This is a genomic window from Streptomyces alboflavus (assembly GCF_000716675.1).
GTDB classification, from domain to species: Bacteria; Actinomycetota; Actinomycetes; order Streptomycetales; family Streptomycetaceae; genus Streptomyces; species Streptomyces alboflavus.
Genome location: NZ_JNXT01000004.1, coordinates 56999 through 275179 on the forward strand (window position 1 = coordinate 56999; position 218181 = coordinate 275179).

The 218181-nt window shown below is 73.1% G+C and carries 201 protein-coding genes and 5 pseudogenes (1 of these 206 running past the window's edge); 96 read left to right on the plus strand and 110 right to left on the minus strand.

Annotated elements, in window-relative coordinates:
* Positions 1-149: the 3' portion of a sugar phosphate isomerase/epimerase family protein gene (locus tag OO63_RS04945; protein WP_030357531.1), read on the plus strand. The gene continues 604 nt to the left of window position 1, outside the view; the window shows 149 of its 753 coding nt (coding positions 605-753); the start codon falls outside the window, past its left edge; it ends in the stop codon at positions 147-149.
* Positions 146-1282, plus strand: a complete 1137-nt coding sequence (locus tag OO63_RS04950) for a Gfo/Idh/MocA family protein (RefSeq protein WP_030357532.1) — start codon at positions 146-148, stop codon at positions 1280-1282. Before OO63_RS04945 ends, OO63_RS04950 begins: the two co-directional genes overlap by 4 nt.
* 30 nt (positions 1283-1312) lie before the next feature.
* Here the strand turns inward: OO63_RS04950 and OO63_RS04955 are convergent, their stop codons facing one another.
* From OO63_RS04955 to OO63_RS04965, 3 genes are all read right to left on the minus strand, one after another.
* A complete protein-coding gene (locus OO63_RS04955) occupies positions 1313-1858 on the minus strand; it encodes a PadR family transcriptional regulator (protein ID WP_030357533.1) in 546 nt (181 codons plus the stop codon).
* Positions 1859-1925: 67 nt separating this feature from the next.
* Complete coding sequence (locus tag OO63_RS04960) at positions 1926-3947, minus strand: NADPH-dependent 2,4-dienoyl-CoA reductase (RefSeq protein ID WP_030357534.1); 2022 nt, start codon at positions 3945-3947, stop codon at positions 1926-1928.
* 181 nt (positions 3948-4128) lie between these two features.
* Entirely contained in the window at positions 4129-4581 is a 453-nt protein-coding gene (locus OO63_RS04965) for an Lrp/AsnC family transcriptional regulator (RefSeq protein WP_030357535.1), read from the minus strand.
* Between the two features lie 110 nt (positions 4582-4691).
* On the opposite strand from OO63_RS04965, the gene OO63_RS04970 reads away from it, so the two are divergent.
* Both OO63_RS04970 and OO63_RS04975 read left to right on the plus strand, forming a co-directional pair.
* Positions 4692-5327: a LysE family translocator gene (locus tag OO63_RS04970; protein ID WP_030357536.1), complete on the plus strand. Its 636-nt coding sequence runs from the start codon at positions 4692-4694 to the stop codon at positions 5325-5327.
* A 157-nt stretch (positions 5328-5484) separates the two neighbouring features.
* Positions 5485-5982, plus strand: a complete 498-nt coding sequence (locus tag OO63_RS04975; protein WP_030357537.1) for a methylated-DNA--[protein]-cysteine S-methyltransferase — start codon at positions 5485-5487, stop codon at positions 5980-5982.
* Positions 5983-6103: 121 nt separating this feature from the next.
* On the opposite strand, the gene OO63_RS04980 is transcribed toward OO63_RS04975, so the two are convergent.
* Positions 6104-6676, minus strand: coding sequence for a hypothetical protein (locus OO63_RS04980; protein ID WP_033263823.1), 573 nt, complete (start codon positions 6674-6676; stop codon positions 6104-6106).
* A gap of 94 nt (positions 6677-6770) precedes the next feature.
* Between OO63_RS04980 and OO63_RS04985 the strand changes: the two genes are divergently transcribed.
* Positions 6771-7499, plus strand: a complete 729-nt coding sequence (locus OO63_RS04985) for a 2OG-Fe(II) oxygenase (protein WP_030357539.1) — start codon at positions 6771-6773, stop codon at positions 7497-7499.
* Positions 7500-7541: 42 nt separating this feature from the next.
* On the opposite strand, the gene OO63_RS04990 is transcribed toward OO63_RS04985, so the two are convergent.
* From OO63_RS04990 to lnt, 6 genes are all read right to left on the minus strand, one after another.
* Complete coding sequence (locus OO63_RS04990; RefSeq protein ID WP_051810581.1) at positions 7542-8441, minus strand: SDR family NAD(P)-dependent oxidoreductase; 900 nt, start codon at positions 8439-8441, stop codon at positions 7542-7544.
* A 141-nt stretch (positions 8442-8582) separates the two neighbouring features.
* Positions 8583-9278, minus strand: a complete 696-nt coding sequence (locus OO63_RS04995; protein WP_030357541.1) for an alpha-ketoglutarate-dependent dioxygenase AlkB family protein — start codon at positions 9276-9278, stop codon at positions 8583-8585.
* 16 nt (positions 9279-9294) lie between these two features.
* Entirely contained in the window at positions 9295-10488 is a 1194-nt protein-coding gene (locus tag OO63_RS05000) for a methyltransferase (protein ID WP_030357542.1), read from the minus strand.
* A gap of 95 nt (positions 10489-10583) precedes the next feature.
* On the minus strand, positions 10584-11183 hold the full coding sequence (locus tag OO63_RS41350) for a hypothetical protein (protein ID WP_051810564.1): 600 nt from the start codon (positions 11181-11183) through the stop codon (positions 10584-10586).
* A 247-nt stretch (positions 11184-11430) separates the two neighbouring features.
* Complete coding sequence (locus tag OO63_RS05010) at positions 11431-11901, minus strand: NUDIX hydrolase (protein WP_030357543.1); 471 nt, start codon at positions 11899-11901, stop codon at positions 11431-11433.
* 9 nt (positions 11902-11910) lie between these two features.
* A complete protein-coding gene (gene lnt, locus OO63_RS05015; RefSeq protein ID WP_030357544.1) occupies positions 11911-13503 on the minus strand; it encodes an apolipoprotein N-acyltransferase in 1593 nt (530 codons plus the stop codon).
* A gap of 220 nt (positions 13504-13723) precedes the next feature.
* Between lnt and OO63_RS05020 the strand changes: the two genes are divergently transcribed.
* Positions 13724-14836 carry an O-antigen ligase family protein gene (locus tag OO63_RS05020; RefSeq protein ID WP_051810565.1) on the plus strand — a complete coding sequence of 371 codons (1113 nt, stop codon included), beginning with the start codon at positions 13724-13726 and terminating at the stop codon, positions 14834-14836.
* Here OO63_RS05020 and OO63_RS05025 read toward each other — a convergent pair.
* Together OO63_RS05025 and OO63_RS05030 are read right to left on the minus strand one after the other, a co-directional pair.
* Positions 14793-15344 (minus strand): hypothetical protein, encoded by a 552-nt coding sequence (locus OO63_RS05025; protein WP_030357546.1) that lies wholly within the window; start codon positions 15342-15344, stop codon positions 14793-14795. The two genes, OO63_RS05020 and OO63_RS05025, sit on opposite strands and share 44 nt — an antisense overlap.
* 290 nt (positions 15345-15634) lie before the next feature.
* Positions 15635-16471: a glutamate racemase gene (locus tag OO63_RS05030; protein WP_030357547.1), complete on the minus strand. Its 837-nt coding sequence runs from the start codon at positions 16469-16471 to the stop codon at positions 15635-15637.
* Positions 16472-16529: 58 nt separating this feature from the next.
* On the opposite strand from OO63_RS05030, the gene OO63_RS05035 reads away from it, so the two are divergent.
* Positions 16530-17714 (plus strand): glycosyltransferase, encoded by a 1185-nt coding sequence (locus tag OO63_RS05035; protein ID WP_030357548.1) that lies wholly within the window; start codon positions 16530-16532, stop codon positions 17712-17714.
* A 55-nt stretch (positions 17715-17769) separates the two neighbouring features.
* On the opposite strand, the gene OO63_RS05040 is transcribed toward OO63_RS05035, so the two are convergent.
* On the minus strand, positions 17770-19086 hold the full coding sequence (locus OO63_RS05040; protein ID WP_157853944.1) for a TerD family protein: 1317 nt from the start codon (positions 19084-19086) through the stop codon (positions 17770-17772).
* A 280-nt stretch (positions 19087-19366) separates the two neighbouring features.
* Here OO63_RS05040 and OO63_RS05045 point away from each other — a divergent pair, with 280 nt between their 5' ends.
* From OO63_RS05045 to OO63_RS05060, 4 genes are all read left to right on the plus strand, one after another.
* Positions 19367-19840: a DUF6643 family protein gene (locus OO63_RS05045; RefSeq protein ID WP_030358088.1), complete on the plus strand. Its 474-nt coding sequence runs from the start codon at positions 19367-19369 to the stop codon at positions 19838-19840.
* A 45-nt stretch (positions 19841-19885) separates the two neighbouring features.
* Positions 19886-20719, plus strand: coding sequence for an MOSC domain-containing protein (locus tag OO63_RS05050; protein WP_030358089.1), 834 nt, complete (start codon positions 19886-19888; stop codon positions 20717-20719).
* Positions 20720-20933: 214 nt separating this feature from the next.
* A complete protein-coding gene (locus tag OO63_RS05055) occupies positions 20934-21539 on the plus strand; it encodes an Rv1733c family protein (protein WP_030358090.1) in 606 nt (201 codons plus the stop codon).
* A gap of 697 nt (positions 21540-22236) precedes the next feature.
* Positions 22237-24648, plus strand: a complete 2412-nt coding sequence (locus tag OO63_RS05060; RefSeq protein ID WP_030358091.1) for a right-handed parallel beta-helix repeat-containing protein — start codon at positions 22237-22239, stop codon at positions 24646-24648.
* On the opposite strand, the gene OO63_RS05065 is transcribed toward OO63_RS05060, so the two are convergent.
* Entirely contained in the window at positions 24599-27094 is a 2496-nt protein-coding gene (locus tag OO63_RS05065) for a hypothetical protein (protein WP_397622154.1), read from the minus strand. The genes OO63_RS05060 and OO63_RS05065 overlap by 50 nt on opposite strands.
* Positions 27095-27345: 251 nt before the next feature.
* On the opposite strand from OO63_RS05065, the gene OO63_RS05070 reads away from it, so the two are divergent.
* Together OO63_RS05070 and OO63_RS05075 are read left to right on the plus strand one after the other, a co-directional pair.
* Positions 27346-28227 carry a DeoR/GlpR family DNA-binding transcription regulator gene (locus OO63_RS05070; RefSeq protein WP_030358093.1) on the plus strand — a complete coding sequence of 294 codons (882 nt, stop codon included), beginning with the start codon at positions 27346-27348 and terminating at the stop codon, positions 28225-28227.
* A gap of 62 nt (positions 28228-28289) precedes the next feature.
* Entirely contained in the window at positions 28290-28790 is a 501-nt protein-coding gene (locus tag OO63_RS05075; protein ID WP_030358094.1) for an SRPBCC family protein, read from the plus strand.
* Positions 28791-28818: 28 nt separating this feature from the next.
* On the opposite strand, the gene cds1 is transcribed toward OO63_RS05075, so the two are convergent.
* Positions 28819-29925: an L-cysteine desulfhydrase Cds1 gene (cds1, locus tag OO63_RS05080; RefSeq protein WP_051810582.1), complete on the minus strand. Its 1107-nt coding sequence runs from the start codon at positions 29923-29925 to the stop codon at positions 28819-28821.
* Between the two features lie 381 nt (positions 29926-30306).
* Here cds1 and OO63_RS05085 point away from each other — a divergent pair, with 381 nt between their 5' ends.
* Together OO63_RS05085 and OO63_RS05090 are read left to right on the plus strand one after the other, a co-directional pair.
* Positions 30307-30633 (plus strand): hypothetical protein, encoded by a 327-nt coding sequence (locus tag OO63_RS05085; RefSeq protein WP_030358096.1) that lies wholly within the window; start codon positions 30307-30309, stop codon positions 30631-30633.
* 188 nt (positions 30634-30821) lie between these two features.
* Positions 30822-31334, plus strand: a complete 513-nt coding sequence (locus OO63_RS05090) for an ATP-binding protein (RefSeq protein WP_078618946.1) — start codon at positions 30822-30824, stop codon at positions 31332-31334.
* Positions 31335-31369: 35 nt separating this feature from the next.
* Here OO63_RS05090 and OO63_RS05095 read toward each other — a convergent pair whose 3' ends face one another.
* From OO63_RS05095 to OO63_RS05105, 3 genes are all read right to left on the minus strand, one after another.
* Positions 31370-33931 carry an ABC transporter permease gene (locus OO63_RS05095; protein ID WP_030358098.1) on the minus strand — a complete coding sequence of 854 codons (2562 nt, stop codon included), beginning with the start codon at positions 33929-33931 and terminating at the stop codon, positions 31370-31372.
* Between the two features lie 86 nt (positions 33932-34017).
* Positions 34018-34821 carry an ABC transporter ATP-binding protein gene (locus OO63_RS05100; RefSeq protein WP_030358099.1) on the minus strand — a complete coding sequence of 268 codons (804 nt, stop codon included), beginning with the start codon at positions 34819-34821 and terminating at the stop codon, positions 34018-34020.
* Positions 34818-35099, minus strand: coding sequence for an SHOCT domain-containing protein (locus tag OO63_RS05105; RefSeq protein WP_030358100.1), 282 nt, complete (start codon positions 35097-35099; stop codon positions 34818-34820). Before OO63_RS05105 ends, OO63_RS05100 begins: the two co-directional genes overlap by 4 nt.
* A gap of 248 nt (positions 35100-35347) precedes the next feature.
* Between OO63_RS05105 and OO63_RS05110 the strand changes: the two genes are divergently transcribed.
* The 3 genes from OO63_RS05110 to OO63_RS05120 all read left to right on the plus strand — a co-directional run bounded on the left by OO63_RS05110 (position 35348) and on the right by OO63_RS05120 (position 37516).
* A complete protein-coding gene (locus OO63_RS05110) occupies positions 35348-35923 on the plus strand; it encodes a TetR/AcrR family transcriptional regulator (protein WP_030358101.1) in 576 nt (191 codons plus the stop codon).
* Positions 35924-35996: 73 nt separating this feature from the next.
* On the plus strand, positions 35997-36584 hold the full coding sequence (locus tag OO63_RS05115) for a DUF4865 family protein (RefSeq protein ID WP_030358102.1): 588 nt from the start codon (positions 35997-35999) through the stop codon (positions 36582-36584).
* Entirely contained in the window at positions 36578-37516 is a 939-nt protein-coding gene (locus OO63_RS05120) for a phosphotriesterase family protein (RefSeq protein WP_030358103.1), read from the plus strand. The genes OO63_RS05115 and OO63_RS05120 overlap by 7 nt, the downstream gene beginning before the upstream one ends.
* A 183-nt stretch (positions 37517-37699) precedes the next feature.
* Here the strand turns inward: OO63_RS05120 and OO63_RS05125 are convergent, their stop codons facing one another.
* Positions 37700-38734, minus strand: coding sequence for an NAD(P)/FAD-dependent oxidoreductase (locus tag OO63_RS05125; protein WP_031192547.1), 1035 nt, complete (start codon positions 38732-38734; stop codon positions 37700-37702).
* A 119-nt stretch (positions 38735-38853) separates the two neighbouring features.
* On the opposite strand from OO63_RS05125, the gene OO63_RS05130 reads away from it, so the two are divergent.
* Positions 38854-39453 (plus strand): TetR/AcrR family transcriptional regulator, encoded by a 600-nt coding sequence (locus OO63_RS05130; protein ID WP_030358105.1) that lies wholly within the window; start codon positions 38854-38856, stop codon positions 39451-39453.
* Positions 39454-39654: 201 nt separating this feature from the next.
* Positions 39655-40857, plus strand: coding sequence for an MFS transporter (locus OO63_RS05135; protein ID WP_030358106.1), 1203 nt, complete (start codon positions 39655-39657; stop codon positions 40855-40857).
* 9 nt (positions 40858-40866) lie between these two features.
* Here the strand turns inward: OO63_RS05135 and OO63_RS05140 are convergent, their stop codons facing one another.
* Complete coding sequence (locus OO63_RS05140) at positions 40867-42099, minus strand: ROK family protein (protein ID WP_033263826.1); 1233 nt, start codon at positions 42097-42099, stop codon at positions 40867-40869.
* A 230-nt stretch (positions 42100-42329) separates the two neighbouring features.
* Here OO63_RS05140 and OO63_RS05145 point away from each other — a divergent pair, with 230 nt between their 5' ends.
* A complete protein-coding gene (locus OO63_RS05145) occupies positions 42330-43529 on the plus strand; it encodes an MFS transporter (protein WP_030358108.1) in 1200 nt (399 codons plus the stop codon).
* A gap of 124 nt (positions 43530-43653) precedes the next feature.
* Positions 43654-44355 carry a helix-turn-helix domain-containing protein gene (locus tag OO63_RS05150; protein ID WP_030358109.1) on the plus strand — a complete coding sequence of 234 codons (702 nt, stop codon included), beginning with the start codon at positions 43654-43656 and terminating at the stop codon, positions 44353-44355.
* 111 nt (positions 44356-44466) lie between these two features.
* Here the strand turns inward: OO63_RS05150 and OO63_RS05155 are convergent, their stop codons facing one another.
* A complete protein-coding gene (locus OO63_RS05155) occupies positions 44467-45045 on the minus strand; it encodes a dihydrofolate reductase family protein (RefSeq protein ID WP_030358110.1) in 579 nt (192 codons plus the stop codon).
* A gap of 208 nt (positions 45046-45253) precedes the next feature.
* On the opposite strand from OO63_RS05155, the gene OO63_RS05160 reads away from it, so the two are divergent.
* The 3 genes from OO63_RS05160 to OO63_RS05170 all read left to right on the plus strand — a co-directional run bounded on the left by OO63_RS05160 (position 45254) and on the right by OO63_RS05170 (position 49513).
* Positions 45254-46306: a D-alanine--D-alanine ligase family protein gene (locus OO63_RS05160; RefSeq protein ID WP_030358111.1), complete on the plus strand. Its 1053-nt coding sequence runs from the start codon at positions 45254-45256 to the stop codon at positions 46304-46306.
* 64 nt (positions 46307-46370) lie between these two features.
* Positions 46371-47093, plus strand: coding sequence for a maleylpyruvate isomerase family mycothiol-dependent enzyme (locus tag OO63_RS05165; protein WP_030358112.1), 723 nt, complete (start codon positions 46371-46373; stop codon positions 47091-47093).
* A 410-nt stretch (positions 47094-47503) separates the two neighbouring features.
* The gene (locus tag OO63_RS05170) at positions 47504-49513 is read left to right on the plus strand and encodes an nSTAND1 domain-containing NTPase (protein WP_157853945.1); all 2010 of its coding nucleotides are present in this window, start codon (positions 47504-47506) and stop codon (positions 49511-49513) included.
* Positions 49514-49735: 222 nt separating this feature from the next.
* Here OO63_RS05170 and OO63_RS05175 read toward each other — a convergent pair whose 3' ends face one another.
* Complete coding sequence (locus OO63_RS05175; RefSeq protein ID WP_030358114.1) at positions 49736-50482, minus strand: SDR family oxidoreductase; 747 nt, start codon at positions 50480-50482, stop codon at positions 49736-49738.
* A gap of 94 nt (positions 50483-50576) precedes the next feature.
* Here OO63_RS05175 and OO63_RS05180 point away from each other — a divergent pair, with 94 nt between their 5' ends.
* Complete coding sequence (locus tag OO63_RS05180; RefSeq protein ID WP_030358115.1) at positions 50577-51185, plus strand: TetR/AcrR family transcriptional regulator; 609 nt, start codon at positions 50577-50579, stop codon at positions 51183-51185.
* Positions 51186-51490: 305 nt separating this feature from the next.
* On the opposite strand, the gene OO63_RS46605 is transcribed toward OO63_RS05180, so the two are convergent.
* Entirely contained in the window at positions 51491-51841 is a 351-nt protein-coding gene (locus tag OO63_RS46605) for an alpha/beta hydrolase (RefSeq protein WP_234311139.1), read from the minus strand.
* Here OO63_RS46605 and OO63_RS43170 point away from each other — a divergent pair.
* Both OO63_RS43170 and OO63_RS05185 read left to right on the plus strand, forming a co-directional pair.
* Positions 51784-51909, plus strand: a pseudogene (locus OO63_RS43170) (DNA-binding response regulator); the annotation flags it as partial. The gene OO63_RS46605 and the pseudogene OO63_RS43170 overlap by 58 nt on opposite strands.
* A gap of 114 nt (positions 51910-52023) precedes the next feature.
* Positions 52024-52752 carry a maleylpyruvate isomerase family mycothiol-dependent enzyme gene (locus tag OO63_RS05185; protein ID WP_030358116.1) on the plus strand — a complete coding sequence of 243 codons (729 nt, stop codon included), beginning with the start codon at positions 52024-52026 and terminating at the stop codon, positions 52750-52752.
* A 61-nt stretch (positions 52753-52813) separates the two neighbouring features.
* Here OO63_RS05185 and OO63_RS05190 read toward each other — a convergent pair whose 3' ends face one another.
* A complete protein-coding gene (locus tag OO63_RS05190) occupies positions 52814-53236 on the minus strand; it encodes a MarR family winged helix-turn-helix transcriptional regulator (RefSeq protein WP_030358117.1) in 423 nt (140 codons plus the stop codon).
* An 87-nt stretch (positions 53237-53323) separates the two neighbouring features.
* Here OO63_RS05190 and OO63_RS05195 point away from each other — a divergent pair.
* A pseudogene (locus OO63_RS05195) lies at positions 53324-54817 on the plus strand (MFS transporter); the annotation flags it as partial.
* 208 nt (positions 54818-55025) lie between these two features.
* Positions 55026-55355 carry a DUF6332 family protein gene (locus OO63_RS46610; RefSeq protein WP_078618948.1) on the plus strand — a complete coding sequence of 110 codons (330 nt, stop codon included), beginning with the start codon at positions 55026-55028 and terminating at the stop codon, positions 55353-55355.
* Between the two features lie 25 nt (positions 55356-55380).
* On the opposite strand, the gene OO63_RS05200 is transcribed toward OO63_RS46610, so the two are convergent.
* The 3 genes from OO63_RS05200 to OO63_RS05210 all read right to left on the minus strand — a co-directional run bounded on the left by OO63_RS05200 (position 55381) and on the right by OO63_RS05210 (position 58718).
* On the minus strand, positions 55381-56046 hold the full coding sequence (locus OO63_RS05200) for a response regulator (protein WP_030358119.1): 666 nt from the start codon (positions 56044-56046) through the stop codon (positions 55381-55383).
* Positions 56043-57332: a sensor histidine kinase gene (locus tag OO63_RS05205; RefSeq protein WP_030358120.1), complete on the minus strand. Its 1290-nt coding sequence runs from the start codon at positions 57330-57332 to the stop codon at positions 56043-56045. Before OO63_RS05205 ends, OO63_RS05200 begins: the two co-directional genes overlap by 4 nt.
* Before the next feature lie 183 nt (positions 57333-57515).
* Positions 57516-58718, minus strand: a complete 1203-nt coding sequence (locus OO63_RS05210; RefSeq protein WP_030358121.1) for a geranylgeranyl reductase family protein — start codon at positions 58716-58718, stop codon at positions 57516-57518.
* Positions 58719-58850: 132 nt separating this feature from the next.
* Here OO63_RS05210 and OO63_RS05215 point away from each other — a divergent pair, with 132 nt between their 5' ends.
* On the plus strand, positions 58851-60206 hold the full coding sequence (locus OO63_RS05215; protein ID WP_030358122.1) for a dipeptidase: 1356 nt from the start codon (positions 58851-58853) through the stop codon (positions 60204-60206).
* Positions 60207-60351: 145 nt separating this feature from the next.
* Complete coding sequence (locus tag OO63_RS05220) at positions 60352-61227, plus strand: NmrA family NAD(P)-binding protein (protein WP_030358123.1); 876 nt, start codon at positions 60352-60354, stop codon at positions 61225-61227.
* Positions 61228-61248: 21 nt separating this feature from the next.
* Here the strand turns inward: OO63_RS05220 and OO63_RS05225 are convergent, their stop codons facing one another.
* Together OO63_RS05225 and OO63_RS05230 are read right to left on the minus strand one after the other, a co-directional pair.
* Complete coding sequence (locus OO63_RS05225; protein WP_030358124.1) at positions 61249-61908, minus strand: response regulator; 660 nt, start codon at positions 61906-61908, stop codon at positions 61249-61251.
* 92 nt (positions 61909-62000) lie between these two features.
* Positions 62001-63263, minus strand: coding sequence for a sensor histidine kinase (locus tag OO63_RS05230; protein WP_051834867.1), 1263 nt, complete (start codon positions 63261-63263; stop codon positions 62001-62003).
* Between the two features lie 310 nt (positions 63264-63573).
* On the opposite strand from OO63_RS05230, the gene OO63_RS05235 reads away from it, so the two are divergent.
* Both OO63_RS05235 and OO63_RS05240 read left to right on the plus strand, forming a co-directional pair.
* Positions 63574-64947, plus strand: a complete 1374-nt coding sequence (locus OO63_RS05235) for a tannase/feruloyl esterase family alpha/beta hydrolase (RefSeq protein ID WP_078618950.1) — start codon at positions 63574-63576, stop codon at positions 64945-64947.
* Positions 64948-65075: 128 nt separating this feature from the next.
* Positions 65076-65792, plus strand: a complete 717-nt coding sequence (locus OO63_RS05240; RefSeq protein WP_030358127.1) for an MBL fold metallo-hydrolase — start codon at positions 65076-65078, stop codon at positions 65790-65792.
* A gap of 155 nt (positions 65793-65947) precedes the next feature.
* Here OO63_RS05240 and OO63_RS05245 read toward each other — a convergent pair whose 3' ends face one another.
* Positions 65948-66991: an NUDIX hydrolase gene (locus tag OO63_RS05245; protein ID WP_030358128.1), complete on the minus strand. Its 1044-nt coding sequence runs from the start codon at positions 66989-66991 to the stop codon at positions 65948-65950.
* Positions 66992-67311: 320 nt separating this feature from the next.
* On the opposite strand from OO63_RS05245, the gene OO63_RS05250 reads away from it, so the two are divergent.
* Both OO63_RS05250 and OO63_RS45290 read left to right on the plus strand, forming a co-directional pair.
* Entirely contained in the window at positions 67312-67686 is a 375-nt protein-coding gene (locus OO63_RS05250) for an STAS domain-containing protein (RefSeq protein ID WP_234311140.1), read from the plus strand.
* A 105-nt stretch (positions 67687-67791) separates the two neighbouring features.
* Complete coding sequence (locus OO63_RS45290; protein ID WP_157853946.1) at positions 67792-67929, plus strand: 50S ribosomal protein bL37; 138 nt, start codon at positions 67792-67794, stop codon at positions 67927-67929.
* Positions 67930-68194: 265 nt separating this feature from the next.
* Here OO63_RS45290 and OO63_RS05255 read toward each other — a convergent pair whose 3' ends face one another.
* Positions 68195-68848 (minus strand): hypothetical protein, encoded by a 654-nt coding sequence (locus OO63_RS05255; protein WP_030358130.1) that lies wholly within the window; start codon positions 68846-68848, stop codon positions 68195-68197.
* 231 nt (positions 68849-69079) lie between these two features.
* Between OO63_RS05255 and OO63_RS05260 the strand changes: the two genes are divergently transcribed.
* Together OO63_RS05260 and OO63_RS05265 are read left to right on the plus strand one after the other, a co-directional pair.
* Positions 69080-70258: a sensor histidine kinase gene (locus tag OO63_RS05260; RefSeq protein WP_030358131.1), complete on the plus strand. Its 1179-nt coding sequence runs from the start codon at positions 69080-69082 to the stop codon at positions 70256-70258.
* A complete protein-coding gene (locus tag OO63_RS05265) occupies positions 70259-70936 on the plus strand; it encodes a response regulator transcription factor (protein ID WP_030358132.1) in 678 nt (225 codons plus the stop codon). It begins immediately after the preceding gene.
* 1 nt (position 70937) lies between these two features.
* Here the strand turns inward: OO63_RS05265 and OO63_RS05270 are convergent, their stop codons facing one another.
* The 3 genes from OO63_RS05270 to OO63_RS05280 all read right to left on the minus strand — a co-directional run bounded on the left by OO63_RS05270 (position 70938) and on the right by OO63_RS05280 (position 74140).
* Positions 70938-71867, minus strand: a complete 930-nt coding sequence (locus OO63_RS05270; RefSeq protein WP_030358133.1) for a carbohydrate ABC transporter permease — start codon at positions 71865-71867, stop codon at positions 70938-70940.
* Positions 71864-72778: a carbohydrate ABC transporter permease gene (locus tag OO63_RS05275; protein WP_030358134.1), complete on the minus strand. Its 915-nt coding sequence runs from the start codon at positions 72776-72778 to the stop codon at positions 71864-71866. The genes OO63_RS05270 and OO63_RS05275 overlap by 4 nt, the downstream gene beginning before the upstream one ends.
* A gap of 102 nt (positions 72779-72880) precedes the next feature.
* Positions 72881-74140: an ABC transporter substrate-binding protein gene (locus OO63_RS05280; protein WP_030358135.1), complete on the minus strand. Its 1260-nt coding sequence runs from the start codon at positions 74138-74140 to the stop codon at positions 72881-72883.
* Between the two features lie 266 nt (positions 74141-74406).
* On the opposite strand from OO63_RS05280, the gene OO63_RS05285 reads away from it, so the two are divergent.
* Positions 74407-76488, plus strand: coding sequence for an NPCBM/NEW2 domain-containing protein (locus OO63_RS05285; RefSeq protein ID WP_199819482.1), 2082 nt, complete (start codon positions 74407-74409; stop codon positions 76486-76488).
* Positions 76489-76574: 86 nt separating this feature from the next.
* Here OO63_RS05285 and OO63_RS05290 read toward each other — a convergent pair whose 3' ends face one another.
* The 3 genes from OO63_RS05290 to OO63_RS05300 form a co-directional block, all read right to left on the minus strand.
* Positions 76575-77273: a GNAT family N-acetyltransferase gene (locus OO63_RS05290; protein WP_030358137.1), complete on the minus strand. Its 699-nt coding sequence runs from the start codon at positions 77271-77273 to the stop codon at positions 76575-76577.
* Between the two features lie 49 nt (positions 77274-77322).
* Entirely contained in the window at positions 77323-77925 is a 603-nt protein-coding gene (locus OO63_RS05295) for a hypothetical protein (RefSeq protein ID WP_157853947.1), read from the minus strand.
* A 324-nt stretch (positions 77926-78249) separates the two neighbouring features.
* Positions 78250-79221, minus strand: coding sequence for an ROK family protein (locus OO63_RS05300; protein ID WP_030358139.1), 972 nt, complete (start codon positions 79219-79221; stop codon positions 78250-78252).
* Between the two features lie 438 nt (positions 79222-79659).
* Between OO63_RS05300 and OO63_RS05305 the strand changes: the two genes are divergently transcribed.
* Positions 79660-80646: a LacI family DNA-binding transcriptional regulator gene (locus OO63_RS05305; protein ID WP_051810583.1), complete on the plus strand. Its 987-nt coding sequence runs from the start codon at positions 79660-79662 to the stop codon at positions 80644-80646.
* A gap of 18 nt (positions 80647-80664) precedes the next feature.
* Here the strand turns inward: OO63_RS05305 and OO63_RS05310 are convergent, their stop codons facing one another.
* The gene (locus OO63_RS05310; RefSeq protein WP_030358141.1) at positions 80665-81039 is read right to left on the minus strand and encodes a hypothetical protein; all 375 of its coding nucleotides are present in this window, start codon (positions 81037-81039) and stop codon (positions 80665-80667) included.
* Positions 81040-81349: 310 nt separating this feature from the next.
* On the opposite strand from OO63_RS05310, the gene OO63_RS05315 reads away from it, so the two are divergent.
* Positions 81350-81796 (plus strand): hypothetical protein, encoded by a 447-nt coding sequence (locus OO63_RS05315; RefSeq protein ID WP_051810568.1) that lies wholly within the window; start codon positions 81350-81352, stop codon positions 81794-81796.
* Between the two features lie 83 nt (positions 81797-81879).
* Here OO63_RS05315 and OO63_RS05320 read toward each other — a convergent pair whose 3' ends face one another.
* The 5 genes from OO63_RS05320 to OO63_RS05340 form a co-directional block, all read right to left on the minus strand.
* Positions 81880-82728: a hypothetical protein gene (locus OO63_RS05320; RefSeq protein ID WP_030358143.1), complete on the minus strand. Its 849-nt coding sequence runs from the start codon at positions 82726-82728 to the stop codon at positions 81880-81882.
* Positions 82725-83423 (minus strand): RNA polymerase sigma factor, encoded by a 699-nt coding sequence (locus OO63_RS05325; protein WP_078618951.1) that lies wholly within the window; start codon positions 83421-83423, stop codon positions 82725-82727. The genes OO63_RS05320 and OO63_RS05325 overlap by 4 nt, the downstream gene beginning before the upstream one ends.
* 49 nt (positions 83424-83472) lie before the next feature.
* The gene (locus OO63_RS05330) at positions 83473-84462 is read right to left on the minus strand and encodes a GNAT family N-acetyltransferase (protein ID WP_051810569.1); all 990 of its coding nucleotides are present in this window, start codon (positions 84460-84462) and stop codon (positions 83473-83475) included.
* Between the two features lie 120 nt (positions 84463-84582).
* Positions 84583-86535 carry a serine/threonine-protein kinase gene (locus OO63_RS05335; RefSeq protein ID WP_030358146.1) on the minus strand — a complete coding sequence of 651 codons (1953 nt, stop codon included), beginning with the start codon at positions 86533-86535 and terminating at the stop codon, positions 84583-84585.
* A gap of 127 nt (positions 86536-86662) precedes the next feature.
* Positions 86663-87988, minus strand: coding sequence for a DUF6986 family protein (locus tag OO63_RS05340; protein WP_030358147.1), 1326 nt, complete (start codon positions 87986-87988; stop codon positions 86663-86665).
* A gap of 296 nt (positions 87989-88284) precedes the next feature.
* Between OO63_RS05340 and OO63_RS05345 the strand changes: the two genes are divergently transcribed.
* Positions 88285-89187, plus strand: a complete 903-nt coding sequence (locus OO63_RS05345) for an endonuclease/exonuclease/phosphatase family protein (RefSeq protein WP_030358148.1) — start codon at positions 88285-88287, stop codon at positions 89185-89187.
* 109 nt (positions 89188-89296) lie between these two features.
* On the opposite strand, the gene OO63_RS05350 is transcribed toward OO63_RS05345, so the two are convergent.
* The 4 genes from OO63_RS05350 to OO63_RS46615 all read right to left on the minus strand — a co-directional run bounded on the left by OO63_RS05350 (position 89297) and on the right by OO63_RS46615 (position 92424).
* Positions 89297-90259 (minus strand): electron transfer flavoprotein subunit alpha/FixB family protein, encoded by a 963-nt coding sequence (locus OO63_RS05350; protein ID WP_030358149.1) that lies wholly within the window; start codon positions 90257-90259, stop codon positions 89297-89299.
* Between the two features lie 59 nt (positions 90260-90318).
* A complete protein-coding gene (locus OO63_RS05355; RefSeq protein ID WP_030358150.1) occupies positions 90319-91107 on the minus strand; it encodes an electron transfer flavoprotein subunit beta/FixA family protein in 789 nt (262 codons plus the stop codon).
* A 231-nt stretch (positions 91108-91338) separates the two neighbouring features.
* The gene (locus OO63_RS05360) at positions 91339-91845 is read right to left on the minus strand and encodes a flavin reductase family protein (protein ID WP_030358151.1); all 507 of its coding nucleotides are present in this window, start codon (positions 91843-91845) and stop codon (positions 91339-91341) included.
* Between the two features lie 207 nt (positions 91846-92052).
* Positions 92053-92424, minus strand: a complete 372-nt coding sequence (locus OO63_RS46615) for a TlpA family protein disulfide reductase (protein WP_030358152.1) — start codon at positions 92422-92424, stop codon at positions 92053-92055.
* A gap of 266 nt (positions 92425-92690) precedes the next feature.
* On the opposite strand from OO63_RS46615, the gene OO63_RS05370 reads away from it, so the two are divergent.
* A complete protein-coding gene (locus OO63_RS05370) occupies positions 92691-93419 on the plus strand; it encodes a lysophospholipid acyltransferase family protein (RefSeq protein ID WP_030358153.1) in 729 nt (242 codons plus the stop codon).
* A gap of 13 nt (positions 93420-93432) precedes the next feature.
* On the opposite strand, the gene OO63_RS05375 is transcribed toward OO63_RS05370, so the two are convergent.
* From OO63_RS05375 to OO63_RS05410, 8 genes are all read right to left on the minus strand, one after another.
* On the minus strand, positions 93433-94122 hold the full coding sequence (locus OO63_RS05375) for a B3/B4 domain-containing protein (protein WP_030358154.1): 690 nt from the start codon (positions 94120-94122) through the stop codon (positions 93433-93435).
* 89 nt (positions 94123-94211) lie between these two features.
* Positions 94212-96455: a glycosyl hydrolase family 95 catalytic domain-containing protein gene (locus OO63_RS05380; RefSeq protein WP_030358155.1), complete on the minus strand. Its 2244-nt coding sequence runs from the start codon at positions 96453-96455 to the stop codon at positions 94212-94214.
* A gap of 207 nt (positions 96456-96662) precedes the next feature.
* Positions 96663-97268 carry a transglutaminase domain-containing protein gene (locus OO63_RS05385; protein ID WP_030358156.1) on the minus strand — a complete coding sequence of 202 codons (606 nt, stop codon included), beginning with the start codon at positions 97266-97268 and terminating at the stop codon, positions 96663-96665.
* A 93-nt stretch (positions 97269-97361) separates the two neighbouring features.
* Positions 97362-98432 carry a threonine aldolase family protein gene (locus tag OO63_RS05390; RefSeq protein WP_030358157.1) on the minus strand — a complete coding sequence of 357 codons (1071 nt, stop codon included), beginning with the start codon at positions 98430-98432 and terminating at the stop codon, positions 97362-97364.
* Positions 98429-99169, minus strand: a complete 741-nt coding sequence (locus OO63_RS05395) for an SDR family oxidoreductase (RefSeq protein ID WP_051810585.1) — start codon at positions 99167-99169, stop codon at positions 98429-98431. The genes OO63_RS05390 and OO63_RS05395 overlap by 4 nt, the downstream gene beginning before the upstream one ends.
* Before the next feature lie 26 nt (positions 99170-99195).
* Positions 99196-100599 carry a DUF6421 family protein gene (locus OO63_RS05400; protein WP_030358159.1) on the minus strand — a complete coding sequence of 468 codons (1404 nt, stop codon included), beginning with the start codon at positions 100597-100599 and terminating at the stop codon, positions 99196-99198.
* Positions 100600-100680: 81 nt separating this feature from the next.
* Positions 100681-101781 (minus strand): alpha/beta hydrolase, encoded by a 1101-nt coding sequence (locus OO63_RS05405; protein ID WP_234311141.1) that lies wholly within the window; start codon positions 101779-101781, stop codon positions 100681-100683.
* Position 101782: 1 nt separating this feature from the next.
* Positions 101783-102928: an LLM class flavin-dependent oxidoreductase gene (locus tag OO63_RS05410; protein WP_030358161.1), complete on the minus strand. Its 1146-nt coding sequence runs from the start codon at positions 102926-102928 to the stop codon at positions 101783-101785.
* A 247-nt stretch (positions 102929-103175) separates the two neighbouring features.
* On the opposite strand from OO63_RS05410, the gene OO63_RS05415 reads away from it, so the two are divergent.
* From OO63_RS05415 to OO63_RS05425, 4 genes are all read left to right on the plus strand, one after another.
* Positions 103176-103895 carry a lysophospholipid acyltransferase family protein gene (locus OO63_RS05415; RefSeq protein WP_030358162.1) on the plus strand — a complete coding sequence of 240 codons (720 nt, stop codon included), beginning with the start codon at positions 103176-103178 and terminating at the stop codon, positions 103893-103895.
* Positions 103896-103992: 97 nt separating this feature from the next.
* Complete coding sequence (locus OO63_RS05420) at positions 103993-104628, plus strand: PadR family transcriptional regulator (RefSeq protein ID WP_033263851.1); 636 nt, start codon at positions 103993-103995, stop codon at positions 104626-104628.
* A 77-nt stretch (positions 104629-104705) separates the two neighbouring features.
* On the plus strand, positions 104706-104831 hold the full coding sequence (locus OO63_RS47355) for a hypothetical protein (RefSeq protein WP_257791640.1): 126 nt from the start codon (positions 104706-104708) through the stop codon (positions 104829-104831).
* A 75-nt stretch (positions 104832-104906) separates the two neighbouring features.
* A complete protein-coding gene (locus OO63_RS05425) occupies positions 104907-105590 on the plus strand; it encodes a glycerophosphodiester phosphodiesterase (protein WP_030358164.1) in 684 nt (227 codons plus the stop codon).
* Between the two features lie 37 nt (positions 105591-105627).
* Here OO63_RS05425 and OO63_RS05430 read toward each other — a convergent pair whose 3' ends face one another.
* On the minus strand, positions 105628-106182 hold the full coding sequence (locus OO63_RS05430; protein ID WP_030358165.1) for a GNAT family N-acetyltransferase: 555 nt from the start codon (positions 106180-106182) through the stop codon (positions 105628-105630).
* 135 nt (positions 106183-106317) lie between these two features.
* On the opposite strand from OO63_RS05430, the gene OO63_RS05435 reads away from it, so the two are divergent.
* A complete protein-coding gene (locus tag OO63_RS05435) occupies positions 106318-106704 on the plus strand; it encodes a VOC family protein (protein ID WP_030358166.1) in 387 nt (128 codons plus the stop codon).
* A gap of 45 nt (positions 106705-106749) precedes the next feature.
* Here OO63_RS05435 and OO63_RS42030 read toward each other — a convergent pair whose 3' ends face one another.
* Together OO63_RS42030 and OO63_RS05445 are read right to left on the minus strand one after the other, a co-directional pair.
* The gene (locus tag OO63_RS42030) at positions 106750-107886 is read right to left on the minus strand and encodes a caspase family protein (RefSeq protein WP_030358167.1); all 1137 of its coding nucleotides are present in this window, start codon (positions 107884-107886) and stop codon (positions 106750-106752) included.
* Positions 107887-107896: 10 nt separating this feature from the next.
* The gene (locus OO63_RS05445) at positions 107897-108250 is read right to left on the minus strand and encodes an effector-associated constant component EACC1 (protein ID WP_033263828.1); all 354 of its coding nucleotides are present in this window, start codon (positions 108248-108250) and stop codon (positions 107897-107899) included.
* A 262-nt stretch (positions 108251-108512) separates the two neighbouring features.
* Here OO63_RS05445 and OO63_RS05450 point away from each other — a divergent pair, with 262 nt between their 5' ends.
* The 4 genes from OO63_RS05450 to OO63_RS05465 all read left to right on the plus strand — a co-directional run bounded on the left by OO63_RS05450 (position 108513) and on the right by OO63_RS05465 (position 111717).
* Positions 108513-109127 carry a DUF5134 domain-containing protein gene (locus OO63_RS05450; RefSeq protein ID WP_030358168.1) on the plus strand — a complete coding sequence of 205 codons (615 nt, stop codon included), beginning with the start codon at positions 108513-108515 and terminating at the stop codon, positions 109125-109127.
* A 149-nt stretch (positions 109128-109276) separates the two neighbouring features.
* Complete coding sequence (locus OO63_RS05455) at positions 109277-110209, plus strand: M56 family metallopeptidase (protein WP_030358169.1); 933 nt, start codon at positions 109277-109279, stop codon at positions 110207-110209.
* A gap of 33 nt (positions 110210-110242) precedes the next feature.
* Positions 110243-110935 carry a phosphatase PAP2 family protein gene (locus OO63_RS05460; protein ID WP_051810570.1) on the plus strand — a complete coding sequence of 231 codons (693 nt, stop codon included), beginning with the start codon at positions 110243-110245 and terminating at the stop codon, positions 110933-110935.
* A gap of 71 nt (positions 110936-111006) precedes the next feature.
* Entirely contained in the window at positions 111007-111717 is a 711-nt protein-coding gene (locus OO63_RS05465) for an HAD family hydrolase (RefSeq protein WP_030358171.1), read from the plus strand.
* Positions 111718-111760: 43 nt separating this feature from the next.
* Here the strand turns inward: OO63_RS05465 and OO63_RS05470 are convergent, their stop codons facing one another.
* Positions 111761-112006 carry a DUF2630 family protein gene (locus OO63_RS05470; RefSeq protein WP_030358172.1) on the minus strand — a complete coding sequence of 82 codons (246 nt, stop codon included), beginning with the start codon at positions 112004-112006 and terminating at the stop codon, positions 111761-111763.
* Positions 112007-112227: 221 nt separating this feature from the next.
* Here OO63_RS05470 and OO63_RS05475 point away from each other — a divergent pair, with 221 nt between their 5' ends.
* Together OO63_RS05475 and OO63_RS05480 are read left to right on the plus strand one after the other, a co-directional pair.
* Positions 112228-112851 (plus strand): TetR/AcrR family transcriptional regulator, encoded by a 624-nt coding sequence (locus OO63_RS05475; RefSeq protein ID WP_030358173.1) that lies wholly within the window; start codon positions 112228-112230, stop codon positions 112849-112851.
* A gap of 143 nt (positions 112852-112994) precedes the next feature.
* Positions 112995-113555 carry a histone deacetylase gene (locus OO63_RS05480; protein ID WP_234311148.1) on the plus strand — a complete coding sequence of 187 codons (561 nt, stop codon included), beginning with the start codon at positions 112995-112997 and terminating at the stop codon, positions 113553-113555.
* A gap of 103 nt (positions 113556-113658) precedes the next feature.
* Here the strand turns inward: OO63_RS05480 and OO63_RS05485 are convergent, their stop codons facing one another.
* Together OO63_RS05485 and OO63_RS05490 are read right to left on the minus strand one after the other, a co-directional pair.
* Positions 113659-114627: a threo-3-hydroxy-L-aspartate ammonia-lyase gene (locus tag OO63_RS05485; protein ID WP_030358175.1), complete on the minus strand. Its 969-nt coding sequence runs from the start codon at positions 114625-114627 to the stop codon at positions 113659-113661.
* A 19-nt stretch (positions 114628-114646) separates the two neighbouring features.
* Positions 114647-115378 (minus strand): helix-turn-helix transcriptional regulator, encoded by a 732-nt coding sequence (locus tag OO63_RS05490; protein WP_030358176.1) that lies wholly within the window; start codon positions 115376-115378, stop codon positions 114647-114649.
* Positions 115379-115550: 172 nt separating this feature from the next.
* On the opposite strand from OO63_RS05490, the gene OO63_RS05495 reads away from it, so the two are divergent.
* Positions 115551-116705: a hypothetical protein gene (locus OO63_RS05495; RefSeq protein WP_030358177.1), complete on the plus strand. Its 1155-nt coding sequence runs from the start codon at positions 115551-115553 to the stop codon at positions 116703-116705.
* A gap of 84 nt (positions 116706-116789) precedes the next feature.
* Here the strand turns inward: OO63_RS05495 and OO63_RS47520 are convergent, their stop codons facing one another.
* A complete protein-coding gene (locus OO63_RS47520; RefSeq protein WP_125263065.1) occupies positions 116790-117449 on the minus strand; it encodes a hypothetical protein in 660 nt (219 codons plus the stop codon).
* A 271-nt stretch (positions 117450-117720) separates the two neighbouring features.
* Between OO63_RS47520 and OO63_RS05505 the strand changes: the two genes are divergently transcribed.
* Together OO63_RS05505 and OO63_RS05510 are read left to right on the plus strand one after the other, a co-directional pair.
* A complete protein-coding gene (locus OO63_RS05505; RefSeq protein WP_030358179.1) occupies positions 117721-118422 on the plus strand; it encodes a FadR/GntR family transcriptional regulator in 702 nt (233 codons plus the stop codon).
* 159 nt (positions 118423-118581) lie between these two features.
* A complete protein-coding gene (locus tag OO63_RS05510) occupies positions 118582-119856 on the plus strand; it encodes a CynX/NimT family MFS transporter (RefSeq protein WP_234311143.1) in 1275 nt (424 codons plus the stop codon).
* Positions 119857-120020: 164 nt separating this feature from the next.
* Here OO63_RS05510 and OO63_RS05515 read toward each other — a convergent pair whose 3' ends face one another.
* Positions 120021-120452, minus strand: coding sequence for a DUF3995 domain-containing protein (locus OO63_RS05515; RefSeq protein WP_030358181.1), 432 nt, complete (start codon positions 120450-120452; stop codon positions 120021-120023).
* A 44-nt stretch (positions 120453-120496) separates the two neighbouring features.
* Positions 120497-120949, minus strand: coding sequence for a DUF6463 family protein (locus OO63_RS42040; protein WP_157853948.1), 453 nt, complete (start codon positions 120947-120949; stop codon positions 120497-120499).
* Between the two features lie 95 nt (positions 120950-121044).
* Here OO63_RS42040 and OO63_RS05525 point away from each other — a divergent pair, with 95 nt between their 5' ends.
* On the plus strand, positions 121045-121611 hold the full coding sequence (locus OO63_RS05525) for a TetR/AcrR family transcriptional regulator (RefSeq protein ID WP_030358183.1): 567 nt from the start codon (positions 121045-121047) through the stop codon (positions 121609-121611).
* Between the two features lie 7 nt (positions 121612-121618).
* On the opposite strand, the gene prcB is transcribed toward OO63_RS05525, so the two are convergent.
* A complete protein-coding gene (gene prcB / locus OO63_RS05530) occupies positions 121619-122464 on the minus strand; it encodes a proteasome subunit beta (protein WP_030358184.1) in 846 nt (281 codons plus the stop codon).
* Between the two features lie 226 nt (positions 122465-122690).
* Between prcB and OO63_RS05535 the strand changes: the two genes are divergently transcribed.
* The 3 genes from OO63_RS05535 (at position 122691) to OO63_RS05545 (ending at position 126241) form a co-directional block, all read left to right on the plus strand.
* Positions 122691-124187 (plus strand): integrin alpha, encoded by a 1497-nt coding sequence (locus tag OO63_RS05535; RefSeq protein WP_030358185.1) that lies wholly within the window; start codon positions 122691-122693, stop codon positions 124185-124187.
* Between the two features lie 334 nt (positions 124188-124521).
* Positions 124522-125376, plus strand: a complete 855-nt coding sequence (locus tag OO63_RS05540; RefSeq protein ID WP_030358186.1) for a glycoside hydrolase family 16 protein — start codon at positions 124522-124524, stop codon at positions 125374-125376.
* Between the two features lie 193 nt (positions 125377-125569).
* Entirely contained in the window at positions 125570-126241 is a 672-nt protein-coding gene (locus OO63_RS05545) for an AIM24 family protein (RefSeq protein WP_030358187.1), read from the plus strand.
* Positions 126242-126271: 30 nt separating this feature from the next.
* On the opposite strand, the gene OO63_RS05550 is transcribed toward OO63_RS05545, so the two are convergent.
* Complete coding sequence (locus OO63_RS05550; protein WP_030358188.1) at positions 126272-127531, minus strand: MFS transporter; 1260 nt, start codon at positions 127529-127531, stop codon at positions 126272-126274.
* Positions 127532-127894: 363 nt separating this feature from the next.
* On the opposite strand from OO63_RS05550, the gene OO63_RS05555 reads away from it, so the two are divergent.
* From OO63_RS05555 to OO63_RS05570, 5 genes and pseudogenes are all read left to right on the plus strand, one after another.
* Positions 127895-128149 carry a hypothetical protein gene (locus OO63_RS05555; RefSeq protein WP_030358189.1) on the plus strand — a complete coding sequence of 85 codons (255 nt, stop codon included), beginning with the start codon at positions 127895-127897 and terminating at the stop codon, positions 128147-128149.
* A gap of 164 nt (positions 128150-128313) precedes the next feature.
* Positions 128314-129372 (plus strand): annotated as a pseudogene (locus tag OO63_RS42045) (response regulator transcription factor); the annotation flags it as partial.
* Positions 129373-129558: 186 nt separating this feature from the next.
* Positions 129559-129813 (plus strand): annotated as a pseudogene (locus OO63_RS46625) (winged helix-turn-helix domain-containing protein); the annotation flags it as partial.
* Positions 129814-129905: 92 nt separating this feature from the next.
* The gene (locus tag OO63_RS45930; RefSeq protein WP_169786599.1) at positions 129906-130070 is read left to right on the plus strand and encodes a DUF5993 family protein; all 165 of its coding nucleotides are present in this window, start codon (positions 129906-129908) and stop codon (positions 130068-130070) included.
* 1 nt (position 130071) lies between these two features.
* Positions 130072-130710: a disulfide bond formation protein B gene (locus OO63_RS05570; protein ID WP_030358190.1), complete on the plus strand. Its 639-nt coding sequence runs from the start codon at positions 130072-130074 to the stop codon at positions 130708-130710.
* A 45-nt stretch (positions 130711-130755) separates the two neighbouring features.
* Here the strand turns inward: OO63_RS05570 and OO63_RS05575 are convergent, their stop codons facing one another.
* The 3 genes from OO63_RS05575 to OO63_RS05585 form a co-directional block, all read right to left on the minus strand.
* Positions 130756-131661, minus strand: a complete 906-nt coding sequence (locus OO63_RS05575; RefSeq protein WP_030358191.1) for an NADP-dependent oxidoreductase — start codon at positions 131659-131661, stop codon at positions 130756-130758.
* 168 nt (positions 131662-131829) lie between these two features.
* Positions 131830-133821 (minus strand): sigma-70 family RNA polymerase sigma factor, encoded by a 1992-nt coding sequence (locus tag OO63_RS47525; RefSeq protein ID WP_169786600.1) that lies wholly within the window; start codon positions 133819-133821, stop codon positions 131830-131832.
* 49 nt (positions 133822-133870) lie between these two features.
* Positions 133871-134194 (minus strand): YciI family protein, encoded by a 324-nt coding sequence (locus tag OO63_RS05585; RefSeq protein ID WP_030358193.1) that lies wholly within the window; start codon positions 134192-134194, stop codon positions 133871-133873.
* Positions 134195-134335: 141 nt separating this feature from the next.
* On the opposite strand from OO63_RS05585, the gene OO63_RS05590 reads away from it, so the two are divergent.
* The gene (locus tag OO63_RS05590) at positions 134336-135052 is read left to right on the plus strand and encodes a DUF998 domain-containing protein (RefSeq protein ID WP_030358194.1); all 717 of its coding nucleotides are present in this window, start codon (positions 134336-134338) and stop codon (positions 135050-135052) included.
* Positions 135053-135152: 100 nt separating this feature from the next.
* Here OO63_RS05590 and OO63_RS05595 read toward each other — a convergent pair whose 3' ends face one another.
* The 3 genes from OO63_RS05595 to OO63_RS05605 are packed head-to-tail and all read right to left on the minus strand — an operon-like array spanning position 135153 to position 138058.
* Complete coding sequence (locus tag OO63_RS05595) at positions 135153-136142, minus strand: BtrH N-terminal domain-containing protein (protein ID WP_030358195.1); 990 nt, start codon at positions 136140-136142, stop codon at positions 135153-135155.
* Entirely contained in the window at positions 136139-136516 is a 378-nt protein-coding gene (locus OO63_RS43180) for a MerR family transcriptional regulator (RefSeq protein ID WP_078618954.1), read from the minus strand. The genes OO63_RS05595 and OO63_RS43180 overlap by 4 nt, the downstream gene beginning before the upstream one ends.
* A 60-nt stretch (positions 136517-136576) precedes the next feature.
* Positions 136577-138058 carry an amidase gene (locus OO63_RS05605; RefSeq protein WP_030358197.1) on the minus strand — a complete coding sequence of 494 codons (1482 nt, stop codon included), beginning with the start codon at positions 138056-138058 and terminating at the stop codon, positions 136577-136579.
* A 221-nt stretch (positions 138059-138279) separates the two neighbouring features.
* On the opposite strand from OO63_RS05605, the gene OO63_RS05610 reads away from it, so the two are divergent.
* The 3 genes from OO63_RS05610 (at position 138280) to OO63_RS05620 (ending at position 140582) form a co-directional block, all read left to right on the plus strand.
* Complete coding sequence (locus OO63_RS05610) at positions 138280-139320, plus strand: alpha/beta fold hydrolase (protein ID WP_030358198.1); 1041 nt, start codon at positions 138280-138282, stop codon at positions 139318-139320.
* A gap of 58 nt (positions 139321-139378) precedes the next feature.
* Positions 139379-139828: an SRPBCC family protein gene (locus tag OO63_RS05615; protein ID WP_030358199.1), complete on the plus strand. Its 450-nt coding sequence runs from the start codon at positions 139379-139381 to the stop codon at positions 139826-139828.
* Positions 139829-140060: 232 nt separating this feature from the next.
* Positions 140061-140582: a TetR/AcrR family transcriptional regulator gene (locus OO63_RS05620; RefSeq protein ID WP_267885475.1), complete on the plus strand. Its 522-nt coding sequence runs from the start codon at positions 140061-140063 to the stop codon at positions 140580-140582.
* 65 nt (positions 140583-140647) lie between these two features.
* Here OO63_RS05620 and OO63_RS05625 read toward each other — a convergent pair whose 3' ends face one another.
* Positions 140648-141367 (minus strand): SDR family NAD(P)-dependent oxidoreductase, encoded by a 720-nt coding sequence (locus OO63_RS05625; RefSeq protein WP_030358201.1) that lies wholly within the window; start codon positions 141365-141367, stop codon positions 140648-140650.
* 70 nt (positions 141368-141437) lie between these two features.
* Between OO63_RS05625 and OO63_RS05630 the strand changes: the two genes are divergently transcribed.
* A complete protein-coding gene (locus tag OO63_RS05630; RefSeq protein ID WP_030358202.1) occupies positions 141438-142094 on the plus strand; it encodes a MarR family winged helix-turn-helix transcriptional regulator in 657 nt (218 codons plus the stop codon).
* A gap of 27 nt (positions 142095-142121) precedes the next feature.
* Here OO63_RS05630 and OO63_RS05635 read toward each other — a convergent pair whose 3' ends face one another.
* Positions 142122-145061 (minus strand): FAD-binding and (Fe-S)-binding domain-containing protein, encoded by a 2940-nt coding sequence (locus OO63_RS05635; RefSeq protein ID WP_030358203.1) that lies wholly within the window; start codon positions 145059-145061, stop codon positions 142122-142124.
* A 97-nt stretch (positions 145062-145158) separates the two neighbouring features.
* Entirely contained in the window at positions 145159-146325 is a 1167-nt protein-coding gene (locus tag OO63_RS05640; RefSeq protein ID WP_030358204.1) for a pyridoxal-phosphate-dependent aminotransferase family protein, read from the minus strand.
* Between the two features lie 98 nt (positions 146326-146423).
* On the opposite strand from OO63_RS05640, the gene OO63_RS05645 reads away from it, so the two are divergent.
* Both OO63_RS05645 and OO63_RS05650 read left to right on the plus strand, forming a co-directional pair.
* On the plus strand, positions 146424-147191 hold the full coding sequence (locus OO63_RS05645; protein ID WP_033263829.1) for an IclR family transcriptional regulator: 768 nt from the start codon (positions 146424-146426) through the stop codon (positions 147189-147191).
* 298 nt (positions 147192-147489) lie between these two features.
* Complete coding sequence (locus tag OO63_RS05650; RefSeq protein WP_030358206.1) at positions 147490-148863, plus strand: SLC13 family permease; 1374 nt, start codon at positions 147490-147492, stop codon at positions 148861-148863.
* A 130-nt stretch (positions 148864-148993) separates the two neighbouring features.
* On the opposite strand, the gene ulaA is transcribed toward OO63_RS05650, so the two are convergent.
* Both ulaA and OO63_RS05660 read right to left on the minus strand, forming a co-directional pair.
* Positions 148994-150577 carry a PTS ascorbate transporter subunit IIC gene (gene ulaA / locus OO63_RS05655; protein ID WP_030358207.1) on the minus strand — a complete coding sequence of 528 codons (1584 nt, stop codon included), beginning with the start codon at positions 150575-150577 and terminating at the stop codon, positions 148994-148996.
* A 16-nt stretch (positions 150578-150593) separates the two neighbouring features.
* The gene (locus OO63_RS05660) at positions 150594-151436 is read right to left on the minus strand and encodes a PTS sugar transporter subunit IIAB (protein ID WP_030358208.1); all 843 of its coding nucleotides are present in this window, start codon (positions 151434-151436) and stop codon (positions 150594-150596) included.
* A gap of 157 nt (positions 151437-151593) precedes the next feature.
* On the opposite strand from OO63_RS05660, the gene OO63_RS05665 reads away from it, so the two are divergent.
* A complete protein-coding gene (locus OO63_RS05665) occupies positions 151594-152388 on the plus strand; it encodes an SDR family NAD(P)-dependent oxidoreductase (protein ID WP_030358209.1) in 795 nt (264 codons plus the stop codon).
* Positions 152389-152408: 20 nt separating this feature from the next.
* On the opposite strand, the gene OO63_RS05670 is transcribed toward OO63_RS05665, so the two are convergent.
* Both OO63_RS05670 and OO63_RS05675 read right to left on the minus strand, forming a co-directional pair.
* Entirely contained in the window at positions 152409-153527 is a 1119-nt protein-coding gene (locus tag OO63_RS05670) for a hypothetical protein (protein ID WP_397622155.1), read from the minus strand.
* Positions 153528-153592: 65 nt separating this feature from the next.
* Positions 153593-154747, minus strand: coding sequence for an epoxide hydrolase family protein (locus tag OO63_RS05675; protein ID WP_030358211.1), 1155 nt, complete (start codon positions 154745-154747; stop codon positions 153593-153595).
* A gap of 341 nt (positions 154748-155088) precedes the next feature.
* On the opposite strand from OO63_RS05675, the gene OO63_RS05680 reads away from it, so the two are divergent.
* The gene (locus OO63_RS05680; RefSeq protein ID WP_033263830.1) at positions 155089-155886 is read left to right on the plus strand and encodes an arylamine N-acetyltransferase family protein; all 798 of its coding nucleotides are present in this window, start codon (positions 155089-155091) and stop codon (positions 155884-155886) included.
* 204 nt (positions 155887-156090) lie between these two features.
* Entirely contained in the window at positions 156091-157449 is a 1359-nt protein-coding gene (locus OO63_RS05685; protein WP_106983326.1) for a GNAT family N-acetyltransferase, read from the plus strand.
* On the opposite strand, the gene OO63_RS05690 is transcribed toward OO63_RS05685, so the two are convergent.
* The 6 genes from OO63_RS05690 to OO63_RS05715 form a co-directional block, all read right to left on the minus strand.
* A complete protein-coding gene (locus tag OO63_RS05690; protein WP_030358214.1) occupies positions 157433-158101 on the minus strand; it encodes a fused DSP-PTPase phosphatase/NAD kinase-like protein in 669 nt (222 codons plus the stop codon). The genes OO63_RS05685 and OO63_RS05690 overlap by 17 nt on opposite strands.
* Positions 158102-158434: 333 nt before the next feature.
* Positions 158435-159352: a hypothetical protein gene (locus OO63_RS05695; RefSeq protein WP_030358215.1), complete on the minus strand. Its 918-nt coding sequence runs from the start codon at positions 159350-159352 to the stop codon at positions 158435-158437.
* Positions 159349-161976, minus strand: a complete 2628-nt coding sequence (locus OO63_RS05700) for a PEP/pyruvate-binding domain-containing protein (RefSeq protein ID WP_051810575.1) — start codon at positions 161974-161976, stop codon at positions 159349-159351. The genes OO63_RS05695 and OO63_RS05700 overlap by 4 nt, the downstream gene beginning before the upstream one ends.
* Before the next feature lie 276 nt (positions 161977-162252).
* On the minus strand, positions 162253-162930 hold the full coding sequence (locus OO63_RS05705; RefSeq protein WP_234311145.1) for a hypothetical protein: 678 nt from the start codon (positions 162928-162930) through the stop codon (positions 162253-162255).
* 23 nt (positions 162931-162953) lie between these two features.
* On the minus strand, positions 162954-165185 hold the full coding sequence (locus OO63_RS05710) for an MMPL family transporter (RefSeq protein WP_030358218.1): 2232 nt from the start codon (positions 165183-165185) through the stop codon (positions 162954-162956).
* Between the two features lie 312 nt (positions 165186-165497).
* Positions 165498-165884 carry a PPOX class F420-dependent oxidoreductase gene (locus tag OO63_RS05715; RefSeq protein WP_030358219.1) on the minus strand — a complete coding sequence of 129 codons (387 nt, stop codon included), beginning with the start codon at positions 165882-165884 and terminating at the stop codon, positions 165498-165500.
* A 263-nt stretch (positions 165885-166147) separates the two neighbouring features.
* Here OO63_RS05715 and OO63_RS05720 point away from each other — a divergent pair, with 263 nt between their 5' ends.
* Positions 166148-166780, plus strand: coding sequence for an RDD family protein (locus OO63_RS05720; RefSeq protein ID WP_051810576.1), 633 nt, complete (start codon positions 166148-166150; stop codon positions 166778-166780).
* A gap of 141 nt (positions 166781-166921) precedes the next feature.
* Here OO63_RS05720 and OO63_RS05725 read toward each other — a convergent pair whose 3' ends face one another.
* Positions 166922-167815 carry an NAD(P)-dependent oxidoreductase gene (locus tag OO63_RS05725; protein WP_030358221.1) on the minus strand — a complete coding sequence of 298 codons (894 nt, stop codon included), beginning with the start codon at positions 167813-167815 and terminating at the stop codon, positions 166922-166924.
* 175 nt (positions 167816-167990) lie between these two features.
* Here OO63_RS05725 and OO63_RS05730 point away from each other — a divergent pair, with 175 nt between their 5' ends.
* The 5 genes from OO63_RS05730 to OO63_RS05750 all read left to right on the plus strand — a co-directional run bounded on the left by OO63_RS05730 (position 167991) and on the right by OO63_RS05750 (position 172519).
* Positions 167991-169025: a GlxA family transcriptional regulator gene (locus OO63_RS05730; RefSeq protein WP_051810577.1), complete on the plus strand. Its 1035-nt coding sequence runs from the start codon at positions 167991-167993 to the stop codon at positions 169023-169025.
* A 55-nt stretch (positions 169026-169080) separates the two neighbouring features.
* A complete protein-coding gene (locus tag OO63_RS05735) occupies positions 169081-169845 on the plus strand; it encodes a class I SAM-dependent methyltransferase (RefSeq protein WP_033263831.1) in 765 nt (254 codons plus the stop codon).
* Between the two features lie 90 nt (positions 169846-169935).
* Entirely contained in the window at positions 169936-170346 is a 411-nt protein-coding gene (locus OO63_RS05740; RefSeq protein WP_030358224.1) for a tautomerase family protein, read from the plus strand.
* Between the two features lie 96 nt (positions 170347-170442).
* Entirely contained in the window at positions 170443-171459 is a 1017-nt protein-coding gene (locus tag OO63_RS05745) for a DUF5954 family protein (protein ID WP_030358225.1), read from the plus strand.
* 265 nt (positions 171460-171724) lie between these two features.
* Positions 171725-172519 (plus strand): thioesterase II family protein, encoded by a 795-nt coding sequence (locus tag OO63_RS05750; RefSeq protein ID WP_051810578.1) that lies wholly within the window; start codon positions 171725-171727, stop codon positions 172517-172519.
* A gap of 40 nt (positions 172520-172559) precedes the next feature.
* Here the strand turns inward: OO63_RS05750 and OO63_RS05755 are convergent, their stop codons facing one another.
* Positions 172560-173417, minus strand: a complete 858-nt coding sequence (locus OO63_RS05755) for an SMP-30/gluconolactonase/LRE family protein (RefSeq protein ID WP_030358227.1) — start codon at positions 173415-173417, stop codon at positions 172560-172562.
* 781 nt (positions 173418-174198) lie between these two features.
* Between OO63_RS05755 and OO63_RS05760 the strand changes: the two genes are divergently transcribed.
* The gene (locus tag OO63_RS05760) at positions 174199-174642 is read left to right on the plus strand and encodes a protein-tyrosine phosphatase family protein (protein WP_033263832.1); all 444 of its coding nucleotides are present in this window, start codon (positions 174199-174201) and stop codon (positions 174640-174642) included.
* A 23-nt stretch (positions 174643-174665) separates the two neighbouring features.
* On the opposite strand, the gene OO63_RS05765 is transcribed toward OO63_RS05760, so the two are convergent.
* On the minus strand, positions 174666-175250 hold the full coding sequence (locus tag OO63_RS05765; protein WP_030358229.1) for a rhodanese-like domain-containing protein: 585 nt from the start codon (positions 175248-175250) through the stop codon (positions 174666-174668).
* 81 nt (positions 175251-175331) lie between these two features.
* Between OO63_RS05765 and OO63_RS05770 the strand changes: the two genes are divergently transcribed.
* Positions 175332-175613: a metal-sensitive transcriptional regulator gene (locus OO63_RS05770; RefSeq protein WP_030358230.1), complete on the plus strand. Its 282-nt coding sequence runs from the start codon at positions 175332-175334 to the stop codon at positions 175611-175613.
* Positions 175614-175633: 20 nt separating this feature from the next.
* Here the strand turns inward: OO63_RS05770 and OO63_RS47720 are convergent, their stop codons facing one another.
* Together OO63_RS47720 and OO63_RS41360 are read right to left on the minus strand one after the other, a co-directional pair.
* Positions 175634-176677 carry a sulfite exporter TauE/SafE family protein gene (locus OO63_RS47720; protein WP_033263833.1) on the minus strand — a complete coding sequence of 348 codons (1044 nt, stop codon included), beginning with the start codon at positions 176675-176677 and terminating at the stop codon, positions 175634-175636.
* Positions 176674-178197, minus strand: coding sequence for an MBL fold metallo-hydrolase (locus tag OO63_RS41360; protein WP_037631143.1), 1524 nt, complete (start codon positions 178195-178197; stop codon positions 176674-176676). Before OO63_RS41360 ends, OO63_RS47720 begins: the two co-directional genes overlap by 4 nt.
* A gap of 201 nt (positions 178198-178398) precedes the next feature.
* On the opposite strand from OO63_RS41360, the gene OO63_RS05785 reads away from it, so the two are divergent.
* Positions 178399-179652 (plus strand): FAD-binding protein, encoded by a 1254-nt coding sequence (locus tag OO63_RS05785; protein ID WP_030358232.1) that lies wholly within the window; start codon positions 178399-178401, stop codon positions 179650-179652.
* A 10-nt stretch (positions 179653-179662) separates the two neighbouring features.
* Here OO63_RS05785 and pulA read toward each other — a convergent pair whose 3' ends face one another.
* The 7 genes and pseudogenes from pulA to OO63_RS05820 form a co-directional block, all read right to left on the minus strand.
* On the minus strand, positions 179663-182359 hold the full coding sequence (pulA, locus tag OO63_RS05790) for a pullulanase-type alpha-1,6-glucosidase (RefSeq protein WP_078618958.1): 2697 nt from the start codon (positions 182357-182359) through the stop codon (positions 179663-179665).
* Positions 182360-182518: 159 nt separating this feature from the next.
* A pseudogene (locus tag OO63_RS05795) lies at positions 182519-183934 on the minus strand (alpha-amylase); the annotation flags it as partial.
* Positions 183935-184066: 132 nt separating this feature from the next.
* The gene (locus OO63_RS05800; protein WP_033263834.1) at positions 184067-185131 is read right to left on the minus strand and encodes a LacI family DNA-binding transcriptional regulator; all 1065 of its coding nucleotides are present in this window, start codon (positions 185129-185131) and stop codon (positions 184067-184069) included.
* Complete coding sequence (locus OO63_RS05805; RefSeq protein ID WP_030358236.1) at positions 185119-186783, minus strand: glycoside hydrolase family 13 protein; 1665 nt, start codon at positions 186781-186783, stop codon at positions 185119-185121. Before OO63_RS05805 ends, OO63_RS05800 begins: the two co-directional genes overlap by 13 nt.
* Positions 186784-186868: 85 nt before the next feature.
* Positions 186869-187717 (minus strand): sugar ABC transporter permease, encoded by an 849-nt coding sequence (locus OO63_RS05810; protein WP_030358237.1) that lies wholly within the window; start codon positions 187715-187717, stop codon positions 186869-186871.
* Between the two features lie 5 nt (positions 187718-187722).
* Positions 187723-188733, minus strand: coding sequence for a carbohydrate ABC transporter permease (locus OO63_RS05815; RefSeq protein WP_030358238.1), 1011 nt, complete (start codon positions 188731-188733; stop codon positions 187723-187725).
* A gap of 2 nt (positions 188734-188735) precedes the next feature.
* Positions 188736-190007 carry an extracellular solute-binding protein gene (locus OO63_RS05820; RefSeq protein ID WP_030358239.1) on the minus strand — a complete coding sequence of 424 codons (1272 nt, stop codon included), beginning with the start codon at positions 190005-190007 and terminating at the stop codon, positions 188736-188738.
* Between the two features lie 267 nt (positions 190008-190274).
* Here OO63_RS05820 and OO63_RS05825 point away from each other — a divergent pair, with 267 nt between their 5' ends.
* Together OO63_RS05825 and OO63_RS05830 are read left to right on the plus strand one after the other, a co-directional pair.
* Positions 190275-191063 (plus strand): LacI family DNA-binding transcriptional regulator, encoded by a 789-nt coding sequence (locus tag OO63_RS05825; protein WP_033263835.1) that lies wholly within the window; start codon positions 190275-190277, stop codon positions 191061-191063.
* Between the two features lie 77 nt (positions 191064-191140).
* The gene (locus OO63_RS05830; RefSeq protein ID WP_030358240.1) at positions 191141-191548 is read left to right on the plus strand and encodes an ArsR/SmtB family transcription factor; all 408 of its coding nucleotides are present in this window, start codon (positions 191141-191143) and stop codon (positions 191546-191548) included.
* 54 nt (positions 191549-191602) lie between these two features.
* Here the strand turns inward: OO63_RS05830 and OO63_RS05835 are convergent, their stop codons facing one another.
* Together OO63_RS05835 and OO63_RS05840 are read right to left on the minus strand one after the other, a co-directional pair.
* Complete coding sequence (locus OO63_RS05835) at positions 191603-193003, minus strand: ABC transporter ATP-binding protein (RefSeq protein ID WP_030358241.1); 1401 nt, start codon at positions 193001-193003, stop codon at positions 191603-191605.
* A 77-nt stretch (positions 193004-193080) separates the two neighbouring features.
* Positions 193081-194835 carry an ABC transporter permease gene (locus tag OO63_RS05840; protein ID WP_030358242.1) on the minus strand — a complete coding sequence of 585 codons (1755 nt, stop codon included), beginning with the start codon at positions 194833-194835 and terminating at the stop codon, positions 193081-193083.
* Positions 194836-195292: 457 nt separating this feature from the next.
* Between OO63_RS05840 and OO63_RS05845 the strand changes: the two genes are divergently transcribed.
* A complete protein-coding gene (locus OO63_RS05845; RefSeq protein WP_030358243.1) occupies positions 195293-196027 on the plus strand; it encodes an MgtC/SapB family protein in 735 nt (244 codons plus the stop codon).
* A gap of 18 nt (positions 196028-196045) precedes the next feature.
* On the opposite strand, the gene OO63_RS05850 is transcribed toward OO63_RS05845, so the two are convergent.
* A complete protein-coding gene (locus OO63_RS05850; RefSeq protein WP_030358244.1) occupies positions 196046-196504 on the minus strand; it encodes a MarR family winged helix-turn-helix transcriptional regulator in 459 nt (152 codons plus the stop codon).
* 96 nt (positions 196505-196600) lie between these two features.
* On the opposite strand from OO63_RS05850, the gene OO63_RS05855 reads away from it, so the two are divergent.
* The gene (locus OO63_RS05855; RefSeq protein WP_030358245.1) at positions 196601-197395 is read left to right on the plus strand and encodes a dioxygenase family protein; all 795 of its coding nucleotides are present in this window, start codon (positions 196601-196603) and stop codon (positions 197393-197395) included.
* Positions 197396-197428: 33 nt separating this feature from the next.
* Here the strand turns inward: OO63_RS05855 and OO63_RS05860 are convergent, their stop codons facing one another.
* The gene (locus tag OO63_RS05860; protein ID WP_030358246.1) at positions 197429-198340 is read right to left on the minus strand and encodes a GNAT family N-acetyltransferase; all 912 of its coding nucleotides are present in this window, start codon (positions 198338-198340) and stop codon (positions 197429-197431) included.
* Between the two features lie 249 nt (positions 198341-198589).
* On the opposite strand from OO63_RS05860, the gene OO63_RS05865 reads away from it, so the two are divergent.
* Complete coding sequence (locus OO63_RS05865) at positions 198590-199618, plus strand: hydroxyacid dehydrogenase (RefSeq protein ID WP_030358247.1); 1029 nt, start codon at positions 198590-198592, stop codon at positions 199616-199618.
* A 272-nt stretch (positions 199619-199890) separates the two neighbouring features.
* Here OO63_RS05865 and OO63_RS05870 read toward each other — a convergent pair whose 3' ends face one another.
* Together OO63_RS05870 and OO63_RS05875 are read right to left on the minus strand one after the other, a co-directional pair.
* Positions 199891-200499, minus strand: coding sequence for a membrane protein (locus OO63_RS05870; RefSeq protein ID WP_033263861.1), 609 nt, complete (start codon positions 200497-200499; stop codon positions 199891-199893).
* Positions 200500-200554: 55 nt separating this feature from the next.
* Positions 200555-201208 carry a DJ-1/PfpI family protein gene (locus tag OO63_RS05875; protein ID WP_030358249.1) on the minus strand — a complete coding sequence of 218 codons (654 nt, stop codon included), beginning with the start codon at positions 201206-201208 and terminating at the stop codon, positions 200555-200557.
* A gap of 276 nt (positions 201209-201484) precedes the next feature.
* Here OO63_RS05875 and OO63_RS05880 point away from each other — a divergent pair, with 276 nt between their 5' ends.
* Positions 201485-202435, plus strand: coding sequence for a GlxA family transcriptional regulator (locus tag OO63_RS05880; RefSeq protein ID WP_030358250.1), 951 nt, complete (start codon positions 201485-201487; stop codon positions 202433-202435).
* A gap of 45 nt (positions 202436-202480) precedes the next feature.
* Here the strand turns inward: OO63_RS05880 and OO63_RS05885 are convergent, their stop codons facing one another.
* The gene (locus tag OO63_RS05885) at positions 202481-203224 is read right to left on the minus strand and encodes a class I SAM-dependent methyltransferase (RefSeq protein ID WP_030358251.1); all 744 of its coding nucleotides are present in this window, start codon (positions 203222-203224) and stop codon (positions 202481-202483) included.
* A 117-nt stretch (positions 203225-203341) separates the two neighbouring features.
* Between OO63_RS05885 and OO63_RS05890 the strand changes: the two genes are divergently transcribed.
* The 3 genes from OO63_RS05890 to OO63_RS05900 all read left to right on the plus strand — a co-directional run bounded on the left by OO63_RS05890 (position 203342) and on the right by OO63_RS05900 (position 207902).
* Positions 203342-204199 carry a hypothetical protein gene (locus OO63_RS05890; protein ID WP_030358252.1) on the plus strand — a complete coding sequence of 286 codons (858 nt, stop codon included), beginning with the start codon at positions 203342-203344 and terminating at the stop codon, positions 204197-204199.
* 81 nt (positions 204200-204280) lie between these two features.
* A complete protein-coding gene (locus OO63_RS05895; RefSeq protein ID WP_033263836.1) occupies positions 204281-205207 on the plus strand; it encodes a slipin family protein in 927 nt (308 codons plus the stop codon).
* 214 nt (positions 205208-205421) lie between these two features.
* A complete protein-coding gene (locus OO63_RS05900) occupies positions 205422-207902 on the plus strand; it encodes a polysaccharide lyase 8 family protein (protein ID WP_030358254.1) in 2481 nt (826 codons plus the stop codon).
* Between the two features lie 73 nt (positions 207903-207975).
* Here OO63_RS05900 and OO63_RS05905 read toward each other — a convergent pair whose 3' ends face one another.
* The gene (locus tag OO63_RS05905; RefSeq protein WP_030358255.1) at positions 207976-208581 is read right to left on the minus strand and encodes a TetR/AcrR family transcriptional regulator; all 606 of its coding nucleotides are present in this window, start codon (positions 208579-208581) and stop codon (positions 207976-207978) included.
* A gap of 268 nt (positions 208582-208849) precedes the next feature.
* Here OO63_RS05905 and OO63_RS05910 point away from each other — a divergent pair, with 268 nt between their 5' ends.
* Positions 208850-209791, plus strand: a complete 942-nt coding sequence (locus OO63_RS05910) for an alpha/beta hydrolase family protein (RefSeq protein WP_030358256.1) — start codon at positions 208850-208852, stop codon at positions 209789-209791.
* 43 nt (positions 209792-209834) lie between these two features.
* Here OO63_RS05910 and OO63_RS05915 read toward each other — a convergent pair whose 3' ends face one another.
* The 5 genes from OO63_RS05915 to OO63_RS05935 form a co-directional block, all read right to left on the minus strand.
* Positions 209835-210734: a trimeric intracellular cation channel family protein gene (locus OO63_RS05915; RefSeq protein ID WP_078618959.1), complete on the minus strand. Its 900-nt coding sequence runs from the start codon at positions 210732-210734 to the stop codon at positions 209835-209837.
* Positions 210735-210843: 109 nt separating this feature from the next.
* Positions 210844-213399 carry a sensor histidine kinase gene (locus OO63_RS05920; protein ID WP_030358258.1) on the minus strand — a complete coding sequence of 852 codons (2556 nt, stop codon included), beginning with the start codon at positions 213397-213399 and terminating at the stop codon, positions 210844-210846.
* A 44-nt stretch (positions 213400-213443) separates the two neighbouring features.
* Complete coding sequence (locus OO63_RS05925; protein WP_030358259.1) at positions 213444-215987, minus strand: ATP-binding protein; 2544 nt, start codon at positions 215985-215987, stop codon at positions 213444-213446.
* A 10-nt stretch (positions 215988-215997) separates the two neighbouring features.
* On the minus strand, positions 215998-216087 hold the full coding sequence (gene kdpF / locus OO63_RS42815) for a K(+)-transporting ATPase subunit F (protein ID WP_033263837.1): 90 nt from the start codon (positions 216085-216087) through the stop codon (positions 215998-216000).
* Between the two features lie 250 nt (positions 216088-216337).
* Entirely contained in the window at positions 216338-217240 is a 903-nt protein-coding gene (locus tag OO63_RS05935; RefSeq protein ID WP_030358260.1) for an NAD(P)-dependent oxidoreductase, read from the minus strand.
* A 151-nt stretch (positions 217241-217391) separates the two neighbouring features.
* On the opposite strand from OO63_RS05935, the gene OO63_RS05940 reads away from it, so the two are divergent.
* Positions 217392-218181 (plus strand): AfsR/SARP family transcriptional regulator (locus OO63_RS05940; RefSeq protein ID WP_030358261.1); only part of this gene is annotated, 790 nt, incomplete at its 3' end.

Sequence of the window (218181 nt, forward strand, 5' to 3'; positions counted from 1 at the left end):
CGGTCGGCGGCGGCACCATGCCCGTGCCCGAGGTCCTGGCCGCGGCGCCGGACGCCTGGCGCGTCGTCGAGTTCGACGCGTGCGCGGGCGACCTGCTCGGGGAACTCGCGGCCAGCCGCACGTACGTCAGCTCCCTGGAGGCCGTGTGAACACGGGCCCGGTCGGCGTCGCCGTCGTCGGCGCGGGCGTCATCAGCGCCGAGTACCTGCGCACCCTCGGCACCTTCCCGGACATCCGGCTCGTGGCCGTCGCCGACATCGCCCCGGAGCGTGCGGCCGCCGCGGCCCGCGCCCACGGCATACCCCTCGCGGGCGACCTGCCGACCGTCCTCGACGAGCCGGACGTCGAGCTGATCGTCAACCTCACCGTGCCCGCGGCGCACGCGCAGGTCGCGGCCGCCGCGCTGCGGGCGGGCAAGCACGTGTACGGCGAGAAGCCGCTCACGACGGCCCCCGCCGACGCCGAGAAGCTGCTCGCCGAGGCGTCCGAGCGCGGGCTGCTGCTCGGCGGCGCGCCGGACACGTTCCTGGGCGCGGGGCTGCAGTCGGCGCTGCGGGCCGTCAGGGCGGGGCACATCGGGGCGCCCGTCGCGGCGACGACGGCGGTGCAGAGCCTCGGCCCGGAGGCCTGGCACCCCGACCCGGCGTTCTTCTACCAGCCGGGCGCGGGGCCGCTGTTCGACCTCGGTCCGTACTATCTGACGGCTCTGGTGGCGCTGTTCGGCGCCGTGGAGCGGGTGGCCGCGACGGCCGCGCGGGCCAAGGCGCGGCGCACGGTCGCCTCGGGTCCGATGGCCGGGCAGTCGTTCCCGGTCGACGTGCCGACGCACGTGTGCGCGCTGCTCGACTTCGCGTCGGGGGCGAGCGCCAACTCGACGTTCAGCTTCGACAGTGCGCACCCGAGGATCCGGTTCGAGATCACCGGCACGGAGGGCACTCTCGCCGTGCCCGACCCGAACACGTTCCGGGGGCCGCTGCGGGTGCGGGCCAACGGCGACGACGAGTGGCGCGACCTGCCGGTGCGGGGCCGCACGGACGGGCGGGGGCTCGGGGTCCTCGACATGGCCCGCGCGATCCGCGCCCACGACGGTCCGCGGGACGGCGGCGCGCCCGGCGCCCACCGGGCCTCGGGCGCCCTCGCCCTGCACGTCCTGCAGACCATGACGGCCATCACCCGCTCCGCCGACCGCGGAGAGTTCACGCGGCTCCCGGCGCAGGTCGTGCCGCCGACGCCGCTGCCGGACGGCTGGGACCCGACGGCGGCCTCGCTCGGGGCGGCCTGACGGCCGGACCGGGGAAGTCGAAGGTAGGCCCTAGGACGCCCCCGGGGGCTCCGCCAGCTCCTCCAGCGTCCGCGTGAGCCACTGCGTCCAGAACGTCTCCAGGTCGATCCCGGCCCGCAGGACGACATGGCGAAGGCGGTCCTCGATGGCGTCCCTGCCGGGCGGGAAGTCGCGCCGCTCGATCTCCTCGTACTCGGCCAACTGCTCCTTGTGCAGGGCGAGATGGCGGCGCAGGTCCGCCTCGATGCCGTCGGTGCCGACGACGGCGGCGGCGCGCAGGCGAAGGAGCAGGGGGTCGCGCAGCGGTTTGGGGTCCTGGCTCGCGGCGGTCCAGCGGGCCAGTTCGGCGCGGCCCGCGGGCAGCACCTCGTACTCCTTCTTCTGGCCGCGCGTGGCCTGCGCGGACGGCAGTGCGCGGGTGAGCCCGTCGCGTTCGAGGCGGCCGAGCTCGCGGTAGATCTGCTGGTGGGTGGCCGACCAGAAGTAGCCGATCGACCTGTCGAACCGGCGCGTCAGCTCCAGACCCGACGACGGCTTCTCGAGCAGGGCGGTGAGGATCGCGTGCGGGAGTGACATGACGGCATCCTAGGGACGGCGGGCGGGCGCGCGGCCGTCCGCCCAGAAAGCCGCGCGGCCCGGTGGCTCACAGCGCGGCGGCCAGCTCCGTGCCCTGCTTGATGGCGCGCTTGGCGTCGAGCTCGGCGGCCACGTCGACGCCGCCGATGAGGTGTGCGTCGACGCCGGCGGCGATCAGCTCCTCGTACAGGCCACGGCGGGGCTCCTGGCCGGTGCAGAGGACGACCGTGTCGACGGGGATGGTCCGCTGCTCGTCGCCGACGGTGATGTGCAGGCCCTCGTCGTCGATGCGGTCGTAGGTGGCGCCGTTGACCATGGCGACGCCGCGGTGGCGCAGCTCGGTGCGGTGGATCCAGCCGGTGGTCTTGCCGAGGCCCTGGCCGACCTTCGACGTCTTGCGCTGGAGGAGGTGGACGGTGCGGGGCGGGGTGGGCCTGACGGGCTCGGTGAGGCCGCCGCGGTCGCGGTAGTCCATGTCGACGCCCCACTGCTTGAAGTACGTCGCCGGGTCCAGGCTCGCCTTGTCGCCGCTGTCGGTGAGGTACTCGGCGACGTCGAAGCCGATGCCGCCCGCGCCGACGATCGCGACCCGCTCCCCCACGGGCGCGCCGTCGCGCAGGACGTCCAGGTAGCTGACGACGCTGGCGTGGTCGACGCCGGGGATCTCCGGGGTGCGGGGCGTGACACCGGTGGCGATCACGACCTCGTCGTGCCCGGCGGCGGCGAGCTGTTCCGCCGTCACGTGGGTGTTCAACCGGACGTCGACGCCGCGCAGTTCGAGCTGGGTGCGGAAGTAGCGCAGCGTCTCGTCGAACTCCTCCTTGCCGGGGACCTTGCGGGCGATGTTGAGCTGCCCGCCGACCTCGGACGCGGCGTCGTACAGCGTCACGTGGTGGCCGCGCTCGGCCGCGGAGACCGCGCAGGCGAGCCCGGCGGGGCCGGCGCCGACGACGCCGACCCGCTTGGCGCGACGGGTCGGGGCGAGCACCAGCTCCGTCTCGTGGCAGGCCCGCGGGTTCACCAGGCAGGAGGTGATCTGCAGGCTGAAGGTGTGGTCGAGGCAGGCCTGGTTGCAGCCGATGCAGGTGTTGATGGCGTCGGCCTGCTCGGCCCGCGCCTTGGCGACGAAGTCCGGGTCGGCGAGCAGCGGGCGGGCGAGCGAGACCATGTCGGCGGCGCCGTCGGCGAGCAACTGCTCCGCGAGTTCGGGGGTGTTGATGCGGTTGGTGGTGACGAGGGGCACGGACACCTCGCCCATGACCTTCCGCGTCACGAAGGTGTAGGCGCCGCGCGGCACGGAGGTGGCAATGGTCGGGATGCGGGCCTCGTGCCAGCCGATGCCGGTGTTGATGATCGTGGCGCCCGCGGCCTCGATCTCCTTGGCGAGCTGGACGACCTCGGCGAGCGTGGAGCCGCCGGGCACGAGGTCGAGCATCGAAAGGCGATAGATGATGATGAAGTCGGGGCCGACGCGTTCGCGGGTGCGGCGGACGATCTCGACGGGGAAGCGGACGCGGTTCTCGTAGGAGCCGCCCCAGCGGTCGGTGCGCCGGTTGGTCGGCGCCGCGATGAACTCGTTGATCAAGTAGCCCTCGGAGCCCATGACTTCGACGCCGTCGTAGCCCGCGAGCTTGGCCAGCTCCGCGGCCCGCACGAAGTCCTCGACGGTCTGCTCGACCTCGTCGTCCTCCAGGGCGCGCGGCGGGAACGGGCTGATGGGCGCCTGGATGGCGCTCGGCGCGACGAGCTGCTCGTGGTAGGCGTACCGCCCGAAGTGCAGGATCTGCATCGCGATCCGGCCGCCCTCGCGGTGCACGGCCGCGGTGACGCCCGCGTGCTTCTCCGCCTCCGCCTCGGTGGTCAGCTTGGCGCCGCCCTCGTACGGCCGCCCGGCGTCGTTCGGGGCGATGCCGCCGGTGACGATGAGGCCGACACCGCCGCGGGCGCGGGTCGCGTAGAACTCGGCCATACGCGCGAACCCGTCGGGCGCCTCCTCCAGGCCCACGTGCATGGAGCCCATCAGGACCCGGTTGGGCAGGGTCGTGAAGCCCAGGTCGAGGGGGCTGAGCAGGTGCGGGTAGCGGCTCACTGAGCTCATGCGGTACGGCCTCTTTCGTCCACATACGCCGGGGCGTCAGCGTCGTCGGCGTCATCGGTGTCGTCGCAACAGTTGTAGGACAGCCCACGGCTTTATGCAACTAGTTGCACATGGGGGCGGCCCGCGCGAGACGGAGTTCACAGCGGCCGCGCGGCCTCACCGGGGCAGCGCCTCACAGCGGCAGCGACCGCTCCCGCACCACGTGCTTCATCACGAGCGTCGAGCTGAGCCGCTGCACCCCGGGGAGCGTCGCGAGCTCCTCGTCGTACAGCTGCTGGAAGGCCCGCAGGTCCTTGCTGACGATCCGCAGCAGATAGTCGGGGTCGCCGAAGAGGCGCTGCGCCTGGACGACATGGGGGATGTCGGCGACCGCCGCCTCGAAGGCCGCCACCGTGTCCCGGTCCTCCTGGCGCATGGTGACGAAGACCAGCGACTCGAAGGTCAGGCCGACGGCCTCCGGGTCGAGCACGGCGCGATAGCCGCGCACCGCCCCGCGGCGTTCGAGTTCGCGCAGCCTGCGGTGGCACGGCGACAGGCTCAGGCGCACCCGCGCGGCCAGTTCGGTGACGGTCAGACGGCCGTCCTTCTGCAGCTCGGCAAGGATCTGCCGGTCGACTGTGTCCATGAGGAAGATTCTTCCACCCACACACCCTCAGGCAGCAGATCTTGGGAGCACTTTTGGGCAGATCGCAACTAACCTCCCTCACGCGACCGAAAAGGGAGGGAAAAACATCCATGGCCGTCAGCTCCATCACCGCTTTCTGGGCGGTGTCCGTTCTGCTCATCCTGGTTCCCGGCGCGGACTGGGCGTACGCGATATCGGCGGGACTGCGGGACCGGTCGGTGGCCCCGGCCGTCGGCGGACTGCTGCTCGGCTACGTCGGCCTCACCGCCGTCGTCGCGGCGGGCATCGCGGCCGTCGTCGCCGACCACCCGGCCGTGCTGGCCGCCCTGACGCTCCTCGGCGCGCTGTACCTGATCTACCTCGGCGTGACGACGCTGACCCGCCCGGGCACCCCAGACGCCGCGCCGGACGACGCGACCGGGTCCGGCGCGCACGGGCCCTCGTCCCGGCGCAGCCGTGTCCTCCAGGGCGCCGGGATCAGCGGCCTCAACCCCAAGGCGCTGCTCCTCTTCCTCGCCCTGCTCCCCCAGTTCACCCAGCCAGGCACCGGCTGGCCGCTCGCCCTCCAGATCAGCACCCTCGGCCTGGTCCACATCCTCAGCTGCGGCGCCATCTACTTGTGCGTGGGCGTGCTCGCCCGTACCGTCCTGCGCACGCGCCCGGCCGCCGCCCGCGCGGTCACCCGGGTCTCCGGGGCCGCGATGGTCGTGATCGGCGCGGTCCTGGTCATCGAGCAGCTGACCTGACCGCACACCGCCTCTCACCCTCCCCGTGAGCACCGCGTCCGAAATCCGCCAGCCGAGGGCGGCGGCACCGCGCAGACTGGACCGTGTCGGACCGGGGGAAGACGCCCCGGACCAGGACGGACACATCAGCGGATGTGCAGGAGAGAGGACAGGCGCGATGACAGTCCACACGACGTTCGACAGCCCCTTGGGCGAGCTGCTGCTCGTGGGCGAGGCGTCGGCGACGGCCCCCGGCGGGACGGCACTCGCCTCCCTGTCGGTGCCGGGCCAGAAGGGCGGCGCGACCGTCCAGGACGGCTGGGTCCGCGACGACGAGGCCTTCACGGCCATCACGGGCCAGCTCCGCGCCTACTTCGCGGGCACCCTCACGCACTTCGACATCGAGTACGCGGACGGCGCGGGCACCGAGTTCCAGCGCAAGGTGTGGTCCGCCCTGGACTCCGTGCCGTACGGCACCACGACCACCTACGGAAAGCTCGCGGCACACCTCGGCCTGTCCCGCGCGGCGGTCCGCGCCCTCGGCACGGCCCTCGGCCGCAACCCGGTCCTGGTCGTGCGCCCCTGCCACCGGGTGGTCGGGGCGGACGGCTCCCTCACGGGCTATGCGGGGGGCCTGGACCGCAAGAAGCAGCTGCTGGAGCTGGAGACGGGGTGAGGGGGCGGCGCCGGGCGGCGCGACCGGAGCGAGGAGCGGTGGCCGGGTCGGCGGCGCGAGGGCCTGGACATCTGGCTCCACGGACACCAGGACCCACGACGCAGCCCGCGCCCCCGCGAGGTCAGGCACCCTTGGTGTAGATCCGCCCGGTCTCGTCGGTCCAGGCCTGCAGCCGCAGCACGTGGCCCTCGGCGACTGCACCGCCGATCCCGACCGCGGCGCCACCAGCCCCGACCGCGCCACCGGCGGTGGCCACCGCCGCCCCTCCGCCGAAGGCGGCCATGCCTGCCGCGATCATGGGGATGCCGATGAAGGCACCGATGATCGTGAGAGTCAGCAGAGCACCGAAAAAGATCATCACGATCCCGAACAGCACGCCGACAAGACCGGCTCCGCCCACCGCCGCGCCGGTGGCGACACCGACCGCACCCACCCCCATGGCCGCACCGCCGTCGGCGCGGTGGGTCTGTGCGAGGAGCACGGCACCGGGCATCCGGTGGACCTGCGTCCACCCGTGCGCCACCATCCAGCCGATGAACCGCGTCAGCTCCGCTTCCCGCCGCTCGGGAGCCACTGGCTCGCCGTAGCCCTCGAAGACGACACGGACCGGGACATCCGGCCCCCATTGGGGCACCTTCAGCGCCGCGGCCTCCTCGGCCTTCGCCGACCTGACCTTCCGCGTGCTGTCCCACATGACTCCGCACTCCGCCCGAAGCATCACTCTTCATCCATTACACACCCGAATTCACCCACTTCATCACCCGCTATTCCCGCACGGAGACCCCACCATGACCGCCACCCCGAGCCACGACACCGGACCCGCCGACCGCGTCGACACCACGGACTGGCACGCCGTGGCCGACGAACTCGACCAGCACGGCTGTGCCCTCACCGGCCCGCTCCTCACCCCCGACGAGTGCCGTGGGATCGCCGCCCTCTACGACGAGACGGAGCGGTTCCGCGCCACCGTCGACATGGCCCGCCACCGGTTCGGGTCCGGCCAGTACCGGTACTTCGGCCACGACCTGCCCGAGCAGGTCGCCGAGCTGCGGCAGGCGTTCTACCCGCACCTGCTGGCCGTCGCCCGCGACTGGGCCGCCCGGCTCGGCCGTCCCGCGCCCTGGCCCGACACCCTGGACGCCTGGATCGAGCAGTGCCACGCGGCGGGCCAGGCCAAGTCGTCGCAGATCCTGCTGCGGTACGAGGGCGGGGACTGGAACGCCCTGCACCGCGACCTGTTCGGTGACCTCGTCTTCCCGCTCCAGGTCGTCATCGGCCTCGACACCCACGGCTCCGACTACACCGGCGGCGAGTTCCTGCTGGTCGAGCAGCGCCCCCGGGCCCAGTCGCGGGGCACGGTGACGGTGCTGCCGCAGGGCCACGGGCTCGTCTTCACCACCCGCGACCGCCCCGTGCGCTCCAGCCGCGGCTGGTCGGCGGCGCCGGTACGCCACGGCGTGAGCACGGTCCGCTCGGGGCTGCGGCGCTCCCTCGGCCTGGTCTTCCACGACGCGTAGGCACACCGCTCGGGCAGGAAGCCCAGGAAAGGGCTCACGGGCTCACTCGGGCAGGCCGACCAGCCGCGCGCTGTCCCGCCACAGGGCCTCGGCCAGGTCGTCCCTGCGGGCCAGTTCCGACGGGTCCGTCCACGTCAGCCGTCCCCGGCGCAGGGCCGCGTAGGTGCGCCCGCTCGGGGGCGCCACGCTCCCGAGGGCGAGGTCGGCCAGGGCGTTCCCGGCGTCCGTGCGGGTGTTGAGCGTGCGGCTGAACCGCCGCAGAGGCCACCCGAGGACCGGGGTGCCGAACAGCGACCAGGCCGTCCGCAGGGGCAGCGACAGGTCCTGGGCCAGGCCGGTCCCGAACACCTGCCCGGGGTCGTAGGCGAGCGCGGTGAGCCGTCGGGCCCGGGCGTCGGGCCGTCCGGCCAGCGCGCGGACGGTGAGGACGGCGCACAGCTTGGACGCGGTGTAGGCGTGCTGTCCCGCCTTGCCCGGCCGGGTGCCGAGGCCGGGGTCGCGGTCGGGGTGCGCGAGCAGTGCGGCGTCGGCATGCCGGGGCGTCGTGAGGGAGGCGCCGGTGGCGGGGTCGTGGGTGCCGCTCGTGGTCAGGACGACTCTCGCCCCGTCCGCGAGGTCGAACAGCAGCAGGCGCAGCAACAGGTACTGCGCGAGGTGGTTGACCGCGAACGTCGTCTCGAACCCGGCGGCGGTGCGCCCTGAGGCGTCGGGGCGCACCAGGCCGGCGTTGAGCACGAGGGCGTCGACCGGGGTGCCGCCGAGGCGTTCGCGAACGGCTGCGGCGAAGGCGCGTACGGAGTCCAGTTCCGTCAGGTCCATCGGGATCGACTCCCCGACGGCGGCGGCGCGGCGCGACCCCAGGACGAGCCGGGTGTCACCGGACCGGGCGAACCGCCGCGCCGCGATCGCGCCGAATCCCGAACTGCCGCCGGTCATCACCATCGTCGGCACGCCGCCCACCTCAAACCCGTGGCTCCGGGGACCCTCTCCAGCCTACGGCGGAACCCGCCCCGTGGCCCCTCCCCGCACTCCGCCGCGTCGGCGCGGCCCCGCGCGGCAGGGCCGCACGTCGGCACGTCCCGCTCAGCGCAGTCCGCTCACCCGCAGCGTGATGTTGAGCCGCCCGGTGAGTCCGAGTTCCGGCGGCGCCGTGCCCCCGTACACCTTCGGCACCCCGTGGTACGCGAGCCGCGAGGGGCCCCCGAACACCATCAGGTCGCCGCTGCGCAGCTCGACGTCGGTGTACGGCCGTGTGCGCGTCTCGGTGTTGCCGAAGCGGAAGACGCAGGTGTCGCCGAGGCTGAGCGACACGACGGGCGCCGTGGACCGCTCGTCGCTGTCGCGGTGCATGCCCATGTGGGCGTCGGCGTCGTAGAAGTTGACGAGCGCGATGTCGTACGCGTCCGGTTCGCCGCCGCCCGGACCTTCCCCGTCGCCCGGGCCGTCCCGGTGCCCCGCGTCGTCGCCGTACGCCGCCCGCACCGCCGCCCGCCCCAGCTCCGCGAGCCACCCGGGCATCGGCTTCACCGGCGCGCCGTCACCGTCGACGGCGGTACGGGCGTACCCGTACGGGTACCAGTGCCGGCCCAGGCACACCTGCCGTGCCGTCATCGTCCCGCCGCCGGGCAGCCGGACCGTGCGCAGGCCCGCCGGGGGCATCGCCCACGCCCGGCAGGCGGCGACCAGGTCCCGCTGCCGTTCGGGTCCGAGCCAGTCGGGCACGTGGACCGCGCCCGGCGCCACCTCGCCGGGCTCGCGCGGGAACAGTTCGCCGGTCACGGCCCAGGACCCGCGTTCACGACCGCCGGACCGCCCGCAGGATCACGAACTTGCGGTTGCTCGCGGCGACTTCGACGTTGCCGAAGAGCCGCTTCAGACGCACGTGGTAGCCGAGGTGCCGGTTGCCGACCACCCACAGCTCGCCGCCGGGGCGCAGCGCGGCACGGGCGCCGCGGAACATGCGCTGGGCGGTGGCGTCGGTGGTCGCCTGGTGGCTGTGGAACGGCGGGTTGTTGAGGACCAGGTCCACGGACTTTGGGGGCATCGCGGTCAGCGCGTCCCCGGCGACGAAGTCGGCCTTGGCGGCGGAGTCCCGCGCGGTGTTCGCGGCGAAGGTGGCCTCGGCGGAGGCGACGGCCTGGTACGACTCGTCGACGAAGGTGACCCGGGCGTCGGGGTTGGCGACGGCCGCGGCGGTGCCGAGGATGCCGTTGCCGCAGCCCAGGTCCACGACATGGGCGTCGCCGCTGCTCGCGGGCAGGTGCTGGAGGAGGAAGCGGGTGCCGATGTCGAGGCGTTCGGCGCAGAAGATGCCCGCGTGGTTGACGGCGGTCAGGCCCGCGCCCGCGCCGGAGTCGCCCGGCAGGACGTAGGACCGGGGCCAGGGGGTGGGCCCGGGGCTGCGCTCGGGGTCGGGGGTGCTGAAGATCAGGCGGGCCTTCTGGCGGGCCAGCGAGGTGCGCGTCGGGCCGACGATCCGCTCGAACAGCTCCAGGGTCGAGGTGTGGATCTCGGTGACCATGCCGGTGCCGACGACGACGCTGCCCGCGTGCAGCGCCGGGGCGATCCGGTGCAGTTGGTCCTCCAGGAGCGCGAGGCTCTTCGGCACCCGCACCAGAAGCACGTCGACACGCTCCGGCGGGGTGTCCCGCGTCGTCAACAGGCGGTCCCCGTCGATCGGGAGACCGGCGCGCGCGAGGTTCGCGAGGGTGGCCTGCCGGGCGAGGTGGGAGTCGGTGATCTGCACGGGCCGGTGCGCGGCGAGGGCGGTGGTGAGGGCGCCCCATCGGTCTCCGACGACGGCGACCGTGCCGTCCAGGGCGACCGGCTCTCCGCCCTCCCCGTCTTCCCCGTCCTCCCTGTCTTCGTCGCCCGCCAGGTGCCGCAGCAGGTAGGCGTCGGCCGCGGACCAGGCCCGCAGGGTGTCGCGCGGGTCCTCCGGGAAGCGCGTGAGGTCGTACGCGCCCCATGACGTGCTCAAACGGTTCATCGTGCCCTCAGGCTAACGGAGCCCGCGCCCCGGACGTCCCACCAGGTGCGGGGCGCCGCCCGGGCCCGCCGCGACCAGGCGGCGTACCGCGTGTCTCATGAGGAGCGCGACCGCTGTCGGCGGGGCACCGCGACCCGGGTGCGGCGGGGGTCCGCGGGGCGGCTGCGGTCGTACACCGCGAGCACGGGCCGGTTCAGGGCGGTGCGGTCGACGACGACGGGCACGGCGTGCCGGGCGCCCTGGACGTCGTGGAAGACGACGGTGACCTCGCCGCGTCTGCCGCGCACCGGCCGCCAGCCCTCCAGGCGGGCCGCCGCGGTGCTGAAGTCGGCGCGCAGCCTGCGCAGGGCGGCGGTGCGGCGCAGGCTGACGGCGCCGCCCCACACGGCGACGAGGCCGCCCGCGGCGGCGACCGACCACAGGAAGGTCAGCCAGCCCGCCACGGTGTGCCGCCCGGCGGGCACGACGAGCATGAAGTCGGTGACCGTGCCGTAGTCGACGCGTCCGTCGGACACCGCGTCGTACCAGCCCGCGGCGGCCCCGGCCGCGCTCAGGGCGATCACGGCGCCCACCGTCGCGCGGTGCAGGAACCGCGCGGCGACGAATCCGAGCAGCGCCGCCGACGCGATGCCGAGTTCCGGCGCGACGGACGCGAACTGCTCGCTGCCGCAGCCCCCGTCGTCGCACGACCACACGGCGTTCGTGCCGTCGTAGGTGCTCAGGTGCCATATGAGCTAGACCTGCCAGGCCAGCAGCACGCAGGCGAGCCCGCGCAGTGTCAGGCCGCAGGTCCTCCGGCTCAACTCCCGCCCCTGTTCTGAGTGCTGAGGCGGCGTGCGGGCCGCCGCGCGGACAATATCCGTGCAGGTTACATGCTGTGCCGGGCCGTCACCATGGCTCCGGTCCTGCCGCCGGAGCGCGGGCGGGTCCGAGGGCGGGCCCTCAGCCGCGGTCGAACCAGGTGGGCCCCTCCGCCATGGCCTGCTTGATCCGGAAGAGCCCGGTCTCGTGCAGATCGGGCAGCCCGTCCAGCGGGAACCACGCGACCTCCAGGGACTCGTCGTCGTTCACGCGCGGCTCGCCGCCGACGGCCCGGCAGCGGATCGTGATGTCCATGAACTGGCAGACGTCGGCATTGGGGTACGTGACCTGTTCGAGGGCCTCCACGAGGACCACGCGCTCGGCGACGCAGCGCACGGCGGTCTCCTCGAAGACCTCGCGCACGGCGCACGCGGCGGGCTGCTCCCCCGGGTCCGGGATGCCGCCGATGACCGACCACTTGCCGTTGTCGGCGCGGCGGCCGAGCAGCACTCTGCCCGCGTCGTCGAAGACGATGGCGGTGACTCCGGGGAGCCACAGGAGCTGATGGCCCGCGTCTGCGCGCAGGGTGCGGATGAAGTCGGGAGTAGCCATGATCCGACCCTAACCGGCGGCTTTGGCGCGGCGGCGGGCGATCACCCAGCCGACCCCGGCCGCACCGGCGAGCACCAGGACGACCTCCGGCCAGACTCCCGCGCGGGTGGCGGGAGTCAGCGAGGTGCGCTTGGGCACGTCGGCGACCAGCGACTCGGCGGTGAACATGCCGGTGCGCTGCGCGATCGAACCGTCGGGTCGGATCACGGCGCTGACGCCGCTGGTGACGGGGACCATCACGGCCCGGCCGTGCTCGACGGCCCGCACCCGGTCTATGGCCAGTTGCTGGTACGTCATCTGGCTGCGCTCGAACGTGGCGTTGTTGCTGGGCACGGAGAGGATCTCGGCGCCTTCGCGCACCTGGTCCCTGACGACGTCGTCGAAGGCGGCCTCGTAGCAGGTCACGGGGCCGATTCCGGTGCCCGCCATGTCGAACACGGCGGGCTTCGTGCCGGGTTCGAACATCCCGGCGCGGTCGACGTCGGAGCTGAAGACGCGGAAGAAGCTCCGGTAGGGCATGTACTCGCCGAACGGCTGGAGGTGCCGCTTGTCGTAGGTGGCGCCAGGGCCGGTCCTCGGGTCCCAGAGGATCTGCCGGTTGCGGGGCTTGCCGTCCTTGCCCGTGACGACGGCGCCCACGGACACGGGGGCCTTGATGGCCTTGGCGGCCTTGTCGATGACTTCGTAGGCGTCGGCGTTCGCGTACGGGTCGATGTCGGAGGAGTTCTCCGGCCACAGCACGAGGTCGGGCTGCTTGGCCTTGCCCGCCTTCACGTCGGCGGCCAGGCGCAGCGTCTCGCGCACGTGGTGGTCGAGGACGGCGCGGCGCTGGGCGTTGAAGTCCAGGCCCATGCGCGGCACGTTGCCCTGGATGACGGCGACGGTCGCGGTGCCGTTCTCGGCTCCGGTGGCCACCAGCGGCATGGCGGCGGCGCCCGCGACGACGGGGGCGACGGTCAGCGCGGCGGACGCGACGAGCGCCCGGTCACGCGCGCGCGGATCGGCCTTGAGGCGGCGTACGACATCGGCGAGGCCGAAGCCGCAGAGCACCACCGCGAAGCCGAGCAGCGGGGTGCCGCCGAGCGAGGCGAGGGGCAGGAACAGGCCGCTGGGCTGGCTGAAGGCGACCTTGCCCCAGGGGAAGCCCTCGAAGGGGAAGCGGGCCCGGGCGGCCTCGCCCGCGATCCACACGCCCGCGGCCCACACCGGCCACGCCGGCAGCCGGGAGACGAAGGCGATGCCCAGGCCGGTCAGACCCACGAACAGCGTCTCGGCGACGGCGAGCGCGATCCACGGCAGCGGCCCGACGTCGACGCCCGTCCAGGAGAGCAGCGGCAGGAAGTAGCCGAGCCCCATGAGCAGCCCGAGGCCGAAGCCGGACTTCGGGCGCCGCCCGTGCAGGACGAAGCCGAGGACGGCGAACGCGAAGGGGGCGAGCCACCACAGTTCCCGCGGCGCGAAGCTCAGGTACAGGAGCACACCGGCGAGCACCGCCGCCCCGCCGGGAACCAGCCGTCTGCGGATCCGCTCGGCGCGCGTCTCCGGGCCGGGCAGTGGTGCGGTCTGCTCGGGCGCTTCGCTGGGAGCGGTGGTGGCGGTCACTCGGGGAGTGTACGGCGCGTCACCTGGCCGCGGACACCGCGGTCCGGGCTGCCCGGACGCCCGCGACGCGGGATCGTCCCGTACCTCCGCCGGATCGTTCCTGCGCAAGATCTCCACAATTGGTGGTCCCAGCCGCTAGCGTGTTCCGAAGTCCTGACGTGCGACGAGATCAAGCCATACGGTCGGGGCCGCACAGATCGGGGGCGGCGGGGTGGGGGCGATGAAGGCATCCGCGACGCCCGCGGCGGCCACGACGGGTGGTCGGGCGGCGGAGCGGCGCGGGGGCGCGGACGTCGGCGGCATGGCGATTCTCGCGGTGTGCGCCGCCTGGACGCTGATCACGACGGGGGTGCGGGGCGGCCGTCCCGACGGAGTGCTGCTCGCGATCCTCGCGGTGGCGGCCGGGTACGCGGGCGGGCGCGTCGCGGGGGCGTTGCTGCCGGTCGCCGCGCCCTGCGTCGGTGCGCTCGCCGGGGTCGGGCTCGCGGCGGCGGCGCCGCACGTCACGCCGGGTCCCGTCAGTTCCTCGCCGCTCGGACCCATCGGCGCCACGGCGGCGCTCCTGTCCCTGGCGGCGGGCGCGGCCTGCTGTGCGGCGTGGTCGGCGCGCGGGGCGGCGCTGCGGGCCGGTCTGCGGGTGTTCGCGGCGGGGATCGTCCTCGCGGCGGCGCTGCTCGGGTCGACGGCCGGGGTGATCGCGTGCGCCGGGATCGTGCTGTGCTCGCTGGCGGCGGCCCTCGTGCGCAGCCGGGGTCTCGGGCTCAGCGGGTTCGCGGTGGCCGCGGCGGTGGTGACGGGGCTCGCCTGGGCCGTCGCGCGCGGGGCGCTGCCGGAGGGGCTGCGGTCGTCCCTGGAGGGGCAGCTGGGTCCGTACCGGGTGCGGGTGTGGCAGGACGCGGAGGGGCTCGCGGGGGCGCATCCGGCGCTCGGCGTGGGTCCGGGGCGGTTCGGCGACGCGGCGCCGTCGGCCGCCGAGGGTGTGCTCGTGGACGACAAGCCGCATTCGGCGCTGTTGCAGCAGGGGGCCGAGCAGGGGTTCGTGGGGGTGGCGCTGCTCGCGGCCGCGTTCTGCTGGCTGCTCTTCGCGCTGTGGCGCTCGCCGCGCCCCACGCAGGTCGTCCTGTCGGCGGGCGCGGCCCTGACGGCGCTCGCGGGCGTGGCGACGGTCGGCAACGCGCTGAGCGTGACGTCGGTGACGGTGGGCGCGGGACTGCTCGCGGGCATCGCCACGGCCCGCCCCCTGCACGAGGAGGCACAGGACACCGAGGACGCCGAGGCCGCGGCCCGGGTCAGACCTGCGCGGTCCCGGGGAGGCCGAGGCGCTCCCGGATGACGCGGACGGCCGCCTCGGCGTCGTCCACGGTCACGGTGAACTTGCGGCCGTCGCCGAGGCTGAGGACGACGCCCTCGCCGCGCCGGACGATGACGGCGGTGCCCTGCTCGGGCCGCCAGCGGTAGCCCCAGCCGCCCCAGTGCCGGGGCGTCACGGCCGGGGCGAAGTCGGCGCCGACGACGTGCGAGAGCGGGATCCGGCGGCGCGGCACCCCGATGTGCCCGCAGCGCACTTCGAGGGAGTCCTTGTCGACCTTCACGGCGACGTGCACGAACGCGAGCGTGCCGAAGAGGATCAGCAGGCCGACGGCGATGAGGCCGACGATGGACATGATCAGCGGGAGGATCCCCGACGGCCACAGGGCCTCGACGGCCAGGTCGATGCCCAGGGCGAGACACGCGGCACCGCCGCAGGCCAGCAGCCACTGGCCACGGTTTCGCGCGCGTCCGGTCCAGATCTCGGGGTGCTGCTCGGAGCTGACCCGCTCGCTGGGGGCGTGGTCCGTCATGGAATCGAGAGTACTCATCTTCCGGGGCTACGGCACCGCGTCGCGGAAGGTCACCCCTCCGGTTGGACACCCGACCCGCCCGCGTCACGGCGTCGTGGCCGGTGAGGGGCGTGGGAGGGCTGCTTCGTACGGGTACGGCGGGCGGGTACGGGTCCGGAGGGCGGGTACGGGTCCGGAGGTACGAGGCCCGCCTCGCCCCCGGGCCGTCGAGGCCAAGCCCTGCCTCGGGCCGTCGAGCGCTGCCGCGCCTCGGACCGCCGGGCGCCGCCCTTCGGCGGGCCTTCGAGCCGTCAGGCCTTCAGGAGCGGGTCGGACGCCGCGAGGAGGCGGCCTTCCGCGTACGTGAGCGCGGCGCTCGGTAGCGCGGCCTCACGGCCGCCGAGGAGCACCGTGAGGGTGCCTTCGGCGCCGTCGGCGTCGTACGCGTCGTCCGTCTGCCCCTCGGCGTCCGTGGCGTCGACGGCGTCGATGGCTCGCTCGCGGATCCGGCGCAGCGCCTGCGCGACGACGGCCTCGGCCGAGCCGAGCAGGATGAGCGGCTTCGCGTCCGGCTGCTGCACGGCGGCGCGGATGCGCTCGGCGACCAGCTCGTAATGGGTGCAGCCCAGGACGACGGTTGTTACATCGGGCGGGGTGAGGGCGGCGGCGGCCGCGATGGCGCGCGTGATGGCTTCCTCGTCGGCCCGCTGCACGGCGTCGGCGAGGCCGGGGCAGGGCACCTCGGTGACGCTGACACCCGCGGCGAACTCCTCGATGAGGCCGCGCTGGTAGGGACTGCCGGTGGTGACGGGCGTGGCCCAGATCGCGACGGGGCCGCCGGTCGCGGCGGCGGGCTTGATCGCCGGGACGGTCCCGATGACCGGCAGCTCGGGCTCCAGGCGGGCGCGCAGCGCGGGCAGCGCGTGCACGGACGCGGTGTTGCAGGCCACGATCAGCGCGTCCGGGCGGTGCGCCGCCGCGGCCTCGGCGGCGGCCAGCGCAAGACCCGTGACCTTCTCGGGCGCGTTGCCCCAGGGCATCGTGTCCGGGTCGGAGGAGAGGACGAGGTCGGCGCCGGGGTGCAGCCGCCGTACCGCCGCGGCCGCGGCGAGCAGTCCGATACCGGAGTCCATCAGCGCGATCTTCACCCGGTCACCTTAGACGATGGGCCGGACAAGCCCGGCAGGGTGGGGCAGACTGCGGCGGATGAGCGCCGTTGTGTGGATCGCCGCCGCCTCGCTCGCCGCGTGGCTGTGGCTGCTGGTCGGACAGGGTTTCTTCTGGCGTACGGGACACCGCCTTCCGCCGCGCCGGGACCCCAAGCACTGGCCGAGAGTGGCGGTGGTCGTCCCCGCGCGGGACGAGGCCGAGGTCCTGCCGACCAGCCTGCCGTCGCTGCTCGCGCAGGACTATCCGGGCCGCGCCGAGGTGTTCCTCGTCGACGACGGCAGCGGCGACGGCACGGGCACGCTGGCCCGGGCCCTCGCGGAACGGCACGGCGGCCTTCCCCTGACCGTCACCTCGCCCGGCGAGCCGCCCGCGGGCTGGACCGGCAAGCTGTGGGCGGTGCGGCACGGCATGGCCCTGGCCCGCGCGCGCGAGCCCGAGTTCCTGCTGCTCACCGACGCGGACATCGCGCACAGGCCGGACAGCCTGCGGACGTTGGTGGCGGCGGCCACGACGGGCGGCTACGACCTCGTCTCGCTGATGGCACGGCTGCGGGTGGCGAGCCTGTGGGAACGGCTCGTCGTCCCCGCGTTCGTCTACTTCTTCGCGCAGCTGTATCCGTTCCGCTGGATCGCGCGGAAGGGCGGGCGGACCGCGGCGGCGGCCGGTGGCTGTGTGCTGCTGCGCGCGGACGCGGCCGAGCGGGCCCGGGTCCCCGACGTGATCCGGCACGCCGTCATCGACGACGTGGCGCTCGCCCGGGCGGTCAAGCGGTCGGGCGGACACATCTGGCTGGGGCTCGCCGACCGGGTCGACAGCGTGCGGCCCTATCCGCGGCTCGCGGACCTGTGGCGGATGGTGGCGCGCAGCGCGTACGCCCAGTTGCGGCACAGCCCGGCGCTGCTCGTCGGCACGGTGGCCGGGCTCGCCGTGGTGTATCTGGCGCCGCCGGTGGCGCTGTTCGCGGGTCTCGCGACGGGTACCGCGGCCGCCGCGCTGTGCGGTGGCCTCGCGTGGCTCGTGATGACCGCGACGTACCTGCCGATGCTGCGCTACTACCGGCAGCCGCTGTGGCTGGCGCTCACGCTGCCCGCCACGGCGTTCCTGTACCTCCTGATGACCGTGGACTCCGCGGTGCAGCACTACCGGGGGCGCGGCGCGGCCTGGAAGGGCCGCACGTACGCGCGCCCCGACACGGCCGCGCCGGAGGAGTCCCGGCCCTAGGGCCACGCCGACCCGTCGGACAGGCCTTGGACCCGGGACTCCCGCGGCGTGCGGGTCACTTCCGGCCGGGGGTCCAGTTCATGCCCCACCCGTAGGCGTAGTCGATGGTCCGCTGCGGGCTCACGCCGCGCTCGGGCACCAGGTAGCGGGCCTCGCGCTGGACGGTGAGTTCGCCGCCGTTGTTGGTGATGAGCGCGAGCGCGCAGACCGTGGAGGGGACCGTGCACTCGTCGAGGGAGAACTCGATGGGCGCGCCGTGCTGCGGGGTCAGCGTGACCGTGGCGTTCAGGTCGGCGAAGCTGCGCGCGCCCTCGTAGATGGTCACGAAGATGACCAGGCGCTTCAGTTCGTTCGAGTGGTCGAGGTTGACCGTGAGGTTCTCGCCGGTCGACACGGCGCCGGTACGGTCGTCGCCGTCCAGGAGGATGTACGGCGGCTGGTTCAGCGCGCCGAAGGCGTTGCCGAGCGCCTGCACGACGCCCTTGCGGCCGTCGGAGAGCTCGAAGAGCGCGCACAGGTCGAGGTCAAGGTCCGCGTGCATGGCGACGGCACGACCGAGCTTGCTGGCCCAGCCCTTGAACTGCTTGCGCACCTCCCAGTTGAGGTTGACGCGCAGCGCGCCCGACGTGCCGCCCTGCTTGGTCAGCGAGACCGACGGCGCCTCCTTGGTCAGCGTGACCTTGGTGAGGCGCACCGGCTGGGCGGGCGCGGCGGGGGGCGGCGGCGGGGATGCGGGGGCGGGCGCGGCGACGGGGGGCGCGGGGGCGGCGACCGGCGGCGCGGGGGCCGGGGTGGGCGCGGGCGCCGGCGGGGCGGCGGGGGCGGCCTGCTGGGGCTCGTCGACCGAGATGCCGTAGTCCGTCGCCAGGCCTTCGAGGCCGCTGCTGTAGCCCTGGCCGACGGCGCGGAACTTCCAGGCGCCCTGACGGCGGTACAGCTCACCGAGCACGAAGGCCGTCTCGACGCTGGCGTCCGCGCTGTCGTAGCGCGCGATCTCCGCGCCGCTGGCCGCGTCGACGACCCGGACGTGCAGGCCGGGGACCTTGCCGAACGAGCCGCCGTCCGAGGACGCGGCCAGGACCACCGTCTCCACGGCGGGCTCCACGCGCGCGAGGTCGACGACCAGCGAGTCGGTCACGCCGCCGCCCGAGGACTGCTTGCCCTCGTGGCGCACCGCTCCGGAGGCGTGCGTCGCCTGGTTGTAGAAGACGAAGTCCGCGTCCGAGCGCACCTTCCCGGAGGCGTCGAGCAACAGCGCGGAGGCGTCGGCGTCGGGCACCCCCGGCCCGGATCCCCATCCCAATTCGACCCGCACCGCAGGTGCCGGGACGGGAACATTCGAACCTTTGGCCATTGACATGTCTGCCCCCATCACAAGTTGCCGGGTCGTCCGGGCCGCCGTTGCGTTCCCGCCCAACCTATTACCTGGCATTCGAAGAGGCGTACACACGGTCCCGGCAACACCCCTCGACAGCCCCCGGTCGACCACGAGTAACCCCTGAGGAACGCGCTATTTACACGATCCGTACCTCGCCGCGCGACCGATTTTCCCACGTTCGCTCGCATTGGGGATACGCAGCCCCTGGCGACACGTAAAACAACCCTCTTATCGGTCTCCCCAACCAGCACATCAAGGGCTTAACTTATGGAGCATGACCTCCCCCCGCTCCACCTATGGCGGCGGTTACTACTCCGCGCCGTCCTTCCCGGACACCCCGATCTACGACTCGCTGGTCGCCGAGCGGGGCACCCCGCAGATCGCCCCGATCCGGGTCCCCTCCGCGTACGACACGGGCAGCCACCTCCCCGCCCTCCCGGCCGCGCTGCCCGCCCTGCCCTCCGGCCCCTCGGGCTATCCCGCGGCCGCCATGGCCCCGGCGCCCATGCCCGCCGCGGCCCACCCGAACCCGGCGTACGGCTACGCGCCCGCCCCGCAGCCCGCACCGCTGCAACAGGCCCCGGCGCCGTACATCCCGCAGCAGGCCGGAGCCCCGCGCGGCTACCCCGGCCCGCAGCAGCAGCGCCCGATGGGCGGCACGGGCTACGAGGCGATGCGTCCCGCGGCGCCCCGCCCGGCGCCGGCGCCGCACGAGGACCCGTACAACCGGCAGTACCGGGGCTACTGATCGGCGGCGGCCGTCGCTGTCAGTGTCCGCTGGCAGGATGGCCGCATGTCGACATCCGTGCCCGTCTCGATCCACTCGATCCACATCCACCCGTTGAAGGCGGCCGGGGGGCACGCTGCGCGTGAGGCCGTCGTGGAGCCCTGGGGGCTCGCCGGTGACCGCAGATGGGTGTTGATCGACAGCGCGGGCCGGGCCGTGACGCAACGGCCCCATCCGCGTCTGGCGTTGGCCGCCGTCGAGCCACTGGCCGACGGCGGCATACGCGTGTCCGCGCCCGGCAGGGAGCCGCTCACCGTCGGCGTCCCGGAGCCCGGGGAGACCGTGCCGGTGGAGTTCCTGCGGGACAAGTCCGAGGCGGTCCCGGCCGATCCCGCGGCGGACGCCTGGTTCAGCGCCTTCCTCGATCTGGACGTGCGCCTGGGGCATCTGGAAGCCCCGGAGACGCGTCGCCCGATCAACGCGGCGTACGGCAGGCCCGGCGAGACCGTCTCGTTCGCCGACGCGTTTCCGCTGCTGCTCACCACGCTGTCCTCGCTGGACGCACTGAACTCCCTCATCGCGCAGGGCGACCACGCGGACGAGGGCCCGCTGCCCATGAACCGCTTCCGGCCGAACGTGGTCGTGGAGGGCGTCGCGCCCTGGGCGGAGGACGACTGGTCCCGCCTCGCCGTCGGCGACGTGGAGTTCCGCGTGGCCAGGAAGTGCGCGCGGTGCGTCGTCACGACCACCGACCAGCGCACCGCCGAGCGCGGCAAGGAGCCGCTGCGCACCCTCGCCCACCATCGCCGCAGCGGTGACCAGTTGCTCTTCGGTCTGAATCTGATCCCGGAATCGACCGGAACCATTCGAATCGGTGACCCGCTGACGATCCTCGAATGAACGCCGCCGTGGCGGGGAACTCGACGTCGGTGAAAGGACGTTGAAGCCGATGGTGGCTCGGTGAGGCCCGGCTGCCCCACCCGCGGCGCGCGGGCGGGGCCCGGCGGGGTGAGGGCGCGCGGTCGCGCGGGGTGATGTCGCTCTCTCTTCCCGCTTTCCGGGCGTGCGCCGTGCCGTTCGCGGCTATCACGGACGCGGAAGGGGGTGCAGGACTGTGCGAGCGATCGCCGGACTCTGGCGCTGGCGCCACAATCCGCTGCGCCGCGGCACCGACCTCGCCGAGGCCTGGCTTGCACTCGCCGCCCTGGTGCTGATCGTCGTCGCCGCCCCCGTCGTCGGCTCGGTCGCCGGCGTCCTGACCCATGACGCGCTGCTGCGGTCGGTCCAGGCCCAGCGCGAGGCCCGGCACAGCGTCACCGCCACCGTCCTGCAGAAGCTCGACCAGCCCCCGCTCGACCCCGACCCCGAGACCTCGTCGGCGCGCGACGCGCACCGCCGGGTGCTGGCGAGCTGGACCGGCCCTGACGGCTCGGGCCGCGCGGGCACGGTCGCGACCGACCTCAAGTCCCCGCACCCCGGCGACCGGTTCCGGGTCTGGACCGACGCCGAGGGCAACATCGTCGGCCGCCCCCTGGACACCGCCACGGCCACGACCCACGCCGCCCTGGCCGGCCTCGGCGCCGCCCTCGCCTGCGCCGGTCTCGTGGAAGGCACCCGCCGCCTGATCGTCTGGCGCGCGGTCCGCCGCCGCCACGCCCGCTGGGACCAGGCCTGGGACAAGGCGGGACCGGACTGGGGACGGGCGGGGACGGGGGCGTAGCCGAGCGTGGGCGCCTTGTGCGAGCGTGGGCGCTTTGGGCGGGTTGCGGCCTTGGGCAGACGGGCGAGGGCAGTTGAGCGGGTGGCGGCCTCGGTGACGCCAGGGCATGTGCCCCCGGACGGCCGGGTTAGGCGAGCGTCGTGCACTTGGTCGGACGCCTGGGCGAGAGGAAGCGGGAGCAAGCGAGAGGGTACGGCTCCTGGGGGACGTGAGCGCAGACGCCTGCGGGGGCGTACTTCGGCACAATTGGGCGAGCGAGCCCGAAACGAGCCCGGAGGCGGTGGAGCCGCGAGAACACCCGGCACCCGCACCCGCACCCGCACCCGCACCCGCACCCGCACCCGGCACGCGTACCCGAGAACCACCCACGCGGGCGAGCACCAGCGGCACCCGAGGGCACGGGCACGAAATCCCTTGAGCAGCCGAGCACTACGCCCGCGCCCCCTCGCCCGGCACCCCCGATCAAGCCACCCCAGACACCCACGTACCCGCACCCACCGACCCCGACCGACCCGCCCCCGCACACCCGCGCACCCGACCGGCACGCGCTTGCGCAGGTGGGACCGTGCCCGTGGGCCCGGCCATCAGGTCAACTCCCCCTCCCTCCGCGCGCTACGGTGGACCGGGCGAACTCTTCGGTCTCCTTGCGCGCGGGCGCGAGGTCCCGCGAACTTCGAGGTGGGGGCAGAGCAACTCCATGGCACAGGGCACGGTCCAGGTGACGCACACCGGTACGTCGCGGTGGCGGCGCCGCACAGGCGAGTACGCATCGCTGGCGGCCGCCCTGGAGGCCGCGGGCGACGGGGACGTCCTGACGGTGGCCCCGGGGACGTACCGCGAGAACCTCGTCGTGCAGCGCGCGGTGACGCTGCGCGGCCCCGAGGGCTCCCCCGGTTCCGTGCGCATCGCGCCGGTGGACGGGGTGCCGCTGACGGTGCGGGCGTCCGCGCTCGTGCAGGACCTCCATGTGGAGGGCCAGGACTCGGCCGCGCCCGCGCTGCTCATCGAGGACGGCGCTCCGGAGCTGACGGACGTGCGGGTGATGACGCGCTCCGCCGCCGGGATCGAGGTGCGCGGCGGCGCCCGCCCGACGCTGCGCCGCTGCACGGTCGACAACCCGGGCGGCATCGGCATCGGCGTGCTCGACGGCGGCGGCGGGGTGTTCGAGGAGTGCGAGGTCGTCTCCGCGGGCCAGTCCGGCGTGGCGGTGCGCGGCGGCGGGCACCCGCGCCTGGAGCGCTGCCGGGTGCACCACGCGTCGGGCGCCGGTCTGTCCGTCACCGGTGAGGGCAGCGGCCTGGAGGCCGTCGGCTGCGAGGTGTACGAGATCAAGGGCTCCGGCGTGCAGATCACCGCGCGGGCCACGGCGCACCTCACGGACTGCGACGTGCACCGCACCACGTCCGACGGCGTCACGCTCGACACCGACGCCGTCCTCACCCTCGCCGACTGCCGCATCCACGACATCCCGGAGAACGCCGTCGACCTGCGCTCGCGCTCGGTCCTGACGCTGACGCGCACCACCGTCCGCGAGTTCGGCCGCAACGGCCTTTCGGTGTGGGACCCGGGCACGCGCGTCGACGCCAACCAGTGCGAGATCCACGACAGCACGGGCGACTATCCGGCCGTGTGGGTCAGCGACGGCGCGACGGCCGTCCTGGAGTCGTGCCGGGTGCACGACGTGCCGGACGCGCTGTTCGTCCTGGACCGGGGGTCACGCGTCGACGTCATAGACAGTGACCTGACGCAGGTGCGCAACACAGCGGTGTCGGTGAGCGACGGCGCGACCGCCCAGCTGGACGACGTGCGCATCCGCGAGGCCGCGACCGGCGCCTGGTTCCGCGACCACGGCAGCGGCGGCGTCCTCGCGGGCTGCACGGTGGACGGCACCCAGACGGGCGTGATCGTCACCAAGGGCGCCGACCCCACGATCGAGCGGTGCACCGTCACCTCCCCCGCCGAGGCGGGCTTCTACGTCTCCGCGGGCGGCCGCGGCAGCATGGACCGCTGCAAGGTCGTCGGCAGCGGCGGCTACGGCTTCCATGTGATCGACGGCTGTCGTACGACGCTGCGCAGGTGCCGTACGGAGCGCTGCGCGCGCGGAGGCTACGAATTCGCGGAGGACGGGCCGCTCGTCGAGGACTGCACGAGCGACGAGAGCGCGAGCGTCCGCCCCGCCGCGCCGGAGCCGGTCACGCAGACGGCCACGCAGTCCCCGGGGCTGCTCGGCGCGGTGCCCGCACGGCGCGAGCCGCAGGAGCCCGTCCCGGCCGTGCCCGAGCAGCAGTCCCGCTCGTCGAAGGACGTGCTCGGCGAACTCGACACGCTGGTCGGCCTGGAGAGCGTCAAGCGCGAGGTGCGGGCCCTCACCGACATGATCGAGGTGGGGCGGCGCCGCCAGGAGGCGGGCCTGAAGGCGGCCTCCGTCCGCCGCCACCTGGTGTTCACGGGCTCCCCCGGCACGGGCAAGACGACCGTCGCCCGGCTCTACGGCGAGATCCTCGCCTCGCTGGGCGTCCTGGAGCGCGGCCACCTCGTCGAGGTGTCCCGCGTGGACCTGGTCGGCGAGCACATCGGCTCGACGGCGATCCGCACCCAGGAGGCCTTCGAACGGGCCCGTGGCGGCGTCCTGTTCATCGACGAGGCGTACGCGCTCTCCCCCGAGGACTCCGGGCGGGACTTCGGCCGCGAGGCCATCGACACGCTCGTGAAGCTGATGGAGGACCAGCGGGACGCCGTGGTGGTCATCGTCGCGGGCTACACGGCGGAGATGAGCCGGTTCCTGTCCGTCAACCCGGGCGTGGCGTCCCGGTTCTCGCGCACCATCACCTTCGGCGACTACGCGCCCGAGGAACTCCTGCGCATCGTCGAGCAGCAGGCCGAGGAGCACGAGTACACGCTCGGCCCGGGCGCGGGCGAGGCGCTGCTCAAGTACTTCACGGCGATCCCGAAGGGCCCGGCGTTCGGCAACGGCCGTACGGCGCGGCAGACGTTCGAGGCGATGGTGGAGCGCCACGCGGGCCGGGTCGCGCAGCTCGGCGCACCGAGCACGGACGACCTCACCCTGCTGTACTCGGACGACCTCCCGGATCTTCCGGACCTGCTGTAGCTTCCGGCGCCGCACCGGCGGCCGGGGCCTCATCCACCCCCACTGCGGCTTCGCGCGCCCCCGCACCCTCCGGCCTCGGCCGCGGCACCGCCGGCCGCAGCCGGGCGAGCAGCCGCCCCCGCTCCTCCGCGAACGCCGGGTCGGCCTGGTAGTCGCCGTGCCCGAGGATCGGCGCGGGCAGCGGGTGGGCCTCGGTGCGGCCGTAGGCGAGCGGGTCCTTCAGGGGCTCCCGGTCGACCTGCGGGCCGCAGTCGCCGTGCAGTCGGACGGGGCCGCCGATGGGGTCGGTGGGGCGGTGCAGGTTGCGCCAGCAGTCGACCTCGCGGTGCAGGGAGCTGAGGGCGGCGGGGCCGAAGTGCGCGGGGAACCAGCGGCCGTAGAGGCGCTCCAGCGGTGAGCCGTACGTGAGCAGCGCGACGCGTTTGCGTACGGAGGGCAGCAGTTGCCAGGCCGCTGCCGCCGCGAGCACGCTGCCCTGCGAGTGGCCGGAGAGGACCAGGCGGCCGCCGGTGGCGCGCGTCCAGGTGTGCATGCGCCAGGTCAGGTCGGGCACCGCGCGCTCCGCGTAGCAGGGCGGCGCGAAGGGGTGCGCGGCGCGCGGCCAGAACGTGCCGACGTCCCACAGGATGCCGATGGTGCGGCGGGCGGAGGGGTCGCGGTAGGCGCGGCGGCCCCAGGTGACGAACAGTATGAAGCCGAGGCCGATCAGCCAGGACCCCAGGGCCTGCGCGGTCTCGGCGGTGCCCTCGACGAAGGCGGGCGCGCTCTTCGCCGCCTCCCCCGGCACCTCGCCGGTGGCCCAGGCGCCGATCAGGGCCGCCGCGCCGAGCAGCAGCGTCGCGACCGAGGTCACGCCGACGATCAGTGGCACCCGGTCGGTGAGGGCGGCGCCCGCGCGGGTGCTCGCGATGCGGCGCGTACGGGCGGTGTCGGGACGCTCGTCGGGGTAGTCGCGCGGCACCTGGGCCAGCTCCCGGCGCAGCCGCTGGGCGGTGCGCACCGCGAGCCAGCCGCACAGGGCGGCGACGACCACGAGCAGCGGCGGGATGACGGAGGCCTGCCAGGTGAGGAGTGCGGGCGGGCCGTCGATCGAGCCGCCCGCGCCGGGCGAGCCCGACCCGTCGAGCCAGTCGGCGACACGCTGCGAGCCGCCGCCCGACATCACGCCGCCGAGGGCGCAGGCCAGCATGGCGACGGCGGGGCCGCCGAGACCGCGGATGGCGGTGCGGGCGTCCGGGGACGTGCGGTGGATGTGGGTGGCGACCACGGCGAGGGCGAGCACCAGGGCGCCCTGGACGAGGGTGATCCCGCCGAACGTCGGGTTGCCGGGCAGCCGTCCGGCCGAGGTCCAGCCGGGGCGGGACCATCCGGCGTACAGGACCGCGAGGACGAGCAGGGCGAGGGCGACAAGCGGCAGCCGGCGCACCAGGGTGCGGTCAAGACGCCGGTCGAGGCGGTTCTCGCTGCGGCCTCGGCGGCAGACCACCCACACGACGACGGCTCCCCCGGCGACCAGGGCCGCCTCCAGGGCCCAGCCGAGGACGTCGAGGAGCGCGGGCCCGCCGGCCCTGCGGTCGTACCGGGCGGCGGAGGCGCCGACGGCGGCGGCGACCGTCAGGAGGCCCGCGGCCGTGTGGGCGGCGCGCAGCCGGGCGACGAGCCTGCGGCCGTACCAGAAGCCGGGCCTGCCCAGGGCGTTGCGGCTGGTCTCCTCCGGGTCCGGCTGGTGCGGCAGGGGCTGCTGGGACTCGTACGCGCTCCAGGTGCGGTGGGACAGGTACCAGAGCAGGCCGGTCAGCGCGGCGGGAAGGAGTGCCGCGAGCGCGAGGCGGCGGCCTGGCTGCGACCACCAGCCGCCGCCCCCGGCAGACTCGGGCGCGAGGAAGCCGAGCCAGGAGTGGTCGTCGACGCAGGCGCGGGTGCCCGCGCACTGCCAGGCCGTCAGGTCGATGGCGATCTCGCAGGCGGCGGCGACCAGGAGCACGGTGAGGCTGAGGGCGATCAAGCGCACCAGGAGGCCGTACGTCCGCACGGCGCGTTTGGCGCGGCGGGCCGTGGGCCGCATCCAGTGGGCGAGGTTGACCACCATGAACGGCAGGAGCAGCAGCCACAGGGCGCGGGAGCCGTTGCCCGAGGTCAGGTTGGACCAGACGTAGGCCTCCGGGACCGGACGGTCGCGGTGGTCGGCCGGGCGGGACTCGGCGTCCACGTCGTCGGTGCGGCGGTGGACGGCGGCGGTGCCGTCGCCGGACACGCGGACCGTGCGGGGGTCGCCGAGCATCTCCTCGGGCGTGGTGCCGCCGACGCCGTGGACGAGGAGTTCCAGCGCGATCGGCTCGGCCTCCTCGCCGTGGTCCGGGTGTGCCGTGGGGACCGGGTCCACCGCCTTGTTCGGGTGTTCCGGTCCGTTCTTCCCGGCGGTCCGGGCCGCCGTGGCGCGCTCCACTGTTCCGCTTCCCCCGAGTCGTGCGCTGTCATGGGCCGTGTGCGGGGCCATGCAAGCAGTGCAGGGACACAAGGATCGCCGTTTCCCGCCCCGCACGCAGCCACCCTCACGTAATCTCCCCCTTCGGCAGGTCCCCCTTCCGGATGGCGGGGCCGCCCGGTCGGTGGCACCCGCAACGACTGCTCGTGCGAGGATGAGGCGACCCGACAACGGACTGACGGGCTTGACTGGGCGAAAGGGCCGGACCTGACGTGAGTGAGAATCAGAACCTCCTCGCGGAGCAGCGTCGCGCCCTGATCCTCGACGAGGTCCGCCGCCGTGGCGGCGTCCGCGTCAATGAACTCACCAGAAAACTGGGCGTGTCGGACATGACCGTCCGCCGCGATCTGGACGCGCTCGCCCGTCTCGGCGTCCTGGAGAAGGTGCACGGCGGCGCCGTCCCCGTGGCCGAGGCCAGCACGCACGAGCCGGGCTTCGAGGCCAAGTCGGGCCTGGAGCTGACCGCCAAGGAGGACATCGCGCGGACCGCGGCGACCCTGGTGGCGCCGGGCACGGCCATCGCGCTCTCCGGCGGCACCACGACGTACGCCCTCGCCCACCACCTGCTCGACGTCCCGGACCTGACGGTGGTGACGAACTCGGTGCGCGTCGCCGACGTCTTCCACTCCGCGCAGCGCAGCTCCGGCCAGCGGCAGGGCGCGGCCACGGTGGTCCTCACGGGCGGGGTGCGCACGCCGTCGGACTCGCTGGTCGGTCCGGTGGCCGATCAGGCGATCGCGGCGCTCCACTTCGACGTCCTCTTCCTCGGTGTGCACGGCATATCGGCCGAGGCCGGTCTGTCCACGCCCAACCTCGCGGAGGCGGAGACGAACCGGCGCCTGGTGCAGTCCGCGCGCCGGGTGGTCGTGGTCGCGGACCACACCAAGTGGGGCACGGTGGGCCTGAGTTCGTTCGCGACACTCGGTCAGGTGGACACGCTGGTGACGGACGCGGGGCTGCCCGCGCGGGCCCGCGTGGAGATCTCCGAGCAGTTGCGGCGGCTCCTGGTCGCGGGCGCGCCCGAGGACGGCGCGGACCCCGCCGAAACCCCGGGCACCGCGCTCGCCGACGACGAGAACTCCGCAGACTTCTGACAGGCCCCGGGCTATGGTGGGCGGACCCGGTCACCGCCTCGTCCCGCCTGGGGGTCGCGTTCATGCCACGCCGACTGAGGCCCGAGGGCCTGGAGTTCATCGAGACCGCTCCGGTACGTCTGGTGTTCACGCACGATGTCGCGGCGCCGCCCAAGGCGGTGTACGAGGTCCTTGAGGACGTCCGGCGCCTGCCCTCGTGGCACAGCTCGGTGGTGTACGCCCGGCCCTTCGACGACGGCTCGGGCCGTCTGGTGCGCATCCAGGGGCGGTTCTGGTTCCGCGAGACCTTCCTCGCCACGGACGCGCCCACGCGGTACGCCTACCGCATCGACCTGACCAACTTCCCGGGTCTGCGCGCCCTGGTCGAGGAGTGGCGGCTCATCCCGCTGGAGCCGGCCGACGGCCGGGGACCGGGCACCCGTGTGCAGTGGACGTACGCCGCGGACGCCGTGGCCCTGACGCGGTTCCTGATGCAACGCGGCGGCCGCCGGGGCATGGGCACGTCCTTCCACGCCGCGGTCGCGAACCTGGACCGGCAGCTCTCCGGCGCGCACGGCGACTGACCCGGCCCAAGCCCCGGCCCAGGTGGGCCTAACCGGCGTGCGCGGGCCACTCCCCCGTGGCGAGCAGCCCCTCGATCGTCCGCTCGTACGGCGCGATGTCGAGCCCCTGCCCGGCCAGCCACGCGTCCGAGTAGTACTTGTCCAGGTAGCGCTCGCCCGGGTCGCAGATGAGGGTGACGACGCTGCCGGTGCGGCCCGCGGCCACCATCTCCGCGGCGATCCTGAGGGCGCTCCACAGGCCCGTGCCGGTCGAGCCGCCCGCCTTGCGGCCGATGGCCCGGTCCAGGGCGCGCACCGCGGCGACACTCGCCGCGTCGGGGACCTTCATCATGCGGTCGATGGCGCCGGGCACGAAGCTCGGCTCCATGCGCGGCCTGCCGATGCCCTCGATGCGCGAGCCGCAGTCGCTGGAGGCGTCCGGGTCGTTCTTCGTCCAGCCGTCGAAGAAACAGGAGTTCTCCGGGTCGGCGACACAGATCCGGGTGTCGTGCTGCATGTAGTGGACGTAGCGCGCGATGGTCGCGGAGGTGCCGCCGGTGCCCGCCGTGGCGACGATCCACGCGGGCTCCGGGTGCCGCTCCAGGCGCAGTTGCTGGAACATCGACTCGGCGATGTTGTTGTTGCCGCGCCAGTCGGTGGCCCGTTCCGCGTAGGTGAACTGGTCCATGTAGTGGCCGCCGGTCTCGACGGCGAGGCGGGCGGACTCCGCGTACATGGTGCGCGAGTCGTCCACGAAGTGGCACCGGCCGCCGTGGAACTCGATGAGGCGGCACTTCTCGGCGCTCGTCGTGCGCGGCATCACCGCGATGAAGGGCACGCCGATGAGCTTCGCGAAGTACGCCTCGGAGACGGCCGTCGAGCCGCTGGACGCCTCGATCACGGGCCGCCCCGGGCGGATCCAGCCATTGCACAGGCCGTACAGGAACAGCGAGCGGGCGAGCCGGTGCTTGAGGCTGCCGGTCGGGTGCGTCGACTCGTCCTTGAGGTACAGGTCGATGCCCCACCGCTCGGGCAGCGGGAAGCGCAGCAGATGGGTGTCCGCGGAGCGGTTGGCGTCGGCCTGGACCTTGCGCACGGCCTCTTTCAGCCAAGTGCGGTACGCGTCGTCGCTGCGGTCCACGTCGAGTGTGGCCATCGGCTCGTCGGCCGGATCGTGCTGGGTGGTGCTCACCGCGGGCTCCTTAGGCCTCGTGCCGGAACGGGATCGATCCGGCCGGACACCTCGATGATAAACACCCACAACACGGCTCTCACCTGCATAAACACACCTTTTGAGCACCCAAAGGAGGTCCTTGCCCACCGGGTGGCCCCGTGCGGCGGGGCGCGCCGGTCACGCACCGAAGTGGCATGTGCGCCGTCGCCGGGCACACTGGTCCTCGACGCCGTGCGCGTGCACACTGCACCGCACGGAACAGGGGTAGGTTTCAAGCAGGTGCCGTACGACGTGCGTGCGGCGCCGTGGGTCACCACACCGAGGGCGCGTCGACACCAGGCGCACGAGGGGGGGCGGAGCCTCATGGCGGAGCCGGAGTTCAGGGCCACGGGCGTAGGGATCGGGCGGCGGCTGCGGTCGCTGACCCATGCGGGCCAGGTCCGGATCAGCGACGGCAGGCTGGAGTTGCTCACCAGTTACGGCACGGAGATCGACAGCGCGCCGCTGCGCGCGGTGCGCGCGGCGAAGCCCTGGTTCGCCCCGCAGGACAAGGCGCTCGCCGAGGTCAACGGCACCCGGTATCTGCTGACGATGGGCGAGCACGATCCGGTGCCCGGGGAGGCGGGGCCGCCCACGGTCCGGACCTTCCTCGAAGCGGTACGTCGCGCGGCCGGCGGCCGCCGGGGCTGAGGGGCGCGGCCGGGGCGCGAGTTGCACGCCCCCACCCCCTGAGTCACGCTGGTGTCACATCACTCTGGGTTTACCGGTGATAACGCTGCGAACCAGCCCGCCGGTCACCACCGCAGGCGGCGGCGCGAGCGGCCCCTGCCGGATCCGAACGCCGTCTTCTTCCGGACCTCAATTCGGGGAGTCGCACCGTGATCAGCCAGCCGAGCAGGCATTGCACGGTAGAGCTCCAAGCCCTGCCGTCGCGGATCGGCCAGGTCCGCAGAATCGTCTCTGCGCAGTTGCGCTACTGGCATCTCGATCCCTTGATAGACCAGGCCGCACTCGGCGTGACCGAGCTGCTGACCAACGTCCACCGGCACGCCGAGCCGGACAAGACCTGCACCGTGGAGATCGAGCTGCTGCTCGAACGCCTCATGGTCTCCGTCCACGACCACGATCCGAGGCTTCCCGTGGTGCACGACGCCGATCCGTTCGAGACCTGCGGGCGCGGGCTCGCGATGGTCGCGGCGGTCAGCGAGAGCTGGGGCGCGCAGCCGCAGGGCGACTCGGGCAAGGTCGTCTGGTTCACGCTCTGCGCGCCGTCGGCCACCGCGCCGCTGCCGGCGTATCCGGTGTACGGCACCGCGTGCGCCGCCCCGTTCGCCGAGGCCCCCGCCCCCGTCGGCGCCCATGCTCCCGCCCGGTCCGCCGTTGCCGGCTGACCGGGCGGTGACTTCACCTCCGCGCTCGACCGCGCTCACTCCGCGGCGATGGCCCGCAGGACGTCGAGGCGGGCGGCGCGCCGGGCCGGACGCAGGCCCGCGAGCGCTCCGGCCGCCAGGCCCACCAGGGCGACCACGGCGAGCTGGGTCGGCGGCAGCGCGAACGCGAAGACGCTGTCGGACGCGCCGTCGGACGCCTTGACCAGGACCCAGCCGAGGAAGCCGCCGAGGGCCAGGCCGCCCGCCGTGCCGAACGCGGCGACCAGGACGGACTCCCAGCGGACCATGGCCCGCAGCTGTCCTCGGGTCTGGCCGACGGCCCGCAGCAGGCCCAGTTCGCGGGTGCGTTCGTGCACGGCGAGGGTCAGGGTGTTGGCGATCCCGAGCAGGGCGATGAGGACGGCGAGGGCGAGCAGGGCGTAGACGAGGGTCAGCATCATGTCGATGCCGCCGGCCGCGGACTGCGCGTACTCGTCGCGCGTCTGGACCTCCGGGTTGCCGTACTCCTTCGCCACCGCCGACACCGCGGCCTTGCCGTCCGCCGCGCTCACCCCGTCCTTGAAGGTCACCGCCACCAGCGTGTCGGAGTCCTGGCCGCGGTGCGGGGCCCAGGCGTCGCGGGTGATGACGTAGTCGCCCGCGAGCTCGGACTGTCCGTAGACGGCACGGACCGTGAAGGTGTCCTTCTTGCCGTCGGTGAAGGCGAGTTCGGCCTTGTCGCCGACGGTGAGGTGCTGCTTGTCGGCTTCCGCGCGGGTGAGCGCGATGCCGTCGTCGCCGAGGTCGCCGAGCGATCCGTCGACCGTGCCGAGGTCGAAGGACTTGGCGAGCGCGACCGGGTCGGTGACGGTCAACGCCCGGCCCTGGCCGTTGACTTCGGCCACGCCCCGGCCGAGGCCGACGGCCGTGGCGACCTCCGGGCGCTCCCCGACGGCGGGCGCGAGCCGGGGGCTGAGGCCGCTGCCGCCCGCCCCGAAGGACGGTGTGCTGACGGCGACGTCGCCCGCGAAGGAGCGCGACACCGTCTGGTCCATGGTGGCCTTCAGCGAGGCGCCGAAGACGGTGAACAGGCAGACGACGGCGACGCCGATCATCAGGGCGCTCGCGGTGGCGGCGGTGCGCTTGGGGCTGCGCAGGGCGTTGCGCCGGGCCAGGGATCCGGTGACGCCGCGCAGCCGGTCCAGCGGCCCGCCGAGGATCCGCACCGCGCGCGACGACGCGACGGGACCGAGGACCACGAACGCGGCGAGGGCGAGGACCGCGCCGCCGCCCGCCAGCCAGATCGACGGCGAGGCGAGCACGCCGACCAGGGTGAGGGCGACGGCCGCGACGGCGATGCCGGTGCCGACGGCCGCGCGGGCGCGGGAGGCACCGGAGTGGTCGACGGCCGTCTCGCGCAGGGCCGCCAGCGGCGCGGTGCGTCCGGCGCGGACGGCGGGAAGGAGCGCGGACGCCACGCACACGGCGACGCCGACCGCGAGGGGCAGCAGCATCGACGTACCGCTGATCACCAAGTCGCCCTCGGGGAAGGGGAATCCGATGGCCGGGAACAGCGCCTGGAGTCCGGCGGCGATGCCGATGCCGCCCGCGAGGCCCGCGACGGACGCCACGACGGCGACGACGGACGCCTCGGCAAGGGTCGCCGCGGTGACCTGGCGGCGGGAGGCGCCGAGGGCGCGGAGCAGCGCGTTCTCGCGGGTGCGCTGGGCCACGACGATCGCGAAGGTGTTGTGGATGGAGAAGGTGGCCACCAGCAGCGCGATGCCGGAGAAGACCAGCAGGAACGTGGTGAACAGGGTCAGGAACTGACCGGAGATCATGTCGGAGTTCTCCTCCGCCGCCTCCTGTCCGGTGATGGCCTCGACTCCCTTGGGCAGCACGGGGGTCAGCGCGTCGACGAGCTCCTGCTGGCTCGTTCCGGGCCCGGCGCGCACCTGCACGGTCGCGGCCTCGCCGGGCTTCGGCATCAGGTACTTCTCGGCGTCAGCGCGCGTCATGCCCGTGAACGTGGTCTGCGCCATGCCGTCCTCGCCGCCGAACGTGGCGAGGCCGACGATCGTGACCTTCACCGGGTCGGGGGTGCGCAGCGTCGTGGTGTCGCCGATCTTCAGGTCGCCGCTCTCGGCGGCGCCGCGGTTGACGACCACCTCGCCGCTCCTGGCGGGGGCGCGGCCCTCGGCCAGGCGGTAGGCGTTCAGCTCCGTGTCGGTGATCCAGTTCCCGGCGAGGGTGGGCGGGCCCTGGCCGCCGATCGGGTCGCCGTCCTTGCCGATCAGCTGGCCCGCGCCCTGGATGGCGGGCACGGCGGCGGCGACGCCGGGGACCTTCTCGATGCGGTCGACCAGGGCGGTGTCGATGTTCCGGCGCACGCCCTGGCTCTCGCCGGGCGTGGTGATGGTGTCGGCGCCGCGGACGACCGCGTCGGTGCCGCGGGTGGCGTTGCCGAACATCGTGTCGAAGCTGGCGCGCAGGGTGTCGCCCATGACGAGGGTGCCCGCCAGGAACGCGACGCCGAGCAGCACCGCGAAGAACGTACCGGCGAAGCGGCGCTTGTGGCCGCGCAGCGAGGTGAGGCTGATGCGGAGGGCGGCGGCCAGGGAGCCGGTGGGGGCGCCGGGCCGGGCGGGGCCCCGCGGGCCGGTGGGGCTGCCGGGCCCGGCAGCGTCGCGCGGACCGGTGGCACTCATGAGGGTGCTCCTTCGGAGTTCGTGGCCGACCGTGCGTCGAACGCCTTCAGGCGGTCCAGGACCTTGTCGGCCGTGGGCGCCGCCATCCGGTCCACGAGGCGGCCGTCGGCGAGGAAGACGACCTCGTCGGCGTGGGCGGCGGCCACCGGGTCGTGGGTGACCATGACGACGGTGCGGCCCATCTCGCGCACCGCGCGGCCGAGCAGGCCGAGGACCTCCTCGCCGGAGCGGGAGTCGAGGTTGCCGGTGGGCTCGTCGGCGAAGACGACATCGGGGCGGCCCGCGAACGCCCGGGCCACGGCGACGCGTTGCTGCTGGCCGCCGGAGAGTTCGGCGGGCCGGTGACACAGCCGGTCACGCAGGCCGACGACGTCGATGAGGGCGTCCGTCCACTCCAGGGTGTCCCGGTCGAAGCGCCGCCCTGCCAGGTCCATCGGCAGCCTGATGTTCTCGGCGACGGTCAGCGTCGGCACCAGGTTGAAGGCCTGGAAGACGAAGCCGACGCGGTCGCGGCGCAGCAGGGTCAGGCGCCGGTCGTCGAGCGGGCCGAGCTCGGTGTCGCCGATGTACGCGGAGCCGGAGGTCAGGGTGTCCAGACCGGCCGCACAGTGCATCAGTGTGGACTTGCCCGAGCCCGACGGGCCCATGATCGCCGTGAAGCGTCCGGCGGGAAAGCCGACGCTCACGCCGTCGAGGGCCCTCACAGCGGTGTCCGAGGACGAGCCGTAGACCTTCACGGCCGACTCGACCCGCGCGGCGTCCGGAGCGGTGGACCGCTGCCGGGGGGTGGCGGTGCTCATGCCCTGCCACCGCCCTTCGCGGTGCGGCCGAACTCCTCGCTGAGGACGCTCAGACGGCGCCAGTACTCGTCCTCGTCGATCTCACCGGCCGCGAAGCGGTGGCCGAGCACGGCGATCGGCGACTTGTCGTCGCTCACACCGGTCCGCCAGGGTCCGCGCCGGCCGCGCCAGACGGTACGGCGCAGGAAGGTCACGACGCCGATGACGACGGCCGCCCAGATCAGCGGGAAGAACAGGATCCACGGGCCGGGTCCGCCGTCGAATGCCAGGGTCTGCACGATGTCCATCTCCTCGGGAAGCGGGGGTGGGTACCAGCGCCGCGACCAGGGCTTTCGCCCCTCGCTCCGCACTGGTTCCGTTCGCTTACGAGGCTCCTCGCCGGGGCACGCGAAGTCGTCGTACGGCCAGCGGCCGTGTGCGTACCTCCTGGGGAGTACGCGGCCGCGCACCGCCTGCTTCTCCGGTACGGAACGACGCGCACGAACCCACCTCGCCACCTCCCACCTGGACTTCTGTACCTAGTAGTATGTACAGTCGTGTCATGAGCACTCCGGAGCGTCTGATCGAGTCCACGCGTGAACTGCTGTGGGAGCGCGGCTACGTCGGCACCAGCCCCAAGGCGATCCAGCAGCACGCGGGCGCCGGGCAGGGCAGCATGTACCACCACTTCGCGGGCAAGCCGGATCTGGCCCTCGCGGCGATCCGCCGCACCGCCGACGAGATGCGCGCCACGGCGGAGGCGACTTTGGCGGGTGACGGACCGGCGTACGACCGCGTCTCCTCGTATCTCCTGCGCGAGCGGGACGTGCTGCGCGGCTGCCCGGTCGGGCGGCTGACGATGGACCCCGATGTGATCGCCAGCGACGAGCTGCGGGCGCCGGTCACTGAGACCCTCGAATGGCTGCGCGGGCGGCTCGCGGGCATCGTCCAGGAGGGCGTGGACCGGGGCGAGTTCGGCGCCGCGCTCGACGCGGGCGAGGTCGCGTCGGCGATCGTCGCGACCGTGCAGGGCGGCTATGTCCTGGCCCGCGCGACGGGCTCGCCGGAGGCGTTCGACGCGGGGGTGCGGGGTCTGCTGGCGCTGCTCGCGCCGCGCGCCTGAGCACGGCGCCGGGCCCTCCCCGCGTACCCGCCGACCTCCTGACGCCCGCCCCCGCGCCTTCCCTGGAGCACACATGCACGCCAAGCAGTACGAGATCACCCTGCCCGCCGACTACGACATGGGCGTCATCCGCGAGCGCGTCGCCACCAAGGGCCATCTCCTCGACGCCTTCCCGGGGTTGGGCTTCAAGGCGTATCTGCTGCGCGAACGCGGCGTCGACGGCTCACCGGTGAACCAGTACGCGCCGTTCTACCTCTGGAACACCGCCGAAGGCCTCGGCTCCTTCCTCTGGGGCCCCGGATTCCAGGGGCTGTACGACGACTTCGGACGTCCGGTGGTGCAGCACTGGATGGCGGTGGGGTACGAGGACGGGGGAGCCGCCGGTGACCGGCCCGTCGCCGCCGTACGGCATCGCAGGCCCGTCCCCGAGGACACCCGCACCACCGACCTTGCCGAGGAATTGCTCACGGAGGCACAGGAGTTGGCAGGCCGGGACGGTGCCGTCGGCGTCCTGGTCGCGGTCGACCCTCGGCACTGGGAGGCGGTGACGTTCTCGCTGTGGGCCGAGGGGGCGGCGGCGAAGGCGAGCGGTGAGGTGTTCCAGGTGCTGCACTTCTCCACGCCAAACCTGGGGCAGGTCGGGCGGGGGCGGGCGTGGTGAGCGTGGGCGCGGCCGCCGTCCGAACCGTCCTCGGCGATGTCGAACCCGGCGGCCTGGGGGCCTGTGACGCCCACGACCACCTCTTCCTGTGGAGCCCTCAACTCCCGGGCCAGGAGCTGGACTCCGTGGCCGCCGCTGCGGCCGAGCTGGCCGCGTTCCGCGCCGAGGGCGGGCGGAGCGTCGTGCAGTGGACGCCGCACGGCATGGGACGGCGCGCCGCCGACCTGCCCGGCCTCGCACGCACGACGGGCGTCCGGATCGTGGCGGCCACCGGGCTGCACCAGGCGGTGCACTACTCCCCGGATCTGCTGAGGGAGCTGGGCGACGGCGACCCCGACGTCCTCGCCGCGGTGTTCGTGCGCGAACTCACGCAAGGCATCGGCGACACGGGTGTGCGGGCCGGGCTCATCAAGGTCGCGGGCGGCTTCCACGCCCTGGACGCGCACGCCCGCTGGACGATGACCGCGGCGGCCGGGGCCCACCTGGCGACGGGCGCGCCGATCGCCGTCCACCTGGAACTCGGCACGGGCGTCCTCGACGTACTCGACCTGCTGTGCGGCGAGTTGGAGGTACCACCGGGCAAGGTGATCCTGGGGCACCTCAACCGCTCCCCCGACCTGGACGTGCACCGGGAGGCGGCATCGGCGGGCGCCTGGCTGGCCTTTGACGGACCGTCACGCACCAACCACGCCACGGACTGGCGAATGCCGGACGCCGTGCGCGCCCTCGCCGACGCCGGGCACGGCGATCAGCTCCTCCTGGGCGGCGACACCACGACCGCCGGAGCGCGTGCGGTGAACGGCGGCCCGGGGATGCCGCACCTGCTGCGCCGGGTACGGCCACGCCTGGAGGCGGCCGTGGGCAAGGAGTTGGTGGACCGGATCGTGACGGTGAACGCGGGGCGGGCGTTCGGGGTCGTGTGGCCGGGGTGAGACGGGGCCGCGGGCGGGGGTGCCTGGGTAGGTCGGAGTGGGCGAGGCCGGGGCTGCGGGATCGTCGGACGGACGAGCATCCCGCACCACGGCTCCCCCTCGCGCCGCGCACCACCGCTCCCCCTCCCGCCCCGCACCACCGCACACCCCGCACCACCGCATGACCCCATGGCCAGCACCGCCCTAGGCACCCCGCCCAGCCCCACCCCTCACACCGACACCCGCACCCGCACCCGCACCCGCACCCGCACCCGCACCCGCACCAACCGACGCCTCCCGGTACACGGCGACCGCCCGCTCCGTGTCCTCGTTCACCAGATCGGCGTTGATCTGCGCCGCCGCGAACGCCCCCGCCGCCGCGGCCCCGCCGACCTGCGCGGACAGGTCCGAGGCGTTGCCCGCGATCCACACGCCGGGCGCGTCCGTGCGGCCCGTCGCGTCCGCCTGCACGTACTCGCCCGCGGGATGCGGCACCGGCTCCACCCCGAGCGCCTTCAGGAAACCGACGCGCGCCACCATCCGCGGCCCGACGACCAGCGCTTCCCGGCGCACCAGCCTGCCGTCGGCCATCCGCAGGCCCACGAGGCGGTCGTCGTCGACCTCCACGGCCGCGACCTCCCCTTCCTCCACCCGGATCCCGCGGGCGGCGAGACGCTCCGCCTCCTCGTCGGTCAGGGGCTGCGCGGTGTGCGCGAAGTACGTGATGTCGGCGCTCCACTGCCGCAGCAGCAGCGTCTGGTGCAACGACATCGGCCCGCCCGCGAGCACGCCGATGGCCTGGTCCCGCACCTCCCAGCCGTGGCAGTACGGGCAGTGGAGCACGTCCCGGCCCCACCGCTCGCGCACCCCCGGCACGTCGGGCAGCTCGTCCACCAGGCCGGTCGCGACCAGCACCCGGCGCGCCCGGACCGTCCGGCCGTCGGCCAGACCGACCACGAAGCCGTCGCCGTCCCGGGTCACCTCCTCGACCCGGCCCGACACCACCTGACCGCCGTACCCGCGCACCTCTGCCCGGCCGCGCTCCAACAGCTCGGCGGGCGGGGTGCCCTCCCGCGCGAACAGCCCGTGCACCGCGTCGGCCGGGGCGTTCCGCGGGGCTCCCGCGTCCACGACCACCACCGACCTGCGCGCCCGGGCCAGCACCAGGGCGCCGTTCAGACCGGCGGAGCCACCGCCGATCACCACTACGTCGTACGCGTCGTCCAATGGATCGTTCATGACCAACACCTCCGCCACGACCATGCGCCACGCTTCCCGTGAAGGCAAATGACATTGCTGTATCAGCAAATCGAGGGCCCGTATTGCATCACGCGTTCCAAAACGGCTACGGTACCGACATGGCCCGACCACGGACGTTCGACGAGGACCGGGCCCTGGACGCGGCGATGCGCGCCTTCTGGGCGAACGGCTACGAGGCCACTTCGACCCAGGACCTGTGCGAAGCCACCGGCCTGGGCCGCAGCAGCATCTACAACACGTTCACCAGCAAGCACGACCTGTTCCGACGCGCCCTGACGCGCTACATCGAGATCATGAGCGCGCCCCAGGCGGAGATCCTGGAGGACGCCGGACGCTCGGGCATGGAGCGGATCCAGGCCCTGTTCGCCCGCATCGTCAACAGCGAGTACGAGTACCGGGAGGACGACGAGGCCAGCATCGGCTGCCTCACCGTCAACACGGTCGTGGAGCTGGCGCGGCGCGACCCGGAGGCGGCCGCGCTCGTCGAGCGCGACCTCGGCACCCGGCTCGGCCTGCTGCGCATCGCCCTGGAGGCGGGGCAGCGCGACGGCACGATCACCGCCGAGCGCGACACCGACGCGCTCGCCCGGTTCATCAACGCCACCATCGGCGGCATGCGCGTCTCGGCGCAGGCGGGCGCGGGGCGCGCGGCCCTGGAGTCGATCGCCGACACCGCGCTGGTCGCCCTGCGCCCCTGACACCCGACTCGCCCCACTCCCCGCGCCCACCAATCCCCACCAGTCCCCACCAGTCCCCACCAGCCCCCACCAGCCCCCACCAGCCCCCACCAGCACGACACGCCGGGCTCGCGCCCGTTCCGGGCCACCCATGCCCAGGTTTTGTACTGACCCATCCAATACTTGAGCGATCAGCCCCACCTCCCCGAAGGAGCAGCACCCATGCCCCGCGCCGTATACGTCCTGGCCCTAGGCATCTTCGCCATGGTGACCAGCGAGTTCGTCGTCGCCGGACTCATGCCGCAGATGGCCGACGGGCTCGACGCGACGATCCCGGAGATCGGCTATCTGATCACCGCCTTCGCCGTGGCGATGGCCTTCGGCGGGCCGTTCCTGACGGTCGCCCTGCTGAAACTGCCGCAGAAGCGGGCCCTGATGGTGCTGTTCGCCATCTTCCTCGGCGGCAATGTGCTCGCCGCGCTCGCCCCGGACTACTGGACGATGCTCGTGGCGCGTGTCGTCACCGGTGTCGCCTCGCAGGCCTTCTTCGGCGTGGGCATCTCCATGGCCACCCGGCTCACCCGCCCCGAGATACGGGGCCGCGCCGTCGCCGTGGCCCTCAACGGGCTGATGCTGGGCACGCTCCTCGGCCTTCCGCTCGCCACCGTCGTCGGTGAACACCTGGGCTGGCGCGCGGCGTTCTGGGCCATCACCGTGCTCACGGTGCTCGCCGCCGCGGCCACCTTCGCCGGAGTACCCCGTGTCGAACGCACCGAGGACGAGTCCGGGTCGCTGCGCGAGGAGCTCGGCGCCTTCAAGAGCCCCCGGCTCTGGCTCACCCTGACCACCAGCACCTTCGTGATCGGCGCGACGTTCGCGGCGTTCAGCTACCTCAACCCGATCCTCACCGAGATCACCGGCTTCGCCACCGGCACGGTGCCGCTGCTGCTCGTCGCGTACGGCGCCGCCACCCTCATCGGCAACACCGTCGTCGGCCGCCTCGCCGACCGGCACACACTGCCGGTCCTCGTCACCGGCCTGCTCCTGAACCTCGGGTTCCTGGTCGGCTTCGCGCTCCTCGCCGACCTGCCCGTCGGGGCCGTGGTGATGATGCTGGGCATCGGCCTGGTCGGCGTCACCATGAACCCGGCGATGGTGACCCGCGTGCAGCGCGTGGGCAACACCGGCGCGCTGGTCAACAGCGTCCACTCGTCGTTCATCACGGGCGGCATCATCATCGCCACGTCCATCGGCGGACCGGCCATCGACGCCTACGGGCTGCGGGCGCCGCTGTGGATCGGCGCCGGGCTCGCGGCGCTCGGACTGCTCTCCCTCGTACCGGACTTGAGGCGGCGCGCGGCGGCACGCACGCAGGCTCCCGTCGAGGCGTCGGTCCCCGCGCGGGAGGCCGTCGAGGTCGGCTGACCCGGCCCGCTAGCCGAGCGCCCCCAGGGGGTCGTCGAGCACCGGCTGCCAGGCCAGCTCGGCGGCCCCCACCAGGCTGTTGTGGTCGAGGGTGCAGGCCAGGATGGGGACGCCGCCGCTGCGGCCCCACAGGCTGCGGTCGGCCACGACGGCGCGCAGCCGCTCCGGGTCGGCCTCGAGGAGGGCGCGGTGCAGCCCGCCGAGGATGATCCGGTCCGGGTTGAGGATGTTCACCAGGCCCGCGAGGCCGAGGCCGAGCCGGTCGATGAGGGCTTCGATCGCCGTGCGCACCGCCGGGTCGGCGTGCTCCTCGGCGACGAGCCTGCGGGCCTGGACGAGCAGGCCCTCGGGGCTGGGCTCGACGCCCACCGCCGCGAGGAAGGCCAGCGGGTCCGTCTCCACGTCCAGGCAGCCGCGGCTGCCGCAGTAGCAGGGGCGGCCCTCCGGGTTCACCGTGAGGTGGCCGACCTCCAGAGCCAGGCCCGAACTGCCCGTGTGCAACCGCCCGTCGAGGACGAGGGCACCGCCGACGCCGCGGTGCCCCGTCGCCACGCACAGCAGGTCGCGCGCGCCGCGCCCCGCGCCGTGCCGGTGCTCGGCGAGCGCCGCCAGGTTCACGTCGTTGCCGGTGAACGCGGGGCCTTCGATGCCCGCGTCCCGTACGCAGTTCGCGAAGATCTCCCGGACCTGCGCGCCCGCGGGCCAGGCCAGGTGCAGCGGGTTGAGCGCCGTGCCCTCCGGCTCGGCGACGGGCGACGGCACCGCGAGGCCCGCGCCCACGCACCGTCTGCCGGTCTCGCGCAGGAGCTGGGCGCCCGCCTCGATGACCGAGCCGAGCACCTGCGCCGGGTCGGCGTCGATGGTCTCGCAGCCGGGCGCGGTGGCGACGATCCGGCCGCCGAGGCCCACGAGCGCGGCCCGGAATCCGTCGGCGTGCACCTGGGCCGCGAGGGCGACGGGCCCGGCCCCGGCGACGGACAGCCGGTGCGAGGGCCGCCCCTGGGAGCCCGCGGCGGCGCTCGGCTTGGCGTCGACGCTGATCAGGCCGAGCGCCTCCAACTCCGCGGCGACCGCTCCCGCCGTGGCGCGGGTGACGCCGAGCTCGGCGGTGAGGACGGCTCGGGTGGGGGCGCGCCCGGTGTGGACGAGTTCGAGGGCGGGGCCGAGCGCGGTACGACCGCGCTCCAGACGCGTGCGCGTGGACAGATGTGCCTCACCCCGGGTGGCAGCCTTCCCGTTCATGAGGGCGAGTCTCCCATGATCCGTACGCCGTCTCGCCGTTCAGCCGTCATCCCGTCTTCCCCATCCTGTCTCCCCGCGCTCTTCGGTCCCGGGAGCCCCGTGCGCGTACCGCCGCGGCCTCCCGGGCGATCCCCGCCCGCGCGTCCGCCGCGACGCGACCCCGCGCGCACCGCCCCCGTCGCGAGGAAACCGTCTTGTCCACGGCCCGGCTTCCCCTCTACGCTGACTTTGTGCCGCTACTAAACAAAACCACGTCCGGGGCCTCCGGAGCCACTTCCCCGGAGCTCACCCGGCTCCGTGTCGTCCTGACGGTCTTCTTCGCCCTCGACGGCTTCATCTTCGCCGGATGGGTCGTGCGCATCCCCGCGATCAAGGAACAGACCGGCGCCTCGTCCAGCGCCCTCGGGCTCGCCCTGCTCGGCGTCTCGGTCGGCGCCGTGATCACGATGATGCTCACGGGACGGCTGTGCCGCCTCTACGGCAGCCATCCGGTCACGGTCGTCTGCGGTGTCCTGCTGTCGCTGAGCGTCGCGCTGCCGCCGCTGACGCACTCCGCGGCGGCGCTCGGTGGGGTGCTGCTGCTCTTCGGGGCTGCGTACGGCGGGATCAACGTCGCGTTCAACAGCGCCGCCGTGGACCTGGTGGCCGCCCTGAAGCGACCGATCATGCCCAGCTTCCACGCGGCCTTCAGCCTCGGCGGAATGTTCGGCGCGGGGCTCGGCGCGCTCATAGCGGGCTCCGTGTCCCCCACCCGCCATCTGCTCGGCCTCACCGTGGTCGGCCTGGCTGTCACCGCCGTCGCGGGACGCGCGCTGCTGCGCCTGAAGCCTCCGGCGCCCCCGGTCGAACGGCGCCACGACGACGGCACCTCGCAGCGCCTCACACCCCGCACCCGCGGACTCGTCATCGTCTTCGGCCTGATCGCGCTCTGCACCGCGTACGGCGAGGGGGCGCTCGCCGACTGGGGCGCGCTCCACCTGGAACAGGACCTCAACACCGCCCCGGGCGTGGCGGCCGCCGGCTACTCGTGCTTCGCGCTCGCCATGACGCTCGGCCGCGCCACCGGCACGACCCTCCTGGAACGGCTCGGCCGGACCCGGACCCTGGTCGCGGGCGGCGCCACGGCCGCCGTCGGCATGCTCCTCGGCGCACTCGCCCCCTCCGTCTGGGCGGCACTCCTCGGCTTCGCCATCACCGGCATCGGGCTCGCCAACATCTTCCCGGTCGCCGTCGAACGCGCGGGCGCTCTCGCCGGAGCGAGCGGCGTGGCCATCGCCTCCACGTTCGGCTACACCGGCATGCTCCTCGGACCGCCCGCGATCGGGTTCATGGCGGACTGGTTCACCCTGCCCACGGCGCTGACGAGCGTGGCGCTGCTGGCCGCGGTGGCCGCGGTCATCGGCTTCACCACGCGGCGGGTCGTCAGGTGATCCCGGCACGTGGCCCCGCGTCGGGCCGACTGGTGCGGGCGCGACCTGTCCCCGTACGTGGCCACGCGTCCGGCGGCGTCATTCCGTTCGGTGGGACAACGACACCGCGGCGTATCCTGCGGCCGTGAAGCTGCACTTCGAGACACGCCGGTCCGACTCGCCATGGGTCGACACGGTGTGGACCTGCACGGGCGGACAGGTCACGTCGATGACCTCCGTCGCGGGTGTGCGCTGGGGCCTGGTGTTCTGGGAGCAGGACGGCCGGTCGTACGCGTCCGTCACCGGGCCCGCGACCCGGAGCGGCACGGCGCCGGTGCCGGAGGGCGCGACCTTCACGGGCATCGAGTTCGCCGTGGGCACCTCCTTGCGGGCCATGCCCACACCCGCGTTGGTCGACGGCGGCGTCGAGCTCCCCGACACCCACCGGCGGACGTTCCGGCTGGACGGCGCGCGCCATGAGACGCCGGGCCCGGACGACGCCGAGGCCCTGGTGGAGCACCTCGTCCGGGCCGGGATGGTGGTCCGTGACCCGCTGGTCGCCGAGGTGCTGCGGGGCCGGGACTGCGCGGATGTCTCCCAGCGGACCGTCGAACGCCGCTTCCGCGCCGCGACCGGGCTCACCCGGGGCGCCATCCGGCAGATCGAGCGGGCCCGCACGGCGGCGGAGCTGCTCGCTGCCGGTGACTCGGCCGCGGATGTCGTCGCCCGGCTCGACTACTTCGACGAGCCGCACCTGGCCCGGGCGCTGCGCTCGTACGTCGGGCGCACCGCCCGGCAGCTGCGGCAGAAAGACGGCTGCGCGATCGGGCTCGACCTGGATCCGTGACGGAATCCTGACCTGGATTCTTGACCTGGATTCTTGACCTGGACCGACGCCTGACCTGGACCGACGCCTGACCTGGGCCAGTGCTTGACCTCGGCCAACGCCTGACGTCGGCTAACGCTTGACGTCGTAGACCAGCTTCAGGATTCCGTTCGAGTAGCTCTGCGACTCCCGCAGCGTCAGCATCTGCTTGGCTCGGTCGGCCCGGCCGAACAGGCTCTTCCCCGCACCGAGCAGCACGGGGAAGACAAGCAGGTTGTACTGGTCGATGAGGCCCGCGTCCGACAGCCGCTCGGCCAGCTCGGCACTTCCGTGGATGAAGATCGCGCCGCCCTCGCCCTCCTTCAGCGCGGCGACATCCTCGGTCGAGCGCAGGATGGTCGTCGGCCCCCACCCGTCGACGAGGGCGTCGTCGGAGAGCGTGGACGACACCACGTACTTGGGCAGCTCCTTGTAGTCGGCGTGGTCCTCCGAGCCGGGCCAGACCGACGCGAACGCCTCGTAGCTGCGGCGGCCGAACATCAGCGCCGTCGTGTCGGCGAGTTCCTCGCCCTTCAGCGACCAGGCCTCCGGCACGAACTCGAGGTCCTTGGCCACCCAGCCGCCGCTGCGGTGCTCCTCCCCCGGCCCGCCGCCGGGCGAGTCCACGACGCCGTCGAGCGACATGAAACCGGTGTAGACGAGCTTGCGCATGGTGCTGTCTCCTTCTTGTCGTTCTTGTTGAGGTTCTTGTTGAGGTTCTTGTTCAGCTTTGTGTTCGGACGAGCTGTCGCACCGACACTAGATCGACTCGCGGGGGCCGTCTTGGACGGAAACGACAGCCGATGCGGGTGCCGGGGTCGAGGAGCTCGGTGACGGGATAACGACGGTACTGCCGACGTACGGCGGGTAATGCTGGTCCATGAGGATTGTCGTGCTCTGCGGTGCGGAGAGCCTCGAACGCTACGTCTCCCTGGAATCCGGCCTGTCGGTGGCCCGCGCGTTGACGGAGCTGGGACACGAGGTCGAGGTGATCGACCCGGCCGCCCCGCACCCGGTGCTGGCAGGGCCGACGCGCGACTCGGACGCACTGCCACGGTTCACCTCACCGGGCCACCTCCCCGACAGGGACGAGGCGGAGGACAGACGGCGGATGTTCACCGCTCTCACCCGCGGCCCCGTCCGGGACGCGCTGCACGCCGCCGACCTGGTCTTCCTCGCACTGCACGGAGGCTGGGGCGGCGACGGTCACGTGCAGTCCCTCCTGGAGATGGCCGGCCTCCCCTTCACCGGCGCGGGCAGCGCCCAGTGCAGCCTCGCCTGGGACAAGCGCCGCACCCTGCAGCTGCTTCCGCACGCGGGCGTGCGGGTCGGGCCGTGGACGGCGCACCGCACGGACGACGGCCATCTGCCGCCGGAGTCCGTCGCCCTGCTGAAGGAGGGCCCTGTCGTGGTGAAGTCCGCGGCAGGCACGGCCCACGAGATGCTCCATCTGGTGTGCGTGGAGGACGAATTGTCGCGTGTGCTCCACGGCACGCCCGCGGGCGAGGAGGTGGTGCTCACCCCCTATCTGCCCGGCCGGGAGTTCTCGGTGGGAGTGCTGGGTCGCCGCGTACTGCCAGCCGTTGAGTACATGTTCGACGGCCCCTTCCTGGACTACCGGGCGAAGTACGCCGAGGGCGGCGCGTCCCACACCTGCCCCGCGCAGATCCCACCCCGCCTTGAGCAGCATCTGCGCGAGCAGGCCCTCCGGGCCCACCGTGCCGTGGGCCTCGGGGACGGGGACTACTCCCGCTCGGACTTCCGCTGCGACCGGCGGGGAGAACCGCACTGCCTGGAGGTGAACGCGTGCCCGGGCCTGCGCACGGTCAGCGCCCTCGCGCACTCGGCCAAAGGCGCAGGCATCCCCTACGCCGACCTCGTCGACCAGATCGTGCGCTTGCGGCGGCACCGCGTTGATCGCAGCGAGCACTAGGCCGTCCCGTCCGGATCGGCGGAGGCGCGTACCGTCAGGAGATCGACGTGGTTAGGCTTTCACGGTGGTCAACTCGCCGATAGCCCCTGACGAACTGGTGGTTCGGGTCTCGCGGTCTCATGCCCGGCTGCTCGAACTGGTCGATCGACTCGACGACCGGGAGAAGGACTCACCGTCCGCCCTGCCGGACTGGACCCGCGGGCACGTGCTCCAGCACCTCGCCGACAACGCCCGCGCCTTCGAGCGGCAGGCCCTGGCCGCCGCGCAGGGCGAACTCGTCGACATGTACGACGGCGGCCAGGCGGAGCGCGACCAGTCCATCGACCAAGGGGCCGCTCGGCCCGTGGCCGACCTTCGCGAGGATCTGAAGCTCGCCCAGCAGGCGCTCGTCGACACGTGGGGCCGGCTGACGGCAGCGGACTGGCAGCGCACGGTCCGCTTCCGCCATGCACGGGTCCTCGACACCGCGCTGGCGCGCTGGCGAGAGGCGGAGATCCACGCCGTCGACCTCGCGGTCGGCTGCCGTCCCCGCGACTGGCCGCGGGAATTCGCCCTGCACGCCCTGGACTTCCTGTCCGCTCGCGCCCCCGTCGGCACGCGGCTGGCGCTGCGGGCCACGGACGACGCGTTCTCCCGGGTGCTGGGTGCGGGCACGGAGGTCGAGGTCTCCGGGGCGGTGCGTGACCTCGCGGCCTGGATGGCCGGGCGCAGCACCGATGCACGCCTGGAGACGACCGGGTCCCCCTTGCCGGAACTGGGGCCCTGGCCCCCTGACCCCGCGGAGTGACGTGCGGGCGGCGCACCTGCCCGCGAGAGCAGACGCGCCGCCTGACGGCCCGGCCGTGCCAGGTGGGGGCCTGCGCCGGTCGGGTGTCTAGGCGGCGTACCAGCCACGCCAGGCGCTGGACTTGTAAGTGCTGCGCCAGTGGGTGCCGTTGGCGGCCTCGACGACGAACGTGCGGCCCCGTGGCCCCGCTTCACGGGCACGGCCTGTGCCCACACCGCACGTCGGGCGAGCGGGGTGTCGGAGGTCGACTGCAGCGGGGTGCGGGTCGTTCGGCAGGTCCCTTTCTCGGTGCTGCACAATTCCGCCCGGAGGGGCGGTGGGCTCAAAGCGGCTCTTGCCGTGCCCGTGCCGTGGTCCATAGCGTGACTCGCGCATGCGGCAGGGGTGGGGACATACGGGGGGACCGTGCGATGGGGCGACCGGAAACGCCTCTGGATCCCGGCGCGGGGCCGGTGCAGGAGTTCGCGTACGCGTTGCGGAAGTTGCGCCAGGAGGCCGACAGCCCCACGTACCGGCAGATGGCACGGAGCGCGCGCTACTCGGTGACGGCCCTCTCACAGGCGGCCGCCGGCACTGCCCTGCCCTCCCTCGCCGTCACGCTGGCCTATGTCCGCGCCTGCGGCGGGAACGTGCCGCAGTGGGAGGGCCGGTGGAAACAGGCCCACGCGGCGACGGCGCTCGCGGAGCCGCGCGACGACAGGACGCAGCCGCCCTACCAGGGCCTGGCCCGGTTCGAGCCGGACGACCACGACCGGTTCTTCGGGCGCGACACCCTGGTGGACGTCGCACGGACCCTGGTGGGTGAGCACCGGTTCACGGCGGTGCTCGGCCCTTCCGGCAGCGGCAAGTCCTCACTCCTGCGCGCCGGACTGATCCCCGCGCTGCGGGCTCGGACGGACGGCCTGGCGGCGATCCGGATCCTCACCCCCGGCGAACACCCCTTGCGCACCCACGGCCCGGCCCTAGACCCCGCCGACGGCGACGCGGACACCGTCGTCCTCGTCGACCAGTTCGAGGAAGTCTTCACCCTCTGCCACGACCCGGCAGAACGCGCCGCCTTCATCGACCGACTGCTCGCCGCCCGCGAACCGGCAGGCAGGCTGCGCGTCGTGATCGCCGTCCGCGCCGACTTCTACGGCCGCTGCGCCGAACACCGCGCCCTTGCCGACGCCCTCACCGCCTCCAGCCTCCTGGTCGGCCCGATGAGCGAGACGGAACTGCGCGAAGCCGTCGTCCAACCGGCCAGAGCCGCAGGCCTGATCGTCGAGCGCGACCTGACCACCCGGCTGATCAGCGAGACCAAGGACGAACCGGGCGGACTGCCGCTGCTGTCCCACGTGCTCCTGGAGACCTGGCGCCGCAGCCGCGGCCGCACCCTGACCGTGGCAGCGTACGAGGCAGCGGGCGGCCTGCACGGAGCGATCGCCCAGACCGCCGAGACCGTCCACACCCAACTCACCGACACACAGGCGGACCTGGCCCGGCTGCTCCTGCTCCGCCTCATCGCCCCCGGCGAGGGCGCCCCGGACACCCGCCGCCCCGTGCCCCGTTCCGAGCTCGACCTCGCCGAGGACACCGGAGACGTCGACCAGGTCCTGGACCGGCTGGCCCGCGCCCGCCTGATCACGCTCGACGACGACACCGTGGACCTCGCCCACGAAGCCCTCATCCCCGCCTGGCCCCGCCTCCGCGGCTGGATAGACGCCGACCGGGAACGGCTGCTCGTGCACAGGCGACTCACCGAGGCAGCGCACACCTGGGCCCAGCTCCATCACCACCGCGACGCACTGTGGCGGGGCCCTCGCCTGACTGCCGCCGAGGAACACTGGACCACCCCGTCCCAGCAACAGTCCCTGACCTCCCTGGAAAGAGACTTCCTGCGCGCCGGCACAGCGGCCCGCCGCCGTGCCCGCAGACTCCGGCGCGTCCTGGTCGCCGTGGTGTCGGTCCTGGCCGTACTCGCATCGCTGGCCGGCGGCCTGGCCCTGCAACAACACCGCACCGCGGAGCGGCAGTACGAGGAGCAAGAGGGCCGCAAGGCCGCCATGGCCGCGGTCAGCCTCATGGCGTCCCCTTCCGGGCGAGACCGCGTCCTGGGGATCAAGCTCAGCGTCGCCGCCTGGCGCATCGCGTCGGTGGAGGAGACCAGAGCCGTACTCAGCCAGGCACGGTACATCCACTACACGTCCGAGCGGCTGTCCTTCCCCCGCGATCCGGTCACCGTCGACCCCGAGGAAGGAGAGGAACTCCGTCGCACCCTCTTCAAGGGACGCCAGACCTTCAAGATCTTCCTCGCGGACGACTACGACGGAGGCAAGGGGTTCACCGGCATGGCCGACGCTCTCTGCGCCTACTTCGGTGGCCCTTCTCGCCAGGAGTGGAACTCGATACTGCGTGCTCCTTATCGGGACGTCTGCTGACGCCGCCGTCCGCAGGGCACACCACGAGGTAGCCGTGGGAGTGCCATGACTCCGTACGGCGAGATCAGCAGGACGGCGCGCATGCCGTGTCGCCTGCGGACCGGCCTGGACATCGAAGCCGTACCCGATGGCGGCGGTCCCGCCGACCGTCAGGGCCGGGCGCGGGGAGACGCCTCGCCGGGGCTGGGAAGTTCCCCCGGTGGGGCGCCGCCGCCGTCGGGCTCAGACCTGGTTCAGGCCGCCGTCGACGTACAGGCTCGAACCGGTGACGAAGCTGCTCTGCTCGGAGGCGAGGAAGACCACAGCCGCGGCGATCTCCTCCGGGCGGGCGAGTCGGCCCAGGGGAACTTGCGCCGCCAGGTGCTGCCGCAGGCCGGCCGCCTGTTCCGGGTCGGGAGCGAGCCCCGAGAGGCCAGGGGTGTCGGTCGGTCCCGGCGTGACGGCGTTGACCCGGATCCCGCGCCCCTTGAGTTCATTGGCCCAGGTCCGGGCGAAGGACCGGGTCGCGGCCTTGGACGCCGCGTACACGCCGAACGCCTCCTCGCCGGAGTCCACGCTGGTGGAGCCGTTCAGGATCACCGAGGCGCCGTCGTTGAGGAGAGGCAGCGCCTTCTGGACGGTGAAGAGTGTGCCCCGGACGTTGATCCCGAAGAGCGCGTCGAAGTGCTCCTCCGTGATCCGCTCGAGCGGGACGAACTCGGCCACGGAGGCGTTCGCGAACAGGACGTCCAGACCCTGCCCACGATCCCTGACCGCCTCGTAGAGCCGGTCCAGGTCGGCCAGGTCCGCGATGTCGCCGAGCACCGCGGTCGCCGACCCGATCGTCGCGACGGCCGCGTCGAGTTCCGTCCGACGTCGGCCGGTGATGAACACATGCGCACCCTCGGCCGCCAGTCGCACCGCGCCGGCCAGCCCGATCCCCGTGCTGCCCCCGGTGACGAGAGCGGTCTTTCCTTCCAGCAGTCCCATGGCGACAACCTCCCTCAAGTTCTGCATCGATCGATACAGAACTCGACCGTAGCACTTCCGCATCGATCGATGCGGAAGAGGTAGCCTGTGGAGGGTGGGCACCGAACAGAGCCGATCCGTCGGCCGACCGCGGGGATTCGACACCGACGAAGCGCTCGAGCGCGCCATGCTCGTCTTCTGGGAGCACGGCTACGAGGGCGCCAGTCTGGCCACCCTCACGGAAGCGATGGGCATCTCCACCACCAGCATGTACGCGGCCTTCGGCGACAAGGAGGAGCTCTTCCGCAAAGCCCTGGGGCGCTACAGCGAAGGCCCGAGCGCGTACCTGGACCGCGCACTGGGCGAACCGACCGCCCTCGGCGTGGCCACCGCGATCCTGACCGGCGCCATCCGGACCACCACGAGCCCGGCCCGCCCCCAAGGCTGTATGGGCGTCCAGAGCGCCCTGGCCGCCGGCGACTCCGGACAGACAGTCCGTGACCTCCTCACCTCCTGGCGGAACAACGGCTGCTCCCGCCTGCACCGGCGTTTCCAGCAAGCCGTCGACGACGGCGACCTGCCTCCACAGGCGGACGCGGCGCTCCTGGCCCGCTACGTCACCACCCTGGCCTTCGGCATCGCCGTGCAGGCCGCGAGCGGCGTCAGCCGTGAAGAACTCCAGGCGATGGCCGACGCCGCGCTGCGCAACTGGCCGCTCTGCTGAGAACCGCCGGGCATCGGCGACGGGACACCCCCACCCCCACAGCCGACGTCTGCCGGGTGCCGGTCAGCCCGGCCGCGCATCGCGGCACAGCCCTGCGCCTTCACCAGGAACCGCCTCCGGTCGATGTGGCGTCCGCCACCGCGACAGCAGCACCGTGTTCACCGCCATCGGGATCTGGCCGCTTGTCACCGGTCGTTGAGCCCGTTCCTCGGACCGTGCGCTTCCACCGTCGCCGTCTTCGACGGCCCGCAGGCCTGCCGCACAGGCCGACCGCTGCTGCTTCTGCCCGGCCGAGCCCCGGCACGTCATGTCCTTGGCGGGGAGCCTCCCCGTCGCCAGATAGAACGTCGCGGCCCTGTCCGCGCAGCGATTGCCGTCGGGAGCGTAGAGGACGCCGTGTCCTCGCCGCCTGCGACGGTCAGCATCCGGGAGCCGCACAGGGCCCGGTGCATGGCCCGGGCGGCGAAGAGGGGTGTCTGGGAGTCCCACTCGTTCTGTGCGATCAGCGCGCCGGCCTTGTTGTCGATCCTGGCCTGCGGCTCGCTGCCCCGCTCCAAGAAGGCACAGGGGCTGAGGGCGGCCGCGAAGTCGCCGCAGAGTAAGCCTGGAGACGGTGAAGACGCGCGTCGGGAACGTGCTGACCAAGCTCGGCGCACAGAACCGGACGCACACGGTGGTGATCGCGTACGAAACCGGTCTTGTCGTGCCCGAGGTCACGGGCTGACGCGACATCAGGTGGTCTGCCCCCGGCCTGCCGGTGCCTCTGGACCAGCCTCGCGGGCGCCCACCGCGCGACAGGTGTCCCCCTGGAGCCCGCTCCATCCTGCACAATCCCGGCATGAAGACTGCTGAGCACACGGAACTCCTTGAGCGCGAAGGCACATTGCTGGCGGACGCGGCGCGGGAGGCGGGCCTGGACGCGCCCGTGCCGACCTGTCCCGACTGGCGGGTTCGCGACCTGCTGCGGCACACCGGCGCGGTGCACCGCTGGGCCACCCGGTTCGTCGCGGAGGCGCTGCCCGGTTTCGAGCCGTGGCAGGAGCGGCTCGACCTGGACGGCGACGCCCTCCTTGACTGGTTCCGGGAGGGGCATGCCCGGCTGGTCGCCGCGCTGCGGGAAGCGCCCGCCGACCTGGAGTGCTGGACGTTCCTGCCCGCGCCGTCGCCGCTCGCCTTCTGGGCACGGCGGCAGGCCAACGAGACGGCCGTGCACCGGATCGACGCGGAGTCGGCGCGCGGCGGTGCGCTGTCGGCGCTGGACGCGCGGTTCGCGGCGGACGGGATCGACGAGTTGCTGCGCGGGTTCCACGGGCGCGCGAAGAGCCGGATGCGGACGGCCGAGCCGCGCGTGCTGCGGGTGCGGACGACGGACGCGGAGGGGACGTGGACGGTACGCCTGTCCGCCGACGTCGCCGTCACCGAGCAGGGGGAGACGGCGCCGGCCGACTGCGAGGTGTCGGGCGCGGCCGCGGACCTCTATCTGGCCCTGTGGAACCGGCGGTCGTTCCCCGAGGTGTCGGGGGACGCGGACCTCGCGGCGCTGTGGAGCGAGAAGTCGGGCGTCTGAGGCACCGGCCCGACGGCGCGCGCCCGGGCGTGACGTCGGGCATCGACGCCCCGGGCAGGCGTCAGGCGCCCGCCCCCGGAAGCATCCGGGCGAGGACCGCCCGCTGCACCGGCCGTGCCTCGGCGTGCACCGTGCGCCCCTTGTCGGTGAGGCAGACCCGGACGCCGCGGCGGTCCTCGTTGCACATGCCGCGCTCCACCAGGCCGTCCTTCTCCAGGCGGCCGATGAGGCGGGACAGCGCGCTCTGGCTGAGGTGCACGTGGCAGGCGATCTCCTGGACGCGGAAGGCGTCGTCGCCGTCCTCCGCGAGGCCCGTGGCGAGCACGTCGAGCACCTCGAAGTCGCTCGCGCCCAGGCCGTGCTGATGCAGCTCGCGGTCCAGCTCGCACTGGGTGCTCGCATGCACCGCGAGGATCTCCCGCCACTGCTTCACGAGCCGCTGCTCGGCGTCAGTCGCCGCCGGCCCGGCCTTGGTCGCCGCCATGTACGCACGGTAGCAGGAACGGGACCTTTATTGCACATGAATTAAATGCACTTGCATTGAATGCATGTGCATGCGAGCCTCCTCGTCATGACTTCTCCGCTCCCCTCCGGCTCCACCGGCCGCACCGGCCAGGCCGGCCCCGCAGGCTCCGCCTCCCCGTCCCAGGAGCGCTGGACCCCGCGTCTGTGGGGCACGCTGCTCGTGCTGTGCGCAGCGATGTTCCTGGACGCGCTCGACGTCTCGATGGTCGGCGTCGCCCTGCCCTCCATCGGTTCCGAACTCGACCTGTCCACCTCGTCCCTGCAGTGGGTGGTCAGCGGCTACATCCTGGGCTACGGCGGTCTGCTGCTGCTCGGCGGACGCGCGGCCGACCTGCTCGGCCGCCGCGAGGTGTTCCTGATCGCGCTCGGCGTCTTCGCCCTGACCTCCGTGCTCGGCGGGCTCGTCGACTCCGGTCCGCTGCTCATCGCGAGCCGCTTCGTGAAGGGCCTGAGCGCCGCGTTCACCGCACCCGCGGGCCTGTCGATCATCACCACGACGTTCGCCGAGGGCCCGGTCCGCAACCGCGCCCTGTCCATCTACACCACCTGCGCCGCCACCGGCTTCTCCCTCGGCCTGGTCCTGTCCGGGGTGCTCACGGAGGTCAGCTGGCGGCTCACCATGCTGCTGCCCGCGCCCATCGCCGTGATCGCGCTCATCGCCGGTCTCAAGCTCATCCCGCGCTCGGCGCGCGAGGAGAAGCGCGGCGGCTACGACGTGCCGGGCGCCGTCACCGGCACGGCGTCGATGCTGCTGCTCGTCTTCACCGTCGTGCAGGCCCCCGAGGTCGGCTGGGCCTCCGCGCGCACGCTGCTCTCGTTCCTCGCGGTCGCCGTCCTGCTCGCCGTCTTCGTCCGCATCGAGCTGCGCACCCCCAACCCGCTCATCCGCCTCGGCGTGCTGCGCTCCGGGCCGCAGATCCGGGCCCAGCTCGGCGCGGTGACGTTCTTCGGCGGGTACGTGTCGTTCCAGTTCATCGCCACCCAGTACCTCCAGTCGCTGCTCGGCTGGTCGGCCCTGGAGACGGCGCTCGCGTTCCTGCCCGCCGGCGTGATCGTGGCACTGTCCGCCACGAAGATCGCCGGTGTCATCGACCGGTTCGGCACCACCCGCGTCATCGTGACGGGCTTCGCGCTGCTCGTGGCGTCGTACGGACTGTTCCTGCGCATCGACCTGACGCCCACGTACGTCGCGGTCATCCTGCCGTCAATGGTGCTGCTCGGCATCGCGTGCGCGCTGGTCTTCCCCTCGCTCAACATCCAGGCCACCAACGGCGTCGACGACCACGAGCAGGGCATGGTCTCCGGCCTGCTCAACACCTCGATCCAGGTCGGCGGCGCGGTGATCCTCGCGATCACCACCGCGGTGATCACGGCGTCCGACGGCGGCTCCGCCGAGGGCAGCGCCTCACCGCAGGCCGTCCTCGACAGCTACCGGCCCGGACTCGTCCTCGTGACGCTGTTCGCGCTCGCGGGCCTGCTCATCAACCTCACCGGGCTGCGGGCACGGCGCAAGCAGCAGACCGTCGTCGTCGCCAAGTCGCCGGCCGCGGCCCCGTCCCGGGAGAACGCGGACGAGCGTGGCCGTGGGCGACTGAGGAGCGCCGGTTCGCCCTTCGGGCGTGAACGGCCCGGCGTGGATCCCACGCCGGGCCGTCCGCCGTCTCCCGGACGCCCGGAGATTTCCTTGCCTACCGGGCATTCGACTGTGAGACTCCCCGTACGGGACGATCTGCGGGGGAACGGAAATCATGGACGAGGCAGTGGGCCAGGGGCGGCGCAGCCAGGCAGAGCGGGACGCCGTCACGGTCGAGATCGGGTACGCGCTCGCGAGCGCGACGGCCGTGGCGCTCGCCATCATCGGCGTCGTCGTGGCCGGTCCCGCGATCGCGTTCAGCCTGTCGGAGTCCACCGAGCGCGCCCTCCTCGGCGTGGGCGGCTCGCTGGCGGCGACCGCGTTCGTGGCGCGGCTTGTCACGGTGCTGTGGCGCTTCACCACGCGTGAGCGGGAGCGGCGGGCGGCCCTCGACGGCGGCGCCGGTGCCACCGCTGACGACGAGGGTGGCGCGGGCCGGTCCTGACCGGGGCGGTCGGTCCGGTGGTGGGTCAGCCCAGCCAGCCCGGCCTGACGAGGCCCGACTCGTAGGCGAGCACGACCAGTTGGGCCCGGTCGCGGGCGCCGAGTTTCACCATCGTGCGGCTGACGTGCGTCTTCGCGGTGAGCGGGCTGACGACGAGACGGCGGGCGATCTCCTCGTTCGACAGGCCGATGCCGACGAGTGCCATCACCTCTCGTTCCCTTTCGGTGAGTTCGCTCAGGGTCTCGGCTGCGGCGGGCTCCTTGGAACGCGCGGCGAACTCCCCGATGAGACGGCGCGTCACACCGGGCGAAAGGAGTGCGTCCCCGGCGACCACCGCCCGTACCGCGCGCAGCAGTTCTTCGGGCTCGGTGTCCTTGACCAGGAACCCCGAGGCGCCGGAGCGGATCGCCTCGAAGACGTACTCGTCCAGCTCGAACGTGGTGAGCATGACCACCTTCACGCCGTCCAGGGCCGCGTCCCCCGTGACACGCCGGGTCGCTTCGAGGCCGTCGAGCACCGGCATCCGGATGTCCATCAGGACGACGTCGGGCCGCAGTTGCCGTACCAGACGCACCGCCTCGTCGCCGTCCGCCGCCTCGCCGGCGACCTCGATGTCCGGCTGCGCGTCGAGCAGGGCCTTGAACCCGGCGCGGACCAACGACTGGTCGTCGGCGAGCAGTACGCGGATCACTGGTTCTCCTCGGGTGCGGTGCGGGTGGGCAGGACCGCCGTGACGCGGAAGCCGCCGTCGGGGCGCGGGCCCGCCTCGATCGTGCCACCGAGGGCGGCGGCGCGCTCCCGCATTCCGGCGAGTCCGTTGCCGCTGCCGCCCGCCTCCGCCCCGGTCGCGGGCCCCTCGTCGTCGACACGCAGGGTGACGGCGTCGGGAGCACGGTGGACCAGGACAGTGGCTGTCCTGGATTCCGAGTGCCGTACGACGTTCGTCAACGCCTCTTGGACGATGCGGAACGCGGCCAGATCCGCGCCGGGCGGCAAGGAGGCACGGCGGCCCTCGGTCGTGACGGTGACGGTGAGCCCCGTGCTCCGGGCCTGCTCGACGAGTTCGGGGAGGCGGTCGAGCCCCGGGGCGGGGGCGCGCGGGGCGGCGCCGGGGGCGCGGAGGGTGTCGAGGACCTGGCGGACCTCGCCGAGCGCTTCCTTGCTCGCGGCCTTGATGGTGGTCAGGGCGGTGCGGGCCTGCTCGGGGTCGGAGTCGAGCAGGGCGAGGCCGACGCCCGCCTGGACGTTGATGACGGAGATGCTGTGGGCGAGCACGTCGTGCAGTTCCCGCGCCATGCGCAGCCGCTCCTCGTCGGCGCGCCGCTGGGCCGCGAGCTCCCGCTCGGCGCGCTCCTTCGCCCACTGCTCGCGGCGGGTGCGGGCCAGCTCGGAGACGGCGGCGATCGCCACGACCCAGACGGCGATGACGACTTCCCCGCCCCAGGAGCTGGGCCCGTCGTCGCCCGGCGGGAGGTACCGGTAGAGCCAGTGCGCGATCAGCAGGTGCCCGGCCCACAGCATGCCGACGGCGCCCCACGCCGCGTACCGGTGCCCGGCGACGACCGCCGCGAAGCAGCCGACGGCGACGGTGATGAGGACCGGCCCGTACGGGTATCCGGCGCCGAGGTACACCATCGCCGTCCCGGCGGTGAAGTACGCCACCGGGACGGGGTGGCGGTGGCGCATCAGGAGGGCGGCCGTGCCCGCGAACAGCAGCGCCCGCGCGAAGCCGTCAGGTGACTCGCGGTCGGACTGGCCCTCCGCGGCGAAGGTGGTGCCGACCTGCACGAACACGGTCAGCACCGCGGTGGTCAGCCACGGCAGACGGCGCGTGTCCACGTCCCCGATCCGCCACCAGGGCGGGCCCTGGTGCCACCACGGCGGCCCCTGCCGCCAGGCCGCCGGTCCCCGGAGCGGTGGCGGCCCGCCCGCTGCCCGGGGCGGGCCGCCACCGTCGCGCTGATGCTGCTGTTCCATGGCAGTCACGCTAGACCGGGGCGTCGGCGGCGGGCGTCCGCCAGGCGTGGCGATCAGGCGTACTCCCGGTGGAGTACGAGAGGGGGGTGCGCGGTGAGGTGCGGGAGCCCTGGCCGGGCGGCCGTCAGGGGCCTGGCCCGGCCGGACCGCTCGGGCGTCCGGCAGCGGCCGGGCCCCGCCGGACTACCGGTCCAGTCGGCTCAGCGCCCGTCCCGCCAGCGGATGCGTCCGGACCAGCTCGGCCAGCGTCGTCGAACCGCGGGTGATCTTCGCGAACGCGTTCCACGCCGGGCGGAAGCCCGTGATGGCCGTGTGCAGCAGGCCGGGGCGGCGCTCGAAGACGTTCAGCATGCGGCGGCCGACGCTCATCTCCACGCCGAGTCCCGCCTTGATCGCGAACGCGTAGTTCAGGGCCTGGCGACGGGCGTCCACCGCGTCGTGGGCCTCCGCGATGCGCACGGCCCACTCCCCCGCGAGCCGCCCGGAGCGCAGCGCGAACGAGATGCCCTCGCGGGTCCACGGCTCAAGAAGGCCTGCCGCGTCGCCGCACACCAGGACGCGCCCGCGCGAGAGCGGCGAGTCGTCGCTGCGGCAGCGCGTGAGGTGGCCGGAGGACAGGCTCGGCTCGAAGCCCGCGAGGCCGAGGCGGGCGATGAAGTCCTCCAAGTACCGCTTCGTGGCGGCGCCTTCGCCGCGCGCGGAGATCACGCCGACGGTGAGGGTGTCGCCCTTGGGGAACACCCAGCCGTAGCTCCCGGGCATCGGTCCCCAGTCGATGAGGACGCGGCCCGCCCAGTCCTCCGCGACGGTCTCGGGCACCGGGATCTCCGCCTCCAGGCCGAGGTCCACCTGGTCGAGCTTCACGCCGACGTGCGCCCCTATGCGGCTGGCGCTGCCGTCGGCGCCGATGACGGCGCGGGCCAGGACGGTCTCGCCGCCCGCCAGGACGACGGCGACCGTACGCCGGTCGGGCACGGCGGGGCCGTGCTGCTCGACGCGGCTCACCGTGGCGCCGGTGCGCAGTTCGGCGCCCGCCTTCTGGGCGTGCTCGACCAGCTGCTGGTCGAACTCCGGGCGGTTGATCAGCCCGAACAGCATGCTCCTGGAGCGCCGGGTGCGGGCGAACTTGCCGTCCAGGGAGAACGTCACCGCGTGCACACGATCCTGGAAGGGCAGCTCGAACCCCGGCGGCAACGCGTCGCGCGAGGGGCCGATGATGCCGCCGCCGCACGTCTTGTACCGCGGCAGTTCGGCCTTCTCGAGGATCAGTACGCTGCGTCCGGCGACGGCTGCCGCGTACGCCGCCGAGGCGCCCGCGGGGCCTGCGCCGACCACGACGACGTCCCAGACCTGCCGCGCGTCGACGCTTGAGTTCTCGCTGCTCACGTTGGTCTTCCGCTCCCGATCCCGCTCTTGGCCGCGCTCTCTTGAGGCATCCTACGGCGCACGCTTCCGCGATCCGCCTGTGGGAGGATCACGTACACCCCGCACAACGTCGCACCCACGAGGAGCGTGCCCATGTCGCCGCATCCGATTGCCGAGACCGTCGCCTCCCTCATGCCGAAGGCGAAGGCTGAACTCACCGAACTGGTGGCGTTCAAGTCGGTGGCGGACTTCGAGCAGTACCCGAGGAGCGAGAGCGAGGCCGCCGCGAACTGGGTCGCCGACGCGCTGCGCACCGAGGGCTTCCAGGATGTCGCGCTGCTCGACACCCCCGACGGCACCCAGTCGGTGTACGGCTTCCTGCCGGGCCCCGAGGGCGCACCGACGGTTCTGCTGTACGCGCACTACGACGTGCAGCCGCCGCTCGACGAGGCCGGGTGGGCCACGCCCCCGTTCGAGCTGACGGAGCGCGACGGCCGCTGGTTCGGGCGCGGCAGCGCCGACTGCAAGGGCGGCATCGTCATGCACCTGCTCGCGCTGCGCGCCCTGAAGGCGAACGGCGGCGTCCCGGTGCACATCAAGGTCATCGCCGAGGGCTCGGAGGAGCAGGGCACGGGCGGCCTGGAGCGGTACGCGGAGGAGCACCCGGACCTCCTGCGCGCGGACACGATCGTGGTCGGTGACGCGGGCAACTTCCGGGTCGGCCTGCCGACGGTGACCGCGACGCTGCGCGGCATGACCCTCGTCCGCGTCCAGATCGACACCCTGGAGGGCAATCTGCACTCCGGCCAGTTCGGCGGCGCGGCACCGGACGCGCTGGGGGCGCTGGTGCGCGTCCTCGACTCGCTGCGCGCCGAGGACGGCTCGACGACGGTCGACGGCCTGGACAGCGACGGCGTCTGGGAGGGCCTGCAGTACAGCGAGGCGGACTTCCGCAGGGACGCCAAGGTCCTCGACGGCGTCGGCCTCATCGGCGAGGGGTCGGTCGCCGACCGCATCTGGGCCCGCCCGGCCGTCACGGTCCTCGGCATCGACTGCCCGCCGGTGGTCGGCGCGACGCCGTCGGTGCAGGCGTCGGCGCGTGCGCTGATCAGCCTGCGGGTGCCGCCGGGCGTGGACGCCGCCGCGGCGACGAAGCTGCTCCGCGCCCACCTGGAGTCCCGCACGCCGTGGGGCGCCAGGGTGAGCACCGAGCAGATCGGCCAGGGCCAGGCGTTCCGCGCGGACACCACGAGCCCCGCCTACGAGGCGATGTCCGGGGCGCTCAGCGAGGCCTACGACGGCGAGAAGATGCAGGCCGCCGGCATGGGCGGCTCCATCCCGCTGTGCAACACACTGGCCGCGCTCTACCCGGAGGCGGAGATCCTCCTGATCGGCCTGAACGAGCCGGAGGCCCAGATCCACGCGGTCAACGAGAGCGTGTCCCCGCAGGAACTGGAGCGGATGTCGGTCGCCGAGGCGCTGTTCCTCCAGCGGTACGCGAAGAGCTGACGCGACGGCGGCGGTACGGGGCCGCAGAGCGGTCGGGACCGGGGCGACCCGGCCCCCTGCCCCGGCCTCGTACCAGGAATTCCTCGGCGCCCGGCGGGCGTTGGCGCGAACACGGGCTTGATCGTGTTCGCGTTTTGGGGGTTCGATGACGGTACTGGTCACCACGCCGAACGGTGCGGTGGGGCGCCATGTGGCAGCGGCGCTGCGCGACCGCGACGACGTGCGGTTCTTCGTGCGTTCCGATGCCGGCGCACGGGCGCTCGGCGCGGTGCGCGGCGAGGTCGTACGCGGTGACGCCACCGTCACGGCGGACGTCCGGCGCGCGGTCGCGGGCGTGGACCGGATGTATCTGGCGCACCCCTTCGCGGTGGACCAGGTGGCGGCCGAGACGGGGCTCGTGGACGCGGCGCTCGACGCGGGGGTGCGCCGGATCGTCAAGCTCGGCGCCCGGCCGTTCGTGGGCGCGGGGATCGTGCCGGACGCCGTCACCGGCGCCCACGACGTCGTCACCGGGCGGCTGCGCGCGGGCGGGGTGCCCGAGCTGACGGTGCTGCGGCCCGACCGCTTCCTGCAGAACTTCCTGCCGTCGGCCGACGCGATCGCCCGCGGCACCTTCGCCGATCCGGCCGGGCCCGCCGGAGCCCGCGGCTATGTCGACGTGCGCGACATCGCGGACGTCGCCGTCGCCGAGCTCCTCGCGGAGCGAGGGGTGGGCGGCGACATCGACCTCAGCGGCCCCGAGGCCCTGACCCTGCCGGTCCTGGCCGACCGCTTCGGCGCGGCGCTCGGCAGGCCCGTCGTCTACGTCGACGTGCCGCTCGACGACGCCTGGCGCACGGGGCTCACCGACGGCGGGGTGCCGCCCGGGGTCGTGGACGGACTGCACGACCTGTACGCGAACTACCGCGCCGAGGGCGTGGCGGGGCTCGGCGACGGCGTGCGCCACGTGCTCGGCCGCGCGCCGCGCTCGGCGGCGGACTTCGCGGCGGAGGTGCTGGTGCCCGCGGTGTCCGGGGCCTGACCGGATGAGGCAGGACCCCGCTCACAGCAGCCCGCGGTCCCGGGCGTACAGCGCGGCCTGGGCGCGTCCGCGCAGGCCGAGGCGGGTGAGGATGCGGGAGATGTGGTTCTTGACGGTGCCCTCGCTGAGGTAGAGGCGGGAGGCGATCTCGCGGTTGGTCGCCCCGGCCGCGACCAGCCGGAGGATCTCGACCTCCCGGGCGGTGGGTTCGGGCTCGCCGCGCGGGGGTGGTGGTGGCACGGCCGGGGCCGGTGGCGGCGTGGGCGCTGCGGCCAGGCGACGGGTGACCGCCGGGTCGAGCTGGGCCACGCCGCGGTGCGCGAGGCGTACGGCGGCGGCCAGTTCGGCCGCGGGCAGGTTTTTCAGGAGGTAGCCGACGGCTCCGGCCCGCAGTGCCTGGACGACGTACTCCTCGTCGTCGAACGTTGTCAGCATGACCACCTTGCAGCCGGGCGCGCTGCTCCCGATGGCCGTCACCGCCTCGACGCCGTCCATGCCCGGCATCCGGACGTCCATGAGGATCACCTCGGGCGCGAGGGCGAGCGCCGCGTCGACGGCCTCGGCTCCGTCTGCCGCCGTACCGACGACGCGGATGCCCGGCTGGATGCCGAGCAGGGAGGCGATGCCCTCGCGGACCAGCTCTTGGTCGTCCACCACGAGGACGCGCACGGGGGCGCGCACGGGGGCGGGGGCGCCTGGGGCCTGTGGGACTTGTGGCGGCTGTGCGGGTTGCGGGGGCTGTGGAGTCTCTGGGGTCTCTGGGGTCCCTGGGGTCATGGCCCGCCGCCCGGCGTACGCGGCACCGTCACCGTGAGCGTCGTCCCCGCCCCGGCCTCGCTCTCCATGTGCACCGCGCCGCCGAGGAGTTGGAGCCGTTCCCGCAGGCCGCGCAGCCCGACGCCCGGCGCCCGCCCGCCCGCGGCCGCCGGACCGGGCAGGCCGCGCCCGTCGTCGGCCACGGTGAGGCGCGCGGCGGACGGGCCGTACTCCAGGGACACCGTGACGTGCCGGGCGTCTGCGTGACGGCGGGCGTTGGTCAGCGCTTCCTGGGCGGCGCGGTACAGCGCGGTCAGCCGGTCCGCGCCGTACCCGGTCTCCGCCCCGGTGATGGTGAGGGTGACGCGGGGCCGGCCGGTGTCGGTGTGGTGGACGAGGTCGGTGAGCGCGGTCGACAGGGAGAACGGGTCGGCCTCGGCGCGCAGGGCGCGGACGGACCGGCGCACCTCGTCCAGGGCGCGCGCCGCCGACCAGCGGGCGTCGGCGACGGCACGGTCTGCCGCCGCCGCGTCGAGGGCACGGAAGGCGTCGGCCTTCTCCAGCTGCACGGCGATGGCGGTGAGGTGGTGGCCAAGGCTGTCGTGGATGTCGCGGGCGAGCCGGTTGCGCTCCTGGGCCGTGGAGAGTTCGGCGACCCGCGCCGCGTACTCCCGCAACTGCCGGTGGGACGAGGTGAGTTCACGCACGGTCGACTCCAGGCTCCGCCGGGCCTCCTGCTCGCCCGTCGCGACGGCCGCCATCGACACGGCGAGCACCAGGCCGAGCCCGAACATCAGCAGGTCGGAGATCGCCCCGGCGTCCGCGTACCAGCCGTCGACCGTCAGCGCGTACCGACCGAGCAGCGCGCCCGCGCAGCCCGCGCCGAGTGCGAGGCTCGCGCGCCGCCCGAACGCGAAGTACGCGGTGAACGGCACCAGGACGAACAGCGCCCGGGACAGGCCCGCGCTGTCGCAGGCGGCCACGGTGAGGAAGAGTCCGACGCGCAGAGCGAGGACGGCCGCCGAGACGGCGCGGTGCCGCGCGGCCGTCCGGCACCAGTGCGCCTCGGCCGCGTCCAGGGCGAACAAGGCGGCCACGGCGGCGATGAAGCCCGCTGTGCGCGCGGGGTGTTGGGGGTCGTCCCCGACGATGTCGTAGTACACGCCCGCGAACAGCACGGCGGCGTAGAGCACGGAGGAGACCCAAGGCACGGGGCGTGCCGGCCGGTCCTCCGCCACGCGCGCGTGGGGCGCGCCCAAGGGGTGCACCGTCGCTGTCATCCGCGCCTCCCGGTGCGTGGTCCACCCCTGACGGGCTTGGCCGTCACGGTACTGGGGACAGCTCGGCCGCAACGAGGCTTCGGGGGCGGTCCGGTCGACTGTGGCCGTTCGGCAGGTGCCGTACGGCCGACCACCCCTCGGCACCCGCCTGCACGCATGGCCGTCACCTTGGCCGGTCGGCACTTATGGCCGTCCCCGGCCTCTCCCTACGGTCGCCCTGCCCCGCTCCGCACGGAGCGCCGACTCCCCTGTCGAGCGGGGACGCATCCACCACCCCGAGCGCGGGACCACCGACCGAAGGAGCCCACCCATGATGTTCCGTCACCTCCCGCTGGCCGCAGCGGCGTTACTCCTCACCACGCTCCCCCCGACCGCCACCCTCACCCCGACCGCCGCAGCCGCCCCGGACACCGCCCCCTGCCCCGGCGACCGGCTCCGCGTCCCCGGCGCCGAGCGCACCGTGGCCGCCTGCCTCCGCGACCTCACCACGGCGGGCACCGTCGCCTCCGGCCACACCGACCCCGCGGACTGGGCCGGCCTGGTGGCCCCCGGCACCCGCAACCCGAGCGGTGTGCCCGGCGTCCAGCTCGACGGCTACTTCCCCGACTCCTCCACCACGAACGGCACCCACGGCTGGGACCACGACAGCCAGTTCGTGATCCGCCTTCCGGAGCGCTGGAACGGCGGCCTGGTCGTGGCGGGGCCGCCCGGCGTCCGCGAGCAGTACGCCAACGACCGCACCATCGCCGATCACGTCCTCGCGCGGGGCTACGCGTTCGCGGCGACCGACAAGGGCAACACGGGCCCCACGCTGTACCGGGACGGAAAGCGCCCCGGTGACGCCATCGCCGAATGGCACCGGCGTCTCACCCAGCTCACCGTCGCGGCCAAGAGCGTCGCGGCCCGGCACTACGGCCACGTGCCCCGGCACACGTACGCGGCAGGTATGTCCATGGGCGGCTATCTGGTGCGCTGGCAGTTGGAGAACGTGCCGTGGCTGTACGACGGCGGCCTCGACTGGGAGGGCGTCCTGCTGACCCGCAGGTCACCGAACCTCCTGGCGACGCTGCCGCCCGCGCTGCGCGCCTACCCACGGCTCCTGGCGGGCGAGCCCGGCGCACGCGAGGCGCTGCGTGCCGCGGGCTATCCGCCGGAGTCCGAGCCGCTGTGGGAGACGCACCACCGCACGCAGTGGGACACCTTCCAGCGCCTCATCCGCGAGGAGGTCGACCCCGGCTACGACGGCGCAACCGAGGCCGGGACGCCGTTCTGCCGCGAGGGCACGGGCAAGGGCTGCGACACCGACTACGACTACGCGGCCCGCCCGCGCGCGGTCCACGACACCCTGGGCCGCCTCTCCCTGACCGGCCGCGTCCAGCGCCCCCTCGTCACCCTGCACGGCACCCTCGACGCCCTCGTCCCCATCGGCCCCGGCTCCGACCGGTACGCGCGCCTCGTGGCGCAGGCGCACCGCGGGCACAAGCACCGCTACTACCGCGTCACCGGCGGCAACCACACCGACGGCCTGTACGGCGCACACCCCCGCCTCGTGCGCCCCATGCTGCCCTGCGTACGCGACGCCTTCGACGCCCTGACGGCCTGGGCCGAGGACGGGACGGCCCCGCCGCGCAGCCGCACGGTGCCCCGCCCGGACGGCGACCCGGTGCAGACCTGCACGCTCTGACCAGCTGGTCGTCCCGCTGTGGCGCACGTCGTGCGGCGGTGCTTCGCCCCGGGCAGAACGCGTACGCCCAGGGCGAAGCGATCTCCCGTCGGCGGCGGCCGCCTCCGTACGGTCGCCGCATGAACGCCATCGAGATCATCGAGCTCCGGCCCCGCCTCCACCTCTTCCGCTTCCCCGTCGGCCAGGCCTACCTGTGGCGGGACGACGAGGAGCTGACCCTCGTCGACGCGGGCCCGCCCGGCGGCGGCGCGGCCCTCGCGGACGCGATCACCGGACTCGGCCTGCGCCCCCGCGACGTGCGGCGCGTCGTGCTCACGCACTTCCACGGCGACCACGCGGGCGGCGCGGGCGAGTTCGCGGAACTCACTGGGGCGACGGTGTACGCGCACCACCTGGACGCGCCGATGGTGCGCGGCGAGGTGCCGGGACCCCCGGCTGTCCTCGAGGACTGGGAGGTGCCGATCTTCGAGGAGGCGACGAAGCACGTGCCGGCGGCGACCGACCAGCACGCGTACGCCCCCGACCTCCAGGAGGTGGCGGACGACGACGTCCTCGACTTCGGGGGCGGCGCGCACCTGGTGAGCGCGCGCGGGCACACGGCGGGCAGCGTCGGCGTGCATCTGCCCCGGCACGGCGTGCTGTTCACGGGCGACGCCGTCGCCTCCGCCCCCGGGCACGGCGTGCTGCTCGGCGTCGGCAACCAGGACCGCGACGAGGCCGTCGCGTCCTTCCACCGGCTCGCCGCGCTGGAGGCGGACGTGGCGTGCTTCGGGCACGGCGATCCGGTGGAGCGGGACGCGTCGGCGGTGCTGCGGGCGGCGGCGGAGCGGTACGGGAACGCCTGAGGCCCGCTTCTGCGGTGTTCCCCGGTGGCCCGACCGTGTTCCGGCGGCGGCCCGGTGGCGTCCTGACGGGCCGTCGGCGGGGCTTGTCGGCGAGCACCGCCTGCGCCCGTTTCAGCGCCGCCGTCGCACGGCACGCCCCGGGGCGCCCGCCGGGCTCAACCCCCCACCGGCTCCCCGGCCTCCAGGTAGAGCGTCGCGCCCCGCTCGCGCGCCCGCAGCGCCCAGCGCAGGCGGGCGTAGCGGACGGGCGGGAGCATCCGGGCGGCCTCGTCCTCGGTGGCGAAGCGCCAGTCGCGCAGTTCGGGGCCCGGCAGCAGCAGTCGGCGCGCCTCGGTGCTGTCGAGGCGGCCGCCGTCGAAGAGGAAGCGCATGCCGCCGTAGCCGGGCGGTGCGGGCGGCTCCCAGTCGGCGACCAGGAGGCGCGGTGTGCCGGTGAGGCGGATGCCGGTCTCCTCGGCGACCTCGCGCACACCTGCGCGCGCGGGCGCCTCGCCGGGCTCGACGACGCCGCCGGGGAACTCCCAGCCCGCCTTGTACGTCGGATCCACCAGGAGCACCCGGTCCTGCTCGTCGAAGAGCAGCACGCCGGCGGCGAGGGTCTCGGCAGTGGGCTCGGGCGTCTGCACGATGTCGCTGACGGCGGCGGCTCCGGAGCGGACGGCCTCGGCGATGTGCTCGGCCGTCTCGGACGGCGTCAGGGCGCCGTTGTCGACGCGGTGGGCGTCCGCGCCGAGCCAGGCGGAGAGCGCGGCGAAGTAGGGCTCGATGTGGTCGAACGACCACTGGCGGACGCACAGTTCGCCGTCGGGCACGTCCGGGGAGACCTCGCGTCCGGCGATGCGCGCACGCAGGATCGTTTCGTCCGGAGCGAGCAGAACATGGCGCACGGCTATGCGGCGGGCGGCGAGGCCGCCGAATATCTCGTCGCGGTACTCCTGGCGCAGCAGTGTCATCGGTACCACCAGTACGCCGCCGACCTCGGCGAGCAGCCCGGCCGCCGTGTCCACCACCAGGCGCCGCCAGATCGGCAGGTCCTGGAAGTCGCTCACCTCGGCGAGGTGCTTGGCGGGCAGCAGCTGCGGCAGCTCGCCGCCGATGACCTCAGGGTCGAAGAGTGTGCTGTTCGGGATCAGCTCGATCAGTTCCCGTGCGGCGCTGGTCTTGCCCGCACCGAACGCGCCGTTGATCCAGACGATCACGGTTCCCCCTCTTCTGTTGGCCCCCAGTGGCTTGCCCGCAACACACTGCCACGGAAACCAGCGCCTGATGAGGGTGACCGTTCTCGTACGAACAGCCAAGCCGTCTTGTCAAGGGCCTTGAAGTAACTTCCCCCCATCGAGTGGCAGTGCTCTCCCGTGAATCGTTCCCGCACTCCGCGTCGCAGCCCTGCCCGATACGGTGATCCGCCAGGCACCCTGGCCCCTGGTGACCTCCTCGTTCCGGTTGCCACACGGCAGCCGCCCCCGGCCGCGCGCACTGGCCGGGGCTCGCCCTGGGGGGATTAGTGCATCAGGACAGGTTGAGCGAATTCACGTGCGAGAACCCGGAGTTACCACCGCGGGTGTACGAGGTCGGCAACGCCACCGTCGTGGAGCTCTACGGCGACATGGACCTCGTGGGGTTCCAGCGCACGCTCCCCCACCTCGACCCGGTGACGGCGGGCCCGGCCCGGGTCGTCGTGGTCGACCTGACGCGTGCCACCTTCCTCGACTGCTCCGGCCTCTCCCTGCTCATGCGGGCCCACCGCCGCCTCACCTCCCGGGGCGCGGCGCTGCGGGTGGTGTGCGCCGACCCCATGACCCTGCGCGTCATGGGCATCACCGGCCTGAAGGCGACGCTGTCCCCGGTCGCCTCCGTACGGGAGGCGCTGGCGCAGCCCCGCCGGGACCCTTGACCGGGGACGGCCCCGGGCCCCGGACCGCACGCCCGGGACCCGCACGGCCGCGTCGCTCCCGCGAACCACCGGGCGGAATCGCGAGCCCCGCGACGGTGTGGAAGGGTGGAAAACGCCAGAAAACAGCGCAACCGGCGCCATCCCACCTCCGAGAGGAGCCCGGCCATGTCCTCGAAGCGACGCCGCAAGAAGAAGGCCCGCCGCAAGCACGCGGCCAACCACGGCAAGCGGCCGCAGTCCTGACGGCAGGGCCGCCGCGGGCGGGGCGGCGCCGGGTTTCTGGTCCCCGTGCAGGGACGCAATGGGGACACGGGCGTATCCCCGCACAGCCATGACCGGTACTCCGCCCGCGGCGCCGGAACGAGCCGCGGCCCGACGACTGCCGTAAGCGCGGCGCGCGCCGTGCCGAGGTCCGGCCGCTGCGTCCGTCGCGGCCGTCCGTCGCGGCCGTCCGTCGCGGCCGGGAAGGGATGCGGCGCGAGACAGCCGGGGATTCGCCGGGGCTCGGTCATCCCGCCCCGCCGTCGAGCAGCCAGTGATGGCGCAGCCGCAGCGCCCGCTCCGTGCTGGCCGCCGTGGCACCGAGCCCCACCAGGACGTTGCCCCATGCCGACAGGTCCACGGGCGAGGTGAAAGCACCGACGTGCCGGGCGATCTCCTCCGGCCGGGTGAGCTGTTCGCCGAGCTGGGAGGCGAGCAGGAGCAGGGCGACGACGAGCACGGCCGACGACACATGACCGACCCAGCGGCTCAGTTCGGGGTGCGCGCGGTCGACGTACGCGCGGCGCCCTTCGGCGGAGTCGCGGTCGGGGACGAGTGGGTGCTCGGCTCCCTCGGTGGTCACGTAATGGCAGCGCCTGAGCCCGAAGACACTCGTGCTCACCTCGACCGTGCCCCCGTGGACGGGGAAGGCGGCGGGGAGTTTGGACCGGGCGTGTTGTCTGCCGTCGACGTACAGATGGGCATGGACGACGCCGGACCCGTCGGTCCGCCCGTGCATGACGTCGACGGCGTAGACGACCTGCCGACCGTCGTCGTGCGTCAGCCGGAGGTAGAAGAGCGCGCGGGAGAGCAGCTGCCACCAGCGGAAGGGCCGCAGCGGCCGCCCGTCACCTGGCCTCACCCGCCGGGCGGCCCGGCGCCGCCGCCACTCCTTGATCATGGCTCCGCTCCCGTCGCGACCGTGCGGTCGTTCTCACTCGTGCTCAGCGGTGGCAGCCAACGGTGTCGGCGTACCGGTGGAACGACCCTCTCCCACCGGCGCGACCGGCACATCGGCCCGTCGGACAGAACCGTCCCCGACCAAGGGCGAGGCGGTCGTTCGACTCTGGTCGAAGGGCATACCCGCCTCAGGTCGGACGCGGTGATCGCGCGGTCTCGTGATAATTGCCGGGTGAACACGGACGTCGCGCCACCGCTCGGATGGTGGCAGCAGACCTGGCGCCTGGCGGCGGCCGTCGCCGTGGGCCTGTCGGCCTGGCTGTCCGTCGGAGTGCTGCTGCACCGGGAGGCGGGTGGCACGGGTTCCTGGTTCCTCATCGGTGATCCGCTGGTGGCTCTCGGCTGCCTGACCGCGCTGCTGTGGCGGCGCCGGTTCCCGCGGGCCGTCGCCATGGCCGCCGCGATCGCGGCGACCGCGTCGGCGCTCGCCGGCGGCACCGCGCTGGTCGCGCTGGGCTCGGTCGCCACCCGTCGCCGGCCAGTGGAGATCGGGGGTGTCGCGCTGGTCTACGTGGCCGCGTCCCGGTTGCCCTCGCCCTACCCCACTCAGGACGCGCCCGGCTCGACGTGGGTCCAGCTCGCGTTCCCGGCACTGGCCGCAGGCATCGCGGTGGCCGTGGGCATGGCCGTCGGCGCGCGCCGCGTCGAGGTGCGGTCCCTGCGGGAGCGGGCGGAGAGCGCGGAACGGGAGCAGACCGCACGAGCCGCGCAGGCACGGGCCCTGGAGCGCAACCGGATCGCCCGCGAGATGCACGACGTGCTCGCGCACCGGATCTCCCTGGTCGCCCTGCAGGCCGGAGTACTCGACCACCGCGGCGACCTCACCTCCGAGGAGAACCGCGTGCTTGTCCGCGGCATCGCCGAGGGCTCCCACCAGGCCCTGGAGGAACTGCGCGACGTCCTCGGCGTCCTCCGCGCGGAACCCGGCCGCCCCGAACCACCACAGCCCGACCTCGACCACGTCCCCGCCCTGGTCGAGGACGCACGTGCCTCCGGCCTCGACGTCACGCTCAGCACCACCGTGGCGGGCAAGCCGTCCGACGTCGTCGCGCGCACCTGCTACCGGATCGTCCAGGAAGGACTCACCAACGCCGCCAAGCACGCGCCGGGCGCCCGCGTGTGCGTCGCCCTGGAGGGAGCAGCGGGCGACCGGCTCACCGTCAGCGTCCGCAACTCGGCGACCGCGGGCGCGACGGCGCGGCCCCCGGCGTCGGGATTCGGGCTGCTCGGCCTCAGCGAGCGGGTCGGCCTCGTCGGCGGAGAGCTCGACCACCACCCCACCCCCGGCGACGGCTACCTCCTCACGGCCGCCCTGCCCTGGCCGAACCCCGTGCTCGAGAAGAGAACCTGAGTGGACACCGAACAGCCGAAGGTGCGCGTCGTCATCGTCGACGACGAACAACTCGTGCGCATGGCCCTGCGGCTCATCATCGACGGCGAACCGGACCTGACCGTCGTCGCGGAGGCAGCCGACGGCAACGCCGCGCTCACCGTCGTGGACGAACACCGGCCGGACGTCGTCCTGATGGACGTGCGCATGCCCCGACGCGACGGCCTCAGCGCGACCCGCGAACTCCTCACCCGAAGGCCCGCGCCCCACGTGCTCGTGCTGACCACCTTCGACTCCGACGATCTGGTGCTCGGCGCGCTGCGCGCCGGAGCACTCGGGTTCGTGCTCAAGGACACCCATCCACCCCAGATCCTCGACGCGGTACGGACCGTCGCGGGCGGCAACCCCGTCCTGTCGCCCGCGGCCACGGCACGAGTGATCGCCGCGGCCACGGGACCGCGGTCCGCGCACGCCGCCGACCCGACCCGCGAAGCCGCGCGGAACCGGCTGTCCACCCTGACCGAACGGGAACGCGAAACCGCCCGGGCCATCGCGGACGGCCTGGGCAACCCGGAGATCGCCCAGCGCCTGCGCATCAGCGTGGCGACCGTCAAGGCACACACGACCAACCTGTTCGCCAAGCTGGCGGTCGAGAACCGGGTGCAGATCGCACTCCTGGTCCGCGACGCGGAGCAGTGACTCAGCCCTTGCTCGACCCCAGCGTGAGACCCGCGATGAAGTGCCGTTGCAGCAGCAGGAAGACGAGGATCGTCGGCAGGGCCACCAGGACCGATCCCGCCGCAAGCAGGTTGTAGTCCGTGAAGAACTGGCCGCGCAGGTTGTTCAGGGACGAGGTGATCGGGAGCTTGTCGGGGTTGGAGATGAAGATCAGGGCCCAGAGGAAGTCGTTGTAGATCCAGGTGAACTCGAGCGTGGCGAGGGCCGCGATCGCGGGGCGGCACAGCGGCAGGGTGATCCGCCAGAACTGGGTCCAGACCCCGGCTCCGTCGACGATCGCCGCCTCCAGGATCTCCTTGGGCAGGGTGCGCATGAAATTGGACAGGACGAAGACGCAGAAGCCCACCTGGAAGCCGATGTTGACGAGGATGACGGCCCAGTACGAGTCGTAGAGGGTCATCGAGTCGGACATCCACCAGGGCAGGTCGATCTTGAGGAACAGCACGTAGAGGGGTGTGACCAGGACCTGTGGGGGCAGCAGGTTGCCCGCGGTGAAGAACATCAGCAGGGCGAGGCTGCCGCGGACGTTGATGCGGGCGACGGCGAAGGCGACGAACGCGGCGAGGAAGAGCGTGATGATCACCGCGGGGACGGCGATGATCAGCGTGTTCATGAAGTACTTGCCCATACCGGATTCGGTGTAGGCCTCGCGGTAGTAGTCGAAGGACAGCTTCTTCGGGAACGAGAAGTAGCCATGCTGGGCCGTCTCCTCGTACGGGCGCAGGCTGGCGTAGACGGCCAGCAGCAGCGGCGCGAGGAAGGCGAGCGACACCGCGGACAGGAAGATGTGGGCGCCGAAGCGGCCGCGGCGCGGGCGCCGTGGCGGGCCGGACTCCCGGGCGGGCGGTGCGGATCGGCCGGGACGGGTGGTGGCACGGATGTCCGCGGTCATTTCTCGCGCGCTCCTCTCAGCTCCTGGACCAGGAACGTCACGATGAATCCCAGGGAGACACCGAGCAGGACCACGGCGATGGCGGAGCCGAATCCGATGCGGCTCGCCTCGCCGATGATGTTGTCGGTGATGAGCACGGACAGCAGTTCGAGGCCGTTGCGGCCCTTGTTCACCGCGTACACGATGTCGAAGGCGCGCAGCGCCTCGATGACGGTGATGACGCCGACGATGACGTTCACCGGGCGCAGCGTCGGCAGGGTGACGCGGAAGAACGTCTGGCGTTCGTTCGCGCCGTCGATGGCCGCCGCTTCCTTCAGGGCCGGGTCGACGGACTTCAGTCCGGCCAGATAGAGGATCATCACGTAGCCGGTGTGCCGCCAGCTCGCGGCCAGCATCATCATCCACAGGTTGATGTCGGAGTCGCCGAGCCAGTCCACGGGGTCGTGGGGGTCGTTCAGGATCGTGTTGACGACGCCCTGGTCGGTGCCGAGCAGGAGCTGTGCCATGAAGCCGACGACGGCGAGGGACAGCACGACCGGCATGTAGAGCACGGACTGGTAGAAGCGGCTGAAGCGGATGCCGCGGTCGATGAGGACGGCGAGGAAGAGCCCGAAGGGCGTCGCGACCAGGCCGAGGAAGGCGATCCACAACAGGTTGTGGCGGACCGCCGGCCAGAACGCGGGATAGTCCTGGACCAGGTTCTCGTAGTTGTCGCCACCCACCCAATGGATGTCGCCGATGCCGTCCCAGGACGTGAAGGACAGGCCGACGGAGGCCAGGGCCGGGCCCCAGACGATGACGATGTCCAGCAGGACGGGGATGCCAAGGAGCACGCCGAGCACGGCGATGTCACGGCGCGTGAAGCGCCGCGTCGCCCGCCGACCGGCGCGCCGCGCGGTTTTCTGCGGCACGGGGTGCGTTCCTCCCGAATCAGCTCACGGATCAGCTCAGGCCCACGCGTCGGCGCACGTATCGACTCATGTATCGACTCATGTATCGACTCATGTATCGACTCACGTGGAGAAGATGTTCTTCTTCTGGCGTTCGATGCTGTTGACGAGCCCGTCGACGTCCTTCGGGTTGTCGATGAAGTCCTGCAGCGCCTTGATCATCACGGTCTGCGCGAAGTCGGGGCGGGTGTCCCGGTCGAGGAACTGCGAGATGTGCTTGGCCTTGGAGACGAGTTCGGCGGACTTCTTCTGCAGCGGGCTGTATTTCGCGGTGTCGGCGCCGTCGTTGACCGCGACGTTGTTGGGGTCGCCCTTGAGATACACGTCCTCGGCCTCGGCGGTGCCGAGCCAGGCGAGCAGGTCCTTGGCGCCCTCCACGTTCCTGGACTTCTTGGCGACGAGGAATCCGTCGATGGGCGCCTCCACCGCGTCCCGGCCGAACTGCGGGTCGATCTCCGGGAAAGGGAAGAAGTCGATGTCGTCGCGCTCGTTCACCGGGAACTGGGAGCCGGGGTGCGGCATGCCGAAGACGGCCATGGCGGTCTTGCGCTGCTGGAGGCCCTGCCCGGCCTCCTCCCAGGTCCGGCCGAGCGCGCCCTTCTGGTAGTACGGCATGAGTTCGCGCCACAGGTCGAAGACCTTCTTGACCTTCTGGTCGGTCCACGCCTCCTCGCCCGCCATCAGGCTCTTGTGGAACTCGTATCCGTTCAGGCGCATGTTGATGTAGTCGAAGGTGCCCATGGCGGGCCAGCCGTCCTTGTCGCAGAAGGCGACCGGGGTGCCGTCCTTGTGCATCTTCTTGGCCAGGGCGATGAACTGGTCCCAGTTCTCGGCCTGTTCGTATCCCTGCTTCTCGAAGAGGCTCTTCCGGTGGAAGACGGCCCACGGGTAGTAGTAGTACGGCACGAAGTACTGCTTGCCCTCGTGGGTCGACTGTTCCTTCAGCGCGGGCGAGAAGCCCTTGAAGTCCTTCCAGACGTCACTGATCTCGATGAGCAGGCCCTTTTCGGCGAAGTACTGCATGCGGTAACCGGCGAACCACATGAAGACGTTGTCCGGTGAACCCTGGAGATAGCGCGTGATGTTCTGCTGGAATTCGTTGTGCTCTGTGGTGTTGACCTTGACCTTTTTGTCGCTCTGCTTCTCGTACGCGGCGAAGGCCGCGGCGAAGGCCTTCTTCGGTACGGCGTCCGAGGCGTTGGAGCCCACCGTCACTTCGTTCTTGTTGCCGCCGGGCCCGTCGCCGCAGGCGGTGAGCAGCGCGGGCAGGGTGACCGCTCCGGCGCCCACGGCCGTACCGCGCAGGAGACTCCGCCGGGACATCGGATGTCCAGCCCCACCGCGCGGGGTCGGTGGACCGGTGAACGATGACTGCGTCATGTCCCCTCCTCGGGGTGCAACCGAACACAACCGAACGCGAGGATTGGATCTCACTCCCACGAGTCCCCGCCGTCAAGGGTTTTGACGGGGACGGCCCGAACCGTTACCGCTCCTCTTCCAACAGAGTTCAACACGCCCTACCGTAAGCGCGCACGAGTGACACGTACACGAAGACATCCCATCTTCCGCGAGTACGGAGGAACGTCACGATGCGTCACCTTTCCAGCCGCACCATCCCCCGAAGAGTGGTCGGGTCGCTCGCCGCGGCACTGCTCTGCGCGGCCGGGCTCGCGGCGCCCGCCGTCGCCAGCAGCGACACCCAGGACACGGACACCGCCCGGTCCCCCGCGGCGGACGGCGTCCGGGCCCGGGGCAGCGAGGGCCCCCGACTGCCGGACGGCCTCGCGCTCACCCCGCCGATGGGCTTCAACAACTGGAACGCCACGCACTGCCGCGCCGACTTCGACGAGTCCATGGTCAAGGGGATCGCCGACATCTTCGTCGAGAAGGGCCTCAAGGAGGCGGGGTACGAGTACGTCAACCTCGACGACTGCTGGGCGCTGCCGCAGCGCGACGCCGACGGCAAGCTGGTGCCCGACCCCAAGCGGTTCCCCGGCGGCATCAAGGCGGTCGCCGACTACGTCCATTCCAAGGGGCTGAAGCTCGGCATCTACACCAGCGCGGGCACGAAGACCTGCAACTCGGCGGGCTTCCCCGGCGCCCTCGGCCACGAGCGCAGCGACGCCCAGCAGTTCGCCGACTGGGGCGTCGACTACCTCAAGTACGACAACTGCAATAACCAGGGCGTGGACGCCAAGAAGCGCTACATCGCCATGCGGGACGCGCTGAAGGCGGCGTCGGAGACGACGGGCCGCCCGATCGTCTACAGCATCTGCGAATGGGGCGAGAACAAGCCCTGGGAGTGGGCCGCCGACGTCGGTCACCTGTGGCGCACCACGGGCGACATCAGCGACAACTGGGGCTCGATGCTCGCCATCATGAAGAAGAACCTGCCGCTCGCGCGGCACGCGGGACCCGGCCGCTGGAACGACCCCGACATGCTGGAGGTCGGCAACGGCGGCATGACGGCCACCGAGTACCGCACCCACTTCTCCATGTGGTCGATCATGGCCGCGCCGCTGCTCATCGGCTCCGACCTGCGCAAGGTCTCCCCCGAGACCTTCGACATCCTCGGCAACAGGGAAGTCATCGCCGTCGACCAGGACCCGCTGGGCAAGCAGGGCCACGTCGTCTCGTCCGAGGGCGGGCGCTGGGTCGTCGCCAAGGAGATGAAGGACGGCAGCCGCGCCGTCGCCCTGTTCAACGAGACCGGCAGCCCGAAGACCATCACCACGACCGCGAAGGCCGTGGGCCTGCCCGCCGCCGACGGCTACTCCCTGCGCGACCTGTGGAAGCACGAGAGCTACAACGTCGCGGGCACCATCTCGGCGACCGTGCCCGCGCACGGCACGGTCCTGGTCCGGGTCGCGGCCGACGGCCAGTGGCAGGACAAGCCGCCCGCCGTCGACCTCGGCGCCGCCGACCCGCTGGTGGAGGCGGGCAAGTCCGAGAAGCTGCTCACCAAGGTCGCCAACCGCGGCAGCACGGACGCGCGCGACGTCCGCGTCTCCCTCACCGGACCCTCCGGCTGGCGACTGAAGGCGACCTCCCCGACTCGTGCGTCGGCCCTGCGCACGGGCGAGGTCCTCGGCACGTCCTGGCAGGTGACGGCGCCTAGGGACGCCAAGCCCGGCACGTACGCCCTCGACCTGAAGGCGAGCCACCGCGCCCCCGGCGGCGGCCGCGTCCAGCTCCGACAGCCGGTCACAGCGCGGGTCGTGGTGGCACCGCCCGCGGGCGACACCGCGCTCAGCGGCCTGCCGTGGCTGTCCACCACCAACGGCTGGGGCCCCGTCGAGAAGGACACCAGCAACGGTGAGAGCGCCGCGGGCGACGGCAAGCCGCTCACCATCGGCGGCAAGGTGTACGCCAAGGGGCTCGGTGTGCACGCGGAGAGCACCGTCGAGTACTACGCGGGCGGGGCCTGCGAGAAGCTGACGGCCCAGGTCGGCGTCGACGACGAGAAGCCGGACAAGGGCACCGTCGCCTTCCAGGTCTGGGCCGACGGAAAGCTCGCCGCCGCCACCGGCGTCCTCACCACCGCCGACCCCGCCGAGGCGGTCTCGGCCGACGTGCGCGGCGCCGAGGTGATCCGCCTCGTCGTCACGGACGGCGGCGACGGCATCGACTCGGACCACGCGGACTGGGCGGAGCCGGTGCTGGGCTGCTGAGTTCGCGCCCTGGCGCGGCTGGGGCCCGGCCCTGTCCCCACGACTCGGCCGGGCCCACTCTGCGGGTCACGGCGTGCGCCAGCGGGTCACGGGGTGCGGAAGCCCCGGAAGGTCACCGACTTGCGGCTCTCGAACCCGAGCCGCTCGTAGAGCGCGATGGCACCGGTGTTCGCCTCGGCCACGTGCAGGAACGGCCGCTCGCCCCGGGCGAGAATGCGCTCGACCAGCGCGAGCACCAGACGGGCGGCGTGGCCCTGGCCGCGTGCCTCGGGGGCCGTGCACACGGCGCTTATCTCGGTCCAGCCGGGAGGCCGCAGCCGCTCGCCCGCCATCGCCACCAGCCGTCCTCGCACGCGGATCCCGAGATAGGTGCCGAGTTCACAGGTGCGGGGCCAGAACGGTCCTGGTGCGGCCCGCGCGACGAGGTCGAGCATGTCCGGCACGTCCTCCGGCCCCAGCTCCAGGAGCGCGGCATCGGCGGCTGGACGTGGAGCACCGGCCTGGCGGCCCGGCCACAGCATCTGCCGCCCCTCCAACTCGAAGACCGGCTCCCAGTCCGACGGCGGGAGCGCCGGGCTGCTGAACATGTCGGCGAAACCGCCGCTGCCGAGCAGTCGCGCCAGATCGGCCCAGTCCGTCGCGTCGGGCTCGGCCGGCACCGCACAGAAGGTCGCGACCCCCGGCAGATACGTGACAGCCTGCCCGCACCGGCGGGCCAGCTCCGCGTGCTGCCCGAGCAGCGACTGGGCGACGGGATGGTCGAGCACGGCGGCATCACTGGTCACCGGCCGATCCTCCCATCCCGGCAGCCCCCGGCGGCACGGGGGGCCAAGGTCATGTCCGGTTGCGACGACGCACGCGAGGCCCTTCGCGGTGCCTCACCTTCCGTGGCGGAGCCTTCTTCGCGGCCTCGGCCTCGGCCTTTCTGCCGGAGCGACGCTGCCAGAACTCGTGGATCGTCACCCAGGCGACGCCCAGACCCAACACCGCGCCCAGGAAGGCCAGCACCGCGATCGCGTCGTCCTTGGCGCGCCGGGCCGTGTGCGCCGCCGTCGCGTCGACGCGGGCTCTCTGCATGAAGGGCGGCTTCTCGAAGAGGACGTTGTCCGTGTCGCGGTAGTACGCCGTGACCGTGAGGGCGAGAGCCATGGTGCCCGTCGCGGACGGCTTGACGATCCATCGCCATTTCGCCTTGTCGTCAGGCGTGAGCACGTTCTGCCGCGCGGAGGAGAGTGCCGTGCATCTGACGCCCGCCCCGCTGCAGTGCAGCTTGACGCCCACGAGGGTGCCGACCTGCAGCTCACCCGTGTGCTGCAAGTCCTTGCGCGCACCCTGCGATTCTGCGGCGCGGAACCCTGCCACTTCCGCCTGGAACTCAAATGCTCGACCGACCTTCGCCGAACGAAGACGCGTATAGCTGATCCGGCCTTCGAACATCTCCTTGCGGCTCTCGATGATTTCCTGTCCGTACAGAGCTTGGCTCTCCGGGTCGTCACCCCCGCTCGGCCTACCCGCACATGAGGTCACCAGCAGAGCGACGAGCGCGGCACCAACTGTCCACGCGGCCGCCCGAGGTGCTGTGACTCTCTTCCGGCTCGGATCCCTCTGCGCTGCCATCGTGATCGCCTGACGCTCCCCCCGTTGGGGGCATCGTGCCGCAACTGGCCGCGGGCCGCTGGCCGTTCACACGGTGTCGACGAGATTCGGCCAGTCCTCACGTGCGGCGACCTCCCTGAGTCGCCGGAGCCGCCGCGAACGGGCTCAGCGATTGGCGACCGGCCGCAGCTGTCCGACCGTCGCGTCGGGGAACGCCCGCAGCGCCGCCGCGGCCGCGCCCACCAGGCCCGCGTCGGTGCCCATCAGGGCCGGGGCCACGGCCAGGCCGCCGACGAACGACAGGGTGGCGTACTCCCGCAGGGCGCGGCGCAGGGGCGCGAACAGGAGGTCGCCGGCCATCGCCACGCCCCCGCCGATCACCGCGATGTCGATCTCTACGAGCGTGGCCGTGGCGGCGATGCCCGCCGCTAGGGCCTTCGCCGCGCGGTCGAAGGAGGCGACGGCGACCGGGTCGCCCGCGCGGGCCGCGCGGGCCACGGCGGCGGCGGAGGTGTCGCCGTCGGGTCCGGGGAGCCAGCCGTTCTCCAGGGCACGCCGGGCGATGTTCGGGCCGCTCGCGATGCGCTCGACGCAGCCGCGCCCGCCGCACGGGCACGGGTCGCCGTCGAGGTCGACGCTGATGTGCCCGATGTGGCCCGCGTTGCCGGTGGGGCCGGGGTGCAGGGAGCCGTCCAGGATAAGGCCGCCGCCGACGCCGGTGGACACCACCATGCACAGCGCGTTGTCGTGGCCGCGGGCGGCGCCCTGCCAGTGCTCGGCGGCCGTCATCGCCACGCCGTCGCCCACCAGCTCGACGGGCCGGCCACCCGCGGCGGAGCGCACCCGTTCGACCAGGGGATAGTCCCGCCAGCCGGGGACGTTGACCGGGCTGACCGTGCCCGCGCTCGCGTCGACCGGTCCCGCGCTGCCGATGCCGACCGCGCGGACGAGCCCCCACGGCTCGCCTGCCGTCAGCTCGCCGAGCACCTCTTCGACCGCGCGCATCACGGTGTCGCCGTCCTCGCGCGCGGGCGTCGGCCGCTGGGCGCGCAGCAGGATCCGGCCCCGGCCGTCCACGAGGGCTCCGGCGATCTTGGTGCCGCCGATGTCGAGTGCGGCGACGAGGTCCGTGGGCATCAGTGTCAGATCTCCTGGTGAAAGGGCAGGCCGGAGAGTGCGGTGCATAGTCTCTCGTGCATCTGACAACGTTGTCCAGGTCCTATGCTCGACGCCACATGCGAGGCACACGCATACGACCGGGCGCGCACCGCCCCGGGCGGACCCCGGGCGACGCGGATGCGGACCCCGGTGGACGAGGACGTACGACCCCCGATGGATAGTGGACGTCGCAGTACGGACGTCACCGTACACAGGGGGAAGCACAGAGGTGGAAGTCTGAACTTCCTCACGTGAAGCACCGACGTTACGCAGACTGAGATCCGCACCAGTGGACGACAGACAGGACAGCGCACCGTGGCAGAGACCGCCCGCACCCCCGTCTCCCGGCTCCGTACGGACGGGAGCACTTCGGACGGCACCGCGGACCCCAAGAGCCGTTACGGCAACCGGCCGACCATGAAGGACGTCGCCGCGCGTGCGGGCGTGGGCCTGAAGACGGTGTCGCGCGTCGTGAACGGCGAGCCCGGCGTCACGCCCGACACCGAGCGCCGGGTCCAGGAGGCCATCGAGGCGCTGGGCTTCCGGCGCAACGACAGCGCGCGGGTGCTGCGCAAGGGCCGCACGGCGAGCATCGGCCTGGTCCTGGAGGACCTGGCCGACCCGTTCTACGGTCCGCTCAGCCGGGCCGTGGAGGAGGTCGCCCGCGCGCACGGGGCACTGCTCATCAACGGCTCCAGCGCCGAGGACCCGGACCGCGAGCAGGAGTTGGTGCTCGCGCTGTGCGCCCGCCGGGTGGACGGGCTCGTGGTGATTCCGGCGGGCGACGACCACCGCTATCTGGAGCCGGAGATCGCCGCCGGTGTCGCCACGGTGTTCGTGGACCGGCCGCCGGGGCGGATCGACGCCGACGTGGTGCTGTCCGACAGCTTCGGGGGCGCGCGCGACGGGGTGGCGCATCTGGTCGCCCACGGCCACCGCCGGATCGGCTTCATCGGTGACCAGCCGCGGATCCACACCGCGATAGAGCGCCTGCGCGGCTACCGCGCGGCGATGGCGGAGGCCGACATCGACGTCGACGAGTCCTGGGTGTCGCTCGGCCCCACGGACCCCGACCGGGTCCGGCGCGCGGCCGAGTCGATGCTGTCGGGCCCCTCCCCCGTCACCGCCGTCTTCGCGGGCAACAACCGCGTGACGGTCACGGTCGTACGTGTCCTCGCGGGCCTCCCCCGCCCCGTGGCCCTCGTCGGCTTCGACGACATCGAGCTGGCCGACCTGCTGAGCCCCGGCGTGACGGTGGTCGCCCAGGACGCGGCCCAGCTGGGGCGCACGGCGGCGGAGCGGCTGTTCCGGCAGCTCGACGGGGCCTCGGACGCGCCGGAGCGCATCGAGCTGCCGACGCGGTTGATCACGCGCGGGTCGGGGGAGCTGCGGCCCGCCGACTGAGGTCCCGGGCCGCAGAGGTCAGCCGGCCTGGCAGTCGGTGGGCCGGACGCTCTGTACGGCGTCCAACTTGTTCCTCCACTCCCAGTTGGTGCTCCGGTCCCCCGTCCAGATCGTCCGGTAGAGGCATTGGCCGGGCCTGACCCAGTCGATCGCGTACACCGTGACGTCGGCGTTCGACTCGAAGGAGGCGGCGTTGTCGTGCAGCGGCGCCGGTACGTCGGCGTAGCCCGGCGGGCGGTAGCACCAACTCGCCCCCGTGTAGCCGGGTTGGGTGTAGAAGCAGACGTCACCCGCTCCGCGTTCCCGGGTGGGTGCGGCTTCGGCGGACGCCGGGGCGGCGGACAGGGACGCGGCAGCGAGGGCAAGGGCGAGAGCGGCGGTGCGGCGATGCATGTCGGAGGGATCTCCCAGAGGTGGTGGCCGACACTGAACATGCCGCCTCTGCCCAGGCCCGGCGCAGCTCACGCGCCATGACACCCGCAGCGGTGACTAGTCATACCGCAGCCGTCACAGGGGCGGACTCGGTTCACGCGTCGGGCGGTCACCCCGGCCCACCCCACCGCACCCCGCTCGTGCGTCAGCGTTTCAGCCCCGCGGTCGATGTGATCAAGTCAAAAGGGCCACACCCGCGCGGACTGGGAAATTCCGCTGGCAGGCTCTCTCCTCGACCGAAGCACAATCATGAGCGCGAGGGGGAAAACCTGTGAAGATCCGTAAGACCGTGGCCTTGGCGGCCGGGACCCTGATGCTCGCCGGCGGCACCGTCGTAGGCGCCCAGACCAGCGCCTTCGCCGAAGAAGACGTCCCCGGGGACGAGTTGGTGGAGGTCGGCAGCAACGGCACCTGCACCTACTCGAACTGGGGCGGCCGGTTCCTCTGCAAGTCGAACGTGAAGCTCAAGCTCCCCAACGGCACGTGGCAGGCCTTCGTCATCGGCACCGACAACCGCCCCTACACGAAGTGGAAGGGCAACATGTCGTGGAAGAACATGGGCGGCAAGTGCTACAAGCCCGGCCAGCGCTCCATCGACGTGGAATGGACCAACGGCTGGAACTTCGCGATCACCTGCATCGGCGGTGACGGGAACCGCTGGTACAACGAGCGCTACACGTCCGGGCGCTGGTCCGGCTGGGACCGCTCCCGCACCTGATCCACTGCCGGGCGGAACATGCCGACGGCCCGCACCCCCGAGCACGCGTGGCAGGGGTGCGGGCCGTCGGTCCGCGCCGGGCGCTACCCGTGGGGATCGCTCGTGACGACCTTCCCCTGCCGGTCCAGCGCGTCGATGGTGCGGTACTCCCCCTCGGCTCCGGGCCTGCTGCGCACGAAGGTGAGGAACGTGCCGTCGGGGCTCAGAGGAACCGTCCGCCGGGCTCCGTCGGCCCAGGTGATGCGGACCGTCACGGCGGGTTCGGCGGCGCGCCCGTAGAGCGTGTCGTAGCCGGGCATCTCGGTGGTTCCGCCGCCGGTCCACAGCGGGAGCCGGTCCAAGGGGGTCGCGCCCGCGCCGTTCGAGCACTCGGTGCCGCCGCCCTCGGCTGTGCCGTCGTCGGCGACGTACCGCGTGTGCAGGCAGGTGCCGCCGCTCTTGTTGGGTGCCTGCCAGACCTCCATCGTCCGGCGCCCGTCCGGCATCGGGCCCGCCACGAGGAGCCGGGCCCGGTCCAGGTCGACCTCCCCCATGCCGTCGTCCTGGACGCGGGTGAGCCCGTCGACCACTCCCGACGGGAGCACCCCCATGGCGTCCGCCATCGCTGTCACTCCTCCCAGTGCCATGACCGTGGCCGCGGCGACGAGCCAGCGGCGTCGGGTGCCGCGCACACGGACGCGCGGCTTTCGTGGTTCGCGGACGGGGCCGCGCGGCTGTCGTGCCGCCTCGGCGTGGCTGCGCAGCTGTCGTGCCGCCTTGGCGTGACCGCGTGCTTCCGGCTGGTCCGCGAGGATCCTGGCCAGGACGGCCCGGCCCTCCGGTGTCCGGGCGGCGCCGTTGAACTCGTCCCCGCGCGCCGGGTCAGCGGGGCCGAGGGTGCGCCGTGTGTACGCCAGCGCCTCCTGCGTCGTCTCCGTCCGCCGCGCGCTCATGCCTGCCTCCCCTGCAGCGCCACGGCGGTCCGCGGCGCCCCCTCGTCCGCGTGCGTGCCCGCGAGCGCCCGCATGAGGCGCCGCCGGGCCCGGTGCAACCGGACCGCGAAGGTGCGGCGGCTGCAGCCCACGACCTTCGCGGCGTCCGCCACGTCGAGGCCGTCCCATCCCACCAGCAGCAACGTCTCCCGGTCCCGTGCGGAGAGCGTGCCGAGCGCCTGCCGCAGATGCAGTACGCCGACGACGTCCCCCGCGTGGTCGGGCCCGGCCCGGGGCGGGTCGACGCCGCCGATGCGGGCGGTGAGCCGTTCGCCCCGCCGGTCCCCGCGCCGCTGGTTGGCCAGCACACGGCGGGCCACGGCGTACAGCCACGGCCGGGCCTCGTCGCCGGACCTCGGCACTTTGGCGAGGCGCCGCCATGCGACGAGGAAGGTCTCGGCGGCGACGTCACCCGCCGCCTCGGCCTCGACTCGGCGCGCGGCGAACCGCAGCACGTGCTCGTAGTGGGCCTCGAAGAGTTCCCTGAAGCGTTCCTCGTCGCGGCCACCGACGTCGTCGTCGCGGCCACCGACGTCGTCGTCCCGGTCGCGCCCTTGGTCTCGGTGTTCCCGGTACGTCCCGTGGTCCTGCTGGTCCCGGTCGTCCCCCCGCACGCCGTCCCCTTTCTCGCGCGGCCTGCCCTCCTGCCTCTCCATGTCTCCTCATGTCCGGCACGGGCGGCGGGGTTACAGGCTCGGGGCGGGTCTAGCGGGGTGTGGGCAGGGTGACCTCCCAGGTGTCCACGGCGTAGTGCAGGCCGAGGCCGTGGGCCGTGTACAGGTCCAGCGCGCCGGTGGCGTTCTCGGTGTCGACGCCGAGGCCGATGGTGTCGCGGCCGCGGGCGGCGTACACGGCGAAGGAGTGCCGCAGCAGATGACCGGCGATGCCCCGGCCGCGGGCGTCCTCGCGGACCCCGAGGTAGGGGACCCAGGCCATGGCCGCGCGGTCGTCGCGGGTCACGACGACGGCGACGTCGCCCGTCCCGGCGAGGGAGGCGACCCAGACGAGGGACCAGTCCATGCCCTCGCCGAGGTCGTCCAGCCACTGCTGGTAGGTGCGCGCCTGGTGGTCGTGGTGGCCGACGAAGGTCTCCTGGACCAGGGCGTGGGCGCGTCGCCGGTCGGCCTCCGCCGCGCAGTCGCGCAGGGTGAGGCCGGGCGGCGGGGTCGGGGCGGGGTCGGCGGCGCGGGAGAGCGGGCGGGTCAGGACGTGGTAGCGCCGGACGGTGTGCCAGCCGCGCCGGGCCAGCGTCGCCCGGTCGAGGCTGGGGCGGATGTTGAGGTTGAGGTGGACGACCGCACGGGTCGCGCCGTTCTCGGCGGCGCGTTCGGCGGCTCGGGTCTCGATGGCGGCGAGCACGCGCTCGCCCGCGTCCTGGTGGTCGGGCAGGACGTAGTGGTCGGCGTCGATGCGGTCGGCGCCGGAGTCGTCCCAGAGGAGTCCGTACGCCACCATGCTTCCGTTGCGGAACGCCAGCCAGGAGTTGTGGGGCAGGTCGGCCTCGGGGTGGACCAGGTCGACCTCGACGATGCCCAGGTCGGTCTCCGCGTGCCCGAGCTCCAGGACGTCGATGGTGTTGAGCATGCGGCAGATCTCAGCCGCGTCCTCGGGGGTCGCGGCGCGTACGGTGAGGTCGTCCCCGTCGGCCGATGCGTCCGGGCCGATCAGGGCTTCCGTGGGCGTCAACTCGTCCATCCGGCAAGGGTCCGCGCCGCCACGAGGGCCGCGCAACCGGATTGTTCACGGCGTGCCCGACGCGCCCCGGCGTGCGCGGCCGGGCGCCCGGCACCCCTCAGGGGCCGGGCGGTCCCACCCTCAGCAGGTGGGCAGCCCCGGAAGCGGCTTGTCGTTGTCGCCGCCCCGGATGTACACGTCGCTCACGAACACGTTCGTGTTGCCGCTGTCGTCGTCGGTCTTCGCCCACCACACGTTGGTCCACTGGCCGTGGGTCTCGCGGCGGCCGAGGTTCTGCTGACAGTAGAAGTAGTTGGTGCCCGCGTTGAGGATGCCCGCCTCGGCGCCCGACGCCTGGTACGACTTGGCGGTCTGCCACACCGAGCAGTTGTACTTGCCGCCGCCCGCGGGATGGCACGCGGGCTCCTCGTCGCCGCCGGAGGAACCGCCGCCGGACGTACCGCTCTTGGGCGGCTTGGACGACTCCTTGGGGCGGCCGTCGGACTTGTCGCCGGAGCCCGATCCCGAACCCGAACCGGAGTCGTCGTCCGACGCCCCGTCGCCCTTCTTGCCGTCGCCGTCCCGGTCGTCCTCGCCCGCCTTGTCGGGGCGGTCGGCGTCCTTGGAGGGCTTCGCCTTCTTGTCGCCCTGCTTCGAGGGCTTCGAGCCGTCCGGGTCGAGCGCGCCCCGGCTCGCGTCCGAGCCCGGCTCGACCGTGCTCCCGGCCTCCTGCGCGTCGCGCGCGTCCCGTGCCTGGTCCTTCTTGTCGTCCCCGCCGGAGAGCACCGCCACGGTCACGCCGGTCGCCGCGAGGACCACCGCCACGGCTGCGGCGGCGAGCAGGGCCTTGCCCCGGCGCGGCCGGCCGGCCCGCGCTCCACGGCGTCCCGATGGTGCCGGAGCGGGCGCGGTCATGGACCCCACGGGCGCCGCACTCGGCGCACCCGGCGCGCCGAACACCGCGGGCTCACCGGCAACCCCCGCCGCCCCGTGCCCCGCTGCCACACCGGGCGCACCGGGAGGCGGGCCGAACCCGGGCGGCGGCGTGGTCGGCACATGGCGCACCGTGGGCTCGCGCACCGTGGGCTCGCGCTCCGCGCCCCCGACGCCCTGGGGCGACGACTCCGCGTATCCGAGAGGCCCGGTCACCCCCAGGGGCCCGCTTGCCCCGGCAGGCTCGGCAGGCTCGGCGGACCCAAGAGACCCCGTCGCCCCCGGCGCGCCCTCCGAGATCGGCTCCCCCGCGGCCACCTGCTCAAGGAGCCGCCGCGCGCCCTCCGCGTCCGGCCGTGCCTGTGGGTCCTTGTCCATGAGCAGCCGCAGCACCGGCATGAGCGGGCCCGCGCGCAGCGGCACGGGCAGGGGCTCGACGACGATCGCGGTGAGCGTGGACCACGTCGACGTGCGGCGGAACGGGGACGCGCCCTCGACGGCCGCGTACAGCGTGGCGCCGAGCGCCCAGACGTCGGACGCGGGTCCTGGCTCCTGGCCCTGGGCCCGCTCGGGCGCCAGGTAGTCCAGGGAGCCGACGAGTTCGCCGCTGCGGGTGAGGTGGGTGGCCGAGCCGTCGCCGGGGTCCTCCATGGTGGCGATGCCGAAGTCGGTGAGGACGACGCGGCCGCCGGTGCCGAGCAGGATGTTGCCGGGCTTCACGTCGCGGTGCAGGACACCCGCGCGGTGGGCGGCGGCGAGGGCGTCCATGACCTTGGCGCCGATGGCCGCCGCCGCGCGCGGGTCGAGCGGGCCGCGCTCGCGCAGGACGTCGTCCAGGGAAGGGCCGTCGACCAGCTCCATGACGATCAGCGGCCGCCCGTCGACCTCCGCGACGTCGTGCACGGCGACGACTCCGGGGTGGCGCACCCGGGCCGCGGCGCGGGCCTCGCGCTGCATGCGCAGCCGCAGGTCGGCCAGTTCGGGCCCGGCCGTGTCGGTGTAGGTGCGCAGTTCCTTGACCGCGACCTCGCGGTGCAGCACCTCGTCGAGGGCGCGCCACACCACCCCCATGCCGCCGCGTCCGAGCTGCGCGAGCACGCGATACCGCCCGGCGAGGACGCGGCCGACCCCGTCCGTCTGTCCCTGTTCCCCCGAAGACACCGCTGCCCCGTCCCTGTGGTCCCTGTGCCGCCGTCGTGCTGATGTGCTGTGTGGCGTACAGAGTACGGGGCAGATGTGACAGGCGGTGCGGGACGTCTCGTGAAGACCGCGGGCCGCCCGCGCCCCGTCACTTGGCCGACGGCGTCAGGTCCCCCCGGCGCGGTCCCGCGTAGACCTGGAGGCCCGCAAGGGTCAGGCCGGTGAGGCGGGTGACCTCGGCCGTGTCGAGTGCCCCGCAGTCCAGGCCGCGCAGCAGGTACCCGGCGAGCGCCTTCGCGGTGGCGGGCTCGTCCGCGATGTCGCCGCCGGTCCGGTTGGCGTAGGCGGCGAGGCGGGCGGCGGCCTGCGCGAAGCCCTCGCGGTAGAAGGCGAAGACGGCGGCGTAGCGGGTGGGGATGTGGCCGGGGTGCATGTCCCAGCCCTGGTAGTAGGCGCGGGCGAGGGCGCGCCGGGTGAGGCCGTAGTGCAGCCGCCAGGCGTCGTGGACCTTCGCGGTCGGGCCGACCGGAAGCACGTTCGTGGAGCCGTCGGAGACGCGCACGCCGGTGCCCGCGGCGGCGACCTGCATGACGGCCTTCGCGTGGTCGGCGGCGGGGTGGTCGCTGGCCTGGTAGGCGGCGGAGACGCCGAGGCAGGCGCTGTAGTCGAAGGTGCCGTAGTGCAGTCCTGTGGCGCGGCCCTCGGCGGCGTCGATCATGCGGGCGACGGCGGCGGTGCCGTCGGCGGCGAGGATGGACTGGCTGGTCTCGATCTGGATCTCGAAGCCGATCCGGCCGGGGGTGAGACCGCGGGCCTTCTCGAACTCCTCCAGGAGCCGCACCATCGCGGTGACCTGCTCGGCGTACGTCACCTTGGGCAGGGTCAGGACGAGGCCGTCGGGAAGACCGCCCGCCTCCATGAGGCCGGACAGGAAGACGTCGAGGGTGCGGATGCCGCGGTCGCGCACCGCCGCCTCCATGCACTTCATGCGGATGCCCATGTACGGAGCCGCGGTGCTTCCCCCAGCCTCCGGCCGGGAGGTGCCCCCAGCGTACGCCTCGGCGATCAGGCGGGCCGCACGGGCCGCGTCGGCGTCCTCGTCGGCGTCGGTGCGCCCTCCGTAGCCGTCCTCGAAGTCGACGCGCAGGTCCTCGATCGGCTCGCGCTCCAGCTTGGCGCGCACACGCGTGTAGACGGGCTCCGCGAGGTCGTCGGCGAGGCCGAGGACGGCGGCGAAGGACGCGGCGTCGGGGGCGTGCTCGTCGAGGGCGGCGAGGGCGCGGTCGCCCCAGTCGCGGACGGTGTCGGCGGCGAAGGCCTCACCGGGTACGTACACGGTGTGCACGGGCTGGCGGGTGCCGGGGTCTCCCGGGTACCGGCGTTCGAGCTCCGCGTCGACCGGCGCGAGCGAGGCGCTGATGCCTTCGCTGACCGCACCTGCGAGGCTCGTGGACACCTTCTCCTGCTGACCCATCCGTGCACCCTCCACTGTTCAGTGACCCACACCGGTTCTCAGTGACTCACACCCACGGCGCTGCCGACGGCCTTCCCGTACGGCATTTCCGTCTGACGGAATCGAACATCCGCATACTGAAGCTATCCGTGCACCTTCCCGCTGGTCAACACCTTCTCGCGTGCCGGTCCCCGCGTGTTCACGCATGTCTCAGATGGTGCTTCCACACTCCCGTGGGCGCACTCCACGCTGACCGTGGCCCCGACCGCGACCGAACGCACCGACCGCACCATCCGCGACCCCACGAAGGAGAACGCGTGCCGACCGACAACCGAGTGACCCGCCGCTCCGGCCTGCGGACGGCGGCCGCGGCCGCCGCCGTCACGGTCCCGCTGCTCGCGACCGCGCTGGCGGCGTCGCCCGCCCGCGCGGTGGAGCGTCCGGGCCGGCGCCTGGAGGTGATGTCGTTCAACCTGCGCTACGCCGGAACGACCCCGCCGAACACCTGGGCCGACCGCCGCCCCGTCACACGGGAGCTGCTGCGGCGCGCCCGCCCGCACGTCGTGGGCACCCAGGAAGGTCTCTACCAGCAGGTGCAGGACATCGCCGAGGACCTGGGCCAGCACTACGCGTGGATCGGCACGGGCCGCGCGGGCGGCAGCCGCGACGAGTTCATGACGGTCTTCTACGACACGCGCAGGCTGAGCCCCGTCGCCTACGACCACTTCTGGCTCTCCGACACCCCGGACGTGATCGGCTCCAACACCTGGGGCGGCGGCTCGATCCGCATGGTGACCTGGGTCCGCTTCCTGGACCGGCGCACGGACGGCGAGCTGTACGTCCTCAACACCCATCTGGACAACGCCAGTCAGTACGCCCGCACCCGCGCCGCGCACCTGATCACCGACCGCATCGCGACCCTCGACCGGTCGCTGCCGCTGCTCGTCACGGGCGACTTCAACGTCGCGGCGCACAAGAACCCGGTGTACGAGACGATGCTGGGCGCCGGGCTCGTCGACACCTGGGACGCGGCGGACGAGCGCAGCAAGCAGTACGCGACGTTCCACGGCTACAAGCCGCTCGTGCCCGACGGCGACCGCATCGACTGGATCCTGGCGACGCCGGGTGCCCGGGTGCACGCGGCCGCCATCAACACCTTCTCGCTCGGCGGGCAGTTCCCGAGCGACCACCTGCCGGTGCAGGCGAGCCTGACGCTGTGACGCGCGAGGCCCCCGCCTCCGCGCGCGGCGGATGCGGGGGCCTCGTCCGGCCTCGGCCACGGGGCCGCCGGGAGTGCCGGTGCCCCGGAACTCCCCCGACCCGACGGGCTCAGCCCTTGCGCGACTTGACCTCGTCGGTCAGCTGCGGGACGACCTCGAACAGGTCGCCGACCACGCCGTAGTCGACCAGGTCGAAGATCGGGGCCTCGGCGTCCTTGTTGATGGCCACGATGGTCTTCGAGGTCTGCATGCCGGCGCGGTGCTGGATCGCGCCGGAGATGCCGGAGGCGATGTACAGCTGCGGCGACACGGACTTGCCGGTCTGGCCGACCTGGTTGGAGTGCGGGTACCAGCCGGCGTCGACGGCGGCGCGGGACGCGCCGACGGCGGCACCGAGCGAGTCGGCGAGCGCCTCGATGATCGCGAAGTTCTCGGCGCCGTTGACACCGCGGCCGCCGGAGACGACGATCGCGGCCTCGGTCAGCTCCGGGCGGCCGGTGGACTCGCGCGGGGTGCGCGCGGTGACCTTGGTGCCGGTGGCCTGGGCGGAGAACGACACGGACAGGGCCTCGACGGCGCCCGCGGCCGGGGCGGCCTCGACCGGCGCCGAGTTCGGCTTCACGGTGATGACCGGGGTGCCCTTGGAGATGCGGGACTTGGTGGTGAACGCGGCCGCGAACACGGACTGCGTGGCCACCGGGCCCTCGTCACCGGCCTCCAGGTCGATGGCGTCGGTGATGATGCCGGACTCGATGCGGACCGCGAGGCGGGCCGCGATCTCCTTGCCCTCGGCGGAGGACGGCACGAGCACGGCGGCCGGGGACACGGCGTCGTAGGCGGCCTGGAGCGCGTCCACCTTCGGTACCACGAGGTAGTCGGTGAACTCGGAGGCGTCGGCGGTGAGGACCTTCACCGCGCCGTGCTCGGCGAGCGTGGCGGCGGTGGCCTCGGCGCCGGAGCCGAGCGCGACGGCGACGGGCTCGCCGATGCGGCGGGCCAGCGTGAGCAGCTCCAGGGTGGGCTTGCGGACGGCGCCGTCGACGTGGTCGACGTAGACGAGAACTTCAGCCATGGGACTTCAATCTCCTGCGATTACGAAGAAGTTGGGCGATGTGAGGTGATGACCGAAGCTCAGATGAACTTCTGACCCGCGAGGAACTCCGCGAGCTGCTTGCCGCCCTCGCCCTCGTCCTTGACGATCGTGCCCGCGGTGCGCGCGGGACGCTCGGCGGCGGAGTCGACCTTGGTCCAGGCGCCCTCGAGGCCGACGGTCTCGGCGTCGATGTCCAGGTCGTCCAGGTCGAGCGACTTCACCGGCTTCTTCTTGGCGGCCATGATGCCCTTGAAGGACGGGTAGCGGGCCTCGCCCGACTGGTCCGTCACGGACACGACGGCCGGCAGGGACGCCTCGAGCTGCTCGGATGCGGTGTCGCCGTCACGGCGGCCCTTCACCACGCCACCCTCGACGGAGACCTCGGAGAGCAGCGTCACCTGCGGCACACCCAGGCGCTCGGCGAGGATCGCGGGCAGCACGCCCATGGTGCCGTCGGTGGAGGCCATACCGGCGACGACAAGGTCGTAGCCCGTCTCCTCGACGGCCTTGGCCAGGACCAGCGAGGTGCCCATGACGTCGGTGCCGTGCAGGTCGTCGTCCTCGACGTGGACGGCCTTGTCGGCGCCCATCGAGAGGGCCTTGCGGAGCGCGTCCTTGGCGTCCTCGGGGCCGACGGTGAGGACCGTGATCTCGGCGTCGTCGTCCGCCGCTTCCTTGATCTGCAGGGCCTGCTCGACCGCGTACTCGTCGAGCTCCGAGAGCAGACCGTCCACGTCGTCGCGGTCGACGGTCAGGTCCTCGGCGAAGTGCCGGTCGCCGGTGGCGTCGGGCACGTACTTCACACAGACAACGATCCTCAAGCTCACGCCGGCTCTCCTACTGCATCGTCATTACTGGGCTGCTGCCTCGGCTACAAACCACTGCCTTCTTGCAGGCAGCATAGGCGCCTGAAGCGGCGGGTCCCGGCTGGGGCGGCCCCCGCTCCAACCGGAATATTACTCATGAGTACACCCAGTACTTTCCCCCTGAGCAAGCGCTTTGAACTGTGACCTTCGCAACGCTCCGTAATCACGCGCACCCCGCGTCATCGGGAACTCTCAGTCACGCAGCGCGTTGAAGCGTCCCTGGTGGTACAGCAGCGGACGGCCCGCCCCCGCGGGGTCCCCGGCGACCACCTCGGCCAGGACCACCCGGTGGTCACCGGCGGGCACCCGCGCCACGACCCGGCACACCATCCAGGCGAGCACGCCCTCGAGGACCGGCACGCCCTCGGGCCCGTCGAACCAGCGCGTGGGCGCGCCGAAGCGGTCGGCGCCGCTGCGCGCGAAGGCGGCGGCGAGTTCCCGCTGGTGCTCGCCGAGGATGTGGACGCCGACGTGCTCGGCCCGGGATATCGCGGGCCAGCTGGAGGCGCCGGTGCCGATGCCGAACGAGACCATCGGGGGTTCGGCGGAGACCGAGGTGAGCGAGGTCGCGGTGAAGCCGACGGGGTCCGTGCCGCGGGCGGTGATCACGGCGACTCCGGCCGCGTGCCTGCGGAAGGCGGAGCGGAGCAGGTCGGGCGTGGCGAGCTGGGGGGCGGAGAGGTCGGGCGTGGCCGTCATGGAGTTGTGTCCTTCTGCCGAGAGGTACGAACGGGTCCGTGGCTGCTCAGCGGGACCGACAGCGCGCACTGGCATGGCGCGCGAGGTCCACGTGGACACGCTCGTAGAGAAGGAGCTCCGGGGGCATGGCAGCAGGCTGACGATAAGTGGCGGGTGCAGTCAAGCCCGTTCCGTGACGCGAACGCGCGACGGGCCGCCCCGTAGCGCTCATATCGCCGCCCCCAGGGCCGAGATCACATCGGCCTTCCGCGGCTGTCCGGCCGCGCGCCGCACCTCGTGCCCGGCGGCGTCGAGGACGAGGACGGTCGGGGTCTTGTCGACGCCCAGCGCGCGGACGAGGCCGAGGGCGGCCTCCGCGTCGATCTCCACGTGGGCGACGCCCGGGACCATGGCGGCGACGTCCGCGAGGACTCTGCGGGTGGCCCGGCAGGGCTGGCAGAACGCGCTGGAGAACTGCACGAGCGTGGCTCTCTCGCCCAGCTCGGCGCCGAGTTCCGCCGCCCCGAGCCGAGCCGCACCCGGCCGGTCCGCACCGGCCGGTGCGGCGCCGAGCGACCCCGCGCCCTTGCCTCCGCGCACCCCTGTCACGCGCGCCCCGCCTCTCCCACCCCCACCGGGGGCCTCGATCCGCCCCACTGGGGCTCCACATACGTCCATCCCTACAGCGCACGCGCGTACGGAAAGATTCCGACGTGACGAGAATCTCCCGCGATACGGGCACCATGGCTGGCCAGCCGCTCGTTCTTGGGGCACGATCTGGCGGAGCCGTAGACCCTACGGATCCGTAACTTAGCTTCCTGCCAAAGGCCCTCTCCTCTGGCAGAGACGAAGGGCCCTCCCCAGCCATGGCAGAACTCGTCTACCGACCGGTCATCGGCGTCGCCAAGACCTTCTTCAAGGCTCTCGACCTGAAGATCGACTGCAAGGGCTCCGAGAACATTCCGCGCTCGGGCGGGGCGGTCCTGGTCAGCAACCACATCAGCTATCTGGACTTCATCTTCGACGGCCTCGCCGCCCTGCCCCAGAAGCGCGTGGTGCGCTTCATGGCGAAGGAGTCGGTGTTCCGGCACAAGATCTCGGGTCCGCTGATGCGCGGCATGAAGCACATCCCGGTGGACCGCAAGCAGGGCGAGACGGCCTATGCCCACGCCCTGGACTCGCTGCGCGCCGGAGAGATCATCGGGGTGTTCCCGGAGGCGACGATCTCGCAGTCGTTCACGCTGAAGTCGTTCAAGTCGGGTGCCGCGCGCATGGCCCAGGAGGCCGGGGTCCCCCTGATCCCGATGGCTCTGTGGGGCACGCAGCGGCTGTGGACGAAGGGGCACCCCCGCAACTTCAAGCGCCAGGGCCTGCCGGTGACGATCCGCGTCGGCGAGCGCATGGAAGCCCCCAAGGACCAGTACGCGGGCGCGATCACGCGCCGTCTGCGCGAGCGCTGCCAGGAGCTCCTGGAGGCCGCCCAGCGCGCCTACCCCGTGCGCCCCAAGGGCCCCGAGGACACCTGGTGGATGCCGGCGCACCTCGGCGGCACGGCCCCGACGCCCGCCGAGGTCCGCGCCGCCGAGGCCGGCTGACCCCTGGGCACGCCTAGCCCACCGGCTCGTGGACGGTGACGCGGGCCCCCGGGCTGACCTTCTCCAGGAGCTCGGCGAGTTCGGCGCCCGCCGCCGCCAGGCCCGCGTCCGGGCCCATGCCCTCCAGCAGGAAGATCGCGTTCACGCTCGCCTCCGTGAGGCGGGTGCGCGGGCCCTGCCGCCAGTTCCAGCGACGGCACGTGACGCCCTCGTCGTCGCGCCAGACGACCTCGCCCGGCTCCGGGTGCTCGACGGCTCGCTCGCCCCCCGCCATGGTGACGAAGTCCTCGTCCCCGGCCGCCCGCACCAGTCGCATGCCGCCCTTGATGTGGTCCAGGTCCTCGCCGCCGACCGGGATCAGGTGGGCCACGCTGATCGCGTTGTAGACGTCGACGAGCGCGTTGATCCGGGGCAGCCCGCCGTCCGCGAGCGCCCGCTTGGCCAGTGCCTCGGCGGAGTTGCGGGTGCGCGAGGGCTTGGCACCGAAGGCCGTGTACGCGGCGCGCCAGGCCACCATGTGCGGGTCCTCGTGCGGGGCGCGGCCGTCGAGGCGCGCCGCGAGACGGCGGGCCGCGTCGTCGAGCAGGGCCGAGGTGGCGTCGGTGCTGGGGCCGTTGACGAGGTCGTACGCCTCGATGGTGACGTGGGTGAAGCCGGGCGCGAGCGTGCGCACCTCGTCGGACACGGTGAGGGTGAGCGTCATGGTCTGCCTTGGTTCGCGGAAATCGACGGAAGTACAGCATAGAGCACCAGTGAGTGCACCACGATGGACTTCCGTCGCTTCCTGCGCCCCTACGGCAGCCCCCACGCGGGTTCCGTCCCGTTGGCGCGCACATCGCGCGGGCGCAGCGACGGCCTGGCCCCCTTGGGCGTGATCACCGCGGCCTGCCCGCGCCGCAGCGGCACGCTGATGACGTCCCGGCCCGTGTACGGCAGCGGCCGGCCGCGCTCGTCACGCACGTCGATCGCACCGGTGATGCCGTGCCGCAGCCGCAGCGGTTCCCCGGCCTCGCTCGCCACCCTGATCCACTCGGTGCGTCCGCCGCGCCGCGAGGCGTCGACGAGGAACGCGCCCTGCGTACGCACCCGTTGCAGGCTGGCGTCCGCCCAGGTGCGGGACACGGCGGGGAAGACCTTCACCACTCCCCCGTGGCTCTGCGTCAGCATGTCGAGGAGGGACTGACCGGCGCTGACGGGGCTCTCCAGGGCGAAGTTGGAGCCTTCGCGGTACATGGTGTTGGGCGTCATCGCACATTTGTCGGTGACGTTGCCGTCCAGGAAGAACCGCAGGTGGCCGAGGGCTTCCTCGGGCTTGCCGAAGAGCGTCTCCATGGAGGCGGCGGCAGCGTAGCTGTAGCCGTGCCAGCGGTCCTGGCGACTGGTCCAGTGGTCGAACGTGCGCCGGTCCAGCTTCTCCTGGAGCGGGTAGAGCCACAGAAGGTGCGAGTAGTGGCGGTGGGACTCGGCGAGCGGGACGCCGTCGCCGATCATCACGCCGTTCTCGTTCTCGTGGTACGGGACGAGCCGGTCGCGGATGTCGCGCCACCGCTTCTCGTGCGGATCGCGCAGGCGCAGCCTGCGCGCGGAGTCGAGGAGCGTGGTCACGCCCCAGCGCAGCAGCGAGAGGTCGTAGGTGCAGTCCGAGGCGTTGGCGTACTCCGGGGAGCGGGTCTCGGGCAGGTGGAGCCGGCCGTCGGAGCCCTCGGTGAGGTGGCGGGCGTAGTAGTGGACGGCCCTGGTGAGGACGGGGCGGATGACGTGCCGCAGGACATCGTCGTCCATGTGGTGGCGGTAGGTGACCCAGGCGTTGTGCAGGGCCCAGGTGAGGTTGCCGGTGTGGTCGTTGGGGCTCTCGCCGGGGATGCCGACGTAGCGCGGGCCTGAGCGCAGCTTCCAGTCGCCGGGGTGGCACAGGGCGTAGGTCTCGCCGTCGCGCAGCCGCGGCCAGATGTTGGACTCCAGGTTCTCGTGGTACTTCGCGAACGTCGGGGTGACGGCGTCGAGTTCCCGGTGGTTGGAGCCGTTGGCGATCGGATACGTCACCTGGACGTTGGTGTTCCACCAGATGCTGGTCCAGTTGTTGCCGGTCTCGGGGAACCAGGGTCCGAAGACGGGGGTGACAGGCCCGTGGCTGCGGGTGGCGCAGGCCAGCTTGTAGAGCTGGATCCAGTAGAAGCGCTGCACCTTCTTGTCGGGTACGGACACGAAGCTGCGCCGGTAGAAGGCGTGCCACCAGTCCCGGTGCCGGGCGACGGGCACCTCGGGCGGGCCGTCGAGGGCGCGCGCCACGAGGCGTTCAGCCGTCGCGCGGCCGGTCGAGCTGGGGTGGCCGTAGGCGATCGTGGCCGCGAGGAGCCTCTTCGTGCCGGAGCGCGCCTCGCGCCAGGCCGTGGTGTAGCCACCGCCCGCGTGCAGGGGCTGTTCGACGACTCCGGGAGCGGTCGTCGGGTCGGGGTTGGCGGTGTAGTCGGGCGGGACGCGGGTGGTGCGGGTGGTGTGCGAGGGCAGCGCGGTGAAGCCCCAGGCGGCCGTCTCCTCGCCATCGCTCGGCTCCAACGACACCAGCAGGACGTCTTCCTGACTGAGGATCAGGGCGGTGAACCGCACACTGCCGCGCGCCGTGGTGAGGGTGCCGGTCAGCTCGGCGTTGTCGAGGTCGAGCCGCCAGTCGACAGCGGTGATCGTGCCCGCGAGGGTCAGCGTGAGGAAGCCGACGCCGAGCCGGGAGTAGCCGATCGCGGCCTCCCACTGGCCGCGCTGGTCCTGTACGTACGAGTGGTTGATCATGATGCGCAGGACGTTGCCCTCGCCGGGCTTGACGTACAGATGGGCGGCGAGGAACCCGTTGCCGAGGAACGGGCCCTCCTGCCAGCCGCCGGGCAGGCGCCGCCACACCATCGCGGCGTCGCGAAGGAGCGCGCCATGCACGTCGTCCGGTGCGGCGGCCGGGGCTCTGCCCCACGCGACAGGTGACCCGGCCGCCACTAACGCTCCGGAGGTGCCTGCGACGAACGCGCGCCGCGAGATGGGGGACATGGCGAGGCCTTCCGACGGAGGACTGCGTGACAGCGCGCCAACGCAACGACTCGGACGGCACGCAGCATCGACGCCGGGACGGGCATGCGTCAAGGAATCCGACAGGAATAGGTCGGATGAATCTCCAACCCATGCGCCACGCCAAGGACTTGCAGGGACGTTGCCTTCACGTACGCGACCTGTCCTCCGATGAATGGCCCCCTACGCTCACCGGGTGGCCGGGATCTCCGTCGGCAGCGTGTCCCACAGGTGCGGCCGGTCGGCCGCCTGTCGCAGGCTGGCGAGCACCGACGGGTGCGGGGAGGCGTGGAGTTCGGGGTAGTCGACCTCACCCGCCGCGGCGTCCGGGATCCAGGCGAGCCGTTCGCCGTCGAGGCTGAACTGCGCGTCCACGCCGGGCTTGTTGCCGCGGGGGTCCTGCCGGTGCCAGGCGCCGTCGAGGCGCACGGCGACGAGTCCGTGGACGACGAAGCCGCTGCCGTCGTCGTGCAGGAGGCGCTGGTAGCACAGCGCCGTCGGGATGTCCTCGGCGCGAAGGAGCGCGGCCAGGGCGTGGGCCTTGGCGTGGCAGATGCCGGTCGCCTGCTCCAGGACGTCGGAGGCGCGCCAGGTGACGCGCGGGTCGCCGGAGTCCGCGGAGTGCGGGACGGTGTCGCGTACGAACTTGTAGGCGGCGCAGGCGTACGCGTAGGAGTCGGCCACGTTCTTGGCGAGCCGGGCCGCCGTCTCGCGCACCAGGGGATGCGTATGGTCGATGACCTCGTCCGCCGCGAGATAGGCCGAGAGGTCCGGGGTCTGCTGGATCAGCTGCATGGCGAGCGAGCATAAGAAAGCGGCCGATCGTCAGTCAATGACTTTTCGATCGACCGCATACTTATGCGCTCCGTCGCGTCCGGGGCGGTGCGGTCAGCGCGCCATTTCTTCCTTCAGCGCCGCCACGAAGGCGTCCACGTCGTCCTCGGTGGTGTCGAAGGAGCACATCCAGCGGACGTCGCCCGCGGCCTCGTCCCAGAAGTAGAACCGGAAGCGCTTCTGCAGGCGCTCGCTGACGTCGTGCGGCAGGCGCGCGAAGACGGCGTTGGCCTCGACGGGGTAGAGGATCTCCACGCCGTGCACCGCGCGGACGCCCTCGGCCAGGCGCTGGGCCATCTCGTTGGCGTGCCGGGCGTTGCGCAGCCACAGGTCCTTGGCGAGCAGCGCCTCCAACTGCACGGAGACGAACCGCATCTTGGAGGCGAGCTGCATGGACAGCTTGCGCAGGTGCTTCATGTGCCGCACGGCGTCCTGGTTCAGGACGACCACGGCCTCACCGAACAGCGCGCCGTTCTTGGTGCCGCCGAACGAGAGGATGTCGATGCCGACCGCGTTCGTGAACGTCCGCATCGGGACGTTCAGGGACGCGGCGGCGTTGGCTATCCGCGCGCCGTCGAGGTGCACCCGCATGCCGAGGCCGTGGGCGTGCTCGACGATGGCGCGGATCTCGTCCGGGGTGTAGACGGTGCCCAGTTCGGTGTTCTGGGCGAGCGAGACGACCTGCGGCATCGCGCGGTGCTCGTCCTCCCAGCCGAAGGCCTGACGGTCGATCAGCTCGGGGGTGAGCTTGCCGTCGGGCGTGGGCACGGTCAGGAGCTTGATGCCCGCGACCTTCTCGGGGGCGCCGCCCTCGTCGACGTTGATGTGCGCGCTCTCGGCGCAGATCACCGCGCCCCAGCGGTCGCTGACCGCCTGGAGCGCGACGACGTTCGCGCCGGTGCCGTTGAAGACCGGGAAGGCCTCCGCGCTCGCCCCGAAGTGGCTGCGGATCACCTGCTGGAGGGCTTCTGTGTACTGATCCTCGCCATACGCGACCTGATGGCCGCCGTTGGCCAGGGCCAGGGCCGCGAGCACCTCCGGGTGCGTACCGGCGTAGTTGTCGCTCGCGAAGCCGCGGACGTCCGGGTCGTGGTGCCGGCGCGCGTCGGTCTTGGGTGGGTTCACGGCTTCTCGGTCAGCCACAGACGGTTTCCGTTCACTTCCTCGGCGGGCCGCTCCCAGACTCCGGCGATGGCCTCGGCCAGCTCCTTCACGTCGGTGAAGCCCGCGAACTTCGCGCTCGGCCGCTCCGCCCGCATCGCGTCGTGCACCAGCGCCTTGACCACCAGGATGGCAGCCGCCGCGCGCGGCCCCCCGTCGCCCCCGGCCTTGCGGAAGGCGTCGCCGAGCGCGAGCGTCCAGGCCTCGGCGGCGGCCTTGGCGGCCGCGTACGCCGCGTTGCCCGCCGTCGGCTTCGAGGCGCCCGCGGCGCTGATCAGCAGATAGCGGCCGTTGCCACTGCGCTGCAGGCCGTCCTGGAAGGCGAGCGAGGTGTGCTGGACGGTGCGGATCAGGAGGTCCTCCAGGACGTCCCAGTCGCCGAGGTCGGTCTCGGCGAAGGAGGCGCTGCCGCGCCAGCCGCCGACGAGGTGGACCAGGCCGTCGATGCGGCCGAACTCCTTCTCGGTGCGGTCGGCCCAGGCGCGGGCCGCCTCCAGGTCGAGCAGGTCGACGGTGTCGCCCGTGACCGTGGCGCCGCCGTGGGCGTACCGCGCGGCGTCCACGGCCTCCGCGAGGCGGGCCGCGTCGGCGTCGGAGGCGACGACCGTGGCCCCGGCCTCAGCGAGCCTGAGCAGTGTGGCCCGGCCCGCGGGACCCGCGGCCCCGGCTACCGCGACTACGGCTCCGTCGAGTGCGGACATGGTCCTCGCCTCCTTGATGCGGTCGCTCACGCGGCGACCTTCCCGGCTCCCGAGCCCGCGGTGATCCCCTGAGTGGAGGCGATCACTGCCTTGAGCTTCTTGGAGAGCGCCTCATAGAACATGCTGAGCGGAAACTCGTCCGGAAGCACCTCGTCGACCAGTTTCCGCGGCGGCAGCGAGGTGTCCAGGGCGTCGGGACCCTTGGCCCAGCGCGAGCCGGGGTGCGGGGACAGGTAGGTCGAGACCAGTTCGTACCCGGCGAGCCAGTGGACCAGCTTGGGGCGGTCGATGCCGTCCCGGTACAGCTTCTCGATCTCCGCGCAGAGCTGGTTGGTGACCTGGGGTGCGCGCTCCCAGTCGATCTTCAGCTTGTTGTCGGTCCAGCGGACCACGTCGTGCTTGTGCAGGTAGGCGAAGAGCAGCTGGCCGCCGAGGCCGTCGTAGTTGCGCACCCGCTCGCCGGTGACCGGGAAGCGGAACATCCGGTCGAAAAGCACCGCGTACTGCACGTCGCGGGCCTGCGGGACGCCCTCGGCCTCCAGCTTCACGGCCTCCTTGAAGGCCGTGAGGTCGCACCGCAGCTCCTCGAGGCCGTACATCCAGAAGGGCTGCCGCTGCTTGATCATGAAGGGGTCGAACGGCAGGTCGCCGTGGCTGTGGGTGCGGTCGTGGACCATGTCCCACAGGACGAAGGCCTCCTGGCACCGGTCCTGGTCGTCCAGCATCGCGCGGACGTCGGCGGGCAGCTCGATGCCGAGGATGTCCACGGCGGACTCGGTGACGCGGCGGAAGCGGGCCGCCTCGCGGTCACAGAAGATGCCGCCCCAGGTGAAGCGCTCGGGGGCCTCGCGCACGGCGATCGTCTCGGGGAAGAGGACGGCCGAGTTGGTGTCGTACCCGGCGGTGAAGTCCTCGAAGGTGATGCCGCAGAACAGCGGGTTGTCGTAGCGCGTGCGCTCGAGCTCGGCGAGCCACTCGGGCCAGACCATGCGCAGCACGACCGCCTCGAAGTTGCGGTCGGGGTTGCCGTTCTGCGTGTACATGGGGAAGACCACGAGGTGCTGCAGGCCGTCCTCGCGGCGGGCCGCGGGCTGGAAGGCGAGCAGCGAGTCCAGGAAGTCCGGCACCACGAAGCCCGCGTCGACCCAGCCGCGCAGGTCGCTCACCAGCGCCCGGTGATACGCCTCGTCGTGCGGGAGCAGCGGGGCGAGCGCCTCGACGCCGGATATGACGCGGTCGACCGCCGCCTCCGCGTCGACGCGGGTCGGGGCGCCCTCGCGCTCGAAGTCGATGGACCCGTCCTTGGACTGCCAGGGCCTGATTTCCTCGACGGCACTCTTGAGTTCCGGCCAGGCCGGGTGATCCACCACGCGTCCGTCACGGATGGCGTCGCCACCCTCCACCGCCGTGTGCACAAGAATTTCCGTCATAACCCATCCTCCACGGGAGAACCTCGCGTATGGACACCGTATGTGTGCGGGGTTCTCTGTTTCAAGAGGGGATCCGGGAAATTATCCTGCCCCACCCCCACCAGATCCGCTGTTTTTCCTGCCGTCCATCGTCGAGACGATTGCTTCTCTTACTGTTTCCTGTGCGGCGCGGGCGTCGGCGAGAAGCTCCGGGAAGCCGAAGAACCCGTGGAACATGGCCGGAAAGTGGCCCTCGACGACGGGAACCCCGGCGTCTCTCAGCCGCGCCGCGTAGGCCCTGCCCTGCGCGCACAGGGGGTCGTGGCCGGCGGTGACGACGACGGCGGGCGGCAGGCCGGAGAGGTCGGCGGCCAGGAGCGGCGAGACGCGCGGGTCCGCCGGGTCGCCGCCCGCGCGCAGGTACGCCCCCAGGTACTGCTCGCGGAACCAGCGGCCGTGGGCGGGCGTGAGGAAGCTGGTGCCGGGGTCGGCGTCCCCCAGGCCGGCGGGGCGGTCACGGCCGTCCACCGCCGGATAGACGAGGACCTGCAGCGCCACCCGCGGGCCGTCGTGGTCGCGGGCCGTGAGCGCGGCCACGGCCGCGAGGTTCCCGCCCGCGCTGTCGCCCGCGAGCACCAACGGGCCGCCCTCCCCGCCGAGTTCGGCGCGGTGCGCGTGCGCCCACAGGACGGCGGCGTACGCGTCGTCGACGGCCGCGGGGAACGGGTGCTCCGGGGCGAGGCGGTAGTCCACGGAGACCACGGCGGCCCGCGCGGCGCGGCACAGGCCGCGCGCGGTCGCGTCGTGGGTGTCCACGCTGCACAGGGACCAGCCGCCGCCGTGGAGGAAGACGACGGTGGGGCGGGGCGCGGGTGCCGCCGTTTCGCGCGCGGGCGCGGCCTCCGGCAGATAGCACCGCACGCGCAGGTCCGGCGCCCCGGACGGCCCCGGGACGGACCGGTCGGACACCGAGCCGACCTCGGGCGGCGGGAACGGCGACGCGGGCGCGGCGGCCAGGATGCGGCGCGCCTCGGCGGCGTCGGTGACGGCGCCGCCGATGTCGGGGAAGAACGCGGTGAGCGCGGCGACGAGGGGACGGGCGTCGGGGGCGAGGGGGTGAGCGACGGGGGCGACGGGGGCGACGGGGGCGACGGGGTGAGCGTCGGCGGCGAGGGGAACGGGGTCGGGCCTCCCTGCATCCATCTCACGCCACCTCCCTGCGGCGCGGACGGAAGTGCGGGATCACCGTCTCGCCCCACTGCCGCAGCGTCTCCAGGCACGCCTCCTGCGGCACCGTGCCCATCTGGACCAGGCACATCACCTCGTCCGCCCCGGCCGCCCGCAGCCGCTCGACGTAGGCGATGGCGTCGGCCGCGGTGCCGTAGGCGTGGTCGGCGTGGAACACGGCGGTGGCGGACGGGCGGACAGGGATGTCCTGCTCGTTCAGGCGCGCCACGACCTGCTCGCCCGCGGTGCGCAGTGCGACGGCTTCGTCGGCGTCGTCGGTGCCGTCGACCACCGCCTCGTCGGGCAGCCCCGCGCCGCCGTACCAGTGCGCGATGGACTGCGCGAAGAACCGCTGGCCGCGCAGGCCCACGCGCCGGGCGGCCGCGCCGTCGTCGAGCACGATGGTCGGGCAGAGCACGGCGAAGTGGTCGTTGACGACGCTCGACACGAACCCCTCGGGCGTACGCGCCGCGATGGCCTCGTCGTACACGCGCCGCATCCCGGCGATCGACTCGGGCCCCGCGAAGCCCATCACCAGCGCGCCGACGCCGAGCCCGGCCGCCCGCTGAAGGGTCTCGGCCCTGCTGCACGCGAGGAACAGCGGCGGGTGCGGAGTCTGCGCGGGGCGCGGCAGGACCGGGTGCGGCCCGATGTCGAGCAGCGGGCCGTGGTGCTCCAGCTCGTCGTGCTCCCAGGCCCTGGCGACGACGCGCAGCGCCTCCTCGACCTCCTGCGCCGTGCGGTCCGGGTCGACCCCGCAGAGCGATGTCTCCTGGGCCGTGCCGCCGCGGCCCGCACCCAGGTCGAGCCGGCCGCCGGAGAGCAGGTCGAGCATCGCGGCCCGCTCGGCCACGCGCGCGGGGTGGTTGAAGTTGAACGGCATGCAGACGACGCCGTGCCCGACGCGGATGGTGCGGGTGCGGGCGGCCACCCAGGTCAGGAAGACCTCGGGCGCGGACATGTGCGCGTACCACTTCAGGGAGTGGTGCTCGACCGCCCAGACGCGGTCGAACCCCATCTCCTCGGCCAGGACGGCCTGTTCGACGCAGTCGTGGATGAGCCGGTGCTCACGGTCCACGGTCGGATCGGCGAGTTGCGCTTCGAAGATGACGGAGAACTGCACGGTGCCTCCAGGGAGTTGGGCCTCCGGGACGCTCGCATGTTTCAAACAGTCATATGACTAGTCGTCAGATCTTGAAGAGGCAAGAGGCACGGCAAGGGCGGTGCGACGGGGCGGCGACAGGTCAACTCACGCCAGACATAGCTCACATGAGACGCCATCCCTGGCTGATTACGCGTTCTCCCTCAAACCCCTTGAGACCACTAGCGTTCCCCGGCGCGGGGGCAGCCAAGGAGGGGGTCTCACAGGCATGTTCTACCGCTTCTTCAAGTGCGTCGTACTGGTGCCGCTGCTGCGGTGGCTGTTCCGGCCGCGGATCGAGGGGCTCGAGCACGTGCCCGCCGCGGGCGGGGCGATCGTCGCGGGCAACCACCAGTCGTTCTGCGACCAGTTCCTGCTGGGGGTGACGCTGCGGCGGCGCATCGGCTTCCTCGCGAAGATGGAGTACTTCACCGGCGAGGGGCTCAAGGGCCGCCTGGCCGCCGCGTTCTTCCGGGGCATCGGGGCGATCCCGGTGGACCGGTCCGGGAACGGGGCGGGACGGGCGGGGGTCGAATCGGGGCTCGCGGTGCTGCGCGGGGGCGGGCTGCTCGGCATCTTCCCGGAGGGGACGCGTTCGCACGACGGCCGTCTGTACAAGGGCCGGGTGGGGGTGGCGGCGATGGCGCTCCGCTCGGGCGCGCCCGTGGTCCCCTGCGCGATCATCGGCACGTTCGAGGCGCAGCCCGCGGGACGCAGGGTGCCGAGCCTCGTGCCCCTCACGCTGCGCTTCGGCGAGCCCCTGGACTTCTCGCGCTACGCGGGCATGCAGGACCAGCGGGCCGCGCTGCGGGCCGTCACGGACGAGATCATGTACGCGATCCTGGTGCTCTCCGGCCAGGAGTACGTGGACCAGTACGCCGTGGACGCCAGGCCGGAGGCGCGGACGAAGGCGCTCGCCGAGCACGCGGCGGCGCCGCGCGCGGCCTGAACCCCGGACACCCCCGGCGGCCCGCGCACGCGCTGAACCCGGAGGCCCGCGGGCGGACCCTTGCGCGCACACCGGCCCGTTCACTTCAATGCGGCTCATGGCAGCCCCGCTCCCGGCCCCGTCGCCCCCGCCCGCCCCGCTGCCGCAGACGGCGTGGGCCGTGCTCGGGCTGCTGTCCTTCCCGGGCGAGCGGACCGGCTACGAGCTGAAGAAGTGGGCCGACTCCTCGCTGCGGTTCTTCTACTGGTCCCCGGCGATCAGCCAGATCTACGCCGAGCTGCGCCGCCTGGAGGCGCTGGGGTACGCCTCCTCGCGCCGCTCGGGCCCGGAGGAGCCGCGGGCGAGGCGGGCGTACGCCATCACGGACGCGGGCCGGGAGGCGCTCGCGGACTGGGCCGCGGGCGGGCAGGACGCCGGGCCGCCGGTGCTCAAGCATCCGCTGCTGCTGCGGGTCTGGCTCGGCCACCTCACCGATCCTGCCCGGCTGCGGGCCATGGTGGGCGAGCACATCGCGCACACCCGGGACGAACTGACGCAGGTCCAGGGCGCCCTGGCGCACGCCCAGGGCGTCGAGGGCTGGGCCCACCCCCAGATCGCGCTGCGCTGGAGCGCCCGCCATCTGGAGGGCGAACTCGAGCTGGCCGAGGCGCTGCTCACCGACCTCGGCGGCCTCCCGGAGACGCCCGGCGAGCGTCCTGGTCAACGCCCGGACGACGCGCCCACCCACGGGTGAGACCACTCGCGCTCAAGGGCTCCGCGGCGGTAGGACGGGCCGGGTCAGCCGACTCCACCGAGAGAGGCCGCGAACCCTTGAGCACCCGCGCCGTCCTTGTCGCCGCCCTCATCACCGGACTCATCCTGGGCATCGTCGGAACCAGACCGGACGACTCCACTCCGTCCCGCAGGGACGGTCCCATCGCGGAGGCGGGCCATTAGGCTGCGCCTTGCCGCGTGGTCATGAGCCGCCGAGCCGCGCGGAGCCGAGCCGCCGTCGACGGAAGCGAGTGAACCTTGAACTTCCTCACCATCGGTCATCGCGGTGTCATGGGGGTCGAACCCGAGAACACCCTGCGTTCGTTCGTCGCCGCCCAAGCCGCGGGCCTCGACATCATCGAACTCGACCTGCACCTCAGCAAGGACGGCGCCCTCGTCGTCATGCACGACGCGGACGTGGGCCGCACCACCGACGGCCGGGGCGCCATCGCCGACAAGACCCTGGCCGAGCTGCGCGACCTGGACGCGGGCAAGGGCGAGCGGATCCCCGTCTTCGAAGAGGTCCTCGACGCCGTGAAGGCGCCGCTACAGGCCGAGATCAAGGATGTCGCGGCGGCCCGCGCGCTCGCCGACGTCATGCACGCGCGCGATCTGACCGGCCGGGTGGAGGTGCTCTCCTTCCACGACGAGGCCATCGCCGAGATCGCCCGGCTCGTCCCCGGCGTCCGGACCGCGCTCGTGGCCAGCCGCTACGGCACGGACGTCGTGGAGCGCGCCACCGCGGTGGGCGCCACCAGTCTCGTCCTGAACATCCGGCGCCTGACACTGGAGATCGTCGAGCACGCGCGCAAGGCCGACCTGCGGATCATCGGCTGGGTCGTGAACACCCAGGACGATCTGCGCCTGGTGCGCGCGCTGCAACTGGACGGCGCGACCACGGACTACCCGGAGATCAAACGCACGGGCCGCTTCACCGCCTGAAGGACCGCGCGCACCGCCCCGCGCCCCGGGGCACCGCTCAGCCGATCTCCTTCACCAACAGCTCGAACTGCAGGTCGTCGCGCTGCGGGATGCCGAAGCGCTCGTCGCCGTACGGGAAGGGGCTCATCTTTCCCGTACGGCGGTAGCCGCGCCGCTCGTACCAGGCGATGAGCTCGTCGCGCACGGAGATCACGGTCATGTGCATCTCGTGCGCCCCCCACGCCTCGCGCGCCACCCGCTCCGCCTCCGCCATGATCACCTTGCCGAGGCCCGCGCCCTGGAGCGCCGGGCTGACCGCGAACATCCCGAAGTAGGCGTGCTCGCCCCGGTGTTCCAGCTGGCAGCAGGCGACGACACGGCCCTCGACCTCGACGGCGAGCAGCTTGCTCCCGGGCTTCTCGATGACCGCGACGACACCCTCGGGGTCGGTGCGCTGGCCCTGGAGGATGTCCGCCTCCGTCGTCCACCCGGCCCGGCTGTCGTCCCCGCGGTACGCCGACTCGATGAGCGCGACCAGCGCGTCGACGTCGTCCGTGGTGGCGTCCCGGAACGTCGGGTCGCCGTGGGTGCTGGGGCGCGGTGCCGTGTGCATGGGCGCGTGTCTCCGATCTCCGGAGCCGCGGCGCGTGCCGGGCCCCGGCTGCGGCGGGTTTCCGTACGGCGGCGGCGCCACTCCCGCACCACCGCGCGCACCGCCGAGCGTAACCCGGCGCTAGCGTGCACAGGCATGGTGCACGTACTGAGCAGCAGGATCCTCCTGACCCCCACCGACCTCGAGCGCTCCCGCGCGTTCTACGGCGGTGACCTGGGTCTCGCGGTGTACCGGGAGTTCCGCACGGGCTCCGGACGCGGCACGGTCTACTTCCTCGGCGGCGGCTTCCTAGAACTGTCCGGCAGCGGCGGCGCTCCCCCGTCCCCCTCCGTGCGGCTGTGGCTCCAGGTCGCGGACGTCGCGGCCGCCCACGAGGAGCTCTCGGCGCGCGGCGTGGAGATCCTGCGCGCGCCGGTGCGGGAGCCGTGGGGCCTGATCGAGATGTGGATCGCGGACCCGGACGGCATCCGGATCGCGGTGGTGGAGATCCCGGAGGACCATCCGCTGCGCTACCGGCCCTGAGGCAGGCGGGCGGCGGCCGTCCGCCCGGCTCCGGCCGCCCCCGGCTCAGAAGTGCGGCGCGTTGGGGTCCCGGACCCGCTGTGACCAGTGGTCGATGCTCAGCTGGTCCGCCTTGGTGTCGGCCGCTCCCGCCGGCACCGCCGCCTCCAGGTCGCCGACGACGCCGCGCAGGATCTCCACGGCCCGCGCGGCGTGCCCCGTCTCCCCGGCGAGCGCGGCGTGGGCCCGGCGGTAGCGCAGCACCTGCGCGTCCGCTCTGGGGAACACCGTCATCGCGTCGGCCGCGATGTGCGCGAACAGGTCGCCCGCGTGGGTCACGTACTCCGGGCGGGGGCGCGGTGCCGCCCGGCGCCCCAGCTCGGCCACCCGCTGCGCGAAGCGGGCCCGCGCGTCGAGCCCGGACCGGCTGAGCGCCGTGCCGAACGCGACATTGCGGGCCAGGGCCACGTCCTCGGCGAGATCCGTCGTACGGTGCCGGGGAGCCGGCAGCATCCGGTCCAGGTCCCCGGTCTCCTCGTCCGGGCACGGCGTGGTGGGCAGGACGACCGACAGGCGCCGGTACAGCGTGCCGAGGTCCAGGTACTCGGGGCCGTCCGGTACGCCCTCCGTGAGCAGGCGCAGCAGCGCGGACGTGAAGCCGGTGTTGCGCTCGTCCGGGTCGCTCAGCGCCTTCTCGGTCCGGCCGGCGGCGCAGAGCACATGGACGTCGGCCACGGCGGGGTCGTACAGGGCCCGGCCGGCGAAGCAGCAGTCCAGGATCACGACCTTCCGCTTCGCCCGGACGTGCTTGAGCCGGGCGAAGAGCGCGCTGACGGGCAGCCCGGTGCGCGCGGCGTCGTCGGGGGTGTCGACCGAGCCCGGCAGCGCGAGGCACAGCTGTTTCTCGGCGTCGAGCGTCCCGTGTCCGGCGTAGCAGAAGAGCACCAGGTCGAGCGCGTCCCCCTGGACGAGGTCGAAGCCGCCGAGCGCCTGTGCCGCCGTGGCCGGATTCAGCACCGTGTGCACGCGGGACGCGTCGAGCAGTCCGCTCGGCCCGGTGAGCACCTGTTCCAGGTCGGCGACATCGGCGGCCGCCTGCGGCAGCGGCGGCAGCTTGCTGGGCTCCACATGCTGCGCGGTGCCCACGAGAACGGCCAGGGAGTCCAGTCGGCCGGGCACGCCGGCGGGCCAGTGTGCGTACATCGGACGGACCTTACTGGGTGAGCAACAGCCGGACGCGCCGCATCGTCTCGGGGACGTCCGCCGGGCGCTCCACCACGATCTCCTCCGTCTCGCCGGTCGACGCGGTGAGCGTGAACGTCACCCTGCCGCGCTGTGCCCGGCGCTCCAGCCAGGTCTGGAGGAACGGCACCACGACGGGCGCGGCCGCGAGCACGAGCTGGAGCATCTCCACCCAGCCGCCCGCCTCGCCCGGCCGCGGCGGCGTGACCCGCGGCCTGACCTCGACGTCCAGGTTCTCGGTCTCCTCCAGCCACTGGGCCAGATCGCGCGAATCGGCGTCGATTTCCTTCGGCGTGCCCTGGAACGCGATGGAGATCTCGTTCATGACTGCCCCCCTGGCGATGCGCTCACCAAATGCCGCCAGCGGGTCAACTGGCCGCAAAGACACCGTAGTTACGCAACTCACGCTTGAACAGAGCAACTCCGACCCGCCGTGCTCACGGGGAGGGCGCGCCGCCCCGGCGAACGCGCGGGCGCCGCTCCGCGCCCTCGCCGCGCGCCTGCCGTACCTCCATGCGCTCCCGTACGCCGCCCCGCGGCCGGGCATCGACCCGACGACGGTGTCGCGTCGGTCGAGGAGGTGCTCGGTGCACGGACCGGGGTCGGCGAGCTGGCTGCTCGTGACGCTCTGCGCGGGGAGCGGCGCCTACTGCCTGCTGCGGATGCGCAGCCGCGTCGAGGAACAGCGGCGCACGGCGGGCGGCGAGGCGCTCATGGGGTTCGGCATGGCGGTGATGGCCCTGCCCGCCACGGTGGTGCAGCCGCCGCGCGGCGTGTGGCTCGGGTACGCGGCGGTGTTCGCCGCCGCGGGCCTGTGGATGGCGTGGCCCGCCGTGCGCGCCCCGCGCCACCTGCACCACGTCGTGGGGGCGCTGGCGATGGTGTACATGGCGACGGCGATGGTGGCGGCACCGGGCGGCCACGCCGGTCACGGCGGCACGGGCGTGCCGGTGGTGACGGGTGCGCTGCTCCTGTACTTCGCCGGCCACGTCCTGCTCTCCGGCGCGCGCCTCGCGCCGGTGGGGGCGGTGGTCGCCGGGGGCGAGGGGGCTCCGGGCGGGGGCGGGGACCGGGCGGCGTGCCGCGCCGCAGAGCCGCGTCCGGACGGCGCCGTGGGCTGGGCCGACCGGCCGGAGCTGGTCCTCGTGTGCCGCCTCGCGATGAGCATGGGGATGCTGGCGATGCTGGTCCTGATGTCGTGAGACCGCTGGTGCCGATGCAGTGAAGGGGCGCTTCGGCGCCTCGCCGCGGAGGGCCCGCGCGCCCCGGGACACCTGATTCCGTCGTGGCGTACGTCACTTGCGGTGGCTGCCCATACCCCCGCGCGGCGCGGCCCTCATAGGGTTGACCCATGATGGTCCCCGTCGCGCTGTTGCTGCTCGGCGCGCTGACCGCCGTCGTCGCCCCCAGGATGCTCGCGAGGGCCGACTGGGTGGAGCGCGAACCGGTGGTCGCGCTGTGGGTCTGGCAGTGCGTGGTGGCGGGTGTCCTGCTGTGCTGCGCGCTGTCGATGACGTTCAGCGCGGCGTCCGCCTGGCAGGCGGTGCGCGGGCATCTGTTCGCGCCCGCGCCGCGCGGCGTCGTGGAGGCGTACGCGCTCGGGCCGACCCCGTGGGCGGCCGTGACGGCGGTGGTGCTCGCCTGCGGCGGTGTATGGACCGCCGCGATGCTCACCCGGGAGATCGCCCGGGCCCGCACCCGACGCACCAAGCGCCGCGCCGAACTCGTCGTGCGGGCACCGCTGTTGCCCGGCGAGGAGCCCGGCGCCGACCGGCTCGTGGTGCTCGAGGGCGAGCGGCCCGACGCCTGGTGGCTGCCCGGCGCCGCACCCCAACTGGTCATCACCACCGCCGCGTTGCGCCGCCTGAAGGGCCGTCAGCTGGATGCGGTGCTGGCCCACGAGCAGGGCCACGCGCAGGCCCGGCACGACTGGCTGCTGCACTGCTCGGGCGCGCTCGCCGCGGGCTTCCCGCAGGTCCCGGTGTTCGCCGCGTTCCGCGACGAGATGCACCGGCTCGTGGAACTGGCCGCCGACGACGTGGCGTCGCGCCGCTTCGGCCGGCTCACCATCGCCCTCGCCCTGGTCGAACTCAACGAGGAGCGGGGCGTGTTCGGGCCCTGCCCGACCCCGCAGGCCCATGTGCCGCAGCGCGTGCACCGGCTGCTCTCGGCCCGCCCCCGGCTCACGGCGGGGCGTCGGCTGCGGCTTACGGCGGCCGCGGCGCTCGTCCCGGTCGTGCCCCTGCTCGTGGCCTTCGTCCCGGCGCTGCGCGCCCTCGGTTAGGTGCCGCCGCCCTCCATCGGCCAGGATCGACGTATGCCTTCCGCACCGCCCGGAGCGACCCGGCGCACCACCCGCGCCCCGCGCGCCGCCCTGTTCCTCGCCGTCCCGTCCGTCCTCCTCCTCGTCCTCGTCGCCGCCGAGTGGCACCCGCTGCTCGCCCTGGACGACGACATCGCGCGGACCACCCACCGCTGGGCGGTCGGGCACTCGGGCCTGACGCAGACCGCGCGCGTCCTGACGGACTGGGTGTGGGACCCCTGGACCATGCGCGCGCTCGTCACGGTCGTCGTGCTGTGGCTGGTGGCACGGCGTGCGTGGTGGCTCGCGGGCTGGCTCGCGGCGACCTCCCTGGTGGGGACGCTGGTGCAGCAGGGAATGAAGGCCGCGGTGGGCCGGGAGCGACCGGAGTGGCCGGACCCGGTGGACTCGGCGCGCTATGCGGCGTTCCCGTCGGGGCACGCGATGACCGCGACCGTGGTGTGCCTTCTGATGCTGTGGCTGCTGAGGCTGTACGGCGCCGGGGCGCTGGTGTGGCGCGCGGGGCTCGTCGTCGCCGTGGTGTCCGTGGTGGGTGTGGGGTTCACGCGGGTGTGGCTCGGCGTCCACTGGGCGTCGGACGTCGTCGAGGGCACGCTGCTCGGGGGCCTGACGGTGGCGGTGGCCGTGACGGCGTACGAGCGTTTCGTGCCCGAGGATCAGCGTCCGGACCGCGCCGGGCGCCTCTGACCGGTCCCCTCGCCCGGCGCCGCCCCGCGCGTCCTTGACCGTCGTCCGGCCGGTCCCGGAGGATCGCTGTCATGGCGATCAAGGGCGTGCTCTTCGACTTCTCCGGGACGCTGTTCCGCATCGAGTCCACCGCTTCCTGGCTGCGCGGAACGCTGACCGCGAGCAGGCTGACGCTGCCGGAGGACGAGGTGGCGCGGCTCGCGGCGGCGCTCGACCGCGCGGGCGCGCTGCCGGGCGGCTCGCCGACGGTCGACGTACCGGAGCGTCTCGTGGACCTCTGGTCGCGGCGCGACGAGAGCGCGGAGCTGCACCGGGCGGCGTACACGGGCATCGCCCGCACCGTGGAGCTGCCCGATCCCGCCCTGTACGACGCGCTGTACGAGCGGCACCGGACGCCGGAGGCGTGGCGGCCCTACGACGACGCGCCGGAGGTCCTGCGGGGGCTGCGGGAGCTGGGTGTGCGCGTGGGTGTCGTCAGCAACATCGGGTGGGACCTGCGGCCGGTCTTCCGGGCGCACGGCCTGGACCCGTACGTCGACGTGTACGCCCTGTCGTACGAGCACGCCGTGCAGAAGCCGGACGCGCGGATCTTCGCGCAGGCCTGCGCCGGGCTCGGTGTGGCTCCGCAGGACACGCTGATGGTGGGCGACGACCGGCGTGCGGACGCGGGTGCGGCCGCGTTGGGCTGCGCGGTGCACTTCGTGGAGCATCTGCCGGTGGCTCGGCGGCCGGACGGCCTGCGGCCCGTGCTCGGGCTCGTCGAGGGCGCGGGCGCGCGCTGAGGCCGGGCGTCGTCCGCCCGCGCCTCAGGACTGGCCCGCGGCCTCAGGACTGGTAGCCCTCGACCTGCGCCACCGGCCGCGCCCGCACCGAGTCGGGGTCGCCGCCGAACTCCTCCTTGGCCCGCCGCCTGCGCAGCAGGTCCCAGCACTGGTCCAGTTCCCGTTCCAGGACGCCGAGGCGGGCCCGCTCCGTCGCCTCGTCGATCGCCCCGGACGCGAGCGATTCGCGCAGGGTCTTCTCGGCGTCGACCATCTCGGTGATCCGCGCCAGAATCTGCTGTTGGTCCATGTCCAAGCGCCTCCTCGGCCCCCGGCCCACTGTAAGGAGGCGGAGCCGGATCCGCGAGAAGAGCGCGTACGCGCGCGCGACGCCCCGGATCCCCGGCTGCCCAAGGGCAGGCAACACTCCCCCGCGGTGTTGCCTGCCCCGGACCGCACCGGCCCATGACGGCCAGGGCCGGGTCGTCCTGAGTATATTGGCTGTGAGCCAGTCAACGCAGGAGTTACAGGATGTCCCCGCGTAGCCCATCGGTCAATGAAGAGTTGCGGCGACGTTCCCGCGAGCGGCTTCTGCAGGCCACGGTGGAGCTGGTGAGCGAGCGCGGTTACGAGGCCACGACCCTGGCCGACATAGCCGACCGGGCCGGCTCGGCGCGCGGTCTGGTGTCGTACTACTTCCCGGGGAAGCGCCAGCTCCTGCAGTCGGCCGTGCACCGCCTGATGCATATGACGCTGCAGGAAGCGCTGGAGCGGGAGCCGCGCACGGAGGACGGGGACGAGCTGCTCGCCCGCGCCATCGACGCGATCCTGGGCCTCGCCCGCGACCAGCAGATGCTGATGCGCACACACATGGCGGGCATCCTCCAGGCCGAGGGGTTCGTGCAGTGCCCCGAGCAGCAGCGTCTTGCCTTCCTGCTGCGCGAGGCGGTGTCGCGGCACGGGTCGCCCGAGGCCGAGACGGACTACCGCATGCTGCGCGCCCTGCTGATGGGCGCGGTGTTCGCGCTGCTCATCCCGGGCGCCCCGATGCCGTTCGACGTGCTGCGGGCCGAGCTGTTCCAGCGGTACGACCTGGACTGGACGTGCGGCTTCCCGCCGGGAGACGAGCCACCCGAGGGGTCGTTCAGGACGTGAGTCGCGTACGGGTCATCGAAGCCGGGGCAGCGGAACCGGACGGCGGGCGGTCGGCCGAGCCGGGCGGCGGTGAGCGGGCGGCGGGCGTGCCGGAGCTGGTCTGGTACGCGGCCTACGGCTCCAACACGCGGCGGGGCCGCCTGATGCACTACATCGAGGGCGGCCGGCCGCCCGGCGCCGCCCTGGCCGCGCCCGGCTGCCGGGACCCGCGTCCGCCGCGGGAGTCCGTGCCCGTGGAGCTGCGGGGCGTCGTGTACTTCGCGACCGAGTCCGCGCTCTGGACGGGCGGCCGGGCCTTCTACGACCCCGACGCGCGGGGGCGGGTGTTCGCGCGCGCCCATCTGGTGACGGCGGGGCAGTTCCGCGACATCGCCGCCCAGGAGATGTACCGCGCGCCGGGGACGGGCCCCGACCTGGCACCGGCGCTGCGGCACGGCCGGGCCCGGCTCGGCGAGGGGCGCTACGAGACGCTGGTGTGCCCGGGGACGCTGGACGGCCTTCCGGTGCTCACGTTCACCGCGCCGTGGGCGCTCGGGGACGTGCCCCTGAACGCCCCTTCCGAGGGCTATCTCCGGCAGCTGGCCGCCGGGCTTCTGGAGGCGGACGCGTGGGACGGGGCCGCCGTGGCCGCGTATCTCGCGGGGTGTCCGGGGGCGGCGGGGCGGTGGACGGCCGAGCGGGTCGCGGAGCTGCTCCGCGAGTGACCGCCCGGCCGTGGTGCGGGGGTCGTGCGCCGGGCCGCCGGGACCGGCGCGGTCGCCGTACGGAGGGCCCGGACCGGCTCCCCACGGTCTCGGCCCGGTCCGGTCAGGCGCCGCAGATCTCCGCGAAGCGCCGGGCGTCGACGTTGCCGCCGGAGAGGATGATGCCGACGCGGGGCGGCACGCGGTCGACGCGGCCGCTGAGGGCGGCGGCGAGGGCCGTGGCGCCGCTCGGCTCGACGACGGTCTTCAGGCGTTCGAAGGCGAACCGCATGGCGTCACGGATGTCGTTTTCGGATACGAGGGCGATGTCGTCGACGAGCCGCCGGTTGATGGAGAACGTCAACTCGCCCGGGATCTCGGCGGCTTGACCGTCGGCGATGGTGCGCGGCACGGGGATCGTCACGCGGTGTCCAGCCGCGAGCGAGCGCTTGGTGTCGTCGCCCGCCTCCGGCTCGACGCCCACCACCCGCACGCTGCCGCTCAGCCCCTTCACCGCGGTGGAGCTGCCCGCGATCAGCCCTCCGCCGCCGACCGGCACGAGCAGCAGGTCCAACTCGCCGACCTCCTCCATGAGTTCGAGGGCGGCGGTGCCCTGTCCCGCGATGATGTGCGGATGCTCGTACGGCGGGATCAGCGCGAGGCCACGCTCGGCGGCCAGGGCCGCGCCGATGGCCTCCCGGTCGCCGGTGTAGCGGTCGTACGTGACGATCTGGGCGCCGTACCCCTCGGCGGCCGCGCGCTTGGAGGCCGGGGTGTCCTCGGGCATGACGATGACGGCGCTGCTGCCCAGCTCGCGGGCGGCGAGGGCGACGGCCTGGGCGTGGTTGCCGGAGGAGAACGACGCGATGCCCTTGGCCAGTTGCTCCGGCGAGAGGCGGGACACGGCGTTGTAGGCGCCGCGGAACTTGAAGGCGCCGACGCGCTGGTGGTTCTCGCACTTGAGGAACACCTCGGCGCCGACACGGGCGTCGAGGGTGCGCGAGCGCAGCACGGGGGTGCGGTGCGCGACGCCCTTGATCCGGGCCGCGGCGTCGCGGACGTCGTCGAGGGTGACCGGGGGTGTGCTCGTCATGCGGGTGCTCCCTGTCTCGTCATGCGGATGCCCCCGGTGCGGTGTCGGGCCCGTCCTTCGGGGGCTCCTCGGCCCGGGCCTTGGCGAGATAGCTGTACGCGGAGGCGCGGGAGATGCCGAGGCGCTCCGCCACCTGCGGCACCGCGCGCCGGACCGCGAAGACACCGCGCTCGTCGAGGCCCCGGAACAGCTCGACGCGTTCGGCGCGGTCGAGCTCGCCCCAGGGGCGGCTGCGCTGGAGCTGATAGGCGTCCACGACGGACCCCACGACGGCGTCGACGACCTCGGCGGAGTCCCCGAAGGTGGTCGTGGGCACGTCCGCCGGGGCCGCCACACCGGCGAGTTCACCGATGAGCGTGCCCACCTGCTGGACGGCGGTGATGTCGAGGTTGACGCACAGCGCGCCGAACACCGCGCCGCCGCTGTCGCGCAGCAGCACCGTGGACGACTTGACCAGCTTGCCGTCCTGAGTGCGCGTCAGATAGTTCAGCTCGTCGCCCGCCTCGTCGCCGCGGGCGAGCATGCCCATCCCGATCTCGCTCATCGCACCGCCGACGCGGCGCCCGGTCACGGACCCCGCGATCGACACGACGGACTTCTCCGGCCGTCGGTAGTCGTGGACGACCACTTCGCACAGCGAGCCGAAGGTGGCGGCGATGCCGTCGGCGACGGGGACGAGCGCGGCGAGGATCGCGTCCCGCTCGTCGTCCCGGGGGGAACCGGCTGCTGGCGGACTTTCCGCGGCGCTCATGTCGGGCCTCGTGCTCCTCGCGCTCCTCGTACGTCCCGGTCGTGACCGGGTTCCCGGCTCCGCGACCGGGCCACCTGGACACAATGTACACGCCTTGGACGAAAATTCCAGACCTTGATCGGCCGCCGCAAACCGTTCGACGCGCGCGCGGCGCGCGGGCGAGACTCGCGGCATGCGCCTCCTGCCCGTCCTCTGGCTGTGCGGCCCTCCCGGGGTCGGGAAGACGACCGTCGGCTGGGAGATCTACTCCCGGCTCACGGACGAGGGCGTCCCCGCCGGGTACGCAGACGTCGACCAGCTGGGGATCTGCCACCCCGACCCGGCCTCCGACCCCGGACGGCACGCGCTGAAGGCGGCCAACCTCGGCGCGGTGATCGCCCACTTCCGCGCGGCGGGCGCGCGGTGCGTCGTCGTGTCCGGTGTCGTCGAGGCCGACCGCGGGGTCCGGGCCGACCGGCTCTCGGGGGTCGCGCTGACGGTGTGCCGCCTGCGCGCCGGCCGACGGGAGCTGCGGGACCGGTTCGTCGGGCGCGAGGACGCGAACGGGGCGTCGGCGGCGGGGGGTTCGCGCGACGAGACGGTGGCCGCGGTGCTGCGGTACGCGGACGAGCTGGACGCGAGCGGCTTCGCGGATATGTGCGTCGAGACGGGGGGCCTGTCGGTCGGCGAGGTCGTGGAGCGGGTGGGAGGGTGGCCGGGGGCGGCGGACCCGGAACGGCTCCCGGCCCCCGGGGCGCGGGACACCGTTCCGCCCGGCGGCACCCGCGCCCTCTGGCTGTGCGGCGCCACCGGCACCGGCAAGTCCGCGGTCGGCTTCCCGCTGCATCTGCGGGCCGCACGGGCCGGGTTCGGGTCCGCGTTCATCGACCTCGACCAGGTCGGCTTCCTCTCCCCCGCCCCGCCCTGCGACCCGGACCACCACCGGACCAAGGCGCGCGTCCTGGCGGACCTGTGGCGCAACTACCGCACGGCCGGGGCCCGTCGCCTCACGATCGTGGGCCCCGCGACGGACGAGGCCTCCCTGGGGACGTACACGCGAGCCCTCGCCGGAACGGCCGTCACGGTGCGCCGACTGCACGCCGGGCGCGAGGAGTTGACGCGCCGGATCCTGCGGCGCGGGCAGGGGCTCGGCTGGGCGCAGCCGGGCGATCCGCTGCGGGGGCGGCCGACCGCGGAGCTGCTGCGGGTCGCCGGGCAAGCGGCGGCGGTCGCCGGGGAGTTGGCGCGGGCCGGGATCGGCGGGGCGCACGTCGACACGGACGGCGCGACGGTGACGGAGGTCGCGGACGCGGTGGCCGCCGCGGCCGACTGGCCGGGGTCGCCGTGACGCGGAGGGCCCCCGGGCCTCCGCAGGCGGGAACGATCCGCGTGCGGAGGGCCGGGGGCCCGAATCCGTGGGGGGGTGTCGGCGTCAGCGCACGGTGACCGTGAACACCGGGGACAGCGTGGCGCCGCTCTTCATCCGGAGTTCGTTCTTGCCCTTCAGGCCGAGCTTCACGCGGAGCGTGTACGCGCCGGACTTGTTGACGGTGGTGGACGCAGGCAGCGTCTTCCACGTGCCGCGCTGCTTCTGCTGGAGGCCCACCTTGGTGCCGGCCTTGATGCCGGTCGCCTTGCCGCTGACGCGCAGCTCCTGCCAGGCCTTCACGGAGGTCGCGGACGGCTTCGCGGTCAGCGCGGCCTTCACCTTGGCGGTGGGGCTGTTCTTCTGGGTGCCGAGGCTCTTGCCGGTCTTCACGTCCCAGATCGCGTACGGCGTGCCGCCGCCCTGCGTCTTGCTGTACAGCTTCTTGCCGTCGGCGCTGAGGTGCAGGTAGATGCCGTCCTGGACGGTCTGACCGGGCTTCAGGGCCTTGCCGTTGTAGTACGGCTTGCCGCCCTTGACCTGGAGGGTGACGCCGGCGCCGATGTCGATCTTCACCGGCTTGGGGGCGGCGGTCCGCACGGCGGCCTGCTGCGGGGCCGGGGTGCTCGCGAGGGCGGCCGCGGCCGGGGCCAGGAGCGCCGCACCGACGGCGACGGAGATGGTGGCGGTACGAAGGGCGCTGCGGCGGTGGGTGGTGTGACGCATGGTGGCGATGTTCCCCTTCACGGTACGGATATCTCGATATGCCCTCTGCCTTCCGGCGAGTGCTGAATCAACCTATTCGCCCGGCATTACGGATTTCCCGAGATCATGTAACGGCGCCCCATAGATCACTTCACGGGTCTGCCCGGACGGGGTCGGCGTGCCGGTCGATTGACACTCTCAAACATGGGATGTTCCCATGTCTGTCACGATCCCGTCCGCCCGGACAGATCCGCCCAGACAGATCCGCCCGGACAGAGAGGGCACCTCACCGATGCCGCTGCGCAGCACCGCACGCACCAACCTCGTCGACCTCGTCATCGCCCAGATGGAGAGCCTGATCTCGGACGGCGAGTGGCCGGTCGGCACGAAGATCCCGGCCGAGCCGCTGCTCGTGGAGCAGCTCGCCGTCGGCCGCAACACCGTGCGAGAGGCGGTCCGCGCCCTGGTGCACACCGGCATGCTGGAGCCGCGCCGGGGCGACGGCACGTACGTGCGGGCCAGCAGCGACTTCGGGGCGGCCGTGCAGCGCCGGGTGCGCAAGGCGAGCGTCCTCGAGGCGTACGAGGTGCGGGCCTCGCTGGAGCGCGACGCGGCCCGGTACGCGGCCGAGCGCCGCACGCCGGAGGACCTGGCCGCGCTGCGCGCCGCGCTCGACGAACGCGGCCGGGCCTGGGAGAGCGGCGACACGGAGGCCTTCGTCGACGCCGACATGACCTTCCACCGCGCCGTCGCCGCCGCGGCCCACAACGCCGTGCTCGCCGAGCTGTACGGACACCTGAGCGACGCCATGCGCACCACGGTCAAGGCCGTGATCGGTGCGGCCGTGCCCGACTCCGTACGGCATCAGATCGACGCCCACAGCGCGATCGTCGACGCCATCGAGGCGCGGGACCCGGCCACCGCGGAGGCCGTGGTGCTCGCCCATCTCGCCGAGGGCATGGCGGCGTTGCGCGAGGAGCACCCGGCCGACTGAGACCCCGGCCCCGCCCCGGACCGACGGCCCGCGCGACCGCCCCCGTCCAGCCGAACCCGCCCCGTCCGGGCCGGACCCACCCCGTCCGCGCCGAACCCGCCCCACCGGGGCCGGCCCCGCACACGTACCACCCGAAGCACGACCCCCAGGAGAAACCTCATGCACAGCCAAACGCCCGTCACCACGGACACCGTGGCGCGGGCGGACACCGGTCGCACGGCGGCCGACCTGCCGAAGGCCGCCCCGTCCGGCGTCACCGGGCGGCATGCCCTCTGGCTCGGCCTGGGTGTCGTCCTGCTCGCCCTCAATCTGCGCCCGGCCCTGGTCGCTGTCTCCCCGCTCGCCGACACCATCCGTGACGACAGCGGCATGTCGGCGGCGGCCACGAGCCTGCTCACGGCGCTGCCGCTGCTGTGCTTCGGGCTGCTCGCGCCCGTCGCCCCACGCCTGGGCCGCCGCTTCGGCACCGAGCGGACACTGCTCGCCACCATGGTGCTGATCTGCGCGGGCACGGCCCTTCGCATGCTGGACGCGGTGGTCGCGCTGTTCGCGGGCACCGTCGTCATCGGCGCGGGCATCGCCGTCGCCAACGTGCTGCTTCCGGGCCTGATCAAGCGGGACTTCCCCGGGCGGGCCGGGCTGATGACGGGTCTCTACTCGATGTCGCTGTTCGGCGGCGCCGCGCTCGCGGCGGGCGTCACCCTGCCGGTGCAGGAGGCGTCCGGCATGAACTGGCGGACGACGCTGGCCTGTTGGGGCGCGCTCGCGGTGGTGGCGGTCGTGGTGTGGCTGCCGCAGCTGCGGGCGCGTGCCCGGGACGGCGCGGCGGCGGCCCGGCAGGCGGCGCGCCCCGTGCGGGGCCTGTGGCGCTCGCCGTTGGCCTGGCAGGTCACCGGGTACATGGGCCTTCAGTCCCTCAACTACTACGCGGCGGCGGCCTGGCTGCCGACGCTCCTGAAGGACGCCGGGATGAACGCGGGCGACGCGGGCTGGATGCTGTCGTTCTCGTCGCTGCTCGGCATCGCGGGCTCGTTCGTGGCTCCCGTGATCGTCGGCAGGCGGGTGCGGTCCGGCACGCTCGCCGTCCTCGGCGCGGTGCTCTGCGCGCTCGCGTACGCCGGGCTGCTCGCCGCCCCGGTCGGCGCCGCCTATCTCTGGATGAGCCTGCTCGGGCTCGGCCAGGGCGCGGCCATCAGCCTCGCGCTCCTGTTCATCGTGCAGCGCGCGCCGGACGCCCGGCACGTCGCGCCCCTGTCCAGCATGGCCCAGTGCTTCGGCTACATCCTCGCCGCCACCGGACCTGCCGTCCTCGGCGCCGTCCACGACGCGTCCCACGACTGGACGCTGCCGGTCGTCCTGCTGCTCGTCCTGCTCGTGCCGCAGGTCGCGGTCGGCCTGGGGGCCGCCCGCAACCGGCACGTGGCGGGACGGTAGGGCGCGGCCGGGGTCAAGGTGTCGCGGCGGGGGTCACGGGCCTGGCCGCGGCGAGGTCGGCCTGGTCGATGAGGTCGGCCTGGTCGATGAGGTCGGCTTGGCCGGTGAGGTCGGCCTGGCCGACGGCGTCGGCCGGGGCTCCGACGGCCGCCTCCAGGGCCGGCCTAACGCCTGCTCGCGGCCACCGCGACGATGCCGCCCAGTGCGGCGAGCGCCACGCACAGCGGCGAGTACAGGACCGTGTTCCACTGCCGGAACTCCGCGGCCGCCCCGGCGTTCATGAAGTACCCGCCCAGGCCCCGGGCGAGCAGCACCGCCGTCAGGCCGTACATGCCCGCGAGGCGCAGCCAGTCCGGCCCGACCGCCGGGATCGACCCGTTCACCATCAAGGTGAGCGCGGCGCCGCCGATCAGCAACAGGCCCACGACGACGGTGCTCGACGCCGACGGCATCACGCCGTCGTCGCTGCCGCCGATGGTCTTGGTGAACGTCATCGCGTCCTTCAACGGCCAGGGGGAGAACGCCCAGACGAAGTGCAGCAGGCCGATCGCCGCGAGGACGACCGTCAGTGCCGCGGGGACCACTGTGCGGACCATGAGTGAGTACCTCCGACTCGAAGTGGCGCTCGGGCAGGCGGACTTCAGCTCCCGGCGGTCCCGGGCCGCTCCGCGCCGGGACCGCGCGCGGCCAGGACGAGCAGCACCCCGACCGCCACCAGGGCCCAGGCCGGCGAGGCGGGAAGCAGAGCGGCAAGCACCGCGCCCCAGGCGGTCATGGCCCAGCCGAACGGGGCGGGCACCCGCGCCCCTTGCTTCGCCGTCCACAGCACGAAGGCGCCGAACAGGAGCACCGGCACACCGAAGCTGCCCGGCGCGACCCAGAAGGCCTCGGAGTAGGCCAGGTTCTCGGACGTGACGTCCAGCGAGATGGTCCGCCACGGCCCCTGCTCGAAGATGTCCGACCAGACGTCCCGGTTGTCCAGCGGCGACACGACGACGTGGACCACGCCGAAGGCGACGGCGAGCCACCCGGCGGCCCGCGTGAGCTTCCGTTCGTTCGGTCGTGGTGTGCGCGCGGCGTGCGGAAGTGCCATGACGGCCCCCATCTATACGCGGTCGTATAGATGGAGCTTAGCACCTGTCTATACGATGCCGTATAGACAGGTGTCACGAAGGAACGGAGCGGATCATGGCGGTGGCTCGGACCCCGCGTCACAAGTGGATCGACGAAGGGCTGCGCGCCCTGGCGGCAGGCGGCCCGGAAGCCGTCCAGATCGAGTCGCTCGCGAAGGCCCTCGGCGTGACCAAGGGCGGCTTCTACGGCTACTTCGCCGACCGGCGCACCCTGCTGGAGGAGATGCTCGAGCGCTGGGAGCGCGAGGTCACCGACGAGGTGGAGGCACGCGTCGAGAAGGAGGGCGGCGACGCCAAGACCCGGCTGCGCCGCCTGTTCGCCATCGCCGACACCGACAACGACCTCGACACGGACGTCATGACGGACCTGGCGATCCGCGACTGGGCCCAACGCGATCCGGCGGTCGCCGAACGCGTACGCCGCGTCGACAACCGCCACATGGACTACCTGCGTTCACTTTTCCGCGCCTTCTGCTCCGACGAGGACGAGGTCGAGGCCCGCTGCCTGATCACTTTCTCGCTGTACATCGCCGAGCACTTCATGTTCGCCGACCACGGCGGCCGCAGCCGCGCCGATGTCAACGAACTGACGACACGATGGCTGCTCGACTCGCCGCGCTGAGCGGAGCTCAGAGCACCGCGGCCCGCGGCCCGTCCGGCGCCTCCAGGCGGCCTTCGACCACCGACCGGGCGATCTCCGCGACCTCGTCCCGCGGCAGTTGCCGGTAGCCGTCCGCGGTGACCAGGGCGACGCGCGGGAACAGACGGCGCGTCAGGTCGGGGCCGCCCGTCGCCGAGTCGTCGTCCGCGGCGTCGTACAGCGCCTGGACGGCGGCGAGGACGACGTCCGGCTCGGACATGCCCTCGTGGTAGAGCTTCTTCAACGAGCCGCGGGCGTACACCGATCCCGACCCGGTGGCCGCGACGCCCCGCTCCTCGCTGCGCCCGCCGGTGACGTCGTACGAGAAGATCCGGCCGACGCCCTTGGCCAGGTCGTACCCGGCGAACAGCGGGACCACGGCGAGGCCCTGCATCGCCAGGGCGAGGTTGCCGCGGACCATGGTGGTGAGGCGGCTCGCCTTGCCGACCAGGGACAGGGCCGTGCCCTCGATCTTCTCGTGGTGCTCCAGCTCCAGTTGGAAGAGCTTGACCAGCTCCACGGCGAGCCCGGCGGTCCCGGCGATCGCTATCGCGGAGTGGCCGTCGGCGGGGAAGACCTTGTCGTACTCGCGGTGGGCGATGACGTTGCCCATCGTGACCCGCCGGTCGCCCGCCACCAGGACGCCGTCCGCGTACGTGGCCGCGACGATCGTGGTGCCGTGCGGCGCCTCGAAGCCGTCGTGCGCGGCGGGCAGGGCGCGCCGCGCGGGCAGCAGGTCCGGCGCCTGCTCGGCGAGGAAGTCGAGGAAGGACGAGGTCTCGGCGGCCATGAAGGCGGCCGGGAGACCTCCCGAACCCGGTGGATCTGTGTGCATGCGCGCCCCTCCCGAGCAGCCCGACGCATCCTGAGGCGGACCCTACCCCCCGCCCTCAAGACCTGAACCCCGAGCGGGAGTTGCGGGCGGAGTCCCGGTGAACCCGCGGCGACATCCCGTACAACCCTTCCGGTCCTGCCGCGGTCGAACAGGGCGCCGGACGAGGAACGGGCCCTTTCCGGACACCCCCGCGCCGCCCGGCCACCTTCCCGCACAGGAGTCGCTCGTGCGCAAGAACCGTTCCGCCGCCGTCGCCGCGGCCTCATTCCTCATCGTTTCGGGCCTGGCCGTCGCCGCCGCCCCCGCAGCCGTCGCGGGCACCCCGGGAGGCACCCACGCGAACGACCGCAACAGCGACTTCGACGGCGACGGATACGAGGACGTCCTGGTCGGCGCGCCCGGCGCGACGGTCAGCGGCAAGAAGGGCGCGGGTCTCGTCACCGTGCAGTACGGCTCCTCCAGAGGCATCGGCACCAGCGACGTGGCGCGGTTCAGCCAGTCCACGGCCGGTGTCGCGGGCGCCGCCGAGGCGGCCGACGGCTTCGGCACGGCCGTCGCCACCGGCGACCTCGACGCCGACGGCTACGACGACGCGGTCATCGGCATCCCCGGCGAGGACATCGGCGACCGGGCGGACGCCGGCGGCGTCGCGATCCTGTGGGGCTCCAAGGAGGGCCTCAAGGGGGCGGCGAGCGACTGGCTGCAGACCCAGGAGCCCACCAAGGGCGAGAAGTTCGGGTCCGCGGTGACCGCCGCGCGCCTCACCGGCGACACCCCCGGCGACGTCCTCGCCGTGCTCGACCGCGACGACCTCGAACTGTTCGTGTACGACGCGGCACCGCAGGCCCGCGCCGCGGCGCCGCTCAAGCGCCTCGCGACCGAACACCTGGCATCGGGGCGCACGGCCGCGCGCGCCGAGGAGCGCCACATCCTGCCCAAGTCCCTGACCACCGGCGACTACGACGACGACGGCTACGCCGACCTCGTGGTGTCGGGCGTGACCGTCGGCGACGAGGAGCCCGGGCACGGCTGGTCCGCCTACTTCAAGGGCGGCGCCGACGCCCTCACGCACCAGGGCGACCTGCGCGGCGGCCCGGCGGCCGCGTCCGGCGACATCAACGGCGACGGCTTCGACGACCTGGTCACGGGCGAGCCCCACTCCCCCGACGACGGCGGCGAGACGACGACCGGCGGCCTGGTCGGCGTGCGCTACGGCTCCGCCGAGGGGATCTCGCAGGACGTGAAGTGGTGGACCCAGGACGCCCCGGGCGTGCCCGGCACCGCCGAGCGCGGGGACGGCTGGGGCGCCGACCTGTCCGTCGCCGACACGGACAAGGACGGCTACGCGGACGTGGCGATCGGCGCGCCCGGCGAGGACATCGGCACGGTCGCGGACGCGGGCGCGGTGTGGGTCCTGCGCGGCACGGCCGCCGGGCTCACCGGGACCGGGGCCAAGTCGTGGGACCAGAACTCCGCCGACATCCCCGGCGCCGCCGAGAAGGGCGACAAGTGGGGTGCCCAGGTGCGCCTGACCGACCCCAACCGCGACGGCCGCTTCGGGCTGCTCGCGTCGGCGCCGGGCGAGAACACCGGCGACGGCGTGGTGTGGGTGCTCTCGGCGGGCGCGGGCGGGGTCACGGCCGCCGGGTCGTGGACGTACGGGGCGGGATCGCTCGGCGCGCCCGCGCAGGACGCGGCGTTCGGGGCTGCCGTCGACGAGTGAGCGACCGCGAGCGTCTCGCGGCAGCGGGGGTACGCGGAGAACGTGCCCGTTCACGGGCGGGGCAGCGCCCGTGAACGGGCACGCCGAGGGGGCCGACGGTGACGAACACCGTCGGCCCCCTCGGCAGTTGGTCCGCACCAACGCCTTGACGCCCCCTGCGCACCTGCCTTAAATCAAGCAGTGAAGAAACCGTCGCGGAGGATCGCGTACCGCGTTCAACTCTCGACGTGATCTTGTCATGCACGCGACCGACAACATGTCCGCGACCGCACCGCGCACCACCACCATGCCCCCCACGGCATGCGTGCCCGCTCCCCCCACCCGAAGCGATGTGATGACCGTGTCCCTCTCCTGGCGCCGCCGCACGGCGCTCTGCGCACTCTCCCTGATCTGCTGCGCCACCGCCGCGACCGCCGCCCCCGGTGCCGCCGCCGCGCCCGAGCGCGACAAGGCCCTCGCCTTCTCCGACGACTTCAACGGCCCCGCCGGGTCCGGCGTGGACGGCGGCAAGTGGCAGGTCGAGACCGGCGACAACGTCAACAACCACGAGCGCCAGTACTACACATCGGGCAACAAGAACGCGAAGCTCGACGGCCAGGGCAACCTGGTCATCACCGCCCGCAAGGAGAACCCCGAGAACTACCAGTGCTGGTACGGCCGTTGCGAGTACACCTCGTCCCGGCTCAACACCGCGGGCAAGTTCACGTCGACGTACGGCCGCGTCGAATCGCGCCTGAAGGTGCCGCGCGGCCAGGGCATGTGGCCCGCGTTCTGGATGCTGGGCGCCGACATCGGCAACGTGGGCTGGCCGAACTGCGGCGAGATCGACGTGATGGAGAACGTCGGCAAGGAGCCGAACACGGTCCACGGCACGCTGCACGGCCCCGGCTACTCCGGCTCGGGCGGCATCGGCGCCGCGTACTCCCTGCCGAACGGCGAGGCCTTCGCGGACAAGTTCCACACCTTCGCCGTGGACTGGTCGCCGAACAAGGTGACCTGGTCGGTCGACGGGCACGTCTACCAGACCCGCACCCCGGCCGACCTCGGCGGCAGGCAGTGGGCGTTCAACAAGCCCTTCTTCCTGATCCTCAACCTGGCCGTCGGCGGCTACTGGCCCGGCGATCCGGACGGCAGCACGACGTTCCCGCAGACGCTGACCGTCGACTACGTCCGCGTGACGACCGGCTGACCGCGACGGGCGCCCGGGCTCTCACGGACGCTCCCTCGCCCAGGCGCCCCGCCCCGGAAGTGCGCCCCGCCTTAAGTAGAAGCGCCCCTGGCCGAAAGTCGCGGCCGGGGGCGCGCCGGGCGCGACCCCGGTCCGGTGGACATGCGCCGCTGGAGTCTTGGCGGGGCGCCCCCGCACGGGGCACGATGCCCGCATGAAGAGCGACCTTTTCTCCAAGGACCACGTGGCGCAGCCCGCGACGGCGCCCGGCATGAGCCTGCACAACTCGAAGTCCATCCGGTACGTCGTGAGCGGCGAGATGATGGCGCGCCAGGGCGCGATGGTCGCCTACCGCGGCAACCTGCAGTTCGAGCGCAAGGGCCAGGGCGTCGGCGGGATGCTCAAGCGCGCGGTCACCGGTGAGGGTCTGCCGCTGATGTCCGTGAAGGGGCAGGGCGAGGCGTGGTTCGCGCACGAGGCGCAGAGCTGCTTCGTCGTCGACATCGAGCAGGGCGACTCGCTCACCGTCAACGGCCGCAACATCCTGTGCTTCGACGCCTCCCTGTCGTACGAGATCAAGACCGTGAAGGGCTCGGGGATCTCCGGCGGCGGGCTCTTCAACAGCGTGTTCACGGGGCACGGGCAGCTGGGCCTGATGTGCGAGGGTGAGCCGCTGGTGATCCCCGTGTCGGCGCAGGCCCCGGTGTTCGTGGACACCGACGCCGTCGTCGGCTGGACCACCAGCCTGCACACGTCGCTGCACCGCTCGCAGTCGATCGGTTCGATGATCCGCGGCGGCTCCGGTGAGGCGGTGCAGCTGAAGCTGGAGGGCGAGGGCATGGTGATCGTCCGCCCGAGCGAGGCGACGCCGCACAAGCCGCAGTAGTACGGCGCTCGCCCCGCACCCGTCGGCCGCTCAGCAGCCGACGGGCGTCGTCGTGTCCGCCGACGTGGTGGGCGCGGTGGGCTCCGGCGCCTGCCGGTCCCCTCGCGAAAGCCGCGTCCGCAGCATCGGCAGCGCGCACAGCGTCAGCAGGAGCGCGACGGCGCCCGCGACGAGCGCCACCGAGACCCCGGCGGTGGCGCCGAAGCGGTCGTAGACGACGCCGGTGACGGCCGCGCCGATCGCCACGCCGCTCTGCAGGCCCGCGATCATCCAGGTCATCGCCTCGGTGAGCTGGTGCTCCGGCGTCACGCGCTCCACGATGCCCATGATCACCACCATGGTCGGCGCGAAGAACACCCCGGCGAGGAACACCGCCACGCACATCACCGTCACCCCGTCCACGAGCAGGAACGGCAGGGTCGTGAGGGCGGTTCCCGCGACCCCGACGAGCAGCAGGCGCGGCAGCGGGACGTTCCACTCGCGGGCCCCGAAGAGCAGTCCGGACAGGCCCGAGCCGATCGCGTAGACGGTGAAGACGAGGCCGCCGAGCGACTTGTTGCCCTGCTCCTCGGCGAACGCGAGACCCATCGTGTCGACCATGCCGGGAATCGCCCCGCCGCAGAGCAGCACGAGCGCGAGCAGCAGCACCGGCGCCGAGCGGATCACGGAGGTGTCGCCGCCACTCGCGGCGCGCGGCCTGACGGGCGGTTCGGTGCGCTTCTGCGGTACGAACAGGGCGACGCCCACGACCAGGAGAACGGCCGCGAACAGGGGTGCGGCCTGCGGGAACAGCGCCGTGGACAGGACCACGGCGAGCGCCGGGCTGATGACATACGTCAGCTCGTCGACGACCGACTCCATGGAGTACGCCGTGGTGAGCCGCGGGGTGCCCCGGTAGATCTCCGTCCAGCGCGCGCGGACCATCGCGCTCATGCTCGGCATCAGGCCGGACAGCAGGGCGAACAGGAACAGGGTCCAGCTCGGCGCGTCGGCGGTGGCGCAGAGCAGCAGCGCGGCGAGGCCGAGCACACTGACGCCGGTGGCGAGCGGCAGGACGCGGCTCTGGCCGCGCCGGTCCACGGCCTTGGACACCTGCGGGCCGAGGAAGGCCATGGAGAAGGTGAAGGTGCCCGCGACCAGGCCGGCCAGGGCGTACTCGCCGGTCGTCTCGGACAGCATCGTCAGGATGCCCATGTGGGTCAGGGGCAGGGGCAGCCGGGCCAGCAGACCGGCGGAGCTGAACGCCTTCGTGCCGGGGGCGGTGAAGATCTCTCGGTACGCGTTTGCCATTGGTCGTCCTGTCGGTGGAATCGGCCCTCGGCCCGTGCGGGCATGCGCGGTCACCCGGTGTGCGCGGCCCGCACGGACAACTACCGGGACTATCGTTCCACTTTCTATCACGCCCGGAGCAGGCCGACCGCAGACGCGCACGCCCGTCGGGCAGGCGCTCTCCAACTGGCCCCGGCGCTACGTTGATTGCGCTTTCTTGCCGGTGGGCGCGTTCTGGGGGACGGTGGGGCGAACCACTTCAGGTGACGGGGACGTACACACCTCTCAGCTCCTCTCGCACGACGCACGGCGACTCGTGGATCCACCGCGTGCGCGTCGCGACAGCCCGCGATGGCCGCGGTCGCTGTCGAGAGGAGGTGACCGATGTGCCGAACCTCGGAGCCGGGCGGGTCGGGCACGGACACGGAGGGCGACGAACCCCCCGCGACGGACACCGGGACGCCCACGCGGTGGGATCCGCGGAGGGTGAACTCGTACTGGACGGGGCTGCGGGCCGTGTTGCTCGTCGTGGACACGGTGGCGGCCCTGAAACAGCACGAGGCCCTTGCCCAAGGGGCAAGGGTCCTCATCGCGGTGGGTGACATGATCGTCGACGCCGGCAAGCACGAGCGGTCATGAACCCGGGGGGCCTGGTCGCCGGGAGGCGGTCGGGCCCTCCGCATCCAGGAGACCACGGACCGTCGGCCTCGGCCAAGGGGCGCTTCCCCACTTGCACCCGATGGACCGTCACAAAAACGGGTTTCGTGTCATGCTCGCGATCCGTTCGAAGAGAGGGCCGCGTCATGGGGACGGCAGACGGCGAGTGCCAGGAGTGCGGCGGGCCGCTGCCGCCCGCCTCCGGCACGGGCCGGCCGCGCCGCTACTGCTCGGACGTCTGCAGATCGGCGGCCCGGCGGTCCCGCGACCGGCGGCGGAAGGCGGCCGACGCCACCGCGTCGCGCCGGTGCGCGACGGACATCGCGGGACGCCGGTGCGAACGGGACGCGCGGCACGTCCTGGTGGTACGGGGCGCCGAGAGCCAGGTGTGCACCGACTGCCGCGAACTGACCCTGTCGTTCCTCATCAACAGCGGTGTGCCCGACTCCGCGGTCGAGGTGCGCCCGCTGCCCGGATACGTGGCTGAACGCGGGTCGGACGAGGGGGCGACGGCGATCGCGCCGCCACCGGCGCCGGCCACCGCCGACCGCCGCGCACGCGTGCTCCTCATCGAGGACGATCCGCACGTCGCCGCGGCGCAGACCGCGGTCCTGACCCAGCACCGCTACTCCGTCGTCCATGAACTGTCCGGCTCCACGGGGCTCCACGCCGCGCGCGCCGAGCGGCCCGACCTGGTGCTCCTGGACCTCGGGCTCCCCGACATGGACGGCTACGAGACCCTGACCCGGCTGCGGACCGTCAGCGACGTGCCCATCATCGTCGTGACGGCACGCAGCGACATCCGGTCCCGGCTGCACGGCCTCAACCTGGGCGCGGACGACTACGTCGTCAAGCCGTACGACCCCGCGGAACTCCTCGCCCGCATGGAGCGCGTGCTGCACCGCGCCGCACCGAAGCAGTGGGTGGATCACGTCTACGACGACGGTCTGCTGCGGCTCGACTCCCAGGACTTCGCGGCCGCCGTGGCCGACGCGCCGCTGCGGCTGACGCGCACGGAGTTCCGCGTGCTCGATCTGCTCGTACGGAACGCGGGAGTCGTCCAGCCGTTCCGCAAGCTGCTCGCGCGAGCCTGGGACGACCCCAACGGGCGGGACACCGACAAGGTCAAGTTCACCATCTCGCGCCTGCGCGGGAAGCTCGACTCGACAGTGGTCGGCAGCGAGTCGATCGTGTCGGCCCGAGGCGTCGGCTACCTCTACCGTGCGCCGGGGCCGACGGCGCCGGGCACTCCCGCGGCGCCCGAAGCGCCCGCGCCCCGGCCGGGGTACGGGCACGCGGGCCAGGTGCTCAGCATCCTGGAGTCACGGAGCCCCGGCGGCGCCGCCGAGGCGGTCCTGCGGGTGGGCCCCCTGCACATCGAACCGGCTGCCCGGCGGGTCAGCGTGGACGGATCTGCGGTCCAGCTCACCCAGAGGGAGTTCGACCTGCTCGTCCTGCTCGCCCGGCACCCCGGCACGGTCGTGCGCCGGGAGCAGATCATCAGCGAGGTGTGGCGCGGCGCACGGCACGGGACGACCCGTCTGCTGGAGGTACATGTCGCCTCCCTGCGCACCAAGTTGGACGTACGGAACCTGATCGAGACCGTACGCGGTGTCGGCTACCGGCTCACTGTCCCGGCCGCGTAGCGCCGGGCCCGTTGGTTCCTTCCGTGGGCTTCGGGTCGCCGTCCGGCGTGCTCCCGCCCCGGTCGGCGGTTTGCTGGGTACGGTCCGCGGGCATGGACACCCTCATTTTCGGCGGGCTGCTCGCCACCTGGCTGGTGCTCTACCGGCAGCGCGGCCGGACCCTGCTGCTCGTCGGCTGGTGGGGCGTCTTCGCCGCCGTCGCCGGGCTCCTCTCGCACCACATCACCAGCAGCCTGGCACTGGGGCTGAGTTACTGACATGGCCGCCACGACCACACGGCTCAGGGGCACCGAGGGCGCCGGGGCCCTCGGCACGGTCCAGTACTGGTTCGCCTGCTTCTTCGCCGCCGGCTGGACGGGGATCGTCTGCGCCGGGCTCGGGGTGCAGTTCATCGGCTGGGACTACCCCTGCCCGCTGTGCGTGATCCAGCGGATGTTCATGCTGCTCGCCGCGCTCGGTGCCGGGGTCGTCGTGCGCAGGGGCATGACGGGCGGCGTCTCGGGCCGCGACTACATGATGGGCTGGGGGCTTTCGCTGGTCGCCTGCATCGGCGGTGGCTTCACGGCCTGGCGGCAGACCATGCTGCACATCCTGCCGGGCGACGAGGGCTACGGCAGCCCGGTACTCGGCCTGCACATGTACGTGTGGGCGTGGATCCTCTTCATGGCGTCGGTGGTGGCGATCGGCATCGTCATGGCCCTCGCCCACCTCACGGCCGACCATGCGATCCCGACGTCGGGGGCGTACGGCAGGGCCGGGCAGGCCGTCCTCTGGTTCGTCGGCCTGATCATCGCGGTGAACCTGGTCGCGGTCTTCTTCGAGGAGGGCTTCCACTGGTTCCTGCCGGACGACCCCGCACGGTACGAGTTCTTCTACCAGGTGGGGATCTTGGACTGACGGTCCGTCAGCCGAGCCGTGCGACGCCCCCGACGGGGGACGGGCTCAGACGCGGACCACGATCTTCCCCCGTGTGTGGCCGCGCTCGGCGTACGTGTGCGCCGCCGCGATCTGCTCCAGGGGATAGGTCCGCTCGACGCGCGGTGTGTAGCGGCCCTCCCTGCCGAGTTCGCCCGCTGCGGCGAGGAGCGTGGAGTTGTTCTCCGCGTTGGCCAGCCACACGCCCAGGCGCTGCGCGTTGGCGTGGTCGGCGATCGTCGACACGCGGGCGGGGTCGCCCACGACCGCGACGAGGTCGGCCAGGGAGCCGGAGGCCGCGGTGTCGAGCGCGATGTCGACACCGTCCGGGGCCAGGGTGGCGAGGCGCTCCGCGAGGCCCGTCCCGTAGGTGGTGGGAACGGCTCCGAGCGAGGTGAGGAACGCGTGGTTGCGCTCGCTCGCCGTCCCGATCACGGTGGCGCCCCGGGCCACCGCGATCTCGACCGCGGCACTGCCCACACCTCCGGCGGCGCCCTCGATCAGCAGGGTGCGCCCCCGCAGAGGGCCGAGCGCCTTCAGCCCGCCCATCGCGGTCACGGATGCCAGCGCGGCGCCCGCGGCCTCCTCGTCGGTCCACGCGGCGGGCGCGTGCGCCCAGGCCGAGAGCACGGCCAGCTCCGCCGTCGCACCCGTGACACCGCCGAGACCGAAGACGCGGTCGCCGACGCCCACCCCCCGCACACCCGCACCGGTCTCGTCGACCACACCGACGGCCTCACGCCCCGGAATCGCGGGCAGGTCCACGGGGAGCACCTCGCGCACCGCGCCGGAACGCACCTTCCAGTCGACGGGGTTGACCCCGGCCGCCGCGACGCGGACCCGGATCTCACCGGGCCCGGGGTGCGGGTCCGGCACCTGCTCGACCACGAGGGTCTCCACACCGCCGTACTGGTGATACCGGACTGCGCGCATGACGTGCCGCCTTTCCACGCGGCCCGGGTCGGCCGCCTGTGAGGTCAGTGGGGTGAATGTTCGGCGAGCGCCGACACCGCCCACGCTAAAAGCTCACGTTGGCGTCAGGTGCAAGTCGGACGAGCCACCGGTTGCTCTCACGCGCGGCGAGGGCGGCTCCGCGTCCCCCTAGGAGCCACGCGGCTTGAGTTGGCTGAGGGTGTAGCCGTCGGCGGACGGGGCGAGGGACTTCGTGGTCCGCTTGAAGAGGTACTCCGCCCGTTCGTACGAGAGCCTGCGGCGGCCGGTCTGCGGGCACAGGTCCGCCGCGGCGGGCGTCCGGGCGGGGGCGGGGCGGCGGTCGGCGAGGAACAGCGGGCCCCGGGTGCGGCCGGACAGCAGGGCGGGCAGCAGCCGGGCGGTGCCGGAGCGCCAGGACACCCAGGTGCCGCCGGTGCGGGCGCGGCGGTCGTCCAGGTCCAGGTCCTCGACGTTCAGGGACAGGACGGTCGTCACCCCGGCCCCCGACTCGTGCAGGAGCCACCACAAGGTCCGTTCGCGCAGCGGCAGTTCGGTGCGGCCGAAGAGGGCGTCGAGTTGCGTCCGTGACAGCGGTCGCGTGGCGTGCCCGGATCCGGTGCGCCGTTCGAGGCCGACGGTGAGGTCGTCCAGGTCGGCCCAGGCGCAGAACGAGCGGACGGCCGAGCGGTGGCGGTTCCACGTCGTGGCCGCGGCGTCCGGCCAGGTGGCCGCGAAGACCCGCGCCACCTGCTGCGCGGTCATGGAGTGCAGGGGCTGCCCCTCGCCCAGGGCGCGGCACAGGCGGCGCAGTGTCTGGGCGTAGGAGCGGACGGTGGGGGTGGTGAAGTCCTCGCACTTCAGGAAGTCCTGGGCCGCTTGCCCGAGCGTGGGGCCGGAGGCGTCGGTGACGGTGATCTCCTCGGCCCTGCGGAGCAGGAAGGCGCGCTCGGCGACGTTCCGGGTGAGCTGGGCGGCCCGTTCGAACTCCCGGCGGGCCTCGGCGGACCGTCCCAGCCGGAGCAGGAGGTCGCCGCGGACGCCGGGGAGCAGGTGGTAGTCCCGCAGGGCGGGGTCCGACGTCAAGGAGTCGACCAGGTCGAGGCCGCGCTGGGGGCCGTGCGCGTGCGCGAGCGCGACGGCCCGGTTGAGCTGCACGACCGGTGTCGGAAGGAGTCGCGCGAGGGCCTCGTACAGGGACGCGATGCGGGCCCAGTCGGTGTCCTCGGCGGATGCCGCCTGGGCGTGGCTCACGGCGATCGCCGCCTGGAGCACGTACGGGCCGGGTGCGGCACCGATCTCCCGGGCGCGCAGCATCGCGGTGAAGCCGCGGCGGACGAGGAGCTGGTCCCAGCGGCCCCGGTGCTGCTCATGCAGGGGGATCGGCTCCCCCGAGGGCCCGGTGCGCGCGGCGGAACGGGACTGCTGGATCTCCATGAGGGCGACCAGGCCGTGCACCTCGGCTTCCTGCGGGGCGAGTTCGGCGAGGAGCCGGCCCAGGCGCAGGGCCTCCAGGGTGAGTCCGGGGCGCATCAGGTCGTCGCCGGACGTCGCCGCGTACCCCTCGTTGAAGATCAGGTAGATGACTTCGAGCACCGACACCAGGCGCTCCGCGAGTTCGGCGCCCGGGGGCAGTTCGAACGGCACCCGCGCGTCGGCCAGGGTGCGCTTGGCGGCGGCGATGCGCTGGGCGATCGTCTGCTCGTCCGTGAGGAAGGCCCGGGCGATCTCTCCGGCGGTCAGGCCGCCGAGCAGGCGCAGGGTGAGGGCCAGGCGTTCCCGGGTCGGCAGCAGCGGGTGGCAGGAGATGAACATCAGCCGCAGGACGTCGTCCTGATGGTGGTCGTGCTCACTGTCGGGGCCGGGCTGCCGGTCCCGGTCGTGGGCGAGGTCGTGGGCGAGCTGCTCCTGCTTGCGCTCCAGGCGTCGGGAGCGCCGGATGTGGTCGACGGCCCGGCGCTTGGCGATCGCGAGGAGCCAGGCACCGGGGTTGTCGGGGACGCCCGAGGCGGGCCACTGTTCGAGCGCGGCGACCAGCGCGTCCTGTGCCAGCTCCTCGGCGAGCGCGACATCGCGCACCATCCGGGTCAGCGTGGCGATGATCTTGGCCGACTCCAGCTTGAAGACCGCGTCGACCGTGCGGTGCGTGTCGGTCACGGGCATGACGGCACCGCCTCCGCCGGTCGGTGGTGGAGGCGGTGCCGTCGGCCGGTCACTGGCTGAACACCTGCCGGATCTCGCTCTCGCCGTCACCGACGATCCTGCGGAACCGGCGGGCGTGTTCGACCGCCTCCTCCTGGGAGCGGGCCTCGATCAGCGCGAAGCCCACCACGGCCTCCTTGGCCTCGGTGAACGGCCCGTCCGTCACCGTTATCTCACCGTCGACCGAGGTCAGCCGCAGGCCGCCCGGTTCGAGGCCGCCGGTGGCCAACAGGGCGCCGGAGGCGGTCAACTCCTCGATGAACTGGCCCATTTCGGCGAACAGGCTGTCGTCGGGGGTCCTCGAAGAAGCCTTGGTCGTCATCAGGTAGCGCATGGCCGTTCCCTTCCGCTGCGGGCTGTTGTCACGCCTCCACGTCGTACAAGCCTATGTGACAGGGAATTGCTCCGTTCCCTGTCACATCGCCGGATCGACGTGAGGGCAGGAACAGCCGACGAACCGAGAAGGGCCCTCGCCATGACGACCACTCAGCTCACCGCCCGCGCCACCGCCACGAGCGCCGCCGCCACGAGCACCTCCACCTCCTCCCCCACCCCCTCCACCATCGCCTCCGGCCCCGTCCGTGCCCTGCTCGCCGCCGGAGCCGTCGCCACTCCGCTGTGGACCGTGGCGGCGGTGACCCAGGCCCTCACCCGGGACGGCTTCGACCTGACCCGGCACCCGTTCAGCATGCTCGCCAACGGCTCGCTCGGCTGGATCCAGATCATCAACTTCCTGGTCGTCGGGGCGCTGTTCATCGCGGCGGCGGCCGGCCTCCGCCGCGCGCTGCACGGCGCGACCGGCAACATCTGGGTGCCGCGCCTGGTGCGGGTCGTCGGCGTCGGGATGGTCGCCGCGGGCGTCTTCGTCGCGGACCCGGGGGACGGCTTCCCCGCGGGCACCCCGGCCGGCAGGCCGGAGAGCATGAGCTGGCACGGCACGCTGCACCTCGTCGCCGGGTCGGTGACGTTCTTCGCCCTGATCGCGGCCTGCCTCGTCCTGGGCCGCCGCTTCGGCCGCGCCGCGGACCGCCGTTCGGCCGTCGCCTGCCGCGCCGCCGCGGTGGCGGTCGTCCTCGGCAACGGGTGGGCGATGAGCGGCGGCCCGGCAGGATCACTGACCCTGGCGGTCGGGGTCATCGCGGGGATGGGCTGTGTCTCCTGGGTCGCCGCCCGGTACCGCAGGGGCCTGTGACCCCGGGCGGAGCCGTCGGTTCGACGCCCCGGACGCCCCGCCCCGGACGCTCCGGCGCCCCGCACGCCCCGCCCCGGACGCCCCGGCGCCCGGGGCGCCCTCATGCCCCCACGCGGGTCAGTGCGTCCATCGCCTCGCGCTCGACGCGCGCGAGCTCGTGGAGCAGCGTGCCTGTCCGCGCGAGGCACTCCGCGTCACCGGATTCCCCGGCCTTCTTGATCAGCGCTGCGACCTCCGTCCACCGGTCGGCCGCCTCCGTGTACAGCCCGAGGCCGGTGCGCAGATGGCTGTCGTCGAGCAGGTCGGCGCACTCGGCGAGGAAGTCGCGGTAGAGGTTGCGGAACAGGGCGCCGCCGGTTCCGGCCTTCTCCATCAGGAGGGCGGCCTGCGGCAGGTCGCTCCGCGGGTCGTCGGCGCGCCGGAACCAGGTGGGGACCAGCTTGCCCGCCTTGTCGATGCCCCGGTGGCCGAGGTTGGCGATGGGCGGGTGGAGGAAGGCGTCCGCGCAGGCGGTGATCGCCGGGACGATCCGGTCGCGCGGGGAGGGCGGATTCCGTGGCGCGGTGAGGGTGAAGGAGCGGTGCCTGGCGGTCATCGGGCCGCGCGCGGCCCTGGCGTCGGCCAGGCTCGTCAGACTGGTGGAGACCGCCCCGCCCTGCTGGTCGGTGTCCACCAGGTACGCGACGCGGTCGTCGTAGCCGTACAGCGCGACGACATGGCCGCCGAAGTGCACCTTCGCCCCGAAGTACTCCAAGTAGTAGCTGTCGAGCTGCAGTCCGACGGGGTGACCGGCCTCGACGAGGACCACCACGTTCTCCCAGCCCTTGCGGCGCGAGGTGGTCTCCTGGACCGTCAGGTCGAGGCCGAGACGGGTGGCCAGGTTGCGGGTGAGGTCGAACGGCTTGACCCGTCCCCCGAGGAAGGGGAAGCCCATGTTCTTGCTGTCCCAGTAGACGAAGGACAGACCTGAGCCGAGGCCGAAGAGCATGGGCTCGGACAGATCGAGCCCCTGGTGCCGCAGCAGCACCCCGAGGGCCGTCGTCTCGCAGTGCTGCGTACCGCGCACATCGATGCCTGCCACCGTGGTCATGCCGTGGTCTCCTCGACGCCGATGATCAGCCGGGTCCTCGGTTCGTCCTGCGGCGCCTGTGCCGGTCCGGCGAGGCAGGCCGCACGCGCGGGCGCCCGTGGCCGCAGCCCGCGCTCGGCGCGCGGGATCTCCGCCCGGGACTCCGGCTCGGCGGACCGGGCCCGGGCGATCACGGCCAGGCGAAGGTCCATGTCGCGCAGGAGGGCGATGGTCAGGGCGTCACGCGCCTGTTCGGGCGCGTAGGAGCGGTAGCCGGTCACGGCGTCCACGCGGACCGGGGTCAGGAGCCCCGTCTCGTCGTAGTGCCGCGGCTGCTTGACGCTGCGCCGGCACAGGCGGGCGAAGCGGCCGATGGTGAGGAGTTCGTCGCGCACGCCACCATGGTGGACTCTCCCACCGTGGGAGAGTCCAGCACCGCCCGCACCGGCCCGGTCTCAGAGGTTCGGCCGCTCCCGGCCCCAGGGCGCGGCCGACTCCAGCTGCGCGGCGAGGGCGAGCAGCACGCCCTCGCCGCCGAGCGGCCCGCCGAACTGCACGCCCAGGGGCAGGCCTTCGGGGGTGCGGTACAGCGGGACCGACATGGCGGGGCGGCCGGTGATGTTGGCGAGCTGTGTGAAGGGGTTGGGGGCGAGGTTCTGGACCACGGCCTGCCGCCACAGCTTGGTGCGGCTGAGCCGGCCCGCCACACCCGCCTTGAGCAGCGCCTTGCCGAGCTGCCGGATCGGCCAGGGCGTGGCGAGCTCGCCGATCTTCACGGGCGGCCGGGCGAGGGTCGGGGTGAGCAGGATGTCGTACGTCTCGTGGAACGCGGCCAGCTGCCGGGTGTAGGTGTTCCAGCGCGCGTGCCGGACGGTGTGCTCGACCGCGCCGAGCGCGCGGCCCGCGGCGGCGAGGAGCCGGGTGTCCAGCTCGAACTGGTCGTCGTCCGCGCCGGTCCTGTGCTTCAGCTCGGCGAGGGTCGCGGCGTTCTCGGCGGCGTACATGGCCATGAAGTCGTCGGCCATGCGCAGGCCGTCGACGACGGGTTCGGCCTCCTCCACGTCGTGGCCGAGGCCGACGAGGAGCTTCACGGCCGTGTCGACGGCCTCGACGGCCTCGCGGGACACCGGAGTGCCGATGGGCGAGCGGGTGCTGACGCCGACGCGCAGCTTGGCCGGGGTGCGCCGGGCGAGTTCGGCGTACGGCGCGTCGGGGCGTGCCGCGAGGTACGGGCCGCCGGGGTCGGCGTGGGCGGTGAGGACGTCGAGCAGGGCCGCGCTGTCGCGCACGGTGCGGGAGAGGACGCCGTCGCTCGCGGCGCCCGAGAGGAGTTCGCCGTACGCGGGGCCCGCGGGCACCAGGCCGCGGCCCGGCTTGAGGCCGAAGAGCCCGCAGCAGGCGGCGGGTATGCGGATCGAGCCGCCGCCGTCGTTGGCGCCCGCGGCCGGGACGATGCCCGCGGCGACGGCGGCAGCGGAGCCGCCCGACGAACCGCCGGGCGTGTGGCCGAGGTTCCAGGGGTTGCAGGTCGCCCCGCCGGCCTCGGGTTCGGTGATGCTCTTGATGCCGAACTCAGGTGTGTTCGTCTGCCCGAAGATGACGAGCCCGGCGTCCAGCCACCGCTGCACGGGTTCGCTGTGGCGGGTCGCGACGAGCCCCTGGGCCGCCCGGGAGCCGCGTCCCGTCGGGCGGCCCGCGTAGTCCTGCATCAAGTCCTTGATCAGGAACGGCACTCCGGCGAAGGGACCGGACAGCGGGCCCGCGGCGCGCTCTCGGGCGACGACCGGCATCGGGCGCACGATCGCGTTGATCTTGCCGTTCACCTCGTCGGCGCGCGCGAGGGCCGTCTCGAGGAGTTCGGCCGGTGTCACCTCGCCCCGCGCCACCAACTCGGCGAGCCCCACTGCGTCGTACGTCGCGTAGTCCCGGTAATCCACCGCGCACCCCACTGACTTGGCGTCAAGAATGCACCGGAGCGTAGATCGTCGGTGCGGCGGGCGGCAACGGGGCCGGGACGGGGTCGGCGCGTACGCGCGCCCGCACGCGAGGCAGGCCGACCCGGACGATCGGGCCGTCTTGCGGAAACCGCAAGATTGCGTGCCCGGTCGTGGGGTGCCTGGCAAGACTGCGTGCACCCCGACTCGAGGAGCCCTGTCGCATGAGCACAGCACCACGGCCGTCGCCCCGCCGCTTCCGCCGAACCGCGTACACGACGGCGACCGTCCTGCTCGCCCTCCTCCTGACGATCGCCACCGCGGCCTGTGCCACACCGACGACGGACGCCACGGACAGGGCCGTTCCCGCGTACGCGGCCGCCACCCAGGACGATCCCGGCTTCCAGAAGACGTTCCGGCACAAGTTCGCCGACGTCGACGGCGTCCGCATGCACTACGTGACCGGGGGCAGCGGACCGCCGGTCGTGCTGCTCCACGGCTGGCCGCAGACCTGGTACGGCTGGCGGCGGATCATGCCGGAACTCGCCGAACACCACACCGTCTACGCCGTGGACCTGCCCGGCCTCGGCGACAGCACCGGCAGGCCGACCGGCTACGACAAGGCCACGCTTGCGCGGTACGTGCACCAGCTGATCGCCGGCCGGCTCGGCATCGACGACGCCCGGATCGTCGGGCACGACCTCGGCGCCGCGGTGGCCTTCCAGTACGCCAGCCGGTTCCCGAAGGACACCGCGCGCCTCGGCTACCTCGACCTGCCGCTGCCGGGGCCCGCAATCGACGCACCCGCCTACCGCTCCCTGAGCTGGCACATCGCCTTCCACTCGCAGAAGAAGGTCCCCGAGGCGGTCGTGGGCAACGACGTCCGCGACTACCTGGCCCTGTTCTATCCCCAGGTCGCCTTCGGCGGCACGGCGTTCGGCGGCACCTCCCGGCGGTCCCCGTTCACCCGCGCGGAGATCGACGAGTACGCACGGACCTACCGCCTGCCCGAAGTCCTGTCCGGCGGCTTCGAGCTCTACCGGGCCCTCGACAAGGACGTGCGGGATACCGTGGCCGCACGGCCGACCCGTGTCCCGGCCCTGGTCATGACCGCCCAGGGCCAACTCGACGCGATCCGGCGCACCGTGGCCCCCCGCATGACCAACATCGTACGGGCGGTGGACGTGCCGAAGGCCGGGCACTGGCTCGTCGAGGAGAACCCCCGGTTCGTGACCGCCGAACTCCTGCGCTTCCTCGACGGGTGACCACACCACCGAGCGCGTCAGGGACACCGCCCCCACCCACTCTCAGGAGCCTTCTCTCATGCACAAGTACGACGTCACCGTGACCAGCGCCGCCCCGCCGGAAGTCGTCTGGAGGCTGCTGGTCGACGCGAGGACCTGGCCGGAGTGGTCCAAGGTGGACAGCCTGGACACCGAACGGTCGGCGGGCCTCGACCCCTTCGGCGACGACGGCGTCGGCGCCGTCCGGGCCTTCCGGACGGGACGCACCGTGACCGGGGAGCGGATCACCGAGAAGGTCGAGCACCGCCTCCTGGCCTACGAGGACGCGTTCAACACGCCGATCCACAACCTGAGCGCACGCATCGAACTGGAGCCGACAGCGAGCTCGGGCACCGTCATCCACTGGCACGGCGAGTACGAGACGAACTGGCTGATGGGCTTGATCATGCCGCGCTACCTCCAGAAGTTCATGCAGGGCATGGCGGACGGACTCGCCCGCCACGCCGAGCGGCTGAAGCCGACCGGGTAACGTCGGCGGGAGCGGGTCATGGCCGACCCGCATCTGTGAGCAGTGGAGAGCCACCCTGAACGAGACGGGCACCGACACCAGTACGGGAACGACGGCCGACGCGGGACCGGCGGCCGGGCCGGACGGCGCGGCGGAGGCCGGGCGCAGGGCCGCGCCGGACCTCAAGCGGGCGGAAGGGGCGACCGTCACGGACGGCCGCCGCGTCAAGGGCGAGCGCCGCCGCCGGGCGCTGATCGAGGCGACCGTGCGTGTCATCGCGCGCGACGGCGCCGCCGGGGTCACACACCGCACGGTGGCCCGCGAGGCGCAGCTGCCGACGACCGCGACGACGTACTACTTCAGCAGCATCGACGCGCTCCTCACCGCGGCGCTGACCCAGTGCATGGAGGAGGACTCGGCGCGCATCGAGGCGCTGGTCGGGGCGCCGGACGACGGGGTCGACAAGCGCCGGTCCCTGGCGCTCCTGATGGCGGAGATCCTGACGCCGCCCGGGCATCTGCTCGCCGAGTTCGAGCTGTGCCTGCTCGCGGTGCGCCGCCCGGAGCAGCGCGCGGCCACCCGCCGCTGGAAGGAGGCCCTGGCCGCCTTCGCCCGTGCCTTCACCGACGACCCCCTGCGCGTGAAGCTCTTCACGCAGGCCTACGACGGGCTGCTGCTCCAGGGGCTGCTCGCCGACGAGCCGCCCACGGCGGACGAGTTCGAGGAACTGCTCCGGGAGCTGCTGCCGGATCCGGCGGCGGGCGGGGACTCCTAGGTCCCGTCCCGCGGGCCCCGGGCGCGGCCGTGGTCCGGTGCCCGGGCGGACCCGGGCAGCGTGGCTCAACGGGTGGCGCGGGCCCCGCCGTTGACGTGCAGGACCTGGCCGGTGATGTGGCGGGCCGCGGGGGACGCGAGGAAGGCGACGGTGCCCGCGATGTCGGCGGGCGCCCCGGCGCGGCCCGTCGCGGTGGCCGCCACCAGTTGCTCGCGCCGCTCGCCCGAGAGCTTGTCGCGGAAGAACTCGGTGTCGGCGATGTAGCCGGGCGCGACGACGTTGGCCGTGACGCCGCGGCGGCCGAGCCGCTGCGCCAGGTCGATGTTCCAGGTGGCGAGGCCCGCCTTGGCGGCGCCGTAGGAACCGGCGCCCTGCTCGGCGGCGATCGAGCCGATGTGCACGACGGCGCCGCCGTCCGCGAGCCGGTCCTCCAGGGCCCTGGTGGTGAGCGCGGCGCTCACCAGGTTGGCGTCGAGGTTGGCGCGGAAGTCGCGGGCGTACGAGACCAGGTCCGTCTTGCCGTCGGCGTCGAAGGCGATGTTCCCGCCCGCGTTGTTCACCAGGACGTCGATCCGCTCGGGCAGGGCGTCGAGGAGACGGGTGAGCGCTGCGGGGTCGGTGTGGTCGCAGACCGTCGTACGGACCCCGGTTTCCGCCGCCAGTTCGGCGAGCGGGCCGGGGCGGCGGCCGGTGACGGTGACGCTCTCGCCCGCCGCCGCGAAGTGCAGTGCGATCGCCCGGCCGATGCCCGTGCCGCCTCCGGTGACCAGGATGGTGCGTGCCATATGCTGAGCTCCGAATCGGTCTCGTGTAGGTCTAAATTTAGGCCTCAACATAACATTGGGGAGCGGCACGATGGCAAGGGAACCAAGGTCGGGGCAGGACCCCGACGGCCCTGACGGCGCCACCGGCACCGATGGCGAGGGCCCCGCGGACGGCGGGAGCGGCGTCGACGACGACGGCGGCGCTTCGGCCGAAACGGCGCGGGCGCACACCGCTCAGGGCATCGCCGCGGCCTGGGAGCGCGAGCGTCCGGGGACGCCGGTCTCCTCCATCCGGATCCTCACGCCCGTCTGGCAGTTGGCGAAGCTGTTCGGCGACGACCGGCGCCGGGTGCTCGCCCGCGCGGGGGTGGACGCCGCGACCCTCGACCTGCTCAGCGTGTTGCGACGCAGCGGGCCGCCGTACACCCTCAGCACCCGTGAGCTGGGGCGGCGTTCGCTGGTCACGGCCGGTGCCGTGTCCCAGCGCGTGGCCCGGGCCGAGCAGGAGGGCCTGGTGACCCGGGGGCCCGCCCGCGGCCGGTCGCGCACGGTCCTCGTCACCCTGACCCCGGCCGGGCACGACCTGGTCGAGGCGACCGTCGACCAGGTCCTGCACCGCGACGCCGAGCTGGTCGCGGGGCTCACGCCCGAGCAGCAGGCCCAGCTCACGGGCCTCCTGGAGGTCCTGCTCACGGACGTGCAGCGGCGGCTCGGCGACGACCGGATCGGCCACGTCGGGGACAGGTGAGCGCCGGGCCCCCGTGGCCGCCCGGCGTCAGCCCCCGTCGGCCGCCAGCGCCTCCCGCACCAACTGCACCGGATGCCACGCGTTCCGTTCGGTGCCGTGGAAGATCTGCTGACGGCACGAGGCCCCGGTGGCGACCACCACGGTGTCCTCGGACGCGGCCCGCACCGCGGGGAACAGCCGGTCCTCCCCCACGGTCATCGACACGTCGTAGTGCTCGGACTCGAAGCCGAAGGAACCGGCCATGCCGCAGCAGCCCGCGTCGATCTCGGTGACCTCGACGCCGGGGATGCGGCGCAGCATGGCGACGGTCGCGGCGGTGCCGACCTCGGCCTTCTGGTGGCAGTGGCCGTGGTAGAGCAGGGTGCGGCCGCTGAGCCAGGAGTCCTCGCGCAGGGTGAGGCCGCCGTCGTCGATGGCTTCGGTGAGCAGTTCCTCCAGCTGGCGGACGCGGCCCGTGACGGCCTCGCGGGCCGAGTCGAGCGGCAGCAGGGCCTTGTGCTCGTCGCGCAGCGTCATCAGGCAGGAGGGCTCGCATCCGGTGATGGGGGCCTCGGCGGGTGTGGTCTCCGTGAGCCGGTGGACGAGCTGGAAGGCCTTGTCGCTCGCCTCGTCGAGAAGACCCTTGGACAGGGCGGCGCGCCCGCAGCAGCCGCCGCTCTCCAACCGCACGTCCCAGCCCGCGCGTTCGAGGAGTTCCACGGCGGCCCGGCCGATCTCCGGTTCGGTGAACGTGGTGAAGGAGTCGGCGAGCATGACGACCGGGCCCCGGGGCGCGGCGGCGACGGCCGCCGGGCGGCGGGCGAACCAGCGCACGAGGTTCTGCCGGGTGTAGCGGGGCAGCGGCCGGTGCGGGGTGATCCCGACCGTGCGGTGGAGCAGCCGGCGCAGCAGGGGGATGCGGCCGGGCAGGTTGGACACGGGGGCGGTGGCCGAGCCGAGGCGGTTCAGGAGGCGGATGGCGCCGAAGATCCGGGAGCGCAGCGGGGTGCCGTGCTCGTCGTGGTGGTGGGCGAGGGCCTCCGCCTTCAGGGACGCCATGTCGACGCCGAGGGGGCACTCGCTCTTGCAGGCCTTGCACATCAGGCACAGGTCGAGGACCTCGTGCAGGCGTTCGTCGCCGAGGGCCTTGTGCGGGTCGGGGGCGGACAGGGCCTTGACGAGGGCGCCCGCGCGGCCGCGGGTGGAGTCCTCCTCGTTGCGGGTGGCCATGTAGGAGGGGCACATCGTGCCGACGTCGCTCTTGCGGCACAGGCCGATGTTCATGCAGCGGTCGGCCGCGGCCCGCATGCCGCCCGCGACCTCGAAGTCGAGCCGGGTGCGCAGTCCGGGCGCGGGCGGCAGCGCCGCGTCACGCAGATGGTCGGTCATCGCGGGCGCGTCGACGATCTTGCCGGGGTTCAGCCGGTTCTCCGGGTCGAAGAGGCCCTTCACGCGCCGCATCGCCTCGTACAGCTCGTCGCCGAACAGCTCCCGGTTGAACTCGCTGCGGGCAAGCCCGTCGCCGTGCTCGCTGGAGTTGACGCCGCCGTACTCGGTGACCAGGTCCTTGATCTCCTCGGCGACCTCGCGCATGGTCTGCCGCTGCGCGGGATCGGTCACGTCGAGGAACGGGCGGATGTGCAGACAGCCCACCGAGCAGTGGCCGTAGAAGCCCGCGGAGAGGCCGTGCCGGTCGAGGACCTTCTTCAACCGGGCGGTGTACGCGGACAGATGGACGGGGTCGACGGCGGTGTCCTCGATGAACGCCAGCGGCCTGCGGGTGCCCTCGCTCGCCGCCATCAGCAGGCCAAGACTGGACTTGCGGACCTTGAGCAGAGCGGTCTGGTCGGCGGGGGTGACCGCCGCGAGGGTGTGGTAGCCGTGGCCGTGCTTCTGCCACAGCTTCGTCAACCGCTGCACGCTCGCCATGAGTTCACGTTCGTCATCGCCGGTGAATGACACAAAGAGCAGGGCGTCCGGGTCGCCTTCGAGGACGGTGGCCAGGGAGGCGTACTCGATCTTCTGGCGGGACAGGTCGAGGATGGTGCGGTCCATCAGCTCGACGGCCGCGGGGTCGCAGGCGAGGGCGTCCTGGGTGGCCTCGATCGCCCCGGCGACAGAGGTGAAGTGGCCGACGGCGAACACGGTGTGCATCGGTTTCGGCACCAGGTCGACCAGGGCGCGGGTGCTGATGGCGAGCGTGCCCTCCGAGCCGACGACGAACTTCGCCAGGTCGAAGGGGGTGTCCTCACGGGCGAGCCGGTCCAGGCGGTAGCCGCCCGCGCGCCGCCAGTGCTGGGGGAATCCGGCGGCGATGGCGTCGGTGTGCGCGGCGACGAGGGCGGGCAGTTCGCGGTGGATGCGGGCGTCCAGGCCCGTGCCGCGGGCCCGGTCGGCGTGTTCGGTCGCGGTGAGGGGCGCGAGGTGGGCGGTGCTCGCGTCGGCGAGGACCACGTCGAGGGCGCGGACGTGGTCGATGGTCATGCCGTACCGCAGGGAGCCGCTGCCCGCCGAGTTGTTGCCGATCATGCCGCCGATGGTGGCGCGGTTGCTGGTGGAGGTGTCGGGGCCGAACATCAGGCCGTGCGGGGCGGCGGCACGGTTCAACTGGTCCTGGACGACACCCGTTTCGACCAGGGCGGTACGGCCGTCCGGTTCGAGGGCGATGATGCGGCGCATGTGACGGGACAGGTCGAGGACGATGCCGGGGCCCGTGGTCTGCCCGGCGAGGCTGGTGCCCGCGCCGCGCGGCACGACGGACACGCCGAACTCGGCCGCGATCGCGACGACCGCCTGCACGTCCTCGGCGTGCTTGGGGAAGACGACCCCGAGGGGGGTGATGGCGTACATGCTGGCGTCGCGGGCGAAGAGATGGCGGCTGTAGTCGTCGAAGCCGACCTCGCCGTCGAGGTCGGCGCGCAGCCGCCGCGCGAGGTCGCCGCCGAGCGCGTCCCGCTCGGACTCTGTGGACTCGGTGCTTGTGGTCATACGACACGCTCCTGGTGGTGAAGGGGCGTACGGGGCAAGGGACGTCGGGTCGTGCGCGGGGCGGCGCGCTCCAGGTGTACGAGTCGGTGACGTGCCGTCAGTCGACGCGGAGGTGGTCGAGCGCCGCCGCGATACCGTCGCGGCCGACGGGGATCCCGGCGAGTTCGAGGCCCATCTGCACGCCGGCCAGGGTCCCGGCGAGGGTGAGGTCGTTGAAGTGGCCGAGGTGGCCGATGCGGAAGACCTTGCCCGCGAGCCGGCCGAGGCCGGTGCCGAGCGACATGTCGAACCGCTCCAGGACGATCTTCCGTACGGCGTCGGCGTCCTGGCCGTCGGAGAGCAGCACGGCGGTGAGCGAGCCGGAGTGCTCGCGCTCGTCGGCGCACAGCACCTCCAGGCCCCAGCCGCGCACGGCGGCGCGGGTGGCGGCGGCGTGCCGGGCGTGCCGGGCCCAGACCTGTTCGAGGCCTTCCTCGGCGAGCATCAGGAGGGCCTCGTCGAGGCCGTACAGGAGGTTGGTGGCCGGGGTGGAGGGGAAGAACCCGGCCTCGTTCGCGTCGATGATCGGCCCCCACTCCCAGTAGGACTTGGGCAGCCGGGAGGCGCGGGCGGCCGTGAGCGCCTTGTCGCTGACGGCGTTGAAGCCGAGCCCTGGCGGCAGCATCAGCCCCTTCTGGGAACCGGTGACGGTCACGTCGACGCCCCAGTCGTCGTGCCGGTACTCGATGGAGCCGAGCGAGGAGACCGTGTCGACCAGGAGCAGGGCGGGGTGCCCTGCGGCGTCGAGGGCCGCGCGGATCTCCGGGACGCGGCTGGTGACGCCGGTGGACGTCTCGTTGTGGACGACGCAGACGGCCTTGATGTCGTGGGAGATGTCGGCGTCCAGGCGCTGGGCGGCGGCCTCGGGCGAGGCGCCGTGGCGCCAGTCGCCGGGGACGAACTCCACCTCCAGGCCGAGGGACTCGGCCATGTCGCGCCAGAGCGTGGCGAAGTGCCCGGTCTCGAAGCACAGCACCCGGTCACCCGGGCTGAGCGTGTTGACCAGGGCGGCCTCCCAGGCGCCGGTGCCCGACGACGGGTAGACGACGACCGGGCCCGCGGTGCCGAAGACCGGCTTCAGGGCTTCGAGCACGCGACGGGCGAGGCCCGCGAACTCGGGCCCCCGGTGGTCGACGGTGGGGGCGGACATGGCACGAAGTACCCGGTCGGGGACGTTCGTCGGTCCGGGTATCTGGAGAAAGTGGCGTCCGGTCCTGACAGTCATTGCGCGGATCTCCCCTCAGCGCTTGTGCCGTGAGGCGGCACAGCGTATCGTGGTGCGGCACGACGCAGCATAGAGTTCCGATCCGGAGGGGGTCAACGGTGCAGAACGTCCTGAACACCTTGCGCGTGCTGGAGGAGCTGGCGATGCGTCAGCCCGTGGGCGTGGGGGACCTGGCCCGCGCCATGGAGCTGCCCAAGAGCACCGTCCAGCGGGCGCTCGGCACCCTGCACACGGCGGGCTGGATCAAGCAGACCGGCGGCACCCCCACGCGCTGGACGCTCACCACGAAAGCCCTGCTCATCGGGCGGCAGGCCACCGGCGAGCTGGACCTGCGGGACGTCGCCGTGCCGGTGATGGAGGAGCTGCGGCGCGCGGTGGACGAGACCGTGCACCTGGCCGTCGCGGAGGGCGAGCGGGTCGTGCTCGTGGAGCGCCTGGAGACGACCCAGCCGGTGCGGATCGTACTGCCGCTGGGCCAGCACCTTTCCGGCCACGCGTCCGCCAACGGCAAGGCGATCCTGGCGGCCCGTTGCCCCGAGGCCGTCGAGCGCTACCTCGCCCAGGGCCTGACGCGGTTCACGGACACCACGATCGACGACCCGGCCGCCCTGCGCGCCGACCTGGAGGCGGTCCGCGCCTGCGGCTACGCCCTCAACCAGGGCGAATGGCGCGAGGACGTGTCCGCGGTCGCCGCCGCCGTGCTCGGCCCCGACGGCTCTCCGGTGGCCAGCGTCAGCATCAACATGCCGAGCAGCCGCTGCGACCGCGACCGGCTCGTCGAGCTGGGCGAACACGTGCGCACGGCGGCCCGGAGCATCAGCGCCGCACTCGGCTACCAGACCCCGGACGCGGCTCGCGCCGGCTGAACCGGGCGCCGATCACCCCACAACCCGGATGTGTCCGCACCCCCTTGACGGGGCGTGACCGCCGTCACATACTCGCCAACGTCGCATTGGAGTTCCGCATGGCGGAACTCCAAGTCCACCCTGCGGACAGTCCGGGCTCCTGAGACTGCCCGCCATGGCAGGGGCGCGGCCGTTCTGTGCCCCTCTGCCCCCGGACGCCGCCACGGGTCCCTCCCGCATGCCCACAGTCGGACACAGCCCGCGCATCGACTCAAGCCCGCGCAACTGTGACCGCCGTCCGAAGGCGAGGACGTGTCACATGGCAGACCATCTCATCGCGATCGGCGCACTGGTACTGATCTTCACCATCTCCACCTTCACCTCCGTCCACATGGGGGCGCTCGCCCTCGTCGCCGCGTTCGCCGTCGGCTCGTCCGTCGCCGGCGAGAACGCGGACGACGTCTTCGGCGGCTTCCCCGGCGACCTCTTCGTCGTACTCGTCGGCGTCACCTTCCTGTTCGCCATAGCGAAGAACAACGGCACCATCGAATGGCTCGTGCACGCGGCGACGCGCGCCGTCAGGGGGCGCATCGCGCTCATCCCCTGGGTCATGTTCCTGATCACCGCCGCCCTCACGGCCGTCGGCGCGGTCGTGCCCGCGGCCGTCGGCGTCATCGCGCCCATCGGCATGAGCTTCTGCGTCCGCTACGGAATCAGCCCGCTCCTGATGGGCCTCCTGGTCATCAACGGCGCGAGCGCGGGCGGCTTCTCGCCCGCCAGCGTCTTCGGGAGCATCACCAACGGCGTGGTCGAGCGCAACGACCTGCCGGGCAACCCCGGGCTGCTCTTCCTGATGTCGTTCCTGTTCAACGTCGCGCTCAGCGTCGTCGCGTACTTCCTGTTCGGCGGGCGGAGCCTGCTCGGACGGCGGGCGGAGGACGGGGGCGGCGGGGCTGCGGGGACCGGGGGCGCCCTCGCGACGGAGAGCGCCGGGGGCGGCGGCAGTGTGCCCGTGGCTCCGGCGGGCACCGCGCCCGCACCCGGCGGCACCACTACGGTGGCGTTCGCACCCGCGACCACCGACGTCGGCCCCCGGCTCGACCGGTCGCGCGCCCTGACCCTGATCGGGCTGCTCGGCATGGTCGCGGGCGCCCTGTTCCTCGACTACAACGTCGGCCTGATGGCCTTCACGGTGGTCGTCGTGCTCACCCTCGTCGACGCCGACGCGGCGAAGGGTGCCGTCGACCGCTGCGCCTGGTCGACCGTGCTGCTCGTCTGCGGTGTCGTCACGTTCGTCGGCGTGATGGAGCGCATGGGCACGATCAACTGGCTCGGCGACAGCGTCGCGAAGATCGACTCGCCGCTCATCGGCGCCCTGTTGATCTGTCTCATCGGGGCCGTGGTCTCCGCGTTCGCCTCCACCACCGGCATCCTCGGCGCCCTGATCCCGCTCGCCGTACCATTCCTGATGGACGGTCAGGTCGGGGCGGTCGGACTCATCATCGCCCTCGCCGTGTCCTCGTCGGTCGTCGACTCCTCACCGCTGTCCACGAGCGGCGCGCTGGTCACCGCCAACGCCCCGGAGGAGCAACGCCCGCAGGTGTTCAGCGCACTGATGAAGTGGGGCATGTCGATGGCGCTCATCGCGCCGGTGGCCACGTGGGCGCTGTTCGTGGTGCCGGGGCAGGGCTGAGCGGTCCTTCTTGCGAGGGCTTTCCCGGAGCGGGTGGGCCTCCGGCCGACCTGCCCCCGAGCGGGCCCGTCCCGGGCTGCCTCCCCCGAGGCGGGCCTCCCCCGGGCAGGCCGGCCCTCCCCGGCGGTCCTCAGCCGTCCTGCCCGGGCGGCGGCGGAGGCTTGGGCGCGCCCGGCGGCGGGGCGATCTTCGCGTACGTCGCCGTCGGGCCCGCCCCGGCGTCCGCCCCGCCGTCGCCCCCGGTGCTCGTGGCGGGCGCCTGGCCGAGGAGCGCGTCGCGCCGGGCCCCGGGGTCCCAGCCGGTCTCCACCACCCGCTTCTGCATGACGACGGCGCCCGCCAGGACCACCGCGCCGATCACCAGCATCAGGACCGCGCCGACCACCGTCCCCGCCTTGGCCGCGTTGCCCACCAGCGAGCCGAACCAGCCGAAGTCCGCGTCGCCGAACGTGGTGTTCTCCTTGCCGAAGGCGCCCAGGACATTCAGGAGCAGCGCGGGCAGGAAGGTGATGAGCACACCGTTCAGGAACGCGCCGACGACCGCGCCGCGCCGCCCGCCCGTCGCGTTGCCGTAGACCCCGGCCGCGCCGCCCGTGAAGAAGTGCGGCACGAGACCGGGCAGTACGAGCGCGAGGCCGAAGGCGGGCTCGAAGATCCAGGCGAGCAGGCCGAGGCTGATCAGACCGCCGACGAAGCTGGAGATGAAGCCGATGAGAACGGCGTTCTGCGCGTACGGGAAGACGATCGGCGCGTCCAGGGACGGCACCGCGCCGGGCACGACGCGGTTGGCGATCCCCTGGAAGGCGGGCACCAGCTCGCCGAGGATCGTCCGCACGCCGAAGAGGATGACGGCGACGGCGATGCCGAACTGCAGGCCCTGCATGACCGATTGCATGATGTACGCGCCGACGTCGGGCGCGGCGGGGCCGCCGTCGACGGCGAACGCCTTGAACGCGCTCTCCTTGCCGACCTTCGCGAGGAAGACGAGCGACATGATCAGGTAGATGAGGACCATGGACAGGGCCGTCGCCACCATGGAGTCACGCAGGAAGCGCAGGCCCTCCGGCAGCTTCATGTCCTCCGTGGACCGGCTGCGGCGCCCGACGACCTGCCCGGTCGCACCGGCGACGACGTACCCCGCGGTCCCGAAGTGCCCGATCGCGACGGTGTTGTTGCCGGTGACGCGCTTCGTCCAGGGGTGCGCGAAGGCGGGCATCGCGACCAGCATGATGCCGAGCAGCACGCCGCCGACGACGACCACGACCCAGGAGCGCTGCCCCGCGGTCGCGAGCACCATCGTCAACAGCGTGGCCATGAACAGCATGTGATGGCCCGTCAGGAAGACGTAGCGCAGCGGTGTGAAGCGGGCGAGGACCAGACTGACGGCGAAGCCGAGGATCATCAGCCAGGCGACCCGCGAACCGTACTCGGCCTGGGCGATGCCGACGATGGCCTCGTTCGTCGGGATCACGCCGTGCGCGCCCGTCGAGCCCTGGATCATCTCGCCGAGCGGGGCGAGCGCGGCCACGACGAGCCCGGCGCCCGCGCCGATCAGGAGGAAGCCGAGGGTCGCCTTGATCGCCCCGCCGAGCACCTGGCCCGCCGACTTGCGCAGGGCGATCAGGCCCGCTGCGGTGATCAGCCCGATCAAGTACGCGGGCTGGCTGAGGATTTCGTTGACCAGGAACTTCGCTACGGAGACCAGCCAGTCCACAGCGCTCCCCCTCTTTCTAGACGTCGTAGGTGTCCCGCAGGACCCGATCGGCCTCGGTGGTCGAGGTGAAGTCGTCGACGACCCGCACGGGGACGCCCACGTCGCCGAGGGTCTTGGCGATCTCCCGGGAGGTGAGGATGGCGACGGCCTCGGACGCCTTGCCCTTGGCGGAGATGGTGTCGGTGGCCTCGACGGTGACGTACCGGCTCCAGCCCCAGCGGTCCAGGACCTGCTCCAGGGTGTTCTTCAGGAAGAGGCTGGTGCCGAGGCCGTTGCCGCAGACGGTGAGGATCTTGTGCACGGCGGGCCCGGCGGCGGCTGCGGCCACGGGCGCGGAGGCGGCGGCTCCGGCTCCGGCCTCCGAGGCAGCCCCGGGCTCCCCCGACTCCCCCGACTCCCCCGACTCCCCCGACTCCCCCGCGAGGATCGCCCGCACCGCCCCCGGGGTCGGCGCCACCCGCAGGGCCTCCGTCGTCTCCGGGTCCGCGAGCAGCCGGGCCAGGGACGCCATCGCCTCGGTGTGCGCGGAGGCGTCCTCGGCTGCGAGGGCGACGACGAGGCCGACGGGGTCGTTCGTCTCGTGCCCGAACTCCACCGGCCGAGCGAGCCGCACCCACGCCATGCCCGTCCGCAGCACCGCGGGCGAGGGCCGCGCGTGCGCGAACGCGAAGCCGGGGGCGACGACGATGTAGGGGCCGCTGTCGACCACGGTCCTGATCATCTCCGCCGTGTACGCGTCCGTGCTGCTGCCCGTCGCCACCAACAGCTCGCCCGCGGCACCGATCGCGGCACGCCAGTCCTCGGCCGCCACATCCAGGCGGATCGCCTCGACGGGCAGGAGATCGCTCACAGACACCATGTGGTTGATCGTTTCACAGACCTCCCGCGGCGGCAGGGGCCGCGGCGCCGAACGGCGCACCCGTTCGCATGCGCAGGGTGCGCGGCGCGCCGCTGCGGGAGGATGACCCACGGCAAGGAAAGCGCTCGACACCACGACGAAAGAGAAGGTGCACCCCGTGTTGATCGACCTCGTCGGAAAGTCGGCCCTGGTCACGGGCTCGACCCAGGGAATCGGAGCCGCGATCGCTGCGGGCCTCGCCCGCGCCGGAGCACGCGTCTCGGTGAACGGACGGACGAAGGACTCCGTCGAATCGGCCCTGGAGCGGCTGCGTGCCACGGACCCGGAAGCGGACCTGGTGGCGGCCCCGGGCGACATCACCACCGACGACGGCCTGGAACAGGTGCTCACCGCGCTGCCGCGGACGGACATCCTCGTCAACAACCTGGGCATCTTCGGGGCCGTGCCCGCCCTGGACATCTCCGACGCCGAGTGGCGCCGGTACTTCGAGGTGAACGTGCTGGCCGCGGTGCGGACCACGCGTGCGTACCTGCCGGGGATGAAGGAGCGCGGCTGGGGCCGGATCCAGAACATCGCCAGTGACTCGGCCGTCGTCGTCCCCGCCGAGATGATCCACTACGGCATGTCCAAGACCGCGCTCCTTTCGGTCTCCCGTGGCTTCGCCAAGGAGGCCGCGGGCACCGGCGTGACCGTCAACTCCGTCATCGCGGGACCCACGCACACCGGCGGCGTGGAGGACTTCGTGTACGAGCTGGTCGACCGGAGCCTCGAATGGGACGAGGCGCAGCGCGAGTTCATGCGCCTGCACCGGCCCCAGTCCCTGATCCAGCGGCTCATCGAGCCCGAGGAGATCGCGAACATGGTGGTCTATCTCAGTTCGCCGCTCGCCTCGGCGACCACGGGCGGCGCGGTCCGGGTGGACGGCGGATACGTCGACTCGATCCTGCCCTGACCGCGCCCCGGGCGCCGTGGTCAGCGCGTCTCGGAGGCCTTCCGCAGCGCGGTGATGCAGGTGTTGATGGCCTGCTGGAGCTCCTCGAGGCGCTGGACCATGTCGTCCTCGTAGATGTCGTCGAAGTCGACGGCGTCGTCGAGGGTCAGCTCCTCGAAGACCTTGGTGGCCTTCTGCAGGCTGCTGTAGAACTTCGTGCGCCGCTCCTGCACGCGCAGTTCGGGGTCGGCCTCGACGGTCTCGGCGACGAGGTTCTTCACCGTGCCGTACGCCTCCGCGGCCCACTCGCCCGCCTCTTCGGAGTCGTCAAGATCGTCGATGAGGGACAGGTGCCGCTCGGCCTCGGCGCGCAGCGCGGCGGGGGCGTCCAGGGTCTGCCCGGCGGGCGTGCGGATCTGGCCCTCCTCGGCGACCTTGCGCACGTACTCGATGCGGTCCGCGGCCCTGGTCTCGCCCGCGACGGCCTTCTTCAGCTCGTCGGTGCGGGCGATGTCGCGGGCCAGCTCGGTCTGGAGGGCCGGGTCCTCCTTGAGGCGATCGAGCAGCGCGTGCCGGGCGGCCTGGGCGGTGGAGGGGTCGGCGAGGATCGCGGCGCGCAGCGCGGTGGGGTTCTCGGCGACCTCCAGGGCCTTGGTCGGACGGATGCCCTCCGCCTCGGCGGCGGCGGTGATCGCGGTGCCGCGCGCGGAGGTGGCGCTGGAGCGCGGCACGTAGTAGGTCAGCCAGACGTCGGCGTCGGGGAGTTCGACGTCGCCGCCGGGCGTCAGCGCCTCGAAGTGCGGCACGAGGCCGTCGTCGGCGGCCTTGTCCCAGGCCTTGTAGTAGCGCATGACGCGGTCGGCGGAGCACCCGGCGAGCTCGGCGAACTCCTTCGCGGAGACCTTCGGCGTGCCCTCGGCGGGCTGCCCGCCGGGCCGCACGCTGCGGGCCACCTTCAGGCCGAAGGTCCAGCCACCGGTGCGGGCGTAGGCGCCGAAGTCGCGGGCGTCGCGCTCCACGAGTTCCCGAGTGCCGACCGGGTCCGCTTGCCGGTGGTCGGCCGGTACGGCGGCTTCGGGCACGACGATGGCTACGCTCACTGATGACGCTCCGGGATGGGTCACAGGCTGCCAGGAAGCAGCAGGAAACGGAACGTACATCCTATATCGGCCCTCGCGCTCCCGGGCCCCTTCCGGGGCCCGGGAGCGCGGCCGCCGGACGAGCCCTAGTCGGTCTGCCTCAACGGACCGAAGAACGCCCGCAGTTCGGCGGCGACCTGGTCGGGCTCCTCGTGCGCCATGAAGTGCCCGCCGCGCTCCGGCGTGTTCCAGTGGCGCAGGTCGGCGAAGACGCGCTCGGCGAGGCTCTTCGGGTAGTCCCTGAACGCCGGTTCGTTGCTGAGGGTGACGGCGGCGGGCACGGTGACGCGCGGCACCCGCTTGTTCAGGTGGTAGTCGTAGTACTGCCGGAAGGACGAGCCGATGCTGCCGGTGGCCCAGTAGAGCGTGGCGACGGTGAGGAGGGTGTCCCGGTCCCAGCGGCGCGCGACGTCTCCGTCGCAGTCGCTCCAGTCGCGGTACTTGTCGACGATCCACGCGAGCAGCCCGGCGGGCGAGTCCATGAGCGCGGCGGCGACCGTGTCGGGCCGGGTGCACATGATCTCGCTGTAGCCCTGGTCCCCGATGTCGTACGCGGCGAGCGCGTCCAGGTACGTCTGCTCCGCGGGCGTCGGCGGCTCCTTCTCGAAGTCCGCGCTCACCACGGCGGACGTGATGTGCACTCCGGCGACGTGCTCCGGGTACAGCGCGCCGAGCCACTGGGTGACGCCACCGCCGATGTCGCCGCCGAACGCCCCGTAGCGGTCGTAGCCGAGGGTCCCGGTCATGAGGGAGTGCCAGGTCTCGGCGACTCCCCGGCGGGTGAACGGGCCCTGCGGCAGGCCGGAGTAGAGGAATCCGGGCAGGGACGGCACGACCACGTCGAAGGCGTCGGCGGGGTCGCCGCCGTGGGCGGCGGGGTCGGCGAGACGCCGGGCGACGTCCAGCATCTCCACGAAGCTGCTCGGCCAGCCGTGGCTGAGCACGAGGGGCAGCGGCGCGGGAGCGCCCTCGGGCCGCCGGGCGCGCAGATGGATGAAGTGCAGCGGGGACCCGGCGACTTCGGCGACCTGGTGCGGGAACGCGTTGAGGGCGGCCTCGGCGGCGCGCCAGTCGAAGCCGTCGGCCCAGTACGCGACGAGGTCGCGCAGGTACGCCGGGTCGGTGCCCGCCGCCCAGGAGGTGGCGTCGGACGCGGTGGTGAAGCGGGTGCGGGTCAGTCGTGCGCGCAGGTCGCTGAGGACGTCGTCGGGCACGGCGATCCGGAAAGGCGTGACAGTCATGGGTTCCTTCGCTCAGGAGTGCTTCGATGCGATGACATGCGATGCCTGGGCCGGTGCGGGCCAGGCGGGGCGCTCCTGCGCGGTGTCCGTACGGTTCAGACGCGTACGGCGGTCAGGAGGGCCCGGGCTGTGGTGCGGTCGGCTGAGTGCTCGCGCATCGGGTCACCTCCTTCTGTGGGGCACGCGCGGGTTCGGCACCGCGCGGCGTGGACCGACTATACCCACCGGGCGGCGGCGCGGGCCATGGGGATCGGCGGCACCTTGGACCTAGGTCCCGGGACGGGGGCCCGCCCCACCCGCGGTCGGTGGCCGCACCGGCGGGCCACGGCGAGACTTGCCCCATGGATACCGCCCGGACAGCCGCCTATCTGCGCCGCATCGGCGCCGACCGCCCCGCAGCCGCGACCTCGTCGGCCCTGCGCACGCTGCACCTCGCCCATCTGCGCAGCGTCCCCTTCGAGAACCTCGCCATCCACCTCGGCCAGGAGGTGGAGCTGACGGAGAAGGACCTGGTCGCGAAGGTCGTCGACGAACGCCGCGGCGGGTTCTGCTACGAACTCAACGGCGCCTTCGCGGCGCTGCTCACCGCGCTCGGCTTCGAGGTCACGCTGCTCCAGGCCCGGGTGTACGGGGACGAAGGACGCCCCGGCATCCCGTACGACCACCTGGCACTGCGGGTGCGCACCGACGACGGCGGGGACTGGCTCGCCGACATCGGCTTCGGCACCCACAGCCACCTCCCGCTCGACCTCGCCGAGCGCGGGGACCAGGACGACCCCGGCGGCACGTTCCGCGTGGTGGAGACCCCCGCCGGCGACCTCGACGTCCTCAAGGACGGCAAGCCGCAGTACGTCCTCGACCGACGCCCGCGCGAGCTGGCCGACTTCACGGCAGGGGCGTGGTACCACCGCACGTCCCCGAAGTCCCACTTCACCCGGTCCACGGTGTGCACGCTGGTCACGGAGACGGGCCGGGTCACCCTCAGCGGCAACAAGCTCACCGTCACCACAGGCGAGCAGCGGGACGTCACCGAACTGGCCACCGACGCGGAGATCCTCGCGGCGTACCGGACGCACTTCGGGATCGCCCTGGACGAGGTGCCGCAGGTGGCGGAGCCGGTCCGCGTCGGCGGGCGCTGACCGGTCTGGCGGGACCCACCCGGAGGACGATCTTCCGGGTGGGTCCCGCACGGCCGCCCGGCGTCCTGTGACAAGACACGGGGCCGCTCGGCCGAACACGCGGTGCCCCCTTTGTCCAGCCCTCTTGGCGAGAGTCGAACGCGGATGCTGGCGGTGACGTTCATCGCGGCATGCGCGGCCTTTCCGGACGTAGGCTGCTGCACTGTGAAGACACACATACCTTTCGAACGGCTGCACAACTTCCGTGACCTGGGCGGCCATGTCACTGAGGACGGCCGTGCGGTGCGCTGGGAGCAGGTGTACCGGTCCGACTCGCTGAGCAAGCTGCGGGGCGCCGACTGGGACCGCTTCCTCGCCCTGGGTGTCCGCACCGTCATCGATCTGCGCCAACCGTCGGAGATCGAGGCGAAGGGCCGGGTGCCCGAGCACCCCACGTTCACCTACCACCAGCTGAACACCGAGCACCGCCCCCACTCCCAGCCGTCGCCGGGCCCCGACGCGCTGCTGATTCCCCACCTCCGCGAGCGCTATCTGGCGATGGCCGAGGACGGCGCGAAAGAGCTGCGCCGCGCCCTCGAAGTGCTCGCCGACGACGGCTCGGGCCCGGTGGTCTTCCACTGCGTGTCCGGCAAGGACCGGACCGGCCTGCTCGCCGCTCTCCTGCTCGCCCTGCTCGGCGTGCCCGAGGCCGACATCGTCGAGGACTACGCCCGGACCGAGCTCGCCACGGACCGCTTCCTCGCGGACTGGCGCGCCGAGCACCCGGGGGGCGAGCAGCCCTGGCTCGGCTTCGGGCGCGCGCCCGCCGACGTGATGCGCCTCTTCCTCGTGGAGATGTCCGAGCGGTACGGGTCCGTGCGCGCGTACGCCGAGCGACTCCTCGGCGCCGACGCGGAGTTGGTGGCCGCGCTGCGCCGCAACCTGCTCGAACCGGAGGCGGGGCGCGAGCTGTCGTTCCGGCGCGCCGACGAGTCCGACGCCCCCGTGCTCGTACGGCTGCGGGACGAGGCGGCCCGCTGGCAGATCGCGCAGGGCATCGCGCAGTGGAAGCCGGGCGAGCTGGGCGAGGAGCACTTCAGGGCGCGGCTCGCGGACAGCGAGATCTGGATCGCGACGCTCGGCCCGGACGGGCCGGTCGCGGGCGCCTGGGAGCTGTGGTGGGACGACCCGGCGGCGTGGGGCCCGCAGCCGCCCACGGCCGGGTACGTGCACCGGCTGATGACCGACCGCCGGGTCGCGCCGCCCGGCACCGGCCGCCGCATGCTGGAGCACGCCGAGCGCCGCGTCCGCGCCGCGGGGCGCAGCCTGTGCCGCCTCGACTGCCGCGCCAACAACCCGCGGCTGCGGGCGTACTACGCCGCCGCGGGCTTCGAGGTCGTCGGCGAGCAGCCGTCGAGGGACGGCGGTGTCGGCGGGCACTTCGCGGCGACGCTGCTGCAGAAGCGGGTCCGCGAGGACGAGCGGCGGCTCGGCGAACGCGCGGCCGACGGCGGGCAGTTGGCGGCTGACGGCGGTGCGGAGCTGTTCCGCGGCGGCGCGTGGCGGCTCAAAGCGACGCTTTGATCCTGCGGGGCGCGTCGGCGAGCCGGCTGACCAGCGAGACCACGCTCGGCGGCTGCCGGCTCGCGTCCCGGTCGGCGCTGAGCACGTAGTAGATCTGCTCCAGCGAGGGCGGGCCCACGGCGACCGTGCGCAGCGCCGCCTGACGGGGCGTCGCCTGCCCGGTGCGGACCAGGTAGGCGGCGGTCATCGAGCCGGTGCGCCCGACACCCGCGCCGCAGTGCACGAAGACCGGGCCGCGCGCGTCCGCGACGACGCGCAGGAACCGGTCGACCTGGCGGCCGTCGGGGGTCTGGCCGTCCCGGATCGGCATGCGGACGACGTGCAGTCCTGCGCGCTTCGGCTGCGCGAGCGCCGCGGCGCCCAGGTCCTCCGCGCGCAGGTCCACGACGGTGTGGATGCCGTGCGCGACGAGCGCGCGGTAGCCCGCCTCGCTGGGCGCGGAGCCGCGCCACACTCGGTCGTCGACCTGCTGGAAGTGCCGGATGCCCGCCAACTCGCCGTCTTCCGGAGCGTGTTCACCCGCCCACGCCGACACGGCGAGCACGCCGAGGGCCGAGGTGAGCCAGAAGACGGTGTAGCCGAGGACGCACAGGCCGACGGCCTTCAGCGTCCGGCGGGCGAGGGGGCGGCGGGGCGTGACTCCGTCGCGCACTCTGGCCCCGGCGGCCCGCGCGGCGGCGAGCAGCGCTGCGGCGCGGGCCGAGAGAGTCCCGGACGGCGGCGGGGGCGGCGAAGAGGAAGCGGGTGCGGAGGGCCGGGGAGAGGGCGCGGAAGACAAGCGGTCACCACCTGATGGGGTACGCGACGGGCGCACCCCAGCACGGGACGGGGAGGAAACGCAGACGCCTTTCAGGCTACCCGCGCGCGAGGGGTCCCGGGACCGCGTACGACCGCCCCACCGGGCTCAAACGCCTCTCCAACTTGCCCTGCTCTCACGGGAGTTGACCCTCACGTGAACTTCACAGGGCACCGCCCCTCCGGCCTCTCACCGCTCCCGACGGGCCGGTTCCACCTGGCTCTCGCCCAGGACCCGTGCGCGGGTGCGGTGGGCCGTCGCGTCGGTCAGGCAGCCGCTGAGGCGCATCACGTCGTGGTCGGAGAGGGCGGGGCGGATCACTCCGGCCCAGACGTCCGTGTCGAGGCGGGTCAGCGGGGCCCGCACGTTGAGGGCGGCGGTCGAGCGGCGGCACGACTCCCACAGTTCACGCGCGGCCAGGGCGCGGGCGCGTTCGTCGTCGGTGCCGCGCACCTCGACCCGGTACACGAGGGTGGTCGCGGCCGAGCCCGCCGCCTTGCCCGGGCGGGTCTGCGTGGCGTCGGACAACGTGTCCACCAGGAGGCTGAGGAGCAGCCCGCACGCCGCGACCACGACGGTCAGCAGGAGCGTCCGCGCGACACGAGGGCGCGGCACGGCGGGCCGGGCCTCCAACTCCGGCGCCCGGCCCAGGAGTTCGTGCGGCGGCGCGGCCAGTGCGGTGAGGCGCCCGGCGAGCCTGCGCTCCGCGCCGGGCCTCGCGGTGGCCGCCGAGATCCGCTGCACGACCCAGGCGACACCGGACAGCAGCACCCCGGCCGCCATCAGGACGGGCACGAAGACGTACGTGCGGTGGGCGCCGTCGGGCGCGGGCGGCTCCAGCCAGCGGAACCGCGTGCCCTCTTGCGGTCCGGAGTCCCGCAGCCGCCGCCACACCTCCTCGGTGCGCTCCCCCGTGTCGGCGATCCTGCGCTCCAGGCGGCCGATGCGGCTCAGGAGCAGCGCGCAGACGAGCAGCCCCTCGACGACCAGGAGCAGCACGCCGCAGATCAGGGCGCGCTGCCACTCCCAGCGGGTGAGGTAGACGACGCTGTAGGTGGCGGCCGCGGCGGCGGTGAGGCCGCCGAGGAGATAGCTCACGTACTTCATGACGCCAGGCCCTCCCGGTAGTCGGGGCAGTCGGGCGGGACGGGTCCCCGCACGTCACCATCACAGCCGTCGCCACCGTCGCCGCCGTCGCGGGAGCACGGCGGCACGCCGGGTCCGGCGCCGGTCCTGGAGGCACCGCCGCCCCGCTCGACGGACCCTGCTCCGGACCTGGTGGCACCGCTGCCGCGCTCGACGGACCCTGCTCCGGACCTGGTGGCACCGCCGCCCCGCTCGACGGAGCGCGCGCCGGCCCTGGAGGCGCCACCACCCCGCTCCACGGAACCCGCTCCGGTCCTGGAGGTGCCGCCACCGCGCTCGACGGAGCCCGCGCCGGCCCTGGAAGCCCCGCCACCCCGCTCGACGGAGCCCGCGCCGGCCCTGGAAGCCCCGCCACCCCGCTCCACGGACTGCCTGCCGACGGATTCCCTGGCGCCGGGCTCTGCACCGCCCTGCCCCGCGCCGAGCGCCTCCGTTCCGCTCGCGTCGGCGCCCACGGCGTCCACAGTGTCCCCGAGATCCACGGAAGCCACTGGATCCACTGGATCCGCCACGGCCGTCACCCGCACCACGTCCACCTCCCCCGTCCCCCCGTCCACGGAGAGCCGCGTCCCCTCCGGGAAGCGGTCGAGGGCGTCGGGGACGCCCACCGCCGTGGGCACCCGGTACTCGCGGGCGAGGACGGCGAGGTGGGACAGGACGCTGCCGGTCTCGGCGACCAGGCCGGTGAGTCCGGGCAGCAGCGGTGCGTGGACCGGGTCGAGGGTGCGCACGACCAGGACCGGGTGCCGGGGCGGCGCGCCCGTTCCGTGCCAGGCGGTGCCGGAGCCGAAGCCGCCGCCCGCGCCCTGGCCCGGGCGCTTGCCACGGCCCCGCCCCGGTTCGGGCACCGGACACCCGTCGGCGAGGCGGAAGGCGGCGGGCAGGGCGGGGCGGTGCGGGCGGGGAAGGCGTTCGGGCAGGTCGGCGGGGAGGCCCGCACCGTCGCTCGCGGCCGTCAGCTCGGTCCAGCGCAGCAGGGCCACGCGGGACGGATCGTCGATGAGCCCGGCGGCCGTGAAGCGGCGGGCTGTCTCGCGCACCATGGCGGCCTGCATCTCCTGCACCCAGCGCACCCGCAACCGCAGCCCCTCACGGGCAGGCAGGGCCGCCGTGCCGCGCGGCACCCCGGCCCACGCGGTGCTCGCGGGCAGCGGCGGGCGCGGGCCGAGCGAGGGCGGCAGCAGGGACAGGAGCACGGGATGCCGGGCGACAAGACGCGCGTCGTCGGGTTCGGCGGCGCGCGCCTCGGACAGGACCGCCAGGGCCTCACCGACAGCGGTGGCACCGGAATCGTGCGCCAACAGGGCTCCGGCGAGGGACTCCTGGGCGTGCAGCGACGCCAGGACCGTACGGCCCCAGGACACGGCGGCGAACAGCCGTCCGCTCAACATCTCCTCGGGCGGCGGCAGTTCGCTCAAGTACCGGTCCACGTCGGCCATGAGGTCGACGGCGAGCATCGGCAGGGCGGCACGCAGGCGCCCGGTCCGCCAGGCCGCGGCGGCGCGGCGGGCGCCCGGGGCGGGGTTGAGGAAGCCGAGGAAGGCGCTGCCGGGCCCGCGGGCCGGGGCCGCCCCGAGCAGGCGCAGGTCGGCGGCCGCACGCCCGTCGACCGTGGTGACGACGGGCAGTCGGCGCAGTTGCCCGCGCGGGGCGGAGCCGGTGAGGTCGAGGGCGAGCGTCAGGCCGTACGACATGGGGGCGAGCCACAGGTCCTCCTCCAGCGGCTGTACGACTGCGGGGAAGGTCTCGGCGACCGGGCCGGGGCCGAGCAGGCGGGCGCCGCGGGGCGGGGCCGTGGGCATCGCCGTGATGGGGCGGGTCTGGAACAGCCACAGCCGGTCGTCGGCGTCGAAGCCGAACTCGATGTCCTGCGGGCCGCCGAACTCCCGCTCGGCCAGGCGTGCGAGGCGCACCAGACGGCGCAGCCTGCCGCGGTCGAGGAGGCGGCTTCCGCGCGGCTCGGCGGGCTCGGTGCGGACCAGGCGTGCGTGGCGGGTGAGGTGGTGGCGGACGCCGTCGGCGCTGCCGTCGACCAGCCGGTCGGGGCCGCCGGGCACGGCGCTGACGAGCACCCGGTCGTACCGCCCCGTGAGCGGGTCCGCGCCGAACATCACCCCGCCGACGACGGCCCGCACCATGGGCTGCACCAGGACGGCCATGTCCGCGCGGGCGGCGCCGTCGTCCCCGTGGTCCGGCACCTGCCGTACGGGGACACGGTGCGCGGAGCGGAGCACCCGTCGCACGGCGTCGGTGAACGCGTCCCAGCCGTGCACATCGAGGACCGTCTCGAACAGGCCCGCCAGGGACGACTCGGCGCCGTCCTCGTGCGCGGAGGACGACCGCACGACGAGCGGCCGCGCACCTTGGTCGCTCAACTCGTCCCAGGCGCGCCGCAGTTCACTCTCGCCGTGGTGCGCTTCAGGGTCCGCTGCCGCGGCCGCCACCACGAATCCGGGCAGCACCGGCAGGCCCGCTCCCGCGGCCCGTGCCAGATGTGCCGCCTTCGTCCCCGCGATCCGGACGTCCTGTGCCCGTCGGGCATCCAGAGCGACCACCGCGAGCCGGTCCCCGTCGACCCCGATCATGGTCAACCTCCTCCGCGCGACCGCGCCCCCGGGCCCTCGCCCGCGGAGCACGCGACACCGCTGACCGCGGGACGTAGGGCCTGGCAGCCGGGCTGAAAACGGTCCAGCCCTTAGCACGGACGCGTGTCGTCACGGCGAAGTTGACTTCACGGACACACGAATCGAGCCGAATCGCCTTTTCGGTGCCGTTCCTTGCCGTTCCTTGCCGTTCCTTGCCGTTCCTTGCCGTTCCTTGCCAAATCCGCGCCCTTCAGCGCGATTCGGGGCCTATCAGGGTCAGTCCCGCCCGGCTCGGAGGTGGTCGAGCACGAGGCGGCCGCGCGGCGAGAGGCGGTAGCCGACGTCGAGGCTCTCGGTCAGGCCGCGGTCCTTCAGCTTGCGCACGTCGGCCTTGAAGGGGAGCGTCTCGCGGCCGAGGCGCGCGGCGAGGTCGGCGGCGCGGACGGCGGGGTGCGCGGCGACGATCTCGAGGGTGGCGGTGGTCCACGGGCCGTGGCCGCTGCGGGCGTCCAGGCGGGCGAGGGAGGTGGCGACGGCGTCCAGGTCGGCGGCGGACAGGTCCGTGTCCTCGCGCAGGCCGATGCGGGGGTCGGTGCCGACGTGGCGGAGGGTGACGCGGTAGAGGGTGCGGTCGGCGCCGGGGCGCTGGTCGGCGAGGAGGCTCGCGCGGTCGGCGTATCCGGCGCGGCGGGCGTCCCGGTCGCTGACGGCACTCTCCTCGAGGGCGTCCACGGCGTCGACGGCGAGTACGCCGACGGCGGTACGCAGCTGGGTGCCGGGCCGGACGGCGGGCCTGACCCAGCGCCGGAACGCCAGGTCGACATCGCCGGCGGCGATCTTGGCCAGGGCGTCCTGGGTGAACAGCACGGGCACCTCCGAGGTCGCGCCGAGGACAGTCTCCACCAGCGGGGCCGCCGGCGCACAGCAGAGCGGCCCGGTGACCGAGAAGGTCACCGGGCCGCCCCGTCACTACAGGGTCAGCGCACGCGCTGCAGCTCGCGCTCGGGGTCGCTGTACGGCGCGGGTCCGCCGTTCACGTCACCGAGCTGCTTGTGCAGCTTCTCGCCCTCCACGTCCACGTTCGGGAGGATCTTGTCGAGCCAGCGCGGCAGCCACCAGGCGGACTTGCCGAGCAGGGCGAGCACCGCGGGCACGATCGCCATGCGGACCACGAAGGCGTCGAAGAGGATGGCCGACGCGAGGCCGAAGCCCATCATCTTGATCATGTCGTCGTTCTCCATGATGAAGCCGGAGAAGACGCTGATCATGATGACTCCCGCAGCGGCGACGACGCGACCGCTGTGCGTGAAGCCGGTCACGATGGCCTCGCCCGGGCGGGCCCCGTGGACGTACGCCTCACGCATACGCGTCACGAGGAACACCTCGTAGTCCATCGCGAGACCGAACACCACACCGATCATGAAGATCGGCATCATGCTCATGATCGGGCCGGGCTGGTCGACGCCGAAGACGTCGGCGAGGTGACCCTGCTGGAAGACCGCCACGACCGCGCCGAGCGCCGCGAGGACCGACAGGAGGAAGCCGAGGGCCGCCTTCAGCGGGACCAGGACGGAGCGGAAGACCAGCATCAGGAGCAGGAAGGCCAAGCCGACGACGAGAGCCAGGTACGGGATCAGGGCGTCGTCGAGGGTCTGCGAGAAGTCGATCGTCATGGCCGTGGAGCCGGTGATCAGGACCTCGGAGCCGGTCTTGGACTCGACGCCGCTGATGTCCGAGCGGATCTTCTTGACGAGCTTCTCGGTGTCGGCGTCGCTCGGGCCCGTCTTCGGCACGACCGTCATGGTCGCCGTGTCGTCCGCCTTGTTCGGTGCGGCCGGGGTGACGTTGACGACGCCGTCGAACTTCTTGAGCGCCTCGCCGACGTCCTTCGCGGCGGCACCGGCGCCCTTGCCGTCCTTGTCGACGACGACCGTGAGCGGGCCGTTGAAGCCCTTGCCGAAGGAGTCCGACAGCATGTCGTACGCCTTGCGCTGGGTGGTGTCCGTCGCGAACGTGCCCTCGTCGGGCAGGCCGAGCTCCAGCTTGGCGGCCGGGGCCGCGATGGCACCGAGGCCGACGACGGCGAAGAGCAGCACGATCAGCGGACGGCGCAGCACGAACCGGGCCCAGCGGGTGCCGAGCTTCGGCTTGCCGTGCGGGTCGGTGTGCGGGGTGCCGAACGGCTTCTTGCGGTCCTTGCGGCGCAGCACCTTGCGGCGGCCGAAGCCGAGCAGCGCCGGGATCAGGGTGAGCGCGATCAGCACGGCGATCACGACCGTGCCGGCCGCGGCCATACCCATCTTGGTGAGCAGCGGGATGTTGACGACCATGAGGCCGGCGAGCGCGATGACGACGGTGAGTCCGGCGAAGACCACGGCGGATCCCGCGGTTCCGACGGCGCGGCCGACCGCGTCCTCGGGTTCGCGTCCTTCGGCTATCTCGGCTCGGTAGCGGGACACGATGAACAGCGCGTAGTCGATGCCGACCGCGAGACCGATCATCATCGCGAGCGTCGAGGTGGTGCTGGAGAGCTCCAGGGTGCTGGCGAGCGCCGTGATGCTGGAGATGCCGATGCCCACGCCGATGAGGGCGGTGAGGATGGGCATGCCCGCGGCGATCATCGAGCCGAAGGTGATGAGCAGGACCACCGCGGAGACGCCGATGCCGATCAGCTCGGCGCTACCGCCCATGCTCTGCTCGGTCTTGACGGCGTCACCGCCCGCCTCGACGGTCAGGCCGTCCTTGCGGGTGTCCTTGAGGAGCTTCTCGAGCGCGTCCTTGTTCTTGTCGCTCAGCTCCGTGCCGGTGTCCGTGTAGGACACGGTCGCGTAGACGGTGGTCTTGTCCTTGCTCACGGCACCCGTCTTGAACGGGTCGTCGACCTTGGAGACCTTCGCGCCCTTGCCCAGGGCGGCGACGAGCTTGTCGACCTTCGCCTTGTTGTCGGTTGCGGTGATCTTCTCACCGTTCGGAGCGCGGACCACTACGCGTGCGGTGGCACCGTCGGACTTGGTCTGGGGGAAGCGCTCGTCGAGCAGGTCGAAGGCCTTCTGCGACTCCGTGCCGGGCATGGAGAACGTGTCGGCAGGTGCCTTGGGAGCTGCCGAGGCGGCGAAGCCGGCGCCTACAAAGAGCAGCACCCATATGAGCGCCATCCACCAGCGCCGTCTGAACGCGAGACGGCCCAGCTTGTAGAGGAACGTAGCCACGGCGAAAGAGACCCCCGTCGGGATTGGCAGGCAAGGGTGACCATCCGGCGGCACGTTGATGCTCGTCGGTACAGGTCTTCAGGTTCCCCTCTATCGTGCCGTCCGGTCGGGGCCCGGAAGTCAGACTGCGGGCCGGACTATCGGCCCACGACCGGTGTAGTCCTGGCAGGGCCCCCTCATCCTCGGGTAGGAGACGCACAGAATCGGTGTAGGTCTCATGTACCAATGCCGCCGAAGTGGTGTGATCTGCGTCTCTCGGGCATCAACTTGCCCGCATTGCGCCCCAATTCGGGACAGAGGCCACGTCTTTGATCACGGAACGAGGACGATGCGGATACCCACGGTGCCGCGGACCCCTCTGCGCAGCCTGCTGCCGAGCAGGACCAGGACCCCTGAGACGCCGTACTTCCGTGCGATGAGTCTGCGGTAACGCGCTGTCGTCGCCGCGTCACAGATTTCGGCGGTGGCCGGAACCTGGGCACCCGTCGGCTTGCCACGCAGGTCGCAGGGACCGACGAGAACGTCCGTGCGACGGCGGATCCGCTTCACCTTCCAGCTGTCCGTGACCGTCCAGATGCCGAGCGCGTCCCCGTCCCGCACCACCCAGACCGGCGTCGGGACTCCCGTGCCGTCCTTGCGGTAACTGGTGACCAGCAGGTACTTGCCGTCGGCGAGGCGGTCGAGCCGCGTGGTGTCCATGGCCGGAGTCTAGGGAGGGGGCCTCCGGAGGACGCCCTGCCACGCGCGGAGCGCGCGCGGAGCGAAGCCACCGATCCGCGCCTCACGCACGTCGCGCGCGCTCCGGTACGCCGGTCGCCCCGGAGTCATGTTGACGCTTCCGCAAGGGAGTTGGACGAAGGGAGTGTCCTGGGATCGTCTCAACTGACCGGCTGCGCAGGACGTCGGTGTTGCTACCGTGATGCGCACTCAGACCGGGGGGCAGCAGTCTTGGGGGATCATCTGTGCCGAAGTTCCGCCGTCTCGGCGCCTGGCTCATCGACTTCGCTCTGGTGGCGGCGGCGGCCTCGGGCCTCGCCGTCCTGACCTTCAACCGCATCTCGGCACTCATCACCGACGTGCCCGAGCTGGCGACCAAAGGAAGCTGGCACTTCGTCAAGTCCGGGGGCGACGCCCAGGGAGCCGCCGACAAGATGGTCGACTCGCTCTGGAACGACGCCGTCGGCTACCTCCAGCAGGGCTTCCTCGCCCTGATCGTGCTCACGTTCCTCTACCAGTGGCTCACGCTGAATTTCACCGGCCGCACCCTTGGCAAGGCCCTGATGGGGCTGCGCGTCACCCCGCGCACGCCCTCGCGCACAGCGCTCCGGGCGGCCGTCACCACCTCGGCCGACGTCGCGGTGTACGCCCTCGCGTGCTGCATGCTGGTGCAGGGCTGGCTCTTCCTGTCCGTCCTGTGCTGGATCGCGGCGGTCGCCCTGTTCCTCCTGAACGTGTTCCCGGTGCTCTCGCGCTCCTCGCGCTCGCTGGCGGACCGGCTCGCCGGTACGTCGGTGGACTCCCCCGGATTCGGCGGTCTGCCCTCCGCCCGGCGTGCACCCGACCAGCCCCGACCGGACCTCACGCGGAGCTGGTGAACGGTGGCGGCGTCGGCCCTTCCGAGCCGACGCCACACCGTGTTCCGCGCTCCCGGTCGCCGCCGTCACCGTGTTCCAGGCTCCCGGTCGCCCACCGTCGTGGGCCCGCGCGCCCTCGGCGCCTAGTCGTTCGCCCTGCGCCTAGGCGTGCGTCCCGCCCTTCCCCCGCATCACCTCGATCACGCTCGCGTAGCTGTCCCCGCCGTGCCCCGCCGCCTTCGCCTGCTCCATCCCGGCCTTCAGCAGCTCCGGCAGCGCGTTGTCGACACCCCGGTCGGCCGCCGCGTGGATGAGGTGGTCGATGGTCGCGATCTGCACGTCCACGGTCGCGTCGTCGCCCGGGTAGTGACCCTCGTCCACCTGCGCCGCGTACCGCGTGAGGAAGCCGCTCACCGCGCCGCCGAGCCAGCGGTTCGCGAGGACGGTGTACTCCGTGGCGGCCACCTGGTCGGCGCCGACGAGCGCCGTGCCGTGCAGCCAGCCGTTGAACGTGGCCCACATCAGACCGAGCAGCGCGGCGTCGTACAGCGAGGCGACCGCCGGGTCCGTGCCCAGGAACAGCGCGTCGCCGAGGACGTCCAGGGTCTCCTTGTGCGCGGTGAAGGTGTCCTGCGAGCCGCTGTAGAGGAACATCATGTCCGGGCTGCCGACGCCGGGCGGCGTGGTCATGATGGCGCCGTCGAGGTAGGTGGCGCCCCGCGCCGTTGCCCAGTCCCTGAAGTCACGGGCCTGCTCCGGCGATCCGGAGGTCACGTTCACCAGGGCGCGGCCCGCGAACCGGTCGGCGACCGGGTCGAGCACCGTGTGCAGCGCGTCGTAGTCGAGGACGCAGGCGATCACCAACTCGGCCGCGGTCACCGCCTCCTCGGGCGTCGCCGCGACCTGCGCGCCGCGCTCGGCGAGCGCCTTGGCCTTCTCCGGCGAGCGGTTCCAGACCGTGGTGGGGTGGCCGCGCTCCAGGAAGGCGGCGGCCAGGGCCGTGCCCATGTTGCCGAGTCCGATGACGGTCACGGGGGCGCGTCGTTCTGCGCTCATTGCGTCGTAACTCCTAGAAGATCCGCCTTCAGGCGGCTGATCACGTTGATCACGTAGGACCACCTTCGCAGCGCACCGGAGGCCACGACAGTGACGGTGGTGACGGTGGTCACCAAATTCCTGCCAGCCCGGCGGACGTCCTATCCTCGCCCGCATGAGCGCTGGAACCGTCGCGGTGGTCGTGACCGAGGAGATCGGGGTCCCGTCGTGGGACCTGTACGAACTGAGCATCCCGTGCACGGTGTTCGGCAAGCCCCAGCCGGATCTGGCCGACACCTGGTACGACCTCCGGCTGTGCGGCATCAGCGGCGGCGAGGAGGGCGGCGCGGCGCCGTCCGGCTTCTCGCTGCGCACCCCCTACGGCCTCGACGACCTCGTCGGCGCGGACACCGTCATCGTGCCGTCGGTGCCCGACGCCTGCGTCGACGAGGGCGCGCCGATGCCACCCGGCCTCGTCGACGCGCTGCGCCGCGCCCACGCGGCGGGCGCCCGCATGGTGTCGCTGTGCACCGGCGCCTTCGCGCTCGCCGCCGCGGGCATACTCGACGGCCGCAGGGCCACCGCGCACTGGATGCACACGGCCCAGCTCGCCGCCCGCCATCCGCGCGTGGAGGTCGACGACTCGGTCCTGTACGTGGACGACGGCGACGTCCTGACCAGCGCGGGGCTCGCCGCAGGCCTCGACCTGTGCCTGCATCTCGTACGCCGCGACCTCGGCGCGCACGTCGCCAACCAGCTGGCCCGCCGCATGGTGGTGGCCGCCCACCGGCCGGGCGGGCAGGCCCAGTTCATCGACCTGTCGGTGCCCGCCACGGACGACGCGGGGCTGAGCCCGGTCCTGGAGTGGGCCCGGGAGCGCCTCGACCAGCCGTTGACGGTGACAGATCTGGCGCGCCGCGCGGCGATGAGCCCGCGCACCTTCTACCGCCGCCTCCAGGCCGCCACCGGCACGACCCCCCTCCAGTGGCTCCTCAACCAGCGCCTGGCCCGCGCCCAGAGCCTCCTGGAGTCCACCGGCCTTCCCGTCGAGAAGGTCAGCGAACTCAGCGGCCTCGGCACGGCGAACAACCTCCGCCACCACTTCCTGAAGCAGGTCGGGGTGTCCCCGAGCGACTACCGCCGCGCCTTCCCGCAGCCGGACGCCGCTGTCCCGCAGCCGGGTCCTGCCTCTCCCAAGTCCGCTGCGGCCGTGCCGCCACTTCCCGTCTGACCTGGGATTTCCTGCGTACCACCGATATTCTTGGCCCCTTGCGAAAGGGGTTCGGATGGACCGGAACATACGCACCGTGGACGACGTACTGAAGCTCCTCGACGGGCTGTTCGCGCCGCAGGCCGACCGCTGGACCGCGGACGCGGCCGACTGGTGGGACGGCTTCTACGCCGACCGGTCCAAGCCGGTGCCGTTCTTCGTCGCGAAGCCCGACGCGAGCCTCGCCTCGTACGTCGAGCGCGGCCTGATCCGGCCGGGGCGCGCCCTCGACCTGGGCTGCGGACCGGGCCGCAACGCCCTGCACCTGGCCGCGCTCGGCTTCGAGGTGGACGCCGTCGACGTGTCGCCCACCGCGCTCGCCTGGGCCGAGGAGCGCGCCCGCGAGGCCGGGGCCGCGGTCCGCTTCCACCTCGGCGACGCGTTCGCACTCGGCCCCGCCGCGCTCGGCGGGCCGTACGACCTGGTCTACGACTCGGGCTGCTTCCACCATCTGCCGCCGCACCGCCGCGTCAGCTACCTCGCCCTGCTTGAGCGCGCGCTCGCGCCCGGCGGCCACTTCGGCCTCACCTGCTTCGCCGCGGGCGCCATGGGCTGCGAACTCCCCGACGCCGACCTCTACGGCGGCTCCGGACTCCAGGGCGGCCTCGGCTACACCGCGGAGTCGCTCCGCTGGATCTTCTCCGACCTCACCGAGGTCGAGCTGCGCCGCATGCGCGACGAGCCGCCCGAGTCCGCGCACTTCGGCGAACCGTTCCTCTGGACGGGGCTGTTCCGCAAGGACGCCCCTGACGGCTCCCCGCAGGACACTCAGGGCGCCTAGGGCCCCTCGACCCCGCCCCGGTCCCGGTCCCGGGGAAGCCGACTGTACCTACTAGTCTGTACAGCAGCGACAAGCGAGAGGAACACCGCCATGCCTTTTGTCCGTATCGACGCCCTGGAGGCCGGCCCGGACCGCCTCGACGCCCTCGGCAGAGCCGTGCACGACGCGCTCGTGGAGACCATCGGCATCCCGGCCGACGACCGGTTCCAGGTCCTGAGCGGCCACAGCGGCGGGGGCAGCACGCTGCGGTACGACGACTATCTCGGGGTGCGCCGCGACAGCGGCATCGTGTACGTGGCGATCACGATGCGCTCCGGCCGCACCCCCGACCAGAAGCGGGCCCTCTACCGGCGGATCGCCGAACTCGCCCACGCCTACGCCGGTACCGAGCCGCGGAACGTGTTCGTCACCGTGACCGAGAACGAGTCGATCGACTGGTCGCTCGGCGACGGAGTGGCGCAGTACGCGCGGGAGCCGCGCCGGAGCGAGGGCCCCCTATAGGGCACGCCGGTCCCCCGCGCGCGGCATTCGACCACTTCGTCATGCTCCCGCGTGACGCGGCCCGCGCGGGACGGCGCGAGTCGGGACAATGCACACATGCCTGACGACTGGAAGCGGCAGATCGACGCGCTGCACAGCGACTTGGTCCGCCGTGACGACCCGGCCGCATGGGTCAGCGAGGCCGACGCGGTGGACGCTTCGTACCTGTACCCACAACTGGCCGTGCGCGGGCCGGTCTTCGGGCTCGCCGCCCGGGAGACCGGCGCCGGGCAACCCTGGCGGCTGCTCGGCGACGTCACCGAGGGCACACCCCAGCAGGCCCGGGACGGCCTCAACTCCCTGCTGTGGTTCAAGGCGAAGGACGACACCGAGGACCGCGAGCAGCGGCGCGCGCTCCTCGCGGCCGTGACCCGGCTCGAACGCGAACCGGTCAACGAGGTCACCGTGCTCGGCACCCGCTACCGCATCGTCCGCGGCGACGAGTTCGCCCGCGCCGGCGAGGACGGCCTCGAACCGCCCCGCCCCACCGACCCCGAGCCGGCCGACGCCTCCTGGGAGGACCGGCCGAGCCCGCCCTCGCAGGACGTGGGCTTCGCCCTCGGCCCCAACAGCACCGAGGGCCTGATGGCGGGGGCGCTGCGCATCGCCCTGCGCGGCTTCACCTACTCCGGCGGCCACCTCCCCGCCGCCCTCCGCGAGGACTCCGAACGGGCCGCCCGGGACTATCCGGAGGTCGTCCTGCTCCCGGTCAGCTTCGGCGTCGCGGAACGCCGCGGCGAGCGGTGGCGCCCCCGCGGCGCCCTCATGCCCACCCCGCACGACGCGCGGCGGCTCCTCGTCCACGGCATGACCGAGCTGTGGCCGATCCTGTACGACTTCGACGCCGCCGAACGCGCCGAATTCCGGAGCGCCGCCGAGGAGTTCAAGTCGGCCGGACGCGCCAACCAGATCGTCGTGCGCGACCGCTGCTTCCGCATCTGCCGCGTGGAACGCATGGTCAGGGTCGGCAGCGACGGACCCGAGTCGGCACGCCCCTCCGACATGGAGACGACGGAGCCGATGAAGCTGCACCCGACGATGGATGAGGACGGGGTCATCCACTACGACGACTGAGGGCAGACGCGACAGGCAGACAACAGACAGCAGACAGCAGACAGCAGACAGCAGACAGCAGACAGCCAAGGAAATCTGTCAGCAGTCGGCGTTCGCCGTCCGGGCGACCGGACATGTGTGTGTACGAGGCACCGGTGCGGGGTAGCGGTTCGGGCGTCGCCCGAGCCGCTGCCCCGGGTTGCGGCGCTTGCCCCGCTTCTGGTTCCGTCGCGCGGGCAACCACTTGAACCGCGGCCCGACCGCCTAGCTGCTCGACGGAGTGCTGATGACCACCGAACCGAATCCCAGCGCCCACCGCCCCGGTGTCGACTCGGCCGCTCCCACGCCCCGCTGGCTGCGCCGCACCCAGCCGCGCCCCGGCGCCCGCACCACCCTGGTGTGCTTCCCGCACGCGGGCGGCACCGCCTCCTCCTTCGCGCCGTGGGCGCGGCTCCTCCCGCTGGACGTGGAGCTGGTCGCGGTGCAGTACCCGGGGCGTCAGGACCGGCTCGCGGAGCGTCCGATCGCCACCATGACGGAGCTGGCCGACGCGGTCACCGAAGCCCTGCGGGCCGGTGTGCGCCCCGATCGCGAGCTGGTCTTCTTCGGTCACAGCATGGGCGCCGCGCTGGCCTGGGAGACGGCGCTGCGCCTGGAGGCGGGCCCGGGTCCTGCGCCCCGGCAGGTCTTCGTGTCCGGTCGCCAGGGTCCGCGCCGCCAGCGCCCCGGGACGGTGCACCTGCTGCCGGAGGAGCGGCTCGTCGATGAGATCAAGCAGCTCGGCGGCACCGACCCGCAGCTCCTCGACGACCCGGACATGCGCGAGATCGTGCTGCCCGCGATACGCGCCGACTACCGCCTGATCGAGACGTACCGCCCTGACCTGACGGCCCGGCTGCGCTGCCCCATCGGCGTGTTCACGGGCGACCAGGACACCGAGGTGTCGCCGGAGGACGTGGAGGCGTGGCGGGACGCGGGCAGCGGTGACTTCTCCGCACTGGTGCTGCCCGGCGACCACTTCTACCTGACCGACCAGGCGGAGCGCGTCATCTCCTCGATGTTCGCGAGCCGGACCGTCTGAGGCCGGCGCGGCGCCCCGGGACGGCTTCGGCCCGGCTGCGTCAGCCCGCGAAGGCCGTCCCCGGCAGCCCTTGGCCCGCGCCCCGGACGACGAGGACCGAGCCCGCCATCGGGTGCGGCCGTTCCTGGCCGGTCCGGGCCGTCGTGACGTACAGGTCACGCAGGTCCGGGCCGCCGAACGCACACGCGGTGGGGCGCGCCACGGGAAGCCGCAGGACGCGGTCCAACGTGCCGTCCGGGGTGTAGCGCCGCACCTGCCCGCCGTCCCAGAGCGCCACCCACACACAGCCGTCGACGTCCACGGCGAGGCCGTCCGGGAAGCCGTCCGCGTCCGCGATAGCCACGAACTCCCGTCGTTCCACGGGGTGTTGCCCGTCCATGCGGCACACGTCGATCCGTCGCGTGGGGCTGTCCACGTAGTACAGGAGGGTGCCGTCGGGGCTCCAGCCGGTGCCGTTGCTCACGGCCACGCCGGGGAAGACCTCGGTCGCCGTGCCGTCCGCGGTGACGCGGGTGAGGGCGCCGCCGCCGGGTGCCTCGTCGTAGCGCATGGTGCCCGCCCACAGCGCGCCGTCGGGGGCGACGGCGGCGTCGTTGCCGCGGCGTCCGGCGACCGGGTCGCGCACCAGCCAGGAGAAGGCGCCGTCGGGGCCGTAGAGCCCGATGCCGTCGCGGAGGTTGACGACGAGGCCGCCGCCCGCGCGCGGTTTGGCCGCGCCGACGTGCTGTTCCGTGGCGAGCACCGTGCGGTGGCCGCTCGCCGGGTCGTAGGTGTGGACACGGGAGTTGAGGATGTCCACCCAGATCAGGCGGCCGGTGGCCGGGTCCCAGGTGGGGCCCTCGCCCAGTTCGGCCCACTCGCGCACCGCGACCTCGACGACCGGCTTCCCGTCCGTCACCGTCTCACTCTTCGCCACCGCTCCGCCTCTCGTCAGGGGCTCGTCCCCGCCCGGCCCGCTTGTCCCCCGCCCGTCCCGCTTGTCCCTGCCCGCCCCCGCACCCCGGCCCGTCCAAGCCGTCCGCCCCGTCGACGGCAGGTACGCGGGCACGCCGAAGGCCCGCTCGGCGTGCGAACTCGTGGCGATCTCGGCCTCGTTCATCGATGGTGCGTCGATGAGGGCGGCATCGGCACGGTACTGGGCGCCGTCGTCGTCGGCCAGAGGTCCGGCGTGCGCGACGACGGCAGGTCAGGTGTCGGTGGCGGCACCGACTACGGGCAGGTCGCCGCAGCGGTGGTCCTGCTCGTGGCGGTCGGGGTCGGTGTGCTCGGGGCACGGAGGGCGGGGCGGTGGGACCCCGTCCGGTGGGCGGGGCCCACGCGGCGTATCAGCGTCCGCGTGGTCGGTGCGCCCCGCCTGACACGCGGCGGTGTGGCCGTCGGCGCGCACGCGCGGGCCGACGCGAAGTGGCCGGCCACTGCCGGACAGATGCATTCCACCCGGCCGCAGTACGGGCAGACAGGAACCATGGTTGTCATGCGCGTCAATATGCCCTGTCGAAGTCAAGATTCCGTTAGAACCAGGTGAGTATCGGCTAGGTCGGCGTGGCCATTGCCTCTTTGGTGCACGAAGCGCTCTGTGACCTGCGACTGCGGGGCCGATCGTTCGCCCGGAGCGCAACTCACGCCGTGCTGCCGCCCTTCTCCGTAGGGTGATCATGTGGTGAACATTGGGAGATCATGTGGCTGAGACATGGAGCGAGACCGCCGATGGTGTGCTGCGGCTGCCCTCGGGCCGGCTCGTGCGCGGCCGGGGGCTCCGCCGCCCGCTGCCCGCAGGGCCCGAGCCGATGTTCGCCGTCCACCTCCAGGGCAAGCAGCCGCCCGAGGTGCCGTGGGACGCGCGCTGGCTGCGCTGGCCGGACTTCTGGCTGCCCACGGACCGGCTCGCGGCGCGCCAACTCCTCGGCGAGGCCTGGGCCCGCGCCGCCACGGAGCGCGTGGAGATCGCCTGCGGCGGCGGGTTCGGCCGCACCGGCACGGCGCTCGCCTGCCTGGCCGTGCTCGACGGCGTCCCGGCCGGGGAGGCCGTCGCCTATGTGCGCGCCCACTATCACCGCCGGGCCGTCGAGACGCCCTGGCAGCGGCGCTACGTAAGGGACTTCGGGACTGCCGACGCCGGCTGACGCGCGGCCGGGGCGCCCCGCCGTCAGTGGTTCAGGGCGGCGAGCGTGGCGTGCAGGTCGGTGTCGCGGGGGCTGTTGTGCGGCAGCCTGGCCAGCACGGCGGCGAGGCCGCAGGTGTCCGTGACCGCAGAGAAGACCAGGCCACCGGCGACGGCCGCGGACAGCCACAGGGCGTAGGGCCACAGCAGCCCGAGGGCCAGTCCCGTCAGGACCAGCGACCCCGCGGCCAGCCGGACTTGGCGCTCCATGGCCCACGCGGCACGGGCCGTGCCCTCGGTGCGCTCCACGTCGTATCCGTGCCCGGTCCAGCCGGTGGTGCCGCCGGTGAGGGTCGTGGCGGGGACGCCGTTCTCGGCCAGGGTCGCGCAGGCCCGGGCGGAGCGGTTGCCGGAGGCGCACACCATGAGGAGTTCCCCGCGTGCCGCCGCGGCCTTCAGGGCGGGCAGGGCTTCGGTGAGGCGTTCCAGGGGGATGTTGTGGGCGCCCGGGAGGTGCCCGGAGGCGAATTCAGCGGGGGTGCGGACGTCGACGACGGCCAGCTCGTCCAGGCGGTGGTGGGCCTCGACGGCGGTGAGCGCGGTGGGGGACGGCACGGAAGTTCCCTTCATCGGATGCTTGGAGGATGCCTTCGTTGATGCGTGCACCACTCCCGTACGGTACCCATAGGGGTATCCAGATCGGAGTGAGCAGTGGAACTGACGATGGCGGCCGAGGAACTGAAGACCGCGGTCAACCGGCTGCGCCGGGCCCAGGGCCAGATCAACGGCGTGATCAAGATGATCGAGGAGGGCCGGGACTGCGAGGACGTCATCACCCAACTGGCCGCCGCGTCCCGGGCCTTGGACAAGGCCGGGTTCGCCATCATCGCGACCGGCCTCCAGCACTGCCTGACCGACACAGAGTTGGCCGAAAGTGGTGACCGGGAGCGGATGCGGGCGCGCCTCGAGAAGCTGTTCCTCTCGCTCGCGTAGGACGGCTTCCACGGCCCCCTTCACCCCCGGCCCGCGCTCTGGACGACCGCGTCCACCGCCATCGCGGCGGCCACCACGAGCAGCGCGACCGCGAAGGTGCGCCGCAGCGCGGCCCCGGTGAGCCTGGCGGCGAGCCGTTTGCCGTCCCAGGCGCCGAGGACCGCCGCGCCGGTGAAGGGCGCGACCACCGCCCAGTCGAGGCCGGTCGTCGTACTGCCGCGGGTGATCAGCGAGGCAAGGGAGTTCACGGCGATGACCAGCAGGCTGGTCCCGGTGGCGGCCCGCATCTCGAAGGCGAGGACGGTGACGAGGGCCGGTACGACGAGGAATCCGCCGCCGACGCCGAGCAGCCCGGTGAGCGCCCCGAGCCCGGCACCGGCACCGGCGGCCCGCCCGGGCCGCGCGGCGCGGGCTCCCGTACGGCTGTCGAGACCTGCCCTGCCGCCACGGTCCCCACTGCCGCCCGCGCGCCGCGCCCCGCCGTCCGGGGCGCCTGCGTCCACGCCCTCCGGGCGACCGGCGCGGCCCGCCCCGGCCTCGCGCCCCGGGCCGCCCTCGCGCACGGCGCCGCCCACATCCTCCGGGCCGCCCGCGAGGCCCGCGCCTCCCCCACATCCCGCACCGCCCACGCGCCCCGGGCCGCCCTCACCCACGGCTTCGTCCACGGACTCCGGGCCGCCCTCGCGCCCCGCCCCGTCACCGCGCCCCCCGACCCTCACCATCAACACCCCCGCGACCCCCGCGACCCCGGCGAACGCCGCCGTCAACACCGCCTGCGGCAGCCTGCCCGCCGCCGCCCCGGCCCCGGCCGCGGGCAGGATTCCGGTCGCCGCGAACAGCGTGCCCGAGCGCCAGCGCACCTGCCCCGAGCGGGCGTGGGCGTACAGGGCCGTGGCCGAGGTGACGGCGACGATGAGCAGGCTCGCGGTGGTGGCGGCGGCCGGGGTGAAGCCGAGGAGGTAGATGAGCGCGGGGACGGCGAGCATGCTGCCGCCGCCGCCGAGCGCGCCGAGGGCGAGGCCGACCACGGCCCCGGCGACCAGGGCAAGGACGAGCGTGCTCACGCGCGGCCGCAGGTGTGGCCGGCGTGGACGGGCAGTCCGGCCCGGGCCAGCGCGTCCGCGTCGAACCCGTCGTCGACCACGACGACCGCGCGCCCGGCGGCGGCGAGGAGCGACGCCCCGATCGCCGCGCGCATCCCGCTGCCGCAGTGCACCCACACCTCACCGTCCGGCACCTCGCCGTGGCGGCCGTGGAGTTCGTGCAGCGGCACGTGCGCGGAGCCCTCGATGTGCGCGCCCGCGCGTTCCGAGGCGCGGCGCACGTCGAGGACCACCACGTCGTCCCGTTCCTTGCGGGCCTCGGCCAGGTCGGCGAACGTGGCCAGGGGGAAGGAGCCGAGGCGCTCCCCCGCCCGCACCCAGCGCCCGGGGTCGCCCGTCGCGGCCGCCGCCGGACGGTCGATGCCCACGCGCACCAACTCCCGCTGGGCGTCGGCAAGGCGGCGGGGCGAGTCGGCGAGCAGCGTGACCGGGGTGCCCCACGGGATCAGCCACGCCAGATACGTGGCGAGCTTGCCCTCGGCCTCGAAGTTGAAGGACCCGACGACGTGCCCGGCGGCGAACGCCACCCGGCCGCGCAGGTCGACCACCCACTCCCCGGCGGCGAGGCGCGCGGCGATCTCGGCGGCGTCGGCGGGTGCGGGCGGGGTCAGGTCGACGGGCGCGGGCCCCGCCGCGTTGGCCGGACCCATGTGGGCGTAGTACGCGGGCACGTCGTCGAGCCCGGCGAGCAGCTCGGCGACGAACGTGTCCTCGTCCTGGGTGAGGGCCGTGTTGGCCGTCCGCTCCGCGCCGATGGTGGTCGCGTCCCCCTCGGACCGGGTGGCCGAGCAGAAGCTGCCGAAGCCGTGCGTGGGCAGCACGCGCACCGCGTCGTCCAGCTCCTCGGCGAGCCGGTGCGCCGAGGCGTGCTGGGCGCGGGCCAGTGGCTCGGTGAGGCGCGGCTCGACCAGGTCGGGGCGGCCCACGGTGCCGATGAGCAGGGATCCGCCGGTGAACGCGGCCGTGGCGCAGCCGCCGACCGTCAGGACGTACGACAGGTGGTGGGGGGTGTGACCCGGCGTGGCGACCGCGCGCAGCGCCACGGCCGCGTCCGCCCGGGACGCCCCGCGCGCCTCCTCCGCCCCGGAGGCACCGGACGCACCCGACGCACCCGACGCACCCGACGCACCCGACGCACCCGACGCACCGGACGCACCGGACGCACCGGCCGAGCCACCCGCCTCGTCCACGCACACCACGTCGCCGTCCGCGACCGGCGTGTGCGGGAACGACACGGAGGCACCGGCGGGCACCAGGTACCGCGCCCCCGTCACACGAGCCAGCTCCCACCCGCCGCTCACGTAGTCGTTGTGGATGTGTGTCTCCGCGACGTACGCGATCCGTACCCCGCGCCGGGCGGCGAGGGCGATGACCCGGTCGATGTCGCGCGGCGGGTCGACTGCCACGGCGGTGTCCGGGCCTCCCGCCAGATAACTGCGGTTCCCGAGCCCTGCGAGTTCGAGGGTGTCGACGAAGAACACGACTGTCACTCCTTCTCAGCTTCCGACCGTCCGGGTCCGCGCCCGGGAGCATTACCCCCGGGGGTATTCACTCCTTACCTCCCACCATACCCAGGGGGGTATTTCCGACTCCGGGCGGCCCGGCACGATGGCCGGTAATGCACGGGCGGCCCGCACCGGCCGCCGCGCCCAGGAGCCCCACCCCCAGGAGGAACGACGAGCATGAGTGCCGACGACGTGGTGACGAACTGGGCGGGGAACATCGCCTTCACGGCGCGTGAGCTGCGCCGCCCCGCCTCCGTCGAGGAGCTGCGGACGCTGGTGACCGGCTCCCGGCAGGTGCGGGTCCTCGGCAGCGGGCACTCCTTCAACCGGATCGCGGACACCGACGGCCCGGACGGCACGCTCCTTTCCCTGGCCGGGCTGCCGCCCGCCGTGGACGTCGACACAGTGGCGCGCACGGTGCGGGTCGGGGGCGGCGTCCGGTACGCCGAACTGGCCCGCCACGTGCACGCGGCCGGGCTCGCGCTGCCCAACATGGCCTCGCTCCCCCACATCTCGGTCGCGGGTTCGGTGGCGACGGGTACCCACGGCTCGGGGAACGCACTGCCGCCGCTGTCGTCGTCGGTGTGCGCGGTGGAGCTGCTGGCGGCGGACGGCGGGCTCGTCACGCTGCGCCGCGGGGACGCCGGGTTCGACGGGGCCGTGGTCGCGCTCGGCGCGCTCGGTGTGGTGACGGCGCTGACCCTCGACCTGGAGCCCGCGTACGAGGTGGCTCAGCACGTGTTCACGGAACTCCCCCTGGCGGGGCTCGACTTCGACGCGGTGACGTCGTCGGCGTACAGCGTCAGCCTCTTCACGGACTGGCGGGGCCCGCGCTTCACGACCGTGTGTCTCAAGCAGCGGGCGGGGCGCGGCGTCGACTTCCCCTGGGCCGCACCGGCCACCGAGCCGAAGCATCCGGTGCCCGGGGCTCCCGCCGCCAACTGCACGCGACAGCTCGGCGTCCCCGGCCCCTGGCACGACCGACTGCCCCACTTCCGCGCCGACTTCACGCCGAGCAGTGGCGCGGAACTGCAGTCGGAGTATCTGCTGCCGCGCGCCGAAGCGGTCCCGGCGCTGCACGCGCTCGACGCCGTCCGGGAGACGATCGCGCCGGTCCTCCAGGTCTGCGAGGTCCGCACGGTAGCGGCGGACACGCAGTGGCTCAGTCCCGCGTACGGCCGCGACTCGGTGGCGTTCCACTTCACCTGGGCGCCGGACCCGGCCGCCGTCCTGCCGGTGGTCGCCCGCACGGAGGAGGCCCTGGCGCCGTTCGCGCCCCGCCCGCACTGGGGCAAGGTCTTCCGCACCCCGCCCGCGGGCCTGCGTGCCGTCCATCCGCGCCTCGCGGACTTCGCGGCGCTCGCCGCGGACCTCGACCCGGCCGGGACGTTCCGCAACGGCTTCGTGCGGAACGTCCTCGGTCTGGCCTGAGCGGCGGCCGTCAGCCGCGCTGGAACACCGCGACCGTCCGCGCCGGGACCCGGAAGGTCCCCGAACTCTTCGCGTACGCCGCCGACTTGACCACGGGGTCGGCTCCGTGCGCCTGCGTGGGATGCAGGGCGTACGCCTTCCCCTTCAGGGCCTCGACGTCCTGTGACTGCTCCTGCGGTGTCGCGTTGAGGACGACCACGAGGGAGCCGAGGCTCATGGTGATGACGCCGGGCTTCTCCCCCGGGGTGCCGGACAGCGGGAAGGACAGCTCCTTCTGGACCCGCTCGCCGGTCGCGAGGGAGAACTCCGGCGCGGTGGCGCGCAGCCGCAGCAGATCCCGGTACGCACCCGCCGCGCCGCGGATGTCCGCGCAGCCAGGGGCGAGCGCGGGATCCGCCAGCAGGGGCTTGGCGTAGGGCCACTTGGGCTTGTTGTCGGCGGCGGGCGGCAGTCCGCGGCCGAAGCCGTTGCCGTCGCGGCAGTCCCAGTGGAGGGCGTTGAACCAGTCGCCGCTGTCGTAGGAGTTGCGGTCGAGGGACTTGGAGCGCAGCAGGTCGCTGCCCGCCTGGTACAGCGCCGGGCCCTGCGAGAGGGTCGCTGTCGCCGACGCGAGGACCTGCATCCTGGCCCGGTCGGCCGCCGACGTGCCGCGCGGCAGCTTGAAGGCGAGGGCGTCGTACAACGTCTCGTTGTCGTGGGCGTCGGCGTAGGCGAGGGCGTCGCCGGGCGCGGCCGCGTATCCGGCGGGGGCGCCGTTGTAGTCGACGTCGGCGCCGGTGACCCGGCGGCCGGAGGAGTCGGTGAAGGAGTAGTCGGCCAGGTTGCCGGTGAGGCCGACCTTGATCAGGTCCTGGTAGTGCAGGAGTCGGGCCTTCTGCTCGGCGGGCGTGCCGTTCGCCTTGGAGGTGTTGGGGTCGGTGTACAGGCCGCTGGCGAAGCCCTGGACGCCGGGGTCCTCGTCGAAGGGGCCGCCGCCGCGCACGGCGTCGCGGGCCCGGTCGGAGAAGGTGGCGACGCCCGTGCCCGCCATGTTGCGCTGGGTGGCCTGCTCGAAGCGGGCGTCGTCGGCGATCTCGCCGAAGTTCCAGCCCTCTCCGTAGAGGACGATCTTCTTGCCGTCGACGCCGTCCTTCTTCACGGTGAGGGCGTCCAGGGCCTTGCGGACGGCGAGGATGTTGGCCTTCGGGTGGTGCCCCATCAGGTCGAAGCGGAAGCCGTCGACCTTGTACTTCCTCGCCCAGGTGACGATCGAGTCGACGACGAGCCTGCCCATCATGGCGTTCTCGGGCGCGGTGTTCGCGCAGCAGGTGGACGTGGCGACGGAGCCGTCGGCGAGCAGCCGCTGGTAGTAGCCGGGCACGATTCTGTCGAGGACCGACTTGTCGGCCTGGCCGCTCGCCACGGTGTGGTTGTAGACGACGTCCATGACGGTGCGCAGGCCCGCGTTGTTGAGTCCTTGCACCATCTCGCGGAACTCGACGGTGCGCCGGGGGCCTTCGGGGTCGGACGCGTAGGAGCCCTCGGGGACGGTGTAGTGCAGCGGGTCGTAGCCCCAGTTGTAGGCGTCCTTGGCGGCGGCCTCGCCCACGCAGGCCTGCTGGGCGTCGGAGTCCGGCGCGTAGGACCCCAGGTCGCAGTCGGGGGTGGTCTGTCCGGACTTGCGCTCGGGGATGGTGCCGATGTCGAACGCGGGCAGCAGGTGGACGTACGACGTGCCGGACCGCGCGAGCTTCCGCAAGTGTCGCATGCCGTCGGACTCGCGGTCAGTGAACGCCAGGTACTGGCCCGGGTGCTTGGCCGTGCGATCCGCGATGGAGAAGTCCCGGATGTGCAGTTCCTGGATCTGCGCGTCCCGCAGGGGTGTCGCGGGCGGCTTGCGCAGGGTCCGCCAGCCCTTGGGCGCGAGCGCGGGGTCGTCGAGGTCGACGAGGAGGCTGCGGGCGGAGTCGGTGGTGAGGGCGGTGGCGTACGGGTCGGTGACCTTGTTGGTGACGACCTTCTGGACGCTCGGCGCCCACACCTTCACGACGTACCGGTACGGCTTGCCGGTCCAGCTCCTCGGCCCGCTCGCCGACCAGACGCCCGAGGCACCGTCCCTGCGCATCGGCACGGTGCGGCCGCCGATGTCGAGGCGGACGTCCTGGGCGGTGGGCGCCCACACCGCGAGCGAGGGCTTGCCGTGGGCGAAGCCGGGACCGAGGGGGGTCTTCTTGGCGGCGGGGGCGTAGACGTCGTCGAGGACGCCTTGCGTCTGCACGCCGGTGGCGGCCTTCACGGCACCGTCCGACCCGCGCTGGACCGCGACGAGCTGGCCGGTGAGGGCCGTGCGGATGCGGTCGCGGTCACGGGGGTCGACGCGGAAGGCCGCGTAGGTCTTCAGGTGTGGGTACGTGGCCCGCTGGGCGTCGGTGAGGCCGCCGGGCACCGGGGCGAGGCGGATGCGGTGGCCGCCGCCGGTGAGCTCGCCGTCCTCTACGGCCACCCCGCCGCGCCGCGCGTACACCAACTCCGCGGCGCTGGCGGCTCGTTCGCCACCCGTGTTCCAGGCGACGGTGTCGCGATCGATCCACTGCGCCTCGGCCTTGCCGAGGTCGGGGGCGGCGGGGGTGGTCGGTCCGGGTGCCGCCGCCGCGCCCGTCAGGGGCACGGCGGCGGCGACCAGGGCCAGGGCCATCACGGTGGCGGTGCGGCGTGCGGAGCCGGTCACGGGGGTGCGTTCTCCTTCGAGATGGTCAACAGGACTCGGGACTCTGCGGTGCTGCGGCGCCCCTGCAAGGGGCGCGGGGCTCTGACACATGCGGCTCCGCCGCGCGGGCGCGACCAGCCACGACGGACCCGCAGACATCCGTCGTCCGAACGCCCCTCACCCTGCGGCGCACTTCGCTCCGGTGTGCAGGGCGAGGGCCGTGTTCGACGCCACGGAGGCGGTGAACCGCCCCGAGCCGTCGACGGAGACGCTCCGGCCGCTCTGCACGTCGCAGTAGGTGCCCGCGGCCAGGGACGTCTGGAACGTCCGGTCGAGGGTCGCGCCCTCGTGGTTGATCACGACGTACGCCTTGTCGCCGCGCCCGAACGCGATGGCGTTGTTGCCGTTGTCCCACCAGTTCGTGACGGCGGCACCGCCCGCCGTGTTGCGGAACTTCACCATGCCCTTGATCTCCGGCCACGCGTGCTGGCACTTCCAGCCGTCGCTGTAACAGGCGTTCACCTGCCCGCCGCTGGGCGGCCCCGCGTCCCGGTCGGTGAACTCGTAGCCGGAGTGGACGTCCGGGGAGCCGTAGGGCCAGGCGAGCATGAAGACGTGCGCGAGGGTGTGGTTCGCGCCGTCCTTGTAGGTGAGGGTGTCGCCGCCGCGCTCGGTGTCGTGGTTGGCGACGAACACGGCGGACTTGCCGGAGGGCAGGTATCCCCAGCCCTCGCCGTAGTTCTTCAGGTACGCCAGCTTCTCGCCGGTGAACACGCGCTTGAGGTCGCGGGCGTAGCGGAACTCCTGCACGTCGCCGCTGCCCAGGTACTCGTCCGGTGAGACGGCCTCACCCGCGCCGAAGATGGCCTCCTGCTTCCAGTAGGCGTTCGGGTCGCTCAGACGCGACTTGATGTTCTTCAGGTCGGCCGCCGCCATGTGCTTGGCCGCGTCCACGCGGAAGCCGTCGACGCCGAGCGAGAGCAGGTCGTTCATGTAGGCGGCGATGCGGCCGCGGACATAGTCCTCGCCGGTGTCCAGGTCCGCGAGGCCGACGAGTTCGCACTCCTGGACGTTCGTGCGGTCCTGGTAGTCGGTGATCTGCGCGGTGCAGTTGTCGAGGTCGGGGCGCGAGTAGATGCCGGGGTAGGTGTACTTCGTGTACGAACTGCCGCCGGTGCCGGTGCCGTCGCCCGCCGCCATGTGGTTGATGACCGTGTCGACGACGACCTTCACGCCCGCCGCGTGGCAGGTGTCGACCATGCTCTTGAAGGCGGCCCGGTCACCGAGCCTGCCCGCGATCCTGTAGCTGACGGGCTGGTACGACGTCCACCACTGCGGCCCCTGGATGTGCTCCTGCGGGGGCGACACCTGGACGTAGCCGTAGCCGTCGGGGCCGAGCCGGTCCGTGCACGCCTTGGCCACCGAGCTGAACTTCCACTCGAAGAGCACGGCGGTGACGTCCTTGGCGCCGGGCGGAGCGGCGGCGGCCTGCGGCGCGCCGCCGACCACGCTCCCGCCGACCCCGGCGAGCAGGGCGAGGGTCGCGGCCTGGGCCTTGCGTCCGGTTCCTGGCTTCCTGCGCGTACGACGTGTCACGGGGGCCTCCTGCGCGGCGAGGTGGGGGGCCTTCTCCGGCAAGGTGACGTGTGCGTCAGGCCGTTGAAGGTTGTTGCAGCAAGATTGCGGCAGTGTTTTCGCCCGTGACCGTACGACCGTCAACCATCACGGTCAACCCTTCGGACGCACCTGGGCCGTCGAGCCCCGCACGACGAGCTCCGGCTGGAAGACGAACTCGGTGCGCTGCACGGGGTTTCCGTTGATCTCTTCGAGGAGGGCGCCGACGGCGGCCGACGCCATCGCCTGCACGGGCTGGCGCACCGTGGTCAGCGGCGGGTCCGTGAACGCGATGAGCGGCGAGTCGTCGAAGCCCACCACGGAGACGTCGCCGGGCACGGTGAGGCCCCGCTCCCGGGCGGCCCGGACGGCGCCGAGCGCCATCATGTCGCTGCCGCACACCACGGCGGTGCAGCCGTGGTCGAGCAGCGCACCGGCCGCGGCGGCGCCGCCCTCGACGGTGAACAGCGTGCGCCGCACGAAGGGTTCGGCCTCCCCCTGTGTCAGGCCGACGTACTCGTGCAGCGCCGCCGCGAACCCCTCCGCCTTGCGCCGCGAGGGGACGTAGCGGGTCGGCCCGATGGCCAGGCCGATCCGTTCGTGCCCGAGGTCCACGAGGTGGCGCACCGCCATCCGCACGGCGGCGCGGTCGTCGGCGGAGACGCAGGAGACGGGGATGTGCGCGTTGTGGCCGTTGATGAGGACGAACGGCACGCCACGGCCCGCGAGTTCGAGGTAGCGCCCGTGGTCGGCGCTCGCGTCGGCGTGCAGTCCGGACAGGAACACGATGCCGCTGACACCGCGTTCCTCCAGCTGTTCCACCAGCTCGTCCTCGGTGGCGCCGCCCGGCATCTGCGTGCACAGCATCGGGGTGTAGCCGTGCCCCGCCAGGACCTGCTCCACGACCTGCGCGAAGGCCGGGAAGATCGGGTTGGTCAGCTCGGGGATGACCAGGCCGACCAGGCCCGCGCTGCGCCGCTTGAGCCGCACGGGCCGTTCGTAGCCGAGGACGTCGAGTGCTGCCAGGACGCGGCGCCTGGTCGCGGCGGCCACGCCCGCCTTGCCGTTCAGGACGCGGCTCGCGGTGGCCTCGCTGACCTCCGCCTGGGCGGCGATGTCCGCGAGCCGCGGGGCGCCGCGCTCGGCGTCCCGCGGCGGGGAGGTCGTCACACCGCCCACCAGACGGTGGTGTCGGCGGGCAGCTCCACCTCGCCCCCGGCCACCTCGACGGGGCCGCTCGCGAGCAGCATCCGGCCGGGCGCGGCGATCCGCACGGGCGTGCCGGTGGTGTTCGCGGTGCACGCGAACTCCGCGCGCCGGAAGGCGAGCACACCCGCCGGGGCGTCGGTCCACTCCAGGTCGTCGCCCGCGCCGAGACCCGGCTGGTTCCGACGGGTCCGCAGGGCCGCGCGGTACAGCTCCAGGGTCGACGTCGGGTCGCCGGTCTGCGCCTGGACGCTCAGCTCGCCCCAGCCGTCGGGCTGCGGCAGCCAGCTGCCGCCCGTGCCGAAGCCGTACGACGGCCCGTCGACGGTCCACGGGATCGGCACCCGGCAGCCGTCGCGGAACCCGTCCTGCCCCTGCGCCCGGTGGAACGAGGGGTCCTGGCGGGCCTCGTCGGGCAGGTCGGTGACGTCGGGCAGGCCGAGCTCCTCGCCCTGGTAGACGTACGCGGAGCCGGGCAGGGCCAGCATCAACAGCGTGGCGGCGCGGGCGCGGCGCAGGCCGAGGGCGCGGTCGCCCGGGGTGCGCAGCTGGGTGCCGAGGCCGGGCGGGTTGGCGAAGCGCGTCGCGTGCCGGGTCACGTCGTGGTTGGACAGGACCCAGGTGGCGGGGGCGCCGACGGGGCGCATCGCGGCCAGCGAGCTGTCGATGACCTCGCGCAGCTCCGCGGCGTCCCAGTGGGTGCCCAGGTACTGGAAGTTGAAGGCCTGGTGCATCTCGTCGGGGCGTACGTAGTGCGCGGTGCGCTCGACGGTGGGCGTCCAGGCCTCGGCGACCAGGACGCGGTCACCGGCGTACTCGGAGAGCACCTGCCGCCAGCTGCGGTAGATGGCGTGCACGCCGTCCTGATCGAAGAACGGCATGGTGTCGTTGCCGAGCAGCTTCAGCTGGTCGTGCCGGCCGATGTCGGGCAGTCCCTCGGCCTTGACCAGGCCGTGGGCGACGTCCACGCGGAAGCCGTCGACGCCCATGTCCAGCCAGAAGCGCAGGATGGAGCGGAACTCGTCGCGTACGGCGGGGTGTTCCCAGTTGAAGTCGGGCTGCTCGGGCGCGAACAGGTGGAGGTACCAGTCGCCGGGGGTGCCGTCGGGGTCGGTGGTGCGGGTCCAGGCGGGGCCGCCGAAGATGGACTCCCAGTCGTTGGGCGGCAGTTCGCCGTCGGTGCCCTTGCCGGGGCGGAAGTGGTAGCGCTCCCGCAGGGGCGATCCGGGGCCGTCGGCGAGGGCACGGCGGAACCAGTCGTGCCGGTCGGAGGAGTGGTTGGGCACCAGGTCCACGATGATGCGCAGGCCCAGGGCGTGTGCGTCCCTGATCACCGCGTCGGCGTCGTGGAGGGTGCCGAACATCGGGTCGATGGCGCGGTAGTCGGCGACGTCGTAGCCCGCGTCGGCCTGCGGCGACGCGTAGAACGGGGAGAGCCAGACGGCGTCCACGCCGAGGTCCTTCAGGTGCGGTAGACGGGCCCGGACGCCCTCGAGGTCGCCCATGCCGTCGCCGTTGCCGTCGGCGAAGCTGCGCGGGTAGACCTGGTAGATCACCGCGTCGCGCCACCAGTCCGTACGCGTGCCGGAGGCGGGGGCGGCAGGGGCAGCGAGATGCTGGGTCATGTGTTCCCTGGGAGGTCGAGTCTGGTCGAGTCGTGGTGGGGGCGGGCGGGGCCCGCCGGACGCGGGGTCCGGCGGGGCGCCCGGGTCAGGACTTGGTCGCGCCGGCCGTGAGCCCGGAGACGAGGTGGCGCTGCACGAAGCCGAAGATCACGGCGGCGGGCACGGCCACGATCACGGCCGCGGCGGTCAGCGAACCCCAGTCGCTGGTGTACTGGTTGACGAAGGTCTGCAGGCCGCCCGCGAGCGTCAGGTTCTCCTCGCCCGTCATGAACGCGGAGGCGTAGGCGACCTCGGCCCAGCCGGTGATGAAGCTGTAGAAGGCGGTCACGGCGAGGCCGGGCTTGGCCAGCGGCATGATGAGCCGCCAGAAGGTGCCGAAGGGGTTCAGGCCGTCGACGCGGCCCGCCTCGTCGATCTCCACGGGGATGGTGTCGAAGTACCCCTTCATCATCCACGCGGAGAACGGCACGGCGATCGTCAGATAGGTGAGGACCAGACCCATGGGCTGGTTCAGCAGCTCCATGCTCGCGAGGAGGTTGTACAGCGGCACGATGAGCACGGCCACCGGGAACATCTGCGTGATGAGGAGCAGCCACATCAGGGGCCGCATGCCCGGGAACTTGAACCGGCTCACCGCGTACCCCGTGGTCGCGGAGATGAAGACGCCGATGACGGTGGTGAGGCCGACGACGAACAGCGAGTTGACGACCCAGTCGAGGAACTTGGTGTCGTTCAGGACGTGGTCGTAGTTGCCGAACGTGAAGTCCTTCACCAGGGCGGTGGAGAACGCCTCGCTCTGCGGCTTGAAGGAGGTGACGAGCAGCCACAGCGGCGGCAGGACCGCAATGAGGGAGGCGATCAGGAGGGTGGTGTGCAGGGCGACGGAGGCGAGCGGGCCGCGCTCGCCGCGTCCCCTGACCTTCTTCGAGGGCATCGTGGTCACCACACCTCTCCTTGCTTGCGGAGCGCGCGGCGGTAGACCACCGCGAAGAGCGAAAGGAGCAGCAGGATGAGCACGCCCCAGGCCGCGGAGCCCGCGAAGTCGCGTGGGCTGACGACGAACGAGAGCCGGTAGGCGTACGTCACGAGGATCTCGGTGGCGTCCCCCGGACCGCCCCGGGTGAGCAGGAAGATCACCGGGAACATGTTGAAGGTCCAAATGGCGCTGATGAGGATCACGGTCGTGGCGACGGACCTGAGGCCGGGCAGCGTGACGTGGCGGAAGCGCTGCCAGGCGCTCGCGCCGTCCATCTCGGCGGCCTCGTACAGCTCGCCGGGGATGGACTGGAGCCCGCCGAGCATGGCGACGAGCATGAACGGCACGCCGAGCCAGACGTTGACGGCGATCACGGAGAACTTCGCCCAGGTGGGGTCGTTCAGCCAGGGGACGGCGTCGATGCCGCCGCCTTCGAGGACCTTGTTGAGGACGCCGTTCTTCTCGTTGAAGAGCAGGCGCCAGGTGAAGACGGAGACGAACGCGGGCACCGCCCAGGGCAGGATCAGCGCCATCCGGTAGAAGGAGCGGCCCTTGAGTCTGCGGTTGAGCATGTTCGCGAGGACGAGGCCGATGGCGAACGACAGGGCGACGCAGGAGACCGTCCAGATGACGGTCCAGGTGAGCCGGTCCCAGAAGACGCCGTCGTCGAGGATCGCCTTGTAGTTGTCCAGGCCGACGGACTCGTAGGTCGCCGGGATGTGGTTGACGCCGATGGTGCGCTCGACGTTCGCCTCGTTGGCGTTCGTCGTCGACAGGAAGACGCCGCGGGCCAGCGGGTAGCCGACGATGACGCCGATGACGACCACCACGGGGGCGACCATCGCCCACGCGTACCAGTGTGTGCTCAGGGCCCTGCGCAGGCGTCCGGGGTTCTTGCCCGGGCGGGGGCCGCGGCCGCGGACACCGGTGGTGTCCGCGGCCTTGACCGCTCGGGGGCCGCTCTCGACAGCCATCGCTACTTGTAGTCCTTGAGGAGCTTGCCGTAGGCCTTGCCGATGCTCTTGGCGCCGCCCTCGGGCGAGGCCTTGCCGCTGAGCACCTTCTGCATCTCCAGGCGGATGGGCTCGAACAGCGAGTTCGCCTCGGGGATCCAGGGCCGCTGCACGGACTTGTCGACGGCCGGCTTGAAGAACTGGACCATCTGGTTGCCCTTGACGGACTTCACCTCGTAGACGGAGGTGCGGGTGGGCAGCAGGCTCAGCTTCTCGGTGGTCTGCTGCTGCACCTTCGCCGAGCTCATGTACTTGATGAACTCGTAGGAGGCGTCGAGGTTCTTGGACCCCGCGTACGCGGCGAGGTTCCAGCCGCCCTGCGGCGAGGCCTGCCGGGCGCTGCCGCCGGGCACCGGCGCGACGCCGAGGTTGGTCTTGTCGTCCTTGAACTGCTTGCCCTGCAGGGCGCCCTCGATGGACCAGGGGCCGTCGAGCGCCATGGCGACGTCGCCGTTCTTGAAGGCGTTCAGCTGGTTGTTGTATCCGTCGCTGGCGTCGGTGACGGCGGCCTTGGAGTCGACCAGGTCCTTCATGACCTCGAAGGCCTTGCCGCCCTCGGCGTCGTCGACGGTGATCTCCTTCTTCTTGGTGTCGAGGAGGTCACCGCCCTCGCCGTAGAGGTAGGGGAGGTAGAAGTACGGGTCGTCGCCGCGCAGGTAGAGGCCGGTCTTGCCGGACTTCGACTTGATCTTCTTGGCGGCGGACTTCACGTCCTCGAAGGTCTTGGGGACCTCGACGCCCGCTTCCTTGAGCATCTTCTTGTTGTAGAAGAGCGCGAGGGTGTCGATGGTCTGCGGCGCCGCGTACGTCTTGCCCTTGAACTTGGTGCTCGCGGCGGCCTGCGGCAGGAAGTCGTCCGGCTTGTCGAGCGCGGCGGTGCCCTCCAGCGGCGCCAGGTAGCCGAGGTTCGCGAAGTCCGCGACCCAGGCGACCTCGGTGCGCATCACGTCGGGGGCGCCGGAGTTGCCGCCCGCGGCGTTCTTGAACTTGGCGTTGGCCTCGCCGAACGGCACGTTCACGTAGTTGACCTTGACGCCCGGGTGGAGGTCCTCGAAGCCCTTGGCCAGCTTCTCGTACGTGCCCTTCTCGGCGTCGTTCGAGGTGTCCCAGAAGGTGACGGTCCCGGAGAGCTTGCCGCCGCTCTTCTTGCCGCTGTCGCCGTCGTCGCCGCCGCACGCCGCCGCTGTCATCGCAAGGGCTGCGACCAGTGCGGTGGCCGTTATGCCACGCCGCATGTGTACTCCTTCAACTGGTCCCGGAATGACCCGGAATGAGGAGAGACGAAGAGGTGCCTCCTGCAGGCCGCACTCGAGGCGGCGCCGGGTTGGCAGGAACGTAACAGGCTTGAAAACCAGCCGAAAGACCTTGCGAGAAATTTCTGCAAGACGCGGGGATCGTTACCGTCGTGTGTCCTGTGCGTTGCGGTCTTGCCCGACGGGGCTTGCTGCAAGCTTTCAGCAAGCGGGTGGGCAAGGCCGGTTTCCGGCGGTACAGTCCCGTGCATGACCGCGCGGCTCGTCGACATCGCAGCCCAGGCGGGAGTCAGCGAAGCCACCGTCAGCCGGGTCCTCAACGGCAAGCCCGGCGTGGCCGCGGCCACCCGCGACGCCGTTCTCGCCGCACTCGACGTGCTCGGCTACGAACGGCCCGTCCGGCTGCGCAGACGCGGCAGCGCGGGCCTGGTCGGCCTGATCACGCCCGAGCTGGACAACCCGATCTTCCCCGCCCTCGCCCAGGTCATCGGCCAGGCCCTGACCCGCCAGGGCTACACCCCGGTGCTCGCCACCCAGACCCCGGGCGGCTCCACCGAGGACGAGCTGACCGAGTTCGTCCCCGTCGTCCGCAAGATCGAGGGCTTCCGGCTCGGCCTGCGCGAGCGGCTCGGCCTGTCCGGCGCGGCGGCCGACGAGCTGGTCCAGCACTCCCTGTACACCCTGGAGGGCGGGCAGGCCGCGGCGACGGCGCTGATCGCCAAGGGCTGCACGGGCATCGTCTGCGCCAGCGACATGATGGCACTCGGCGCCATCCGCGCCGCCCGCGAGCAGGGCCTCGACGTGCCCCGGGACATCTCGGTGGTCGGCTTCGACGACTCCCCGCTGATCGCCTTCACCGACCCGCCGCTGACCACGGTCCGCCAGCCCGTCCAGGCCATGGGCCAGGCCGCGGTCCGCACGCTCCTGGAAGAGATCGGCGGCACCCCGGCGCCGCACAGCGAGTTCGTGTTCCTGCCGGAGCTGGTCGTCCGGGGCTCCACGGCTTCGGGGCGGCGCGGCGGGACCGCGGCGCCCTGAGCCCGCGTCGCGACGGCCCGGCGCCCCTGAGCCCGCGTCGCGGTGGACCGGCGCCCCACGCCCGCTACCCTATTTGCATGGATACGCAAGGAAAGCCGTGGGACGCGGCCGCCGCCGACCGTGCGGTGGCGGTGCTGAAGGCGGTGGCCGACCCCTCGCGCTACCGGCTGCTGTGGGCGCTCAGCGGGCAGGAGCTGCCGGTCAGCGCGCTCGCGGAGCTGCTCGGCGCGCATGTCGCCGCGACCTCGCAGCACCTGGCGAAGCTGCGGGCCGCCGGGCTCGTGGTGTCGCGCCGCGAGGGCACCCGCATCTACTACCGCGCGGCGGACGTGCGCGGGCTCCTGGACGAGGCGGCGCTGGTGGCCCGCGCCTCTGCCGCCGAGGAGACCGGCACGGCCGCGGAGGTCGCCGCACCGGAACAGACCGTCGCCGCGCCCGCGACGAGGGCCCGGGCGGTCCGCCGCCGCCCGGCCACCGGACACTGACCGGCACGGGCCGCGCCGCCGCGCCTCGGGCAGCGGACCCCCGGCGCACCACCGTCACCCTGTCCCCGCCTCCCCCGCCGCGCCTTCGTCGAGCCGGTACTCCTGCGGTTCGGCGTCGTACGCGTACAGCTCCGCGTACCGGCCCCAGTCGGTGGCCGTCTCCAGCTGCCGCTCCACCTGCTCGCTCGTGAAGTGATGGGCGAGCAGGTCGCGGAAGAACCCGGCGCGGACGGCGCCGTCGGGCTGTTGCCGCAGGCTGTTGGTGATCAGCTTCACCAGCGGGATCTCGACGGCGGCGGCAGCGAAGATCGTCTTGGACGTCTGGACGTCGGCCTCCGCGAACGCCGTGCCCGGCTCGCTGAGGACCAGGTCGTCGCCGGCGATCGAGGCGAAGCCGAGCAGTTCGAGCGCGTCGACCTGCGGGAGCAGGTCGTCGACGTCCAGGCCGAGTTCGTCGGCGAGGTCGGCGAGGTCGCAGCGCCCGCCCCGGTGGGCGACCAGCTCCGCGAGGCCGGACAGGCCGTCGACGGTGGCGGCGGGCAGCGGGGTGCCCGCGACCGTGCGCCTGTCCAGGTCGGCGCCTTCGGCGCGGCCGGGGATCCTGGACTCCTTGGGGCGGCCGGTCATGATGCGGTACACCCGGTCGATCAGCTCCTGGAAGGCGGGCGCCTCCCGGTCCCGGGGGCGGTCGAGGCCGACCTCGACGGTCTCCCGGATGGTGCCGTAGGGCCGGGAGCCGAGGACGACGATGCGGTCCGCCATCAGGACGGCCTCCTCGATGTTGTGGGTCACCAGGACTACGGCGCGGGTGGGGAACTGTCCCGACTCCCACAGCTCCATCAGCTCGCCGCGCAGGTTCTCGGCGGTCAGGACGTCGAGCGCAGAGAAGGGCTCGTCCATCATCAGCACGTCGGGCTCCACGACGAGGGCGCGGGCGAAGCCGACGCGCTGGCGCATGCCGCCCGACAGCTCCTTCGGGTACGCCGACTCGAAGCCGTCGAGGCCGATCAGGTCGATGGCCTGCCCGGCGGCGCGGGCGCGCTCGTCGGCGGGCACGCCCCGCGCCTCCAGGCCGAGTTCGACGTTCTGCCGCACGGTCAGCCAGGGCAGCAGGGCGAAGGTCTGGAAGACCATGGCCGTGCCCGGGTTGGCGCCGGTCAGCGGCTCGCCGCGGTAGGCGACGGCCCCGGAGCTGGCCGGGATGAGCCCGGCGAGGCAGCGCAGCAGCGTGGACTTGCCGGAGCCGGACTTGCCGAGCAGCGCGACGATCTCCCCGGCGCGGACGGTGAGGTCGATGCCGGAGAGGACGGGCAGGTCGCCGTCGGCGCCCGCGTAGGACTTGGTCAGGCCGACGGCCTCCAGGAGGGCGTCGCCGTCGGCGGCGGGCGGCGGGGTGACGGCCGGTCCCGTGGTGGCGGCAGGGGTGCGCAGCTTGCGGAGGGCCTTGAGTGCCATGAGGGGGGCTCCAGTTCGGCGGAGGGAGGGGGAGGTGCGGGGGCGGGCCGCTGCCCGGGCCGGGGTGCGGTCGCGGGTCACAGCGCGTACCGGGTGTCGGCGAGGCGGTAGAGGCGGCGCCACAGCAGGCGGTTGAGGCCCACGACGTACAGGCTCATCACCGCGACGCCCGCGATCAGGCGCGGGAAGTCGCCGTCGGCGGTGGCCTCGGCGATGTACGCGCCGAGGCCGGTCGCGGTCAGCGTGGTGCCGCCGAAGGTGACGACCTCGGAGACGATCGAGGCGTTCCAGGCACCGCCGGACGCGGTGATGCCGCCGGTGACGTAGGAGGGGAAGACGCCGGGCAGGATGAGCCGGCGCCAGCGCTGCCGGCCGGTCACGCCCAGGTCGTCCATGGCCTCGCGCAGGTCCGTCGGGATCGCCATGGCGCCGGCGATGGCGTTGAAGAGGATGTACCACTGAGCGCCGAGCGCCATCAGGAGGATGCCGCCGACGTCGATGGACAGGCCGGTCTTCAGGAAGAACCAGACGGCGAGAGGGAAGAGGAAGTTGGCGGGGAAGCTCGCAAGGACCTGGACGATCGGCTGGGCGATCCGGGTCAGGCGCGGCGAGAAGCCGATCCGTACGCCGATGGGCACCCAGACGACGGTGGCGACGGCGACGAGCACGACGACGCGGGCGAAGGTGACCAGGCCGAGGAGCAGCGGCTCGCCGAACACGCCGAGGCCGGTGCGGTTGTCGAGGTAGCGGCCGAGGTCGACGAGGCCCCAGGCGATGAGGCCGCCCGCGACGACCCCGAAGGCGAGGTCGCCGGTGCGCCTGCGGGTCGGGTCGACGGTGAGAGGGCGGTCGTCGGTGCCGAAGACGCGGGCGGCGCGGCCGAGCGCGCGGCCGACGGGGCGCAGCGACGCGCCGATCAGGCGCGGCCAGTTGGAGCGGCGCAGGAAGTCCAGGACGACGGAGCGCTGTACCTCGTGGGCCTCGGACTGCTCGTTCTTGAAGCGCTCGGCCCAGGCCGTGAGCGGGCGCCAGAACAGGAAGTTCACGCCGATGACCATGACGGCCATGGTGAGGACGGCCCAGCCGACCTTGCCGAGGTCGCCGTCGGCGACGGCGGCTCCGGCGTAGGAGCCGACGCCGGGCAGGGCGTAGTCCTTGTTGTTGACGCTGATCGCCTCGGATGCGACGAGGAAGAACCAGCCGCCGCCGAAGCTCATCATGCCGTTCCAGACCAGGCCGATCGTCCCCGCGGGGACCTCGACCTTCCAGAACCGCATCCACTTGGTGAAGCGGAACGACCGTGACAGCTCGTCGAGTTCACGGGGCAGTGAGGTCAGCGAGTGGTAGAAGGCGAACGTCATGTTCCAGGCCTGGGAGGTGAAGATCGCGAAGATCGACGCGCATTCGAGGCCGAGCAGGGAGCCGGGGAACAGGGCGATGAACCCGGTGACGGCGACGGTGAGGAAGCCGAGGACGGGCACGGACTGGAGGATGTCCAGGGCCGGGATGAGGATCCGTTCGAGGCGGCGGCTCTTGGCGGCCGCGTAGGCGTACGCGAACGTGAAGACGACCGAGGCCGCCAGGGCGACGAACATCCGCAGCAGGGAGCGCGCCGCGTCGTACGGCAGCCGCGCGGGGTCGGTGTCGACGACGACCGACTGGTCGGTGGAGAAGCGGACGGTGGTGCCCTGGCCGACCCGCAGGACGAGGTAGAGGAGGACCAGGACGGCCGCGGCGACCACGATGTCCACCCAGGACATCCGGGAGAGACGGCCCCCGAGCCGGGAGGAGAGCGGGGCGCGCGGCGGGGCGCCACCGGTCTTGAACGACATCACAACAACCTCCGACCACACTCTGGGCACAGCGGTCCCCGGGCCGCGACCGCGGGGCGGCCGGGCAGGCGGGGGTCACACCGTGCCGGGAGTGCGCACGTGAGCGGGAAGAGGGGAGGGGCGGCCGCGGGCGTGGTGCCGCGCGGGCCGCGTCACGCCGGTCCCGTGCGGTGCCGGGGCGGGGAGCGGCGGATCAGGGGCTGCCGGGGAGGCAGCGGCTACTGGGAGGGTCGGCGCCCATGGCTGCCTCCTTCCGTGATGCCGGTCTGCCGGGTGTGTCCGGGATGCGTCCGAGATGTGCCTCCGGCAGTGTGCGCCTCTTTGCGTCGATGCGCAAAGAGGGAGCCCGGGGCCGTCGGACGGGAACCATCTTTGCATACTTGCGCAACTATGCAAGCATCGGGAGTCGTACGAGGTACCGACGACAGCGGTACGGGAGCCACCTGGAGGTGCCGCCATGCAGTCCCTGACCACATTCGACTTCGCCCTGCGCCTGGCCACCGGCGTCGGCTGCGGCGCCCTCATCGGCGTCGAGCGGCAGTGGCGCGCCCGCATGGCGGGCCTGCGCACCAACGCCCTGGTGGCCGCGGGGGCCACCCTGTTCGTGCTCTACAGCGAGGCGATGCACGACCCGACGAGCCCGACGCGCGTCGCCTCGTACGTCGTCTCCGGCGTCGGCTTCCTCGGCGGTGGCGTCATCATGCGCGAGGGCGCCTCGATCCGCGGCCTCAACACGGCGGCCACGCTGTGGTGTTCGGCGGCGGTGGGGGTGCTCGCGGCCTCCGGGCGGCTGACCCTCGCCCTGCTCGGCGCCGCCGCCGTCGTCGCCGTCCATCTGACCCTGCGGCCCACCAGCCGCCTGATCGACCGGGCCCCGCAGGGCAACTCCGACACCCCGACGCAGGTCACCTTCCACGTCACCTGCGACCGCCGCGACGAGGCGCACGTCCGGGCGCTGCTCATCCAGCTGCTCAGCAGCACCGACCCGCGCCTCGCGGGGCTGCGCATCCGGCGCGGCGAGGACGACGACAGCACCTCCCTGGAGGCCTCGGTCGTCCTGGACGGCGCCCCCGGCGCGGACATGGAGCAGCTCGTGACGCGCCTCTCCCTGGAGCCGGGCGTCCGCGATCTGCACTGGCACCTCGCGGACCAGGACGAGCAGGCCCGCGCGGAGCGCGAAGCGCTCGTGTGAGCGGCGGGCCCCCGGGAGTCACTCCCCGCCCAGCGCCCGCACGACCTCCTGGAGCCCTTCCCTCATGACCCGGACCTGGCTGTCACTGAGGACGTCGATCAGGTGGGCGCGGACGACCCGGAGGTGGCCGGGCGCGGCCCCCTCGAGGCGCGCCCGACCCTTGTCGGTGAGGACGGCGTAGACGCCGCGGACGTCGGCGGCACAGGAGCGGCGGCGCACCAGGCCCGCCTTCTCCATCTGCGTGATCTGGTACGTCAGACCGCTCTTGGTGGTGAGCACGTCGGCGGCGAGTTCGCTCATGCGCAGCTCGCCGCCCTCGGCCGCGGACAGCCGCACAAGGACCTCGTACTGGACATGGGACAGCCCCGACTCGGCCTTCAGCTGTTCCTCGATGCGCCGGTCGAGCAGCGCCCCTGCCGTCAGGAAGGCCTGCCAGAGGACCATCTCGTCGTCGTTCAGCCACTTCGTGTCGCCCATGGGAGCAGCGTACGCCTGTTGTTCAAATTCAAACCATCGACTACGGTCGACCATGTGCTTCAAATTTGAACCACACTGCCGAGGAGGCGACCGCCCATGACCACCGCACCCCTGGACCACCCGGCGTCGCGGATGCCCGCGCTCTTCATGAGCCACGGCGCCCCGACCCTCGCCGAGGACACGCTCTGGCCGGGACAGCTCGCCCGGTGGGGCGCGGAGCTGCCCCGCCCGAAGGCGATCCTGATGGTCTCCGCCCACTGGGAGGAGGCCCCGCTCGCACTCGGCGCGACCACGGCCGTGCCCCTGGTGTACGACTTCTGGGGCTTCCCCGAGCACTACTACAGCATCCGGTACGCCGCGCCCGGCGCCCCGGAACTCGCCGAGCAGGTCCGGGGGCTGCTGCGGGCCCCGGGCATGCCGGTGCAGGACCTGCCCGAGCGCGGCCTCGACCACGGTGCCTACGTGCCGCTCCTGGAGATGTACCCCGACGCGGACATCCCGGTGCTCCAGATGTCCCTGCCGACGCTGGACCCGCAGCGCCTGATGGACATCGGCCGCAGGCTCGCGCCGCTGCGCGACGAGGGCGTGCTGATCGTCGGCAGCGGCCACTTCACGCACAACCTGCGCGCCATCAACCCCCAGAACGAAGTCCCGTCCCCGCTGGCCGAGTTCGACGACTGGGGGCGGCGCGCCCTGGAGGCAGGTGACGTCGACGCGCTGCTCGACTTCGCGCACAAGGCCCCGGCCGCCCGGTACGCCCACCCCCGCGAGGAGCACTTCGTGCCCCTCGCGGTCACGCTCGGCGCGGCGGCGGACGACCTGGGCAGCCAGCGGAGCGTCATCGAGGGCTCGTGGCTGGGCCTTTCGAAGCGGTCGGTGCAGTTCGGCTGAGCCCGTCCGCACCGGCCGAACGCCCCGCCAGGGTCAGGCGTGGTCCCAGCCCCGGTCGGTCCGCACCAGCTCCCGGAACCCGAGCACCGTCAGGCGCGTGATCGCTTCGGGGTCGTCGGCTGCTTCGTAGGCGAGCACCCGGTCGGCACCGGCGAGGCGCAGCCACGCGGCGGCCTCGCCCAGGAGCCAGGCATCGAGGCCTTCGACGTGGTGACCGGGCTCGGTGTGGAAGTTGCCGATGTCGGCGAGCGAGCCGTTGCGGGCCTGGCGTTCGGCACGGCCGAGGGCGGTGTCGACCTCGATGAAGCCGAGGTCGCGGCCGTCGGCGTACGCGGTCAGGCGTGTGCCGCACTCGCCGAGGGTGCGGCGGACGGCGAGGCCCGGCAGCGGCGCCTCGGTGCGCGGCAGGTCGGGCACGGCGGCGATCAGGACGACCTCGGTGTGTCCGGTGTGCCGGAATCCGGCGCGTTCGTAGGCGGCGCGGACGTGCGGCCAGGCGCTCGGCACGCCGTAGACGGCAGGGGCGGGCAGCGCGCCGTCGGCCGCGCGGGCCCGCACGTCCCAGCGGGCGAGCTGAGCCAGGCAGGCGCTCATGAGGAGGTCGGCCGCCTGGTCGGCGTCCGGCCAGAAGGACGCGGCCGGGTGGCAGACGAACCAGTTGATCTCGCCGAGGCCGCGGTGGTCGGGGCCGACGTCGGAGTCCGTGCGGTAGCGCAGCAGGTGCGCGGCGGCCACGACGAAGGCGCGCTGCTCGGCGACGAGCGTGACGCGCTCGGCCACCCACGGGTCGGTGATGAACTCGTCCGGCTGGCGGTTGAGTTGCCCGAGGACGGTGTTCACGGAGACGGAGACGCCCGGCACGACGGCGGCCACGTGGCTGTTCACCAGATCGGTGAGCTGGTCGCGGTCGTCGCGGTGGAAGGGGCGTACCTGGAGCGCGGACATGCGGGGACCTCCCGGTCGGGGTGCGTGGTGCAGGAGGCCGCCATGCGATGCGGTACGTGACCGATCCTACGACAGGTGCCGCCGGGGCACCGGAGCGGGCGTACCGATGTGGCCACATGGGCGCGGGCCCACGGCTGCGACGCGTGCGAAAGCGGCGCGGCCCGACGAGACTCGTACGGATCCGGCGTCGCCGGAAGGACGCAGCCTCGCGATCCGGCCCGCCGCCGGAAGGATGGAGCCCCGCCCCGCATGCCCACCCCACCGCACCCGTCCGGTCTGCCGTCCGCCGCGCTCGCCATGTCGCCCGGCGCCGCCGACGCGCTGCTCGGGCCCGATGTGCTGGCCGCGTTCGCCGGAGTGTGCGCGCTCCGGCACCCGCCCGTCCTCGACGACTTCTCCGGCGAGCGGGCCCGGGACGTGCTCGGGCGGACCGAGCTGCTCATCACCGGCTGGGGCTGCCCGCCGCTCGACGAGGCTGCCCTCGCCGCCGCCCCGAGGCTGCGGGCCGTCGTGCACACCGCCGGGTCCGTGCGCGGCCATCTCACGCCCGCCTGCTGGGAGCGCGGCATCGAGGTGTCGTCCGCGGCCGCCGCGAACGCGCTGCCGGTCGCCGAGTACACCGTCGCGATGATCCTCCTCGCCGGCAAGCACGTCCTGGAGCGGGCCCGCGCCTTCAAGGCCGCGCGCGACCGCGACGACCCGCTGACCACACCGCGCGCCATCGGCAACTACCGCCGCACCGTGGGGATCCTGTCCGCCTCCCACGTCGGCCGGCGCGTCATCGAGCTGCTTCGCCCGTACGACATCGAGGTGCTGCTGCACGATCCGTACGTGGACGTGGCCGGGGCGGCGGCGCTCGGCGTGCGGGCCGTCGGCCTCGACGAGCTGTTCCGGCACAGCGACATCGTGAGCGTGCACGCCCCGCTGCTTCCCGCCACACGCGGGCTCGTCGGCCGCCGTCAGCTCGCCGCGCTGCGCGAGGACGGCGTGCTCATCAACACGGCGCGGGGAGCCGTGGTCGACCAGGACGCGCTCACCGAAGAGGTGGTCACGGGCCGGATCAGGGTGGTGCTCGACGTCACCGAGCCCGAAGTCCTGCCGCCGGGGCACCCGTTGTGGGACTGCGAGAACGCGCTGCTCACCCCGCACCTCGCGGGCTCACAGGGCAACGAGTGGCGGCGCCTGACCGACGTCGCGGTGAGCGAGGTCGCGCGCTGGGCGGCGGGCGAGGGGTTCGCGCATCCCGTGCGGGCGGACCGGGCGGCGTTCCTGGCGTGAGCGGTGCGCCGCGCCCGGGTGGGGGTGCCGGGCGGGCGGGGTCGGGCGTGGCCCGTTGGGCATCAGCCCGCCGGGCCGTCGGCCCGTCAGCCCGTCAGCCCGTCAGCCCGTCAGCCCGCGGATCGGCGCCCGCGGGCTCTGCCGGACCAGGCGCCGTGCTGTCGTCCTCGGACCCCGTCTCGTACCCCCTGCCGGGAAGTCGACGGACCGCCGTCGCCTTGAGCATGGAGCACGGGAGGCGTCCCGGTCGGCCTCGCGGGGCGTGTGCGGGGTCAGCCTCCGGTCGTGGAGCCCGGGCGCACGATCATCAGGACGGTGACGGTGGCCCAGAGGAGGTTGAAGACGCCGGTGGACATGGCGAGTTGGGCGCTGGTCCGCGCGTCCAGCTTCACCACGACCGCGGAGTCGGTCGCCGAGTCGGCCGCCCCCTCGCCGTCGGCCTCACCGGCGCCCCCGGCCGTCGCGGCAGCACCGCCCGCCGCCACGGCCACGTCACCCCCACCGCCACCGGCACCGGCACCGGCAGCCACGGCCTTCGCCCCGGCCACCGCCTCCAGCGCCGTCTCCTGGCGCGGCAGCACCAGCAGGATGAGGATCACCGCCGCGACGAACGTCAGCACGATCGACGTGATCAGCCAGGCGCTGCCGAGCACACCCATGCTGCTCGCCGTCAGGAAGCCGAAGACCACGACGGCGATGGCGGCGCCCGCGTAGACGCGGCAGATGCGGTGCAGCGTCCGCAGCGTCGTCACGGGGGCCGCGTCGCCGGGTCCGGCAAGGGCGTCGCGCAGGACCTTGGGGAACATACTGGCCGCGACGGCGACCGGGCCGACGGCGAGGATGGCCGCGAGGACGTGGAGGATGGGAACGAGCTTGGTCAGGGGAGGGTTTTCGGGTGGGGGGGGGGGGGCGGGGCGCGCGTGCGGCGGGGCGGGGTCAGATGTGTGCGGGCTCCGCGCCGGTCGCGCGCCACACGACCCCGCGCCGCTCGTGCGCGAACATCTCCTCGACCACATGGGCCACACGCGGCCCGAACTCACGCTCCAGGAGGTGCAGTCCGAGGTCCAGGCCCGATGTCACCCCGGCGCCGCTGACCAGGTCGCCGTCGTCGACGACCCGGGCCCGCACCACGGTCGCCCCGAGGCCCCACAGGACGTCGAGCGCGTCGTGGTGGCCGGTGGCGTACCTGCCCTTGAGGAGCCCGGACATCGCGAGGAGCAGGGAGCCGCCGCACACGGTCGTCATGGTCACGCCGGGGCGCTCCATGGCGGCCGACAGGAGTGCGGGCAGGTCGGTGCGCTGGGTGCGGGCGATGCGGGAGGGGATGCTGTCGTCCTCGGGGTCGCCCTGCTCGGTGGCTCCGGCGGCGCCCGGCACCAGGATCAGGCCGTCGCGCTCGGGGTCGAGCCGGGTCGTGGCCCGGAGGGTGACGAGGTCAAGGCCGCTCGGGACGTCGCGGGCGCCTTCCGCCGAGACCAGTTCGACGGTGATCCCGCCGTTCGTGGCGATGCCCCCGGCGTACAGGATCTCCAGCGGGCCGAGGACGTCGAGCGGGTCGAAGCCGTCGAAGAGGACTGCTTGAACGTGCATGCGAGGTTCCGTTTCCTGGCGGGGACCGCGGCCCCGGCGGGGCCCGGTGGTGTTCCCGTGCTGTTCCCGCCGTCGAGGCTAGTCAGCGCCGCTCCCCCGCCGACAGTGGCCGCAATGACAGCTTTCAACGGGATATCGCCAAGGCGGCGTCCGGCCGTGGACGCCTGCTCGTCGACCGTCAGCGCAGGTCGTAGGCGCCTTGCGGAGGTTCCGTCGGCCGGGCGGGTGCCGTGAGCGGTGGTTGGCGGGAGTTCGGTGATGTCGTACGTTGCCGCCATGCACACCGTCGCCTTCCTCGCCCTCGACGACGTCATCCCCTCCGACCTGGCGATGCCTCTGGACGTGTTCAGCAGGACCCGGCTGCCCGGCGAGCGGCCTGCCTACCGGGTGCGGGTGTGCGCGGCCGAGCCCGAGGTCGACGCGCGCGCGTTCTCGCTCCGGGCGCACCACGACCTGAGCGGGCTCGTGGGCGCGGACACCATCGTCGTGCCGGGCACCCACGACCCGACCGCGCCGGTGCCGGAGAAGACCCTGGCGGCGCTCCGCGAAGCGGCCGACGCGGGCACCCGCATCGCGTCCATCTGCGTGGGCACGTTCGTGCTCGCGCAGGCGGGGCTGCTCGACGGGCTGCGGGCCACCACGCACTGGTTCGCGACCGACCACCTCGCCGCGGCCTACCCGGAGATCGACGTCGACCCGGACGTCCTGTACGTCGACAACGGCCAGATCCTCACGTCCGCGGGAGCCGCCGCCGGGATGGACCTGAGCCTGCACCTGGTGCGGCGCGACTACGGCTCGGCGGTCGCCGCGGACTCCGCGCGCCTGTCGGTGATGCCGCTCGAACGGGAGGGCGGCCAGGCCCAGTTCATCGTCAACCAGCCCCCGGCGATGCCCCGCGGCCGCGCCCTCGAACCACTGCTTCGCTGGCTCGACGAGAACGCGGCGCGCGACCTCACCCTGGACGACATCGCCGACCACGCGGGCCTGAGCAGCCGCACGCTCCTGCGCCGGTTCCGCGAGCAGACCGGCACGACGCCGCTGCAGTGGCTGCACCGGGCACGGGTCCGCCAGGCCCAGCACCTCCTGGAGACCACGGAGCACCCGGTGGAGCGGATCGCCGCGCAGGTCGGCTTCGGCTCGCCGACCGCGTTCCGTGACCGCTTCAAGCGGGTCGCGGGGGTCAGCCCGCAGGCCTACCGGCGGGCGTTCAGCAGCGCGAGGCACTGACCCGGTCCACCACGACGGCGGCCCGGGGCACGCGCGAGCCGCCCCTCACGCCGCCTTGCGCGCCACCACGAGGCGCCAGTGCGGGCTCCCGTCGTCCCTGCGGCCGAACTCCTCCAGCGGCCGCAACCCCACCGTGAACCCGGCCCCCTCCAGGTCGGCCCGCACCCCGGGCAGCGGAAACGTGCGGTAGTACATGACGAAGGGCGGCTGCCGCAGCGCGTTGCGGGCCCGCATCGCCAGGTCGAAGCCGAGCATGCCCCAGTACCATGGTGACGTGAGTGGCTGTGGCGCGCCGATGGGGAAAGCGAACAGGCCTCCGGGGCGCAGCGCCCGGTGCACCTGGGCGAAGAGACCCGGCCGCTCGACGGGCAGGAAGTGCCCGAACGCCCCGAAGCTGACGGCCACGTCGAAGCCCCCGGCGAAGGGCAGCGCGCGGGCGTCCGCCCGCACCCAGTGGACCGCCGGGCCCGTCTGTCCCGGCCCGTCCTCGGCGGCGAGCGCGGCCCGCGCCCGCGCCAGCATCCCGGAGCTGAAGTCGACGCCGGTCACATGCTCCCGGCACATGGGCCGCAGGAGGTCCACCCCGGCCCCGGTGCCGCAGCACACGTCGAGACCCGTGGCGAACGGGCCAAGTGGCCGCAGCGCCTCGGCACAGGCGTCGAGGATGCGCTCGGGCGTGCGGAAGGGCGTGTGATCGAACTTGGGAGCCAGCAGGTCGTAGCCGTGCTCCGTGGAGGACAGCGCCTGGACGGCCAGTTCGCGCAGCGAGGGGCCCTGGGAGGTGAACACCGGCACAGCTTAGTGAGCGGCGTGGCCAGGAACCGCCTCATGGCCTACCGGGCCCGTCGAGCCCTCGGGTACAGCTTCAGCTGCCGCACACCCGAACCCACTTCACGGAGGTGCACCATGGGCGCACACAGGCAGCCGGGGCCCGATGACCCCACGGCCGGCGCCATGGCGGGCAAGACCCGGTTCGACGACATCTACGACCGGCCCGACCCACGGGCGTACTTCCGCCGCCTCGCCCCGTACGACTACGAGATCCCGCACCACGCCCAGGGCGTCTTCCGCCGCACGCTCGCCGACCGGCGCAGGGCCGCGCCGCCCGGCCCCGACGGCGACCCCACGGTCCTCGACCTGTGCTGCTCCTACGGTCTGAACGCCGCGCTGCTCAACCACGACCTGACGCTCGCCGACCTGTACACGCACTACGCGGGGGAGGCCACCACGGACCTCACCACCAGCGAACTCGTCGACCTGGACAAGGAGTTCTACGCCGCCAGGCGCCGCCCGGACGCGGTCCGCCTGGTCGGCGTGGACACCGCCGCCAACGCCACCGCCTACGCCCTGGCCGTCGGCCTGCTCGACGAGGCGTACGCGGAGAACCTGGAACACGTGCCGCCCAGCCCGGGCCTCGCGCGGGCCATGGCGGGCGTCGGCCTGATCACCGTCACCGGCGGCATCGGCTACGTCACGCACCGCACCTTCGACGCCCTGCTCGGCGCCGCCCGCCTGCCCCTGTGGGTCGACGCGTTCGTGCTGCGGACCGTCCCCTACGACCGCATCGCGCGGAGCCTCGCCGCGCACGGCCTCGTCACCACGACGGACCCCGACCGGCTCTACCCGCAGCGCCTGTTCACCGGCCCCGAGGAGCAGGACGACGCCGTCGCGCGGGTGCGGGCGGCGGGCGACGACACCACCGGTCTGGAGTCCGCGGGCCGCTACTACACGCGCCTGTACGCGTCGCGGCCCGGGGGCCGCTGACCCGCGCCCAGGGGCTCGCCGCGGCCCGTCGTCCGGGCGTATCGTTGATTGACGGACGGCTCGGAGCGACAGGGGGTCGTCATGGTGCAGGAACTCCTCGCGGCCGGCGCGGTCACACTCTCCGCCGGTTTCGTGTACGTGGTGTCGGCGGCCCGCGTCGTCAAGCAGTACGAACGCGGTGTCGTGTTCCGTCTCGGGCGGCTGTCCGGGGCGCCGCGCGCGCCCGGCTTCACCATGATCGTGCCGGGCGTCGACCGGATGCGTAAGGTCAACATGCAGATCGTGACGATGCCCGTGCCCGCGCAGGAGGGCATCACGCGCGACAACGTCACGGTGCGCGTCGACGCCGTCGTGTACTTCAAGGTGGTCGACGCCTCGCACGCGATCGTGCGGGTCGAGGACTACCGCTTCGCGGTGTCGCAGATGGCGCAGACGTCGCTGCGGTCCATCATCGGCAAGAGCGATCTGGACGACCTGCTGTCCAACCGCGAGAAGCTCAACCAAGGCCTGGAGCTGATGCTCGACAGCCCGGCGATCGGCTGGGGCGTGCAGATCGACCGCGTCGAGATCAAGGACGTGTCCCTGCCGGAGACGATGAAGCGGTCGATGGCCCGGCAGGCCGAGGCCGACCGCGAGCGGCGCGCCCGCGTCATCAACGCCGACGCCGAGCTGCAGGCCTCCAAGAAACTCGCCGAGGCCGCCAAGGAGATGTCCGAACAGCCCGCCGCCCTGCAACTGCGGCTCCTGCAGACCGTCGTGGCCGTCGCCGCCGAGAAGAACTCGACCCTGGTCCTGCCCTTCCCCGTCGAACTCCTCCGCTTCCTGGAGCGGGCCGCGAACCAGCAGCCGCAGCCGACGGCGGCCCCGTCCGCGAGCGCGGAGCCGCAGGCCGCGGCCGGGGCGCGGGACGACGACGCGCCGCGCGAAGTCACCGCACCGACGGTGGCGTCGGTCCCCCGGATCACCAGCAGCACGGCGCCGCCCGTGGAGGCCGACGCGGCGCCCTGAGCCCGGCCCGGACGTCGGGCGGACCCGGCCTCACCCCGGGTCCGCCCGGTCGAATCCTTGTGTCAGACCCATTGAGCCGGTTGGCGCGCACATGCTAGAAAGCGCTTACTGAACGGTGGTTGTCCGCACCTCGGCCGCCCGCACCCCCGGCACCCGCCCGCGCCCTCCCGGCCTCCCGCCCCCCTTGGCCCTCTGGTCCCCCTGGAGCCCCCGCATGCCCACCCCTTGGCCCCGCCGCGCCTTCCTCCTGACCACCGGCACCTCGGCGCTCTCACTCGCCACACCCGCCGCCGCGCTCCCGGCAGGTGCCCGCGACACCGCGGCCTCGGGCACCGCGGCCTCGGGCCCGGCCACCGAGGCCACCGCCGACGCGTTCGCCGCTCTGCGTGCCAAGTGGCGCACCCTGATCCTGGGTGCGGGATTCAGCCCGACCGCCGAGCCTTTCAAGAGCCGCCTCGCCCAACTCGGCACGTCAGCGCGGCAGTTGAAGGACACCATGGCTCCGGCGGACGGCTCGCTGTGGCCCGACGCCTCGTACGCCGACCCCGAACCGGACACCGACCAGGAGTCGTTCGGCTACTCCGCGAACCTCGTGACCAGTTGCACGCGGCTCGCCACGATGGCCCAGGCGTACAGCCAGCAGGGCACCGGACTCACCGGGGACGCCGCGCTCAGGACGGCGGTCGTGACCGGCCTCGACCACCTCAACGGGCAGGTCTACAACGAGCGGCAGAAGCGCTTCGGCAACTGGTGGAGCTGGCAGATCGGCGCCCCGCAGGCACTCCTTGACACCTGCGTCCTGATGTACGACGCGCTGTCCGCCGACCGACTCGCCCGCTACTGCGCGGCTGTCGACCACTTCGTCCCGGACTCCGCCGTCGCGCAGTACACCGGCACCAGCACCGGAGCCAACCGCGTGGACCTGTGCCGGGTCCTCGCGCTGCGCGGCGTCGTCGGCGCGAACGAGGCGAAGGTCGCGCTGGCACGGGACGCCCTCTCGCCCGTCTTCCCGTACGTGACCAGCGGCGACGGCCTGTACACGGACGGCTCGTTCATCCAGCACACCACCGTGCCGTACACCGGCTCGTACGGGTCCGTGCTGCTCGGCGGGCTCGGCCTGCTGTTCGCGCTGCTCGACGGGTCGCCGTGGGAGGTGACGGACAGCGGCAGGCAGATCGTCTTCGACGCCGTGGAGAAGGCGTGGGCGCCGTTCCTCTACAACGGCCTGGTCATGGACTGCGTCGCGGGCCGCGCCATCAGCCGCGGCATCGCCGCCTCCGACGCGAAGCAGGTGCAGGCCGACGACCACCTGCGCGGCCACCCGATCATGGCGTCCATCGCGCTGCTCGGCCAGGGCGCGTCGGCGGCCGAGAACGCCCGCTGGCGGGGCCTGGTGAAGGGCTGGATGCGCCGCGACTACTACAGCCCGCCGCTCAGCGACCCCCAGTTGAGCCTCGCCCACCTGGCCCGGCTCAAGGCCGTCCAGGACGACACCACCGTCACGCCCGTGCCCGAGCCCACCGGGCACCGCCTGTTCACCAACATGGCGCGGGCCACACACCGCCGCCCCGGCTGGGCCGCGTCGATCAGCATGGCCGACGCCCGCATCACGTACTACGAGACCGGCAACGGCGAGAACCTGCGCGGCTGGCACACGGGCTCGGGCATGCTCGCCTGGTGGGGCGACGCTTACGCCAACGGCCAGTACAGCGACGCCTTCTGGCCCACCGTCGACCCCTACCGGCTGCCCGGCGTCACCGCGTCCCGCAAGGTCCTCGCGGACGGGGCGGGCGGCGACTGGGGCGCGGCGCGGCCGGACGTGAGCTGGGTCGGCGGCGCCACCGACGGCCAACGGGCTGTCCTCGGGCAGCACGTGAAGGGATTGCAGAGCACGCTGTCGGCCCGCAAGGCGTGGTTCTGCCTGGACGACGCGATCGTATGCCTGGGCGCGGGCATCACCTGCGCGGACGGCGCGGTCGTGGAGTCCACCGTGGAGAACCGCAACCTCGGCCCGACCGGAGGCGCCCCGTTCCAGGCCGACGGCGCCACCAAGCCCACCACCACGCCCTGGTCACAGACGCTCACCGGCGCCCGATGGGCGCACATCGGCGGCCACGGCGGCTACGTCTTCCCCGGCGGCGCCACCGTCCGGGCCCGTCGCGAGCGGCGCACCGGCAAGTGGAGCGACATCAACAAGGGCGGCGCCACCACCCCGTTGACCCGCACCTACCTGACGCTGTACGTCGACCACGGCACCGACCCCACGGACGCGACGTACGCGTACGTCCTGCTGCCCGGCGCGAGCGCGGCCCGCACGGCCGAGCGGGCCGCGGCCACCGGCTGGCTGCGGATCCTCGCCAACTCCGGGACCCGGCAGGGCGTCAGCGTGCCCTCGCTCGGCTTCACCGGCGTGACGTTCTGGTCGGGCGGCACGGCCGGGGCGCTCACCGCGAGCGCGGCCTGCGCGGTGCTGGTCGGCGAACGGCCGGACGGGACGGCGGTGGTGTGCGTCAGCGACCCGACCCGGGCGGCGCGTGCGGGCCTGACGGTCACCTGGGACCGGCCGGTCGCCGCGGTCACCGCGAAGCCCGCCACGGTCACGTCGGCCACGACGGGCGCGTCCCTGAAGCTCACGTTCGCCGACCTCGGCCCGGCGAAGGGCGCCACACAGAAGATCACCGTGCGTCTCGGCTGAGCCGTGCGGCTCGGGCGGACTCCGCGCTCCGCGTGAGCCCCGCGCCTCGCGCGACCGGCCCGCGCCGCCGCCGTCAGTCCTTGCGCAGTCCCGCGACGAGCAGCGCGACCAGGTGGCGGGCGTCGTAGCGGGAGTCGGTCTCGGCGCCGATGCAGAGGTTCCCGATGCCGCGCATGAGTGGGTACGCGGTGACGTCGGAGCGGATCTCGCCCGCGGCGACAGCGGCTTCGAGGAGCTGGGCGCACACCGGTACGAGGCGGTCGAGGAAGTAGGCGTGCAGCGCCTCGAAGCCCGCGTCGTCGGACTGCATCGCGGCGGCCAGGCCGTGCTTGGTGACCAGGAAGTCGACGAAGAGGCCGACCCACCGTTCGAGGGCGGCGTGCGGTGACACCTCCGCCGCGAGGAGGGCGGGGCCGGCCTCGGCGCAGGCGTCGACCTGGTGGCGGTAGACGGCGATGACGAGGTCGGCGCGGGTGGGGAAGTGGCGGTAGACCGTGCCGACGCCGACGCCCGCCTCGGCCGCGATGTCCCGTACCGGCGCCTCCACGCCCGAGGTCACGAAGACGGCCGCGGCCGCGTCGAGGAGGGTCTGCTGGTTGCGCCGGACGTCCTTGCGCCGGGACCCGGCGGCGCTGCCCGTGCCGGGAGTGCCGTCCGCACCAGGGGCACTGTCGTTCACCGCGACGTTCCTTTCCTGAGGGGGCGCTCCTGACCGCGCCACGAGCACCCCGGGCCAGGGGACCGGCGCCCGGGGGTTGTAAAACGGAACCGCGTTCCGTATCGTCGGCGGAGCAACGTTCCGTTTTGCTCATGATGGCAGACCGGGGGCACCGCGACCAGCTCGTCCGTGCTGTCCGCCGCTCGCCCCCGCCCTGCCCGCGGCGCCCCGGCCGACCGCCGGACCCGCCGCGACCAGACATCGCAGCAGCCCCAGGGAAGGCACCTCCATGTCCGAATCCGCCGTCACGCTCCCGCAGCAGTCCGCGGACGCGCCCGCCACGGTCGTCTCCGCGAAGCCCGTCGTCATGCCCGACCCGGGCCGCGGCACGGACCTCCACGTCCGCGTGTCCGCCCCCGCCACCGGCACCGGCCTGCCCGTCGTCGTCTTCTCGCACGGCTTCGGCTGGTCGATGGACGGCTACGCCCCGCTGGCGGACCACTGGGCCGCGCAGGGCTTCGTGGTCGTCCAGCCCACCCACCTGGACTCCCGGACGCTCGGCATCCCCGCCGACGACCCGCGTACGCCCAAGATCTGGCGCATCCGCGTCCATGACCTCACGCGCGTCCTCGACGACCTCGACGTCCTGGAGGCCGCCGTGCCCGGCCTGAGCGGGCGGGTCGACCGCGACCGCGTCGCCGTGGCCGGGCACTCCTGGGGAGCGCAGACCGCGAGCACGCTGCTCGGCGCGCGGGTCCTCGACGCCGACGGCGCCCCCGGCGAGGACCTGTCCGACCCCCGCGTCAAGGCGGGCGTCCTGTTCGCCCTGACCGGCCTGGGCGACGACCTCACCCCGTTCGCCGTCGAGCACCTCCCGTTCCTGCGGCCGTCCTTCGCCGCCATGACGACCCCGGCGCTCATCGTCGCCGGGGACAGTGACCGGTCCCACCTGTCCACGCGCGGACCGGACTGGTTCACCGACCCCTACGTCCACAGCCCGGGCCCCAAGAGCCTGCTCACGCTGTTCGGCGCGGAGCACTCGCTCGGCGGCATCCCCGGCCACGAGGTCGCCGAGACGACGGACGAGTCCCCCGCGCGCGTCGCCCTGATCCAGCGGCTCAGCACGGCCTATCTGCGCAGTGCCCTCACCGCCGACGACACGGCCTGGAAGGCGGCGGCCACCGCCCTGGAGGAGGACCCTGAGCCGCTCGGGAGGCTGCGGAGCAAGTAGCGCCGGGCCGCGCGGCACCGAGGCCCCGCCCGTGGGCCGGACGTCAGCGGCCGACCGGTGAGCCGAAGGCGTCGTCCCCGCCCGTGTCGCCGCCGCGCGGGCCCTCTCCCGCGTCGGCGCCGGGCGGGTGCGGCGGCGCGGGCTTGCGCCGCAGGGTGCCGGGCGCGGGGCGGGCGCCGCGGAACCGCAGCCGCCGGGCCGCGCTCGCGCCCCGGCCGCTCCCCCGTCCCCCGCCCGGGCGCTCCGCCGTCCGGGACTCGCGCCGCCGCCCGCGGCGCAGCGCGCCCGCCAGGCGTGACCTGGGCTGCCACTCCAGGCCGCTGGGCAGCCCCCAGCCGCGCTTGTACGCGGTGAGCCTGAGGACCAGTGCCACGGTCACGCCGAGCACGATGCCGAGCGTGGGCTGCTCGGCATAACTGCACACGACCGTGATCGCGGCGGCGACCACCGCGACGGACGCGTACAGCGCGTTCCCGCCGAGCACCGCGGGCACGCGGCGCAGCATCATGTCGCGCAGCGCCCCGCCGCCGACGGCCGTGATGGTGCCGAGCAGCAGCGCGGGCAGCCAGCCGAGCCCCGCCGCGAGGGTCTTCTGCGCCCCGGCGACGGCCCAGAAGCCGATCACGGCCGCGTCGAGGGCGGTGAAGAGCCGGTCCCAGGCCTCCTGGCTGATGTGGATCAGGAAGGCGATGAACGCCCCGGCGAGCGCGGTCGGCAGGTAGAAGACGTCGGTGAGCGCCACCGGCGTCCCGTGCTGGAGCAGGGTGTCGCGGATGAGGCCGCCGCCGAGCCCGGACACCACGCCGACCGCGACGAAGCCGAACAGGTCGAGCCGTTCGGTGCGGGCGATCGCGCCGCCCTGGAGGGCGGCGGCGAACACCCCGGCGAGGTCGAGGCCGCGCGTGGCCACGTCCACGCCGTGCGGCGTGAGGAGTTCGGCCATCGCCGCCCGCCTCCCTGCTCCGTTCCGCGCCCGGTGCGTCCCGTACGTCTCCTACGTTTCGTACGTCACCCGGCGGCGGACGGCGACCGGAGGCGGCCTCGCGCCGGTCTCAGGACGTGGCGGCCGCGGGCAGGTCGGGGCTGACCTGCGGGCGCCCGGGCACCAGACGCAGCGCGAGGACCATGGTGAGCCCGCCGCCGGGGGTGTCCTCGGCGCTGAGGGTGCCGCCCATGGCCTCGGTGAAGCCGCGGGCGACGGCCAGGCCGAGGCCCACTCCGGCGCCGCGCGGGGAGTCGCCGTACCGCTGGAAGGGCTCGAAGATCCGCTCCTTGGCGTCGTCGGGCACGCCGGGGCCGCGGTCGGCCACGCGTAGCTGCACCTGGTCGGCCATGGTGCTCGCGGCGACCAGGACGCTCTCGCCCGCGGGGCTGTACTTCAGGGCGTTCTCTATGACGTTGGCGACGGCCCGCTCCAGGAGGCCCTTGTCGGCGGCGACCATGGGCAGGTCCTCGGGGATGTCGAGGGTCACGTGCTCGGCGGACGAGGCCATCCCTTCGAGGGCCAGCGGGACGACCTCGTCGAGGTCGATCTCGCGGACCATCGGCATGACGGTGTCGGTATGGAGCCGTGACATGTCCAGGAGGTTGCCGACGAGGTGGTCGAGGCGGTCGGCGCCCGCCTCGATGGCGGCGAGCAGTTCCGCCTGGTCCTCCTCGGACCACTCGATGTCGTCCGAGCGGAGGCTGGAGACGGACGCCTTGATGCCGGCGAGGGGGGTGCGCAGGTCGTGGCTGACGGCGGCGAGCAGGGCGGTGCGGATGCGGTTGCCCTCGGCGAGGGCGCGGGCCTCCTGCGCCTGGGACTGCAGGCGCTGGCGGTCCAGGACCACGGCGGCCTGCGCGGCGAAGGCGCCGAGGACGCGGCGGTCCTCGGCGGGCAGGACGCGGCCTGTGAGGGCGAGGGACATGTAGTCGCCGACGGGCATCTCGACGTCGGCGTCCTCGGGGCGGCCGACGTGCGGGCGGGGCCCGGCACTGGCCGTGCAGGTCCACAGGGCGATGTCGCTCTCGCGCTCCAGGAGCGCCACGGACTCCATGGCGAAGGTCTCGCGGACGGTCTCCAGGAGCGATTCGAGGCTGTTCTCGCCGCGCAGCACGCTGCCCGCCAGGTACGACAGGATCTCCGACTCGGCGCGCAGCCGGGCCGCCTGGTGGGTGCGGCGGGCCGCCAGGTCCACGACCGACGCCACGGACACCGCGACCGCCACGAAGATCACGAGGGCGACGATGTTCTTCGGGTTGGAGATCAGGATGTGGTGGACGGGCGGCGTGAAGAAGTAGTTGAGCAGCAGGGAGCCGAACGCCGCCGACGCGAGCGCCGGCACCAGACCTCCGAGCAGCGCCGACGCCACGGTGAGCGTCAGGAACAGCAGCATGTCGTTGGCGAGGCCGAGGTCGGGCGCCACGCCGCGCAGCAGCAGGGCGAGCACGATCGGCCCGGCGATGCCGACCAGCCAGCTCCAGATGATCCGGTTGCGGCCGAGGCGGGCCGCGCGCGGTGTCGCCGACAGGCTGCGTCCCTTGCCCGCCTCGTTGTGGGTGACCAGGTGGACGTCGAGGTCGGGCCCGGACTCGCGGGCGACGGTGGCGCCGACCCCGGGTCCGAACAGGTACTGCCAGGACCTGCGGCGGGAGACGCCGAGGACGATCTGGGTGGCGTTGACGCCGCGCGCGAACTCCAGGAGTGCCGCGGTGATGTCCTCCCCTATGACCTGGTGGAAGGAGCCGCCCAGGTCCTCCACGAGGGTGCGCTGGATCGCGAGTTCCTTCGGCGAGGCCGCGGTGAGGCCGTCGCTGCGGGCGATGTAGACGGCGAGGACCTCGCCGCCCGCGCCCTTCTCGGCGAGCCGCGCGGCACGACGCAGCAGGAAGCGGCCCTCGGGTCCGCCGGTCAGGCCGACGACGATGCGCTCGCGGGCCTGCCAGGTGGAGCGGATGTTGTGCTCGCCGCGGTACTGCTGGAGGTATTCGTCGACCCGGTCGGCCACCCAGAGGAGCGCCAGCTCGCGCAGGGCGGTGAGGTTTCCGGGGCGGAAGTAGTTGGACAGGGCCGCGTCGACCTTGTCGGCCTGGTAGATGTTGCCGTGCGCCATCCGGCGGCGCAGCGCCTGGGGCGACATGTCGACCAGCTCGATCTGGTCCGCCCGGCGCACCACCTCGTCGGGGATGCACTCGCGCTGCCGGACGCCGGTGATCGACTCGACGACGTCGCCGAGGGACTCCAGGTGCTGGATGTTGACGGTGGACACCACGTCGATGCCCGCGCCGAGCAGTTCTTCGACGTCCTGCCAGCGCTTGGTGTTGCGCGAGCCGGGGATGTTGGTGTGCGCCAGCTCGTCGACCAGGGCGACGGTCGGGGCGCGTTCGAGGACGGCGTCGACGTCCATCTCCGTGAACGTCGCTCCGCGGTACTCCAGATCCTTGCGCGGCAGCAGTTCGAGGCCGTGCAGCATCACCTCCGTGCGCGGACGGTTGTGGTGCTCCACGAAGGCCACTACGCAGTCGGTGCCCCGCTCGATACGCCGGTGCGCCTCGGACAGCATCGCGTACGTCTTGCCGACGCCCGGTGCCGCCCCCACGTAGATCCGAAGCTTGCCGCGTGCCATGAAACTCGTCTCTGCGCTCGGGGCTGATTGGTATGTGCACCAATTCAAAGGCGCTCAGAATGCCAGACGCCAGAGCCCCGCGCACCGTTGACTTCGCGCACCCGTTCCGCGAACGGCAGGGACAGGACCATGGTGAGCCCGCCGCCGGGAGTGTCCTCCGGGGTGAGCGTGCCGTCCATCGCCTCGGCGAGCCCTCGCGACAGGGCGAGACCGAGCCCGAGGCCTGTGGTGTTGTCGGTGTCGCCGAGCCGCTGGAAGGGCTCGAAGACGCGGTCGCGGTCGGCCGGCGGGAGGCCGGGGCCGCGGTCGACGACGCGCAGTTCCACCCGGCCCGCCAGGGCGCTCGCGGTGATCAGGACCTTGCCGCCGGCCGGGGTGTGGCGGGCGGCGTTGCCGACGAGGTTGGCTATCACCCGCTCCAGGAGCGGCGGGTCGGCGAGGACGGCGGGGATCTCCTCCATGCTGCCCGTCTCGACCGGGCAGTGGTCGGACAGCGAGTCGAGGGCGGGCGGCAGGACCTCTTCGAGCGCGGTGTCGCGCAGTTCCAGCTTGAGGGCGCCCGCCTGGAGCCGGCTCATGTCGAGGAGGTTGTCGACGAGGCGGTTGAGCCTGGCCATGGACTCGTCGGCGGTGGCGAGCAGTTCCTCCCGGTCGTGCTCGGAGAAGTCCAGGTCGCGGCTGCGCAGCGAGCCGATCGCGGCGAGGGCGGCGGCCAGCGGGGTGCGCAGGTCGTGGCCGACGGCGCGGAGCAGCGCGGTACGCATCCGGTCGGCGGCCTTGACGGGCTCCACCTCGGCGGCGGCCTCGGCGAGCCGGGCCCGCTCGACGGCGGCGCCGACGTGCGCGGCGAACGCGGCGAGGACGCGGCGGTCGGCGGAGGGCAGCGGACGGCCGCGCAGCACGAGGTAGGCGTCGGCGCCCGCGGGTACGGCGGTGACCGCCGCGTCGGAGGCGTCGGGCGGCTCCGCCACCAGCTCGGCGTCGTCCACGCCGAAGGCCTCCCGGGCGCGTTCGAGCAGGGCGGGAATGGGCTGTCCGCCGCGCACGATGGTGCCCGCGAGGGACGACATGGTCTCGGCCTCGGCGGTGGCGCGGGCCGAGCGCCGGGACAGACGAAGGGACCGGTCGACGACGGCGGCGACCGTGGCAGCGACGATCGCGAACACCACAAGCGCCAGCATGCTGTTCGGACCGCCCAGCGCGAAGTGCCCGACGGGCGGCATGAACCAGTAGTTGAGCAGCAGCGACGCGGTCACCGACGCCACCACCGCGGAGAGCACCCCGCCGATGCAGGCCACGCCCACGACGGCCAGCAGGAACAGCAGCGCCTCGCTGGTGAGGTTCAGGTGCTCGCGCGCCACGTCCAGGTCGAGGAGGCAGGTGAGCGCGCTCGGAAGGAGCAGCCCGGCGACGGGTCCGCCGACGCGCCGCGGGCCCGACAGCGTACGTCTGCGGGACGGCAGCAGCGTGCCCGCGCCCGCGCGTTCGTGGGTGACCGTGTGGACATCGATGTCGCCGGACGCCTCGACGACGGACTCGCCGGTGCCGCGGCCGGTGAGGAACCGCTCGACGCGGCCGCGGCGGCTGGAGCCGAGGACGAGCTGGGTGGCGTTCTCGGCGCGGGCGAACTCCACCAGGGCGGTCGCGACGTCGTCGCCGACGACCGAGTGGTAGCTGCCGCCCAGGTCCTCCGCGAGCCGCCGCTGCCGGGTCAGGGACGCGTGCGAGGTGCCCGCGGCGAGGCCGTCGCTGCGGGCGATGTGCACGGCGAGCAGCTCACCGCCGACGGAGCGGTCGGCGATGCGGGCGGCGCGGCGGATCAGGGTGTCGCCCTCGGGGCCGCCGGTGAGGCCGACGACGACGCGTTCGCGGGTCTCCCAGACGCCGCCGATGCCGTGCTCGGAGCGGTACGCGAGGAGGGCCTCGTCGACGCGGTCGGCGACCCACAGCAGGGCGAGCTGGCGCAGGGCGGTCAGGTTGCCGGTGCGGAAGCAGTTGGCGAGGGCCGCGTCCACCTTCTCGGGGGCGTGGATGTCGCCGTGCGCCATGCGGCGGCGCAGCGACTCCGGGTCGATGTCGACGAGCTCGATCTGGTGGGCGCGACGCACGACGTCGTCGGGGACCGTCTCGGCCTGCGGCACCTCGGTGATCTTCTCCACGACGTCCTTGAGGGACTCCATGTGCTGGATGTTGATCGTCGTGACGACGTCGATGCCGGCCGTGAGCAGCCGGTCGACGTCCTGCCAGCGCTTGGGGTTGCGGCCGTCGCCGGGCGCGTTGGTGTGGGCGAGGTCGTCGACGAGCACGACCTGCGGGGCGCGGGCGAGCACCGCGTCCAGGTCCAGCTCGGTGAACTCGCCGCCGCGGCAGTGGACGCGGGCGCGCTCCACGACGTCGAGCCCGGCCGCCCTCGCCTCCTTGAGCAGGGCTTCCGTGTGCGGGCGCCGGTGGCACTCCACGAGGCCCACGACGACGTCGGCGCCGTGTGCGGCCCGTCGCCGTCCTTCGTCGAGCATGCGGCAGGTCTTGCCTACCCCCGGTGCCGCACCGAGGTAGATCTTCAGCTGTCCGGGTCGTACGTGCGTCATCGCGCCGGTGTCAGAACCTCTCCGGGAAGAGCCGCGCGAGAACGAGATAGCCGACCAGGCTGACGGCGATGACGAGTCCCACCACATTCTCAGCGCTCACGGCCCTCAACTCCTTGGCGTGCTGGGTGACTTCTCCACCACGTGCCGGGTGACTCCTCCACCGAAGCCGCTCGCCGGACCTGCGGATACGCCCCTTGACAGTTCCTTGGCAGCTCGCACCAGGACGTTGACACAGCCTTGACATCCGGGCGCCACCGAGGCGGACCGGCCGCCCCGGGGTGCGGTGCCGCCCGCCCCGGGGCCGACCCGTCCAGCGGGCCCGCGACGCCGCGCCGACCCGTCGGACAGGCCTAGCGCAGCGACTCGATCGCGCGGGACATGCTCTCGGCGCCGTGGCCCTCGGACACCTGCTGCTCGAACAGCGTGTGCAGCGGGGCGAGCAGGTCGACGCCGACGCCGAGGTCCTTGGTCGCGGTGAGGATGTGGGCGAGGCCCACGGCGTTGATGTCCAGGTTGGACGTCTCGGTCCGGTAGTCCCCGGCGTCGATCTCGGCGGCGAAGCCGGGCAGCGCGGCGATGGCCTCCTTGAGCCAGCGCACCAGCAGCTCGGTGGCCTTCCCCGCCTCGATGCCGGCGGCGCGGCCGACGGCCACCGTCTGGAAGAACCCGGCGAACATCCCGTACATGCCGCTGAGCAGCGCCACGTCGTACACCGGCGCGAGCCCCGAGTCACCGCCGACGAACACCGCCGAGCCCAGCGTCTCCAGGAGCGTCCGGTACTGCGCGAAGGCCTCCTCGTCGCCGCTGTACAGGACGAACGCCTCCGGTGTCCCGACGGTCTGCGGGATCGCGTAGACCGCGCCGTCCACGTACGCGGCGCCCTGCCCGGTGACCCAGGCGCCGAGCTCGCGGGCCGGGTCGGGGGTGCCGGAGGTGAGGTTGACGACGACGCGGCCCGCGAGGGCGGCCGCGGTCGGCGTGAGCAGGGCGCGGACGGTCGTGTAGTCGAGTACGCAGACGACGACCAGGTCGCTCGCGGCGACGGCGTCGGCCGGGGTGGCCGCCAAGGTGGCGCCCCGGGCCACCAGGTCGTCCGCCTTGTCCTGCGAGCGGTTCCAGACGGTGACCTTGTGGCCCTGGTCGAGGAAGGTGCGGGCGAGGACCTGCCCGAGGTTGCCGAGCCCGATGACGGTGACGGTGACGGGCTCGGGGGTGGTGGTGTTCTCGCCGGTGGTGCGGGCGGTGTCGCTCATGGTGTGCCTCCGTGGATCGGCGGCCGGTGCGGTGCGCCCGGCCTGTGGTCATCACCTTGGCCGCGGGGCCTTTCCGTTCACTGCCGGTCGGCTGTCGCTTCGCTGTCGGCGCGGACGGCAGGGCGCTCACCTGCCGGGTTATCGTCACCGCATGCGATTCGGGGTGCTCGGTCCGCTGGCCGTGTGGACGACAGACGGTGCGGAGGTCGCCGTTCCCGGCGCCAAGGTCCGTGCGCTTCTCGCCCACTTGCTGGTGCACCCGGGACACGCGGTCTCCGCGGACCGGCTGATCGACGCCCTGTGGGGCGAGGAGTTGCCCGACCACCCCGCGAACGCCCTCCAGGGCAAGGTGTCGCAGCTGCGCCGCGCCCTGGAGCGGGCCGAGCCGGGCGGCAGGGCCCTGGTCGGGGCCGGGCCCGCCGGCTACACGCTGCGGGTGGCGGCGGACGCCGTCGACACGGGCCGGTTCGCACGGCTCCTCCAGCGGGCCAGGGCCACGGCCACGCCCCGGGAGCGGGTCCGGCTCCTGGACGAGGCGCTGGGGCTGTGGCGGGGCGAGGCGTTCGCCGACTTCACCGACGACGCGTTCGCGCGGGGCGCGATCGGCCGCCTGGAGGAGGACCGGCTCACCGCGTGGGAGGACCAGGCCGAGGCCCGCCTGGACTCCGGCGACCACGGACCGCTCGCCGCGGACCTGGCCGACCTGGCCGTGCGCCACCCGCTCCGGGAGCGACTGCGCGCCGCGCAACTGCGGGCCCTGTACCGCGCGGGCCGCCAGACGGAGGCCCTGGCCGCGTACGAGGAGTTGCGCCAGCGCCTGGACGGGGAGCTCGGCCTGGTGCCCGGGGCCGAACTGGCGGCGCTCCACGAGGCGATCTTGCGACAGGATCCGGGGCTGGATGCGGGGGTGCCGGGGCGGGGGCCGGTGCTGGGTGCGGGGG

Coding starts and splice junctions, on each gene's coding strand:
- OO63_RS05740 (WP_030358224.1), top strand. CDS start 169,936: ATGCCTTTTGTCCGTATCGACGCCCTGGAGGCCGGCCCGGACCGCCTC.
- OO63_RS05640 (WP_030358204.1), bottom strand. CDS start 146,325: ATGACTGTCAGGACCGGACGCCACTTTCTCCAGATACCCGGACCGACG.
- OO63_RS05100 (WP_030358099.1), bottom strand. CDS start 34,821: ATGAGCACCGCCACCCCCCGGCAGCGGTCCACCGCTCCGGACGCCGCG.
- OO63_RS04970 (WP_030357536.1), top strand. CDS start 4,692: ATGGCCGTCAGCTCCATCACCGCTTTCTGGGCGGTGTCCGTTCTGCTC.
- OO63_RS05310 (WP_030358141.1), bottom strand. CDS start 81,039: ATGCATCGCCGCACCGCCGCTCTCGCCCTTGCCCTCGCTGCCGCGTCC.
- OO63_RS47520 (WP_125263065.1), bottom strand. CDS start 117,449: ATGCGTCACACCACCCACCGCCGCAGCGCCCTTCGTACCGCCACCATC.
- OO63_RS05190 (WP_030358117.1), bottom strand. CDS start 53,236: ATGGCGGCGACCAAGGCCGGGCCGGCGGCGACTGACGCCGAGCAGCGG.
- OO63_RS05285 (WP_199819482.1), top strand. CDS start 74,407: ATGCGTCACCTTTCCAGCCGCACCATCCCCCGAAGAGTGGTCGGGTCG.
- OO63_RS05735 (WP_033263831.1), top strand. CDS start 169,081: ATGGACCGGAACATACGCACCGTGGACGACGTACTGAAGCTCCTCGAC.
- OO63_RS05230 (WP_051834867.1), bottom strand. CDS start 63,263: ATGACAGCGACGGTGCACCCCTTGGGCGCGCCCCACGCGCGCGTGGCG.
- OO63_RS05785 (WP_030358232.1), top strand. CDS start 178,399: ATGAGTGCCGACGACGTGGTGACGAACTGGGCGGGGAACATCGCCTTC.
- OO63_RS05280 (WP_030358135.1), bottom strand. CDS start 74,140: ATGTCCCGGCGGAGTCTCCTGCGCGGTACGGCCGTGGGCGCCGGAGCG.
- OO63_RS05835 (WP_030358241.1), bottom strand. CDS start 193,003: ATGGCACTCAAGGCCCTCCGCAAGCTGCGCACCCCTGCCGCCACCACG.
- OO63_RS05395 (WP_051810585.1), bottom strand. CDS start 99,169: ATGTCCGCACTCGACGGAGCCGTAGTCGCGGTAGCCGGGGCCGCGGGT.
- OO63_RS05865 (WP_030358247.1), top strand. CDS start 198,590: ATGCCCACCCCACCGCACCCGTCCGGTCTGCCGTCCGCCGCGCTCGCC.
- OO63_RS05115 (WP_030358102.1), top strand. CDS start 35,997: ATGCACGCCAAGCAGTACGAGATCACCCTGCCCGCCGACTACGACATG.
- OO63_RS05140 (WP_033263826.1), bottom strand. CDS start 42,099: ATGAACGGGAAGGCTGCCACCCGGGGTGAGGCACATCTGTCCACGCGC.
- OO63_RS05400 (WP_030358159.1), bottom strand. CDS start 100,599: ATGACGGAAATTCTTGTGCACACGGCGGTGGAGGGTGGCGACGCCATC.
- OO63_RS05160 (WP_030358111.1), top strand. CDS start 45,254: ATGAGGATTGTCGTGCTCTGCGGTGCGGAGAGCCTCGAACGCTACGTC.
- OO63_RS05855 (WP_030358245.1), top strand. CDS start 196,601: ATGACCACCGCACCCCTGGACCACCCGGCGTCGCGGATGCCCGCGCTC.
- OO63_RS05585 (WP_030358193.1), bottom strand. CDS start 134,194: ATGCGCTACCTGATGACGACCAAGGCTTCTTCGAGGACCCCCGACGAC.
- OO63_RS05325 (WP_078618951.1), bottom strand. CDS start 83,423: ATGGAGAGGCAGGAGGGCAGGCCGCGCGAGAAAGGGGACGGCGTGCGG.
- OO63_RS05925 (WP_030358259.1), bottom strand. CDS start 215,987: ATGACGCACGTACGACCCGGACAGCTGAAGATCTACCTCGGTGCGGCA.
- OO63_RS05570 (WP_030358190.1), top strand. CDS start 130,072: ATGGCCGCCACGACCACACGGCTCAGGGGCACCGAGGGCGCCGGGGCC.
- OO63_RS05875 (WP_030358249.1), bottom strand. CDS start 201,208: ATGCACGTTCAAGCAGTCCTCTTCGACGGCTTCGACCCGCTCGACGTC.
- OO63_RS04965 (WP_030357535.1), bottom strand. CDS start 4,581: ATGGACACAGTCGACCGGCAGATCCTTGCCGAGCTGCAGAAGGACGGC.
- OO63_RS05010 (WP_030357543.1), bottom strand. CDS start 11,901: ATGGCTACTCCCGACTTCATCCGCACCCTGCGCGCAGACGCGGGCCAT.
- OO63_RS05330 (WP_051810569.1), bottom strand. CDS start 84,462: ATGGACGAGTTGACGCCCACGGAAGCCCTGATCGGCCCGGACGCATCG.
- OO63_RS04985 (WP_030357539.1), top strand. CDS start 6,771: ATGACCGCCACCCCGAGCCACGACACCGGACCCGCCGACCGCGTCGAC.
- OO63_RS05615 (WP_030358199.1), top strand. CDS start 139,379: ATGCACAAGTACGACGTCACCGTGACCAGCGCCGCCCCGCCGGAAGTC.
- OO63_RS05765 (WP_030358229.1), bottom strand. CDS start 175,250: ATGAAGGGAACTTCCGTGCCGTCCCCCACCGCGCTCACCGCCGTCGAG.
- OO63_RS05060 (WP_030358091.1), top strand. CDS start 22,237: ATGGCACAGGGCACGGTCCAGGTGACGCACACCGGTACGTCGCGGTGG.
- OO63_RS05825 (WP_033263835.1), top strand. CDS start 190,275: ATGACCGCGCGGCTCGTCGACATCGCAGCCCAGGCGGGAGTCAGCGAA.
- OO63_RS05700 (WP_051810575.1), bottom strand. CDS start 161,976: ATGATCGGGGTCGACGGGGACCGGCTCGCGGTGGTCGCTCTGGATGCC.
- OO63_RS05830 (WP_030358240.1), top strand. CDS start 191,141: ATGGATACGCAAGGAAAGCCGTGGGACGCGGCCGCCGCCGACCGTGCG.
- OO63_RS05295 (WP_157853947.1), bottom strand. CDS start 77,925: ATGTTCGAAGGCCGGATCAGCTATACGCGTCTTCGTTCGGCGAAGGTC.
- OO63_RS05935 (WP_030358260.1), bottom strand. CDS start 217,240: ATGAGCGACACCGCCCGCACCACCGGCGAGAACACCACCACCCCCGAG.
- OO63_RS05475 (WP_030358173.1), top strand. CDS start 112,228: ATGTCCCCGCGTAGCCCATCGGTCAATGAAGAGTTGCGGCGACGTTCC.
- OO63_RS05270 (WP_030358133.1), bottom strand. CDS start 71,867: ATGACCGCGGACATCCGTGCCACCACCCGTCCCGGCCGATCCGCACCG.
- OO63_RS05805 (WP_030358236.1), bottom strand. CDS start 186,783: ATGACCCAGCATCTCGCTGCCCCTGCCGCCCCCGCCTCCGGCACGCGT.
- OO63_RS05545 (WP_030358187.1), top strand. CDS start 125,570: ATGAAGAGCGACCTTTTCTCCAAGGACCACGTGGCGCAGCCCGCGACG.
- OO63_RS05575 (WP_030358191.1), bottom strand. CDS start 131,661: ATGCGCGCAGTCCGGTATCACCAGTACGGCGGTGTGGAGACCCTCGTG.
- OO63_RS05135 (WP_030358106.1), top strand. CDS start 39,655: ATGCCCCGCGCCGTATACGTCCTGGCCCTAGGCATCTTCGCCATGGTG.
- OO63_RS05590 (WP_030358194.1), top strand. CDS start 134,336: ATGACGACCACTCAGCTCACCGCCCGCGCCACCGCCACGAGCGCCGCC.
- OO63_RS05850 (WP_030358244.1), bottom strand. CDS start 196,504: ATGGGCGACACGAAGTGGCTGAACGACGACGAGATGGTCCTCTGGCAG.
- OO63_RS05840 (WP_030358242.1), bottom strand. CDS start 194,835: ATGTCGTTCAAGACCGGTGGCGCCCCGCCGCGCGCCCCGCTCTCCTCC.
- OO63_RS05025 (WP_030357546.1), bottom strand. CDS start 15,344: ATGACGGACCACGCCCCCAGCGAGCGGGTCAGCTCCGAGCAGCACCCC.
- OO63_RS05320 (WP_030358143.1), bottom strand. CDS start 82,728: ATGAGCGCGCGGCGGACGGAGACGACGCAGGAGGCGCTGGCGTACACA.
- OO63_RS05485 (WP_030358175.1), bottom strand. CDS start 114,627: ATGACGAGCACACCCCCGGTCACCCTCGACGACGTCCGCGACGCCGCG.
- OO63_RS04955 (WP_030357533.1), bottom strand. CDS start 1,858: ATGTCACTCCCGCACGCGATCCTCACCGCCCTGCTCGAGAAGCCGTCG.
- OO63_RS05430 (WP_030358165.1), bottom strand. CDS start 106,182: ATGCACACGGCACCGCGCCCCAGCACCCACGGCGACCCGACGTTCCGG.
- OO63_RS05125 (WP_031192547.1), bottom strand. CDS start 38,734: ATGAACGATCCATTGGACGACGCGTACGACGTAGTGGTGATCGGCGGT.
- OO63_RS05465 (WP_030358171.1), top strand. CDS start 111,007: ATGGCGATCAAGGGCGTGCTCTTCGACTTCTCCGGGACGCTGTTCCGC.
- OO63_RS04975 (WP_030357537.1), top strand. CDS start 5,485: ATGACAGTCCACACGACGTTCGACAGCCCCTTGGGCGAGCTGCTGCTC.
- OO63_RS05910 (WP_030358256.1), top strand. CDS start 208,850: ATGTCCGAATCCGCCGTCACGCTCCCGCAGCAGTCCGCGGACGCGCCC.
- OO63_RS05920 (WP_030358258.1), bottom strand. CDS start 213,399: ATGGCACGCGGCAAGCTTCGGATCTACGTGGGGGCGGCACCGGGCGTC.
- OO63_RS05680 (WP_033263830.1), top strand. CDS start 155,089: ATGGATACCGCCCGGACAGCCGCCTATCTGCGCCGCATCGGCGCCGAC.
- OO63_RS05075 (WP_030358094.1), top strand. CDS start 28,290: ATGCCACGCCGACTGAGGCCCGAGGGCCTGGAGTTCATCGAGACCGCT.
- OO63_RS05375 (WP_030358154.1), bottom strand. CDS start 94,122: ATGACGCTCACCCTCACCGTGTCCGACGAGGTGCGCACGCTCGCGCCC.
- OO63_RS05725 (WP_030358221.1), bottom strand. CDS start 167,815: ATGAGCGCAGAACGACGCGCCCCCGTGACCGTCATCGGACTCGGCAAC.
- OO63_RS05420 (WP_033263851.1), top strand. CDS start 103,993: ATGGCAGCCCCGCTCCCGGCCCCGTCGCCCCCGCCCGCCCCGCTGCCG.
- OO63_RS45930 (WP_169786599.1), top strand. CDS start 129,906: ATGGACACCCTCATTTTCGGCGGGCTGCTCGCCACCTGGCTGGTGCTC.
- OO63_RS05650 (WP_030358206.1), top strand. CDS start 147,490: ATGGCAGACCATCTCATCGCGATCGGCGCACTGGTACTGATCTTCACC.
- OO63_RS05695 (WP_030358215.1), bottom strand. CDS start 159,352: ATGAAGTACGTGAGCTATCTCCTCGGCGGCCTCACCGCCGCCGCGGCC.
- OO63_RS05380 (WP_030358155.1), bottom strand. CDS start 96,455: ATGTCCCCCATCTCGCGGCGCGCGTTCGTCGCAGGCACCTCCGGAGCG.
- OO63_RS05745 (WP_030358225.1), top strand. CDS start 170,443: ATGCCTGACGACTGGAAGCGGCAGATCGACGCGCTGCACAGCGACTTG.
- OO63_RS05460 (WP_051810570.1), top strand. CDS start 110,243: ATGCCTTCCGCACCGCCCGGAGCGACCCGGCGCACCACCCGCGCCCCG.
- OO63_RS05045 (WP_030358088.1), top strand. CDS start 19,367: ATGACCTCCCCCCGCTCCACCTATGGCGGCGGTTACTACTCCGCGCCG.
- OO63_RS05385 (WP_030358156.1), bottom strand. CDS start 97,268: ATGCAGCTGATCCAGCAGACCCCGGACCTCTCGGCCTATCTCGCGGCG.
- OO63_RS05505 (WP_030358179.1), top strand. CDS start 117,721: ATGCCGCTGCGCAGCACCGCACGCACCAACCTCGTCGACCTCGTCATC.
- OO63_RS05635 (WP_030358203.1), bottom strand. CDS start 145,061: ATGACCACAAGCACCGAGTCCACAGAGTCCGAGCGGGACGCGCTCGGC.
- OO63_RS05845 (WP_030358243.1), top strand. CDS start 195,293: ATGCAGTCCCTGACCACATTCGACTTCGCCCTGCGCCTGGCCACCGGC.
- cds1 (WP_051810582.1), bottom strand. CDS start 29,925: ATGGCCACACTCGACGTGGACCGCAGCGACGACGCGTACCGCACTTGG.
- OO63_RS05815 (WP_030358238.1), bottom strand. CDS start 188,733: ATGGCTGTCGAGAGCGGCCCCCGAGCGGTCAAGGCCGCGGACACCACC.
- OO63_RS05915 (WP_078618959.1), bottom strand. CDS start 210,734: ATGGCCGAACTCCTCACGCCGCACGGCGTGGACGTGGCCACGCGCGGC.
- OO63_RS04980 (WP_033263823.1), bottom strand. CDS start 6,676: ATGTGGGACAGCACGCGGAAGGTCAGGTCGGCGAAGGCCGAGGAGGCC.
- OO63_RS05540 (WP_030358186.1), top strand. CDS start 124,522: ATGACCGTGTCCCTCTCCTGGCGCCGCCGCACGGCGCTCTGCGCACTC.
- OO63_RS05860 (WP_030358246.1), bottom strand. CDS start 198,340: ATGTCCGCGCTCCAGGTACGCCCCTTCCACCGCGACGACCGCGACCAG.
- OO63_RS05525 (WP_030358183.1), top strand. CDS start 121,045: ATGGCGGTGGCTCGGACCCCGCGTCACAAGTGGATCGACGAAGGGCTG.
- OO63_RS42040 (WP_157853948.1), bottom strand. CDS start 120,949: ATGGCACTTCCGCACGCCGCGCGCACACCACGACCGAACGAACGGAAG.
- OO63_RS05490 (WP_030358176.1), bottom strand. CDS start 115,378: ATGAGCGCCGCGGAAAGTCCGCCAGCAGCCGGTTCCCCCCGGGACGAC.
- OO63_RS05810 (WP_030358237.1), bottom strand. CDS start 187,717: ATGCCCTCGAAGAAGGTCAGGGGACGCGGCGAGCGCGGCCCGCTCGCC.
- OO63_RS05625 (WP_030358201.1), bottom strand. CDS start 141,367: ATGGCACGCACCATCCTGGTCACCGGAGGCGGCACGGGCATCGGCCGG.
- OO63_RS05415 (WP_030358162.1), top strand. CDS start 103,176: ATGTTCTACCGCTTCTTCAAGTGCGTCGTACTGGTGCCGCTGCTGCGG.
- OO63_RS05510 (WP_234311143.1), top strand. CDS start 118,582: ATGCACAGCCAAACGCCCGTCACCACGGACACCGTGGCGCGGGCGGAC.
- OO63_RS05670 (WP_397622155.1), bottom strand. CDS start 153,527: ATGTACGTTCCGTTTCCTGCTGCTTCCTGGCAGCCTGTGACCCATCCC.
- OO63_RS05350 (WP_030358149.1), bottom strand. CDS start 90,259: ATGGCTGAAGTTCTCGTCTACGTCGACCACGTCGACGGCGCCGTCCGC.
- OO63_RS05890 (WP_030358252.1), top strand. CDS start 203,342: ATGGGCGCACACAGGCAGCCGGGGCCCGATGACCCCACGGCCGGCGCC.
- OO63_RS05235 (WP_078618950.1), top strand. CDS start 63,574: ATGATGTTCCGTCACCTCCCGCTGGCCGCAGCGGCGTTACTCCTCACC.
- OO63_RS05085 (WP_030358096.1), top strand. CDS start 30,307: ATGGCGGAGCCGGAGTTCAGGGCCACGGGCGTAGGGATCGGGCGGCGG.
- OO63_RS47525 (WP_169786600.1), bottom strand. CDS start 133,821: ATGCCCGTGACCGACACGCACCGCACGGTCGACGCGGTCTTCAAGCTG.
- OO63_RS05445 (WP_033263828.1), bottom strand. CDS start 108,250: ATGAACGAGATCTCCATCGCGTTCCAGGGCACGCCGAAGGAAATCGAC.
- prcB (WP_030358184.1), bottom strand. CDS start 122,464: ATGCACACAGATCCACCGGGTTCGGGAGGTCTCCCGGCCGCCTTCATG.
- OO63_RS46610 (WP_078618948.1), top strand. CDS start 55,026: ATGGACGAGGCAGTGGGCCAGGGGCGGCGCAGCCAGGCAGAGCGGGAC.
- OO63_RS05630 (WP_030358202.1), top strand. CDS start 141,438: ATGGCAAGGGAACCAAGGTCGGGGCAGGACCCCGACGGCCCTGACGGC.
- OO63_RS05040 (WP_157853944.1), bottom strand. CDS start 19,086: ATGGGGGCAGACATGTCAATGGCCAAAGGTTCGAATGTTCCCGTCCCG.
- OO63_RS05185 (WP_030358116.1), top strand. CDS start 52,024: ATGAAGACTGCTGAGCACACGGAACTCCTTGAGCGCGAAGGCACATTG.
- OO63_RS05035 (WP_030357548.1), top strand. CDS start 16,530: ATGAGCGCCGTTGTGTGGATCGCCGCCGCCTCGCTCGCCGCGTGGCTG.
- OO63_RS05435 (WP_030358166.1), top strand. CDS start 106,318: ATGGTGCACGTACTGAGCAGCAGGATCCTCCTGACCCCCACCGACCTC.
- OO63_RS05300 (WP_030358139.1), bottom strand. CDS start 79,221: ATGCCCACGGACCTCGTCGCCGCACTCGACATCGGCGGCACCAAGATC.
- OO63_RS05675 (WP_030358211.1), bottom strand. CDS start 154,747: ATGACTGTCACGCCTTTCCGGATCGCCGTGCCCGACGACGTCCTCAGC.
- OO63_RS05130 (WP_030358105.1), top strand. CDS start 38,854: ATGGCCCGACCACGGACGTTCGACGAGGACCGGGCCCTGGACGCGGCG.
- OO63_RS05470 (WP_030358172.1), bottom strand. CDS start 112,006: ATGGACCAACAGCAGATTCTGGCGCGGATCACCGAGATGGTCGACGCC.
- OO63_RS05715 (WP_030358219.1), bottom strand. CDS start 165,884: ATGGACACCACGCGGCTCGACCGCCTCGCCGACGGCAAGTACCTGCTG.
- OO63_RS05405 (WP_234311141.1), bottom strand. CDS start 101,781: ATGGATGCAGGGAGGCCCGACCCCGTTCCCCTCGCCGCCGACGCTCAC.
- OO63_RS05020 (WP_051810565.1), top strand. CDS start 13,724: ATGAAGGCATCCGCGACGCCCGCGGCGGCCACGACGGGTGGTCGGGCG.
- OO63_RS05215 (WP_030358122.1), top strand. CDS start 58,851: ATGTCGCCGCATCCGATTGCCGAGACCGTCGCCTCCCTCATGCCGAAG.
- OO63_RS05480 (WP_234311148.1), top strand. CDS start 112,995: ATGCACTACATCGAGGGCGGCCGGCCGCCCGGCGCCGCCCTGGCCGCG.
- OO63_RS05360 (WP_030358151.1), bottom strand. CDS start 91,845: ATGACGGCCACGCCCGACCTCTCCGCCCCCCAGCTCGCCACGCCCGAC.
- OO63_RS05610 (WP_030358198.1), top strand. CDS start 138,280: ATGAGCACAGCACCACGGCCGTCGCCCCGCCGCTTCCGCCGAACCGCG.
- OO63_RS05880 (WP_030358250.1), top strand. CDS start 201,485: ATGCACACCGTCGCCTTCCTCGCCCTCGACGACGTCATCCCCTCCGAC.
- OO63_RS05555 (WP_030358189.1), top strand. CDS start 127,895: ATGTGCCGAACCTCGGAGCCGGGCGGGTCGGGCACGGACACGGAGGGC.
- OO63_RS05305 (WP_051810583.1), top strand. CDS start 79,660: ATGAAGGACGTCGCCGCGCGTGCGGGCGTGGGCCTGAAGACGGTGTCG.
- OO63_RS05895 (WP_033263836.1), top strand. CDS start 204,281: ATGGTGCAGGAACTCCTCGCGGCCGGCGCGGTCACACTCTCCGCCGGT.
- OO63_RS05595 (WP_030358195.1), bottom strand. CDS start 136,142: ATGACCACGGTGGCAGGCATCGATGTGCGCGGTACGCAGCACTGCGAG.
- OO63_RS05900 (WP_030358254.1), top strand. CDS start 205,422: ATGCCCACCCCTTGGCCCCGCCGCGCCTTCCTCCTGACCACCGGCACC.
- OO63_RS05175 (WP_030358114.1), bottom strand. CDS start 50,482: ATGGGACTGCTGGAAGGAAAGACCGCTCTCGTCACCGGGGGCAGCACG.
- OO63_RS05155 (WP_030358110.1), bottom strand. CDS start 45,045: ATGCGCAAGCTCGTCTACACCGGTTTCATGTCGCTCGACGGCGTCGTG.
- OO63_RS05750 (WP_051810578.1), top strand. CDS start 171,725: ATGACCACCGAACCGAATCCCAGCGCCCACCGCCCCGGTGTCGACTCG.
- OO63_RS04990 (WP_051810581.1), bottom strand. CDS start 8,441: ATGGTGATGACCGGCGGCAGTTCGGGATTCGGCGCGATCGCGGCGCGG.
- OO63_RS05340 (WP_030358147.1), bottom strand. CDS start 87,988: ATGGGTCAGCAGGAGAAGGTGTCCACGAGCCTCGCAGGTGCGGTCAGC.
- OO63_RS42030 (WP_030358167.1), bottom strand. CDS start 107,886: ATGTACGCACACTGGCCCGCCGGCGTGCCCGGCCGACTGGACTCCCTG.
- OO63_RS05170 (WP_157853945.1), top strand. CDS start 47,504: ATGGGGCGACCGGAAACGCCTCTGGATCCCGGCGCGGGGCCGGTGCAG.
- OO63_RS05000 (WP_030357542.1), bottom strand. CDS start 10,488: ATGAACCGTTTGAGCACGTCATGGGGCGCGTACGACCTCACGCGCTTC.
- OO63_RS05495 (WP_030358177.1), top strand. CDS start 115,551: ATGCGCCTCCTGCCCGTCCTCTGGCTGTGCGGCCCTCCCGGGGTCGGG.
- OO63_RS05455 (WP_030358169.1), top strand. CDS start 109,277: ATGATGGTCCCCGTCGCGCTGTTGCTGCTCGGCGCGCTGACCGCCGTC.
- OO63_RS05515 (WP_030358181.1), bottom strand. CDS start 120,452: ATGGTCCGCACAGTGGTCCCCGCGGCACTGACGGTCGTCCTCGCGGCG.
- OO63_RS05370 (WP_030358153.1), top strand. CDS start 92,691: ATGGCAGAACTCGTCTACCGACCGGTCATCGGCGTCGCCAAGACCTTC.
- OO63_RS05220 (WP_030358123.1), top strand. CDS start 60,352: ATGACGGTACTGGTCACCACGCCGAACGGTGCGGTGGGGCGCCATGTG.
- OO63_RS05205 (WP_030358120.1), bottom strand. CDS start 57,332: ATGGAACAGCAGCATCAGCGCGACGGTGGCGGCCCGCCCCGGGCAGCG.
- OO63_RS05820 (WP_030358239.1), bottom strand. CDS start 190,007: ATGCGGCGTGGCATAACGGCCACCGCACTGGTCGCAGCCCTTGCGATG.
- OO63_RS05660 (WP_030358208.1), bottom strand. CDS start 151,436: ATGGTGTCTGTGAGCGATCTCCTGCCCGTCGAGGCGATCCGCCTGGAT.
- OO63_RS05110 (WP_030358101.1), top strand. CDS start 35,348: ATGTACAGTCGTGTCATGAGCACTCCGGAGCGTCTGATCGAGTCCACG.
- OO63_RS05050 (WP_030358089.1), top strand. CDS start 19,886: ATGTCGACATCCGTGCCCGTCTCGATCCACTCGATCCACATCCACCCG.
- OO63_RS05255 (WP_030358130.1), bottom strand. CDS start 68,848: ATGATCAAGGAGTGGCGGCGGCGCCGGGCCGCCCGGCGGGTGAGGCCA.
- OO63_RS05550 (WP_030358188.1), bottom strand. CDS start 127,531: ATGGCAAACGCGTACCGAGAGATCTTCACCGCCCCCGGCACGAAGGCG.